The organism is Variovorax paradoxus B4 (genome assembly GCF_000463015.1).
In the GTDB taxonomy this organism is placed as follows: Bacteria; Pseudomonadota; Gammaproteobacteria; order Burkholderiales; family Burkholderiaceae_C; genus Variovorax; species Variovorax paradoxus_E.
This window is the reverse complement of sequence record NC_022247.1, coordinates 2857695-3080988: the sequence shown is the minus strand read 5'-3', so window position 1 is coordinate 3080988 and position 223294 is coordinate 2857695. Positions and strand designations below refer to the sequence as shown.

Below are 223294 nucleotides of genomic sequence, written 5' to 3'. Positions count from 1 at the left end.
GGCTCGCTCTCGAACACGTCGACGGCAGCCAGCCCGGGCCGGCCGCGGTTGAGCGCAGCCAGCAGGGCATCGGCCTCGACCAGTTCGGCGCGGGAGGTGTTGACGAAGAGCGCCGTCGGCTTCATGCGCGAAAGATCCTCGAGCTTGACCAGGCCGGTGGTTTCCTCGTTGAGCCGCAGGTGCACCGACAGCACGTCGGCCGCGGCGAAGAACTCGTGGCGGTTCTGCGCCACCTGGAAGCCGTCGGAGCGGGCCTTGGCGCAGCTTGCCTCGCGCCCCCAGATCACCACCTGCATGCCGAAGGCCTGCCCATAGCGCGCCACCAGCTGGCCGATGCGGCCGTAGCCCCAGATGCAGAGCGTCTTGCCCTTGAGCACCGATCCCAGCCCGAAATTGGGCGGCATGGACGCCGACTTGAGCCCCGATTGCTGCCAGGCCCCGTGCTTGAGGTTGCTGATGTACTGCGGCAGGCGACGCATGGCCGCCATGATCAGCGCCCAGGTCAGCTCGGCAGGCGCCTGGGGGGAGCCGGTGCCTTCGGCCACTGCCACGCCCCGCTCTGTGCAGGCCGTGACGTCGATGTGGCCACCCACGCGTCCTGTCTGCGAAATGAGCTTGAGCTTGGGGAGCTTTTCGATCAGCTGGCGCGAAATATGGGTGCGCTCTCGGATCAGCACGATCACGTCGGCATCCTTCAGCCGAACCGAGAGCTGGCCGATACCTTTGACCGTGTTGGTGTAGACCTTGGCCGCGTACGCGTCCAGCTTGGCGGCGCAGCGCAGCTTGCGCACGGCGTCCTGGTAATCGTCGAGGATCACAATGTTCATGGCGTGCCATTGTGCCTCGCAGCATTGGCATGACGCGCGTGTGAACGTTTGGATACCCACCCCGGACAACGGTCACCGGGGGGTGCACGGGTTCAGTGCAGGTGTGTGGAGCGGGGCGCGGCGCTGACGGCTTCCATGGCCTCGAGTGCCGCCAGCCGGTCGAGTTCGGCGCAAACATCGGCCATTCGGCCGGAAATCACCATGCGGTTGGTGCTGCGCTTTTCGCCCAGCGGGCCGTCGACCACGCGAATCACGCGCAACGGCCGCACGGGCGCCGGCGCCGCGCTAGGGGTGGCCGTATGGGCTCGCGCTGCGCAGGCCGGCCGGACAGCAACAGCAACGTAGCGCAACCCAGCGGATGTGCTGCCGGTGTCGCGGCGACGTGGGCGGCGCGCCGGCAGCAGCCGGCTCGCAAGCGATTGCAGCGGCATCCACAAATCAACGATGGCGAGGAGGGCGATTCCCATGTGAACTCCAAAAAAGTCTGAGGTTGAACACAGGCAGGATTTCTTTGAATGGACGCAACAGGGTGATGGCGACAAAGCGCCATACGCCCGCCACCTGTTGCGGCCGGATGGGGTGCTGCTTTCGGCAGGCCGCGCGGCCTACATCAGCATGGTGTTGCGGATGAGGCCCACCGCCAGGCCTTCGATCTCGAAGGGCTCGCCAGGCTGGACCACGATGGTTGGGTAGTCGGGGTTTTCGGCATGCAGCTCGATGACCTGCTTGTTCCGCTTCAGGCGCTTGACCGTGACTTCGTCGCCAAGGCGGGCCACCACGATCTGGCCGTTGCGCGCCTCCTTGGTGGCCTGGACCGCGAGCAGGTCGCCGTCCATGATGCCGGCGTCGCGCATGGACATGCCGCGCACCTTGAGCAGGTAGTCGGGCTGGCGCTGGAACAGCGTGTTCTCGACGTAGTAGGTCTGGTCGACGTGTTCCTGGGCGAGGATGGGCGAGCCCGCCGCCACGCGACCGATAAGAGGCAGCGCGAGCTGCGACATGCCGGGCAGCGAGAGAGAGAACTGGCCGCCTTCGCGATGGCGCGACTCGTTGAGCGAACGCAGCGCGTCGCCCTTGAGCCGGATGCCGCGCGAAGTGCCGCTGACGAGTTCGATGACGCCCTTGCGGGCCAGTGCCTGCAGGTGCTCCTCGGCGGCATTGGCCGACTTGAATCCCAGCTCATTGGCGATTTCGGCTCGCGTGGGCGGAGCGCCGGTACGGGCGATGGCGCTCTGGATCAAGTCCAGGATTTGCTGCTGGCGGGCGGTAAGCTTCACGGCGAACTGCATATGTGGTTCCTTGCGGCACTGGCTGAATATCCAGTACCTGTATTTTTAACCAGTTTTTAAAAGTTGGCAACTCATGGTTAATTCCCTTTTGCCCAGTCTGCGGCGCGTCGTGGTCCTGGGCACTGGCGGCACCATCGCAGGCCGGGCCGCCAGCGGCGCCGACAACATCGGCTACACCGCCGGAGAAGTGGGGGTCGCGGACCTGCTTGCCGGCATCGATGCGCCCGAGGGCCTGTCGCTCGCGGCGGAGCAGGTGGCGCAACTCGACAGCAAGGACATGGCGTTCGAGGTCTGGCTGGAACTCGCGCAGCGGTGTGCTTTCTGGCTGGCCGAGGCCGATGTGGCGGGCGTGGTGATCACGCACGGCACCGACACCATCGAGGAAACGGCGTTCTTCCTTCAGGCAGTGCTTGCGCCCGGCAAGCCCGTGGTGCTGACCTGCGCCATGCGCCCGGCCACTTCGCTCTCGCCGGATGGCCCGCAGAACGTGCGCGACGCCATCGCCGTCGCGGCCACGCCGGCGGCACGCGGCGTGACGGTGGTCTGCGCGGGCGCCATCCACAGCGCGCTGGATGTGCAGAAGGTGCACACCTATCGCCCCGACGCGTTTTCGTCGGGCGATGCCGGACCGGTAGGCTACGTGGAAGAGGGTGTGGTGCGGCGCCTGCGGGAGTGGCCGCAACCGTTGGGCGCGGTCCCGAAGTTTCCTGAAGCGAAGGCGGGCGTGGCGATGCGCTGGCCCCGGGTCGAGATCGTCACCAGCCATGCGGGCGCAAGCGGAGCCCTCATCGACCTGCTGCTGCAGGAGCGGGCATCGGGCGTTGCCGAGCCGGTTCGCGGGCTGGTTCTGGCCGCGACCGGCAACGGCACGGTGCACCATGCGCTGGAAGCTGCCGCTCTGCGGGCGCAGGATGCCGGTGTGGCGGTGCTGCGCGCAACCCGTTGCGCGAGCGGGCGCATCCTGCCAAAGCCTGGCGATCCACTGCGGGACGCCGGTGCGCTGACGCCGGTCAAGGCACGCATCGCGTTGATGCTGGATTTGCTCGAAACGGCGGCCACCTAGTGGCGGCCGCGCGTGCAGCGGCTGACGTTCAGCTGCTGAGGGCCGCCAGCGCGCGCTGCGTGATCTCGTCGACGCTGCCCACGCCCTTGATGGCGCGGTACTTCGGTGCCGCGGCCGGATCGGCCTTGGCCCAGGCCGAGTAGTAGTCGACCAGTGGACGCGTCTGCTGGCTGTAGACCTCCAGCCGCTTGCGCACGGTTTCTTCCTCGTCGTCCTTGCGCTGGATCAGGTCTTCGCCTGTGACGTCGTCCTTGCCTTCGACCTTGGGCGGATTGAACTTGACGTGGTAGGTGCGGCCCGACGCAGGATGCGAGCGGCGGCCGCTCATGCGTTCGATGATGTCGCTGAACGGCACGTCGATCTCGAGCACGTAGTCGAGCTTGACCCCGGCCGCCTTCATGGCGTCGGCCTGCGGAATGGTGCGCGGGAAGCCGTCGAACAGGAAACCGCCGGCGCAATCGGATTGCGCGATGCGTTCCTTCACGAGGTTGATGATCAGGTCGTCGCTCACGAGGCCACCCGACTCCATGACGGCCTTGGCCTGCTGCCCGAGCGGTGTGCCGGCCTTCACGGCGGCGCGCAGCATGTCGCCGGTCGAAATTTGAGGAATGCCGTATTTCTGGCAGATGAAGGCCGCTTGCGTGCCTTTGCCCGCCCCGGGCGCGCCCAGCAAAATTAGTCTCATGGTGTCCTCGGACGGTTCTTCGATTTTGTGTCGCGCCAAGCGTCAGCCCAGGAGCCGAGCAAGGCGGAATTGCGTCGAGGATAGCATGCGAGCGCGTACAGAATTTCCGCCGCCACCCCCGGTGCAGCGTACTTTTTCAGCGTGCCGGACCGGCCGCAAAGATCGCGCGCACGCGCTCGAGGTCTTCGGGGGTATCGATGCCGGGCCCCGGCGCGGCTCGGCTGACGTGCACCGCGATGCGGTGCCCATGCCACAGCGCGCGCAGCTGTTCGAGCGCTTCGGTGGCCTCGATGGGCGCAGGCGTCAACGAAGGAAAGCTGCGCACGAAACCGGCGCGGTATCCGTAGATACCGATATGCCGCAGCGGTGCCGGGATGGGCAGCACGGACGGCGGCGCACGGTTCGCGGAACCGTCGCGCCACCACGGGATGGGCGCGCGGCTGAAGTACAGCGCGTTGCCCTGTGCGTCGAGCACCACTTTCACCACGTTCGGGTTGAGGAAGTCGTCGAGCGAATCGATCTCGTGGGCCGCCGTGCTCATGGCGGCTTCCGGATGCGTCGCCAGCGCGGATGCCACGGCGTTGATGAGCGCGGGATCGATCAGTGGTTCGTCGCCCTGTACGTTGACGACGATGTCGTCGCCGTCCAGGCCCAGTTGTTCGCAGGCTTCGGCCAGGCGGTCGGAGCCGCTGGGGTGGTCCTGGCGGGTCAGGATGGCTTCCACGCCATGCTTTTCGCATGCCTTGACGATGGCCGCGTCGTCCCCGGCCACCACCACGCGCACGGCCGCGGACTGGCTTGCCCGCCGGGCCACGCGCACCACCATGGGCAGGCCGGCGATGTCGGCCAGCGGTTTGTTGGGCAGCCGCGTCGAGGCAAGGCGGGCCGGCACCAGAACGGTAAAGCTCACAGCCCCAGCTCTTCGTCGGACAGCGTGCGGGCTTCGTTCTCGAGCAGCACGGGAATACCGTCGCGCACCGGGTAGGCGAGGCGTGCGCTGCGCGAGCAGAGCTCCTGCTTCTCGGCGTTCCAGGTCAACGGGCCCTTGGTGACGGGGCAGACGAGCAATTCAAGCAGCTTGGGATCCATCGAGCGATGATAGCTTTGCGTCGAGCGCGGTGAAGAATTCCGGCGACGGTGCAAAGTGCAGCGGCACGGCAAGCGCGTCGGGGGCCTTGGGCCAGAGCTTGACGGCATCTTTTTCGGTACAGACAAGGCGGCGTCCGACGTGGGCGGGGCGCTGCCAGCCGTCGAAATCGCAGTGGTCCGGCAGGGCGATCGTCTCGGAAAGCGTCAATCCGCGCGCTCGCAGCATGTCGAAGAACGCTTCGGGCCGTGCAATGGCCGCCAGCGCGATCACCGGTTCGCCGGCAAGCGCATCGAGCGGGATGCGTTTCCCGTCGCTCGCCACGGCGTCCTGCGCCAGCGCGCGGGTCGCGGTGTACCCGCTCTCGAACGCGGGGTGCTCTCCACTGTGGAGCACCAGGTCGCACGGGCGCGGCCAGCGCTCGCGCAGCGGGCCCGCGGGCAACCGCCAGCCGTTGCCCACGCCGCGATCGTCGAACACGCAAATCTCGATGTCGCGCGCAAGCGCCAGGTGCTGCAGCCCGTCGTCGCTCACGATGATCTGCGTGGCCGGATGCCGGGCGAGCAGGGCGCGCGCGGCCTCGATGCGGCGTTGCGCCACGAACACGGGCGCGCCGGTGGCACGGCGAATCAGGAGCGGTTCGTCGCCGACATCCTGGGCATTGCTCCCATCAAGCACTTCGCGGCAGTCGTCGGTGCGGCGGCCGTAGCCGCGCGACACCACGCCGGCTTGGAGGCCGCGGGCCTGCAAGTGCCGGACCACCGCCATCACGACCGGGGTCTTGCCGGCGCCGCCGGCAATCACGTTGCCCACCACGATCACCGGCACCCGGACGCGTTCGGTCGTGCGCCATCCCTTCCGGTAGAGCCAGCGCCGCAGCCCGAAAAGCGCCGCGTAGGCAAGCGACAGGGGCCACAGCAGGCAGGCCAGGACGCTGCGGTGCAGCCAGGCACGCTGCAGCCGCGAGGCCGGCGCAGCGATCGAGCCGGTTGTGCCGGTGGTGCTGCGGCGCTGCGACGGCACTCAGTGCCCTGCTTGCGCCGTCGACTGGGCTGCGAAAGTGATCTGCACCAGGCCCACGCGGCGCGCGGCTTCCATCACCGTGATCACGGCCTGGTGCGGGCTGCTGGCGTCGGCGCTGATGATGACCACGCTGTCCTTGCCGCCGGTGGCTGCCGCCCCCAGCGCCGCAGCCACGGTGTCCACGTTGCGGTCTGCCACGGGTTTCTTGTTGATCGAGTAGCGGCCGTCGGCGGATACCGCAACGATCACTTCCTTGGGATAGTCGCGCTGCGAATCGACGTCCGCCGTCGGCAGGCGCAGCTGCATCTCCGTGAACTTGCTGTAGGTGGTCGACAGCATCAGGAAGATCAGGATGACCAGCAGCACGTCGATGAACGGGATCAGGTTGATCTCCGGCTCGTCGCGCCCGCCGTGGCGAAACTGCATGCGGCCGCGAGTCATGGCAAGCCTCCGCCGGGCAGAGCAGCACACGCAGTGGCAAGCGTGGGGGCCATCATTTCCGCAATGCGTTCAGGTGACGCGCGAAGCGCTCGCCCGACAGTTCCAGGTTGAGCAGGTATTCGTCGACCCGGCTGCGGAAATAGCGCCAGAAGATCAAGGTCGGAATGGCCACGATCAGGCCGAAAGCCGTGTTGTAGAGCGCGATCGAAATGCCGTGCGCCAACTGCGCGGGATTCCCGGAGCCCACCGCGCCGCTCCCGGGCGACTGCGACCCGAAGATCTCGATCATGCCGATGACCGTGCCCAGCAGGCCGAGCAGCGGCGCCGCCGATGCAATGGTGGCCAGCGCCGGCAGGTAGCGCTCCAGCTTGTGCGCCACGGTGCGGCCCGAGGCCTCCATGGCTGCGCGCAGGTCGTCCTCGGTGCAGCGCGGATTGGCATTGAGCGCCCGCAGGCCGGCGGCCAGCACCTGTCCGAGCATCGAGTTGTGTTCGAGCTTGGTCACCACGTCGGGCCCCGGCACGGAGCCGTGAGACACGGTGATGGCTTCATCGAGCAGCTTGGGCGGCAGAACCCTCACGGTCTTGAGGCTTGTGAAACGTTCGATAACCAGCGCGAGCGCGATGATCGAACAAGCGAGCAATGGCCAAATCGGCCAGCCCGCGGCAACTATGATGGAAAACAAGGAATCCTCCGGCCCCGTAGACTGCAAATGCGCGGCGATTATCCACCGAGGCCAACATTGCCACGCGGCTTGTTTGCATGTCAGCGAAGACGCACAGATTCTGTGGATAACTTTGTGATTAACCCGCTGCGCAACTTGTCCGGACCCGCATGGGACGGGCCTCCCGCTAGATCGATTGAATTTTGAGCAGTTCTTTTTCCAATGAAATCAACAGCTTGCACGACAAACCGTGCACCTGTTCCGTACTGGGGCCGCGGCACCGAGGACGGGCAACCCACTGTGGAAGAGTGGCCGCCGGCTGCACGGGCGTCTTGTGACCCTGCGTGACTCGAATCCAACGCCAGGCCCGCGGATCTGGGCTGTCGGCGCGCTGTGCCGGGCGGTTGCCGATGCGCTCGACGCGCGCTTCAATCCGGTCGCGGTGCGCGGGGAAATTTCCGGCTTCTCGCGCGCCTCGAGCGGACATTGTTACTTCGCTCTCAAGGACCCGTCCGGCCAACTGCGCTGCGCGATGTTCCGGCGCGCGGCGGGCTTGCTCGACTTTTCGCCGCGCGACGGCGACCAGGTCGAGGTGCGCGGGCGCCTCGCGGTGTACGAACCGCGCGGCGACCTGCAATTGGTGGTCGAAAGCCTGCAGCGCGCCGGCCAGGGCGCGCTGTTCGAGCAATTCCTGCAGCGCAAGGCGCGGCTCGAAGCCGAAGGGCTCTTCGATGCGCAGCGCAAGCGGGCGCTGCCGGTCATGCCGCGCGCAGTGGGCCTCGTGACCTCGCTCGGCGCCGCGGCGCTGCACGACGTGGTCACGGCGCTGCGGCGCCGCGTGCCTCACATTCCCGTGGTCCTGGCGCCGGCAGCGGTGCAGGGCGCCAATGCGCCGGCGGAACTCGTGCGTGCGCTGCAATCGCTGTACACGCTGGAGCCGGCCGTCGACGTGATCCTGCTGGTGCGCGGGGGCGGCTCCATCGAGGATCTCTGGGCCTTCAACGACGAAACCCTGGCGCGCACCATCGTTCAAAGCCCGGTTCCGCTGATTTGCGGCGTCGGCCACGAAACAGACTTCACCATTGCCGATTTCTGCGCCGACCTGCGCGCGCCCACGCCCACCGCGGCGGCGGAACTCGTCAGCGCGCCCCAGGCGATGTGGCTCGGTGCGCTCGATCTCCTGGGCGACCGGCTCGACGGCGCGTTGGGGCAGCGCCTCGATGTGCTGGGGCAGCGCCTCGACCAAGCGGCAGGGCGCCTGGGGCGGCCCTCGACGCTGGTGGCGCGCCAGCAGCTTCGGCTCGCGCACCATTCGCAGCGGCTGCGTTATGCGGTGCTGTCCAGGGCCGAGCGCCTCGCCCATGTGCCGCGCGCGATCTCCGCTGATTTCCCGCTCAAGCTCGAACGCGCACTGGCTCAGCGTCGCGAGCGGCTGGAACGGGTGGCCTTGCGCCTGCGGCTGCTCGATCCTGCGCTGGTGCTGCAGCGCGGCTATGCCTGGCTCACCGGTGCCGATGGGCGTGCGATCGTCAGCGCCAAGAAGCTGAGTCCGGGCGACGCAGTGGTCGCTCGGCTCTCGGATGGGTCGGTCGACCTGACCGTGACGCCCGGCAAAACGGGAACGCGTCCGACGCCGGACCGGTAATTCCTTTCTAGAATCCCTAATTCCCCACAACCAACCCACGAGAAAAAACCATGGAACATGTGCTCCCACCCCTGCCATACGCCCTCGACGCGCTGGCACCCGAGTACTCGAAGGAAACCCTCGAGTACCACTACGGCAAGCACCACAATGCCTACGTGGTGAACCTCAACAACCTGCAAAAGGGCACCGAATTCGAATCGATGACGCTCGAGGAGATCGTCAAGAAGTCCAGCGGCGGCATCTACAACAACGCCGCCCAGATCTGGAACCACACCTTCTTCTGGAACTGCATGAAGCCCCAGGGCGGCGGCGCTCCGAGCGGTGCGCTGGCCAAGGCCATCGATGCCAAGTGGGGCAGCTACGACGCCTTCAAGGAAGCGTTCGTGAAGTCGGCCGTGGGCAACTTCGGCTCGGGCTGGACCTGGCTGGTGAAGAAGGCCGACGGCTCGCTGGACATCGTGAACATGGGTGCCGCGGGCACGCCGCTGACCACCGGCGACACCCCGGTGCTGACGGTGGACGTCTGGGAGCACGCCTACTACATCGACTACCGCAACCTGCGCCCGAAGTTCGTGGAGACCTTCCTGGCCAAGCTGGCGAACTGGGACTTCGCGGCAAAGAACTTCGGCTGAACCGGGTTCTCCATTGAAAAAGCCGACCCTCGGGTCGGCTTTTTCATGGGCCCGCGCAGGCGAGCGCTCAGCGCCTCGAAGCGGCAAACAGTTCGCCGCCGAGCTTGGCACCCTTCTTGATGTTTTTCTTCGCGAACCAGCCCTGGTTCATTTCGAGCACGAAGCGCACGGGCTCCTCGGAACAGTGGGAGTTCTCGGTCATCGGCTCCATGTCGACCAGATTGACGACGCGGCCATCGTCCGCCACGAAGGCGGCAGTCAGCGGCAGCAGCGTGTTCCTCATCCAGAAGCACTGGGTGGCCGGTTGCTCGAAGACAAAGATCATGCCTTCGGACTGAGGCATCTCCTTGCGGAACATCAAGCCGATCTCGCGCTGCCTAGGCGTCTGCGCGACTTGCGCATCGATCTTGTACAAGCCGACGGACAGCTTGGTGCGTTGCAGGTCGGTCTGGGGTTGCTGCTGTGCCTGCGCGGAACCCATCATGGAGGCGGCAAGCAGGAGCAGGGCGGCAAAACGCTGGAACATCGGGGCTTCTTTCAGGGCGGGTCCAAGGACGCAAGGCCAATAAAAATGCCCGCTGATGCGGGCATTGCCGGTGGGATTGGCAGCTTACACCTTCTTGGCTGCAGCCGTGTGCGCCTTGGCCACGTGGTGGCGAGCCTTGTGCTTCTTGACGGCGTGCTTCATCGGTTGCTTCGCCTTGTGGACGACGGCAGGTGCGGCCGGCGCCGGTGCGGGCGGGGTTTGTGCAAATGCGCCGGCTGCGAAGAGACCGGCGACGAGGGCTGCGAGCAGCTTGTTCATGGGACATCCTTTGAGATTGTTGATATGGATCACCTCCCGTTGGAAGGTGAACCTTCAACGCGACAGCCGCTCGGCCCGGTTGACAGCAGTCTCGTTGCCGCAGGCGAAAAAAAAGCGCTCCGGAGAGCGCTTTTTCGTACGGCGTTGGCCGACTTACTGGGGCGTGCCGCCTTGGGTCGACTTGCGCTTCACGCTGCCGTCCTTGTTGCGGCGGCGCTGATCGCGCGTGCTGGCGCGTTTTTCGCCAGCGACTGCAGCCTTGTCGGTACCGACCGCGCCGCCTTCGGGCGTCTTGGCGATGTCGCCGGCGGGAGCCGCCACTTGACCAGCGGGCTTGGCTTCCTTCTTGGCTTCGGCGCGGGCTTGCGACTTGCTGTTGGTGGCGTTCCCTTGCTCGGGCGTGGTGCCGGTTGGGTTCTGGGCGTAGGCGCCAGCGGCGAACAGGCCAGCGATCATGACTGCGAGAATTTTGCTCATTGATGATTCCTCTATCGAGAATTGGTTGGAAACGCCTCCCGGCGAGCAGAAGGTCAGCCACTAACGAGGCCGTTGCCTCGCAGGTTGACAAACGCCAGCTGATGGGTTGCGTCTAAAATGTACAGCGATTTGTTCGCGGGCTGTACAGCGATTCCCCATCGCTGTCTGAATTCGCAGACAGTCGTCCGAATTACGTCACTCCCGGAGTCATTCCCCCTCATGTCCAGCTACCAGCACATCAAAGTCCCGGCCGAAGGCCAGAAGATCACGGTCAACGCCGACAACTCGCTCAATGTGCCTGATCAGCCGATCATTCCCTTCATCGAAGGCGACGGCACGGGTCTGGACATCACCCCGGTGATGCTCAAGGTGGTGGATGCCGCAGTGGCCAAGGCCTACGGCGGCAAGAAGAAGATCCACTGGATGGAAGTCTATGCCGGCGAAAAGTCGACCAAGGTCTACGGCCCCGACGTCTGGCTGCCCGAAGAAACGCTGCACGCCGTGCGCGACTACGTGGTTTCCATCAAGGGCCCGCTGACCACGCCGGTCGGCGGCGGCATCCGCTCGCTGAACGTCGCGCTGCGCCAGGAACTCGACCTCTACGTCTGCCTGCGCCCCATCCAGTATTTCGAAGGCGTGCCCAGCCCGGTGCGCGAGCCCCACAAGACCAACATGGTCATCTTCCGCGAGAACTCGGAAGACATCTACGCCGGCATCGAGTTCGAAGCCGAAAGCGACAAGGCCAAGAAGCTCATCAAGTTCCTGCAGGACGAACTGGGCGTCAAGAAGATCCGCTTCCCCAACACTTCGGGCATCGGCGTCAAGCCCGTGTCGAAGGAAGGCACCGAGCGCCTCGTGCGCAAGGCGCTGCAATACGCTGTGGACAACGACAAGCCCAGCGTCACCATCGTGCACAAGGGCAACATCATGAAGTTCACCGAAGGTGGCTTCCGCGACTGGGCCTATGCCTTGGCGGCCAAGGAGTTCGGTGCCGAACTGATCGACGGCGGCCCCTGGATGAAGTTCAAGAATCCCAAGACGGGCAAGGAAATCACCGTCAAGGACAGCATCGCCGACGCATTCCTGCAGCAGATTCTCCTGCGCCCCGCAGAATACAGCGTGATTGCCACGCTCAATCTGAACGGCGACTATGTGTCCGACGCGCTGGCGGCCCAGGTGGGCGGCATCGGCATTGCCCCCGGCGCGAACCTGAGCGACACCGTCGCCATGTTCGAAGCCACCCACGGCACGGCTCCCAAGTACGCCGGCAAGGACTACGTGAACCCCGGTTCCGAGATCCTCTCGGCCGAAATGATGCTGCGCCACATGGGCTGGACCGAAGCGGCCGACCTGATCATCAGCTCGATGGAAAAGTCGATCGCCAGCAAGAAGGTCACCTATGACTTCGCCCGCCTGATGGACGGCGCCACGCAAGTGAGCTGCTCGGGCTTCGGCCAGGTCATGATCGACCACATGTAATTGCGCGAGCAGCCGCGTTCCGGCGCCCGCGGGTGCCGGTGAGCCAGGGCCCTCGAGATCTTCCCGATCTCGAGGGCTTTTCTTCTTCTTCTTCTTCCGGCCCGCAAGACCGGGGCAGGTTCGCGAAATGGAACACCTTGCTCCAAATCCCCATTTTTTTCAAAGCGGGTGCCGCGTAATATTTACGCTGCGGGGCAGGCGAAAGGCAGATCTTTTTTGCATCGTCTGTGGTGTCGCACACGACGCAAGCCTCTTGATTTGTCGAATACGCGCCACCAAGTCTTCTTGCGCCGGCACGGTGCTTGCACGCTCTATAGAATCTTTTTTATGGCAACGAGAATTCCCAAGACTCCCAGCACTCCGCCGGCCCAGAAACCGGCCGGGGATGACGGAGATTCGGTCGTTCTGGAGCGGCGTCCGCAAAAAACCGCGCCGCCTCAGATGTACCAGGTCGTCATGCTGAACGACGACTACACGCCCATGGAGTTCGTGATCGTCGTGCTGCAGGAATATTTCAACAAGGATCGCGAAACCGCGACCCAGATCATGCTCAAGATCCATCTCGATGGCCGCGGAGTTTGTGGGGTTTATTCCCGCGATCTGGCGGCCACCAAGGTCAATCAGGTGATGGAGGCTGCGCATCAGGCCGGGCACCCGCTGCAGTGCGTCAGCGAACCCGTTGCGTGAACCAGTTGAATTGCGCGCGCTCAAACCCATCTGAGAATTTATTTACAGCAAGGCAAAAGGAAATCACATGATTGCCCAGGAACTGGAAGTCAGCTTGCACATGGCCTTCGTCGAGGCCAGGCAGCAGCGCCACGAGTTCATCACCGTGGAGCATCTGTTGCTCGCTTTGCTGGACAACCCGAGCGCCGCAGAGGTTCTGCGTGCCTGCTCGGCCAACGTCGACGACCTGCGGGCGTCGCTCACCAACTTCATCAAGGACAACACGCCCCAGGTGGCGGGTACCGACGATGTAGACACCCAGCCGACGCTGGGTTTCCAGCGCGTGATCCAGCGCGCCATCATGCATGTGCAGTCCACCGGCAATGGCAAGAAGGAAGTCACCGGCGCCAACGTGCTGGTCGCGATCTTCGGCGAGAAGGACTCGCACGCGGTGTACTACCTCCACCAGCAGGGCGTGACCCGCCTGGATGTGGTGAACTTCATTGCCCACGGCATCAAGAAGAGCGATCCGCCTGAGGCCGTCAAGGGCAGCAGCGAATCGTCTTCGGGCGAGGGCGAAGAGGGCGGCAGCGAAAAGAACGAGAAGGCCTCGCCTCTCGAGCAGTTCACGCAGAACCTCAACCAGCTCGCCAAGGACGGCAAGATCGATCCGCTGATCGGCCGCGAATACGAGGTCGAGCGCGTCATCCAGATCCTGTGCCGCCGGCGCAAGAACAACCCGCTGCTGGTGGGTGAGGCCGGTGTCGGCAAGACGGCGATTGCCGAGGGCCTCGCCTGGCGCATCACGCAGAGCGACGTGCCGGAGATCCTCGCCGAAGCGCAGGTCTACTCGCTCGACATGGGCGCGCTCCTGGCCGGCACCAAGTACCGCGGCGATTTCGAGCAACGCCTCAAGGGCGTGCTCAAGTCGCTCAAGGACAAGCCGAACGCCATTCTGTTCATCGACGAAATCCACACCCTGATCGGTGCGGGCGCGGCTTCGGGCGGCACGCTCGACGCGTCGAACCTGCTCAAGCCGGCGCTCTCCAGCGGTCAGCTCAAGTGCATCGGCGCCACCACCTTCAGCGAATACCGCGGCATCTTCGAGAAGGATGCGGCCCTGTCGCGCCGTTTCCAGAAGGTCGACGTGGTCGAGCCGACGGTGCAGGAAACCGTCGACATCCTGAAGGGACTGAAGTCGCGCTTCGAAGAGCACCATGGCGTCAAGTACGCAGTGGCGGCCCTGCAGGCTGCGGCGGAATTGAGCGCCAAGTACATCAACGACCGCCATCTGCCCGACAAGGCCATCGACGTGATCGACGAGGCTGGTGCTGCCCAGCGCATCCTGCCGGCCAACAAGCGCAAGAAGACCATCAGCAAGACCGAGGTCGAGGACATCGTCGCGAAGATCGCGCGCATTCCCCCGGCCAACGTCAGCAACGACGACCGCGGCAAGCTGCAGACCATCGAGCGCGACCTGAAGAGCGTGGTGTTCGGTCAGGACAAGGCGCTCGAGGTGCTGGCTTCGGCCGTCAAGATGGCGCGCTCGGGCCTCGGCCGCGAGGACAAGCCGATCGGCTCGTTCCTGTTCAGCGGCCCCACCGGCGTCGGCAAGACCGAAGCGGCCAAGCAGCTGGCCTACATCATGGGCATCGAGCTGATCCGCTTCGACATGTCGGAGTACATGGAGCGCCATGCCGTGAGCCGCCTCATTGGTGCGCCTCCGGGCTATGTGGGGTTCGACCAGGGCGGCCTCCTGACAGAAGCCATCACGAAGAAGCCGCACGCGGTGCTGCTGCTCGACGAAATCGAGAAGGCGCACCCGGACATCTTCAACGTGCTGCTGCAGGTCATGGACCACGGCACCCTGACGGACAACAACGGACGCAAGGCCGACTTCCGCAACGTGATCATCGTGATGACCACCAATGCGGGCGCCGAGACCATGAACAAGGCGACAATCGGCTTCACCAACCCGCGCCAGGCGGGCGACGAGATGGTCGATATCAAGCGCCTGTTCACGCCGGAGTTCCGCAACCGCCTGGACGCGATCGTGAGCTTCAAGGCGCTCGATGAACAGATCATCCTGCGCGTGGTCGACAAGTTCCTGCTGCAGCTCGAAACGCAGCTGGCGGAGAAGAAGGTCGACGTCACGTTCAGCGACGGCCTGCGCAAGCACCTGGCGAAGAAGGGCTTCGATCCGCTGATGGGCGCTCGCCCGATGCAGCGCCTGATCCAGGACACGATCCGTCGTGCACTGGCCGACGAGCTGCTGTTCGGACGCCTGATCGATGGTGGCCGCCTCTCGGTCGACATCGACGACAAGGGCGAAGTGCTGCTGGACATCCAGCCGCTGCCGAAGAAGGAAGGCAAGTCCAAGCCTGAAGCCGAAGAGGCTGCCGCCGGATAAGGCGGACCGGCGAAGCCGGTTCCGCGGTATTTCTGGCAGTACCAAAAAGGCCGGTAGCATTCGCTGCCGGCCTTTTTCTTTGGGGCCGGAATTTACCTGTACCGCACATCTTGATTCTTCCCGAGCTCAGTCAGGAATGGAAAACCGGCCTCTCTTTGGCCTGGAGCGGCTATATCGCCGTGCTGTCGGTCTGGATCGTGATGCAGAAGCGCGCGCCGGTGTCCACGATGAGCTGGATCCTGTCGCTTGCGCTGTTGCCGTTCGCGGGCTTCGTCATCTATTACTTCCTGGGGCCGCAGCGCCTGCGCAAGCAGCGCGTCAAGCGCTTGCGCAGCCGCGCCAGCGCGCACACGCAGGCCGACCTGGCGCGCGTGCGCGACGCGGCCCAGAACGCGCCCCCGGCGCTGCAGCAGATGGCGCGGCTGGGCACTGCGGCCTGCGGGCTGCCGGTTTCCAGCGCGATGGGCGTGGCGCTGCTTTCGGGTGGCGCGCGCACCTTCGACGCCATTTTTGACGCGGTGCGCGCGGCGCGCGACCACATCCATCTCGAGTACTACATCTTCGAGCCCGACAAGATCGGCACCGCGTTGCGCGACCTGCTGGTGGAACGCGCCCGGCAGGGCGTGGCCGTGCGCCTGCTGCTCGACGCACTGGGCTCCAAGCGCATCGGCCGCAAGTTCATGGCGCCCCTGCATGCCGCGGGCGTGCAGGTTGCGCTTTTCCACGACACGCGCATCGGCCGCCGCCTGCGCCCGGTGACCAACTACCGCACCCACCGCAAGATCGTGGTGTGCGACGGCCGCGTGGGTTTTACCGGTGGCGTGAACATCACCGACGAGGAAGACAAGCGCACCCGCCCCGACGCCTACCATGACGTCCACCTGCGCATCGAGGGCAGCGCGGTGCGCTGGCTTCAGACCACCTTTCTCGAGGACTGGACCTACGCCACCGGCGAAGATCTGCGCAACATCGACCACCTGATGGGCGCCATGCTGCCGCAGGTGGAAGCCGGCGACATTCCGGTGCAGATCGTGACCAGCGGCCCGGACAACATGCTGGAACCCATCCACCGCATGCACGTGGAGGCGATTCATTCGGCGAGCGAGCGGGCATGGCTCACCACGCCTTACTTCGTGCCCGGCGAGCCCGCCATGATGGCGCTCACCAGCGCGGCGCTGCGTGGCGTGGACGTGCGCCTTCTGGTGCCGCGCCGCAGCGATTCGGCCATTGTGAGCGCGGCCGCGCGCTCCTACTTCGACGAACTGATCGCGTCTGGCGTCAAGGTATGGGAGTACAAGGCGCGCATGCTGCACTCCAAGACCTTGGTGGTCGACGACCATTGCGCGATGATTGGTACCGCGAATTTCGACAACCGCAGCTTCAGGCTCAATTTCGAAGTGAGCGCGGTGGTCTACGGCCCCGAGCTGGCACGACCCCTGGCCGCGCAGTTCGAGACCGACCTCCACAGTTCCGGCGCGGTGCGCGCCCACCGGCCGCAAAGTTTCTGGCGCCGCCTCGGCGACGCGCTTGCACGATTGTTTTCCCCCTTGCTCTGAATGAACCACACCTTTCTCTGGCACGACTACGAAACCTTCGGCGCCGTGCCGCGCCGCGACTGGCCATCGCAGTTCGCCGCCATCCGCACCGACGCCGAGCTGAACGAGATCGGCGAGCCGCTGATGATCTATTGCAAGCCGGCGCCCGATTACCTGCCCAGCCCCGAGGCCTGCCTGATCACGGGCATCACGCCCCAGCTCTGCCTCGAGCGCGGCATCCCCGAGCACGCCTTCGCCGCGCAGATCGAGAAGGCTTTCTCGCAGCCCGGCACCATCGGCGTGGGCTACAACACCATCCGCTTCGACGACGAGGTCACGCGTTTCCTGTTCTGGCGCAATCTCATCGATCCATATGCGCGCGAGTGGCAGAACGACTGCGGACGCTGGGACCTGCTCGACGTGGTGCGCCTCACCTACGCGCTGCGGCCCGAAGGCATCGAGTGGCCGAAGAAGGAAGACGGCAAGCCCAGCTTCAAGCTCGAAGACCTGGCGCGCGCCAACGGCCTGCTGCACGAGTCGGCGCACGATGCGCTTTCCGACGTGCGCGCCACCATTGCCTTGGCGCGGCTGATTCGCGAGCGCCAGCCCAAGCTGTTCGACTTCGCTTTCGGCCTGCACAAGAAGGACCGCGTCGCCAGCGAGCTCGGCCTGCCGGCCATGCGCGAGACGGCCCGGCCTTTCCTGCACGTGTCGGGCATGTTCCCGGTCGAGCGCGGCTGCCTCGGCGTGATGTGGCCGCTCGCGAGCCATCCGACCAACAAGAACGAACTGATCGCCTGGGACTTGGCCCATGACCCCAGCGAGCTGCGCGACCTCGACGTCGAGACCTTGCGCCTGCGCCTGTTCACGCGCACCGCCGACCTGCCTGAAGGCGTGGTCCGCCTGCCGGTGAAGGGCATTCACCTCAACAAGTCGCCGATGGTGGTCGGCAACCTGCGCACGCTGGCACCCGCGATGGCCGAGCGCTGGAACGTCGATCTCGATGCGGCGCTGCGCCACGCGGCCATCGCACGCGAGCTGCCCGACATGAGCGCCATCTGGTCGCAGGTGTATGCCCGCCCCAAGGAGGCGGCGCCCGATGTCGACGAAGACCTCTATGGCGGCTTCGTCGGCAACGGCGACCGGCGCCGACTGAACCAGCTGCGCGCGCTGTCGCCCGAGGAACTCGCCAAGGACCGCACCGGTTTCGACGACGGGCGGCTCGAGGAAATACTCTTTCGCTACCGCGCGCGCAACTGGCCCGAGATGCTCGGCGCAGGGGAGGCCGAACGCTGGGAGATGCACCGCGCGGCCAAGCTGTTCGACGGCGAGGGCGGAGCGCGAACCATCGAAGCGCTGTTCAGCGAAATCGATGCGCTCTCGGAAACAGTCGACGAACGGGGCGAGGAACTGCTGGGCGCGCTGTACGACTATGCAGAGGCCATTGCGCCTTCTCGCTAGCCGGAAGGCGGTCGACCGCATGACCATGGCCGCGCATGGCCGCGCATGGCCGAATGCTGGTCGCCGGTTTCATGGTCTCGATGCTGGCGGCTTGCGGCGCGTTGCAGCCTGCGCCGCGTCAGGCCGCCGATGCCGCGGCCTACCGCGCCTCGACGCTCGGCGCCTGCGATGAAGGCGGTGATCGAGTGGCCGGCCGGGCAGGTTTGTCGACCGATCGAATGAACGCGTCCACGTCGGCGGTATAGGCGCCAGGCAGACCCAGTTCGGCATCGATCGCCGCGTGCGAGAGATCCAGCGGCAGCAGGTCCGCCCGGCCACCGGCCGAGGCCACGCGCGCGGCGAACTGCCGCGCCTGCGCGCAGGAGCCGTCGCGCCGCTGCGTCGAGCACACCAGGAGCATCGGCGGAGCGTCCGGCGCGAGTGTTTCGGTCGGCGACACCGCACGCCAGAGCGCCGCATCGTTGCCGAACACGCGATCGTAGAACGGGAGGTGGCGGCGCTGCATCAGCGCCACCGTGTCGAGGGCGGCGCTGTCGAGCGCAACCGTTGCGAGCCAGCGGCGGGCGCCTTGTTGCCGCGCGATGGCAGACGAGGCGCCGATCAGCGCCACCAGATGTGCGCCGGCCGAATGCCCAACGAGCACTAATCTCGAAGGGTCGGCGCCCCAGGAAGCCGCATGGGCCTGCGCTGCGGCCACTGCGCGGGCGACGTCTTGCGCCTGTTCCAGCGGCGTCACCTGCGGCACGAATCGATAGCCCACGGATACCAGGATGAAACCCTGCCCGCGTACCCAGTGCTCGACCTTGCGGTCCACCACCGAGGCCGCGCCCTTGTTTCCGAACATCCAGGCGCCGCCGTGCACCATCACGAGCACGGGTGCGCCGCGGGGCTGCTGTGGGAGGTAGACGTCCATGCGCTGTTGCGCGTCCGGGCCATAGGGCATGTCGGCGAGCAGGCGCACGTTGGTGGTCGACGGCGTCGGACCCGCCTCTTGCGCCACGGCCGGCGGCAGCGCCAGCAGCAATGCCATGCAGACCATCGGCAGACGCTTCACGAGGAGACTCCCGGAGGACCGAGCAGGATCGAAATTCTTGCGCCCCAGCCCTTCGCCCTCCAGAGGTCGCGCCCGAGGCGCCCCCATTCGTGGAAGGCGATGCGCAACGGATTGTGGGTGCGCAGCGGGGTAGTGAGTCCGTAGCGGATCGGAACGTCGGCGCGCTCTTGCACGAAGGTACCGAACAGCCGGTCGAACACGATCAGCACGCCGCCATAGTTGCGGTCGAGGTACTCGGGGTTCGAGGCATGGTGCACCTTGTGGTGGGTCGGCGTGTTGAAGATCCATTCCAGCGGACCCAGGCGCGGCATCCACGGCGCGTGCAGCCAGAACTGGTAGAGCAGGTTGGCCGCGAGCGCGGCCAGCACCGCCAGTGGCGGAAAACCCAGCCACACGAGCGGTGCGAAGAAGAGCGCGGTGCCGGTGAGCTTGCCCGTCCAGCCCAGTCGCAGCGCGGCTGCCAGTGTCAACTCGTTGGGCGAGTGATGCACGGCATGCGTGGCCCAGAACCAGCGCACCCGGTGCGCCGCGCGGTGGTACCAGTAGTAGCAGAACTCCTGGCCCACGAAGAGCAGCACGAAGGCCGCGGGCGTCGACAGCGCGATGGTGTCCACGCGATGCGCATGCGCCCAGGCCAGCACAGGCGCGGCAATTGACAGCCCCGCCGCATCGACGGCACGCCGGCCCACCGCATCGGCCAGCGAGGCGCCGTAGGCGCGCCAATCGTAGGAGCGGCGCCGCACGAAGCTCTGGACCAGGCCTTCGAGCGTGGCTGCGGCCAGCACGAAGAAGAGCAGTCCCGCGAGCCAGGGCGCCAGCTCGGGACCCATCGACGACCGGACCGTGTCGAAAGACATGCTATGGCCTCCGGCCGCTGCGCGGCCGCGCAGCGGCGTAGGCCTCGATCTGCGCCATCGTCACGGCGCCGGCCCGCGTGCTGTCGATGGCATCGAAGTCGCGGTAGACCCGCGGCATCTTGCCGCGTGCTTCGTCGCGCGTGAGGCGGCCGTCGGTATTGCTGTCGGCGGCCGCGAAGCGCTTGTGCAGCTCGGTTCGCAGCTGGGCCGTGCGAGAGGCGTCGGCTGTTTGCGCGCAGGCGGCGAAGGAGCTGGCTGCCAGCACCAGGAGCCATGTGCATCGGGTTTTCATGGGGCGTGCGTTCTCGTGTCCGTTCAACGGCAGGCAATGACTGCGCCGCTTGCGCTGTAGCAGGTTGCGGTGTGCGTGACGCCGCTGCCGGTGCCGTAGCTGGTGCTGCTGTGTACGCTGTTGCCGGTGGTGGCGCTGGTGGCGACGCTGCTGCGGCTTTGTGTGACCTGGCCCGAGGCGTCGCGCGTCGCGCTGCCGCTGCTCTGGACGCTGCCGCGGCTGCCGGCCGCCGAGAGGCCGCTGCGATGGCTGGCGGAGCCATCGGGGTTGACCGAGGTGGCGCCGGCGCGCAAGGCGTAGCCGCCGTTCGGACCGTGCCATGCGCCCGCGGCGGTGGCCGTGGTGCCGCCGGCCGCATTGGGGCGCACCACGCGCCGGCTGCCCGCTTCGGCATCGGCGGGCGTGAAACCGGCCGCCAGCAATGCAGCCGACAGGACGCAGGGGGTGGACAGGGAAAGGATGTGGTTCATGCGCGGTACTCCTTGCGATGCCGGCTTCGCACCTCGCGTTGCCGTGGATGCGACTGTGGCCGCGAGGTGTGAGCCAACCATGGCTGCGTCGAGGCCGTTCATGACAATCCGTGAGCGCCCGCGGGCGCTGTCATCGTTTGTCATGATTTACGGCGCCTCCGGGGACCTTGGAGCCCGTTACGATCCTCCGCATGACCGACGCGCTCGCCCGCATCCTGATTGCCGACGACGAAGCCGACCTGCGTGCGCTGCTGCAGCGCTATCTGGGCGACCAGGGTTATGCGGTGCGCACCGTCGACAGTGCCCAGCCGCTCGACAAGCTGCTCGCGCGCGAGCGCTTCGACGTGCTGGTGCTCGACGTGATGATGCCGGGCGAAGACGGCCTGGCGGTCTGCCGCAGGCTGCGTGCGCAGGGCGAGACCATTCCCATCCTGATGCTCACCGCGCGCGGCGATCCGGTCGACCGCATCATCGGCCTCGAGATGGGCGCCGACGACTACCTGCCGAAGCCCTTCAACCCGCGCGAACTGCTGGCGCGCATCCAGGCCCTGGTGCGGCGCCAGCGCATGCTCGGCGCCCACACTGGCCCCATGCCCGAACAGGGCAGCGTCCGGTTCGGGATCTTCACGCTTCACCTGGGGGAGCGGCGCCTCGAGCGTGAAGGCGAGGGCGGCAGCGAGGCCGTGCCCATGACCGGCGGCGAATTCGCCCTGCTGCAGGCGCTGGCGCTGAATCCGAATCGGCCGTTGGGCCGCGATCGCCTGATCGAACTCGCGCATGGCCGCGAGCACGAGGCCACCGACCGCAGCATCGACGTGCAGGTGATGCGCCTGCGCAAGCTGATCGAAGACGATTCCTCGCAGCCGCGCCACATCCGCACCGTGTGGGGCGTGGGCTACGTCCTTGTCCCATGAAACTCCTTCCGCGCAGCCTGTTCGGCCGCAATGCACTGCTGATCGTGGTGTTGATTGCGCTGGGCCAGATCGGCGGTGCGCTGCTGGTGCGCCAGATGGTGCTGAAGCCGCGGCTCGACCAGATTGCCGACAGCGTGGCGCGCAACGTGGGGGCGATCCGCGCCGGCCTAGCGGCGTTGCCGGCCGCGCAGCGGGCGGGATTTGTCGCGGGTTTCAACCAGCGTGCACTTGCCGACCGCAACGAGCCCGCGGGCGAGGGAATGCGCGTGCTGCTCACGCCGCTGGAGCGCGGCTTCGTCCGTGCGGTGTCGGCGCGCGTTGCGCAGCAGGGGGTGGAAGCAGTCTGGCGCCGAGAGGCGGGCGGCAGCCTTGCACTGCGGCTCACGCTCGACGGCGGCGATCACTGGATCGTGATGCCGGGTGTCTTACCCGCGCGCGAATTCACCGGTGCCTGGCTGGCCGTGTCGGTGGGCAGCGCGCTGCTCGCGCTGCTGGGCGCCCTGTGGTTTCAGCACCGTCTCAACCGGCCATTGGCGCGCGTGGTACAGGCAGCGCAAACGCTGGCCGCGGGCCGGGAACCCGCGCCGCTGCCCGAGGACGGGCCGACCGAAGTCGCAACCATGAGCCGCAGTTTCAACCAGCTGGTCGGCAGCCTGCGGCAGACGGAACGCGACCGCGCCCTGATGCTGGCCGGCATCTCTCACGATCTGCGCACGCCGCTCACCAAGTTGCGCCTGGGCGTCGAGATCCTGCGCGACCGGATGGAGCCCGAGCTCGTGAGCAGCATGACGCGCAGCGTGGAGGAAATGGATGCGATCGTCGGGCAGTTTCTCGACTTCGCGCGGGGCGACCAGGCCGAGCCCCTGGTGGACGTCGATCTGGCAGCCCTTGCGGCAGAGGTGCGCGCCGCCATGCGGGACCACGGCGAGTCGGTGCAGGTCGAAGCAGACGGCGGCCTGCCTGCCGCGCCCATGCGGCCGCAGGCGATGCGCCGCGTGATGGTCAACCTGATCGAAAACGCATGCCGCCACGGCCGCCCGCCCGTGCAACTGCATCTGGGTGCCGACGGCGCTCAGGTGTGGTTCGAGGTCATCGATGGGGGGGACGGCATCGCGCCCGGGCAGGCCGAGATGCTCAAGCAGCCGTTCCACCGGGCGGGCGGCGCACGCAACGGCCCGGCGGGCGCAGGTCTGGGTCTGGCCATCGTGGAGCGCATCGTGCGCTCCCACGGCGGGCGCTTCGAGCTGCTGCCGGCCGATGGCGGCGGGCTGAGAGCCCGCGTGGTGCTGCCGCGGGCGCCGGCCTGAGCGCTCGCTGCGTCGGTCAGGCTTTCGGGATCATCCAGCCGGTGTGGCCACCGCGGCCCGGCAGATGCAGCGCGGCCGTGGCCGCCGGCGTTTCCGCGAGCAGTCTGCCCTTGCGGAACACCTTGAGCCGCGTTGCGCGCAGCCGGATCGCCTCGACCGGGTTGCGGGCCTGCAGCAGCACGAAGCTCGCATCGCAGCCTGCCTGGAGGCCGTAGCCCTCCAGGTGCATCACGCGCGCGGCATTCGTGGTGACCGCCTCGAAGCACTGGCGGATGCCGGCCTGGCTCGTCATCTGCGCCACGTGCAGGCCCATGTGCGCCACTTCGAGCATGTCGCCCGAGCCCATGCCATACCACGGGTCCATCACGCAGTCGTGACCGAAGGCGACGTTCACGCCGGCGGCCATCAGCTCGGGCACGCGCGTCATGCCGCGGCGCTTGGGGTAGGTGTCGTGGCGGCCCTGCAGCGTGATGTTGATGAGCGGGTTGGAAACGACGCTGACGCCGCTCTGCGCGATCAGCGGCAGCAGCTTGCTCACGTAGTAGTTGTCCATCGAATGCATCGAGGTGCAGTGCGAGCCCGTCACGCGGCCCTGCATGCCGAGGCGCCAGGTCTCGGCTGACAGGGTTTCGATGTGGCGCGAGAGCGGGTCATCCGACTCGTCGCAATGCATGTCGACCAGCTTGCCGCGCCCGGCCGCAAGCTCCATCAACAGCTTCACGCTGGCGGCGCCATCGGCCATGGTGCGCTCGAAATGCGGAATGCCGCCGACCACGTCCACGCCCTTGTCGAGCGCGCGCTTCAGGTTGTCGACGCCGCCCTCGGAGCGCAGCACGCCATCCTGCGGAAAGGCCACGAGCTGCAGGTCGAGGTATGGGGAGACCTTGCGCTTGACCTCGAGCAGCGCATCGACCGCGAGCAGGCTCGGGTCGCTCGTGTCCACATGCGAACGCACGGCCAGCAGGCCCTTGGCCACCGCCCAGTCGCAATACGCGAGCGCACGCTCGATCAGTGCGTCGGCCGTGAGCAGCGGCTTGAGTTCGCCCCACAGCGCAATGCCTTCGAGCAGCGTACCGCTCTGGTTGATGCGCGGCAGTCCGTAGCTCAGCGTGGCATCCATGTGGAAGTGCGGGTCGACGAAATGCGGTGCGAGCAGCAGGCCTTGGGCATCGAGCTTTTCGAGGGCCGGTGCGTCGAGCCCGGCGGTGACTTCGGCGATGCGGCCGCCCTGCACGGCGATCGACATGCCGGTGCGGCCGTCGGGGAGGGTGGCGTTGGTGATGAGGAGGTCGAGCATCGTGAGGGGCTCCGAGGTGCGGATGCAGGGGATTTTCGGTCGTATGCGCAGCGCAGGTGACCGCGAGGGAGATTTGCTCAGCGCGTGCGCTGCGCCCGATAGCGGTACTGCCCCGGCGCTGGTCCGACCTCGATGGTCACGCGGCGCAGCTTGTCGTCATGCCCGGACGTCGCCTTCGCCGTCACCACGATGCCGCGCGGCGTGGCGCGGCAGGTGAGGTCGGTGAGCGCGATCTCGGCATGGTCGTTGTCGAGTTCGGCGATCGCCACCGTGTGCTCGGCATGCAGGCCGCCATTGGCATCGCGCGCCATCCACTGCACATAGAGGAAGGACTGCGCGTACTGATCCGCATGGACCACCCGGTAGGTGCCCCGATGGTCCTTGCCCCAGGTGCCGCACAGCTGTACCCAGCTGACCGCGTCGGGCGTCTTGAAGGTGTCGTAGCCGTAGTCGCTGCCGAGCGCGTATGCACCTGTGCCGCAAAGCGACAGCACAGCCGCGAGCAACGTTGCAGCGATTGTCTTCGTCGTCAACGCTCCCCCTTGCGATAGGGCTTCATCAGCGCCTGCGGATAGCTGGCCTTGCGCGCCACCAGCACCAGCGCGAGGATCGACAGCAGGTACGGCAGCATCAGGTAGATCTGGTAGGGCAGCACGGCGTCGCCCGATTGCTGCAGCCGCAACTGCAGCGCATCGAAGAATGCGAACAGCAGCGCGCCGAGCAGGGCCTTGCCGGGCCGCCATGAGGCGAACACCACCAGCGCCACGCAGATCCAGCCGCGGCCGTTCACCATGTTGAAGAAGAACGCATTGAAGGCGGAGAGCGTGAGGAAGGAGCCGGCCACGCCCATCAGCGCCGAACCCGCCACGATGGCGCCGGTGCGCGTGGCCGCGACCGACACGCCCTGGCTCTCGGCCGCCTGCGGGTTCTCGCCCACCATGCGCACGGCGAGCCCGAGCGGCGTGCGGTACAGCACCCAGGCGATGGCCGGCACCAGCAGCAGAGCGAGAAGGGTGAGCGCAGTCTGTGCATTCAGGATGGGCACCGGCAGCCACTCCATCGGCGCGAAGGGCGCGATGGTCGGCGGCGTGTTCACCTTCGGAAAGCTCACGCGGTAGCCGAAATAGCTGAGTGCGGTGGCCAGCAGCGTGATGCCCAGCCCCGAGACGTGCTGCGACAGCGCCAGGCCCACGGTGAGAAAGGCATGCAGCAGCCCGAAAGCCATGCCGGTGAGCGCGGCGACGCCGACGCCGGCCCAGAGCGGCGCGCCGGCAAACACCGCGAGCCATCCGGTGAAGGCGCCCGCAACCATGATTCCCTCGATGCCGAGGTTGAGCACGCCCGCGCGCTCGCACAGCAGCACGCCGAGCGTGCCGAGGATCAGCGGCGTGGCGATGCGCAGCACCGCGACCCAGAAGGAGGGATTGGCGAGGATGTCGAGCAGGTCGGTCATTTCATCCGCACCCGGTATTGCGTCAGCAGTGTCGCCACCAGCACCGCGACCAGCGAGGCGGCGACGATCACGTCGGCGATGTAGGTCGGCACGCCCACGGCGCGGCTCATGGTGTCGGCTCCGACCAGCACGCCCGCCACGAACACGCCCGCGGCAATCACGCCCAGCGGATGCAGGCCCGCGAGCATCGCGATCGCGATGCCCGTGTAGCCGTAGCCCGGCGACATGTCGAGCGTGACGTAGCTGGTGCGTCCCGCCACTTCGATGGCACCGGCCAATCCGGCCAGCGCACCCGAGAGCAGTGCGACCATGACCACGGTGCGCGTGACCGGCACCCCGGCAAAGACTGCGGCGCGCGCATTGGCGCCTACCGCGCGGATGTCGAAGCCCAGCACCGTGTACTTGAAGATCGCCCACACCATCACCGCCAGCGACACGGCCCAGAGCAGTCCGGTGTGCACGCGCGTCTGGGCGACCAGCTTGCCGAGTTCGAGGTCGGACTGCAGCGACACGCTCTGCGGCCAGCCCATGGCGCTCGGGTCTTTCATCGGCCCGTCGAGCAGCGCCGACACGCCGAGCAGCACGATGAAGTTGATCAGCAGCGTGGTCACCACCTCGTCGACGCCGAGCTTGTTCTTCATGAGCGCCGGGCCCAGCAGCAGCAGGGCTCCCGCCACGGCGGCGGCCAGCATCATCAGCGGGAATAGCAGCCAGGGCGACAGCTCGAAACCGGTGCCGCCATGCATGCCGCCCACGGCCACGGCGGCGAGGGCACCTGCGAACAGCTGCCCTTCGGCTCCGATGTTGAAGAGCCGTGCCTTGAAGGCGACGGTGGCGGCCAGCCCGGTGAGGATCAGCGGAATCGCGCGTGTCAGCGTCTCGCTCCACGCGAACACCGAGCCGAAGCCGCCCTGCAGCAACAGCGCGTAGGTGCGCCCGACCGGCGCGCCGGCCCAGAGCACGAGCAGTGCGCTGATCGCCATGGTGAACACGATCGCACCGATGGGTGCCAGCACCAGCGCGGTGCGCGAGCTTTCGTGGCGTCGTTCGAGCCGCATCATGGCGTGGCTCCCGCGGGTGGCTGCTGCGGCGGCGCCGCGCCGGCCATCGCCAGCCCGATGGCTTCGCGCGTCCACGCCGCGGCCGGGCGCGCTTCGCCGAGGTGGCCACCGTGCATCACGGCCACGCGGTCGCCGAGCGCGAGCACTTCGTCGAGATCGTCGGAAATCACCAGCACTGCCGCGCCGGCATCGCGCGCCGCGACGAGCTGCTGCTGCACGTAGGCGACGGCGCCGATGTCGAGGCCCCAGGTCGGCTGGTGGGCCACGATCAGGCGCGGCGCGCGTGTCGGGTATTTCCTGTTGTCCGCGTCCTCCTCCTGCTCCGGCGGCAGCAGTGCGCGCCCGAGGATCAGCTTCTGCATGTTCCCGCCCGAAAGCGAACGGGCCGGCGCCATCAGGCCCGCGCCGCGCACGTCGAACGCCTTTTCGATGCGCCGGGCATGCAGCCGCGCGGCCGCACGCCGCACGAACCATGACCAGCGCGAGAAGACGGGGCTGCGCAGCCGCTCCGACACCGCGTTCTCCCACACCGGCAAGTCGCCGACCACGCCGACCGCGTGCCGGTCTTCGGGAATGCGCGCCACACCGCGCTGCACCAGCCGGGCGGGCGAGGGCGGCAACGCGCGGCCCATCAGCAAGGCCGTGCCCGACGTGGCGCGGCGCGTGCCGCACAGCAGTTCGGCCAGCGCCACCTGGCCATTGCCCGAGACGCCTGCGATGGCGGTGATCTCGCCGGCGCGCAGCGTGAGCGACACCTCGCGAAGCCGGTTCTGTCCCCGGTCCTTGTCCGATGCAGTGCTCACGTGGTCCAGCACGCAGACCGCATCGCCCACCGACCTGGCCGGCCGGCGCTGCGGAGCTTCGACCGCATGCCCGACCATCCACAGCGCGAGCTGCGCCTGCGTGGTGTCGGCCGTGCGCGCCTCGGCCACCAGCTTGCCGCCGCGCAGCACCGCAATGCGCTGCGACACGCGCAGCACCTCGCCCAGCTTGTGGCTGATGAAGATCACCGACAGGCCCTGCGCCACCATCTGCACCAGCGTGGCGAACAGGGCTTCGCTTTCCTGCGGCGTCAGCACGGCGGTCGGCTCGTCGAGGATCAGGATGCGCGCGCCGCGGTACAGCGCCTTCAGTATCTCGACGCGCTGCCGCTCGCCGACCGAGAGGCTGCCGATCTTCGCGTCGGGCTGCACCGGCAGGCCGAAGCGCCGTGCCACCTCGAGCAGCTTCGCGCGCGCAGCCGCCCGGCGCGAGACCGGCCGCCAGAGCGGCTCCGTGCCCATCATCACGTTGTCGAGCACGCTGAGGTTGTCGGCCAGCGTGAAGTGCTGGTGCACCATGCCCACGCCCGTGGCCAGCGCCGCCCTGGGATTGCCCGGCGGCAGCGGCGCGCCGAAGACTTCGATGCTGCCTTCGTCCGCGACATAGTGGCCGAACAGGATGGACATCAGCGTCGACTTGCCTGCGCCGTTCTCGCCCAGCAGCGCAAGCACTTCGCCCGCGTGCAGGTCGAGGGAGACGGCGTCGTTGGCGACGAGGGAGCCGAAGCGCTTGGTGATGCCCCGCAGGCGCAGAACAGGGGCGCCGGTCACTTCCACGCAGCCAGGAACGCCAGCATGACCTTGGCCGAGTTGTCGGCCGCAATGCCCATGAAGGTGCCCATCTCGTTCTCGCCTTCGCCGCCGCCCGCAAGGTCGCTGAGGGAGCGGAAGGCGATGTAGGGCACGCCGTTGCTGTAGGCCACCATGCCCACGGCCGCCGTTTCCATGTCGAGCACGTTGGCCTGGAAGGTCTTGAAGGTGTATTCGCGATACGCCTTGTTGTCCATGAAGGCCTGGCCCGAGACGCCGTTGCCGCCGATGACGAGCTGGGGCTTGCGCGCCAGGCACTTGCCGGCGCTGCAATTCGCCAGGTCGACATTGCGGATGCTGCGCGCCACCTCGAGCATCCTGGGGTCGGCCTCGAACCAGAACTTGCGCACGATCTGCGGATGCGCCGCGGAGCGCACTTCCACCGGGCGCGGATGCATCATGCCGAAGTTGGGCAGCGTGGCATCGGTGATGAAGGGCGGCGCGGTGAACTTGCCGGGCGCTGTTTCGCGCGCCATCAGCACCTCGAGGTACTGGCCCCATTGAGCGGGAACCGTGACGTCGCCCACATGCAGCTGCGGATTCACGCCCCCCGCGATGCCGCTGAACACGATGTGGGTGACGCGAAAGCGGTCGAGCGCCAGCTGCGTGTTCATCGTCGCGTTGGTCATGCTGATGCCGGAAAGGAACAGCACGACCGGCTTGCCTTCGAGCGTGCCGGTGGTGAACTCGACGCCGTTGGCGCTGTGCTTCGCCGGCCCCTGGAGCCGGTTCAGCAGCAGCGTGAGCTCGGGCTGGAACGCCGAGATCACCGCGATGCGCGGCGTGTCGTCCAGCCGCACGCTGCTGCTGGTGCCGGTGTCGGGGCCCTTGTAGACGTCGGCACAACCTGCGAGGCCGAAGGCCAGCACGCCGGCCGCGAGAAGAGAACGCCAGCGTATCGTCATCGGCCTCCTCACTTCGCGGTCGATTTGGGTTGGGAGTCGTCGACCTTGATGGCGACCTTGCCCGAGAGGATGTCGGCCTGCTTGGCCTTGACCTTGGCGACGATGTCCGCCGGCACCTTCTTCTCGAAAGTACCCAGCGGCGCGAGTTCGGAGCCCTTGTGCTTCATCATCGAGTAGGGGCCGTAGTCCTCGGCGGCGAACTTGCCTTCCTTCACGAGCTTGATTGCGCGGTCGGCCGAGGGCTCGAAGTTCCACAGCGCGGAAGCCACCACCGTGTCGGGGTACTGCGCCTGCGTGTCGATCACGTTGCCGATGGCGAGCTTGCCTTTTTCCTTGGCCGCGTCCGAGACACCGAAGCGCTCGGCGTACATCACGTCCGCCCCCTTGTCGATCATCGCGAAGGCCGCTTCCTTGGCCTTGGGCGGATCGAACCAGCTGTTGATGAAGCTGACGCTGAATTCGACCTTGGGATTGGTTTCCTTCGCACCGGCCATGAAGGCATTCATGAGCCGGTTCACTTCAGGGATCGGGAAGCCGCCGACCATGCCGATGCGGTTGCTCTTGGTCATGCCGCCGGCCACCATGCCGCTCAGGTACGCCGGCTCCTGGATGTAGTTGTCGAACACGCTGAAGTTGGGTGCCTGCGGCTTGAGCGAAGATCCCATGAGGAAGGCGACCTTGGGGAAGTCTTTCGCAACCTTGCGTGCCGCGGCTTCCACGCCGAACACCTCGCCGAGGATCAGCTGGTTGCCGCCGGTGGCGTACTCGCGCATCACGCGCTCGTAGTCGGCGTTGCTGACGTTCTCGGTCGCCTTGTATTCGATCTCGCCGCGCGCCTCGGCCGCCTTGAGCGCCTTGTGGATGCGGCCCACCCATTGCTGCTCGAAGGGCACGGTGTACACCGCCGCCACCTTGAGCTTGGCCTGCGCGAGTGCAAGGCCGGGCGCGCCGGCCGCAAGCGCTGCGGCAATGGCGGCGGAACGAATGATCAACTGACGGCGTGCTGTCACGGTGCTTCTCCTCGAGGTATGGAAATCTTCTTGTTGCTGCCGAATCGACAACGGCCGCCGCCAGAGAGCGTCGGCCTTACTTCGTGCCGAAGATGCGGTCGCCGGCGTCGCCCAATCCGGGCAGGATGTACCCGTGGCTGTTCAGCTCCCGGTCGATCGCGGCGGTGTAGATCGGCACGTCGGGATGGGCCTTCTGCATGGTCGCGATGCCTTCGGGGCAGGTGAGCAGGCAGACGAACTTGATCGACTTGGGGTTGAGTTCCTTGAGCCGTTCGACCGCGGCCACCGCCGAGTTGCCGGTGGCCAGCATCGGGTCGACCACGATCACGTCGCGGTTCTCCATTTCGCCGGGCATCTTGAAGTAGTACTCGACAGCGGTCAGCGTCTTCGGGTCACGGTACAGGCCGATGTGGCCGACGCGCGCGCCCGGCACCACGGTCAGCATGCCGTCGAGGATGCCGGTGCCCGCGCGCAGGATGGACACCAGCACCAGCTTCTTGCCGTCGATGACCTTGGCCTGCATGGTCTCGAGCGGGGTCTCGACCTCGATGTCCTGCATCGGCATGTCGCGCGTGACCTCGTAGGCCATGAGCATGCTGATTTCGTTCAGGAGCCGGCGGAAGCTGTTGGTGGAGGCGTCCTTGCGGCGCATTAGCGTGAGCTTGTGCTGGACGAGGGGGTGATCGACGAGGTGGACGTTGCTCATTGGATTTTCTCTGCCGTTGCTGGACCGGGGAGTCTAAAAGACGGTGCCGTCGCTTTCGATCAGGAGCGGTGGCGATCCGTCTCGCAAGCGCTGTGCCAGCACGCGGCCGGCGGCCCAGGTGCCGCCCTCGAGCACGCAGGCCAGCGGCAGTTCTTCCTCGGTGCGGTCGAGGATCTTGCGCACGTGCGGCACCAGTTCGTCGAGCAGTGCGACGGTGAGGGCGCGCCATTCGACGATGAATTCGTCGCCGGCTTTCCAGGTGCGCGAAAGAAAGACCGGGTCCTTCGGCACGATCACGCCACTGTCGATCAGCAGGCCGCCGTTGCGGTATTCGGGCAGGGCGGTGAGCGCGTCGAGGTGGCGCACCTTCACGCCGGCCCACTCGAAGGGTTCGAGCAGCGAATAGGTCAGCCATTGCGACAGCTTGTGGAACGGCATCCAGCCGTTGGTGAGGCCGGGGCCGCGCACCGCGCTGTGGCGCCAGCAGTCGCCCAGCGCAAGTGCCGGGTCGCTCGAGCCGATGCCGCCCGTGGTGTCGCTGCCGCCGAGTGCAATGCTGTCGATGGTGTTGGCGGAGGGCCAGATGCCCGAGAGCGTTTCGAGCAGCAGCGAGAGGATCTGGTGCGCGGTGATCTCGGCCGTGGGCGGCGCGGCCGCGCCGAACGGGGCGACCAGCGCATCGAACATGCCGGCGGGCCGCCCGTCGTCGCCAAAGGTCTCGGGTTGCTCGCTCATCGCCTCGCCGAGCCGGCGCAGCAGCACCGCGCGGCCGGCCAGGCCCACCAGCGGATTCACGTCGCTGACCTGGAAGGCGTCGCCGAGCCGGTCGGTCACCAGGCCGCGCAGGCCGGCGGCATCGGCTTGCAGCGGATGGTCGGGGTTGGACGAGAACAGCCCGCTCGTGAAGGCATGGAAGCTCGCGATGGCCAGGCCCTCGGAGCGCGAGAAGTGTTGGCCGGTGGCGGGCTCGGTGTAGTGCCAGCCAGGGCCTGCGCCGGCATCGAGCAGCACGCTCACCAGCACGAGGTCGATGTGCGCGCTGGCGCGCTGCCGCGCATCGACGCCCTTGCCGAGCAGTTCGTCGAGCTGCTTCAGCCGGTCGACGCCGCCGGCCTCGAAGTGGCGCCAGCGGCTGTGGTACGGGATGGTGTCCCAGGGATAGCGCTCGCGCGTGACCTCGGCGACGGTGCGCGCCGCGTCTTCGAGCACGTCGCTGCCGGCGATGCGGAACCACTGCGACTCGCCCCGGCGCGCGCGCGCCAGCAGCGCCGCCGCGCGCTCGCGGATGGCAGCGGTCGTGCGCAGCACGGTGGCGGCGCCCGCGGGGTGGCTGGTATCGGGAGCGAACTCGATCGCCGGATCGATGTCGCCCGCGCTGCCCGGCGGCAGGCTGCCCGAGCCGTCGGCAGGCAGGTAGTCGCTGCTGTTGTTGTCCTTGTTGCCGTTCATTCGCTCAATCCCCGGCCCTTGGCCTTCTTGAGTTCCTCGGCGTCCGGTACCGGGCCGGGCGTGAAATAGCCGGCGGCCATCTTGGCGTCCATCTCGACGCGGGCGTCCGCCGGAATCAGTTCGTCCGGAATGTTCACGCGCTCGCCGATCTCGATGCCCGAGCCGGTGATGGCGTCGAACTTCATGTTGCTCATCGACACGAGGCGATGGATCTTCTTGATGCCGAGCCAGTGGAAGACGTCGGGCATCAGTTCCTGGAAGCGCATGTCCTGCACGCCGGCCACGCATTCGGTGCGCGCGAAATACTGGTCCGCCGTGTCGCCGCCCACCTGGCGCTTGCGTGCGTTGTAGACCAGGAACTTGGTCACCTCGCCGAGTGCGCGGCCTTCCTTGCGCGAGTAGGCGATGAGGCCGACGCCGCCGCGCTGCGCGCCCTGGATGCACTCCTCGATGGCGTGCGTGAGGTAGGGGCGGCAGGTGCAGATGTCGGAGCCGAACACGTCGGAGCCGTTGCACTCGTCGTGGATGCGCGCCGTCAGTTCGACCTCCGGGTTGGCCAGGTCGCGCGGGTTGCCGAAGATGTAGAGCGTCTGCCCGCCGATGGGCGGCAGGAACACCTCGAGGTCGGAGCGCGTGACGAGTTCGGGGTACATGCCGCCGGTTTCCTCGAACAGCGTGCGGCGCAGGTCGGTTTCGGAGCAGCCGAAGCGCCGCGCCACTTCGGGCAGGTACCACACGGGCTCGATGGCGGCCTTGGTCACCATGGCCGCGCCACCCGCGGTGAGGAAGTGGCCGTCGGCCTTGAGCCGGCCGCTCTGCAGCGCCTCGATCACCTCGGGCAGGATCACGTGGGCCTTGGTGATCGCGATGGTCGGGCGGATGTCGTAGCCCGCGGCCAGCTCGGTGGAGAACACATCGGCCACCAATGCGCCCCACGGGTCGAGGGAGACGATGCGCCCGGGCTCGCTCCACTGCGGGTACGGGCCGATCACGTCGGTGGGCGCGGTGTTGGTCAGGTCGGCCTTGTGTTCGCGCTTGAGGGCGCCGGCTGCCACGGCCAGTGCGCGATAGACGCTGTACGAGCCGCTGTGCGTACCGATGACATTGCGATGCGCCCGCTTCGTGGTGGTGCCCACCACGGGTCCGCGTTCGGTGGCGGTGGCCGCACCCCAGCGGATGGGCAGCGCGCCGAAGCCGCCGGCATGGGAGGTCAGCCGGATGTGGCCGGTCGACGAGGAAGGGTGGAGCGGGGGAAGGGGTGAGACGGGGATCGCTGAAGTCGAAGGGACGGCGGGGATCGCGGAAATCTCGGGAATTTCAGAAGGGGTCGCTGTGCTATCTGCGGACATTGGAGGCCCTCAAAAAAATGCAATGTACCGATCACTTGCGCGGCTGGCAAGCAGGGCGCGAATGTCGTCAACGCCGCCGGTGGCCGCAGCCATCGCGCTGCGGCCGGTGCGCCGTTCAGGCCGGCGAGGAGCGCAGGCCGTAGGCCTTGCCGCCGACGAACAGATATTCGGCACGCAGCACCGGATCGCCCTTTTCGCCGGTGAAGGTGAAGCCCAGGGCGGCCACCGGGGTGCCGGGCTTGATCTCCTCGAGCCCCCAGGCCTGCAGCCGAGTGAGCGGCGCCAGCTCGACCTGCCACTTGCGGTCGCGCCGCGTGGGCAACTGCGCCTTGGCCAGCAGCGCAGGTCCATCGACGGCCGCGCTTTGCCGGGGCAGGGCGCGCTGTTTCAGGTCGGCCGGCAGGGTCGGGTTCTCGGGCAACTCGAGCTCCACCTCACCGTGCGGATTGCGCCACATGACCTTGGTTGCGCGTCCCTCCAGATAGAGCGGGCGGTCCTGGTCGAAGCTGCTCCATCCATGGTGCGCCCAGGACGGCAGCGCCAGGCCGAGTGAACCGGCAACGAACAAGCGTCTGTCGATCATCTTGGTCTCCTTGCTCAGATGTAGGCAATCCAACGCCCGCAGATGATGACAGCGAGCCAAAACCCCAGCGACAACAGGCATTGCGCCTTGGCCGTCGCGCCGGTGGCGGCAAGGCCGCCTCGAACGTGGAACCAGACGGCATTGGCGCCCGCCAGGCAGATCAGGAAAAGCTTGATGCGAAAGGCGGAATTGGCCAGCAGTTCGCCGGGCTGCGTGGAAAACATCGTGAGGCCGGTGGCGGCGCACAGCCCGAAGCCGACGAGCGCGGGCAGCAGCGTCAGGCGGGCCAATTGCCCTTGCGGCAACTCCCGGCCAAGGCCGAGCACGCGCAATTCGAACACCAGCAGCCCGCCGAACAGCAGCGCGATGCCAACGATGTGCACCACCTCCAGCGCCGGGTAGGCCCAGGGGTGCGAAACCAGCCCGGCCAGCATCGGCGTCAGATCCGGGCCGCGGGCTTTTCAGGGGGCGAAAGGCATGAACTGGCAGGTTGCATGGGGTGCTCCTTCCATGGGGTCGGGCGAGCTTAGCCGAGGACGAATCCGGCGTCTCCACCCGGCACGGCACAATCCGGCGGGATCTTTTTTCCGAAAGGGCTGTAACCAGCCGGTCCGATGGCACGAAACACAATGGACAGCAGAACGCGAATGAGTGACGCCGAAGCAGCGCTGCGCAGCCTGTTCCTGCGCGGCCTCGACGGCGACGCGGCGGCTTATCGCGAATTTCTGCAAAAACTCAGCGCGCATTTGCGCGCCTTTCTGGGCAAGCGCCTGTTCGGCTGGCCCGATGAAGTGGAAGACCTTGTCCAGGAATGCCTGCTTGCCATGCACAACCAGCGCCACACCTACCAGAGCGACCAGCCGCTGACGGCCTGGGTGCATGCGATTGCGCGCTACAAGATGATCGACCTGCTGCGCGCCAAGTCCGCGCGCGAAGCGCTGCATGACCCGCTGGACGACGATCTGGCGGTGTTCGCCGAATCGGCCATCGACGCCAGCGATGCCCGGCGCGACCTGGGGGGCCTGCTGCAGACCCTGCCGGAACGCCAGCGCCTGCCGATCGTGCACGTGAAGCTCGAAGGCCTCTCGGTGGCCGAGACGGCAAGCCTGACCGGCATGTCCGAATCGGCCGTGAAGGTGGGCATCCACCGCGGACTCAAGGCGCTCGCCGCCAGGCTCAGGAGCAAGGCGCCATGAAAACCGACGATCTCGTGGCCATGCTGGCGACCGGCGCCACGGCCGCGCCGCGCCGCGCCGCAGGGCGCCGCCTGGCCCTTGCGCTGTTCGCGGGGCTGCCCCTGTCATTCGCGATCCTGTTCACCGAATACGGATTGCGCCGCGACCTGGTGCAGGCCATGTTCTGGCCGATGTTCTGGGTCAAGGTGCTGTTTCCGCTGTGCATTGCGGCGGCCGCCTTCGTGATGGTGCAGCGCCTGGCGCGGCCGGGCGTGCCGGTGCGGCGCGCCTGGATCGGCATCGCGGTGCCGGTGCTTGCCGTGTGGGTGATGGCCGCCCTGGCCTGGTTCAATGCGCCGGCCGAAGAGCGCATGCCATTGCTCATGGGCGAGTCGTGGCGCGTTTGCGCGCTCAGCATCGGGCTCATGGCGCTGCCGGTCTTTGCGGCGGCGCTGCTGGCCTTGAAGGGGCTGGCGCCCACGCGGCCTGCGCTGGCCGGTGCGGCCGCCGGTGGGCTGGCCGGCGGGGTGGGCGCGGCCGTCTACGCGCTGCATTGCATGGAGTTGACGGCACCCTTCCTGGCAGTCTGGTACGTGAGCGGCATTGCGCTGCCGGTGCTGGTGGGCGCCGTGCTCGGGCCGCGCCTGCTGCGCTGGTGAACGGCCCCGGGGCCTGGCTCAGCGCTTCTTGGCGCCGAAGATGCCGCCCAGCACGCCGCGCAGGATTTCCTTGCCGACCGAGGTGCCCATGGTCCGTACCGCCGACTTGGCCATGGTCTGCACCAGGCCGTCGCGCTTGCCGCCGCGCGGGCCCGTGCTGCCGAAGAGCAGGTCGTTCAGCATGCTGCTGCCTTCGGCCGTTTCGGCCGCACCCTTGCCGCCCGGCGTCTTGGCCGGTGGCGCATCGGGCGCGGTTTCGGCCCGGCCCTTGAGCTTTTCGTAGGCCGATTCGCGGTCCACGGTCTTCTCGTACACGCCGGCGACGAGCGAATTGGCAACTACTGCCTGGCGCTGCGCGGGCGTGACGGGGCCGATCTGGCTGCCGGGCGGCACCACGAACACGCGCTCGGTCACGCTCGGGCGCCCCTTGGCATCGAGAAAACTCACCAGTGCCTCGCCCACCGCGAGTTCGGTGATGGCGGTTTCGATGTCCAGTCCCGGCTTCTGGCGCATGGTGGTGGCCGTGGCCTTGACGGCCTTCTGGTCGCGCGGGGTGAAGGCGCGCAGTGCGTGCTGGACGCGGTTGCCCAGCTGGGCGAGCACCGAATCCGGGATGTCGAGGGGGTTCTGCGTCACGAAATACACACCCACGCCCTTGGAGCGCACCAGCCGCACCACGAGCTCGATGCGCTCCACCAGCGCCTTGGGCGCCTCGTTGAAGAGCAGGTGGGCCTCATCGAAGAAGAAGGCCAGCTTGGGCTGGTCGGGGTCGCCGATTTCGGGCAGCTGCTCGAACAGTTCCGACAGCATCCACAGCAGGAAGGTGGCGTAGAGCCGCGGCGAGTTCATGAGCTTGTCGGCCGCCAGGATGTTGACCACGCCCTTGCCGCCCACCGTCTGCATGAAGTCGGCGATGTTGAGCATCGGCTCGCCGAAGAACTTCTCGCCGCCCTGGGTTTCGATCTGCAGCAGGCCGCGCTGGATGGCGCCCACGCTGGCAGCGCTGATGTTGCCGTACTCGGTGGTGAACTGGCTCGCGTTCTCGCCCACGTACTGCAGCATGGCGCGCAGATCCTTCAGGTCGAGCAGCAGCAGGCCGTTGTCGTCGGCGATCTTGAACACCAGGTTCAGCACGCCGGCCTGCGTTTCGTTCACGTCGAGCATGCGGCCCAGCAGCAGGGGGCCCATGTCGGAGACGGTGGCGCGCACCGGATGGCCCTGTTCGCCGAACACATCCCACAAGGTGACGGGGCAGGCGGCCGATTCGGGCAGCTCGATGCCCCGTTCCTTCAGCGTGGCCGCCATTTTTTCGCCGATCGTGCCTTTCTGGCTCATGCCGGTCAGGTCGCCCTTGACGTCGGCCATGAATACCGGAACGCCGATGCTCGAGAGCTTCTCGGCGATGGTCTGCAGGGTGACTGTTTTGCCGGTGCCGGTGGCGCCGGTGATCAGGCCGTGGCGGTTGGCCAGGCCGGGAAGCAGGGTGCACTCGATGGTGTCGTGGCGCGCGATCAAGAGAGGGTCGGCCATGAAGGGCTCCGGGTCGTATCGAAGCAGGCAGTCTAATCAAGCCTCCCTCCTATAATCCACGGCCCCCGAGGTAGTTACGGAAAAAGTTTCAGGAGGTTTTTTTGTCATCGACTGCTCAGCCCCCCATTCCCGCCGCCGGCGATTCACCTGAACAGTCGCCGATTGAAAAAGAGTTGGCCGTCTTGCTGGTGAACGCGCTCAATCTCGAAGTCGCCCCCGAAGACATCGTGCCCACCGATCCGCTGTACGGCGAAGGCCTGGGCCTCGATTCGATCGACATCCTCGAGGTCGCGCTCGAGGTGTCCCGGCGCTACGGCTTCCAGTTGCGCTCGGACGACGAGCGCAACCAACAGATCTTCCAGTCGCTGCGCACGCTCGCGACCCACGTCGCCCAGCATCGCAGCGCTTCCTGATCCATGTCTCGATGGCGACTGGCGCTCCTGCTGCTGGTGGGAGTGGCCTATGCCGGCCTCTCTCACTGGATGATGCTGTTCCACCCCACCGAGCCGTGGGCCGTGGCGGTCCTGCTCGGCCCGCTCTGGCTGGCCGCCATGGGCTTTGCCGCCAGCAAGTTCGGCCGCTGGGGTTTCGCCGCAGCCCTGCTGCTGGGCATCGGGGGCTTCGCGCTCGTGTTCCTGGGTGAGGCGGGCGACACCAACCGGCTCTACGTCTTCCAGCACGTCGCCATCAACGGCCTCTTGTGCGGCTGGTTCGGCGCTTCGCTGCGCGGCCCCGGCCTGCCGCTGATCACGCAATTCGCGCAGCGCGTGCACCCGCTCAAGGGCCACATGCTGGCCTACACCACGCAGCTCACGCGCATCTGGACCGTGTACTTCGCGCTGGTGGTGGTGTCGTCCATCGTGGTGTACCTGACCCTGCCTTTTTCAGCCTGGTCGTTGCTGGCGAACGTGCTGACGCCGCTGTCGGTCACTCTTCTTTTCGTGGGCGAGCACCTGGTGCGCTACCGGCTGCATCCCGAGTTCGAGCGCACGCGTCTCATCGATGCGGTGCGCGCCTTCCAGGGCGCATCGCCCGTCGACCACAGCAGCGGCGGCCGTTGAAGCAGGGGACAACCGCATGAGCGCCCGCCCGGCCGTTCCGAAGGGGGCTCGCACCGCAGTGCGAAGCACGGAGGTTACTCAATGAGCGCCGATACCCGCCTGCTGCCGCTGATCGCGAACCGGGACCTCGATGCGCCCCTGGCCTGGCGCGCCGGCGTGCCGGTGAGCACGCGCCAGTTCCTGGCCGACGTGGCCCGCCTCGCGCCAATGCTGCCGGTCGAGGGGAATGCCGTCAATCTTTGCGTCGACCGCTACGCCTTTGCCGTCAGCCTGGCGGCTGCGCTGGTGCGCGGCCACGCGAGCCTGCTGCCGCCCGATGCGCGGCCCGACACGCTCGCGCGCCTGCTCGAATCCGGTGGATCGAAGCTTTTCGCACTGACCGATGACGCCGGGCTTGCCACGCCGGGCATGCCGCGCGTGCTGGTCGAAGACTGCTCCAGCCCCGAAGGCGGCGCCGGCCTCGAGGTTCCGGCCATCGACGGCGGCATGCACGCGGTGAGCCTGCTGACTTCCGGCTCCACCGGCGCGCCGCAGCCGCATGCCAAGCGATGGGACACGCTGGTTGGCGACGTCGCGGTGGCGGTGGAGCGGCTTTCCAGCCTGCTCGGGCTGCCATCGCTCGCCGGCATGACGCTGGTTGCGACGGTGCCGGTGCAGCACAGCTACGGGCTGGAATCGTCGGTGCTGCTGGCCATGCTCGGCGGCGCCGCGTTCGACAGCGGACGGCCGTTCTTTCCGGCCGACGTGGCCAAGACGCTGGCCTCGGTGCCGCGTCCGCGCGCGCTGGTCACCACGCCTTTCCACCTGAAGACGCTGCTGCTCTCGGGCATCGAGCTGTCGCCGGTCGACCTGATTCTCTCCGCCACCGCGCCGCTGTCGCCGCAACTGGCGGCCCAGGCCGAACAGGCGCTCGGCGGCGTGCTGATCGAAATCTACGGCAGCACCGAATCCGGCCAGGTCGCCACCCGCCGCACCACGCAGAGCGAGGTCTGGGAGAACTTCGGCAACATCCGCGTGCACGCCGAACCGGGCGAGGGCGACGGTCCCGAGCGCTTCATCTTCAGCGGCGACTTCCTGCCCGAGCCCACGCCCATGGCCGACGTGCTCGAACTGCTCGATGCGCGCCGCTTCCGGCTGTTCGGCCGCGCCAATGACCTGATCCACGTCGCGGGCCGACGCAGCTCGCTCGCGCATCTGAACTATCACCTGAACAGCATCCCGGGCGTCGAGGACGGCGCGTTCTGGCTGCCCGACGAAGTGGCCGATGGCGTGGTTCGCCCCGTGGCCTTCGTCGTGGCGCCCACGCTCTCGGCCGGCGAGATCGTCGCCGCACTGCGGCAGCGGCTGGAGCCCGTGTTCGTGCCGCGCCGCGTGGTGCAGGTGAAGGCCTTTCCGCGCGAAGGCACCGGCAAGCTCACGGTGCGGGCGCTGCGCGAATTCGCGCTCGCGCAGCTGGCGGAAGACGACACGCCGGTGCAGCTGGCCCATGCAGTGCCTGCCGATCATCCGGCGTTCGCGGGCCATTTCCCCGGTCAGCCGCTGCTGCCCGGTGCCCTGGTGCTGGCCGAGGTCATGGAAGCCGTGCAGCGCGTGCCGGCGCTGGTCGCCCGGCTCGGCACTCATCCCACGCTCGCGGCCGCCAAGTTCCTGGCGCCCGTGCGGCCGGGCAGCATGCTCTCCATCGAACTGCAACCCGAGCCCGGCGCCGCGCGCGGCGTGCGCTTCGACGTGCGCTGCGACGGCGTGCTGGCTGTCACCGGCCGCTGGGCCGCCGTGCAAGAGTCTGCGTGATGAATCACACCGACGCCGAGACGCGCGCCGTGAAAGATGCGGCGCAGGCAGGCCAGCGCGGCGACTGGGCACACACGCCCGAGCGCAGCAACATGCTGGCGCTGCGCTTCATCTGCCTGATGGCGCTCGTGTGCGGTCGCCGTGTCACGCGCCTGCTGCTGCCGCCGATCAGCCTGTACTTCCTGCTGTTCGCACCCGCGCCGCGCCGCCACATCAAGCGCTACCTGTTCAGGGCCATCGGTCCGCACGCCGGCTGGATCGATGGCTACCGCCTGCTGCATGCCTTTGCCTCGACGGTGCTCGACCGTGTGTACTTCCTGCGCGGTCGCATGGACCTGTTCGACGTCAAGGTCGAGGGCAACCAGGCGCTGGAAGCCGAGGCACTGAAAGGGCGCGGCGCCTTCCTGCTCGGCGCGCACGTCGGCAGCTTCGAGGCGATGGGCGCCTGCAAGCACAACAGCCAGCACAAGCACGACCTGCGGCTTGCAATGCTGATGTACCCCGACAACGCGCAGCGCATCACGGCCATTCTCAACGCCATCAGCCTGCCCGGGCTGCGGCCCCACGTGATCGCGCTGGGCCGCCCGCATTCGATGCTGGCGTTGCGCGACTGGCTCGATGGCGGCGGCCTCGGAGGCATGCTCGTCGACCGCACCCTGCCGGGCAGCGAGGACCAGCCGGCGCAGCAGCGCGGCAACAACATCGTGCTGCCATTCCTGGGCCATCCGGCAAGTTTCAACGACGGCCCGTTCCGCCTGGCGGCGCTGCTGCGGCGCAAGGTGTTCTTCATGGCCGGCCTCTACGGCGGCGGCGCGCGCTACGATGTCCGGTTCGACCTGCTGGCCGACTTCAGCGAGCGGGCGTCCGACCCCGCCGAGCGGGAACGCCGCATCCGCGCGGCGGTCGAAGCCTATGTGGTGCGCCTCGATGCACTGTGCCGCGCCTATCCCTACAACTGGTTCAACTTTCATGATTTCTGGCTCGAAGATTCGGTTTGACTGGCTTTGCAGGAGCCTGCTGCTGGCACTGGCCTGCTGCGCCGCGCCGGCGTGGGCTTTCGACCTGCCCGAGCTGATGGGGCTGCTTTCGAAGCAGAAGAGCGGCGAGGCCCGCTTCACCGAACAGCGCTTCGTGCACGGCCTCGAAGGCCCGCTCGATGCCCGCGGCACGCTGAGCTTCGATGCCCCCGACAAGCTGGTGCGGCGCACGCTCTCGCCGCGCGTCGAGACCATGGCGGTCGAAGGCAACACGCTGACGCTTTCGCGCGGCGGCCGCAACCGCACCCTGACGCTCGACAGCATGCCCGAGCTGCTCGGCCTGGTCGAAGCCATGCGCGGCACGCTGAGCGGCGACGGCGCCACCCTGCAGCGCTATTTCCGCAGCACGGTGGGCGGCTCGGCCGGCAACTGGACGCTCGACCTCCTGCCGGCCGACAGCCGGCTAGCGGCCCAGGTGCGCAGCATCCGCATCAGCGGCCGCGCAAACGAAGTGCTGGGCCTCGAAATGGAGTTCGTCGGCGGCGACCGCTCGGTGATGAACATCACGCCCGAGCGCCCGGGCGCCGCACCCACCGCGCCTGCGGGCGCTGCCGGGCGCACCACGCCGTGATTGCACGCGAGACCGGGGGAGGGCCGCCGAGCTGGCAGCGCCGGGCGCTGGTGCTGCTGGTCTGGGCGCTGGTGCTGCTCGGCGGTGCGCTGCAGATTGCGCGCACGCAGTTCAGCGCAGACCTTTCCGCTTTCCTGCCCAAGAGCCCCGACGTGCGACAGCAGGTGCTCATCGAGCAGCTGCAAAGCGGCGTGGCGTCGCGCACGCTGATGCTCGGTATCGAGGGCGGTGCCAGCGCCGAGCAGCGCGCTGCCGTGTCCCGCGCGGTGGCCAAGGCCATGCGCGAGAGCCGGCTGTTCGACCTGATCCAGAACGGCGACACGGGCGACTGGAGCGAGGCCGGTACCTGGGTCTTCGCGCACCGCTACCAGCTCTCGCCGGGCGTGAGGCCCGAGCAGTTCACCGCCGATGGCCTGCGCGACGCGATCTACGAAACGTTGTCGATGCTCGGCACGCCGGCAGGCAACGTGATCAAGCCATTGCTCGATCGCGATCCGACCGGCGAGACCCAGCGCATTGCGGTGGAACTGACGCCGGCCAGTGCGCCGCGCAGCGAAAACGGCGTCTGGATGTCGCGCACCGCGCCGCGCGCGCTCATGATCGCCACCACGCGCGCGGCGGGCAGCGATCTCGACGCCCAGGCCCTGGCCATTTCGCGCGTGCACGCGGCTTTCGATGCCGCAACGCGCGACATGGCCGAGGCCACCCGGCCGAAGCTGCTGCTGAGCGGCCCGCCCGTGTTCTCGGTGCTGAGCCGCGACAAGATCAAGACCGAAGCGATCCACCTCGCGATCGTGGGCGGCATCGTGATGGGCGGCCTGCTGCTGCTGGCCTTTGCGTCGCCGCGCGCGCTGGTCATCGCGTTCCTGCCGGTGGCCACAGGCGTGGTGGTGGGGACCGCGGCGGTCAGCGTGGTGTTCGGTTCGGTGCACGGCATGACGCTGGGCTTCGGCAGCACGCTGATCGGAGAGACCGTCGACTACGCCATCTATTACCTGATCCAGGCCCGGGGCGCGGCCGTGGCCGGCACCGGCTGGGCGCGCTGGCGCGAGGTGCACTGGCCCACCGTGCGGCTCGGCCTGCTGACCTCGGTGTGCGGTTTCGCGGCGCTGGTGTTCTCGGGCTTTCCAGGCCTGGCACAACTGGGCGTGTTCTCCATTGCGGGGCTGGTGGCCGCGGCACTGGCCACGCGCCATGCATTGCCCGTGCTCGCGCCCGATGGCGCCACCGGCATGGGCATGCGCAAGTACATGGCGCACGCTGCCGGCGTGCTCGTGCGCGGCCTGCCGCGCCTGCGCTGGGTCCTGGCCGGGCTTGGCGCTGCCGCGCTGGTGCTGGTCATCTGGCAGGGCGGGCATCTGTGGCGCGCCGACCTCGGCGCCATGAGCCCGGTGCCCAAGTCGGCCCAGCAGCTCGACGAGATGTTGCGCGCGGACATCGGTACCGGCGACGGCAGCACGCTGGTGGTGGTCTACGGTGCCGACGAAGAAACCGCACTGCGCAACACCGAGGTGGCCACCGCACGGCTCGAGGCACTGGTCGACAAGGGCGAGCTCGGCGGTTTCGAGGCCGTGACGCGCGTGCTGCCGAGCCTGGCGACCCAGGCGGCCCGGCTGGCCAGCCTGCCCGAGGGCGAAACGCTGCGCACCCGGCTGGCCGAGGCCACGCAAGGCTCGCCGCTGCCGGCCTCGCGCCTCGGGCCCTTCCTGGCCGACGTCGAAGCCGCGCGCAAGCTCACGCCTGTGCGGCGCGCCGACCTGGCCGACGGGCCGCTCGGTTCGGTGGTCAATACGCTCATGTACCAGCGCCCGGGCGGCGGCTGGTCGACGCTGGTGGTACTGCACCCCGGAGCGAAGTTCGACGCGGGCCGGCTCGAAGCGGCGCTGGCAGGCGTGCCGGAAGTGCAGGTGGTCGATGTGGGCCGCGAACTCGCGGGGCTCTATCAACGCTATCTGCATGAGGCCTTCGTGCAGGTGCTGCTCGGCGCGCTGGCGGTGGTGGTGCTGCTCGGCATCTACCTGCGCTCGGGCCGGCGCCTGCTCGCGGTGTGCCAGCCGCTGCTGTTCGCGGTGGTGCTCACCCTTGGCGGCATGGCCGTGCTGCAGGTGCCGCTGGGCATCCTGCACCTGGTGGGGTTGCTGCTGATCGTGGCGGTGGGCTCCAACTACGCGCTGTTCTTCGACCAGCTGCGCGTGGCCGGGCGGGCCGACGAGGACACGCTGGCGTCGCTGATGCTGGCCAACCTCACCACGGTGGTGTCTTTTGGGCTGATCGCGATCTCGGACATTCCGGCGCTGTCGTCGATCGGCCGCGTGGTTGCGCCGGGTGCCTTGCTGGCGCTGCTGCTGTCGGCCGCGTTCGCGCGCCGCGTGGCGCCACCGCCCGCGCCCGGCTGATGGGAGAATCCGGCGCCATGCCGTCCGCATCTTCCGCTGCACCTTCCGAATCCTGGCCCTGGCCGCCGGCCATTCGCGCCAGCGCGGCCTGGCACGTGGCGGCCATCGGCGCCGGCGTGCTGGTGCCGGGCGCCATACCCTGGGCCATCGGCGCGATCGTGCTGAACCATGCGCTGATCACCGGCGCGGGGCTCGCGCCGCGCAGCAGCCTGCTGGGGCCCAATGTCACGCGCTTGCCCGAGGCAGCCGGTGCCCGGCGCCAGGTGGCGATCACCATCGACGACGGGCCCGACCCCGAGGTGACGCCCCGGGTGCTCGACCTGCTGGACGCACATGGCCAGCGCGCCACTTTCTTCTGCATCGCCGAGCGCGTGCTGGCCCACCCGGCACTGGCGCGCGAGATCGTGGCGCGGGGCCACAGCATCCAGAACCACACCGCGCGGCATCGGCACAATTTTTCCTTCCTCGGGCCGCGCGGCTTTGCGAGCGAGATCGCGCGCGCGCAGGACATCCTGGCCGAGGCCACGGGCCAGCGCCCGACCTGCTTCCGCGCGCCGGCGGGCCTGCGCAATCCGTTCCTCGAGCCGGTGCTGCACCGGCTCGGCCTTTCGCTCGTGAGCTGGACGCGCCGCGGCTTCGACACGCGCGAAGGCGACCCTGCCAAGGTCATGGCGCGCCTGGGCCGCAAGCTGCGGGCGCGCGACATCCTGCTTCTGCACGATGGCAACGCCGCGCGCACCCCTGGAGGAAACCCCGTGTTGGTGGAGGTATTGCCCTTGCTTTTCGAACGCCTGCGCGCCGATGGACTGCGCGCTGTCACCTTGCCTGAAGGCCTTGAATCATGAGCGCAGTGCCGCCTTCCTCCACCGACGCCGCCTGGCGCGAACTGCACGAGGCCGCCACCGTTCCCTACAAGAAGGGCGGCACCTTCGCCTGGCATTTCGCGCGCGGCAAGCTGGGGCGCGATCCGGTGTTTCGCGGACTGCTTGAACGCGGGCTGATCGACCCGGCGCATCGCCGCGTGGTCGACATCGGCTGCGGACAAGGGCTCTTCGCGAGCCTGCTCGCGTCGATGAGCCGCATGCAGGCGCACGGCCGCTGGCCGTCGTCCTGGAAGCCCACGCCGCCGGTTGCCGACTACACAGGCATCGAGCTGATGCCCAAGGACGTGGCCCGCGCCGAGGCTTCCATCGGCCATCTGCAGCCGGCACCGCGGCTGCTGTGCGCCGACATGTGCTCGGCGCCGTTGCCGGAGTGCGACCTGGTCGTGATTCTCGACGTGCTGCACTATGTGGACATCGAGGCGCAGGAGAGCGTTCTGCAGCGCGTGCGCGACGCATTGCGGCGCGGCAGCAATGCGAATGCCCGGCTGCTGCTGCGCGTGGGCGACGCGTCGAGCAAGCGCGGCTTCGCCATCAGCCAATGGGTCGACCGCACCGTGACGCGCATCCGCGGCCACAAGGTGTCGCCCACCTGGGGCCGTCCGCTGTCCGATTGGGTGGCGGCGCTGCAGCGGCTGGATTTTCGCGTGCAGAGCATTCCGATGAGCAAGGGAACGCCCTTTGCCAACGTGCTGCTGGTGGCCGACCTGGAGCACCCGGCGTGACAACGGCCTCGCAGACGCTCGACCGCGCCGGTATTGCCGAGCGCATTCCGCACAGCGGCAGCATGTGCCTGCTCGACCGACTCGAGCGCTGGGACGCCGAGTCCATCCATTGCAGCACCCGCACGCATGCGCAGCCGGACAACCCGCTGCGAACGGCGGGCGGCCTGCTCGCGCCCAACGCCATCGAATATGCGGCGCAGGCCATGGCGCTGCACGGCGGTCTGCTGGCTGCAGCAGGGAGCACGCCATCGGCCGGATTCCTCGCGAGCGCGCGCAACGTGCGCCTGTCGGTGGCGCGGCTCGACGACATCGACGGCGCGCTGCAGGTGCAGGCGCGGCGCCTGTCGGGCGACACGAACCAGATCCTCTATGAATTCGCGGTGAACGACAGCGGCGGCCGTGTGCTGGCCGAGGGCCGCGCGGTGGTGGTGCTGAACACGCCGCTGGCAACCGGAGCCACGACGCAATGAATCTCGAAGGAAAACGCGCACTCATCACCGGCGCCAGCGGTGCCTTGGGCGCCGCCATGGCCGAGCGCCTGGCGCGCGATGGCGCCACGGTGCTGCTGCACGCCAACTCGCGTCCCGAAGCGGTGGAGCAACTGGCGGCCACCATCGCGGCCGCGGGCGGCAAGGCCGAGTGCCATGTGTTCGACCTGCGCAGCGACGAAGCCTGCCGCGCGGCGTGCGAGCGCATGCTCGAAGGCGGGCCGGTCCAGATCGTCGTCAACAACGCGGGCGTGCACGACGACGCCGTGCTGCCCGGCATGCGCGCCGACCAGTGGCACAAGGTCATCGACGTCTCGCTCAATGGATTCTTCCGCGTGACGCAGCCCTTGCTGCTGCCGATGATGCGCACGCGCTGGGGGCGTGTGCTCAATATTTCGTCCGTTTCGGCACTGACCGGCAATCGCGGACAGGTCAACTACGCCGCCGCCAAGGGTGCGCTCAACAGCGCGACCAAGGCGCTGTCGCTCGAAGTGGCGTCGCGCGGTGTGACGGTCAACGCCATTGCGCCGGGCATCATCGCCTCGCCCATGGCCGATGCCGCGTTCGATCCCGCCATGGTCAACCAGATGGTGCCGATGAAGCGCGCCGGAACGCCGCAGGAAGTGGCGGCGCTGGCTTCATTCCTGGCCAGCGACGAGGCGGCCTACATCACGGGGCAGGTGATTTCGATCAATGGTGGAATGATCTAGCCGCTGGGGTCGTCAAGCTCCGCGTTCGTCAGGCCTGGAAGGGTGGCAGGCGCCGGGCCTTGCGCCAAAGAAGCCTGGGCAGGCGCAACACGAATTCGACCATCAGGCGCGCGTGCATCCACGTCAGCAGCACGTTGTCGCGTCCATAGCGAAAGTGCGAAACCCCGCCTTCCTCGGCGGTCAGGTACTTCACGGGCGCATCGATGTTCACGGGCTTGACGCCGCGCCAGGCCAGCCGCACGACGGCCTCGGTGTCGAAGTCGAAGCGGCGCATCCATGGCTGCCGCGCCATCACGGCGATCAGGTCGGCCACCGGGTATACGCGAAATCCGTAGAGGGAATCGCCGACACCGGCAAACAGGGTCTCGAGCTGGGTCCAGCCGTTCGACACGCGCCGTCCACGCACGCGCAGCAGCGGGGCGGAGGCATCGAACACCGGGCGGCCCAGCACCATGGTCTCCGGCCGCGCCTGCGATGCGTTCATGAAGGCGGGAATCAGGTCGGCGGGGTGCTGGCCGTCTGAATCCATGGTCAGCGCGTGCGTGAAGCCGGCCTCGCGCGCCGCGCGCAGCCCGTGCAGCACGGCCGCGCCCTTGCCCTGGTTGTGCGGCAGCAGCCAGACCCGCAGGCCCGGGTCGCCGGCGGCCATCTGCTGCAGGCGCTCGCCCGTGCCGTCGGTGCTGCCGTCCACCACCACCCACACCGGGTTCCACTGCGCACGCGCCGCTTCGACCGTGGAGAACAGGCGTTCGCCCGTGTTGTAACTGGGGATCAGGACAAGGTGCGTGCGCGAGGCGTCTGGCATTCGGGGGACGCGTCGGTTGCGCGCTGTTCCATGTGTTGGCGAAAGTATTGTTCCAGCTCCGATTGCAGCACGTGGCTGTCCTGCATGGGCGCAAACCGTTCGCCCAGCCGGAGCCTGAAGACGATGGGCAGCGGCGGCACGCGCCACAGCGGCCAGCCCTTGCTGAGATAGGGCGAGTCGGTCTCGATGAACACGGTCTGGATCGGCGCTTGCGCGAGCTTGGCGATCAGTGTCACGCCGGGGCCGAAAGGGTTGAGCGGCGGCGTCACGGTGCGCGTGCCTTCCGGAAAGATCACCAGCTGGCCGCCGTTGCGCAGGTCGGCCACCGCCAGGCGCACCATGGTGCGGGCCGACTCGTTGCTGATGTAGCGTGCCAGCCGCGCTCCTGCGCCCAGGAAGATGTTGCGCAGCAGGTCGGCCTTCATGATGCAGGCGCTGCGCGGCAGCCGCGCCACCAGCAGCAGGGCGTCGAGCATGGTCGGGTGATTGGCCACGAAGATCACGCCCGGCTCGTTGCGCATCGGGTCGAGGCATCCGGCGTCGATGCGCATCATCCCGGTCACGGAGGCCAGGCCCCAGAACATGCGGTAGGCGAAGGCGATGGTCAGGCGGCCCAGCGTGCGCGCGGGTGCCTCGGGCATCACCGGGTAGAGCAGCATCGCAACCAGGTTCCAGGCCAGCGAAATCAGCCCCAGGAACAGCAGCAGCGCGTAGAGCATCAACGCAAGCGGAATGGCCCTGAGAATGCGCAGCACGCGGGTCATCGACATGGGGTCGCCGGTCCGATCGATCGCGCCGGGTCAGGCCCGCAGGCGACCCGGGGCGACGGCGTGGGCTTCGATCTCGACCAGCAGGTCGCTGCGGCAGATGTCCGCCTCCAGGTAGACCGCGTGGCGGATCATCGGCGCGTCGGCGCCGAGCGCGCTCTCGAGCACGCCGCGCACCTTGTCGGTATCGGCCGGATGCCGCACGTAGACCACGCAATCGAGCATGGCAAGCGCGAACCTGGCCGTGGCCTGGTTGTTGGCGGCTGCGATCACGGCCTCGAGATTGCGCAGCGTTTCGCGCGTTTGCTCCAGCACGTCGCCCTGGTGCACGGTTTCGTGGCCCACGATGCTCGCGGTGCCCGATATGAAAAGCGCCACGTCGCCATTGCCGATGTCGGCCAGCGCGGCGCGCGAGAAGGTGGGCGAGCGCGGGCCGTAGGTTTCGGGGTAGCGGTAAGCCGACACCTGGCGCGGGTTTTCGACCGGCATGGGCGCGGTCTGGCCGGCCAGGAAGCGGATCGACAGCGCACCTTGGTGGATGCCCAGCGCACATGCCGCGGGCGCGCCCTCGAAGGCGGCGCGGCCGGCCTCGAAGAAGGCTTCCTGGCGCCCGAGGTTGAACTGGCGGTAGCGCTCCAGTCCACCGCCGTCGGCGTTGATCTGGGGCAGGTAGTTCCAGATGCGCAGCAGGTGGGGCGTGCCGGCCTGGTCGAGGGTCTTGAACAGGTCGCGGTAGGCGCGGTGCGCAAGCTGGGCAAGGTCCTGCTTTTCGACCGACTCGTCGAGATCGATGGCGCCAAGCAGCCACTGGCCGTCGCTGCGCCAGCGGGCGATGCCGGTGGTGCTCGATGCAACCTGCCCGCCGCTCACGTGCCACACGTCGGCCATGGCGCCTTGCGCCGAAAGAACGCGCGCATTGACGGTCGGCATCCATGCCAGTTCGTGCGGCGTGCCGTAGCCGAGCGCCGCAAAAGGCGCACGGCCGTTGGCGGCCAGCGCAAGGCTGTCGGGCAGCGAAAGGCGCTCGACGCGCAAAGAGGAGGAGGTTTCGCCCTGGACTCGCACGGTCAGCCGGCCTCGACGGTGTTTGCTGGCTTGCGCGCCATGTACTCGGAGAACACGCCGAGGCTCGCGTGGCGGTGCACGTCGGTGAAGCCCGCGGCGCGCAATGCTTCCAGCACGCGCTCGGGCGGAATGCAGGCCTCGATGGTGTCCCAGTAATAGCGCCACAACTCCGAGGTGTTGCTGCGGCGGCCGACCACCCGCGCGATCAGCGGCACCACGGCGCGCATGTAGGCCTTGAGCAGGGCCGTGGCGATGCGGCCGTTCGGTTTGGTGATTTCGAGCACCACCAGGCGTCCGCCGGGGCGCAGCACGCGGTGGAACTCGCCGAACGCGGCCGCCACGTCGCTGATGTGGCGCATGGCGTATCCCATGCTCACGAAATCGCAGCAGGCATCCGGCCGGGGCAGCGATTCCGCCACCCCCTGGACCAGCTCGACGCCCGGCAGGTCGACCTGCTCCATCATTCCCACGCTGGGATCGACGCCGATCAGCCGGCCCTTGGGGCCGATGATCCTGAGCGCCTCGCGGGCGACCAGCCCGGTGCCGATGCCGACGTCGAGCACCTGCGCGCCCGGCGCGAGCCCGGCCTGCGACAGGGCGGCACGGCGGTACGACGGACCGGTGCCGAAGGCGAGCACGCTTTCGATGCGGTCGTAGTCGGCGGCGGTGCTGTCGAAGATGCGCCTCAGGAATGCCTGGTGCTCTGCCTCGTTCTTGTAATACAGCGGCAATGGAGTGTGCGGCGGCAGGATGGTCGGATTCCCGGGCCCGACTGAAGGCGATGGCGTCATCGAAGGATTATCACCAAAAGACCTTGCCGCTTCGGCGCTGCCGCGCCGGCCGTTGTGCGCGCCGGACAGTAAACTCGGAGCTTGCTTTGAAAACACAAGACAGCGAGATAGAAAGCCATGGCCGGACACAGCAAATGGGCAAATATTCAGCACCGGAAGGGCCGCCAGGACGAGAAGCGCGGCAAGCTCTGGACCCGCGCCATTCGTGAAATCACTGTGGCTGCCCGTGCCGGCGGGGGTGACCTCAGCGCCAACCCCCGTCTGCGGCTGGCGGTCGAGAAGGCCAAGGCGGTCAACCTGCCGATCGACACAGTCAAGCGAAACATCGACAAGGCCACCGGCAACCTCGAAGGCGTCAATTACGAAGAAATTCGTTACGAAGGGTACGGCATCGGCGGCGCGGCGATCATCGTCGACACCATGACCGACAACCGCGTGCGCACCGTGGCCGAAGTGCGCCACGCTTTCTCCAAGCATGGCGGCAACATGGGCACCGAAGGCTCGGTGGCCTTCCAGTTCAAGCACTGCGGCCAGATCATCTTTGCCCCCGGCACCGATGAGGACAAGGTGATGGAAGCCGCGCTCGAAGCCGGCGCCGAAGACGTGGTCACCGACGACGACGGCGCCATCGAGGTGATCACCGCCGTCGGCGATTTCGAAGCCGTCAAGAATGCGCTCGAAGCCGCCGGCCTCAAGCCCGAGGTGGGCGAGGTCACCATGCGGGCCGAAAACACGATCGAACTGGCCGGCGAAGACGCGGCCAGGATGCAGAAGCTCCTCGATGTGCTCGAAGACCTGGACGATGTCCAGGAGGTCTATCACAACGCCGCGCTTTCCGAATGAATGACTATTGATCCACAGCGAATGAAGAAGGCCCACGAATGAAGGTACTGGTAATTGGAGGAGGGGGCCGGGAACACGCACTGGCGTGGCGGCTGGCGCAGGCCAGCCGGGTCAGCCGCGTGTACGTGGCGCCGGGCAACGGCGGCACCGTGAGCGACGAGCGCTACGACTGCATCGACATCACCGAGCCCGCCGCGCTGCGCGAGTGGGCTGCCAAGGAAAAGATCGCGCTCACCGTCGTCGGGCCCGAGGCGCCGCTGGCGGCGGGCGTGGTGGACGAATTCCGCGCGCACGGCCTGCGCATCTTCGGCCCCACGCAGGCCGCCGCGCAGCTCGAGAGCTCCAAGGCCTTCTCCAAGGCCTTCATGAAGCGCCACAAGATACCCACGGCCGAGTACGAGGCCTTCACCGATGCGGCCGCGGCCCACGCCTACATCGACGCCAAGGGCGCGCCGATCGTCGTCAAGGCCGATGGCCTGGCCGCCGGCAAGGGCGTGGTGGTGGCCATGACCGCGCAGGAAGCGCACGAGGCCGTCGACTTCATGCTGGTCGACAACAAATTCGGTGTGTCGCACAACGACGGCGGCGCGCGCGTGGTCATCGAGGAATTCCTGCAGGGCGAGGAAGCCAGCTTCATCGTGCTGTGCGACGGCAAGAACGTGACCGCGCTGGCCACCAGCCAGGACCACAAACGCCTGCTCGACAACGACGAAGGCCCCAACACCGGCGGCATGGGTGCCTACTCGCCCGCGCCCGTGGTCACGGCCGAGGTGCATGCGCGTGCCATGCGCGAAATCATCCTGCCGACCATCCGCGGCATGGAAAAGGATGGCATCCCGTACACCGGCTTCCTGTACGCCGGCCTCATGATCGACGCGTCGGGGCACCCCAAGACGCTCGAGTTCAACTGCCGCATGGGCGACCCCGAAACGCAGCCGATCATGATGCGGCTCAAGTCCGACCTGTTCGAAGTGTTCTGGCACGCCACCGACGGCACGCTCGACCAGGTCGAACTGCAGTGGGATCGGCGCGTGGCGCTTGGCGTGGTGATGGCGGCGCACGGCTATCCGCTCTCGCCGCGCAAGGGCGACCGCATCACCGGCATTCCGGCCGAAGCGCCCGATGCCGTGGTGTTCCATGCCAGCACCACCCAGCAGGGCGGCGAGCTCAAGACCAGCGGCGGCCGCGTGCTGTGCGTGACCGTGCTCGCCGACAGCGTGAAGCTCGCGCAGCAGCGGGCCTACGAAGTCGCCGCGCGCATCAGCTTCGACGGTGCGCAATACCGCAAGGACATCGGACACCGCGCGGTCCACGCGCGCAACAACCCGCACGCCTGATGCAACAGACCAACCCGGCAGCGGTCGGCGACTACCTGCGCGAGCTGCAGCAGGACATCGTCGCGGCCGTCGAGGCGGCCGATGGCGGGGCCTGCGTGCGCGACGCCTGGCAAAAGGAGCCCGGAGAGGCGCTGCAGGGCAGCGGACTCACCTGCATCCTGGAGGGAGGGGCGTTGTTCGAACGCGCAGGCTGCGGGTTCTCGCAGGTGCGCGGGCCCAGGCTGCCGCCTTCGGCCACGCAAAACAGGCCCGAGCTCGCCGGTGCGCCTTTCGAGGCCATGGGCGTTTCACTGGTGTTCCATCCGCGCAATCCCTATGTGCCGATCGTCCACATGAACGTGCGCATGCTGGCTGCGCTGCCCGAGGGCAAGGATCCGGTGTGCTGGTTCGGCGGCGGCATGGACCTCACGCCTTGCTATGGCTTCGAGGGGGATGCGGTTCACTTTCACACCGTGTGCCGCGACGCACTGTCCGCTTTCGGCGACGACAAATACCCGCGCTTCAAGACCTGGTGCGACGAGTATTTCTTTCTCAAGCACCGCAACGAGCAGCGCGGCATCGGCGGCATCTTCTTCGACGACTTCGCCGAGGGCGGATTCGAGAACGGCTTTGCAATGCTGCGCTCGGTGGGCAATGCCTTCCTGCCGGCCTACCTGCCGCTGGTCGAGCGACGCCGCGACATGCATTACGGCGAGCGCGAGCGCAATTTCCAGCTCTACCGGCGCGGGCGCTATGTGGAGTTCAACCTCGTGTGGGACCGTGGCACCCATTTCGGCCTGCAGTCGGGCGGGCGCACCGAATCGATCCTGCTGTCGATGCCGCCGCTGGCAAGCTGGGCTTACCGCCAGCAGCCGGAGCCGGGCAGCCCAGAGGCCACGCTGTACAGCGACTTCATCGTGCGGCGCGACTGGTTGTGAACCCCATCGGCAAGGCCCCGCGCATCGGTGTCTTCGGGGGCGCTTTCGATCCGCCGCACAACGCCCACGTCGCGCTGGCCGAGGCAGCACTGGCGCAACTCGACCTGGCCGAGCTGCACGTCATTCCCACGGGGCAGGCCTGGCACAAGAGCCGCGCGCTGACGCCGAAGGAAGATCGCTTGGCGATGACGCGCCTGGCTTTTGGTGGATTGAAAGGCACTGTCGTCATCGACGGCCGCGAAGTGCTGCGAGACGGCCCCACCTACACGCTCGACACCCTGCATGAATTGCAGCAGGAGCAGCCCGGAGCGCAGCTCGTCCTGATCATGGGCGCCGACCAGGCCAGCGCGTTGCCGACATGGCACGGCTGGCAGGCTATACTCGGCATTGCTATTGTTTCTGTAGCGTATCGCGCATTATCGACGGGCGACACTGCTCGTTTTGATCCGAAGATGCTGCCCGGCCTCCCGGTTGGCGCGCGTTTCGAGGCGCTCGAATTGCCGGCCATGGATACCAGCGCCACCGACATACGGCGGCGCGCGGCGCTTGGCGAGAACATTTCCTCGCTGGTTCCGCCGGCCGTTGCACGCTATATTGACCAACACCACCTTTACCGCCCTGCCTGATGACCACTGAAGCCGCCGCCAAGAAAGACACCCAGAAACTCCAGCGAGCCATCATCGATGGCCTCGAAGACGTCAAGGCGCAGGACATCCAGGTTTTCGACACCGAGCATCTCTCACCGCTGTTCGAACGCGTGATCGTGGCCTCGGGCACCTCCAACCGGCAGACCAAGGCGCTGGCCGCCAGCGTGCGCGATGCTGTGCGCGAGGCCGGTTTCGGCAAGCCGCGCATCGAGGGCGAGGACAACGGCGAGTGGATCATCGTGGACTGCGGCGCAGCCGTCGCGCACATCATGCAGCCCGCCATCCGCCAGTACTACCACCTCGAGGAGATCTGGGGCGACAAGCCGGTGCGCGCCAAGCTCGGCGGTACCAAGCCAGCTCTTGCAACCGCCGCCAAGGTGATCGAAGAGAAGAAGCCGGTTGCGGCCAAGATGCCCAACCTGCGCCGTGCAAGCGCGGCCAAGACCGCCATCCGCGCGGCCGAGCAGGAAGCCAAGGCCGAGAAGGCCAGCCGGAGCCCGGCAAAGAAAACCGCCGCCAAGAAGGCGCCGGCCAGAAAGACCACGACCGCGCGCGTGCCGGTCAAGGTCGTCGGCAAGCCCGCCGCGAAGAAGCCTGCGGCAAAGAAGGCGCCTGCCAAGAAGGCGCCTGCCCGCCGCGCATGAAACTGCTGGTGGTCGCCGTCGGGCAGCGCATGCCCGACTGGGCGCAGACTGCCTGGGACGACTACGCCAAGCGCTTCCCGCCCGAGCTCAAGCTTGAGCTGCGCGCCGTCAAGACCGAACCCCGCGGCTCCAAGTCGCTCGAGACGCTCTACGCGGCCGAACGCGAACGCATCGAGGGTGCCATTGCCAAGGGCATGCGCATCGTCGTACTCGACGAGCGGGGCACCGCGCTCACCACCAAGGCGCTGGCCGCGCGCCTGCAGGCCTGGCAAGGCGAGGGCGACGACGTGGCCCTTGTGATCGGCGGCCCCGATGGTCTCGACCCCGCCTTCAAGGCCGCGGCCCATGAACGCATCCGCCTGTCCGACCTGACCCTGCCCCATGCGATGGCGCGCGTGCTCCTTGTGGAACAGCTGTACCGGGCATGGTCGGTCAACGCGGGCCATCCGTACCACCGGGAATGACCGCCGACTTCATCTACCTTGCATCGCAGAGCCCACGGCGTGCCCAACTGCTCGGCCAGTTCGGCATTCGCCACGAACTGCTGCTGGCCGGTGCCGATGAAGATGCCGAATCGCTCGAAGCGGTGCTGCCCCACGAGTCGCCGACGGCCTACGTGCAGCGCGTGACGGACCTGAAGCTCGATGCGGCAGTCGCGCGGCGCAAGCGCCTCGGACTCGCCGATGCGCCGGTGCTCTGCGCCGACACCACGGTGGCCCTCGGCCGCACCATCCTCGGCAAGCCCGAGGACGTCCGCGATGCCGAGCGCATGCTCGCGCTCCTGTCCGGCACCACGCATCGCGTGCTGACGGCCGTGGCGCTGCAGCATGGCCGCCGCCGCCATGCGGCGCTCAGCGTGTCGCGCGTGCGTTTCGCAACCATGACCAGAAAGCAGATGGCGCGCTATGCCGCCAGCGGCGAGCCGCTCGGCAAGGCCGGCGCCTATGCGATCCAAGGCGCGGCGGCTGCGTACATCGAACACATCAGCGGGTCCTATTCGGGCATCATGGGACTCCCGATGTTCGAGACCGCGCAGCTTCTTCGCAGCGCCGGTTTCAATACCTGAGAATTCCATGCAAGACATCCTGATCAACTGGTCCCCGCAGGAGACCCGTGTGGCGCTGGTCGAGCACGGCGCGGTGCAAGAGCTGCACGTCGAACGCACGCTGGAGCGCGGACTGGTCGGCAACATCTATCTTGGCAAGGTTTCGCGCGTGCTGCCGGGCATGCAGTCGGCCTTCATCGACGTCGGCCTCGAGCGCACGGCCTTCCTGCATGTGGCCGACATCGTGGCGCCGTTCACGCCAGGCTCCCGGCCCAGTGCGCCGGCCCCCGAGCGCGACCACCGCAACGGCGGGCCGATGGTGCCCATCGAGAAGCAGGTGTTCGAAGGCCAGTCGCTGCTGGTGCAGGTGATCAAGGACCCGATCGGCACCAAGGGTGCGCGGCTGTCGACACAGATCAGCATTGCCGGCCGCCTGCTGGTGTTCCTGCCGCAGGACAACCACATCGGCGTTTCGCAGAAGATCCCTTCGGACCAGCGCGAGTCCTTGCGTGCGCGCATGCTCGCGCTGATCGAGGCCGCCGCGGCGGCCGACAGCGGCGGCGTGGTGCCTGCCAACACGGGCGGCTTCATCCTGCGGACCAATGGCGAGGATTCGTCCGACGCCGAGCTGGCCGAGGACATCGCCTATCTGCGCAAGACCTGGTCGCGCATTCGCGAGGCGTCGAGCAGGATGCCGCCGATGTCGCTGCTGCACCAGGACCTGAGCCTGCTGCAGCGCGTGCTGCGCGACATGACCAGCGAAGACACGCAGACCATCCGCATCGATTCGCGCGAGCAGTTCGAGGTGCTGCTCAAGTTCGGGCTCGAATACATGCCGCAGGCGGCCGGCAAGCTGCAGCACTACAAGGGCGAGCGGCCGATCTTCGACCTGTATTCGGTCGACGAGGAAATCGCCAAGGCGCTGGGCCGGCGCGTCGAACTCAAGTCGGGCGGCTATCTCGTGGTCGACCAGACCGAGGCGCTCACCACGGTGGACGTGAACACCGGCGGTTTCGTGGGCGCGCGCAATTTCGACGACACCATCTTCAAGACCAACCTGGAAGCCGCGCAGGCCATTGCGCGCCAGCTGCGGCTGCGCAACCTGGGCGGCATCATCATCGTCGACTTCATCGACATGGGCCGCGACGACCACCGCGAGCAGGTGCTGGCCGAGTTCCGCAAGCAGCTCGCGCGCGACCGCGTCAAGACCACGGCGGGCGGCTTCTCGCAGCTCGGCCTGGTCGAGATGACACGCAAGCGCACGCGCGAATCGCTGGCCCACATGCTGTGCGAGCCCTGCGCGGCCTGCGGCGGGCAGGGTATCGTGAAGACGGCGCGCAGCGTGGCCTACGACGCCATGCGCGAGATATTGCGCGAGGCGCGGCAGTTCACGCCGCGCGAGTTCCGCATCGTGTCGTCGCCCCAGGTGATCGAGCTGTTCCTCGACGAGGAAAGCCAGCATCTGGCGGGGCTGAGCGACTTCATCGGCAAGCCGATTTCCTTGCAGTCCGAGCCCGCCATCGGGCAGGGCCAGTACGACATCGTGCTGCTCTGAAGGCTCGTCAGAGCGTCGGGTCCTGGCCTGGCGTCGCGCTGCGCACCGCCAGCGTCTGCAGCCGGGCATAGAGCCCGTCCAGCGCCATCAGCTGCTCGTGGCTGCCTTGCTCGGCGATTCGGCCTTGCTCCATCACGATGATGCGGTCGGCATGCTGGATGGTCGACAACCGGTGCGCGACGATCAGCGTGGTGCGGTTCTGCATCAGGCGCTGCAGGGCGTCCTGCACCAGCCGCTCCGATTCGGTGTCGAGGGCCGAGGTGGCCTCGTCGAGCAGCAGGATGGGCGCGTTCTTGTAGAGCGCGCGCGCAATGGCCAGGCGCTGGCGCTGGCCGCCGGAAAGTTGCGTGGCGTTGTGGCCGAGCACCGTGTCGATGCCCTGCGGCAGGCTCTCGACGTGCGAGGACAGGTTCGCGGCTGCGATGCATTGCTGGACCCGTTCGCGATCGATTCCGGCGCCCAGCGCCACGTTGGCGGCCAGCGTGTCGTTGAGCATCACCACGTCCTGGCTCACCATCGCGAACTGCGCGCGCAGGCTCTTGAGCTCCCATTCGCTGGTGTCGTGCCCGTCGAGCAGCACCTGGCCGCCGCTCGGCAGCACGAAGCGTGGCAGCAGGTTGACCAGCGTGGTCTTGCCGGAGCCCGAAGGGCCGACGAAGGCCACCACCTGGCCCGGCTCGATCGTCAGGTTCACGCCGTCGAGGGCGCGGGCTTCGTCATCGCCGCGGTAGCTGACCTTGACGCCGCGCAGCTCGATGCGGCCTTGCGCATGTTCGATGGCGAAACTGCCCTGCGGCTCCGGTGCCACGTCGTCGATCAGCACCAGTCCGCGTTCGAGCGCTGCCAGTCCGCGCGTGATGGGCGCGGCCATGTCTGCCAGCCGGCGGATCGGCGCGATCAGCATCAGCATGGCCGTGATGTAGGCGACGAACCCGCCCACGGTCAGGCCCTGTTCGCCGCTCTGCCAGAGCGCGATCATCACCACGACCGACAACGCGAGCGCGGCCATCATCTGCGTGAGCGGCGTGGTGGCTGCCTGCGCAATGGTCGATTTCACGGCCAGCCGGTTCAGGCGCCGGCTCAGTTGCTCGAAGCGCTCGCCCTGCGCCGCTTCGGCCCCATGCAACCGCACCATGCGGTGCGCGAGCACGTTTTCTTCCACCACGTAGGCCAGTTCGTCGGTGGCTTGCTGGCCCTGCTGCGTCAGGCGGTACAGGCGCTTGGAGAACACCTTCATGATCCACGAGATGCTCGGCACCAGAAATGCGACGATGAGCGTGAGCTTCCAGTTCAGGTAGACCAGGTAGGCGAGCAGCGCAATCAGCGTGAAGCCGTCGCGCGAAAGCCCGAGCAGGGCCTGCACCAGCAGCATGGAGCCGGTCTGCACCTCGTACACCACGGTGTTCGAGAGCGCGCTAGCCGACTGGCGCGAGAACAGGGCCAGCTCGGCCGCCAGCAGGCGCTCGAACAGCACACGTCGCAGACGCTGCATGCCTTCGTTGGCGATGCGCGAGAGCGCATATTGGGAAATGAACTGGGCAATGCCGCGCACCGCGAACAGCAGCAGCACGGCGGCCGGCACGATCCACAGCGCCAGTTGTCCGCGGTTGAAGCCGCGGTCGAGCAGCGGCTTCAGCAGGGCCGCCATCAGGGGCTCTGTGATGGCCGCCAGCAGGGCGCCGATGAGCCCGACGGCCCACCAGTGGCGCGAGCCGCCGAACCAGGTCATGAGTCGCGCCAGCCGGCGTGTCAGGGGAGGGCGTGCGGTCTCACTGCCGGGGGATGCTTGCATGGCGGCGGATTCTACGGGGCCCACCGAAGGGCCTTCGGAGGGCTGCCATGTAGGACCGCATCGCCCAATACACGTTTTGTGACGGCACGACCGAACCAGTGTGTAACATGTGGCCCGTCGCACTGGGTAGAACTTTTTGCCCCGAAACATCTCCGAACCGCATGAACAAGCCGTTGCCAGTTTCCATTCCAACTCCTTCTTCATTGCTTTTTGCACGCCGCACCTTGATTGCGGCTCTTGCTGCCACTCCCGTGCTGCCCGCGCTCGCCCAGTTCCGGGTCGAGGTTTCGGGCGTCGGGCTGACGCAGCTGCCCATCGCGCTGGTTCCGTTCAAGGGGCAGGACGCCTCGCCGCAGAAGATCTCCGAGATCGTGCAGGCCGACCTGGAGCGCAGCGGACAGTTCCGCGGCGTCGATGCTTCCGGGCAGGCGCTCGACGAAGCGTCGCGTCCCGACCTCGCTCTGTGGCGCCAGCGCACGGCGGATTCGCTCGTGGTGGGCAGCGTCACGCGCCTGGCCGACGGCCGCTTCGACGTGCGCTTCCGCTTGTGGGACGTGGTGCGCGGACAGGACCTCGGCGGCCAGAGCTACACCGTTCCGCAAGGCGACCTGCGGCTCGCGTCGCACCGCATTGCCGACTACGTCTATGAAAAACTGACCGGCGACAAGGGCATCTTCTCGACCCGCATTGCCTACGTGACCAAGGGCGGCAGCCGCTATTCGCTGTGGGTGGCCGATGCTGACGGCGAGAACGCGCAGGCCGCGCTCGCAAGCCCGGAGCCCATCATCTCGCCGGTCTGGTCGTCCAATGGCCAGCAGCTGGCGTACGTGTCGTTCGAGTCGCGCAAGCCCGTGGTGTACGTGCACAACGTGGCCAGCGGGCAGCGCCGCCTGCTCGCCAACTTCCGCGGCTCCAACAGCGCGCCGGCATGGGCGCCCGATGGTGGCTCGCTCGCCGTCACGCTCAGCCGCGACGGCGGCTCCCAGCTCTACACGATCCCGGCGAGCGGCGGCGAGCCGCGCCGGCTCACCCAGAGCGCCAGCATCGACACCGAGCCCGTCTACTCGGCAGACGGCAGTACGATCTACTTCGTGAGCGACCGCGGCGGTGCCCCGCAGATCTACAAGATGGGCGCCAGCGGCGGCGCGCCGACCCGTGTCACCTTCAGCGGCACCTACAACATTTCTCCTTCTGTCAGCGGCGATGGCCGGTGGTTGGCCTACATCTCTCGCGTGGGTGGTGCCTTCAAACTCCATGTGATGGAGTTGGCCACCGGCAATGTCTCGGCCATCACCGACACTTCGGCAGACGAGAGCCCAAGTTTTGCCCCCAACAGCAAGCTGATCGTCTACGCAACGCACCTGCAAGGCCGCGAAGCACTCATGACGACCACGCTGGACGGAAAAATAAAGGCACGGCTGGCGGGACAGGGCGGAGACATAAGAGAACCGGACTGGGGTCCGTTTCAAAAGCAATGATCAAGGTTTATTTGAGGAGTACCCAATGTTGAAACGTACGATTTATTCGCTGGCTATCGTGGCTCTGATTGCCGGTTGCTCGTCGGGCACCAAGCTCAACGACACCCCGGTGACCGACCGCTCCGGCACCGCCGGCGGCCAGCAGGGCAGCGCGAGCGCAGTTGCGCCCGTCACCATCGATCCCAATGCCGGTACCGCGCAAGGTCCGGTCGGTATCGAACGGATCGTCTATTTCGACTACGACAGCTACACGGTCAAGCCCGAGTTCCAGTCCCTGATCGACGGCCACGCCCGTTTCCTCAAGGCCAACCCGCAGCGCCGCGTCTCCATCGAAGGCCACACCGACGAACGCGGTGGCCGCGAGTACAACCTTGCACTCGGCCAGAAGCGTTCCGAAGCCGTCCGCCGTGCGCTGACGCTGCTGGGCGTGAACGACGCCCAGATCGAAGCCGTGAGCTTCGGCAAGGAAAAGCCTGCGGCCCAGGGCTCGGGCGAGGAAGCCTGGGCGCAGAACCGCCGCGCTGAAATCCGCTACACCCGGTGATGCAACGCGCCCTGTTGCGAGGCGCGGCGCTGGCCGCCGCCTTGCTTTGCGTTTCGGTCGGCTCGCAAGCTGCGTTGTTCGAGGATGACGAGGCGCGCCGCGCCATCCTCGACCTGCGGCAGCGGGTGGAGGCCATGCGCCAGCAGACCGATCAGCGGCTTTCCGACGAAAACGGCCAGCTGCGCCGCAGCCTGCTCGACCTGCAGAACCAGATCGAGCAGATGCGGGGCGATCTCGCGCGCATGACCGGCCAGAACGAGCAGCTGCAGCGCACGGTGAGCGAGATGCAGTCGCGCCAGACCACCATCGACGACCGGCTCAAGCAGAACGAGCCGACGAAGGTTTCGGTGGATGGCCGCGAGTTCACCGCCGATCCCAAGGAAAAGGCCGACTTCGACGCCGCGCTTGGCATCTTCCGTGCGGGCCAGTTCGCGCAGGCGCAAACCGCGTTCGCCGAATTTGTCAAACGCTACCCGCAAAGCGGCTACAACGCATCTGCGTTGTTCTGGCTCGGCAATGCGCAGTACGCAACGCGCAACTACAACGAGGCCATCGCGAACTTCCGCTCCATGCTGTCGCTTGCGCCCGACCACGCCAAGGCTCCCGAGGCTGTGCTGTCGATCGCCAACTGCCAGATCGAGCTGAAAGACACGCGCGCCGCGCGCCGCACGCTGGAAGACCTGACCAAGGCCTATCCGCAGTCCGAAGCCGCCCAGGCGGGCCGCGAGCGTCTCTCGCGCCTGCGCTAGCAACGGCGGAGTCCTCCGCTTGAGTTCAGCAACAGCCCTTCCTGAAGCATCGACCGCCGCCGCGAATGTCGTCACCGACACTGCGGCGCCCGACTTTGCGCGCCGCTTCGGCGGCCTCGAACGCCTGTACGGCGTTGCCGGTGCCGCGCGCATCCGCAACGCCCACGTACTCGTCGCCGGCATCGGCGGCGTGGGATCGTGGGCGGTCGAGGCGCTGGCGCGCAGCGGAGTGGGGCGGCTGACGCTGATCGATCTGGATCACGTCTCGGAGTCGAACATCAACCGGCAGATCCACGCGCTCGATGCGACCGTGGGGCAGGCCAAGGTCGAGGCCATGCGCGATCGCATCGCGCAGATCAACCCCGACTGCAAGGTGCTCGCGCTCGACGAGTTCGTGGAGCCGGGCAACTGGACGGCATTGCTCGATGCGGCGCAGGCTGCCAACGGGCCTGCAACGGCCGTCATCGACGCGTGCGACCAGGTCAAGGCCAAGCTCACGATGGCTGCGTGGGCCCGCGCGTCGCGCACTGCCTTCGTCACCGTGGGCGCGGCCGGCGGCAAGCGGCAGGCGCACAAGGTCGACATCGACGATCTCTCGCTGGTCACGCACGACCCGCTGCTGGCCCAGCTTCGCCAGCGCCTTCGCAAGGAGCATGGCGCCTCGCGCGAGGGCCGCAAGATCGGCGTGGCCTGTGTCTTCAGCCGCGAGAGCGTCGCACCGCCCGATGCCTCCTGCGCCATCGAAGGCGATGGTTCACTCAACTGCCATGGCTACGGTTCGGTGGTGAGCGTGACGGCGACTTTCGGCCAATGTGCAGCAGGTTGGGTTCTCGACGAGATTGCGAGCAACGCCACGCTATAATCTTTGGCTTTGCCGGATTCAAAGTCGGCAAAGAAAAATCGAAAAAGAAAAAATGGTTCCGGGACGTTAGCTCAGTTGGTAGAGCAGCGGACTTTTAATCCGTTGGTCACTGGTTCGAATCCAGTACGTCCTACCAGACCCATCCAAGAAGCCGCTCCACCGAGCGGCTTTTTTATTGCCGTGGCTTTGTGATGCCAGCAAAAAAACAGCCCGCGCAAGGGCGGGCTGGAAGATGGCCTGCTGGAGGAGGGAGGATCAGAGGATTGCAGGCCACAGGAGAGCCTTCACTATGTTCCCTGAACCTGCACGCAACCTGACCTGAAGCACTCGCGATCGCACTCGCGCCTGATGGACGACGCTCAGTCTCAGTCCTCGTCTTCCCATTTCCCCACGATGGTGCCGAGCACCGTGAATGCTGTCCGGATCGGTTCGTGTTTTGGATTCAGCGGCAGCAGCCAGCGGCGGCCGTCTTCCTGCTTGAAGACCTTGAAGGTGACCTCGTTGCCCGCATCGAGCCTGGCAATGATGCGTTCGCCGTCCTCGGGCGTTGTTCGCTGCGTGTCGACGAAGATGATCGACTCCGCGGGATAGCTCTTCAGGTGGCCGCTCGGCGCGGTCATGCTGTCGCCACGCACGCGCAGCGCGTAGGTATTGCCGGGGCTGTGATGCGCAACGCAGGGAAGCCACCGCTCGGCCTGGATCGTTCCTTGCGCGGCGCCATTCCACGAAGCAACTTGCGCCCATGCGATGAGGGGAACGGTGCCGGGCGTGCCGGGACGGAAGGACGGGCCCGACGGCGGCGTGCGCGTGACCCTGTAGGTGCCCGGAGCTTCGTTGGCGTTGTCGCGCGCCGTGCGCGGCTGGGGCACGTCCCAGGGCGCGGGGCCGTCGCCGGTGTCGAGCCAGTTGGGATCGACGCGGTAGGCGCGTGCCAGTGCGAGCAGGGCCATCGATCGGCCGGTGTCGCCGCGTTCTATCTTCGAGATGTTGGATTGCTTGACGCCTGAAGCCGCCTCGGCTTGCTTCTGAGTCATCCTGGCGTATTTGCGCGCTGCCAATGCGCGCGCTGCAATAGTCTCCATGGGCGCCGATTTAAGCGCAGGCGAATATTCACTTTGGACTCCAGAATAGTTGAAAGGGAGTATTTGCCATGAAACCACGCAATTGGTGCTGGCGCCGAAGGCCGTGAGGCCGACGCACAAGCAATTCGAAGGGCGAAGCCGTCATTGGGCGCCGTCCCGAGTCGGCAGGACGGCGCCCGGACGCGCGCGCGGCGTGATGCCGCTTCGACCGAATTCGCCTATTGGGCTGATCCGTGCAAAGGCCGCTGCCGCAGGGCCTGTGGCTCGACCGCGCGCTGTTGGCGCTGCTGGCCGTCGCGGCTCTTTTCCATGGACTTTGCTCGCAGGACGACGGCCTGGCGGGCTTGGCGATTGCGGGCCTGGTTGCCGCGGCGTGGATCGGGACCGCGCTGTTCGACGACTGCGCGTTCAGGCGGGGGCGTGCGGTCCGGGAGGCGGTAGAGAGAGCGTCGCGCTCACGCGCACGCAATCCTTGATGTGCTGCTCGCCGAGGGCGCGCAAGGCGGCGTAGCCGAGCGCGGCGGAAACGATCTGCCCGGCAATCGGCACGTACTTGGCGGCCTGCTTGGCTGTGAGCTTCACGCCGGCATGCCGCGCGAGCTTGATCAACAGCTCGCGCGTGACGAGCCTGCCAACCAGCAACGCGCCAACCGTCGTGGCAGCCTTCTGGATGCGTTCGCGCTGATGCGGCGCAAGCTTTTCGACCTGGGTGACCGAAAGGCCGAACTCGGCGCTGATCTGCGGCACCAGGCGCGAGAGCAGGGCCGCATCGGCCGCCCAGTCGATACCGGGCAAGGGAACGGCGCTGGCGGCCGCGGCCATCAAGGCCTTGCGGCCGATCAGGCGGCGGCTGCGGTGGATCGCAGTGATCAGCTTTTCGTCACCCCGGGCCAGCTCGATGGCGGACGGCATGCAGGCAGTCTCCTATGCAGGGTGGGTCAGGCCGCCAGCGTCTCGAGCTGGCCCGACAGGGCCAGCCAGCGCTCTTCGAGCCGACCGATTTCGTCGTTGAGGGCTTTCAGCCGCTTGCCCGCTTCGGCAATTTCGGCCGGCGGCAGGGGCTGTGCCAGGCGCGCCTCGAGCGCGGTGCGTTCGGCGCTGGCCGCGGCCAGTCGTTCATCGATCTGCGCGATCTCGCGCTTGATCGGCTTGGCCTGGTCGCTGCGTTGCTGGCGGTCCTGGGCGTCCTGCTTGCGCTGCTGCGGGTTCTTGTTTGCGGCCGCAGGTTCGTTGGCGGCAGGCGCTGGCGCGGCGGCCACGGGGACGGCCGTATTGGCGGCTTCGCGCACGGCCACCTTGGCTTCTTCGCGCAGCCGCTTGGCTTCGTCGAGCAGGTAGCGCTGGTAGTCGTCGAGGTCGCCATCGAAATCGGTGACCACGCCGCGGCCCACGAGCCAGAACTCGTCGCACACCGAGCGCAGCAGCGCGCGGTCGTGGCTCACCAGCATCAGCGTGCCTTCGAATTCGTTGAGGGCCACGGCCAGGGCCTCGCGCGTGGCGAGGTCCAGGTGGTTGGTGGGCTCGTCCAGCAGCAGCAGGTTGGGTCGCTGCCACACCATCATCGCAAGCACCAGGCGCGCCTTCTCGCCGCCGCTCATCGTGCCGACGGGCTGCTTCACCATGTCGCCGCTGAAGTTGAAGCTGCCGAGGAAGCCGCGCAAGGCCTGTTCGCCGGTGCTTTCCTTGACGGCGCTGCCCAGCTCGCGTGCCATGCGCACCATGTGCTCGAGCGGGTTGTCCTGCGGGCGCAGCACGTCGAGTTCCTGCTGTGCGAAGTAGCCGATGTTGAGGCCCTTGCCCTCGGTGACCTGGCCGGCCAGTGCGCCCATTTCGCGCGCGATGGTCTTCACCAGCGTCGACTTGCCCTGGCCGTTGGCGCCCAGGATGCCGATGCGCTGGCCCGCCAGCACCGAGCGGCTGACGCCGCGCAGGATGGTCTTGGGCTCTTCGCCTTCGATCTCGTAACCGAAGCTGGCGTTGCTGATCGAGAGCATCGGGTTGGGGATGTTGCCGGGCTCCTTGAATTCGAAGGTGAAGTCGGCCTCGGCCAGCAGCGGCGCGACCTTCTCCATGCGCTCCAGTGCCTTCACGCGGCTTTGCGCCTGCTTGGCCTTGCTGGCCTTGGCCTTGAAGCGGTCGATGAACTTCTGGAGGTGGGCGATCTTGTCCTGCTGCTTGGAGAAGGCCACCTGCTGCTGCTCCATCTGCAGGGCGCGCATTTCCTCGAACTTGCTGTAGTTGCCGCCGTAGCGCGTGAGCTGGGCGTTGGCGATGTGCAGGGTGACGTCGGTTACGGCGTCGAGAAACTCGCGGTCGTGGCTGATGACGATCATGGTCCCGGCGTACTTCTGCAGCCAGGCTTCGAGCCACACCAGCGCGTCCAGATCCAGGTGGTTGGTGGGTTCGTCGAGCAGCAGCAGGTCGCTCGGGCACATCAGCGCGCGGGCCAGCTGCAGGCGCATGCGCCAGCCGCCCGAGAAGCTGTTGACGGGGCCGTCGAGCTCGTGCGACTTGAAACCCAGACCCAGGATCAGGGCCTGCGCGCGCGGCACGGCATCGTGCTCGCCGGCGTCGGCCAGGTCGGTGTAGGCGTGGGCCAGTTCCATGCCGATGTCGGCGTCGTCGGGATTGGCTTCGTAGGCGGCCTCGATGGTTGCCAGCGTGGTGCGCAGCTCGGCCAGGCGGGTATCGCCGCCCACCACGAAGTCGGTGGCCGACTCCTCGGTTTCGGGCATGTCCTGCGCGACCTGTGCCATGCGCCATTGCTTGGGCACGTAGAAGTCGCCGCCGTCTTCGTGCAGCGAGCCGTTGAAGAGCGCGAACAGGGTCGACTTGCCGGCGCCGTTGCGCCCCACGAGGCCGACCTTTTCACCGGGGTTGATGGTGACGGTGGCGCCGTCGAGCAGGACCTTGGCGCTGCGGCGAAGAATGACGTTTTTGAGAGTAATCATGAAATAGGAACCGTAGGGGCGATTATCCCGCCCGGCCCGTGGCGGCCTGGCGCGAAGGGGCAAATGGGGACACCACCCGGTGAAAGGAGGGCTGCAGCCGTGGCTGCGAGAAAGTGGCGCGGGGAGGGGGCGAGCGCAGCTAACGCACGCCGGCACTGGCCAGCAGCGCGGTTCGGGTCACGAGCAGGACCTGGTCCTCGCCTGCGGAGGTTTCCAGCCACACGACTTCGAGCTGCGGAAAGGCCGCCTCGAAGTACGCGCGCTCGTTGCCGATTTCCAGCACCAGCACGGCCTCTTCGCTCATGCGGGAAGGCGCGTCGGCGAACAACTGGCGAACGAAGTCCATGCCGTCGGCACCGCCGGCCAGCGCCAGTTCGGGCTCGGCGCGGTATTCGGCGGGCAGGGCGGCCATGCTCGCGCTGTTCACGTAGGGCGGGTTGCACAGCACCAGGTCATACGGGCCGGGCAGGTTGGCGAGGCCGTCGGATTCGACCAGCCTGATGCGCGCATCGAGCTGGTGCCGGGTGATGTTGATGGCGGCCACCTCGAGCGCCTCGGTTGACAGGTCGGCGGCATCGACCGTGATGTCCGGATAGGTCATGGCCGCGAGCACTGCCAGGCTGCCGTTGCCCGTGCACAGGTCGAGCACACGCTGCGTGTGTTCGCCCAGCCAGTAGTCGATGCTGCCGTCGGCGATCAGCTCCGCGATGAAGCTGCGCGGCACGATGGTGCGCTCGTCCACATAGAAGGGCACGCCCTGCAGCCACGCCTCCTTGGTGAGATAGGCGGCGGGCTTGCGCGTGGCGATGCGCTCATCGAGCAGCGCGGCAACCTTGCCGGCGTCGGCCGGCGAGACGGCCGTGTCGGCGACGGCATCGATGTCATCCAGCGGCAGCTTCAGGCGCCACAGCACCAGCCAGGCGGCCTCGTCGAAGGCGTTGGCCGTGCCGTGGCCGAAGGCAACCCCGGCTTCTTCCAGTCGCTTGGCGCCGGCTTCGATCAGCTCGATGACTGTGTTCATTCAGCAAGCGACGCTTCGAGGCGCTCCAGCGTGCGCTTGTAGATGTTCTTCAGCGTCTCGATCTCGGCCACGTCGATGTGTTCGTCGATCTTGTGGATGCTGGCGTTGACCGGCCCGAGCTCGACCACCTGCTTGCAGATCTTGGCGATGAAGCGCGCGTCGCTGGTGCCGCCGCTGGTCGACAGCTCGGTGGCAATGCCGGTTTCGTCGGCGATTGCGGCTTGCACGGCGGTAACGAGTTCGCCCGGCGTCGTGAGAAAGGGCAGGCCGCCGATGGTCCAGCCCAGCGAGTAGTCGACACCATGCGCGTCGAGCACCGCATGCACGCGCTTTTGCAGCGACTCGGGCGTCGATTCGGTCGAGAAGCGGAAGTTGAAGTCGATGACCGCGCTGCCCGGAATCACGTTGCTCGCGCCAGTGCCCGAATGGAAGTTGCTGATCTGCCAGCTGGTGGGCTGGAAGTACGCATTGCCTGCATCCCAGCCGCCCGCGGCGTTGATGGCCACCAGCTCCGCCAGTGCGGGCGCCACGGCGTGCACCGGGTTCTTCGCGAGGTGCGGGTAGGCGATGTGGCCCTGCACGCCATTGACGGTGAGCTTGCCGCTCATGGTGCCGCGGCGGCCGTTCTTGATCATGTCGCCGCAGCGCTGGACGGCAGTGGGCTCGCCGACGATGCAATAGTCGATGGTCTCGCCGCGCGCGGCCAGCGCGTTGCAGACGATGACCGTGCCATCGACGCCCGGGCCTTCTTCGTCGCTGGTGAGCAGCAGCGCGAGCGTGAGTTGCGGATCGGGCGTGGCCTTCAGGAATTCCTCGATGGAGACAACGAAGGCCGCGATCGATGTCTTCATGTCGCACGCGCCGCGGCCGTACAGCTTGCCGTTGCGGTGCGTTGGCGTGAACGGGTGGCTGGTCCACTGTTCGACCGGTCCCGTGGGCACCACGTCGGTGTGGCCGGCGAACACCAGCGTCTTCGTTGCCGTGGCACTGGCCGGGCGGCGTACCGCCCACAGGTTGATCACGCGGAAGTCGGCCGGCCCGCTCTCGATGGTCTCGAGTGTGAAGCCCAGTTGCGCCAGCCGTTCGCCGAGGATCTGTTGGCAGCCCGCATCGTCGGGGGTGACCGAGGGGCGCGAGATGAGTTGTTCGGCGAGCTGGAGCGTTCGGGACATCGGGGGAAAAGCCGGGGGAGGGCTGTGTTCAGAACTTCACGTCGAGCGTGATGTCGGTAAAGGTAGGTTCGTCGACCTGGTCCATCAGACTGCGGTCTTCGGTCTTCTGCTTGGGGGCGGCGCGGTTCTGCAGGCGCCACATCAGGTTGGTGGGCGAGTCGGCCTGGGCCAGGCCTTCCTCGCGCGTCACGCGCTCTTCGGTGATGAGGCGGGCAATGTCTTCCTCGAAGGTCTGGGAGCCTTCGGCCATCGACTGCTCCATGGCTTCCTTGACGGCGGAGAAATCGCCCTTTTCGATCAACTCGGCCACCAGGGCCGTGTTGAGCATGACCTCGAGCGCCGGCACGCGGCCGCCCGACGGCGTGCGCAGCAGCCGCTGCGACACGATGGCGCGCAGGGCCGAGCCCAGGTCGCCCAGCAGCGTGGGGCGCACCTCGACCGGGAAGAAGCTCAGGATGCGGTTGAGCGCGCGGTAGCTGTTGTTGGCATGCAGCGTGGCCACGCACAGGTGGCCCGACTGCGCATAGGCGATGGCCGCGGTCATGGTGTCGCGGTCGCGGATTTCGCCGATCTGGATCACGTCGGGCGCCTGGCGCAGCGCGTTCTTGAGCGCGACCTGCAGCGATTCGGTGTCGCTGCCTACGTCGCGCTGGTTCACCAGCGACTTCTTGTTGGTGTAGGTGAACTCGATGGGTTCTTCCACCGTGAGGATGTGGCCCGTGGCGTGCTCGTTGCGGTAGTCGAGCATCGAGGCCAGGGTGGTGGTCTTGCCCGCGCCGGTTGCGCCCACCATCAGGATCAGGCCGCGCTTCTCCATGATCAGCGTCTTGAGGATGTCGGGCAGGTTCAGGTCGGCGAAGCTGGGAATGGTCGAGGCGATGTGCCGCACCACCACCGCATAGCTGCCGCGCTGGCGCATGGCGCTGATGCGGTAGTTGCCGGCGCCCTCGAGCATCACGGCCATGTTGAGTTCGCCCTTGTTCTCCAGTTCCTGGATGCGGGCTTCGGGCACCACTTCGGCCAGCAGCGCGAGCGGCGCGGCGGCCGGCAGCACCTGGGCATTGATCGGCACGCAGGTGCCGTTGATGCGGATCAGCACCGGGGAGTGCGCCGAGAGGTAGATGTCGGAGGCCTTGCGCTCGGCCATCAGACGAAGGATTCGCTCCATCATGTTCATCGGTCTCTCTCCTCGGGTGCTGTTGTTTTCTAAGGGGAAGGAAGCAGGGCCAATCAGTCGCGCAGCAGGTCGTTCAGCGACGTGGTCGAACGCGTCTTGGCGTCGACCTTCTTCATGATGATGGCTGCGTACGTGTTGTACTTGCCGCCGGGCTTGGGCAGGCTGCCGGCGACGACGACCGAGCCTGCGGGCACGCGGCCATAGATGATCGTATCGGTGGTGCGGTCATAGATCGGCGTGCTCTGGCCGATGAACACGCCCATCGACAGCACCGAGTTTTCTTCGATCACCACGCCCTCGACCACTTCGGAGCGCGCGCCGATGAAGCAGTTGTCTTCGATGATGGTGGGGCCGGCCTGCAGCGGCTCGAGCACGCCGCCGATGCCGACGCCGCCCGACAGGTGCACGTTGGCACCGATCTGCGCGCACGAACCCACGGTGGCCCAGGTGTCGACCATGGTGCCTTCGCCCACGTAGGCGCCGATGTTCACGTACGAAGGCATCAGGATGGCACCCTTGGCGATATAGCTGCCGCGGCGGGCCACGGCCGGCGGCACGATGCGAACGCCCGATTCCTTCAGTTCTCCGGCCGACAGGTGCGAGAACTTGGTGGGCACCTTGTCGTAGAAGCCGAGCGAGCCGGCCTGCATCTGCTCGTTGTCCTTCAGGCGGAACGACAGCAGCACGGCCTTCTTGATCCACTGGTGCACGGTCCACTGGCCGACACTTTCGCGCGTGGCCACGCGCAGCTTGCCGTTGTTGAGCTCGGAAATCACGTGCTCGACGGCATCGCGCACTTCGGCGGAAGCGGCGGAGGGCGAGATGTTGGCGCGGTCTTCCCACGCGGCGTCGATGATTTGTTGCAGTTGCTGGGTCATGGAGAAAGTCTCGGGTAAAAAATGGGAGCCAGGAAAGCAGCGTTCAGCCCCGGCCTTGAGGGCTGGATTGCACGAAGCGGACGATGCGCTCGGCGGCTTCCACGCATTCGGCCGTTTCGGCCACCAGGGCCATGCGGATGCGGCCCCGGCCGGGGTTGGCGCTGTGAGCCGTGTCGCGCGCCAGATAGCTCCCCGGCAGAACCGTTACATTGTATTGAGCGTAGAGCGCGCGGGCGAAGGCTTCGTCGTCGCCAGCCCACACTTCGGGAATGCCGGCCCAGAGATAGAAGCTGGCGTCGGGCAAGCGCACGTCGAGCACGGGTTCGAGCAGCGGCGTGACGGCCGCGAACTTGGCACGGTACTGGGCGCGGTTGTCCACCACATGGGACTCGTCGCCCCAGGCCGCGATGCTGGCCGCGGCCACGGCGCCGCTCATGGCGCTGCCGTGATAGGTGCGATAGAGCAGGAACTTCTTGATGATGGCCGCGTCGCCTGCCACGAAGCCGCTGCGCAGGCCGGGCACGTTGCTGCGCTTGGACAGCGAGGTCAGCGCAATCAGGTTCCGGAAGTCGGGCCGCCCGAGCTTCACCGAGGCTTCGAGTCCGCTGAGCGGAGGCTCGTCGCGGAAATAGATTTCGCTGTAGCACTCGTCGGCGGCAATCACGAAGCCGTGGCGGTCCGACAGATCGAAGAGCCTTTTCCATTCGTCCAGCGACATCACCGCACCCGTCGGGTTTCCCGGCGAGCAGACGAACACCAACTGCGTGCGGGCCCAGACGGCCTCGGGCACGCTGTCCCAGGCTACCGCGAAATTGCGCGCGGGCACGCTGGCCACGTAGTACGGCATGGCGCCCGAGAGCAGGGCCGCGCCCTCGTAGATCTGATAGAACGGATTGGGCGACATCACCACCGGCTGCGGCGAGGCGGTGGGGTCGACCACGGTCTGCGCCAGCGAGAACAGGGCTTCCCGCGAACCATTGACAGGCAGCACCTGCGTGGCCGGGTCGAGGGCGAGGCTGTAGCGGGTTTTCAGCCAGTCAGTGAAGGCGGTGCGCAGGCTCAGGTCCCCGGCGGTCGCGGGGTAGGCGGCCAGCGCGCCGAGGTTGGCGCTCAGGGCGTCCTTGATGAAGCCTGGCGTGGCGTGCTTGGGCTCGCCGATGCCCAGGCTGATGGCCGGGAACTCGGGGTTGGGCGTGACGCCCGCGAACAGTTGCTTCAGCCGTTCGAAGGGATAGGGTTGCAACCGGGAAAGCAGGGGATTCATGCCCGGGATTATCGGCGACGGGGTGTCGGCATCACGACACCAGGGCCTCGATCGCGCAGTCGATCAACGCCCGCAGCCGCGCAAGCCGTCGCAGGTCGCGGTGGTAGCCGAGCCAGACGTCGCGCCCGGGCGGTGCTTCGCCGAGGTCGATGCGTTGCAGGCCCGGGGTCTGGTCGCCCAGCGCCGCGGGCAGCACGGCCAGGCCCGTGCCGGCAGCGCAGAGCCGGGCCTGCACCTCGCGGTTATTGCTGGCAAAGGCCACGCGGGCATTGGGCAGCACGCGGCGCAGCCAGACGGCGTCGGGGAAGTCGCTGTACGCGGTGTCGAGCGTGACCAGCGCGCTGCCCGTGCCGTCGCCGGGCTTCGGCGCTTCCTGCCCCGTCGCCCCGAACACGGCGTAGTCCATGTGCATCAGCTTGCGCTGGAGGATGTAGGGCTCGTCGAAAGGCTGAATGCGGAACACGAGGTCGGCTTCACGCCGCGCGAGATTCAGCAGGCGGGCGTCGGTCAGCAACTCGACGCTGACGCCGGGGTGTTGGCGGATGAACCCCGCCAGCATCGGCGAGAGCACATACACGCCGAACCAGTCCGAGGACGACACGCGCAGCGCGCCTTCCAGCCGCTGCTCGCGGCCTTCGAGTTCGCGCTGGAAGGCGAGCGCCTGTTCTTCCATGCGCTCGGCATGGCCGAGCACCGATTCGCCTTCGGCCGTCAGCACGAATCCGTCGCTGGTGCGCTGGAACAGCGTGAGCGACAGGCTCGCTTCGAGCGCCTTCAGCCGGCGGCCCATGGTCGGCTGCGACAGGCCGATCTGCCGCGCGGCGGCCATCAACGTGCCGGTCCGGGCGATGGCCAGGAAGACCTTGATATCGCTCCACTCCAGGGGAATGTCATTCATTTATGAATGATAAGCCTGCAATTCTGTCAATTTACTTGCAATTGTGTTGACCCAACAATCGATTCATCCCTTCAGCCAACACAAGGAATGATTCGATGGCAAGCACTTCTTCTTCAACCATGCGGGCCGCCGTGCTCGACGCCGCCGGCCAGCCCTTTCGCGTCGCCGAACTCCCGCGCCCTGCAGCAGGCCCGGGCCAGGTGCTGGTCCGCATCCACGCCAGCGGCGTGAATCCGCTCGACACCAAGATCCGCGCCGGGCAGGCCGCGCATGCGCAGCAACCGTTGCCGTCGGTGCTCGGCATGGACCTGGCCGGCGTGGTCGAGGCGGTCGGTCCGGGCGTGACGAAATTCAGGTGCGGCGACGAGGTCTACGGCATGGCTGGCGGCATTGGCGGCTTGCAAGGCACGCTGGCCGAGTACGCGGCCGTCGATGCCGGCCTGATCGCGCTCAAGCCGCACAACCTCGGAATGCGCGAGGCGGCGGGAATCCCGCTGGTGTTCATCACGGCCTGCGAAGGGCTTGTGGACCGCGCGAAGACGCAGGCCGGGCAGACAGTGCTGGTGCACGGCGGTGCAGGCGGCGTCGGCCACATGGCGGTGCAGCTGGCGCACTCGCTGGGGGCGACGGTGTTCGCGACCGGCACGCCGGAGCAGGCCGAGACCATCCGGCAATTCGGTGCGACCCCGATCGACTTCACGACGACGTCGGTGGACGACTACGTCGCGCAACACACGGCGGGCGAGGGCTTCGATGTGGTCTACGACACGGTGGGCGGCGCGGTGCTCGATGCTTCGTTCGCCGCCGCCCGCCGCTATGGCGGCCATGTCGTCAGCTGCCTCGGCTGGGGCACTCACAAGCTGGCGCCGCTGTCGTTCCGCGCAGCGACCTATTCGGGCGTGTTCACGCTGCTGCCGATGATCACGGGTCGGGGCCGCGCGCACCACGGCGAGATCCTGGAAGCGGCGACCCGGCTGGTCGAAGCGGGTCGGCTCGTGCCGCTGATGGATGCGCGCCGCTTCACGCTGAACGAGGCGGCATCCGCCCACGAGGCGGTCGAATCGGGCAAGGCCCGGGGCCGCATCGTGGTCGATATCGAGGCGGACTGAGCAGCATCAGACGGCGCCGCCGGCGCTGCGCCGATAGAAGGCGAGCGAGCCCGCAGCGCCAGCAGCATGCCGCCACAGGCGCGATCGATCCAGCGCGTGGCCGATACCGTCAGCACCCGGATCGCACGGGCGCCGACGAAGGCGTAGCCCAGCATCACCAGCGTGTCCAGGCCCGCGAAGATCAAGGCAATGATCAGGTACTGCGGCGCCTGCGCAGCCGCCGGATCGATGAACTGCGGCAAGAGTGCCGAGCAGAAGATGTAGCCCTTGGGGTTGGTCACCGCCACCAGGAAGGACTTCAGGAAGATGCGCCGGCTTTCGCCCGCCGTGACCGAGGCGGCGGCGTCCGCGTTCGGCAACTTGAAGCCGCCCTTGGAGCGCAGCATGCGCAGCCCGAGCCAGGCCAGGTAGACGGCGCCGACCCACTTCAGCATCGAGAACCAGAACTCCGACGCCGCGAGCAGCGCACCGAGCCCGAGCGCCACGGCGCCGACCAGCACGAAGTCGGACAGCACCGCGCCGAGCATGCCCGGCAACGCCCGGCGCACGCCGTGGCGGGAGCCGTTGCTGAGCGCCAGCAGCACCGTGGGGCCGGGCGTGGCGATGGCGGTGAAGGCGACCAGGGCGAACAGCAAGGCGGTGGCGAGCGTCATGAAAGCAGCTTCCTTTCGAGGTTCAGATTTTCTTGACCAGCACCTGGCTCTTGCGGTCCCAGTTGTACTTGCGCTTGCGGGCTTCGGGCAGCCAGTCGGGGTTGACCTGCTGGAAGCCGCGCTTGAGGAACCAGTGCATGGTGCGCGTGGTGAGCACGAAGATGCTTTCCAGGCCCATGGCCTTGGCGCGGTGCTCGATGCGCTTGAGGATGCGTTCGCCGTCGCCCTGCGACTGCGACTGGGGCGAGACGGTCAGCGCGGCCATCTCGGCGGTCTTTGCCTCGGGGTAGGGGTAGAGCGCCGCGCAGCCGAAGATCACGCCGTCGTGCTCGATGACCGTGTAGTGGCCCACGTCGCGCTCGATCTCGGTGCGGTCGCGCTTGACCAGCGTTCCGTCCCGCTCGAAGGGCTCGATCAGCTGCAGGATGCCGCCGATGTCGTCCACCGAGGCTTCGCGCAGGCTCTCGAGCTTCTCGTCGATCACCATGGTGCCGACGCCATCATGCACATACACCTCGAGCAGCAGCGAGCCGTCCAACGCGAACGGCAGGATGTGGTTGCGCTCCACGCCGCCCTTGCAGGCCTTCACGCAGTGCTGCAGGTAGAAGGCGGTGTCGGTGGGCTTTTGCGGCGGCGGCAGCGACGCCAGCAGCTTCTCGGCCGCGGCAAGCGGCAGCTCGGTGTCGATGGGGTTGTCTTCGCTCTCCGGCAATTCGCTGTCGATGCGGATGCCCGGGATTTCGGTCAGGAAGATCAGCTTGTCGGCCTGGATGGAGATGGCCACGCTGGTGGCCACTTCTTCCATCGTCAGGTTGAAGGCCTCGCCGGTGGGCGAGAAGCCGAAGGGCGACATCAGCACCATGGCGCCGAAGTCGAGCGTGCGGCGGATGCCCACGGCGTCGACCTTGCGCACCAGGCCCGAATGCTTGAAGTCCACGCCGTCGACCACGCCCACCGGGCGCGCGGTGATGAAGTTGCCCGAGATCACGCGAACCGTCGATCCGGCCATCGGCGTGTTCGGCAAGCCCTGGCTGAAGGCCGCCTCGATTTCGTAGCGCAGTTGGCCGGCGGCTTCCTGCGCCGAATCGAGCGCCACCTCGTCGGTGATGCGGATGCCGTGCGAATAGCGCGCCTCGTGCCCCTTGGCCGCGAGTTGCTCGTTGACCTGCGGGCGGAAGCCGTGCACCAGCACGATCTTGACGCCCATGCTCTGGATCAGCGCCAGGTCCTGCGCAATGTTCTGTAGCTTGCCCGCCGCGATCGCCTCGCCTGCCAGCGCGACCACGAAGGTCTTGCCGCGGTGCGTGTGGATGTAGGGCGCGACCGAGCGGAACCAGGGCACGAAGGTGAAGTTGAAAACGGTGGACATGGAGCGTGATTGTGCATTCTCGAAGGGCGGTTCGCGCGGGTCAGGCCATCGCGCGCAGCAGCCGGGCTGCGCGGGTGGCCGCACCGGGGCCGGCGTCGGGCTCGGCCGGTGCCGGGCCGTCCACCCTGCGGGCCTTGAAAGTGGCCAGCAGCGCGGCATAGGCGTCGGTCGAATCGCCTGCGTCGCCGGGCAGGTCGAGCATTTCGGCCAGCTGCGCCGGCGCCACCGAACCTTCGTGCACCAGGGCGTCCACCACGGCCATGAAGGCCGGCGTGTGCGCCTCGAGCAGCGCCAGCGCGCGCGCATGCTCCTGCGCCAGCAGCGCCTCGATTTCGGGGTTGGTGGCTTCCAGATCGGTGTTGAGGTTGTCCTCGGCATCGTTGGCCACGTCGGTGCGGCTCAGCCGCGTGCCGAAGGCGAAATGGCGCACGTACTGCGCTGCGTAGGCGGTGGCTTGGCGGAAATCCTGCGAGGCACCCGAGGTGCAGGCCTGCGGGCCGAACACCAGTTGCTCGGCCGCGCGGCCCGCCAGGCTCACGCAGATGCGGTCGCGCAGGTTCTGCCGGGACCACGCCTTGCGCTGCTCGTAGCTGTTGTAGCCGCCTTCGAAGGACGCGACGTTGATCTTGATCTCCTGCGGCGCGCGGCCGAAGAGCAGGCCGTAGGCCACGCCGTGGCCCGCCTCGTGCACCGCGAGCAGGGCGCGAAAGTCCTCGTTCGAGCGCTTCTTGAGCTGGTTGAGTTCGAGCGACACCGTGAAGCGGCGGTGCGCCTTGCGGTAGCGTGCCACGATGCAGGACTTGTCCGCAGCCGTTTCCAGCGACAGCCGCACCGGCTCGCCGCCGCCCGCGCCTTGCTCCAGCGCCCAGAGCGCGGCGTTGACCAGTGTCGCGCTCAGGATCGCATGGATCGACGAGAACAGCGGGCGCGTGCCCTGCGCCGGAAAGACGGCGTTGGCGTAGATCTGCTCGTACACGCTCAACTCGAGCACGAAGCGCACGCCCGAAGTCTGGTGGATGTCTTCGACGTAGCGGTCGCTGATCGACAGGATCAGCTGCACATAAGTGGCCCGGCTGAACGAGGGATAGATGACGTGGTTGTTGCCCAGCCGCGCAATCTGCTCGGGCTTGAAGCGCTCGGCCAGCGCCTTCTTCACGTCGATCAGCGAGAGCTTCCTGGTCAGCGCATGGAAGATGTCGGCGTCGGTGTCGCAATCTTCCACGCGGCGCGCGGTCTCGGCATACATCTCGTCGAGGTTGCCCGAGACGAACACCAGCAGCTTGCTGTAGTCGGTTTCCCAACTTTGCTGCGAGTCGCGAAAGGCGCGCAGCCGCGCATGCACCTCGGCGGGCTTCCAGGCCATGATCTGCAGCAGCGTGTCGGGCAGCTTGAGGCAGCGCTTGACCTCCTGCGCTTCCCAGGGCGCGAGATGCAGCTTTCGCTTCTTCGCCTTCTTCTTGTCGGCCGGGCCGTCGCGGTCCTGCTCGTACTCGGCCTGGGCGAGCGAGGACTCGATCTCGCCGAGCATCGACAGCGCCGGCGGCAGCCGGCCGTCGGAGAGCAGCGCCCACACGTCCTGGTAGCGCTCGACCTTGGCATCGTGGCCGTTGCCGTCGAGCGTGCGAAAGCGCTGGAACTCGTCGAGCACCAGGATGCCCGGCGTGCCTTCGTCGATGCCCGATTCGGCCAGCATGGCCGAAATCGAACCTCGGCTGCCGTAGCCCGAGCCGTGGCTGAAGCCGTCCATCTGCACCTCGATGAAGCGGTCGTAGAAACCCAGGTGCTGCGCGAGCCTGCGCACCAGCTGCGTCTTGCCGGTGCCCGTGAGGCCCCAGAGGCACACGATGACCGGACGGCCGATGAGTTGCGGCAGCACGTACCAGGCGCGCAGCGAATCGATCACGCGGTCGATGATGTCGTCGATGCCGAAGAGCTCGGTCTTGAGCGCCTGGGCCACCGCCTGCAGGTGGCGCGTCCGCTCGGACAGCGCTGCATGCAGGTCTGAATGAATGTCGTTGGACATGGAATTCTTGAAAATGAAAACGGAAATGAAGAAGCCGCCGCTCCCTCGCGACGAGGAGGCGGCAAGTGCAGACGCTGCGGGAGGTCGGTTGCTGCGCTTCGGTCCTGGAAGCGAGCAGGCGTCCGGTGCAATGGACGCGCGGGCTTCTTCTTCAGGCCGGACGCGGCAGCTCGACCCCGCCATGCACCGGGGCATGGCTTGCGCGGCGGCTGCGCAAATTGGGGGGTACGAGGAAGGAGGTCATGGCCGCCATCCTAGCGGCGGGACCTACCGGAGTAAAGACTATTTACTTCGCGTGTGGCGCAATGGCCGCGCACTGTGGGAGGCGTGCAACAGTGGCGGCGCGCGTCGATAATCGACGGTTTGCCTGCCGCGCCTTCCCGAATAGCTTTCCCCTTGACGACCACGACACCTTCCGCCCCCTTGCGCATCGACTTTCCCGAATCGCTTCCCGTCTCCGGCCGGCGCGATGAAATCATGGCCGCCATCGCGGCGCACCAGGTGGTGATCGTCTGCGGCGAAACGGGCTCGGGCAAGACCACCCAGTTGCCGAAGATCGCGCTGGCGCTCGGCCGCGGCAAGCTCAATGCGCCGCCGGGCAAGGGCCGGCTCATCGGCCACACGCAGCCGCGGCGCATTGCCGCCAGCTCGGTGGCCAAGCGCATCGCCGAAGAGCTGAAGACGCCGCTGGGCGACGTGGTCGGCTTCAAGGTGCGCTTCCAGGACCGGCTGAGCCGCGACGCGTCGGTCAAGCTCATGACCGACGGCATCCTGCTGGCCGAGACGCAGACCGACCCGCTGCTCAAGGCCTACGACACGCTGATCATCGACGAGGCGCACGAGCGCTCGCTGAACATCGACTTCCTGCTCGGCTACCTGCGCGAGATTCTTCCGCGCCGGCCCGACCTGAAGGTGATCGTGACCTCGGCCACCATCGACGCCGAACGCTTCGCGCAGCACTTCGCCTCGGCGAAAGGCCCCGCGCCCACGATCATGGTGTCGGGTCGCACCTTTCCGGTCGAGCAGCGCTACCGGCCCTTCGAGGAGTCGCGCGACCGCGACCTGAACGACGCCATTGCCGATGGCGTCGACGAGCTCTGGCGCGATCCGCACAACGCCGGCGACATCCTTGTCTTCCTGCCCGGCGAGCGCGAAATCCGCGAGGCGGCCGACCATCTGCGCCGCCACCTGAGCCATCAGCCGCTGTTCCGCAACGCCGAGGTGCTGCCGCTGTTCGCGCGGCTGTCGGGCCCCGAGCAGGACCGCATCTTCGACAGCCATTCGGGCCGGCGCATCGTGCTGGCCACCAACGTGGCGGAAACCTCGCTCACCGTGCCGGGCATCCGCTACGTGATCGACACCGGCACCGCGCGCGTGAAGCGCTACAGCTTCCGCAGCAAGGTCGAGCAGCTGCTGGTCGAGCCGATCAGCCAGGCCGCGGCCAACCAGCGCGCCGGCCGCTGCGGCCGCGTGGCCAACGGCATCTGCATCCGCCTCTACGACGAGAAGGATTTCGGCGGCCGGCCGCGCTTCACCGATCCCGAGATCCTGCGCTCGTCCCTGGCGGGCGTGATCCTGCGCATGAAGTCGCTGCGCCTGGGCGACGTGGCGCGCTTTCCGTTTCTCGAGGCGCCTTCGCCGCGCGCGATTGCCGACGGCTACCAGTTGCTCAACGAGCTGGGCGCGGTCGACGACGCGAACGAACTCACGGCCACGGGCGCCGAGCTCGCCAGGCTGCCGCTCGATCCGCGCGTGGGCCGGATGATCCTGGAGGCCCGCACGCGCGGCGCGCTCGAAGAGGTGCTGATCATTGCGTCGGCGCTCAGCGTGCAGGACGTGCGCGACCGGCCGATGGAGGCGCAGCAGCAGGCCGACCAGGCGCACTCGAAGTTCGACGACGAGAAGAGCGAGTTCAGCGGCTACCTGCGGCTGTGGAAATGGATTGCGGACGCGCGCGGCGGCCATGGCGACACTCACAAGCTCAGCAATCGCCAGTACGAGCAGCTGCTGCGCCAGAACTTCATCAACATCCGCCGTGTGCGCGAATGGCGCGACATCCATTCGCAGCTGCTCACGGTCGTCACGGAGCACAAGTGGCGCATCAATGCGGATCCAGCCGGCTACGAGCCGCTGCATCTTTCGATGCTCGCGGGCCTGCTCGGCAACGTCGGCTGGAAGCTGGAAGACGACGAGGCGTACCTGGGGGCGCGCGGCATCAAGTTCTACAAGCATCCGGGCGCGCACCTGAAGAAGAAGCCCGGTCGCTGGATCGTCGCGGCCGAGCTGGTCGAGACCACGCGCCTCTTCGGCCGCGGCATTGCCAACATCGAACCGCAGTGGCTCGAGCAAGTGGCCGGCCACCTGCTGAAGAAGCAGCTGCTCGATCCGCATTGGGAGAAGAAGGGCGCGCAAGTGTCGGCGCTGGAGCGTGCAACGCTCTACGGCCTCGTGGTGTACAGCGGGCGCCGGGTCGATTTCACCAAGGTCGATCCGGTCGCGGCGCGCGAGATCTTCATCCGCGAAGCGCTGGTCGGTGGGCAATGGGAGAGCAAGTTCCCGTTCCTCGCGGCCAATCGCAAGCTGGTGCGCGAGGTCGAGGGGCTGGAGCACAAGTCGCGCCGGCAGGACGTGCTGGTCGACGATGAGCTGATCTTCGCCTTCTACGACGCGCAGTTGCCCGCCGACGTGGCAAGCGGCATCAGCTTCGAGAACTGGTATCGCCATGCCTCCAGGGAGCAGCCGCGCCTGCTCTTCCTGACGCGCGAGGAGCTGATGCGCCACCAGGCGGCGGGCATCACCACGCAGTCCTTTCCGCCCACGCTGCGGCTTGGCGGTGTCGATTGCGCGGCCAACTACCTGCACGAACCGGGCGACGCGAAGGACGGCCTCACGGCCAGCGTGCCGCTCTTCGTGCTCAACCAGGTGAGTGAAGAGCGCTGCGAATGGCTGGTGACGGGCATGCTCAAGGACAAGATCCAGGCGTTGCTCAAGAGCCTGCCGCAGCGGCCGCGCTCGCGGCTGGTGCCGCTGCCCGAGTCTGTGGCGAAGCTCACGGAAGAGCTCTCGGCGCCCGAGGTTTTCGGCCACGGCTCGCTGACCGACGTGCTGCTCAAGCGCGTGCGCGACGCAACGAGCATCGACGTCAAACGCGCGGACTTCAAGCTCGACATGCTGCCGCCGCACCTGTTCATGAATCTGCGCATCGTGGACGAGCACGGGCGCCAGCTTGGCATGGGACGCAACCTGGGCGCGCTCAAGGCGGAGCTGGGAGCACAGGCACGCGGTGCTTTCCAGGCCTTGGCAGGCCTCAACGTCAAGGCTTCTGCGGACCGCAAGCCGGTCGACGCTGCCGAGGGACGCGCCCAGGCGAAGGGCAATGCCGCCGCGCCTGCCCCCGCTGCGCCCAGCCTGCCCGCCGGCCAGCGCTACACGGGCTGGAGCTTCGGCGAGCTGCCCGAGCTGATGGAAGTGCGCCGCGGATCGCAGTCGCTGATCGGATTTCCGGCACTGCGTGACGAAGGCGATGCCGTCACCATCGAGGTGTTCGACGAACCGGCCGTGGCCGCCGCCAAGCACCGCGCAGGCCTGCGCCGCCTGTTCGCGCTGCAGCTGAAGGACGCGCTCAAGTATCTGGAGAAGAACATCCCCGACCTGCAGAAGATGGCCGTGGCTTACATGCCGCTGGGTACCTCCGAGGAACTGCGCACGCAGATCATCGACGTGGCGATCGACAGGGCCTTTCTGCAGGAGCCGCTGCCGACCGACGAGTTCGCGTTCAAGCGCCGCCTGGAAGAGGGGCGGGGCCGGCTCACGCTGATCGCCAACGAGGTGGCGCGGCTGGCCTCGACCATCCTGGCCGAGTACGCGGCCGCCGCGCGCAAGATCAAGGACACCAGGATCCAGCCCGAAGCCGTGCAGGACGCCGCGCAGCAGTTGCAGCGCCTGGTCGGCAAGCGTTTCATTGCCGACGCGCCGTGGACGCAGCTGCAGCATTTCGCGCGCTATCTCAAGGCCATCGTGCTGCGGCTCGACAAGCTGCGCAGCGACCCTGCGCGCGACACTGCCAAGCTGGTCGAACTGCGGCCTCAGGAGCAGCGCTATTGGCGGCTGGTGGCCGAGCGCAAGGGTGTGGTGGACGAGCGCATGCTCGAATTCCGCTGGCTGCTCGAGGAGCTTCGCGTGAGCTTCTTCGCGCAGGAGCTGCGCACGCCGCAGCCGGTCAGCGTCAAGCGGCTGGACAAGGCCTGGGCCCAGCTGCAGGCCTGATCGGCGAGTGACAAAAAAAAGAAGCCCGCTTCTCGCGGGCTTCCTTCATTCAGGTGCACGACCCATGGGGCAGCGTCATAAGCGGCCCATGAGCACCAGGATGACGATGATCAGCAGGACCAGGCCCAGCCCGCCGCTGGGCCAGTAGCCCCAGCTCCGGCTGTAGCCCCAGCTCGGCAGCGCTCCGATCAGAAGCAATATCAGGACGATCAGCAGAATGAACGAGAGGGACATGCGTTTCTCCTGGGCCTTGTTGTTACGAGATTCATGTTCGATGCCAGGAGACCCGCGGCACGCCGGATAGCCGCTTCTTCGGCGGTCAGGGCTTTCCTACCGGTGTCGTCGGCATTCAAGCCGTGCGAACCGATCAGAGCCGTGCAAGCCGATCCAGCGCTGCAATCAGCGTCTCGTCCTTCTTGGCAAAGCAGAAGCGGACCACGCGCTGGTCGAAGCCGTTGCCGTAGAACGCCGACAGTGGAATCGCCGCCACGCCGATCTCGCGTGTCAGCCAGAGGCAGAACTCGGCTTCGGACAGCTCGCTCACCGCCGAGATGTCGACGCACTGGAAATAGCTGCCCTCGCTGCGCAGCAGCTTGAAGCGGGTCTTCTCGGCCAGGCCGGCCGCGAACAGGTCGCGCTTGCGCTGGTAGAAGGCGGGCAGTTCGAGGTAAGGCTTTGGCTCGGCCATGTACTGCGCGAGCGCATGCTGCATCGGCGTGTTGACGGTGAACACGTTGAACTGGTGCACCTTGCGGAATTCGGCCATCAGCGGCGCGGGCGCTGCCACGTAGCCGACTTTCCAGCCGGTGACGTGGTAGGTCTTGCCGAAGCTGCTCACGATGAAGCTGCGCGCCGCCAGGCCCGGGAAGCGCGCCACGCTTTCATGCTGCGCGCCGTCGTAGACCATGTGCTCGTAGACCTCGTCGGCAATCACGAGGACGTCGGTCGGGGCCAGCAGTTCCTCGAGCTTGCGCATCTCGGCGGCGGTCCAGACCGTGGCGCTCGGGTTGTGCGGCGTGTTCACGATGATCGCCCGCGTGCGCGGAGTGAGCGCCGCGGCGACCTTGTCGAAGTCGGGGCGGAAGGTGCCCGGCACGAGCGGCACGCGCACCACGCTGCCGCCGGCCAGTTCGATGTTGGGCACGTAGCTGTCGTAGCAGGGCTCGAGGACGATCACCTCGTCGCCTGCACGCACCACGGCGAGGATGGAGGTGATGATGGCCTGCGTCGCACCGGCAGTGACGGTGATTTCGTCGGCGGCGCTGTAGTCGTGGCCATAGAGCGCCGAGATCTTGCCGGCAATCGCTTCGCGCAGCGCCGGGATGCCGGGCATCGGCGGGTATTGGTTGTGGCCCGCCGCCATGGCGGCCGTGACGTCTTCGAGTAGTTTCGGATCGCAGTTGAAATCGGGGAAGCCCTGGCCGAGATTCACTGCGTTCTTCTCCGCTGCGAGCGCGGACATCACGGTGAAGATGGTGGTGCCCACGGCGGGCAGCTTGGTGGCGATCTCCGGGGTGCGGGGGGAGGAAGGAAGGGCGCTCATGGTCGTGCTCGGAATCGGAATCGGAATCGGAATCGGGGTCTGGATCAAAGTTCGTAGTCTTGCTGATGCCCGCTCAGGGCTTTCGCGATCAGGTTGCGGTCGAGCCGGTCGGACAGCAGCTCGGCAAACTTGAAGACGAAGTTGCGCAGGTAGGCGCTGCGCTTGAATGCCACGCGCGCGATGTTCTGGCCGAAGACATGCCCCATCGGGCGCACCACGAGGTCGGCGTTCGATTCGTCGCGAACCGCCATCTCGGCCACGATGCCCACGCCAAGGCCCAGGCGCACGTAGGTCTTGATCACGTCGGAGTCGATGGCCTCGAGCGCGATGCGCGGCGTGAGCTTTTTCTGTGCAAAGGCGTGGTCGATGCGCGTGCGGCCGGTGAACGACGGGTGGTAGGTGATGATGGGTTCGTGCGCCAGGTCTTCGAGCGAGATGCGCTCCTTGGCCGCCAGGGGATGGTCCTTGGGCAGCACCAGCACGTGCTGCCATTCGTAGCAGGGCAGGGTCACGAGCTCGGCGTAGTCCGCGAGCGACTCGGTGGCAATGCCCACCTCGGCGATCTCGTCGATCACCATGCGTGCCACCTGGTCGGGCGAACCCTGGTGCAGGCTCACGTTGACCTTCGGATAGGCCTCGCGCAGCTTGGCCACGGGCACCGGCAGCACGTAGCGCGCCTGGGTGTGGGTGGTCGCGATCGAGAGGGTTCCGCTGTCCTGCGCGCTGAACTGCTCGCCGATGCGCTTGAGGTTGCCGACTTCGCGCATGATCAATTCGATGCTGGCGATGACGTGCTGCCCCGGCTCGGTGACCCGCTTCAGGCGCTTGCCATGGCGGGCGAAGATCTCGACACCGAGTTCTTCCTCGAGTTCGATGATGGCCTTGGACACGCCCGGCTGCGAGGTGTGAAGCGCCTTCGCCGCCTCCGTCAGATTCAGGTTGCGCCGCACGGCCTCCTGAACAAACTTGAATTGGTGCAGATTCATATCAAATTCCGTCTTATTGCGGAATTCATTATGCCTTCGGAGTCTATGGAAATTGCCGGAACTTCAAGATTTGCTTGCAATTCTGGCCAGCAGATCGATCAGCTCGGGCTCTTCCCCGACGATGCCGGCCAATTGGAAGTCGACCTGCGGCCAGGCCTGGCGCAGCGCTTCCACCTGCAGGGGCAGGTCTTCGCGGGCATGCTTGCCCATGCCCAGGAAGAGCGGAACCACCCGAAGGGCCTTGGCGCCGCTGGCAATCAGGGCCGCCGCGGCGGTGCGCAGGTCGGGCGCCGCAAGCTCCATGTAGGCGCAGACCACGCGGGCTTGCGGGTCGAGCGCCGTGACACGGGCGGCCACGGCCTCGATGGGCTCGCGCCAGCGCTCGTCGCGCGAACCATGGGCCAGCAGGACGATGCCTCTCGCGTTCCCCGTTGCCATCTGCGCTACCTTCGCAGCACCAGCCAGCTGAACGCGGCAAGCGACATCACCGAATAGATGAGCCCTGGCGCCGCCGCCGTCAGCCATGGCGACCAGTTGCTCAGGTTGCCGAGGTAGCCGAACACGTTGTTCAGCAGGAAGAAGCTGATGCCGATCATCACGCCGCCGAACACGTAGGTGGTGATGCCGGCCTGGCGGAAGTGCAGGTAGGCGAAGGGCAGGGCGAGCACCACCATCACCAGGCAGGAAAGCGGGTAGAAGACCTTGCGCCAGAACTGAATCTCGTAGCGCTGGGCGGTCTGGCCGTTGGCCTCGAGATGCCGAATGTAGTCGAACAGGTCGAGGGTGCCCATGCGGTCGGGCCGCAGAAGCGCCACCGACACCATTTCGCTCGTCAGCGTGGTCGGCCAGTCGAGCTGCGGCACCTTGGTGGTCACGATGCGGGCCTTGTCCGCAGAGCTGCGCGTCTCGTAGTCTTGCAGTTCGACGTCCGACAGTTGCCAGTGGCCGTCGAAGATGCGCGCCGAGGACGCGACGAGCTGCTTGCGCACATAGCCGTTGGCGTCGAACTCGAAGATGCGCGCATTCTTGAGCGAACCGTCGCGGGCGATGGACAGCACGTTGACGGCATAGGACACGTTCTCGCGCTTTTCCTTGAGCCAGGCGCCCGTGTTGCCGACCAGCGAGTAGGAGCCCTGGTAGCGGGACTTGAGCAGCTGGCCGGTGCGCTCGGACGCCGGTGCAATATAGTCGCCAATGGCAAAGGTGAGAAAGACGAAGCCGACGCCCAGCAGCAGCAGGGTGCGCAGGGCGCGCCACGGCCCCAGGCCGCTGGTGCGAAGAATGGTGTATTCCGAGCTTTGCGCGAGGCGCGCCATCACGAAGATGCAGCCGATCAGCACCGTGATCGGGAGCAGTTCGTAGAGGTGGCTCGGAATCAGCAAGGTCACGTAGATCAGTGCCTGCGCGGGGCCGTAGGCAAGGCTTTCCGGCTTGCCGATCGACTGCAGTTCGTCGACGAAGTCGAAAAAGAAGAACAGGCTCAGGAAGCCGAGGGTCACGAAAGCCACGGCTTTCAGTGCCTCGACATAGATCAGGCGTCGGATTGTTTTCACGAGGTCGGGTCGATTTTCGTGGGCTGATGCGACGGCAGGCCGCCGGCGATGACGTGCTCGGTCCTGCGCCGCCGGCCCCAGTTGTTGTTGCGCAAGACCAGCCATGCCACGCCGATCAGCAGCACGCCGCCGTGCAGCAGCAGCATGAACGAGCCCATGCCGAAGCGCCCGGAACTGATCCAGCTCTGGCCGAGGTTGAGCATGTTGTAGTAGACGACGAACGCGAACAGCGCGAACAGCAGGTTGCCGCTTCGTCCCACGCGCGGATTGACGCTCGACACCGTCAGCGCCAGCAGCACGAAATTGATGGCCGCCAGCAGCATACCGATGCGCCAGGCCAGTTCGCCGCGGCTGGCGTCGCCGGGTTCGCGCAGGAGCTGAAGCGTGGGCTTGGCGCGCGCCGGCGTGGTGTCCCCGGAGAGGGCGGCATTGCCGCCGGCCCGGGTGCCATAGGTCTCGAACTCGCTGATCTTGAGCCCCGCGGTGGGCAGCAGCGGCCGCTCCAGCCGCTGCCCGTTGCTCAGCATCAGGTAGCGGTTGTTGCCGACATCCTCGATACGCCCGCTGCGTGCCGACGTGGTGATCTGCAGGCCGCGCTCGACCGCCCAGATGAACACATTGGTGGCCGTGGCCCCGTCCGGCGTGTCCTTGTCGATGAAAAAGACCCGCATGCGCCCGGACGACTCGCGGAACTCGCCCGGTGTGACGCGCTCGATGTCGCTGCGCCTTTCATATTGCGTGCGCATGCCGATGGTCTGGGAGTTGGCCCAGGGCCAGCCCAGCAGCGCCATGACCGCGATGAGCGCCAGCACCGGCCAGGCAAAGCGGAACAGCGGCTCGAGGAAATCGGCCAGGCCCCGCCCGCTGGAAAACCAGATCACCATCTCGCTGTCGCGGTACATGCGCGACAAGGTGCCGACAATGGCGATGAACAGGCTCAGGCTCAGGATGGTCGGCATGTAGCCGAGCACCGTGTACGTCATCACGAGGAACACTTCGGACGGGTTCACGCTGCCCTTGGAGGCGAGCCCGAGCGTGCGGATGAGCATCATGGTCATCACGATGGTGACCAGGACCACGAGGGTTGCTCCGAAGCTGCGCGACAGCTCCTTGCGTAGGGAAGAATGGAATAACATCGTTCGAGGAAAAAAAGGATTATGGACTTTCAGCTCAAGACCCTCACCGTCGCCCGCGCCGCGGCCGAAAAATCCGACGTGCTGATCGTGCTCGTCGGCAGCGCCCCCCTCACCGCCAAGGACCCCCTTTCCGCGCTGATTGCCAGCTCCCGCAAGGCCGGCGACCTGCCCGACAAGGCCGGCAAGCTGCTCGCGCTCTACCATCCGGACGAGGTGGTGGCGTCGCGCGTGGTGCTTGCCGCCATCGGGGACGGAAAGCCCGCTTCGGTGCGCAGCGGCGTCATCGCGGCGGTCAATGCGGCCAAGGCCCATGCGCCCAAGCGGGTGGTCCTGGTGTTCGCACACGAAGCCGATGGCAAGGCGGTGGCGTGCGCCGTGGCCGCGGCGGCCGACGCCAGCTATGTCTACACCACCACCAAATCGAAAGCCTCGAACGGCGAGGGGGGGCGCAGCATCCGCCACCTGACGCTCGGCGTGGCCGATACGGCGGCCGTGGGCAAGGCCTTCGACGAAGCCCGCGCCACGGTGTCCGGCGTCGAGCTTGCAAAGGAGTGGGGCAACCGGCCCGGCAACTACTGCACGCCGACCCTGCTGGCCGAGGCGGCCAAGGAGCTCGGCAAGCTGCCCCGCGTCAAATGCGAGGTGCTGGGCCCCAAGGAAGTGCACAAGCTCGGCATGGGCTCGTTCGCGGCCGTGGCCCAGGGCTCGGCCGAGCCGCTGCGCTTCATCGTGCTGCGCTATCAGGGCGGGCCCAAGGACCAGGCGCCCGTGGTGCTGGTCGGCAAGGGCATCACCTTCGACACCGGCGGCGTCTCGCTCAAGCCGGCGGCCGAAATGGACGAAATGAAGTTCGACATGTGCGGCGCGGCCAGCGTGCTCGGCACCTTCCGCGCGCTCGGAGAAATCCAGCCGGCCATCAACGTGGTGGGCTTGGTGCCCTCGTGCGAGAACATGAACGACGGCCGCGCGATCAAGCCCGGCGACGTGGTGACCAGCATGAGCGGCCAGACCATCGAAGTGCTCAATACGGATGCCGAGGGTCGGCTCATCCTGTGCGATGCGCTCACCTATGCCAAGCGTTTCGAGCCAGCGGCCGTGATCGACATCGCTACGCTCACCGGTGCCTGCGTGGTGGCGCTGGGCGGCGTGCGCAGCGGCCTGTTCACCAGCGACGATTCGCTGGCCGAGGCGCTCCAGGCGGCCGGAGAAGAATCGCAGGACCGCTGCTGGCGGCTGCCGCTGGACGACGAATATGCCGAAGGCCTGAAGAGCAACTTTGCCGATGTCGCCAATGTGGCCGGCCGTGCCGGCGGCGCCATCACCGCGGCCAAGTTCCTGCAGCGCTTTGCCGGCGATTTCGTCTGGGCCCACCTGGACATCGCGGGCACGGCCTGGAAGAGCGGGGCGGCCAAGGGCTCGACCGGTCGGCCGGTCGGCCTGCTGGTCTCCTACCTGATGGAACGCACGCGCAACGGCGCGGCCCATGCAGCATCGCCGAAGAAGGTGGCGCGCAAGGAGCCCGGTACGGCCGCACGCAAGGCCCGGTCCGCGCAGTGACGGAAATCGGCTTTCACTTCAATCTGCCGGACAAGGCGAACTACGCCTGCCGGCTGGTCCGCAAGGCCGTGAGCGCGCGCGGATTGCGGGTGGTCGTGGTGGGCGAGCCGCAGATGCTGGAGGCGGTCGATGCGGCGCTCTGGCAGCTCTCGCCCTGCGACTTCATCGCCCATTGCCGCGGCGATGCGCAGCCTCACCTGGTGGCGCGCTCGCCGGTCATTCTTTCCGCCGAGGGCGCCGATGCCGCGGCACTTCCGCACCGGGAAATGCTGGTGAATCTGGGGCCGGCGGTGCCCGTCGGCTTCGAGCGTTTCGAGCGGCTGGTCGACATCGTGAGCAACGAGGCCGACGACCGGCAGATCGGCCGCTCGCGCTGGCGCCACTATGCCGACCGGGGCTATTCCATCCAGCCGCACGACTTTGCAAGGAGCGCTTCCTGATGGCCAGCACGCTGCGTACGCCGCCCCGGTTCGTTCCCACGCTGACCACGGTGCTCGACCTGCCGGCCGAGCCCCCGGGCGCCGCCGAGGCGGCGACGCCGGCCAGCGCGCCGGCACCGGCGGTCGACCCCGCCGAAGCGGTGGCCTTGCCTCAGGCCGAGCAGCGCTCAGAGGCCGAGATCGTCCGGCTCGAAGAGCAGCTTCTGCACCGCGTGCTGCAGCGCGTCGACCTGTCGTTGGAAGAGCGCCTGAGCGATACGGTCTCCGCCGCCGTGCAGCAGCAACTCGATGCGATGGTGCCCCGGCTGCGCGAAGAAATCGAGGCCGTGCTGCGTGCTTTGGTGATCGAGGCCATGGCGGCCGAGCTCTCGGAAAACACAGGGTCTACGCCAGCTTCCGGCGCATAAAGCTTCAGCTAAACTGCGCGCCAGGTCGATCGGGCGGGAGGGTGCCGCTGGTCTGCGGCGCGAAACTTGCGAGGTCTTCGCGCCCGGATCACACGACCGGTTTTTAGTTTATTCATCAATGTTCTGGAGGTTCTCATGCAATTGAAATGGACTGCGGTCGCACTGGCTGCTCTCACGCTTGTGGCTTGCGGCAAGAAAGAAGAAGCTGCTGCTCCCGCCGCTCCGGCGCCCACGGCAGCGGCCCCCGCACCTGCAGCGCCTCCGGCAGATGCATTGATCGTCAAGATCGGCCACGTCGGTCCCACCAGCGGTGCCATTGCCCACCTCGGCAAGGACAACGAGTTCGGCGCCAAGATGGCCATCGAAGACCTCAATGCCAAGGGCCTCAAGATCGGCGACAAGGTTGCCAAGTTCGAACTGCTGGCAGAGGACGACGCCGGCGATCCGAAGCAAGGCACGGCCGTGGCCCAGAAGCTGGTCGACAGCAAGGTCAACGGCATCGTCGGCCACCTGAATTCCGGCACCACCATTCCCGCCTCCAAGCTCTACAGCGACGCTGGCATTCCGCAGATTTCGCCGTCGGCAACCAACCCCAAGTACACGCGCCAAGGCTTCAAGACCACGTTCCGCGTGGTGGCCGACGACACGCAGCTCGGCGGCACGCTGGGCAAGTACGCTGTCGAAACGCTCAAGGGCAAGAACATTGCCGTGATCGACGACCGCACGGCTTACGGCCAAGGCGTTGCCGAAGAATTCGAGAAGGCCGCCAAGGCTGCCGGCGGCACCATCGTCGGCCACGAGTTCACCACCGACAAGTCGACCGACTTCAACGCCATCCTGACCAAGCTCAAGTCCACCAAGCCCGACGTGCTGTTCTTCGGCGGCATGGACGCCGTTGGCGGCCCGATGCTCAAGCAGGTCAAGCAACTCGGCCTGAACGTCAAGTTCATGGGCGGCGACGGCCTGTGCACCAGCGAGCTGCCGAAGCTGGCTGGCGATGCCATCGGCGAAGAGATGGTGGTTTGCGCCGAAGCCGGCGGCGTCGACGGCGACTTCAAGCAGCCGCTGGAAGACTTCAAGGCCAAGTTCAAGGCCAAGAACGGCGTGGAAGTGCAGATCTACGCTCCGTACGTCTACGACGCGGTCAACGTGCTGGCCGAAGCCATGGTCAAGGCCGGTTCTTCCGACCCTGAAAAGTACCTGCCCGAAGTCGGCAAGGTGCAGTACAAGGGCGTGACCGGCCCGATCGCCTTCGACGAAAAGGGCGACATCAAGAACGGCGCGCTGACGCTCTACACCTACAAGGGTGGCGTGCGTACGCAGATTGCCGTGGTGCGCTGATCAGCGGGCGGTTGCGCGCCGTTCAAGCGCGCAAAAGAGAAAAGGGCCTTCGGGCCCTTTTTGTGCCTGCTTGCCGCTCGCTGTCAGGCCAGGGTGGAGAACCCCGAGGGCCGGTCGGTGTTGCAGTATTCGATGAAAGCGTCGAGGTCCCGCGACTTGTCGAATACCGCATCCGCGCCCAACGCTTCGCAGCGTGCGCGGATGTCGGCCGTGACGTAATTGCTCAGCACCACGACACGCTGGCCCGGCCCGCGTGGCTTGCAGCCGGAGAGCACGCCCAAGCCGGAACCCTCCTTCAGGAAGAGGTCGACGATGAGCAATTGCCAGTCATGGGGATGGAGAGCGAGCCAGGCGAGCGCATCCGTTTCGGTTTCGGCAAAGCCGACGACCTGGCCATTGACCAAGTCTTCAAGGGCCGGGACCAAGTTGTCCCTGATGGTCTTGTTGTCCTCGACGAGGAACGTGATGAGGGCCATGCCGTGGTTTCGTTCTGAGAACCAATAGCGTAGCGTGCCGGGCGCGGCCGCAGCGTAGGAGAAAGGATACGGACAACGCGTTCCGGCGCGACGCCCGGCTCAATTCCTGTTGCCGGAGCGGATCTTTGCCTTGAGCTCTTCCGCCAGCGCCTGGCTTTCGTCGCGCTCGGCCGTCACTTCGCGACGCTTCTCGATTTCCTTGCTCAGCGCAGCGTTGACCTCGGCCAGTTTCTCGGCCGACTTGGCGAGCTTTTCTTCGAGCTGGCCCGTTTGCTCGATGGCTTGCGCCACTTCGCCAACCTGCACTTCGTCCGGGAGTTCCTGTTCGAGCACCGTGTTCACGACGGCGAGATTGTCCGACGCCCGCTGCACATCGGCAGCCACTTCTTCGCTCTTCTTGAGCGTCTTGTCGAGCGACGTCTTGCCAGGCGGCACGGTTTGGGGCTGTCCAGCCATCGAGGCTCCTCCTTTGCGGGCTTGAAAGTAAAACCTTTGGATCGTACCGCCAGACGAAGCGGGCGGGATGGGATCCTCCGGTTGTTGCAAGGCAACGCGCCGACCCATGGAGCGGATGACGTACATGCGCTCGCGGTTGGTACTTTTGGCCGCTTCTGACTGCAAGGGCTGGTTACCTACCCCGACAAAACCGGCATCCTCAAGTCAGTCAGCATCGCGAACAAATGAAAAACGGGGCGCAAGGCCCCGTATTCATTACTTCTCTGGCGGAGCAGGCGGGATTCGAACCCGCGGAGGGCTATTAACCCTCACACGCTTTCCAGGCGTGCGACTTAAACCGCTCATCCACCGCTCCTGAGCCTTCGATTGTAGCAGTCGCTCAGGCCGGATTTTGCGGCTTGCCGGCCTGGACCATGCGCATCGCGGAAGCGATGAGTGCGGCGGTTTCGGTCATGTTGCTCGGCACGATCAGCGTGGTCTTGGAATCGGCTGCGACCTTGCCGTAGGCATCGACCGCACGCTCGGCCACCTTGAGCTGCACGGCCTGCTCGCCGCCGGGCTGGCGGATGGCGGCCGCCACGCGTTCGATGGCATCGGCCGTGGCCGTTGCCACCGCGGTGATGGCGGCGGCCTCACCCTGGGCGTTGTTGATCTGGGCCTGCTTCTCGCCCTCGGAGCGGGCGATGAAGGCCTCACGCTCGCCGGTGGCGATGTTGATCTGCTCCTGGCGGCGGCCTTCGGAGGCGGCGATGAGGGCGCGCTTGCCGCGCTCGGCGGTGATCTGCGCCTGCATGGCCAGCAGGATTTCCTTGGGCGGCGTCAGGTCCTTGATCTCGTAGCGCAGCACCTTCACGCCCCAGTTGAGCGCCGCTTCGTCGATGGCCGCGACCACCTGCGCATTGATGACGTCGCGCTCCTCGAAGGTCTTGTCGAGCTCGAGCTTGCCGATCACGCTGCGCAGCGAGGTTTGCGCCAGCTGCGTCACGGCCACGATGTAGTTCGACGAGCCGTAGCTCGCGCGCATCGGGTCGGTCACCTGGAAGTACAGGATGCCATCGACCTGCAGCTGGGTGTTGTCGCGCGTGATGCAGATCTGGCTTGGCACGTCGAGCGGGATTTCCTTCAGGCTGTGCTTGTAGGCGACCCGGTCGATGAACGGGATGAGGAAGTTGGGCCCGGGCGTCATGGTGCCGTGGTACTTGCCCAGGCGCTCGCGCACCCAGGCGTTCTGCTGCGGCACGAACTTGACCGACTGGCTGATGAAGATGATCGCAATGACCAGGATGATGATGGGTACCGAAAATTCCATGGTTTTCTCCTCTAGGGTTCTGTTCTGATCAGGTCTTGTCGACCACGAGCCGGCTGCCGACAACCTCGACCACGCGGTGTTCGCCGGTGGTGGGGGCCTGGCCCGCGCGCGGAATCACGGTCCACTGGGCGCCGCGATAACGAACGGTGGCGGTGCCGTCGGGGTTCCATGCCTCGACGTGAATGGTCTCGCCGATGTCCAGATTGACATCGCGGTTCGATGCTGTGGGCCGCGGGGCCGGCCGCCGGCGCTGAACGGCATACCAGACCAGGACTGCCCCCACGCCGACGACGGCCGCCACCACCAGTTGCGCGACGGTGCCTGCGCCCAGATGCGCCGCAATGGCTGCCGCCGCGAAACCGGTCGCCAGCAGCAACAGGTAAACCGTGCCGGAAAGCAACTCCAGCACGATGGCGGCCCCCGCTATCAGCCACCAGATGGTGGAATTCGCCATGACTTCTCCTCTTTGGTGAATGCACGACATTCTGTGTCAAAACCTGACTCAATCCTTCATCCGAATTCCGTACACTTCGCGCCTCATTGCCTGTCCGGAGCCCTGCTCATGAAATTTCGCTTCCCCATCGTCATCATCGACGAGGACTTCCGCTCCGAAAACACCTCGGGCCTCGGTATTCGCGCGCTCGCGCAGGCCTTCGAAAGCGAGGGCTTCGAGGTGCTGGGCGTCACGAGCTACGGGGACCTGAGCCAGTTCGCGCAACAGCAAAGCCGCGCCAGCGCCTTCATCCTGTCGATCGACGACGAGGAATTCACGGTCGGCCCCGACCTCGATCCCGCCGTGCTGAGCCTGCGCAGCTTTATCGGCGAGGTGCGCCGCAAGAACGCCGACGTGCCGATCTACATCTACGGCGAAACCAAGACCTCGCGCCACATCCCCAACGACATCCTGCGCGAGCTGCACGGCTTCATCCACATGTTCGAGGACACGCCGGAGTTCGTGGCGCGCCACATCATCCGTGAGGCCAAGAGCTACCTCGAAGGCGTGCAGCCGCCGTTCTTCAAGGCGCTGATCGACTACGCGGAAGACGGCTCGTACTCGTGGCACTGCCCGGGCCATTCGGGCGGCGTGGCGTTCCTGAAGAGCCCGGTGGGCCAGATGTTCCACCAGTTCTTCGGCGAGAACATGCTGCGCGCCGACGTCTGCAACGCGGTGGAAGAACTCGGCCAACTGCTCGACCATACCGGCCCGGTGGCGGCCAGCGAACGCAATGCGGCGCGCATTTTCAACGCCGACCATTGCTTCTTCGTGACCAACGGCACCAGCACCAGCAACAAGATGGTCTGGCACCACACGGTGGCACCCGACGACGTGGTGGTGGTCGACCGCAACTGCCACAAGTCGATCCTGCACGCGATCATCATGACCGGCGCGATTCCGGTGTTCATGAAGCCCACGCGCAACCACTTCGGCATCATCGGCCCGATTCCGAAGAGCGAGTTCGAGCAGAGCGCCATCAAGGCCAAGATCAAGGCCAATCCGCTGCTCGCCGACGTGGACCCCAACAAGGTCAAGCCGCGCGTGATGACGCTCACCCAGTCGACCTACGACGGCGTGATCTACAACACCGAGACCATCAAGAACATGCTCGACGGCTACGTCGACACGCTGCACTTCGACGAGGCCTGGCTGCCGCATGCCGCCTTCCACCCGTTCTACGGCGCCTACCATGCCATGGGCAAGCGCCGTGTTCGGCCCAAGGAGTCGCTGGTGTTTGCCACGCAGTCGACCCACAAGCTGCTCGCGGGCATCAGCCAGGCCAGCCACGTGCTGGTGCAGGACTCGCAGAACCGTGCGCTCGACCGCGACCTGTTCAACGAGGCCTACCTGATGCACTCGTCGACCAGCCCGCAGTACGCGATCATCGCAAGCTGCGACGTGGCCGCGGCCATGATGGAGCCGCCCGGCGGCACCGCGCTGGTGGAGGAAAGCATTCTCGAGGCGCTCGACTTCCGCCGCGCGATGCGCAAGGTCGAGGACGAGTTCGGCAAGGACGAATGGTGGTTCAAGGTCTGGGGCCCCGAGAAGCTCGTCGACGAAGGCATCGGCCGCGCCGAAGACTGGATCATGACGGGCGAGAAGAACGGCAAGCCGAAAAACAAGAAGTCGCCGCGCAACTGGCACGGCTTCGGCGAGCTGGCCGATGGCTTCAACATGCTCGACCCGATCAAGTCGACCATCGTGACGCCCGGCCTCGACCTCGAAGGCAATTTCGCCGAGACCGGCATTCCCGCCAGCGTGGTCACCAAGTTCCTGGCCGAGCACGGCGTGATCGTGGAGAAGACCGGGCTCTACAGCTTCTTCATCATGTTCACCATCGGCATCACCAAGGGCCGCTGGAACACGCTGCTCACGGCGCTGCAGCAGTTCAAGGACGACTACGCGCGCAACCAGCCGATGTGGCGCATCCTGCCGGAGTTCTGCCAGCAGCATCCCGGCTACGAGCGCCTGGGCCTGCGCGACCTGTGCCAGCACATCCACCAGCTGTACGCCCGCTTCGACGTGGCGCGCCTGACGACCGAGATGTACCTGAGCGACCTGACGCCGGCCATGAAGCCGAGCGATGCCTTCGCCCACATCGCGCACCGCAAGACCGAGCGCGTGGAGATCGACGAGCTCGAAGGCCGCATCACCACCAGTCTGATCACGCCGTACCCGCCGGGCATTCCGCTCTTGATTCCGGGCGAGGTGTTCAACAAGAAGATCGTCGACTACCTCCGGTTCTCGCGCGAGTTCAACTCGCAGTGCCCGGGCTTCGAGACCGACATCCATGGCCTGGTGGCGCGCGTCGACGAAACCGGCAAGAAGCGGTACTACGCGGACTGCGTGGCCGCGCCGAAGAAGTAATCGACAAGGAGGCGCGCGCAGCAGGCGCGCTGCGCCTCAGGAGGGCAGGTCGCTGCGCACCCGCATGAAGCGGGCGAACCTGGGCAGGCCGCCCGGATTGGTGCCGTTGTAGCGGTACGTCACCCAGCTTCCGACAGCGGGCGGGTTCTCGCGCTCGGCGTCGGTCAGGCCGCTGCCGAGCTTGAAGCGCCTGCCCTCGGGGGTTTCGACCAGCAGTGCGCCCAATCGGCCGCTGTGCCGGCCTTTGCCGGGCATGTGCCCGACCACCCGGGCCTCGGCGTCGTCGTGGGGCTTGACCTTGAGCAGGTCGCTGTTGCGTTCGGCACGGTAGAGCGATCCACCCCGGTGCAGCATCAGGCCTTCGCCGCCCATCTTCACCGTCTTGGCGAGCAGGGCCTGCAGCTCCGCATGGGTGGTTGCGCGCTCCTGCGGCACGGGCACCACCCACGGCGCATCGGTGATCGGCAGCAGCTTGCGCAAGACAGCCAGCCGCGCCGTGAAATCGCCGCCCTGGGCCGGGAGGTCGAACACCATGAAGCGCATGCCGTGCCAGGCGGTGTCGCTGGGTGTCTGGCTGCGCACGGTGGAAACTGCGTGCGCGAACTGGCCCCTGCCGGCCCACAGTTCGCCGTCGAGCGGCTGCTTCGGCAGCGGCGCGATGAACCAGGCGGGCGCCACCACCGGTTCGCCGCCGCGCGTCCACAGCTGCTGGCCGTCCCAGTAGCCGCGCACGCCGTCGAATTTTTCGCTGACCCAGTAGTCGGCCAGCGACATACCGGGGCGGTAGACCTCGGCCAGCATCAATGCCGGCGCGGCCTCGCGCGCGGCGGCCACGCGGGCCGCCAGCGCGCCGAGGCCGGCGAGCAGGAGGGAACGTCTGTTCAGCAAGAGGCCGTTGCCAATCGATTACTCGGCCATGCCCGCCACGACGTTGCTGAAGCCGCCGTCCACATAGGTGATCTCGGCGGTGACGCCGCTGGCCAGGTCGCTCAGCAGGAAGGCGGCCACGTTGCCGACTTCCTCGATGGTCACGTTGCGGCGGATGGGAGAGGCGTCGGCCACGGCGGACAGCATCTTGCCGAAGCCCTTGATGCCGCTGGCCGCCAGCGTCTTGATCGGGCCGGCGCTGATGCCGTTGACCCGCATGCCCTTGGGACCGAGCGAAGCCGCGGTGTAGCGCACCGACGCCTCGAGCGAGGCCTTGGCCAGGCCCATCGTGTTGTAGTTGGGCAGCGCGCGCTCGGCGCCGAGGTAGGTCAGCGTCAGCAGCGCCGACTTGTCGTTGAGGTAGGGCAGGGCCGCCTTGGCCATGGCGGGGAAGCTGTAGGCGCTGATGTCGTGCGCAATCTTGAAGCCCTCGCGCGAGAGCCCTTCGAGGAAGTCGCCCGCGATGGCCTCGCGCGGCGCGAACCCGATGCTGTGCACGAACCCGTCGAACCTGGGCCAGGTCTGCGCCAGATCGGCGAACAGCTTGTCGATCTGCGCGTCGTCGCCCACGTCGCAGTCAAAAATAAGCTTGGAGCCGAAGTCTGCGGCGAATTCGGTGATACGGTCCTTGAATCGCTCGCCGACGTAGCTGAAAGCAAGCTCGGCGCCTTGTTCGTGACAGGCCTTGGCTATGCCGTAGGCAATGGAGCGATTGCTCAACACGCCGGTGATCAACAGTTTTTTGCCGGAAAGAAAGCCCATGAAGTTGCCTCGTGAAAATCTTGGGCAGAATTCTCGCATGCGGGTTTGGCTGCTTCTTTTTCTGGCGCTCTCGGCGGCTCCTTCATGGGCCGCCCATGCCTACGCGCAGTTCGGCGACATCAAATACCCGCCGGGCTTCACCCACTTCAGCTATGTGAATCCGGATGCGCCCAAGGGCGGCGAGATCCGGATGGTGCCGCCCACGCGGCCGACCAACTTCGACAAGCTCAATCCGTTCACGCTCAAAGGCACGGCGCCCTCGGGCATCGGCTCGCTGATGTTCGAGAGCCTGATGACGGGCAATTCCGAAGAGCCGACCACGGTCTATGGCCTGCTTGCCGAAGACGTCGAGGTGGCGCCCGACCGCCTGTCGGCCACCTTCCGCCTGAACCCCAAGGCGCGCTTCAACGACGGCTCGCCGGTGCTGGCGGCCGACGTGGTGCACTCGTTCAACACCCTGACCGGCCCGCTGGCCGCGCCGCAGTTCCGCACCATCTACGCCGAAGTGAAGAAGGCCACGGCCACCAGCGAGCGCGTCGTGCGATTCGACTTTGCGAGCCCGAACCGCGAACTGCCGCTGGTGATCGGCGGCATGGCGGTCTTCAGCCGCCAATGGGGCGGGGGCAAGCCCTTCGACCAGATCGTCACCGAGATGCCGATCGGCTCCGGCCCCTACAAGCCGGCCAGCGACCGCCTGGGCCGCGACATCACCTATGTGCGCCGCGCCGACTACTGGGGCGCAGACCTGCCGGTGCGCAAGGGGCTCTACAACTTCGATCGCGTCACCTTCCGGGTCTACCTGGACGAGACCGCGCGCTTCGAGGGGCTGAAGGCCGGCGAGTTCGACTTCATGCGCGAATTCACCTCGCGCAACTGGGCGCGCCAGTACAAGGGCAAGCAGTTCGACAGCGGCGAGATCGTCAAGCGCGCCTTCGAAAATCACAACCCGGGCGACTTCCAGGGCTACGTGTTCAACATCCGCAAGGACAAGTTCAAGGACGCGCGCGTGCGGCAGGCCATTGGTCTGGCGATGGATTTCGAGTGGCTCAACCGCCAGCTGTTCTACGGCATCTACACGCGGGTGCAGGGCTACTTTCCGAACAGCGAGTTCCATGCCGAGGGCCTGCCCAAGCCCGACGAACTGGCGCTGATGGAGCCGCTGCGCGGCAAGCTCAAGCCCGAGGTGTTCGGCCCGGCCCCGCAGCCGCCGAGCACGGCGCCGCCCGACAGCCTGCGCGAGAATCTGCGCAAGGCGAGGGCGCTGCTGGAAGAGGCTGGCTGGACCTATCGCGACGGCGCGCTGCGCAACGCGAAGAACGAGGCCTTCACGATCGAGTTCCTCAACGACCAGCCCGGGCTGATCCGCGTCGTGACGCCGCTGCAGACGGCGCTGCGCAAGCTCGGCATCGAGATGACGTTCCGCACGGTCGATTTCTCGCTCTCGCAGCAGCGCATGCAGAACTTCGACTTCGAGATGACCTCGCTGCGCCTGCCCGGCAACAGCGCGCCGGGCGGCGAGCTGCTCGAGCTGTTCGGCTCCAAGGCGGCCGACACGCCGGGTTCGTCCAATATCTGGGGCATTGCCGATCCGGCCGTGGATGCGGTGGTCGGCAAGGTGCTGGCGGCCACCACGCGGCCCGAGCTGGCCACGGCCATGCGCGTGCTCGACCGGGTGCTCTCCAACGGCTACTACTCGATTCCGCAGTACTACGGCAACGCGTTCCTGGTCGGCTACCGGTCGGCGCCGTTCGTGCTGCCGCCGACCCTTCCGCCGTACTACGATGCCGGCGACTGGGCGCTCACCACGTGGTGGGCTTCGCCCGACAACAAATGACGCGGCCGCACCGGACATGAACACCGAATGACCAGCTACATCCTCAAGCGCCTGCTGCTGATGATCCCCACGCTGCTGGGCGTGCTCGTCATCACCTTCGGCGTGATCCAGTTCGTGCCCGGCGGCCCGGTCGAGCAGATGGTGGCGCAGTTGCAGGGGCGCGATTCGGGCGGCGAGCGGGCCGCGTCCAGCGGGGCGGGTTACCGTGGCCGCCAGGGCCTCGACCCGCAGCGCGTCGAGGACATCCGGAAGCTCTACGGCTTCGACAAGCCTGCTCATGAACGCCTGTGGACCATGCTGAAGTCGTTCGCGCGCTTCGACCTGGGCACCAGCTTCTATCAGCGCAAGGACGTCTGGCAGCTCATCAAGGAGAAGATGCCGGTGTCCATCAGCCTCGGCCTCTGGACCTTCTTCATCAGCTATCTCATCGCGGTGCCGCTCGGCGTGGCAAAGGCCGTGAGGGCCGGTACGCGCTTCGACTTCGTCACCACGCTGATCGTGCTGATCGGTTATGCCATTCCGGGCTTCGTCCTGGGCGTGGCGCTGCTCGTGATCTTCGGCGGGCAACTGCAGTGGTTTCCGCTGCGAGGTCTCACGTCGCCCAACTGGGAAAGCATGAACTGGGGCGCGCGCATCGTCGACTACCTGTGGCACATCGCGCTGCCGGTGACGTCGATGGTGCTCGGCAGCTTTGCCGTCACCGCCATGCTGACGAAGAACTCCTTCCTCGAGGAAATCCGCAAGCAGTACGTGCTGACGGCGCGCGCCAAGGGGCTGTCGCAGCGGCAGGTACTCTGGAAGCACGTGTTCCGCAATGCGCTGATCCCGATCATCACGGGCTTCCCGTCGGCCTTCATCGGCGCGTTCTTCACCGGGTCGCTGCTGATCGAGACGCTGTTCACGCTCGACGGCCTGGGCCTTCTGAGCTACGAGAGCGTGATCCGCCGCGACTATCCCGTGGTGCTGGGCACGCTCTACCTGTTCACGCTGATCGGCCTGGTCACCAAGCTGATTTCCGACCTCTGCTACGTCTGGGTCGATCCGAGGGTCAAGTTTGACTAGCGCCGCCGTTGTTTCCGCGAGCCCGGGCCGCCGCGCCTGGCGCCGCTTCCGCCGCAATCCGCTGGGGTTCTGGAGCCTGGTCGTCTTCTCGACGCTGGTGGTGCTGAGCCTGTTCGCCGAGCTGCTGTCCACCGAGAAGCCGCTGGTCGTGCGCTACGACGGGCAGACCTACTTCCCCGTACTGCGCGACTACTCCGAGAAAACCTTCGGCGGCGATTTCGAGACGCCAGCCGACTACCTCGATCCCTTCATCCAGAAGCGCATCACCGAGGGCTCCAACTGGGCGCTCTATGCGCCCAACCGCTACGGCCCGCGCACGCTGAACTATTTCGCCTCGCAACCCAATCCCGCGGCGCCATCGGGCGACAACTTCTTCGGCACCGACGACCGCGGCCGCGACCTGCTGGCGCAGCTGATCTACGGCTTTCGCGTGAGCGTACTGTTCGGCCTGGCGCTGACCGTCATTGGCACCGTGCTGGGCGTGGCGGCGGGGGCGGTACAGGGCTACTTCGCGGGCAAGATCGACCTCGCGTTCCAGCGCTTCATCGAAATCTGGGCATCGATGCCCGAGCTCTACCTGCTGATCATCTTCAGCGCGATCTTCGCGCCCAGCGTGGCGCTGCTGCTGATCCTGCTGAGCCTGTTCGGCTGGATGGGCCTGGCCGACTACGTGCGCGCCGAGTTCCTGCGCAACCGCCAGATGGACTACGTGCGCGCCGCGCGCGCGCTGGGCGTGGGGAATCTGCAGATCATGTGGCGCCACATCCTGCCCAACAGCATGGTGCCGGTCGTCACCTTCCTGCCGTTTCGCATGAGCGCGGCCATCCTGGCGCTGACCTCGCTCGATTTCCTGGGCCTGGGCGTGCCGCCGGGCACGCCGTCGCTCGGCGAACTGCTGAGTCAGGGCAAGGCCAACATCGATGCCTGGTGGATTTCGATTTCCACTTTCGGTGTGCTGGTCGTGACGCTGATGCTTCTCACCTTCATGGGCGACGCGCTGCGCGATGCCCTGGATCCGCGGAAGGCCGACAAGTGAGCGAGATGAAGCACCAGCCGCTGCTGGACGTGAAAGAGCTGCGCGTGGCCTTCGGCGGCAAGGAGGTGGTGCATGGCATCGACTTCCGCATCGGCGCGGGCGAAAAGCTCGCGCTCGTCGGCGAATCGGGTTCGGGCAAGACCGTGACGGCACTGTCGCTGCTGCGCCTGGCACAGAACGCCGACGTGGCCGGCATGGCGAAGCTGTTCGATTCCGCAAATACACCGAACGGGCGCGATCTGCTCTCGATCCCGGAGCGGGAGCTGCGCGGCATCCGCGGCAAGGAGATCGCGATGATCTTCCAGGAGCCGATGACCGCCCTCAACGCGCTCTATACCGTGGGCGACCAGATCGCCGAGGTGCTCGAATTGCACGAGGGCCTGTCGGCGCGCGCGGCACAGGCGGCCGCCGTGCAGCTGCTGGCCGACACCGGCATTCCCGAGCCGGAGCGGCGGGCGCGGGCGTTTCCGCACCAGCTCTCGGGCGGCCAGCGCCAGCGCGCCATGATCGCCATGGCGCTCGCCTGCAAGCCGCGCTTGCTGCTGGCCGACGAGCCGACCACCGCGCTCGACGTCACGGTGCGCGCGCAAATCCTGGAGCTGCTCGCCGATCTGCAGCGCAGGCATGGCATGGCCGTGCTGCTGATCACGCACGACCTCAACCTCGTGCGCCGGTTCGCCGACCGGGTCGCCGTGATGGAGGACGGCCACATCGTGGAGCAAGGCGCCGTGGCTGCCGTGTTCGAGGCGCCGCAGCACGCCTACACCCGCAGGCTGATCGACAGCCATCCCGAGCGCGATGTCACCGCCGTGCCCACGGGTGCCGACGCGCGGCCGGTGCTCGAGGCCACGGGCCTGCGCGTGGGCTACCCGGTGCCCCGGCCCGGTTTCGCCGGCTGGTTCCGCAAGGGCGAATTCGTCGCGGTGCAGAACGCGGATTTCCGCATTGCGCCGGGTGAAACGCTGGGCGTGGTTGGCGAGTCCGGATCGGGCAAGTCCACGCTGGCGCTGGCTGCCCTCGGGCTGCTGAAGCACCAGGGTGCGCTGAAAGTGGACGGCAAGGGCTGGGCGGTGGACCGGAGCTCCGACCTGGCCTTGCGGCGGGTCATGCAAGTGGTTTTCCAGGACCCGTTCTCCTCGCTCTCGCCACGCATGACGGTCGAGCAGATCGTGGGCGAGGGACTGCGCGTGCACGCGACCGAACTCGACACGGCACAGCGCCGCGCAAGGGCACTGGCGGCGCTGGCCGACGTGGGCTTGAACGAGGCGCAGTTTCCCTCGCTGCTCGACCGCTATCCGCACGAGTTCTCGGGTGGACAGCGCCAGCGGCTCGCGATTGCGCGCGCACTCATCGTCGATCCGCAGCTGCTGGTGCTCGACGAGCCCACCAGCGCCCTCGACGTGACGATCCAGAAGCAGGTGCTGGGTTTGCTCCAGCGCCTGCAACGCGAGCGGGGCCTGAGCTACCTGCTGATCACGCACGACGTGGAAGTGATCCGCGCCATGGCGCACCAGGTCATCGTGATGAAGGATGGTGCCATTCTCGAAGCCGGCCCCGTCGAGCGCGTGCTCGACGCGCCCGAGCACCCTTACACAAAGAAACTGGTGGCCGCCGCGCTACTGGAATAGAACAACGGGATCGAAGGAAATGTCGGAGATCAGACAGGGCAGGCGCGGTGCCTGGCGCGCGGCGCTGGCCTGCATGGTGACCTTGGCCGTTGCCATGGGCCTGGGGCGCTTTGCCTTCACGCCCATGCTGCCGATCATGCTGCACGAAGGAAAGCTCCAGCTCGAGGCCGGCGGCGTGCTGGCTTCGCTCAACTACCTGGGCTACTTTCTGGGCGCGGTCAGCTGCGCCGCCATCGGGGTCAAGGCCAAGAGCATGGTGCGCGGCGGCCTGGTGGCAACGGCGGTCCTGCTGGTGGGCATGGGCGTGCTCCACAGCTTCACAAGCTGGGGCATCCTGCGCGCGGCGGCCGGCGTGATGAGCGCCTGGGTCTTCGTGTTCGCCTCGGGGTGGGGGCTGCGTCGGCTGGCCGAGACGAATTCCCCGGCCCTGGCCGGCGTGATCTACACGGGTCCCGGCATCGGCATCGCGATGACCGGCCTGCTCGGCGGTGCCCTGGGGCGCTGGGGTTCCGAGGCGGGATGGATCGGCCTGGGCCTGCTGGCGGTGGTGCTGGTGGCGGCGATCTGGCGCGTGTTCGACGACGGCGAACTGCCAGCGGCCGAAGGCTCCGCGGCTCCGCCGGCCGCCCCCGCAAGTACGGCTGCACCGCCTTCTGCGCGCAGCGACGCCGTCTGGCTGGTCGCGCTCTACGGGCTGGCCGGCTTCGGCTACATCATCACCGCGACCTTCCTGCCGGTGATCGCGCGCCAGGCGCTGCCGGGCTCGCCATGGCCCGACTTCTTCTGGCCGCTGTTCGGGCTGGCGATCATCCCGGGGGCCCTGATCGGCGCCCGCGCACCCATCCACTGGGACAACCGCCTGTTGCTGGCGGCGGCCTATGCGCTGCAGGCGCTGGGCGTGGTGCTGTCGGTGGCGTGGCCCACCATCGTCGGCTTTGCGCTTGGCAGCCTGCTGCTCGGCATGCCGTTCACGGCCATCACCCTTTTTGCAATGCGGGATGCGCGCCGGCTGCGCGGGAATGCGGCGGCCGGGCTGATCGGCTATGCGACCGCTTCCTATGGGGTCGGGCAGATCATCGGCCCGCTGTTTGCCGCGCCGCTGGCCCAGCGAACCGGATCTTTCCAGCTTCCGCTGCTGGTGGCGGCAGGCGCATTGGCGCTCGGTTCGGTGCTGTTTGCCTTGGTCTGGTCAAAATCCCGGCGCAAAGTGGTCCTTTGAGCAGGCCAAGCCACTTCATTTATCACGGGAATAGCATATAATTCGAGGCTCACGACCAAACGGGCGGGTACCAACCGCCCGTTTTTTTGGTCTATGCAATTTCGATGCGTGACACCCGTGGCGGGCGGGTGGCACGCATAAGCATTTTTACAAGGCACTTTCGAACACGTGGCATTGCAGCAGACAGTGGAACAAACCGTTGCCGGTCTCGGCTACGACCTGGTCGAGATCGAACGCTCGGCCGGGGGATTGCTGCGCGTGACAATTGATTTGCCCTGGACTGCCCCCACTTCGGAAGCTGTGGCTGCAGGCACTCCCGAGCCCTTCGTGACGGTCGAGGATTGCGAGAAGGTAACGCGCCAACTGCAGTTTGCGCTCGAGGTCGATGGTGTCGATTACAAGCGGCTCGAGGTTTCCTCGCCGGGTATTGACCGTCCGCTTCGCAATGAGCAGGATTTCGAGCGTTTCGTGGGCGAGGTGATCGACATCACGCTCAAGGCGCCAATGGGTGCCGCGGCGGCGGGGCAGGTGTCTGCCACCCGCAAGAAATTTCGCGGCACGCTGGAGCGTGCTGAAAAAGCGGAAGGGGCCGACGGAGCCCCGGGCTGGCAAATCGTCTGGAGCGATGCGCCTGAGCCGAAACCGGGTCAAAAAGTCAGCAAGAAGCGCGCGCCTGCAAAGTTGCAGGCGCTGGGTTTCGTGCTGGATGAGTTGCGCGATGCGCGGCTCGCGCCAATTGTGGATTTCAAGGGCCGCAGGGCCAAAACCCAACCGGGTTTTTCGGATATTGACGACGGAACGAACGTTCCGGACTGACTAGAGGAGTGGGTGGCATGAATCGCGAAATGTTGATGTTGGTGGATGCGATCTCGCGCGAGAAGAACGTCGAGCGCGACGTGGTTTTCGGTGCGGTCGAATCCGCGCTGGCGCAAGCCACCAAGAAGCTCCACCAGGGCGACGTGGACATCCGCGTCTCGGTCGACCGCGACAGCGGCGACTACGAAACCTTCCGCCGCTGGCACGTCGTCCCTGACGAGGCCGGCCTGCAGCTGCCCGACCAGGAGATCCTCCTGTTCGAGGCCAAGGAAGAAATGCCCGACATCGAAGTCGGCGAGTACATCGAAGAAGCGGTGGACTCGGTTCCGATCGGCCGCATCGGCGCGATGGCTGCCAAGCAGGTCATCCTGCAGAAGATCCGCGACGCCGAGCGCGAGATGCTGCTCAACGACTTCATGTCGCGCGGCGACAAGATCTTCGTGGGCACCGTCAAGCGCCTGGACAAGGGTGACATCATCGTGGAGGCCGGCCGCGTCGAAGGGCGTCTGCGCCGCAGCGAGATGATCGCCAAGGAAAACCTGCGCAACGGCGACCGCGTGCGGGCCATGATCATGGAAGTCGACCTGACGCTTCGCGGCGCGCCGATCATCCTGTCGCGCTCGGCGCCCGAGTTCATGATCGAGCTGTTCCGCCAGGAAGTGCCCGAGATCGAACAAGGTCTGCTCGAGATCAAGAGCTGCGCCCGCGATCCCGGCTCGCGCGCCAAGATCGCCGTGCTCTCGCACGACAAGCGTGTCGACCCGATCGGCACCTGCGTCGGCGTGCGCGGCACGCGTGTCAACGCCGTGACCAACGAGCTCGCCGGCGAGCGCGTGGACATCGTGCTGTGGAGCGAGGACCCGGCCCAGTTCGTGATCGGCGCCCTGGCTCCGGCCAACGTGTCGTCGATCGTGGTCGATGAAGAAAAGCACGCCATGGACGTGGTGGTCGACGAGGAAAACCTCGCCATCGCCATCGGCCGCGGCGGTCAGAACGTGCGCCTGGCTTCCGACCTGACGGGCTGGAAGATCAACATCATGGACGCCAATGAATCGGCCCAGAAGCAGGCGAGCGAAACCGACGCCAGCCGCAAGCTGTTCATGGAAAAGCTCGACGTCGACGAGGAAATCGCCGACATCCTGATCTCCGAAGGCTTCAACAGCCTCGAGGAAGTGGCCTATGTGCCGATCTCCGAAATGCTGGAGATCGAAGCCTTCGACGAAGACACGATCAACGAGCTTCGTTCGCGCGCCAAGGATGCGCTGCTGACCATGGAAATCGCCAAGGAAGAGGGCGTCGAGACCGTCTCGCAGAATCTGCGCGACCTCGAAGGCCTCGACCCCGAGCTGATTCCCAAGCTGGCCGAGGCGGGTGTACACACCCGCGACGACCTCGCCGACCTCGCGGTCGATGAACTCACCGAGATCACCGGCCACAGCGCCGATGACGCCAAAGCCCTCATCTTGAAAGCCCGCGAACACTGGTTCGCCGGCCAAGCGTGATGGTCATGGAGGCACGAAACCAATATGTCCAGTACCACTGTCGCCGAGTTCGCGAACGAGCTCAAGAAGACTCCCGAAACCTTGCTTGACCAGCTCAAGAGTGCAGGTGTGCCCAAGGCGGCACCCACCGATGCACTCACCGAGGCTGACAAGCAGCGCCTGCTCGGCTTTCTCAAAGCCAGCCATGGCACCGCCGAGCCCGAGCGCAAGAAAATCACGCTGACGAAAAAGTCGACCAGCGAGATCAAGCAGGCCGACGCCACCGGCCGCGCCCGCACCATCCAGGTCGAGGTGCGCAAGAAGCGCACCTTCATCCAGCGCGACGACGGCCACCCGGCCACGCCCGAAGCGCAACAGGTGGCCGAAGCGCCCGCCGCGGCACCCGCTGCGCCCCGTATCGACGAAGCCGAACTGGCCCGCCGCGAGGAAGAGGCGCGCCGCCAGGCCGAGCTGATCCGCCGCCAGGAAGAAGAACTGGTCGAGAAGCGCCGCCTGCGCGAAGAAGCCGAAGCCCGCGAACGCGAGCAGGCCGAAAAGGCCGAGCGCGCTGAGCAGGCGGAGCAGGAAGCCGCGCGCATCGCCGCCGAGAAGAAGGCCGCTGACGCAGCCACCGCCGCGCCTGCCAAGGAAGCGGCCAAGCCGGTCGCCGCGCCTGTTGCAGCCGCCACAGCCGCCGCCGAACAGGAGGCCGCCGACACCAAGCTGGCTGCGCAAACGGCAGCCACGCAAGCCAAGGAAGACGCGAAGGCCAAGGCCGCCGCCGAATCGAAGGCCCGTGCCGACGAGGAAGCCGCCCGCGCCAAGGACCTCGACGAGCGTCGCCGCAAGGCACTCGCCGAAGCCGAAGCCATTCGCGCCATGATGAACGCACCGGCTCGCGTGCTGGTGCCGCACAAGGCGCCCGAGAAGCCGCAGCCCGAAAAGGCCGCGGTCAAGGGCACGCTGCACAAGCCGGCCGCGCCCGCAGCGCGTCCCGGCGCGCCGGCCGCACCGGGCGCTGCCGCAGCCCCTGGCGCCGCTGGTGCCGGCAAGGAAGTCAAGTCGGCCAAGCTCTCGTCGAGCTGGGCGGGCGATCCTGCCAAGAAGAAGGAAATCAAGACCCGCGGCGATGCCAGCGGGGGTGTCGGCCGCGGCAACTGGCGCGGAGGCCCGCGCGGCCGCCGCGGCAGCAATGACCGCGGAGGCCACGAAGAGCATGTGCAGGCCGCACCGGTGGAGGCGCGCATTCTCGAAGTGCACGTGCCCGAGACCATCACGGTGGCCGAGCTCGCGCACAAGATGGCCGTCAAGGCGCAGGAAGTCATCAAGCAGCTCATGAAGCTGGGCCAGATGGCGACCATCAACCAGTCGCTGGACCAGGACACCGCCATGATCCTGGTGGAGGAAATGGGCCACAACGCGGTCGTTGCCGCGCTGGACGACCCCGAGGCCTTCACCGACGAGGACGTGTCGGCGCAAACCGCCGAAGCCCTGCCGCGCGCACCGGTCGTGACCGTCATGGGCCACGTCGACCACGGCAAGACCTCGCTGCTCGACTACATCCGCCGCGCCAAGGTCGCAGCGGGCGAAGCCGGCGGCATCACGCAGCACATCGGTGCCTACCACGTGCAAACCGAACGCGGCATGGTGTCGTTCCTCGACACCCCGGGTCACGAGGCCTTCACGGCCATGCGTGCCCGTGGTGCGCAGGCCACCGACATCGTCATCCTCGTGGTGGCGGCCGACGACGGCGTCATGCCCCAGACCAAGGAAGCCATCAAGCACGCGAAAGCCGCTGGTGTGCCGATCGTGGTTGCCATCAACAAGATCGACAAGCCCGATGCCAGCCCGGACCGCGTGAAGCAGGAACTGGTGACCGAGGAGGTCGTGCCCGAAGAGTACGGCGGCGACGTGCCGTTCGTGCCGGTGTCCGCCAAGACGGGCCAGGGCATCGACGAGCTGCTCGAGCAGGTGCTGCTGCAAGCTGAAGTGCTGGAGCTCAAGGCGCCGGTGGATGCCGCTGCCAAGGGCCTGGTCATCGAAGCGCAGCTCGACAAGGGCCGCGGCCCGGTCGCGACCGTGCTGGTTCAGTCCGGCACGCTCAAGACCGGCGACGTGGTGCTGGCAGGTTCGACCTATGGCCGCGTGCGCGCCATGCTCGACGAAGACGGCAAGACCATCAAGTCGGCCGGCCCCTCGATTCCGGTCGAGATCCAAGGCTTGACCGAAGTGCCGCAGGCGGGCGACGAGTTCATGGTGATGAGCGACGAGCGCCGTGCGCGCGAAATCGCCACCTACCGTGCCGGCAAGTTCCGCAACACCAAGCTGGCGAAGGCCCAGGCCGCGAACCTGCAGAACATGTTCACCGACCTCTCGGCCGGCGAAGTGCAGACGCTGCGCATCATCATCAAGGCCGACGTGCAGGGCTCGCAGGAAGCGCTGGCCCAGTCGCTGCTCAAGCTGGCGACCGAAGAGGTCAAGGTGCAGATCGTGTACGCCGGCGTGGGCGGCATCAGCGAAAGCGACATCAACCTCGCGATCGCTTCGAAGGCGATCGTGATCGGCTTCAACGTGCGTGCCGATGCCGGTGCGCGCAAGCTGGCCGAAGGCAATGGCGTGCAGCTGAACTACTACAGCATCATTTACGACGCCGTGGACGAGATCAAGGTCGCGATGTCGGGCATGCTGGCACCGGAGCGCCGCGAGGAAATCATCGGCTCGGCCGAGATCCGCACGGTGTTCGTGGCCTCGAAGATCGGTACGGTCGCAGGTTCGTACATCACCTCGGGCTCGGTCAACCGCACGGCGCATTTCCGCCTGCTGCGCGACAACGTGGTGATCTACACCGGCGAAGTCGACTCGATCAAGCGCATGAAGGACGACGTCCGCGAAGTGCGCGAAGGCTTCGAGTGCGGTATCAAGCTCAAGAACTACAACGACATCAAAGAGGGCGATCAGCTCGAGTTCTTTGAAATCAAGGAGATCGCCCGTACGCTGTAACAAGCGTTCGATGTGACCGTATCCATGCCGAAAAGAAAAGCCGCCGCCCCCAACCGCGCGTTCAAGGTTGCCGACCAGATCCAGCGCGATCTCACGGAGCTGATCGCGCGCGAGTTGAAGGACCCGCGCGTGGGCATGGTCACGATCCAGGCGGTCGAGGTCACGCCCGACTATGCGCACGCGAAGATCTACTTCAGCATGCTCACGGGCGACGTGGCCGAGACCACCGAAGCGCTGAACCAGGCCGCGGGCTTCCTGCGCAACGGGCTGTTCAAGCGCCTCCATATCCACACCGTGCCGACGCTGCACTTCCTGTTCGACCGCACCACCGAGCGTGCGGCCGACATGAATGCGCTCATCGCGCAGGCCGTCGCTTCGCGTTCGAAAGACGACTAGCGATGAATGCGCCACGCACAAGGGTGCAGCGGCGCCCTGTGCATGGGGTGTTGTTGCTCGACAAGCCGCTGGGACTCTCCAGCAACCAGGCCTTGCAGAAGGCCAAGTGGTTGCTGCGCGCCGAAAAAGCGGGCCACACCGGCACGCTCGATCCGCTGGCCACCGGCGTGCTGCCGCTGTGCTTTGGCGCGGCCACCAAGTTCAGCCAGCTGCACCTCGATGCCGACAAGACCTACGAGGCCACGGCCCGCCTTGGCATCAAGACCGCCACCGGCGATGCCGAGGGCGAGGTGATTGCCGAGCGCCCGGTGCAGGTCTCGCCTGAAGACCTGGCCCGCGTCGAAGCGCAGTTCACCGGCCCGATCCGCCAGGTTCCGCCGATGCACAGCGCGCTCAAGAAGGACGGCAAGGCGCTGTACGAGTACGCGCGCGAAGGCATCGAGATCGAGCGGGCGCCGCGCGATGTCGTCATTCACAAGCTCGCGCTGACGCAGCTGGACGACTCCCGCATCCGCATCGTTGCGTGCGTGAGCAAGGGCACCTACATTCGCACGCTGGGCGAGGACATCGGCGAGGCACTGGGATGCGGCGCGCACCTGACGTTCCTGCGTCGCACAGCCACGGGCGGTTTCGGCGAGGCGGAGTGCGTCACGATCGAAGCGCTCGAAGCCATGACCGAAGACGAGCGCCTGGCACGCCTGTTGCCTGCCGAAGCGCTGGTCGAAGGCCACAGCCGCGTCACGCTCGCCGCCGAAGATGCGGCACGCTTTCTTTCAGGCCTGCGCCGCCGTGGCGGCTGGGCCGATGCCGAAGCGGTGGCCGTGTTCGGCACCGACCCGCAGGCGTTCCTGGGCACCGCCCATGTGAGCGCCGGCGAACTGATCCCGGGGCGCTTGCTGAACCCCATCGAAATCCAGCAAATTCTTTTGAACGCACAACAGACCGAAGCGACACCATGAGTACCAAGCAAATCCGCAATATCGCCATCATTGCCCACGTCGACCATGGCAAGACCACGATGGTCGACCAATTGCTGCGCCAGTCGGGCACCTTCGCCGAGCACGAGAAAGTCGTCGACACGGTGATGGACAACAACGCCATCGAAAAAGAGCGTGGCATCACGATCCTGGCCAAGAACTGCGCCGTGACCTGGGAAGGCACGCACATCAACATCGTCGACACCCCCGGCCACGCGGACTTCGGCGGCGAGGTGGAACGCGCGCTGTCGATGGTCGATGGCGTGGTGCTGCTGATCGACGCCCAGGAAGGCCCGATGCCGCAGACGCGCTTCGTGACCAAGAAGGCGCTGGCCCTCGGCCTCAAGCCGATCCTGGTCGTGAACAAGGTCGACAAGCCGGGTGCCAACCCCGACAAGGTGGTGAACGCCGCCTTCGACCTGTTCGACAAGCTCGGCGCCACTGACGAGCAGCTCGACTTTCCCGTGGTCTACGCCTCGGGCATCAACGGCTGGTCGTCGCTCGAAGAGGGTGCACCCGGCGAGCAGTGGGGCCCCGATATGTCGGCCCTGTTCAACACCATCCTGAAGCACGTGCCGGCGCAGAAGGGCGATCCCGATGCACCGCTGCAGCTGCAGATCTCCGCACTCGATTTCTCGACCTTCGTCGGCCGCATCGGCGTGGGCCGCATCAGCCAGGGCACGCTCAAGCCCATGACCGACGTGCTGGTGATGGAAGGACCGGACGGCAAGTCGATCAAGGGCCGCGTCAACCAGGTGCTGACCTTCCAGGGCCTGGACCGCGTGCAGGCGACGGAAGCCGGCCCGGGTGAGATCGTGCTGATCAACGGCATTGCCGACATCGGCATTGGCGTGACCGTGACCGACCCGGCCAACCCGGCGCCGCTGCCGATGCTCAAGGTCGACGAACCGACGCTGACCATGAACTTCTGCGTCAACACCAGCCCGCTGGCCGGCCGCGAAGGCAAGTTCGTCACCAGCCGCCAGATCTGGGACCGCCTGCAGAAGGAACTGCAGCACAACGTGGCGCTGCGCGTGAACGAAACCGACGAGGAAGGCATCTTCGAGGTGATGGGGCGCGGCGAACTGCACCTGACCATCCTCTTGGAAAACATGCGCCGCGAAGGCTACGAAATGGCCGTGTCGAAGCCGCGCGTGGTGTTCCGCACGGTCAACGGCGAGAAGCACGAGCCGATCGAACTCGTGACGGCCGACATCGAAGAGCAGCACCAGGGCGGCGTGATGCAGGCACTGGGCGAGCGCAAGGGCGAGCTGGTCAACATGGAACCGGACGGCCGCGGCCGCGTGCGCCTCGAGTACCGCATTCCGGCGCGTGGCCTGATCGGCTTCACCAACGAATTCCTGAACCTGACGCGCGGCTCGGGCCTCATCAGCAACATCTTCGACAGCTACGAGCCGCACAAGGGCGACATCGGCAGCCGCAAGAACGGCGTGCTGATTTCCATGGACGACGGTGAGATCTTTACCTACGCCCTGGGCAAGCTCGACGACCGCGGCCGCATGTTCGTCAAGGCGAACGACCCGGTGTACGAAGGCATGATCGTGGGCATCCACAGCCGCGACAACGACCTGGTGGTGAACGCCACGCGCACCAAGCAGCTGACCAACTTCCGCGTCTCGGGCAAGGAAGACGCGATCAAGATCACGCCGCCGATCGAACTCACGCTGGAATACGGCGTGGAATTCATCGAGGACGACGAACTGGTCGAAATCACGCCCAAGAGCGTGCGCCTGCGCAAGCGTTTCCTCAAGGAAAACGAGCGCAAGCGGGCCAGCCGCGAAATGGCGAGCTGATCGCCATCCGCCCATGCTGCTGCGCCTGACACACGGCGGGGCTGTGTGGCTCATGGTCGCCGTGACCCTGATGTGGGCCACGGCGGGCGTCGTCACACGGCATCTGGCGCAGGCGCACAGTTTCGAGATCACCTTCTGGCGCAGCTTCTTCACGATGCTTGCGCTGCTGGTGATCTTGCCGCTTTGGCGGGGCCGGGCGGTGTTTTCGCAGATCCGCTCGGGTGGGCGCGAGCTCTGGATCTCGGGCGTCTGCTGGACCGTGATGTTCACGGCCTTCATGGTGGCGCTCACGCTGGCTTCCACGGCCAGCGTGCTGGTCACGATGTCTCTCGGGCCGCTGCTCACCGCGCTTGCCGCGCGCGTCTTCATTGCTCATCGCCTGCCCGTGCGGACCTGGGTGGCCATCGTGGTGGCAGGCCTCGGCATTGCCTGGATGTACGGCACGCAACTGGTGCAGGGCGGGGCCGCGGGCGGATCGCTGCTCGGAACGCTGGTGGCGCTGTGCGTGCCGCTGGCGGGCGCCACCAACTGGACGGTGGTTCAGCATGCGCGTGCCAAGGGGCATGACATCGACCTGGTTCCTGCGGTGCTGATTGGCGCGGCGCTCAGCGCGCTGCTCACGTTGCCCTTTGCCTTGCCGTTCCAGGCGAATGCGCACGACCTCGGCCTGCTCGCTTTCCTGGGCGTTTTCCAGCTGGCCATTCCCTGCGTGCTGGCGGTGCTGTGCGCACAGGTGCTCAAGGCGCCCGAGGTGGCGCTGCTCGCGCTGCTCGAAGTGATCTTCGGCATCGCGCTGGCCTGGATCGGCGCGGGCGAGGAGCCGGCTGCGAGCGTGCTGACCGGCGGTGCCCTGGTCATCGGCGCGCTGGTGTTCAACGAGCTGCTGGCACTGCGCGGACGCCGCGCCACCGTGGCCGACACCGCGCTTCCCAGCGCGCACTGAGCTGCGCCAGCGAGCCGAAAAGAAAAAGGCCCCGACATCTGCCGGGGCCTTCGTGATCAGGCGGTCACGGGATCAGGGGCGGGCAACCTTCCAGGCGCCGTTCAGGACGCCGTCGCCGGTCTTGTCGCCCGGCTTGCTGTCCTTCGTCCAGTAGTAGAGCGGCCAGCCCTTGTAGGCCCATTGCTTCTTGCCGTCTTCGCGCATGATGATGGTGTAGCCACCCATCGGCTTGGCCGTTTCGGCCACCGGGAGCGGCGGCCAGTTGGCGGCGCACTGGGCATTGCAGGCGGAGGTGCCTGCACCGGCCGTATCGCGGGCGAAGGTGTACAGCGTCATGCCATTCGGGCCGACCAGCACGCCATCGGCGGTACGGGTGGGGGTGTCGGGTGCGCTGGCGGTCTTGTTGGACATGCCGCCGCAGCCGGCGAGCAATGCCGCCGCGAGGATCGAGGCGCTGAGCAATTTCATGCAGTTTCTCCTTCAGTTGAAAAATCGCGAAAACAAGCCAGGTGGTTGCGCGACCCGGCAGTTTATGCCGGGCTTAGGACAAATCGCGGTAGGCGAGCGTCGCCAGTTTCAGCAAAACATCACGCGGTAGCTTGCCGGCAACGGCATAGCCGAAGCCCTGGTCGACCCAATAGAAGCTTGGCACGGGCCCTTCGGACGCGAAACGGAAGGCTGTTTCGCGCGCTGCGGCCGCGCCGGCGGCAGCGCGGCTGTCGAGGGTGCCGATGTAGAGCGTCACGCGCTCGCCGGCGGTGTCCTCGAACATGAACTGGGCGCGTGCGCCGCTTTCCCCGGGCAAGAGGCGGCCGCCGACGAGCGTGTAGCCCATGGCCGTCAGGTCCGGTACCTTGAGCGGCCTGTCGAGGCGCTTGGACAGCCATTGCACGAGGTGCTGCTGCTCGGTAGCGGCCACTTCGACCGGATGCCTTTTCTCGGGCGCATAGACGGCGTGCGCAATGGACGCGTCGTGCACGAATTCGCGCATGGCAGGCGCCTTGGCAACTTGGGCCGGCGGCGCGCGCATCGACCATTGGGCATTGCCGAGCCAGCCGGCGGCAAAGGCAATCAGCACGCCGGCCGCCATGCCGCCCCATCGCATCCAGCTGCCTTGCCGGGCCCGGCGGGGCTGGTTGCGATCGAGCGCGCTCATCAAGGGGGCGGGAACGGGCTCGTCGAGCAGATCGCCGTGCAGCCGGCGCAGCGCGTCTCGCTGGACGCGCCAGGCCGCCACCCGCGCCGCAACGGCCGGGTCGTGCGCCACGGCGTCTTCGACCGCGGACCGGCGGTCCGGTGCCAGCTGGCCATCGACGAGGGCATGCAACTCGTCGTCGGTGGGGGGCGGAGCGGGGCGATTCATGATTCAGCGGCAGGTTTCACTTGAGGCGGCGCAGGCCGGGGCGATTCGGCGCCGAGGCGCCGTCCATCAGCTCTTGCAGCCGGGCGCGGGCGCGCGACAGGCGCGACATCACGGTGCCGGCGGGGATGCCGAGCACCTTGGCCACCTCGGCATAGGAGAGGTCTTCGAGCGTCACCAGCAGCAGCACGGCCCGTTGTTCCTCGGGCAGTTGCATCAGGCAGCGCTGCAGGTCGAGGCCCATGCCGGGGTCGCGGCCCGGATCGACGCCGCCGTGCACTTCCTGCGCAGCGTCGTCCAGCGGCACGACGCTGTGCGGCGGCGGCGTGCGCCGCAGCTGGCTCGCGAAGATGTTGTGCATGACCGTGAACAGCCATGCGCGCAGATCGCTGCCCACCACCCAGAGCCGCCATTTGCTGCAGGCCCGCTCGAGCGTGTCCTGCACCAGGTCGTCGGCCGCCCAGGCATTGCCCGTGAGCGCGCGCGCATAGCGGCGCAGGCTCGGAATCTGGTCGGCCAGCAGGCGGGCGTCCATGGGGAGCGGGAGCGCGCGCGAGAATCAGGGCTTGGCGGTTTTCCAGGCACCGCCGACGCCATCGCCCGTCTTGTCGCCCGGCTTGGTGTCCTTGGACCAGTAGTAGAGCGGCCGGCCCTTGGCGGCCCATTGCTTCTTGCCGTCGTCGCGCGTGACGATGGTGAAGTCGGCGGCCGGCTTGTCGCTGTCGGTGGCCATGAAGGGCGGCCAGTTGGCCGCGCAGCCGCCATTGCATGCCGACTTGCCGCTGCCGGCCGTGTCCTTGTCGAAGGTGTAGAGCGTCATGCCGTTCGGGCCGACCAGCGCCCCGTCGGCGGCCTTGGGCTGGGCGAATGCGGGAAGCGCGGACAGGCCGGCGAGCAGCGCGGCGGCAATGCCGGCGGAGGAAAGGCGAAAAGGCGACATGGAAGACTCCTGAGGTTGGTGGCACCGACGATCCGATGACACCGCACAAACGCCTGCAATCGGCGTTTTATTCCATGCCGCGCAAAAAAGAACTAGCGGCTGCGGCTCTTCATCGCGCGCTCGACCTCGCGCTTGCCTTCGCGGTCCTTGATGGTGTCGCGCTTGTCGTGCTCGGCCTTGCCCTTGGCCAGCGCAATTTCGCATTTGACCTTGCCCGCCTTCCAGTGCAGGTTGAGCGGCACCAGCGTGTAGCCCTTTTGTTCGACCTTGCCGACCAGGCGGCGGATCTCTTCCTTGTGCAGCAGCAGCTTCTTGGTACGGATGGAATCAGGGTTGATGTGGGTCGACGCGCTCTTGAGCGGGTTGATCTGCAGGCCCACGACAAAGAGCTCGCCGTCGCGGATCACCACGTAGCCGTCGGTCAGCTGGACCTTGCCTTCGCGCAGGGATTTGACTTCCCAGCCTTCGAGGACGATGCCGGCCTCGAAGCGTTCTTCGAAGAAATAGTTGTACGCGGCCTTCTTGTTGTCGGCAATGCGGGAGGAGGTATCTTGTTTCTTGGTGGCCATGGCTCGGGAAGGTGGGGGCGCATGGCTTCAATACAATCCGTCGCGCACGCTGTCCCGATTCTATGAAAACCGTCAACAAGTCCGTCCTCATCTGGTACAGCGCCGAAGAGATGTACGCGCTCGTCACCGACGTGGAGAAGTATCCGCAGTTCCTGCCCTGGTGCGACAAGTCCAGGGTCATCGAGGAAGACGAGGCCGGCATGACCGCCGAAGTGGGCCTGGCCTTCGCCGGCCTTCACCAGAGTTTCACCACCCGCAACACCCACGTGCCGGGGCGCGAGGTGCACCTCAAACTGGTCGATGGGCCATTCTCCAACCTTGACGGCATCTGGAAATTCGTGCCCGTGGGCGAACCCGGCGAGCGCGCCTGCCGCGTCGAACTGCACATGAGCTACGGCTTCAGCAACTTCGCATTGCAGGCGCTGGTGGGGCCGGTGTTCGACACCGTGGCCTCCAGCCTGGTCGAAGCCTTCGTCAAGCGCGCCGAACAGGTCTACGGCACATCCTGATGATCGAAGTCACGCTGAGCTGCTCGCCCGCACCGCGCGAGGTGTTCGAGCAGGTCCTGCGGCTGGCGCCCAAGGCCACCGTGGACGACGCCGTGAAGGCCAGCGGTCTTTCGCAGCGCTTCCCGCAGCTGGATTGGCGCCAGTCCATGACGCCGGGAATCTGGGGCAGGGAAGTCGGCTGGGACCAGCCGCTCGAGGACGGCGACCGCGTCGAACTGTGCCGGCCCCTGGCCGTCGATCCGAAGGTGGCACGCCGCGAGCGCTTCCAGCGCCAGGGTGCGCGCGGTACCGGTCTCTTTGCGAACCGCCGCAAGGGCGGCAAGGCCGGCTACTGAGCCGGCGGGCTGCTTACTTGCAGTCGCTTTCGATGATCGACTGAAGGCGCTTCTGCTCGGCGGCCCGGGCCGCGTCGTCCATGATTTCGCGCTCGCCCTTGGCGTTGATCTTGGCCACGCGGATGCCGCTGTCGAACGTGGCTTTGCCCTGGCGCGCGCGGTCGCAGTTGTCGGCCTTGGCCTTGGCGTTTTTCTCTGCCTCGGCGGCCTGCTTGGCTTTTTCTTCCGCCTGCGCCTTCTTGGTCTTTTCCTCGAGTTCCTTGTCGACGGCCGCGGGTTTGGGCGCGGCCGCGGCCTTGGGGGCCGCCACGTCGGGCGCGTCGGCTTCGGCAGCGGCCGGCGCCGAACCGCCTCGAGGCGGCGGCGAGCCCGAACGGCGCAGGATGTTCTTTTCCGGCACGTCCGGCGGCGGCGCCTGGTCGCTGAAGACCTTCTTGCCGTTCTTGTCGATCCATTGCCATTGCGCGCTGGCCGACAGCGGCAGCAGGCAAACACATCCCAGTACGAGCCAATGCGCGAATTTCATGCAGTGAGTTTAGCGTCGCCTTACGTTTTGCAACATGGACGGGCCCGGCTTTCGTTGTCGGCGAGTTGGGAATTGGCTACGTTTTCGCCGCCTTGCCGGCCCGGCCGGGGCCGGCTGAAGCCCCCGGCGGGGCGGGTAAGTACCGACGGTCGCTACAATCCGTCTTTTGGAGCTTCACCCATGCGCCTTCTCGGCAAAGCGCTCACCTTCGACGACGTGTTGTTGGTGCCAGCGTTCTCCCAGGTCCTGCCCAAGGACACCTCCCTCGCCACCCGTTTCTCCCGCAACATCACGCTGAATCTGCCGCTGGTCTCCGCCGCGATGGATACGGTGACCGAAGCACGCCTCGCGATCGCCATCGCACAGGAAGGCGGCATCGGCATCGTTCACAAGAACTTCACCGCCGCCGAGCAGGCCGCGCAGGTGGCCAAGGTGAAGCGCTACGAATCGGGCGTGCTGCGCGATCCCGTGGTGATCACCCCCACGCACACCGTGCTGCAGGTCATGCAGCTGTCCGACGAACTCGGCATCTCGGGCTTCCCGGTGCTCGACGGCGGCAAGGTGGTCGGCATCGTCACGGGGCGCGACCTGCGCTTCGAGAACCGCTACGACGTGCCGGTGAGCGAGATCATGACGCCGCGCGACAAGCTCATCACCGTGCCCGACGGCACCACGCTGGCCGAGGCCAAGGCGCTGCTCAACAAGCACAAGCTCGAACGCCTGCTCGTCATCAACAGCGCATGGGAGCTCAAGGGCCTGATCACCGTCAAGGACATCACCAAGCAGACCAGCTTTCCCAACGCCGCGCGCGACCCCTCGGGCCGGCTGCGCGTGGGTGCGGCGGTCGGCGTGGGCGAGGGCACCGAGGAGCGTGTCGAGGCGCTGGTGAAGGCCGGCGTCGATGCGATCGTGGTCGACACCGCGCATGGCCACAGCGCCGGCGTGATCGAGCGCGTGCGCTGGGTCAAAAGGAACTACCCGCAGGTCGACGTGGTCGGCGGCAACATCGCGACCGGCGATGCGGCGCGTGCATTGGCTGACGTGGGTGCCGACGCGGTCAAGGTCGGCATCGGCCCCGGATCGATCTGCACCACGCGCATCGTGGCGGGTGTGGGCGTGCCGCAGATCATGGCGGTCGACAACGTGGCCACCGCGCTGCAGGGCACCGGCATTCCGCTGATCGCCGATGGCGGCATCCGCTATTCGGGCGACATCGCCAAGGCCATTGCCGCGGGCGCCAGCACCGTGATGATGGGCGGAATGTTCGCGGGCACCGAAGAGGCGCCCGGCGAGATCGTGCTGTTCCAGGGCCGTAGCTACAAGAGCTACCGCGGCATGGGCTCCATCGGCGCCATGCAGCAGGGCAGTGCCGACCGCTATTTCCAGGAATCCACCACCGGCAATCCCAACGCCGACAAGCTGGTGCCCGAGGGCATCGAAGGCCGCGTGCCGTACAAGGGCTCGATGGTGTCGATCGTCTACCAGATGTCGGGCGGCTTGCGCGCGAGCATGGGCTACTGCGGCTGCGCCACCATCGAAGACATGAAGAACAAGGCCGAGTTCGTCGAGATCACCACGGCCGGCATCCGCGAAAGCCACGTTCACGACGTGCAGATCACCAAGGAAGCGCCGAACTATCGCGCCGAGTAAGTGATGAGCAGGTCCGATCTGGCCAGACCTTGAAAATAAGGCCAGATTGGTATTAGAATTTGGGCCAGATTCAAATTTTCTGGCCCAAATGCAATCCATCGGCATCGCTGAAGCCAAGAACAACTTCTCGGCCCTGATCGACCTGGTCGAAAAGGGCGAGGAGGTTCGCATCACCCGCCACGGCAAGGAAGTCGTGCGCATGCTGCCGGTGCGGCGCAAGCCGGTCATCACCGACGAGCAGATCGAGCGCGAACTCGGCCAGATCGACGCACTGCACGCCGCCATCCAGCCCGGCCGATCGGTGCGCGCATTGCTCGACGAAGGGCGCCAATCGTGACAGCCTTCGTCATGGACGCCTCCGTCACCGCCGCCTGGCTCTTGCCCGACCAGGCCAGCGAACACACCCGCAAGCTCTACGCCGCCATCCGCCGCGACGAGGTGGAGCCGCAGGCGCCCAACGCCTGGCAGTGGGAGTGCGCCAACATCCTTGCCAACGGCGTGCGCAGCGGCCGCATTCCAACGTCCGCGGTCGAAGGGCTCTGGAGCGTGCTCGACGCCATCCGCCACCGCGTCGAACTGCACGAGCTCGCACCCGCGCAGCACAAGGCCGTGCTGGCCGTGGCCATCGACGCCGGCGTGTCGCTCTACGACGCGGGCTACCTCTGGCTCGCGCGCTCGCTCAGTCTCCCGCTCGCCACCTTCGACGAGCAACTCATCCAGGCAGCGCCCAAGGCGGGCGTGAAGCTGTTCGACATTTCAACGCTCTGACCGAGTCTTCTTTCATGCAACACGACAAGATCCTCATCCTCGATTTCGGCTCGCAAGTCACCCAGCTCATTGCACGCCGCGTGCGCGAGGCGCACGTGCTCAGCGAAGTGCATCCCTGCGACGTCACCGACGAATGGGTGCGCGAATACGCCGCCGATGGCCACCTGAAGGGCGTGATCCTCTCGGGCAGCCACGCGAGCGTGTACGAAGAAACCACCGACAAGGCCCCGCAGGCCGTGTTCGACCTCGGCGTGCCGGTGCTGGGCATCTGCTACGGCATGCAGACCATGGCGCACCAGCTCGGCGGCAAGGTCGAGGGCGGCCACAAGCGCGAGTTCGGTTTCGCGTCCGTGCGTGCGCATGGCCACACGGCGCTGTTGAAAGACATCGCCGACTTCACCACGCCCGAAGGCCACGGCATGCTCAACGTGTGGATGAGCCATGGCGACAAGGTCACCGAGCTGCCGCCCGGCTTCAAGCTCATGGCCAGCACGGACAGCTGTCCCATCGCCGGCATGGCCGACGAGGCACGACGCTACTATGCGCTGCAGTTCCACCCCGAAGTCACGCACACGCAGCAGGGCAAGGCGATCCTCGAGCGCTTCGTGCTCGGCATCTGCGAGGCGAAGCCCGACTGGGTCATGCGCGACCACATCGCCGAAGCCGTGGCAAAGATCCGCGAGCAGGTGGGCGATGAGGAAGTCATCCTCGGCCTCTCGGGCGGCGTCGATTCGAGCGTGGCTGCCGCGCTCATTCACCGCGCCATCGGCGACCAGCTTACCTGCGTGTTCGTCGACCACGGCCTGCTGCGCCTGAACGAAGGCGACATGGTCATGGAGATGTTCGAAGGCAAGCTGCACGCGAAGGTGATCCGCGTCGACGCGAGTGACCTGTTCCTCGGCAAGCTCGCGGGCGTGAGCGACCCCGAAGCCAAGCGCAAGATCATCGGCGGCGAGTTCGTGACCGTGTTCAAGCAGGAAGCAGCCAAGCTCAAGGCGGGCGACGGAGGACACAAGGGGGCCACCTTCCTGGCGCAAGGCACCATCTACCCGGACGTCATTGAATCGGGGGGCGCCAAGAGCAAGAAGGCAGTCACGATCAAGAGCCATCACAACGTGGGCGGCCTGCCCGAGCAGCTCGGCCTCAAGCTGCTCGAACCGCTGCGCGACCTGTTCAAGGACGAAGTGCGCGAACTCGGCGTGGCGCTCGGCCTGCCGCCCGAGATGGTGTACCGCCATCCGTTCCCCGGCCCGGGCCTGGGCGTGCGGATTCTTGGCGAAGTGAAGAAGGAATACGCCGACCTGCTGCGCCGCGCCGACGCGATCTTCATCGAGGAGCTGCGCAACTTCAAGGACGAGTCCGGCAAGAGCTGGTACGACCTCACGAGCCAGGCGTTTACCGTGTTCCTGCCCGTGAAGAGCGTGGGCGTGATGGGCGACGGCCGCACCTACGACTACGTGGTGGCGCTGCGCGCCGTGCAGACCAGCGACTTCATGACCGCCGACTGGGCCGAGCTGCCGTATGCCCTGCTCAAGAAAGTGTCGGGGCGCATCATCAATGAAGTGCGCGGGATCAATCGGGTGACTTACGACGTGAGCAGCAAGCCGCCGGCGACGATCGAGTGGGAGTGAAGGACGAGGCTGCGTGCTGGCGCTGGAGGCGGGCTATGTGCCGGCCTGCGCGAATGAGTGGCGCACCGGCGTGTGCGAGAAGCCGCGCACTCTGAGCGGCGGCAGCGCGGCAAAAAGTATTGACGTTGTATATACTTCGTTGGGATCAATGTTTCTAGAGCCGGCCATGTCCAAAGAAGCCATGTTCACCATGAAGCTGGAACCGGAGCTGCGCGACGCCTTCATGGCCGAGGCCGAGGCCAGCCACCGCCCGGCGTCGCAGGTGGTGCGCGAACTGATGCGTGAGTTCATCGAGCGTCAACGGCAGGCCCGTGAGTACGACGCCTTCCTGCGTGCCAAGGTCGACACGGCGCGTGCGCAGATCGCATCCGGTCAATATGCCAGTGATGCCGAGGTCGAGGCTCGCTTTGCTGCCCGTCGCGTCGCGCTACGAGCCAAAGCCGACGGCGCTGACGCGTGAGGGTCCTGTGGACCCTGTCCGCCGAACAAGACCGCGCCGACATCGTCGACTTCATCGCCCAGGACAACCCGCTCGCCGCCATCCGCATGGATGAGACTTTCTCGGCGGCCGTCGGCCGGTTGGCCGAGCACCCCCTGCTAGGACGGGCAGGACAGATCCCGGGCGCCCGTGAGTTGATCCCACACGAGAGCTATCGGCTGGTCTATGAGGTGCGGGCCGATACCGTCTGGATCTTGACCTTGGTGCATACCGCTCGCCAGTGGCCGTCGACCCGGCCGTGATCGACGGCCGGCAAGAGCGCTCGGTTTCTGACAGCGGCTCTTCAGCATCCCGCTAGGGCAAAGTTTCGCGCTTGGCGAAGATGCTTGCCACCTCCGCCATGTGCTCGGTTCCCCAGGTGCACAGCGGGACGATCGCGTCGGCCAGGCTGCGACCCAGCGGAGTCAGCGCGTAGTCCACGCGCGGCGGCACCTCCTTGTAGTCGGTCCGCGCCAGCACGCGATCGGCCTCCAGATCCTTCAAATGCTGGATCAGCACCTTGTCGCTGACGCCCTCGATCAAGCGCTTGAGCTCGCCGTAGCGCCTCGGGCCGTCGCGCAGAAAAAACAGGATCAGCGGTTTCCACTTGCCCGAGATGATGCGCAGCGTGGCGTCGAGCCCGCAGGAGAAGCCGCCGGTACCGCAGGTTGGATGAGAAGAAGGTGTCGTCATTTTTTTATACTTACCAAAAAGTGCATACTTGTCCTTAGGTTATCAGAACTCCATACTTGTTCTCAAGCAGTTCCCTGCTTCCGTGCAACTCCAACTATGGATCCCATGACATGACCAGACTGAATGGAAAGACCGCCGTGATCACCGGCGGCGCTACCGGCATCGGCCGCGCCGCGGCAAAGCGCTTCATCGAGGAGGGCGCCTTCGTCTTCATCTTCGGCCGCCGGCAGGAAGCGCTCGACGCCGCCGTGGCCGATCTCGGGCCCAATGCCCGCGCCGTGAAGGGCTCGGTCTCGGATGAGGCCGACCTCGACCGGCTCTACGCGGCGGTGAAGGCCGAGCGCGGAACCCTCGACATCGTCTTTGCCAATGCCGGGGCGGGAAGCCAGCTTGCGCTCGGCAAGATCACCGCCGAGCACATCGACGAAATCTTCGACACCAATGTGAAGGGATCGATCTTCACGGTCCAGAAGGCGCTGCCGCTGATGGGCAAGGGCGGCTCGATCATCCTGACCGGTTCGAGCGCCGGCACCACGGGCGCCCCGGCCTTCAGCACCTACAGCGCAAGCAAGGCGGCGGTGCGTAACCTCGCGCGGACCTGGGCGGAGGACCTGAAAGGCACCGGCATCCGGGTCAACGTGTTGTCACCCGGGCCGACAGCGACCGAACTCGCGAAGGCGGCGCTGGGCGAGGAGGGCATGAAGGCCTTCGCCTCGATGAATCCACTCCAGCGCATGGCCGATCCGGCGGAGATCGGAGCGGTGGCCGCCTTTCTCGCGTCACAGGACAGCAGCTTCATGACCGCCAGCGAGGTTGCCGTCGACGGCGGCCTGGCGCAAATCTGACGCGAAAACCAAAAAGGAAAATTCATGAGCTACGCAATCATCGGCTTCGGCAACATCGGCCAGGCCCTGGCCAAGGCATTTGCCCGAAGCGGCATCGAGGTATCCGCTGCAACCACGCGCGACCCGGAAAGCTTTGCAGCCGCTGCGGCCGCGATCGGACCCGAGATTATTCCCAAAGCGCTGACGGAAGCGGTCAAGGCGGACATCGTCTTTCTGGCTGTGCGTTTCGAGTCGCACCGGGATGTGGCGAAGGCGCTGTCGACCTGGACGGGAAAGACCATCATCGACGTGACCAATGCCTACGGCGTGTCCCCTGAGGAACTGGGAGGTCAGCCTTCTTCCAAGGCCGTCGCGCAGGCCTTCACTGGCGGACGGCTGGTCAAGGGTTTCAACCATTTGGCCGCCACTGTCCTTGAGCAAGACCCGGCCGTTCATGGCGGCAGGAGAGTCGTATTCTTGGCGAGCGACGATGACGGCGCCACAGCGGAGATTGGTGCGCTTGCGGAAAACCTCGGTTTCTCACCGATCAAGCTTGGCGGGCTTTCGGAAGGTGGACTGCTTGTGCAGGCGCGCGGAAATAGCTGGGGTCAGCTGATCTTCAAGGACTTGGTCAAGCTCGACTGATGATGAATCGGGATCGCAAATTTCGATGCGATCCTGCCTCGTGGACAAAGGGCGGCCACCGTTTTACTGAAGCCAGGCCGCGCCGCCCAGCCACTCGGCCCAGTAGTCGATGCAGGCCTTGATCTTCGGCAGGCGGTGGCGCTCGCGCGCGGTGACTGCGAACACCGGCACCTCGTTGCGCGCATCGACGAACTCCGCCAGCACCGGCACCAGCAGCTTCTGCTGCACCAAGGGATCGCCTACCAGCGTCGCGAGCCGCCCGATGCCCAGTCCCTGCAGAACCATCGAGGCCGCCAAGTTGGTGTCGTTGGTGCGCCAGTGCCCCTCGGCCACGATCAGCTGCGGCTTGCGATCGACCACGAAGGGCCAGCGGTTGAGCGGCGTCACGAGGCCGTTCGTGACGAGCCGGTGCGCACTCAGATCCTCAGGCCGCTCGGGCTGCCCTGCCGCGGCCAGGTAGGACGGCGCCGCGTAGAGCGCGCGCGTCAGCGTGCCGATGCGGCGCGCCACCACGGCGTCGGGCAGCGGGTTCTCGGCACTCGCGGTGCGCACCGCGATGTCGATGCCGTTGCGCGCAAGATCGAGCATCTGATCGCCCACGACGAGTTCGACGCGCAGGCGCGGATGCCGCGCATGCAGCCCGCCGAGGCTGGGTACGAGCTGGTACTGCGCCAGCACGGTGCTGGCCGTGACCCGCACCAGCCCGCCGATCTCGGCCGCGCTACCGGCGAATTCGCCCTCGAGCTCGTCGAGCGTTTCGAGCATGCGCTCGCAGTGGACCTGGAAGGTCTGCCCCTCGGCAGTGAGCGACAGCCCGTGCGTTGAGCGGTGGATGAGCCGCGCGCCGCAGGCCTTTTCAATGCGCGCCAGCGTGCGCGAGATCTGACTCACGGGCACGTCACGCTCGCGCGCGACGGCCGACAGCGTGCCGCACAACGCCACGCGCGTGAACAGGTACAAATCGTCAAGGTGCAGTTCCCGCATGCGCACGATGGTAGCCAACCAGCCTTGCGCGCAGCGCAAAGGCGCTTTGCGCCACGCCCTGTTTCGCCGCGTCCGAACGGTTCCTAGAGTGGCTGCACTGCGAGCAATGGAAGGGAACACACCATGAACAACACCGATCCGAGCCGGTGCGACGACGAACGGTTGATCGAGCGGGCCAAGGCCCATGCGGCGGTGTTGCGCCACGAAGCGATCGACGATTTCTGGCGCGGTGTTGGTAGCGTGGCGCGCCGGATGTTGCACTACGTCGCGCGGCAATGCCAAGGACTGATGCGACTGGTGCGCCGACAGGGCCCGCCTGATCAAGCAGGAGCGGCAGTGCCCAGCCCTGCGGCCAGCACCGCAGCAAGGCCGCTGCCGGCGCTGCCATCCTCGTCGAGGCGCGGGTTGTAGATGGTGACCTCGAGGCCGACCGCCTTTTCGCTCGCCAGGATGAGCCGGAGCGCCGTCGACAGTTCGTCCCATGACAGCCCTCCTGGTACGCGGAAATCGACTGCCGGCATGATGGCATCGTCGAGGCAATCGGCGTCCAGATGGATGAAGAAGCCGTCGAGCTCGGCCCGCGTCAGGTGGTCAATGGCCGCACGAGTTGCGGCTTCGACGCCCAGGCGGCGGATGGTGGGGAGATCGCAGGCCATGAGCTCTGCCGGCAAAGGCTGGCTGCCGAATTGGGCCTGGTCTTCGTGGTCGCGGAATGCGAAGGCGACGGTGTCCTCGGGCCGCACCAGCGGACGGCGGCCCTCCAGGTCGGTCAGCAGTGCCGGCCCGTGGCCGGTGACAAGGGCTAGGTCCATGGACGCGCCTTCGCTGTTGGGCTCGGCTTCGGGCTGGAAGAAATCGGCATTGCCGTCGATGAAGAACAGGCCGTAGCGGCCGCGCCGGCGCAGCGCGAGCATCGAGCCCAGCACGATCGTGCAGTCGCCGCCCAGCACTATCGGGAATTCGTCCCCATCCAGTACCTTCTCCACGGCATCGGCGAGCATGGGCGACCACGACGCGATCGCGCCGGCATTCAGCACCAGGGTGGCTGGATCGGGCTTCGGGTCTTTCGGCGGAACGGCCATTGGCCCGGCACGGCGCGCATGGATGCGGTCTGCGAGTCCGAGTTCCAGCAGCCGGTCGGGCAGGTGCTCCACGCCCTCGGTCGCCAGGCCGAGCGTGGAGGGCGCTTCAAGAATGGCATAGCGTCGGGTCGGCATCAGGTGCTCCAGGTATCGTGAGTGGGAACCGGCGCACCGCTGGAGCAAGGGCGGGTTCTCTCTTGGCGAGACATGGTGCCCATGTTCCGCCTCCTGTCGATCATGGCCAAGCCCTTGACCCTGTGGACGTTGGGGACCTGTTGATCAATCCCGGCAGGGACATCACGGCTCGATGGGGCGCGCCTCGACCAGATACCGGTCGTTGTCGAACACGTCGGGCCGATCTCCCGCGAAGCGCCACATCTGCCTCTTGGTGTGCAGCAGATTGCCGAGGTACACATGCAATGCGCCCGAGCGCGCCGTGCCCGGGTTCGCCACCGCGTGCACGGTATCGGGAGGCAGGTGAACCACTTCGGGCGCGATGGCTTCACGCCGCTCCGGAACCTGCAGCCGGCCCTCGGACAGCGGGTAGATGAAGTTCGTCTCTTTGCCCCGGTAGATGCCGATGAGGGCGTCCATCAGATGATTGTGAGGCGGGTACTGCAGGCCTGGCGTGAGGGTGATGTGATAGATCGTCAGCGTGTCGTTCGCGCACAGCAGGACTTCGTCGTCGCTTGCCTCGTGGACCAGCTCGCCGAGCGCGTGGAAGCGGACGGTGATGTCGCGCAGCACCGCGGCGACGCGATCAAAGCAATCGGCCTTTGCGGCGGCGTCGACGATCTCGTCGATCGCCGTCTGAAGGGGCGAGCTGACGGGCGGGGGTGAAGTCATCATGCTGAACCGGCGGACCTGCGGCAGGATAGTTCAGGTGCGTGGGTCAGTCCACTATCGGCTGCAGGCAGCGGTGACGCGTCACGCGCCGCTTGCGATCTAATTGCATCTGATCCGGCGGCCGCAAGCGCCGCCGCCCTTCGTGCGAAAGGATGCCCGTTGGCCCGTTCCGATCCTCGCAACACCTCGCGGTACTGGCATGCACCCGGCGTGCCGGGCCTGGACTTGCTCCATGCCGATTTCACAACGCACGACTACGCGCCCCACGTCCATGACTCCCTCGTGGTCGCGGTCACGGAAGTGGGCGGCTCGGAGTTCAGGAGCCGCGGCCGTACGGACATTGCCCACGAGCAGGCGCTTCTCGTCTTCAATCCTTGCGAACCTCACTCGGGCCGCATGGGTGGCAGCAAGCGTTGGCGGTACCGGTCTTTCTACCTGGCCGAACCGGGCATCAAGGACGTTCTGACATCGCTGGGGATCGATCAGCCTCGGCATTTCACGGCGAATGTCTTTCGCGATCCGGATCTCGTCGCACGCTTCCTGGCACTCCATCGCGCCCTGGACGGCGAGCCGGACCCGCTGCTTCACCAGGAGTTGCTCGTACGCAGCTTCGGCGCATTGTTCGGAAGGCATGCGCAGGCAGGACAACGCGTGCCCGTCGCGCCGGCAGATGCGCGCCTGCTCGCACCCGTGCTGGAACTGATGCGCGACTGCCATGCAGAGCGCCTGACCCTCGAGCAGCTGGGCCAGGTCGCCGACCTGACGACATTCCAGTTGATCGGCATGTTCAACCGATCGATCGGATTGACCCCGCACACCTACCTGACCCAATTGCGCCTGAGAGCCGCCATACGGCAGCTCCATGCGGGCCAGTCCGTCGCCGATGCCGCGCTCGCGTCAGGCTTCTATGACCAGAGCGCCCTGAACAAGCACTTCAAGCGCACCTTCGGCATGACGCCACTTCAATACGTGCGTGCGCTGACGAACTGAAAAGACGGCTGACGTCAATTCTGACCAATAGCATTTCGGGGCGTCCTGCCATGCTGGCATCCATCAGCAAGGCCACCCATGACACGACTCTTCTGCCAGGACAACCCCGGCATCCTGAAGCTGGATGCCCGAGTTCTGAAATCACGGCCCGGCGCCGTCCTTCTTTCCCGACACCCTCTCTATCCCGGCGGGGGCGGGCAGCTGCCGGACCGGGGCATCGTCCGATGGCAGGGCGGGGAAACACCCGTCGCCGGGTTCTCCGAAGAAGGCGGCCTCGCATGGATCCAGCTTCCGAGCAACACCGAGATCACCGGCGAAGTCCAGGTGGAGGTCGACCCGGTTTTCCGGCAGCTCATGCGGGAGCTTCACACGGACCTGCACGTGCTGAACGCGCTCGTCTTCAGGGACTTCGACGGTGCCCTGGTGACCGGCGTCCAGATGAACGAGGACGGTACGGCACGCATCGACTTCGACCTGCCGGGTGCCGACAACGACCGCCTGCGGGCACTCGAAGCCGAATTGAACGATGTGGTCGCACAGGATCTGGCCGTCGAGACAAGCTACGTTTCGGTCACCGAGGCCCACGGCGAGCAGGGACTGCTGCGCTCCCGCTCGGTGGCTCCGCCGCCTTCGGCGGAAGGCCTCGTTCGCATCGTCGAGATCGCCGGGCTCGACCGGCAGGCATGCGGGGGAACGCACCTTCAATCGACGGGTGCCTCGCGTCCGATCCGGATTCTCAAGATCGAGAACAAGGGCCGCTCCAACCGTCGCGTGCGCATCGGACTGCAGGGCTTGTAGATGCGCAAGTCGTTCCTCGCCCTCTGGGCGCATCCCGACTGGCTTCTGTGGGTGCCACCGGCCTTCTGGGCTGGCAACCTCGTGCTGGGCCGCGCGCTCGGCCCCGTCTTTCCCCCGGTGTCCCTTGCGGTCGGCCGCTGGGTCGTGGCGCTTGCGGCCCTGGTGCCATTCGTCGGGCTGCAGGCCTGGCGGGAGCGGGCGCTGCTTGCGCGGCACTGGCGGTTGATCGCGCTTTGCGGCGCCTTCGGCATCGCCGGCTACAACGCGCTGGGGTACCTGGCCTTGCAGACGGTGCCTGCCACCAGCGTTGCCTTTCTCAACTCGACGCTGCCGCTCATGGTTCCGCTCGCCGCAGTGGTCCTCGGCGTCGAGCGCATCACCTGGAGGACGCTGGCCGGCATCGCCATCTCGTTCATCGGCGTGACCTGGATCGTGGCGCGCGGGGAACTCGCCAGCCTCGTGGCGTTGCGGTTGGGAGGCGGTGAGCTTCTGGTGCTGCTGGCCGTCTCCAACTATGCGGTGTATTCCGTTCTCCTGCGACGAAAGCCCGCAGCGATCAGTCCGCTGGTGTTTCTGGCCGCGACCATGGCCGCCGGACTTGTCGTGCTGATGCCGTTCTGGATATTGGAGCTCGCGCGCGGCGCACGCATTCCGACGGATGCCGCTTCGATGGGCGCGGTCCTCTACATTGGAATCTTTGCTTCGCTGTTCGCGTTCATCCTGTGGAGCCGCTGCGTTGCGACCCTGGGCGCGACGGTGACTGGCGTGTCCTTTCACCTCGTCGCGCTGTTCACCGCGCTCCTGGCGTTCCTGGTTCTGCGGGAGCCCGTGCGCAGCTTTCACGTCGCAGGCATTGCGCTGATCCTGCTCGGCTTCTTCGTCACGACCTTTCGTCCGGCCAGGCGCCCGGCGACAGCGTCCGATCCTTCCCCTTCCTGATCCCATCGGAATCACGCCATGGACACGGTCGAACTCCTGCGCATTCTGGTCGGCTTCGATACGACGTCCCATCGATCCAACCTGGCGCTCATCCACTGGGTGGCCGGATACCTGGAGGGCCATGGCGTCGAGGCACGGCTGATCCACAGCGACGACGGCGCGAAGGCCAACCTGCTGGCCAGCATCGGCCCGCGGGCGCCGGGCGGCATCGTTCTGTCCGGGCACACCGACGTGGTTCCCGTTGACGGCCAGGCCTGGGATTCAGACCCCTTCATGCTCGTCGAGTGCGAGGGCCGGTTCCATGGCCGGGGAGCCGCTGACATGAAGGGCTTCATCGCGGCGTGCCTCGCCGCGGTGCCATCGTGGCGCCGCCTCGATCTGCGCCGCCCGATCCACCTCGCGCTTTCCTACGACGAGGAGGTGGGGTGCTTCGGCGTTCCGCGCCTGATCGCGGGGATGCGCGACCATGTTCCGTCACCGGCGCTTGCCATCGTCGGCGAACCGACCCAGATGCACGTCGGGCTGGCCCATCGGGGCTTCTTCGGCCATCGGATCACCTTCTGCGGCCGGCCGGCCCATTCCAGCGATCCGGCGCTGGGCATCAATGCGATCGAACCGGCCGCCTTGCTGGTCGCGCAGCTGGCAAGCCTCGCACGCACGCTTGTGCGGCAGGGCAATCGCACGACCTTCAATGTCGGCTGCATCAACGGGGGGACTGCGATCAACATCGTTCCCGGATGCTGCGAACTGCTGTGGGAGTTCCGTCCGCCGGACGAAGCGAGTGCTGCGGTGGTGAGGGACGAGCTCGAACGGCTGCTGGCGGTTGTTCCAGCCGACGTGGCCGTCGAGATGACGCAGCTGGCCGGAGTGCCGGCACTCTGCGCGGAGAGCGGCAGTGCGGCTGCCGTAAACATGGCCAGGACTTTGGGCGCGCTGTGGCCGCCGGGCGAGATCCCGTTCGGCACCGAGGCCGGCTTCTTCCAGCAGGCGGGCATCCCCTCCCTGGTCTGCGGGCCTGGTGCCATTGCGCAGGCCCATCAGCCCAACGAGTGGATCGCCGCCAGTGAACTCCGTGCTGCCGAGCGCTTTCTTGCTCGCGTCGGGGCATGGGCCGCATCAGGGTGCGAGGCCCGCTGATTTCACGATGAGCGCGTATTTGCCGGCTTCCGCTGCCGTGTAGCTGGCGAACTGCGCGGCGTTGCGGGTATCCGGCTCTGTGCCGATTTCCCGCAGGCGCTGCACCATGGCGGGAGCCTGCAGGACGTCGGCCATTGCCTCGGACAGCTGCCTGAGCACAAGCTGCGGGACCTTGGCGGGTGCAAACAGGCCGAACCAGGCGCTGACTTCGAAGTCCGGCAAGCCACTCTCCGCCACCGTGGGCACGTCGGGAAGCAACGGGCTGCGACGCAGACTTGTCACGGCCAGCGCCTTGACCGTCCGGGCCTTGAGGTTGGGGATGGCGGTGGTCTGCAGGTCGAACATCACGGGGACATGCCCGGCCAGCACATCCGCAAGCGCAGGCGCACTGCCGCGATACGGCACGTGCAGCAGCTGGATATGCGCGGCGTTCGCGAGCATCTCGCCCGCCAGGTGGTTGGAGGTTCCGGGCCCGGCCGAGGCAAAGCCGATCGTGCCGGGACTGCTCCTGCCGGCGGCGATCAGCTCCGACACATTGTTGTAGGGAGCCGCGGGATGGGCCACCAGCACGAAGGGAATCGATGCCAGTGCACTGACGACTGCAAAGCCCTTGATCGGGTCGTAGCCCACCTTGCTCATGGCCGGATTGATCGCCTGGGAACTGACGGTGCCCATGAGCAGGGTGTAGCCATCCGGCTTGGCATCTGCGACGAAACGTGCGCCGATGGCGGTGCCGGCACCGGCCTTGTTCTCCACGATCACAGGCTGTCCAAGGCGCGTCGCCAGCTGCTCTCCGACAGTGCGCGCAAGGATATCGGCCGAGCCTCCCGGCGGATACGGAACGACGAGCGTGATCGGGCGGGCAGGATAGGTCTGTGCGAACGACGGCACGGCGAAGACGACTGCGGCCAGCAGCACCGGGGCGGCGAACAGCTTCATGAATTTCATCGTGGGCTCCAGTTGGCAGATGCGGGCGACGCCGGCGGCGCTCCCCGGCGCCTTTGCCGAGATGATGCAAACGGCGCGTCATGACGTCCAATACGGACTGCGTACCGAACCCATACATGAATCGAATCACCATGGTCGGCGCGCTGCGCCGGGATTCAGGTGCTGCGCGCGTGCGAGACGACCTTGCTCGCCACCGACAGGAAAGAATGGATCACAGGGTTGTCGTTGGTGCGGCTGTAGGCGAAGGCCAGTTGGTAGGTCGGCGGCGCACGCGTTTCGGCCACGTCGAGAAAGGTCACGTCCTTCATGGCCAGCATGCGCATGGAGGCCGGCACCAGGGCAATGCCCAGGCCGCCGGCGACCAGTGTCAGCACGGCCTGCATCTGGGAGGCTTCCTGGACGACCCTTGGCGAGAAGCCCGCGGCCTTGCAGGCACTGAGCAGCGCCGCCACGAAACCCGCTCCCTCGGCCGCTGGAAAGGCGATGAAGGACTCTGCCGCCAGGGCCTTGATCTTCACGGAGCGGTGTTTTGCCAGGGCATGGCTGCGGGGAACGGCAATGACGAAACCCTGTGCCTGAAGATCGACAAAGGCAAGGTCCGGCACGTCCTGCAGCGGGCCGACCACCAGGGCCAGGTCGACCTCGGCTCGCCGCAGGGCCTCCACCTGCCGGGTGGTGGTCTCCGCGGTCACCTGCAGGTGGACCGTCGGGTAGTCGCGCTGGAACCGCTTGAAGATGTCGGGCAGAAGGTCGAGCGCGGCGCTTGGCACGAAAGACAGGCTGAGCGAGCCTTCGGCGCCCTGAGCGGCACGCCGGGCGCGTTCCGTGGCCGCATGGGCCTGTGTCAGCAGGCGCTGCGCATCCTTCAGGAAAACCTTGCCCGCCGGCGTCAGGCGCACATGGTGCCGGCTGCGGTCTATCGGCAGCGTGCCCACCTGCAGTTCCAGGTTGCGTATGGCCACGCTCAGTGGCGGCTGAGACATGTGCAGCTTCTCCGCCGCACGGCCGAAGTTGAGCTCTTCCGCCACCACCACGAACTGACGCAACTGCCTGAACTCGATCATCTGGAGAGCCTTGTGAAGGTTGACTCGATATACACAGTTCGGATCACGACTCCATTTAAACAGTATTGGATGTATCAAGAGCACGCGCCTAGCATGAATGGCATCCCCGATCGCCGAATGAAGGAGCCATGCCCATGCAGCCGTCCCTGCTCGAAGAAATCCCCGCCGTTCCCAACCCCTATCCGGTCGTGTCGAAGATCGAGTACCCGGAGGTCTGGCGCCTCTGCACCCAGGCACGCGACCTGGCCTGGAACCCGGTCTCCGACATCGACTATTCCGATCTCCAACAGGCCGACCTGCCGCCGGAAGTGCGCAAGGCCGGCGCCGAATGGTGGAGCCTGCGTGCCTGGATGGAGCACGGCGCCACCCCCTATGGCGCAGAGCGCCTGCGCGACGCGATCTTTCAACACCAGCCGTTCGAGGTGAAGCAGCACATCACCAACTTCATCGCCGAGGAGTTCCGGCATCACGAGGCCAGCTTCCGCATCGCCGACGCACTGGCCGAATACGAGCCCATGCCGCGGTCGGACTACTTCAAGGACATCATCCCGCGCTTTCACGACGAGTCGGACGAGAAGGCCATGAGCTTCTTTGCCGGCCTCTCGGTCAACACGCTGTTCGAGCAGCTGTCCGGCGACCTGCTGCAGGCGCGCTACGAGAACGCCCGGTTCGACTCGATCCGCGAGGTCTGCCGGCTGATCCTGCGCGACGAGGCTCGCCACATACAGTTCGGCCGCATCATCATGCGGCGCTTCTTCAGCGAGTTGCCCTCGGAGGAAAAGCGCCTGATCGGCCTGAAGGTCGCGAAGAAGCTGCGCGGCAGCCTGCTCAATGGCGTCTATGCCGTGGTCAACCTGCCGGACGCCGAGCGCGCGCGTTCGGGCCGCAACCGGGCACTGGCAGCCGACCATGGCCTTGGCGCGACGCACCCCGATGAAGAGATCGGCATCATCCGCATGGGCGTGAACAAGATCCGCGAGGACATCGGCGTGTACGGCGTCGAGATTCCGGTCATCCCGGAAATCGACAGCGTCGTGCACTGAGGCCGCCATGCATCAACGCATCATTCCCGACAACGTCGCAGCGCCTGCAGGTGCCTACAGCCACGGCATCTCCACCCATGGCCCGGGCACCTGCCTGCACGTGGCGGGCCAGATCGGCATGACCCCGCAAGGCCGCCTGCTGGAAGGCTTCGAGGCCCAGGCCGACCAGGCCTGGAAGAACCTGGTGGCAGTGCTGCAGGCGGCTGGCATGGACGCATCGCACCTGGTCAAGGTGACGACGTACCTCACCCGTGCCGCGGACCTGCCCCGGCTCAATGCGATCCGCAGCGTGTACCTTGGATCGGCGCGGCCGGCCTCGACCCTGGTGGTGGTCGCGGCGCTGGCGCACCCGGACTGGTGTTTCGAGGTCGAGGCCACGGCCTTCCGGCAGGACTGACCGGCCATGCGCGCGATCCCGCGGCCCGGCGCAATGGACGAGCTGCTGCGCGAGGTCGGCCCGGTGTGGCAGCAGGACATCCGCAGCGCGGGCGACCGGGTCAAGGCCGCCTACCTGCCTGTGCTGATGGCGGCACCGCGCGATGGCGTCGCCGTCACGCGTGAACTTTCCTACGGACCTCACCCGCGCCAGCGGCTGGACGTCTATCGTCCGGCAGTTGCGCGTGACGCGCCCGTGGTGGTCTTCGTGCATGGCGGCGCTTTCGTGCGCGGCACCAAGGACATCAACGAGGCCATGTACGCCAACGTGCTGACCTGGTTCGCCCGCCAGGGTTGCGTGGGCGTCAACATCGAATACAGGCTGGCACCGGAGGCGCCGCATCCGCAAGGTGCCCTGGACGTCGCCGCAGCCTGTGCCTGGGTGTCCGGGCACATCCGCGGCTTTGGCGGCGATCCGCGCGGCATCTGCCTGATCGGTCATTCCGCCGGAGGCACCCACGCGGCGACCTTTGCCTGCGATCCGGCGCTCGCCCACCTGCGGCGCGACGTGTGCTGCCTGGTGCTGGTGTCCGCGCGGCTGTGCGCCGACACCTTGCCGGAGAACCCCAACGCGGCCGGCGTGCGGGCGTATTTCGGCGACGACGCAAGCCGCTACCCGGCCCTGGCGCCCATCGCGCATGCGGCGCAGCTCGCAATGCCCGTGTTCGTCGTCAATGCGCAATACGAGAACCCGCTGCTCGACGTCTATGCGACCGAATTCGCTTATCGCGTGGCGCAGGCACGTCGTGTCGCGCCGCGCCACATGACGGTCGCGGACCACAACCACGTGTCCGTCATGGCGCACTTCAACAGCGGGGAGCAACTGCTGGGCGAGCAGATCCTCGACTTCTTCACGGCCTCCTGCCGCCGGTAGGGCGGGTGCCAGATCGACTCAGTCTTCAACACGCGGCAGGCTCGCACCTGCCGCATGGTCGATGACGTAGAGCCACGAGCCATCTGCCTGCCGGCGCACGACCTCCGCCGAGCTGCCGGCGAGGATCGTCTTTCCCTCCGGCGAGGCCAGGCTGTAGTCGGTCCGCAGCAGTGCAAGGCCGTCCACCTCCACACAGAAGTTGTTGCGGGAAATCATGACTCCCGGCACGTCCAGCAGCTTGCCGAGTTCTACGGCAATGGCGAGTTTTCCCCTGCAGGTCTGGTCGAGGGGTCGGTGCGCAGGGCGGCATCCGGTTCGTACAGCGACAGCAGGTTGTCGATGCAGCGGCTGTTGAATGCTTGGGTAAAAGCTTCGTTCATTGCGGCGGGGGTCGTGACCTTGAACATGACGGATGAACGCTCTCTCTGAAATGCGATGGAGCGCATCACAACATGCGGATCCAGCACTTACCAAATGGATAGAACTGCAGAGACCCCGGCGGCTCCGGCCGGCATCGACACACCTGCGGCGAAGCACGCGAGCGAGTGCCCCGTCGAAGAATGGCTGGCCTTCTTGGGACATTGCTGGAACGCATTGATTCTTTGGCACTTGCAAACCGGTCCCAAGCGCCATGGCGAACTGGTCGGGTGCCTGGCCGGAATCACGCCCAAGGTGCTGACCGAACGCCTGGATGGCCTGGAGCAACGAGGCCTGGTTTCCCGGGAGCTCCTTGCGAGTTTTCCCCGCGGGGTTCTCTACACGCTGTCTGCGCGTGGGCGGTCGCTGGCCCTGGTGCTCCATCAGTTGGAAGTGTGGGCCAAGACTGGCGTGGCGCACGAACGAACAAATTGAGCTTGGCGCGGTGGGATAGGGCAGGGCGTATTGCGAAAAAGCGGGACGCCCATAGGCATTATTGCGAATGCATTCCTATTTGCAATATAGTCGAGGCATGAAACAATGGGCCAACCGACGTGAAGAAATGCTTGATGCCTTGTCGGAGAAGCCGCAGAGCCTGCTGATGGCCAGCGTGTGGATGCGAGTGGCGGGCGCGCTGATGCTGGCCGCGGCGTTGTGGCTGGCTGTTGGCTGGGCCCTGAAATGAGCGGGGCGCCGCTGCCTCCCGCCATCCTGCTGAGCAACCTCACGGTGGCTTATCGCGGGCACCCGGCCGTGCATCACCTGTCGGGGGAGTTCGCGCCGGGCTCGCTCACTGCTATCGTCGGGCCGAACGGCGCCGGCAAGACCAGCCTGCTCGCCGCGATCATGGGACGCATCCGGCCAGCCGAGGGCAGGGTCTCCTTCGGTGGCGCCTCGCGCGACCGCATCGCCTGGCTGCCGCAGCAGGCCGAGATCGACCGGAGCTTCCCGATCCGGGTGTTCGACCTGGTGGCGCTCGGGCATTGGGGGCGGCTCGGCAGCTTCAAGGGTATCGCCGCGCGGCAGCGCGACGCCGTGGGAGACGCGCTGGAGGCCGTCGGCCTTGGTGGCTTCCAGCGCCGCAGCATCGCCGAGTTGTCGGCTGGGCAGTTCCAGCGCGTGCTCTTTGCGCGCGTGCTGCTGCAGGACGCCCCGGTGATCCTGCTGGACGAACCGTTCAATGCAATCGATGCGCGCACCACCGCCGACCTGCTGGCCGTGGTCGCGCGCTGGCACGCAGAGGCGCGCACCGTGATTGCCGTGCTGCACGACCTCGAGCAGGTTCGCCTGAATTTCGATCGCACACTGCTCATGGCGCGGCGCTGCGTGGCGTGGGGGCCGACGGCCGAAGTGCTGCATGCCGAGAACCTGTTCCGCGCGCGCCAGATGGCCGAGGCGTGGGACGAGGATGCGACCGCGTGCAGGGAGGCGGCATGAGCCGCCGGGCCGTTCCCAAGGCGAATACCGCAGCGCGTAGCGCGGAGGTTATGTCATGAACACCGGGGCCTTGCTGGTGCAGCCCTTCGTGGAATACGGCTTCATGCGCCGCGCACTGGTGGCCACGCTGGCGCTGGGCCTGGGCAGCGCGCCGATCGGCACCTTGCTGGTGTTGCGGCGCATGAGCCTGGTGGGCGACGCAATGGGCCACGCGCTGCTTCCGGGCGCGGCGCTCGGCTTTCTGTTTGCCGGCTTCTCGCTGTCGGCGATGAGTGCTGGCGGTTTTTTTGCCGCGCTCGCCGTGGCACTGGCGGCCGGTTTTGTCACGCGCGTGACGTCGCAGCGCGAAGACGCAAGCTTCGCAGCCTTCTATCTGATCGCGCTCGCGCTGGGTGTGCTGCTTGTGTCCACCCACGGCAGCAGCGTCGACCTGATGCACATGCTTTTCGGCACCATTCTTGCCGTGGACGATGCGGCGCTGCTGCTGATGGCCGGCGTCGCAAGCCTGACCTTGGTCGTGTTGGCGGTCATCTATCGGCCGCTGCTCGTGGAATGCCTCGATCCGGGTTTCCTGCGCAATGTGGGCGGGCCCGGCTCGCTGGTGCACGGCGTCTTTCTCGTTCTTACCGTCGCCAACCTGGTGGCGGGCTTCCAGGCGCTGGGCACGCTGATGGCGGTCGGCTTGATGATGCTGCCGGCCACCGCGGCGCGCTTCTGGGCCGCCGAAGTCTGGAGCCTTGCGCTGGTTGCAGCCGGCATGGCGGTGCTGTCCGGCTTTGCCGGGCTGCTGCTGTCCTTCCATGCCCAGTGGCCCTCGGGGCCCGCCATCGTGCTGGTGGCGGGCGTGGCCTACCTGCTGTCGCTCGTGTTCGGACCGCATGGCGGATTGCTTGCCCGGCTCCTGCGCTCACGCTCTCATCGAAATGCCTGACATGAACTTTCCATCGGATCCCATGCGCCGCCGCTTCTTCGCCACGCCGCTCATCGCGCTGCCGCTGCCAGTGTTTGCGCAATTCACCACACCACGGCCGTTGCGCGTCGTCGCGAGCTTCTCGATCCTCGCTGACATGGCGCGCGAGATCGGCGGCAGCGCCGTCGAAGTCGCGGCCCTGGTCGGCCCGGATTCCGACGCGCACGTCTTCCAGCCGAGCCCGGCCGATGCGCGGCGCCTCGCCAATGCCGAACTGGTTATCGTCAACGGACTGGGGTTCGAAGGCTGGATGGACCGCCTGGTGCGTTCATCCGGCTACCGCGGTCCCGTCCTCGTGGCCAGCGAGGGCGTGCCGGTGCGCCGCATGGGCCGCGAGCCCGATCCGCACGCATGGCAGGACCTTGCGAACGCGCAGCGCTATGCCGCAAACCTGCGCGATGCGATGGCGCGGGCACGGCCGGCATTCGCGGCCGAGATCGGCCAGCGCTGCGCCAGCTACATCGAGCGGCTCCAGGCGCTCGACCGCGATGTGCGCGCACGTTTCGACGCGGTGCCGCGCCAGCATCGCCGCGTGATCAGCTCGCACGATGCATTCGGCTATTTCGGCGCCGCCTACGGCATCGAGTTTCTTGCGCCGCAGGGCATGAACACCGACAGCGAGGCCTCCGCCGCCTCGGTTGCGCGCCTGATCGACCAGATCCGGAGCGAGGACGTGCGCGCGGTGTTCGTCGAAAACATTTCCGACCCGCGCCTGGTCCAGCGCATTGCGCGCGAAGGCGGGGTCGTTGTCGGTGGCCGGCTTTATTCCGATGCGCTGTCGACGCCGGGGACCGAGGCGGACACCTACCTGAAGCTGTTCGCCCACAACACCACAACCATTGCCTCGGCGCTCTCGGCAAAGCGCTGAGCTTGTCGAGCGCCCGATCAACCATCATCCAGAGTTGTCCATGAGCCTCATTCCCGTCACCATCCTCACCGGCTTCCTCGGCAGCGGCAAGACCACGCTGCTGAACCGCATCCTGAAGGAGCAGCACGGCCACAAGGTCGCCGTGATCGAAAACGAGTTCGGCGAGGCCGGTATCGACAACGAACTGCTGGTGCAGGACGAGGGCGAGCAGATCATCGAGATGAACAACGGCTGCATCTGCTGCACCGTGCGCGGCGATCTGGTGCGCATCCTCGGCGAGCTGGCGGCGCGCCGCAAGAACGGCAGCGCGAGCTTCGAGCGCGTGATCATCGAAACCACCGGGCTGGCCGACCCGGCGCCCGTGGCACAGACCTTCTTCGTCGATGAAGAGATCAGCCAGACCTATCTGCTCGATGCGATCGTGACGCTGGTCGATGCCAAGCATGCGATGGCGCAGCTCGACGAGCACCATGAAGCCCAGGAGCAGGTGGGCTTTGCGGACCGCATCCTGCTGTCCAAGACCGACCTGGTGTCGGTCGACGAGGTGAGGGCGCTCGAGCAGCGCCTGCTGCGCATGAATGCGCGTGCGCCGATCACCGCGGCGCATTTCGGCCAGGCGCCGATCGACCAGCTGCTCGACATCCGCGGGTTCAACCTGAACGCCATCCTGGAGATCGAACCCGACTTCCTGACCGATGTGGACCACGAGCACGACGACGATGTCTCCAGCTTCGTGTTTCGCGCCGAACGGCCTTTCGATGCGGCGCGGCTGGAGGACTTCTTCGGCGCCATCCTTCGAATCTACGGCACCCAGCTGATGCGCTACAAGGGCGTGATCGCGGTAGTCGGCCTGGACACCCGTGTGGTGCTCCAGGGCGTCCACATGCTGATGGGCACCGAAGCCGGCCCGAACTGGAAGCAGGACGAGCCGCGCCACAGCCGCATCGTCTTCATCGGCAAGCAGCTGCCCAGGGATGTGTTGGTGCAGGGACTCGAACAATGCCTGGCCACAGCATGAAACCATCCGCGAAGTGTCCATCGATCCGCCGCCACAGGGCGATGCGCGCCATGGCATGCATCGCCGGCCTGGCGATGCACCCGGTCGCATCGCGCGCCCAGGCCGCCTTGCCGGCCGTCGAGGTGTCGGCCGGCGAAACCGCTCCCGGCAGCAGCCTGGGCCTCGACCTGCCAAGCGCGACCGGGTCGCGTCTGGGCCTTGCACCGCGCGAAACACCGGCCAGTGTCAGCAGCCTGGGCAGCGCCGACATCGCCGAACGTAATCTGGCCCGTGCGCAGGATGTCGCTGTTCGATTTCCCGGCGTCACCGAAGCGCCTGCGCCCGGCAATGGCGGCACCAGCCTGGTGGCGCGGGGCTTTGCGGGACACAACTCCGTGGCCCAACTGGTCGACGGCACACGGCTGGTGGTTGCGTCCGGCACCGTGACCTATCCGTTCTCCACCTGGCCCTTCGAGTCGGTCGAGGTGCTCAGGGGGCCGGCCTCGGTGCTCTTTGGCGACGGTGCCATCGGCGCGGCCGTCAACTACATCACCAAGAAGCCGCGGTTCGACCGCACGGAGCGCGAAGCCTTCTTCAGCCTGGGCTCCTTTGGCACCCGGCAAGGCGGCATCGGCCTGCGTGGACCAATCAAGGACACCTTGGCCTATTCCGTCTACGTCGACGCGGGCAGCAGCGATGGCTTTCGCCGCTTCGAAAGCTACGACCGGCAGAACTACGCGCTCGCCCTTGCGGCGCGTCCGAGCAGCGCGCTCAAGTTCACGTTCTCGTTCGATGGCGGCCGCAATGACGACGCCCGCTACTTCGGCACGCCGCTTCTCGATGGCGTGCTCGACAGCCGGCTGCGCCGCACCAACTTCAATGTGGACGATTCGGTCGTGAAGTACGACGACCGCATGTGGCGCGCCAAGGCCGAATACCAGCTCGGCAACGGCATCCAGTTGCGCAACGAGCTCTACCACCTGGCGTCGGTGCGCCATTGGCGCAACGCCGAGGCCTACACCTTCAACAGGGCCGGCACGCGGGTCGGCCGCAGCGACTACATCGAGATCCTGCATGACCAGGAGCAGACGGGCAACCGGTTCGATGCCACGTTCGACGGCCAACTCGGCGGCCTGAAGAACCGCTTCGTCGCCGGCCTGGACTGGTATCGCACGACCCTGCTGCACACCAACAATTCGCCCTACGGCGGCGCGAGCACGGTCGATCCGTTCTTCTTTGCGCCGGGCCATTTCACCAGCCCGGTGCCAACGCTTCCGGGACGCCATTCGACCCTGGAGACGACGGCACTCTTCGCGGAGGATGCGCTGGAACTCGCGCCCGGCTGGAAGCTCGTGGCCGGCCTGCGCAGCGACCGCATGCGGCTCGATAACAACGACCTGCGCACCGGCGCCCGTCTGTCCAAGACATACAGTCCCGTCACGGGCCGCATCGGCGCGGTCTGGACACCCAGCGACGTGGTTTCTTTTTATGGCCAGTACGGAACGGGAACCGACCCATTGAGCGGTGCGCTGTCGCTTCCGAATGGTGGAAATTCCTTCGACCTGACCAAGGGCCGGCAGCTCGAGGTGGGGGCCAAGGGCAGCCTGCCGGCCATCAAGGGCGAATGGACGCTGGCCCTCTACCGCATCGAGAAGCGCAACCTGCTGTCCCGCGATGCCAGCGACCCCAGGATCACCCAGCAGGTCGGGCGCCAATCGTCGACCGGCGTCGAACTGGCCATGGCGGCCGAGCCGCTGCCCGGCTGGACCGTCGACGCCAACGCGGCTCTGCTGCGTGCGCGCTACGACGACTTCAATGAGGTGGTCGCCGGGCGTGCTGTCTCCCGCGCGGGCAACATCCCGGTCGGCGTGCCCGAACGCACGGCCAACCTGTGGACGGCCTATCGCTTCCAGCCCCGGTGGCAGCTGGGCATCGGGGCGCGCTACGTTGGCGCGCGGCAGTCCAATGCGGCCAACACGGCGCGCCTGCCGGCCTACACGGTGTTCGATGTGTCGCTGGCCTACGAGTATTCGCGCAGCCTCGATTTCAGCCTGGCCGTCAAGAACCTGACGGACTGCGACTACGCGGTCTCGGGCACCGGCAACGTGCGCTGGCTGCTCGGCGCGCCGCGCACGGTGCAGCTGACGGCGCGTGCGCGCTTCTGAATGATGGATGCCGTGCGGTTGGCCATTGCGCCATGAAGAAGGCGCTCGTCTTTCTGCACAAGTGGCTGGGCGTCGTGCTTGTGCTGTTCTTCCTCATGTGGTTTGCGAGCGGCGTCGTCCTGTACTTCGTGCCGTTCCCGAGCCTCACGCCCGTCGAACGCCTGCAGGCCTTGCCGCCGCTGCAACTGCCGCCAGGGTGCTGCCTGACCGCAGAGGAGGCCGCTCGGCGTGCCGGACTTCGCTTCAGCGAGGCGCGCCTGGGCATGGCGGGTGCGGATCCGGTCTGGCGGCTGCTGGCGCATGAAGAGCAGGGCGCTGCGCCGCCCCATTGGCGAACGCTCGACGCGCGCAGCGGCGTCTTGCGGCCGCCGCTCGCAGACGCGCAGGCGGCCGCGGTGGCCGAGGCCTTCAGCGGGCGCCTCGCGCAGCACTCCGAGCGCCTGGAGCGCGACCAATGGACCGTGCCGCAGGGCCTCGACCCTTATCGGCCACTGGTGAAGGTCGCGCTGGTTGGCGAGGACGGGCTGGAGCTCTACGTTTCTCCAGATGCGGCGGAGGTCGTGCGCGACACGCGCCATGCCGAGCGCTTCTGGAACTGGCTGGGTGCCGTGCCGCACTGGATCTATCCGACCGTGCTGCGGCAATTCCCTGCCGCCTGGCACCACGCCGTCGTGTGGCTCTCAATTCCCGCGACGCTGCTGGCGCTGAGCGGCGTGGTGCTTGGCACCTGGCAACTCTTCCTGAATCGTTCGCGCTGGATTCCCTACCGCAAGTTCTGGCTGCGCTGGCATCACATCGCCGGGCTGGCGGCAGGCATCTTCGCGCTCACATGGATCTGTTCGGGCCTGTTGTCGATGAATCCATTCGGCGTGTTTTCAGCGCGCGAGCCGACGGCGGACGAGCGCGTGCGCTGGGCCGGCCTGCCAACCGAGGCGCGGCTCGATCCGGCCGAGGCGCTGAGGCAGGCCAACCGGCAGGGCCTCGCGGCGCGTGAACTGGAGCTGCTGCACGTTGCGGGGCAGCCGTGGTATCGCTTGCAATCTGCCGAGGGCCAATTGCTGGTGCGTGCCGAGATGCGCGATCCGGGGCAGGCCATTGCCGCGCTGCCTGCGGCCACCGTCCAGCCCTTGCTGGCCGCGCTGCGTCCGGAGGCCGGCGCTCCCACGATGCGCCGCATCGATTCCTACGACGATCTGTACTACGCACGCGAGGCTGTGGACCCGAACACCCGCCATACCCGTCCGCTGCCCGTGTGGCGCGCCGACTGGGCCGATGGCGTGGCCGCCTTCGCGGATCCTGCGTCGGCACGCATTCTCCTGCGCAGCGACGCGTCGGGCCGCTGGCAGCGCGTTCTCTACCATGGCCTGCACAGCCTGGACTTCGCACCGCTTCTCGCGCGCCCGTGGCTGCGCCATGCGCTGGTTCTGGGCTTCTCGCTGCTGGGGATCGGGCTGTGCGTCACGTCTTGCGTCATCGCCTGGCGTGCCCTGGTTCCGTCACGGCGACGGCAGGCGTCAGCAGCAGCGGCGGGCGCGCTCAGGCCGCAACGGCAATCGGAAAGCGCGCCTGCAGCCCATCCGCCCCGCGCTCGAAAGGCACTGTGACGGCCTCCCTCGCAGCCTGCGGAAGATTGCGCCAGATGAAGTCGCGCACATTGCCCGGATCGCCGGCCGCATAGAGCTGCGTGGTCAGCAGCTCGCGCGTGCCGAGCTTCACCTTGACGTGGATGTGCGGCGTGCGGCCGCTGTAGGGCACTGGGCGGATGGTGCGGAAGCGGTAGCTGCCGTCCTCGCCGACCGTGACGCGGCCGAAGCCCTGGAAGGCGGCGTCGGCGCGGTCGCCGTCGCCGGGGTGGTGGTAGTGGCCGTTCTGATCGCATTGCCAGATCTCGACCTGCGCGCCGCGCAGCGGCTTGCCGTCGAGATCGGTCACTGTCCCGTCGACCCAGGCCGGCTGGCCGCCGCGGTAGTCCAGCGTGCCGTTGCGCAGCAGATCGTGGTCGGAATCCTGCGGCAGGCGGACGGGATAGAAGGGCCCCTCGGTCTGCGAAGGCGTTGCGAGCCGGCTTGCCGCCGCCTGCGCCCGGGCGCCGAGCCAGAGTGCGGGCGCGGCAACGAGCGCTGCGGCAACGGTGCGCCGGGGAAGGCCGGGTTCTGATCGGGCGTTCATGGCACGTCAGAGCCGTGCCGCATGCGCCGAGTTCCGCACGCGGGGCAACGGATCTTTACAGACGCTCCTGCCGCAGCAGGCTTCTCCGGTCGTGTTTGAATGCATCGGTGAATCCGACATTTCCCATGCCCGAACAGCTTCTACTCCCAGGCATCGATCCTGCGCCGCTGCCCGTGCGCCGTCCGCGCGGCACCGTGCCACGCAGGGAGCGCCTGCCTCGCTCGCTTTTCTTCGCGATCTTTCCGCGCCCTGAAGATGCCGCGTCGATTGCCGCGCTGGGTGCGCGGCTCAAGGACCGGCATGCGTTGAAGGGCAAGCTGACCGAGGCGCATCGCCTGCATGTCACGCTGCATCATCTCGGCAGTTATCCGGCGGTGCCGCGCGAAACCGTGCAAGCCGCCCTGGAAGCCGCCGCCGCCGTGGCGCCGCCCTCGTTCGAGGTGGTGTTCGACGAGGCCATGCGGTTCGAGCAGAGCAAGGCCTTCGTGCTGTGCGGCGGCGACAGCGATACGGCAGCGCTTGCGGCGTTCAGACAGCGTCTTGGCGAGGCACTGGCGGATGCGGGCTTCAAGCCCGAGCGTGGCTTCACGCCACACATGACGCTGGCCTACACGCCGCGCAAGATCGAGCGGCATTCCATCGAGCCGGTCCGGTGGACGGCCCGCTCGTTCTCACTGATCGAAAGCCACGTCGGCGAAAGCATCCACGAAGTGCTGGGGCAATGGCCTTCGGCCCCGGCTGCCTGAGGTTACGCACCGTCTGTTGCGCATCGCATCTGCGCGATCTGTATCTGTTCTTCGAAAACCGGATGGCGACAATGAGGCTTCGTTGAATGGAAGCCACATGACGTTGCAGACCCGAGACCAGATCGCCGATCGAATTGCCGCCGAAATGGGCCACAGCTTCGAGGGCGAGCTTGTCGCCGGCGGCAACTACGCACCCATCGCGCGCGACGGCCGCACGCTCTACACCAGCGGCCAGGTGCCGCGCGTGGGCACCACGGTGGTCGTCACCGGCCGCGTGGGCGACCAGGTGCCGCTCGGCAGGGCCCGCGAGGCCGCGCAGATCTGCGCCTTGCGCTGCCTGACCCTGCTGCGGCGCGAGCTCGGCTCGCTCGACGGTATCGAGAAGGTGCTGCGCGTCGGCGTCTTCGTGCAATGCACAGCCGATTTCACGCAGCAGAGCGAGGTGGCCGATGCGGCGTCCGAGTTGCTGCACCGCGTGTTCGGCGAGGCAGGCGTGCATGTGCGCACGGCGGTCGGCGTCTATGCGCTGCCGAAGAACGCGAGTGTCGAGCTGGAGATGACAGTGGTGGCCAAGGAGAACGCAGGCCGAAGCAGCTAGCGCTTCGGCAGCTTGGCGATGTCCCGCGCGAGCGACGCGATCGTCAGCGGCGCACAGCCTTCGGCATTGTTGCTCACCGTGACGTAGGCCAGTTGGCCCGCGCCGGTGGTTCCCGCGATCACCCGGGCCAGGGCCTCGCGCGTTTCGGGGTCGGGATCGACGATCTTGTCGAACGGGCCATAGAGCTTTTCCGCATCTTCATAGCCGAAGCGGCCGTGGCGGCGGTGCAGGTTCCAGCGGCACACCAGCGGCCCGGGCCAGAGTGCGCGCAGCATCGGCAACTGGTCTTCGATCGGCGGCATCTTGGCGTGCAGGCCCATGCAGAAGGTGGCGCCCACGCTGCGCAGCATGTCGGCGAAGGCGGGGCAGAGCAGTTGCGGGTCGCGCACTTCGACTGCAATCACGGCATCCGGCGCGGCCGGCTTCAGGCCGGGCAGTGATTCGAGCATTTCGCCGATGCGGGCAAGCAGCGCGGGCTGGTCGGCCAGCAGCTGCGCAGGAATCGGGCTCATCTGGAACACCAGTGCGCCGATGCGGTGGCCCAACCCTTCGAGCGCCGGCTGCACGAATTCCTGGATCGCGATCTCGCTGTTCAGGAACACCGGGTTGACCTGCGTGCCGCGGCCGCTTTCGTCGCGCACGGTGGCGTCGGTCACGAGGCTCGGCGCCTTCACCATAAAGCGGAAGTCGTCGGGCACCATCGCCGCATAGCGCGCGTACTGGCTCGCGGTGAGCGCGCGGTAGAAGTTGCGGTCCAGGCTCACCGTGCGGAAAAGCGGGTGCCGGGCGAGGGCGGACAGCCCGTTCTTCGACAGCACCGCCTCGGCGTATTCGCCATCCCAGACGAGGTTGGCCCAGCCGGGGTAGCTCCACGAGGAGGTGCCCAGCCGCAGCCCGGCCGGAAGCGCCGCGGCCAGCTCGACCAGTGCCGGATCGACGGGCGCCGGCGCCACGGTGGCGCCGCGAGATTTCTTCTTCGCGGGCGGCTCGGCCTCGGCCTCTGGCGGCACGGTGGGGGGCGCCTCGGGCGGGCGCGGAAGATCGGGGAAAAGGGAGTCCTGCACTTCAGCCATGTCTGGGGCCGCATTCTCGGCCAACATCGGGTGGCCTCGCTGCGCCGGGCACAATCCGCGCCATGAAACAGTGGTTGCGCGCGCAGGGTGGTTGGTGGCTGGCATGGCTGGCCCTCACGGCCGTGGGCGCGGTGTGGCTGGCGCGCGCCGAGCTCGCGCAGCTGCAGCAGGATTTCGAGACCGACGCGCGCATCGCGCACCGGCTCATGAGCCAGCAGGTGGTGCAGTACGACGCGGTGCTGGCCACGCTCGCGCTGCTCGAACCCGGCGACGGCGCGGACCGCCCGGAGCAGCGCCTGCCATCGGTTTATCCGTCGATCCTGCGCGTGCAGCGGCGCGAACGCGACCAGGCCTGGCCCGACGAGAAGCAGGCCGGCGCATTGGCCGCTGCGGAAGCACGTTCGCGCGGCGAGCGCCGCGCCGAACTGGCGGGACTGGACCTCGCGCAAGGCCGCTACCAGCTCGTGATGGGTGCGACGCCGATCAGCTACGCCCTCGAAATCGACCTGGCCGGCTCGGTGCCGTGGCGCGACTGGCCGATGGACCCGAAGCAGAGCCCGGTGCGCGTGAGCCTGCAGCGCGGCGCGCAGCAGTTCGTGCTGCAGCCGGGACAGGCGGCGCAAGCGGACACGGGTGGCTGGCGCTTCAGCCTTACCAAGCCCTTGGCATCGCCGAGCCAGCCTTTCGACCTCGTGGCCGAGCGCCATGTGGGCTGGGGTGAACTGCCGTGGCGCAGCATCGCAGGCTGGGCCGTGGCGGCGGCGCTGCTGCTGGCCGGCCTGTGGACCGCGCAGCGCCAGCGCATCGCGCGCCGCCGGGCCGAAGAGCTGCTGCGCCTTGGCCAGGTGGCGCGGCTCAATGCCCTGGGCGAGCTCTCGGCAGGGCTGGCGCACGAGCTGAACCAGCCGCTCACGGCCGTGCTGGCCAATGCCCAGGCCGCGCGCCGGCTGCTCGACGAGGATCCGCCCGACCTGGCCACGGCGCGCAATGCCATGGGCCAGGCCGTGGAGCAGGCGCGCCGCGCGGCCGGTGTGGTCGGTCGGCTGCGCCGCGTGATCGAACGCCCCGAAGCCGGCGGCGACGTGAAGCCGCTGGTGCTGCAGGAGGTGGTGCGCAGCGCCATGCACCTGCTGGCGCCGGAGTTCGCGCAGCGAGGCGTTGCGGCGCAGTTCGATGCCACCGCACAGGCACCGGTGCGCGTGCAGGCAGAGGCGGTGGCGCTCGAGCAGATCGTGCACAACCTGCTGATGAACGCCTTGCAGGCGCTCGACCTGGTGCCCGCGTCCGAACGCCGCCTTTCCGTTTCGGTGGGGCGCAATGGGCAGGAAGGCGTGCTGACCGTGACCGACAACGGACGCGGCATTGCACCCGAGGCCATGCCGCGCCTCTTCGAGCCTTTCTTCAGCACGCGCGAGGGCGGCCTGGGCCTTGGCCTGAGCCTCAGCGAAACGCTGGCGAGCGGCATGGGCGGCAGCCTCTCCGCGGCCAATGCGGCGCCGCGCGGCGCGCGCTTCACGCTGCTGCTGCCGCTGGTGGCGCCGTCCACGGAGCGCATGGGATGAACACCCCACCGCAATCGCCGCTGATCCACCTCATCGACGACGACCAGGCGGTGCGCGACAGCCTGTCGCTGCTGATCGGCACGGTCGGCCTGCGGGTGCAGGGCTGGGCAGACCCGCAGGCCTTCATCGACGGCTTCGACCGCGCGAGCGTCGGCGCCATCGTGCTCGACGTGCGCATGCCCGGCATCAGCGGCCTCACGGTGCTCGACCGGCTCATGGCGCAGGGCGTCGACCAGCCGGTGATCATGCTCACGGGCCACGGCACCGTCGAGATGTGCCGCCGCGCCTTCAAGGCCGGCGCGGCCGAGTTCCTGGAGAAACCGGTGGACGACGAGCAGCTGCTCGAAGCCCTGCAGCAGGCGGTGCGCCAGCATGTGCGCTCGCGCGAACGCTCGCAGGCCGACAACGCGGCGCGCGAGCGCGTGGCGCAGCTGTCGGAGCGCGAGCGCGAGGTGCTTGCCTTCATCGTGCAGGGCCTCACCAACAAGGAGATCGCGCGCACGCTCGCGCTGTCGCCGCGCACGGTGGAGACGCATCGCGCCAACCTGTTCGCCAAGCTCGACTGCGATTCGCTCGCGCAGCTGATCCGGCGCTACGCGGTGCTGGTGGCCGGGCAAGACTGAAAGGCGCGCTCCGTGGCGCTCCGTAGAACTACGGAGCCCCGGGCGTAGCCGTACGAATGGCTTCGGCGGACGGTGTTTTCTACAGTGGCGCAGCCGCCGACAAACAGCCGGCGCCATCACCCTGCATTCACCGGAGAAATCAAAAATGCGTTCCAACCTTCGCTTCGGCGCTCTCGCCATCCTGCTTGCCGCATCGGCCGTCCAGGCCCAGACGCCGGCACCCGCGGTGCGCACCGAGAAGAACATCTCGCTCGCGCTGGCCAACCAGATCGCAGCCGAAGCCGTGGCCGCCTGCGCCGCCAACGGCTACAGCGTGGCCGCCACCGTGGTCGACCGCGCCGGCACCGTGCGCGCCGTGCAGCGCGCCGACAACGCCGGCCCGCACACGCTGGCTTCGAGCGAGCGCAAGGCATGGACCTCGGCATCGGCCAAGGGCGCGACGCAGGCCATGATGGAAGGCGCGCAGAAGAACCCCGGCGCCGCGAACCTGGTGTACCTGCCGGGCTTCCTGCTGCTGGGCGGCGGCGTGCCTGTGAAGTCGGGCAACGAAGTGATCGGCGCCGTGGGCGTCGGCGGTGCGCCGGGCGGCCACCTGGACGACCAGTGCGCCAACGCCGCCATCGAGAAGGTCAAGGGCCAGCTGGGCTGATGATGAAGCACGGCATCTGGTCCGGGTTGCTGGCGATCGCGCTCGGGTTGGGCGCATCGGCCGGTGTGTCGGCCCAGGTGCCGCCGCAGGCCGCCGAGCTGCTGGCCTATGAAGGGCTGCACCGGGCGGCCTGGCAGGGCGACCTGCCGAAGCTGAAGGGCTTGATCGCCTCGGGCGCCAATCTCGACGCACGCGATGTGCGGGGCCGCACGCCCTTGCACGTTGCCACCCATGCACGGCAGCGCGAGGCGGTGAAGCTGCTTGCCAAGGCCGGCGCAAACCTCGACCTGCTCGATGACGACCGCTACGACGCCATCACCATCGCCTCGGTGGCCGACGATGCCGCGACGCTCGCGCTGATGCTGTCGCTCGGCGCGAAGGCCGGGCAGGTGACGAGCCGCTACGACGGCACTGCGCTCATTGCCGCCGCGCACCTGGGCCATGATGAAGTGGTGCGCCAGCTGATCGCGGCCGGCGCGCCCCTCGACCACATGAACAACCTGCACTGGACCGCGGTGATCGAATCGATCGTGCTGGGCGACGGCGGCCCGCGCCACCAGCGCACGCTGGCCGCGCTGATCGATGCCGGCGCCAACCTTGCGCTGGCCGACAGGCAGGGCAACACGCCGCTCCAGCTGGCCCGGGCCCGCGGCTACACGGCCATGGTGAAGCTGCTGGAAGCGCCGCGCACAAGATAGGGTAAGGCGGCTCGGGGACAATCGGAGCCTCACCACGAGGAAATTGCCCCATGTACATGCCGCCGCAATTCAACGCCAAGGACCCGGCCATCGCGCTGGAGCTCATGCGCGCACACCCCTTCGCCAGCCTGATCTCGAACGACGACGAGGGCCTGCCCTACGTCACGCACCTGCCGCTGGTGTCCGAGCAGCAGGAGGGCGGCCAGCTGGTGCTGCTGGGCCACTGCGCCAAGCCCAATCCGCACTGGCGCCATCTGCAGGCGCGGCCGCAGGCCGTCGTCACCTTTCTCGGCCCGCATGCCTACCTGTCGCCCTCGGTCTATCCGGACCTCGCACGCGTGCCAACCTGGAACTACCTGGTGGTGCACTGCACCGTGGAGGCCCGGCTGATCGAGGAGCCCGCAGCCAAGGACGCGCTGCTCAAGAAGCTCATCGGCGAGCACGAGCCCGGCTACGCACAGCAATGGCGCGACCTGGGCGAGGAGTTCCAGCTCAAGATGCTGGCCGGCATCGTCGGGTTCGAGCTGCGCGTGAGCGCACTGCAATGCAAGGTCAAGCTGAACCAGCACCGGCGCGAATCGCACGCCGCCATGCATGCCGTCTACAGCGCCGGCACGCCCGACGAGAAGGCGCTGGCCGTGTGGATGGAGCGCCTGGGCATGACGGCCGAAGCACCCGTGGCGCAAGGAAGCTGAGATGCGCATGTTCGGACTGGTCGGCCTGCTGCTGGCGCTTGTGATCGCCGGGGTTGTCGCGAAGAAGCAGCTCACCAGCGTTGCCGCGCCCGCGTCCGGCGAGGCGCCCGCCGATCCCCGTACGCAGGTCCAGCAGGTGCAAAAGCAGGTCAAGGACGCGCTCGACGCCGCAGCGCAGGCGCGCAAGATGCCGGATGACAACTGAGCCCGCTTCCAAGCCCATGGACGATGCGCACTGGATGGCGCTCGCGCTGGCCGAGGCGCGCCTGGCGGCCGAGGCAGGCGAGGTGCCGGTCGGCGCGGTGCTGGTCAGGAACGGGCAGTTCGTTGCCACCGGGCGCAACACGCCGGTCGCGCAGCACGACCCGAGTGCCCATGCCGAGATCAACGCGCTGCGCGCCGGCGCCGCCGCGCTCGGCAACTACCGGCTCGACGGCTGCGAGCTGTTCGTCACGCTCGAGCCCTGCGCGATGTGCGCGGGCGCCATGCTGCATGCGCGGCTCGCGCGCGTGGTGTACGGTGCGGCCGACCCCAAGACCGGCGCGGCCGGCTCGGTGCTCGATCTCTTTGCCGAACCCCGGCTGAACCACCGCACGCAGGTGCAAGGTGGCGTGCTGGCCGCGGAGTGCAGCGCGGTGCTGCAAGCTTTCTTCCAGCAGCGCCGTGACGCGGCGCGCGAACAGGCCGAGCCCTTGCGCGACGATGCGCTGCGCACGCCGGTGGAGCGCTTCGACGCGCTCGCCGACTACGCCTTTGAACCGCGCTACGTCCAGGACCTGCCCAGCCTGCAAGGCTGGCGCATGCACTACCTCGACGAGGGTCCGCAGGACGGCTCCGCCGCCGCTTGCCTTTGCCTTCATGGTCCCGGCGAATGGGGCTACTTTTTCCGCCATCTCGTCGGTGCGCCCGGGCTGCGCACGCTGGTGCCCGACCTGATCGGTTTCGGCAAGAGCGACAAGCCCAAGCGCGAAGCGGCGCACCGGCTCGAATGGCACTGCCAGGTCCTGAACGAATGGCTCGACCGCATGCAGCCGGCGCCGATGGTGCTGGTGCACAGCGCCGCGGCCACCGGGCTCGCCACGCGGCTGCAGGCCGGAAGGGGCGGCCTGTTTGCAGCCGTGCTGCTCGCGCCCGAAGGCGGCGAGCCGGTGGACGATGCATGGCGCGCGCCGTTCCCCGACCGCGGCTACCAGGCCGCCCTGCGCGCGCTCGGGCCCATGGCGTCGTCCTCCGGCCCGAGCGTTCAGCAGGCTGCGCTGCTCGCCCGGGAGGTGCGCAACGCAATGGGATACTCGACGCCGTGACCAAACACATCTACATCTATTCCCCTTCCAGCGCGATTCGCGACAAGGCCGCCTTCCGGCGCGGCGTGGCAAGACTCAAGGCCCTGGGCTACGAGGTCGAAGTCGACGAAACGGCGCTCGCCGTGTACCAGCGCTTTGCGGGCGACGACGCGACGCGGCTCGCTGCAATCACCCGCGCAGCCGCCAGCGGCGCCCACATTGCACTGATCGCACGCGGTGGCTACGGGCTCACGCGCATCCTCGACGCCATCCCGTACAAGGCCGTGGCCAAGGCGATCCAGCGCGGCACCGAATTCGTCGGCCTCAGCGACTTCACCGCGCTGCAGTGCGCACTGCTCGCCAAGACCGGCGCCGTGACCTGGGCGGGCCCCGCGGTCGGCGAAGACTTCGGTGCCGAGGGCGGTGCGGACGACATCATGGAAGCCTGCTTCGACGACCTGGTGAGCGGGCAGGGCGAAGGCACCGGCTGGCGCATGCCGGTGCGCGATGCCGGCCTGAAAGTAAAGCCCGTGCACGACGCAACCCTGTGGGGCGGCAATCTTTGCGTGCTCACGAGCCTGCTGGGAACCCCGTATTTCCCGGCGGTGGAAAAGGGCGTGCTTTTCATCGAGGACACCAACGAGCATCCGTACCGCATCGAGCGCATGCTCGAGCAGTTGCGCATGGCCGGCGTGCTGGCCAGGCAGCGTGCCATCGTCTTCGGCCAGTTCACCGGCATGCGCAAGGTGCCGGGCTACGACCGCGGTTTCGGGTTCGATACGGTGGTCGACCGGCTGCGCGCCACGCTCAAGGTGCCGGTGCTTGCCGGCCTGCCTTTCGGGCATGTGCCGACCAAGGTGCTGCTGCCCGTCGGCGCGAAGGTCGAGCTGGCGGCCGAGGGACGCGACGTCTTCATGGTGTGGGGCCATCGGCATGGCCACCATGCGCATGACCACGGCCATGCGCATTGAACGCAGGGCGCCGCGGTATCAGTGCACTCAGTGGGTGAAGCGCTGGTGGGCGCGCGGGCCCATCGAGCCGGGCAGGCCGCCCTTGAACATGCTGTTGATGGCTTTCATCTGGCGGCGGGCAGCGGCTTCGCCGTCGATGGCGCTCAGGGCAACCATCACGTCCTGCCGCAGGTACCAGAGCGACTCCACGTCGGTTGCAAACCGCACGCGCTGGGCAACGCGCTGAACCGAGTGTCCGCCATGAACCTGCAGCACCGACAGCATGGCAGCCCGGATGCGTCCCAGCTGGTTCTCTCCCACCCGGGGAGACCCCGTACCGGGAATTCCGAGGAAGCGGAAAAAGCTACGAAAGGGCAGCATGTGGACTAAAAGCGTATTGCCGGAAGCCAGGACGGTTGCTACCTTAAGCCTCATGCGGGCGATTCACAAGTTCTGGAACACTGTTTCTTGTTTGTAAACAACACACTTTACGTTGCACTTAAAGCTATTGTAGAGATTTGAGTACCTAAGTAATACAAACAAACTGCTGTCACAGCATGGACGTCAATTCCACAGTCGTTTTTGCAGACCTGACCGGAAGCTCCAGGGTTTTCGAAGCCATGGGAAATGCGCGTGCCACCGACACGGTGACACGGCTCACCCAATGGATCGGCAGCGTCTGCCAGGCCCACGGCGGCAGGGTGGTGAAGTCGCTCGGCGATGGCGTGTTCGCGATTTTTTCGAACGCCGCCACTGCGATGCCGGCGGTGATCGAACTGCAGCGCTACCACCAGAAGCGCCTCATGACCTGGCCGGTGCCGCTGCGCATGGCGCTGCAGATCGGCGTTGCAAGCGGCGAGGTGGTCGAGGTCGAGGGCGATTGCTTCGGCGATGCCGTCAACCTGGCGTCGCGCCTGAGCGATCTGGCGGGGCCCGGGCAGATCTGGGCCACCGATGCGGCCATTGCACAATTGAGCGAGATCGGTGTACGGCATCGCGACCTGGGCCTGATCACCATTCGAGGGCGCAGCGAGATGTCGGCCGTGCACCGCATCGACTGGCAGGACGAAATGACTTCGTTCCTCACGCTGCCGGCTGCGCTGACGCCGCTGCGGCTGCCCGATTCGTCGCTGGGCCAGATCGAGCTGGCATGGCTCGACGTGCGCTCCGTGTTCCGCATCGAAGAGCTGCCGATCCACCTCGGGCGGGTGCACGACGCGCAGTTCGTGGTGAACGATCCGCGCGTCTCGAGGCTGCATGCGCGCATCGAGCTGCGGCATGGCAGCTGCGTGCTGACCGACCTGAGCACCTATGGCACCTGGGTCCGGTTTCACGGCAATGGCGGGCCGAGCCATGAAGTCGCGCTGCGGCGCGAGGAATGCGTGCTGCACGGACGCGGCGAGATCGGTCTTGGCGCGCCGCTGAGCGATTTCACCGCGCCGACCATCGCCTTCAACACAGCCGGCGCCGAAGTGCAGCTTTCGCGCCGCGAGATCACGAACTGAGTGCCGCGCGCGCCCGGTGCAGTGACGTTTGGCAACGATCTGCCGGGATTGCAGGTGCACTCGCAGAGTGCCTCGAGCGTTGAAACCGCCATGGGGTGCTGGTCGTCAGCACCCCCGCATGGGAGCCACAGTGAAATTCAAAAACAATCGTTCTTCTGTTTTCAAATGGATGGCGTTCGGCGCGATCGCGGCCAGTGCGCTGCTCGCCGCGGGTGCGGCCAGCGCGCGCGGAAGCTGGTCGGTGCAGATCGGCGCGGGCGGCTACCCGGCGCCGTACTACGCGCCGCCACCGCCCGCCTACTATCCGCAGCCGATCTACTACGCCCCGGCGCCGCCGGTGTACTACCGGCCGCCGCCGCCCGTGTATTACCGCCCGGCGCCCGTCTATGCGCCGCCGCCCGGGCGGATCTACTACGGGCCGGGCTACCCCTACCGCCCGCCGAACGGCGACGAATGGGAGAACGACCGGGAATACGAAGACCGGGACTGACCGGCCGAATGCGCTCAGCGTGGCGCGGACAGGATGGCGGACAGTTCGCCCATGTCGATGGGCTTCTGAAGATGGTGGTCGAACAGGTTCCGCGTTGCGGCGCCGGCCGCCTCTTCCTCCGAAAACCCCGAAATGGCCACGAGCAGCCGCGGGCCGCGGTCTGCCGCGGCTGAACGCAGCCGCCGTGCCACCTCGGCACCGGGAAAGTCGGGCAGCGTGAGGTCGATGAGCGCCGCATCGAAGCGCTCCTCGGCAGCGGCATCCATCGCCTGTTGCGCCGTATAGGTGCAGCGGGCGGTGTGGTCCTGCAGCGTCAGGAGTTCCTGCAGCAGGTCTGCCGCGGCTTCGTTGTCATCGACGATCAGCACATTCACTGGGGGGAGGCTTTCAAGCAAGGTGTATCCACCCAGTATCCCGGCCAATCGCCTTCCGTGCAGTAGGAGGGCACCTACGTCCGCACTTGCGTCGCAGTCTTCGCGGCGGCCTGCAGCGGCAGTTCGACATGGAACAGCGAGCCTTCGCCGGGCCTGCTTTCCACCTCGATGCGCCCGTCATGCAGGCACACGATCTTGCGCGTGATGTAGAGCCCGAGGCCCAGCCCGGGCGCATGCTTGCGGCTGTCGTCGGTGCGTTCGAACTGCTCGAAGATGCGCTCCTGGTCTTCGGGCGCAATGCCGATGCCCTGGTCGCGTACGGTGATGTGCGCGGTGCCGCCGAGCTCGCGCAGCACCATCTCCACGGGCTTGCCGCCGCCGTAGCGCAGCGCGTTGGTCAGCAGGTTGGTCAGCACCTGTTCGATGCGGAACTCGTCCCACACGCCGGGTAGCTCGCGCGGCGCTTCCAGCGCAATGGCCGAGCCCGCGGCCTCGGCCTGCTGCTTGAGGCCTTCCACCACGGCCCGTGCGAGCGCGGCAAGGTCGACCGGCTTGGGCTGGATCGACAGCGCGTCCCTTCGCATGCGCGTGACGTCGAGCATGTCGTCGATCAGCCGCACCATGTTGCGGATCTGCCGCTGGTCGCGCTCGATCATGGCGGGCAGGCGATCTGCCGCAAAGGACTCCAGATTGCCCTTGGACACATGGACCTGGCGCAGCTGCGTTTCGAGATACAGGGTGTTGAGCGGCGTGCGCAGCTCGTGCGAAACCATCGACATGAAATCGTCGCGCATGCGCACCGCGCGTTCGAGTTCGCGCTGGGTGTGGCGCAGCTGCTGCACCAGTTCTTCCTGCTTGCGGTTGGCAACCGCGAGCGCGTCCATTTCGTGCCGCAGCGCCTTGCGGTGGCAATGCAGGTCGACGAACACGTTGACCTTGCTCGTGACGGCATGCGGATCGAGCGGCTTGTACAGGAAGTCGACCGCGCCGCTTTCGTAGCCCTGGAAGGCGTAGTTCGAATCGCGGCCCGCCGCCGTCACGAAGATGATCGGGATGTGCCGCGTGCGCTCCGTGCCGCGCATCAGCTCGGCCAGCTCGAAGCCGTTCATGCCGGGCATCTGCACATCGAGAATGGCCAGCGCGAACTCGTGGTCGAGCAGCAGCGCCAGCGCCTCCTCGGCCGAGGTCGCGCGGTACACCGCGCGCCCCGGGCCGCGAATCAGAGCCTCCAGCGCAAGAAGGTTTGCGGGCAGGTCATCGACGATCAGCAGATTGCTTTCGACGTCAATCGGCATGGGCGGACTCCAGTTGCAAGAGCAATGCGCGAAGCTCGCGCATGGGAAGCACGTGATCGGGGGAATGGCGGGCGATGGCTGCCTGGGGCATGGTGGGAATCCGGGCTTCCTTCGGGTCCTGGACGGCGGTGATGCCGCCGGCCAGGTGAATGCGCAAGAGGCCTTCGGCGCCGTCGTCGTTCGCGCCCGTGAGCAGGAACCCGGCCAGCGCGGGGCCGTAGGCATCGGCGGCGGAGGCCATCAGCACATCGATCGACGGCCGCGAAAAGCGCACGGGCGGCTCGCAGCTGAGGGAAAAACAGCGATCGCGCTCGATCGACAGGTGATAGCCGGGCGGCGCGAAATACAGGCTGCCGGGCGCGAGCGGCATCTTGTCGGCGGCCTCGTGCACCGGCATGCGCAGGCGCTCGGCAAAGATCTCGGCGAGGTGGCTTTCGTGGCCTTCGGGCAGGTGCAGGACCACGGCCACCGGAAGGCGCCACGGCGGCGGAATGCCGTGCAGCAGCACCATCAGCGCTTCGATGCCGCCCGCCGACGCGCCGACCACGATGGCCTCGACGCGCCGGCCGGGAGATTGGCGATCATTCGGTTTCATGTGGCCTTGCGATAGATGCGTTCTGGCTGCGAGTGGGCGTCGAAGCGCTCGGAGTAGCTCGAGAAATCGATGCTCTCCTTGGCGCCCAGCCCCAGAAAGCCGCGGTGGCAGAGCGACTCGTGGAACAGGCCGAGTGCCCGGTCCTGAAGCTCGCGGTTGAAATAGATGAGCACGTTGCGGCACGACACGAGCTGCGTCTCGGCGAACACGCTGTCGGTGGCCAGGCTGTGGTCGGCAAAGATGACGTCCGCGCACAGCGCCGGGTCGAAGCGCGCGGCGTCGTAGGCCGCAGTGTAGTAGTCGGAAAAAGAACTGCGGCCGCCGGCGCGCTGGTAGTTGCCCGTGTAGCCGCGGATCGATTCGATCGGGAAGATGCCTTGCCGTGCCTTCTCGAGCGAGGCGGGGTTGATGTCGGTGGCGTAGATCTGGGTGCGGGAGAGCAGCCCTTCCTCGCGCAGCAGGATGGCCAGCGAAAACACTTCCTCGCCGGTGCTGCAGCCCGCCACCCACACCTTGATGGACGCATAGGTGTGCAGGATCGGCACCACGTGCCGGCGCAGCGCCAGAAAGTAGGCCGGGTCGCGGAACATTTCGCTCACGGGAATCGTCAGGTACTCGAGCAGCCGGCCGAACAGCAGCGGGTCGCGCAGCACCTTCTCCTGCAATGCCGAGATGCTCGGGAGCCCGAGCTGCGCCAGCGCGTGCAGCACGCGGCGCTTCTGCGAAGCCACCGTGTAGTTGCGGAAGTCGTAGCTGTACCGCAGGTAGATCGCTTCCATCAGCAGCCGCAGCTCGATCTCCGTGTTGCTCAACGGACATGCGAGGGGCAGGGGAGCGGCATTGCGGTTCACAGCCGCTCCATTTTGGGCATCCACACGCGCAGAAGCGAGAACAGGCGCTCCAAATCCACAGGCTTGGCCAGGTAGTCGCTGGCGCCCGCGGCCAGGCACTGCTCGCGATCGTCCTTCATGGCCTTGGCGGTGATGGCGATCACGGGCAGCTTCTCGAAGCGCGGGTCCGCGCGCAGCCGGCGCGTGGCCTCCAGGCCGTCCATCTCCGGCATCATCACGTCCATCAGCACCAGGTCGATCTCGCGCGCCTGGTCGAGCTTTTCGAGCGCCTCGCGGCCGTTGCGGCCGATCTCGACCGAGGCGCCGCGCTGCTCCAGCGCGCTCGTGAGCGCGAAGAGGTTGCGCACGTCGTCGTCCACCAGCAGGATGGTGCGGCCCTCGAAGATGCGGTCGCGCCCGCGCGCCGCCTTCAGCATGCCCTGGCGTTCGCTGGACAGCTCGGCCTCGACCTTGTGCAGGAACAGCGTGACCTCGTCCAGCAGGCGTTCCGGCGAGCGTGCGCCCTTGATGATGATGGAGCGCGAATAGCGCTGCAGTTCGGCTTCCTCGTCGCGCGTGAGGTTGCGCCCGGTATAGACGATCACGGGCGGGAACGAAACGATTTCCTCCGACGCCATGCGCTTGAGCAGCTCGCTGCCCTGCATGTCGGGCAGGTGCAGGTCGGTGATCATGCAGTCGAAGACGCGCCTGCGCAGCAGTTCGAGCGCCTCTTCGCCGGAGCCCACGGCGGCAATCTCGATGTCTTGGTCGCCGATCAGCCGGATCACGCTTTCGCGCTGCAGCGCATCGTCCTCCACCAGCAGCACGGCCTTGACCTTCTGCGCGAGCTTTTCCTCGAGCCGGGCGAACACCTGCATCAGCTCGGCGCGCGTGGCCGGCTTCTGCGCATAGCCGATGGCGCCCATGTGCAGGGCGGCGGCCTGCGCGTCGTCGGCGGCGGAGACCACGTGGATCGGGATGTGGCGCGTCTGCGGCGAATCCTTCAGGCGCTGCAGCAGGCCAAGCCCGGTGCTGTCGGGAAGGCGCATGTCGAGCAGGATGGCATCTGGCAGGAACTGGTGCGCCAGTTCGAAGCCGTCGGCCGCGCCATGGGCGACCAGGCAGCGGTAGCCGAGCTCGTGCGCCAGGTCGTAGAGGATGTGCGCGAACTGCGGCTCGTCCTCGATCACGAGCACCCGGCGCACCTGGTCGGGCGGCATCGTGCGGTCGTCGGCAAAGGACGGCGGCGGCACGGCAACGGGTGGCACCGGTGCCGCGGGAGCGGCATGCGCGGCAGGGAAGGGCGTGCGCACCGCGGCGGACTTTGCGGGCGCTGGAGCGGGTGCCTGAGCTGCCTGTTGCGAGGCCTGGGGCGCCGCGGCCGGCAGCTGCAGCGTGAAGGTGCTGCCCTGTCCGGGCTGGCTTTGCACCGCGAGCGTGCCGCCCAGCAGGCGCGTGAGATCGCGCGAAATCGAAAGCCCGAGGCCGGTGCCGCCATAGCGGCGACTGGTGGTGCCGTCGGCCTGGTGGAAGGCTTCGAAGATCAGCTCCTTCTGCTCGGGCGAAATGCCGATGCCCGAATCGCTCACCGCGAAGAGCGCACCGCCATTCGCAGCCGCCGAGACCACAAGCGCCACCTCGCCGCTGCCGGTGAACTTGATCGCATTGGAGAGCAGGTTCTTCAGAATCTGCTCGACCCGGTGGCGGTCGGTGACCAGCGTGGCAGGCACGCCGGGCCGTATTTCCATCCGGAAGGCCAGCTGCTTCTCGGCGGCCAGCGGCCCGAAGGTGCTCTCCAGGCTCTGTGCAAGCTTGTCGAGCGCCACCTCCTCGACCACCACTTCGAGCTTGCCCGCCTCGACCTTGGAGATGTCGAGGATGTCGTTGATCAGCACCAGCAGATCGTTGCCCGACGAGTAGATCGATTCCGCGAACTTCACCTGCTCGGGGCTCAGGTTGCCCTGCGGGTTGTCGCCGAGCAGCTTGGCCAGGATGAGCGCGCTGTTGAGCGGTGTGCGCAGCTCGTGTGACATGTTGGCCAGGAACTCCGACTTGTAGCGGCTGGCGCGCTGCAGTTCGTCGGCGCGATCTTCCAGGTCGCGCTGCACGCGGCGCAGGGCCGCATTGCGCTGGTCCAGCGCCTCGGTGCGCTCGGAAAGCTGGCTGTTGGTCTGCTCCAGCTCGGCCTGCTGGTTCTCCAGCATGGCCTGCGAAGCCCGCAACGCGCGCGACTGCTCCTCGAGCTCTTCATTGGCGGTGCGCAGCTCTTCCTGCTGCACCTGCAGTTCCTCGTTCAACTGCTGCGTCTCGGCCAATGCGTCCTGCAGCTGCTCGCGGTAGCGCGCCGCCGCGAGGGAATCGCCGATGTCCTCGGCCACCAGGTCGAGCAATTCGTTGGTCCGCGCATCGGGCACGCCCGGCAGGCCGAGTTCGATCACGCCGTTCACGATGCCGTCGCTCGACACGGGCACCAGCAGCACGGCCGCGGGCGCCATCTCGCCGAGGCCCGAATTGACCTTCAGGTAGTCGGCCTGGATCGGCTCGACCAGCATGCGGCGCCGTTCGGCGGCCGCCTGGCCGACCAGGCTCTGGGTCGGCGAGAACACCTGCGGCGAAGCCTCGGCTTCCATCGAGAAGCCGTAGCTCGCGGCGCGGCGCAGCGTGCCGTGCCGCTCGCGCACGTACAGCGCGCCGACCGCGCTGGCCAGGTGGCGCGAGAAGAAGGCCAGGACCTTGCGGCCCAGGTCGTTCGCGTTCAATTCGCCCACCAGTTCGCCCACCAGCTCGGTCTGCGCGCTGCGCAGCCATGCCTGTTGCGCCAGCCGCTCGGCGTGCGCGGCCTGGTCCCGCAGCACCGCGTCGTAGCTGTTCGAAAGCCGCATGAGTTGCCGGCGGCCGAAGTAGGCCACCATGCCGGTGAACACCAGCGTGAACAGCAGGAACACGGACACCACCAGCCAGGCCGTGCGGTTGGCTTCCTCGTTGCGCTGGTAGCGCAGGCCCTCCTCGGTGTCCATGAAGGCTGCGAACTCGGCGCGCATGTCGTCGCGCAGCTGCTTGCCCCGGCCTTGCCGCACCGCCTGCGGGTAGTCGGCGCCCGAGCGGCGCAAGGCGATCAGGTCTTGCGCAAATCCGTTCCAGGCTTCCTGGAGCGCCGCGATGCGCTCGACCCGCTCCGTCTGCTGCCGGTTGTCAGACACCAGCTGCCGCAGCGCCGCGGCATCGCTCTTGATTCTTGGCAGCGCGCTCTGGTAGGGCTCGAGAAAGCTCTCCTCGCCGGTGATCAGGAAACCGCGCAGGCCCGTTTCCATATCGGTGCTGCGGCGCTGCAGCTCGCCGGCACTGCGCGTCACGCGATCGGTGTACTCGACCCGGCTGAGGGTCAGCAGCAAAAACACGATCAGGCCGACGAACAGCAGGGCGCCGATCAGGCCGCCAAGCAGCGGCCACTTCAGGTTGCGGCTCAGCAGGCGGTCGAAGTCGTCGGGGTCGATCGCGGTCGGGGTTTTCATTCGAACAGGATTTGTAAGCAAAACTTTTGAAGTCTTGCCGAATTCCGCGGCGCCGGGTGTCGGAGAAGGCCCCGATACCGTTTTGCAGCGGTGCGCTCGCTATACTGTTGTTTTATACAGCATTAGCCGTGACCACGGACCCTTCCACCCAGCCGCCAGCAGAGGCGTCCGATGCTCGCACCGTTTCCGTGAAGGCCCTGTGCGCCTTCGGTGCCAAGGCCGGCGACCTCGATCTGCGTTTCGTGCCCGCGCCCAGCGCGCTCGAAGGCATGGCCGGACACGCGCTCGTGCAGGGCCGGCGCGGCGATGCCTATGAAAGCGAGGTGCCGCTGGTCTCGCAATGCGGCGCGCTCAAGGTGCGCGGCCGTGCCGACGGGCACGACCCGCGCGAACCCCGCGTCGAGGAGATCAAGACCTTCCGCGGCGACTTCGACGCCATCCGCGGCAACCACCGGGCACTGCACTGGGCCCAGGCCCGCTGCTACGGCTGGATGCTGTGCGAGATGCTCGGCTACGAGCACATCACCGTGGCACTGGTGTACCTGGACCTCGGCACCGGCGAGGAAACCGTGCTGGAAGAGCAGCACACGCGGGCTGCGCTGCAGGCGCATTTCGAGCTTCTGTGCGAACGCTACAGCGCCTGGGCGCAGAGCGAGGCCGCGCACCATGCTGTGCTGGGCCATGCGCTCGGCCGGCTCGAATTTCCGCATGGCTCGTTCCGAGCCGGCCAGCGGGAACTGGCCGAGGCCGTCTACCGCGCGGCCGTGAACGGGCGCTGCCTGATGGCGCAGGCGCCCACCGGCATCGGCAAGACGCTGGCCACCATCTTTCCGCTGCTGAAGGCGCGGGCTGCGCAAAAGATCGACAAGATATTCTTTCTCACCGCCAAGACCTCGGGCCGCGCCGTGGCGCTCGACGCCTTCGGCGTGCTGGGCAAGGACTGCGCGCAGGTGCGGGTGCTCGAACTCACGGCGCGCGAGAAGGTCTGCGAATACCCCGACCGGGCCTGCAACGGCGATGCGTGTCCGCTCGCCAAGGGCTTCTACGACCGCCTGCCCGCCGCCCGCGAGGAGGCGGCACAAGCCGCCGGGCTCGACCGGCAGGCGCTGCGAAGAATTGCACTGGCGCACACCGTGTGCCCCTATTTCCTCGCGCAAGAAATGGCGCACTGGTGCGACGTGATCGTGGGCGACTACAACTACTACTTCGACGGCAGCGCCTTTCTCTACGCCACCATGAAGGACGCCGAATGGCGCGCGGCAGTGCTGGTCGACGAGGCGCACAACCTGCTGGAGCGCGCGCGCGGCATGTACACCGCCCGGCTCGACGGGCTCGCACTGGAAGAAGCCCACCGCGTGGCGCCTGCGTCGGTGCGCGGCGCGCTGGGCCGGCTGTACCGTGAATGGGACACGGTGCAGCAGGCGCAGGCCGAGCCCTACGACACCGCCGACGCGATTCCCGAGCGCTTCGCGCGCACCCTGCAGGCGGCCAACACGGCCATGGGCGAGTACTTTGCGGCCACGCCCGACGCGGCGCAGGGGCCGCTGCAGCGCTTCTTCTTCGATGCGCTGCAGTTCGCCCGGCTGGCCGATGCCTTCGACGACCATTCCGTGTTCGAGCGCACGCTGGGCCCCGCGCACGACCAGCAGCAGCGCAGCCTCGCCATTCGCAACCTGGTGCCGGCGCCGTTTCTCGAACCCCGCTTCGCGGATGCCGCATCGGTCACCTGTTTTTCCGGCACCTTGTCGCCCTTCGAGTTCTACCGCGACGCGCTCGGGCTGCCGCCGCAGACGATGCTGCTCGACGTGGCTTCGCCATTCCGCAGCCAGCAGTTGAGCGTCGAAGTGGCCATGCATGTGTCGACCCGGTTCCGCGACCGCGCGGAATCGCTGCGCAGCGTGGCCGAGATCATCGGCACCCAGTTCGAGCGCATGCCGGGCAACTACCTCGCGTTCTTCAGCAGCTTCGACTATCTCGAGAAAGCCTGCGCGGCCTTCCTGGCCAGGTACCCTAGCGTGCCGGTATGGGGCCAGACGCGCGGCATGGCCGAGGCCGAGCGCCACGGCTTTCTCGCGCGCTTCGAGGAGGGTGGCCGCGGCATCGGCTTTGCCGTGCTCGGCGGCGCGTTCGGCGAAGGCATCGACCTGCCCGGCAGCCGGTTGATCGGCGCCTTCGTGGCGAGCCTGGGCCTGCCGCAGCACAACGCGCTGAACGAGATTACGCGCGAGCGCATGCAGGCGCGTTTCGGCAAGGGCTACGAATACACCTACCTCTATCCCGGCCTGCAAAAGGTGGTGCAGGCGGCCGGCCGCGTCATTCGCACCGAGCAGGACAGCGGCGTGCTGCACCTGCTGGACGACCGCTTCGCGCGTGCCGAGATCCGGCAGCTGCTGCCGCCCTGGTGGGAACTGCGCCTGGGCGGGCCGGTGCACGCCGGCGAAGGAGAAAACCTCGATGCGCTCCGCTAGGCACATCCAGTTCGCCGACGAGCCCGACCTGTTCGGCGAGGCGCCAGCGGCCGCCATCGAGGGCCTGCGCTACGAGCGCGAATTTCTCACGCGCACCGAGGAAGAGGAGCTGCTGCGCCTCGTGCAGGGCTTCGAGCTGCGGGAGATGCGCTACAAGGAATACACCGCGCGCCGCCGCGGCATCAGCTTTGGCGGCAGCTACGACTTCGACAAGCACCGGCTGCGTCCGGGCACTGCGATGCCGCCGGCGCTTCACCCGCTGCGCGCGAGGGTGGCCGCATGGATGGGCATGAGACCCGAGGATTTCACCCATGTGCTGCTGTCCGAATACAGGCCCGGCACGCCGCTCGGCTGGCATCGCGACGTGCCGGACTTCGAGGACATCGTGGGTGTCTCATTGCAGAGCGATGCGGTGATGCAGCTGCGGCCGTATCCGCCGGCCAGCGCCACCGCACCCGCCAGCCTTCAACTGCTGATCGAGCCGCGGTCCATCTACATGCTGCGCAGCGAAGCGCGCTGGGCATGGCAGCACAGCATTGCGCCAACCGAGGCGCTGCGCTATTCCATCACCATGCGCACGCGGCGGCGCACATGACTTGCGGCGGGCCTCGCCGCAGGCTTTTTTGCGGCAGGCTGTTTCTCGGCCGGGCGTTTGGCCGCGGCTTTTTTCATCAGGTCGGAAGCCACCGACAGGTCCTCGAGCCAGGCTTTCCACGCGGCTTCGCGCTGCAAAGGATCGCCGCGCAGCAGGGCGGAGGGATGCAGCGTGACCAGCACGCGGCGGCCGGTCGCTGCTTCCTCGATCCATTGGCCGCGCTCCTTCATCACCGCAACGGGGCGGCCGAGCAGTGAGCGTGCGGCCGTGGCGCCGAGCGCCACATAGGCGCGCGGCTGCACGAGTTCCATCTCGCTTTCGAGCCAGTGGTGGCAGGCCTGCGCCTCACGTTGGCCAGGAGTCTTGTGCATGCGCCGCTTGCCGCGCAACTCGTACTTGAAATGCTTCACCGCATTGGTCACGTAGAGGTTCTCGCGCGACCAGCCGAGTTCTGCTACCGCGCGGTCGAACAGCTTGCCGGCGGGGCCGACGAAAGGGCGGCCCACCAGGTCCTCCTTGTCGCCCGGCTGCTCGCCCACCACCATCAGCACCGCGCCGACCGGACCTTCGCCGAAGACCGATTGGGTGGCGTGCGCTCCCAGCGGGCACTCGCGGCAGGCATCGGTCGCCACGCTGAGCGCTTTCAGGGCAGCAGTGGCCTCGTTGCGATGGGACACGTCGAACTCGATGTGACGGTGGTGTTCAGGCGGGCGCCCTCAATGCGTCGAGCCGCCCCGGCGGGACTGGCTCTGGTTGCTGCCGCCGACATGGCTTTCGCGGTCGTGGCGGCTCTCGACGGTCCGGCGTGGCTCGTTGCGGGGTGTCGGGCTCTGGTGGCCGGCCTTGTTGTGCTGGGGAGGCAACGAACCACGCTCGTCGGGCGTGTTGGGGTTCGTCTTGGACATGAGCTGCTCCTTCGAAAGAGTGGTGGACATTTATTTGTCCGCGCGGCGCCGGCCCCCTGGTGTGGGAATAGGCCCACGGCGGGCGTCGTCCAAGCCTCATGCCGGGAAGGGCCCAGAGGTGCGCGGCGTGCGCCGCCAGGCCCCGCATTTGCCGATAGTCGAGATCGGCCATTTGACTGTCCGATCACAGGAATGGCGGCCTGGTATGGGGTGAGAACTCGATATTCCGCCGCTATCTTTGTCGTCTGTAAGACAACTTGCATTTCCTCTTCGGGGTGGCCTCCGCATGCGAAGCCGTCCTGTTGCGCGAGGTTGAACTGAACGAGCAGCCTACGCCGGCCAATGTCGTTCAAGTATGGGCATCTTCACACCCGAGCCAGCGGTTTGCCGCGCTGGATTTGCGCCGATACGATCCCGCGCCTTGCCCCCCAAAAGGAATGCGCGGATGCCGCCAACGATTGCTTCTCCCTCGACGCCCGCACCGTCGAAAAACGCCGGCTGGCAGCAGCGCAGCCGGCGCCACGTCTGGCATCCGTGCACGCAGAGCATCCGGCTCGAGGCGGTGCCGCCGTTGCCGATCGCGCGGGGCGAGGGCGTCTGGCTGTTCGACCACGACGGACGCCGCTACCTCGATGCGACGAGTTCGTGGTGGGTCAATCTCTTCGGCCATGCGCACCCGGCCATCAACGCCGCGCTGAAGGACCAGCTCGACACGCTCTCGCATGTGATGCTCGCGGGCTGCACGCACGCGCCGGCCGTCGAGCTGGCCGAGCGGCTTGCCGCGCTGACCGGCCATGCGCTGGGCCATTGCTTCTACGCCTCCGATGGCGCCTCGGCGGTGGAGATCGCATTGAAGATGAGCTTTCATGCGTGGCGCAATGCGGGCCGCAGCGGCAAGCAGAACTTCGTCGCGCTGCGGCAGGGCTATCACGGCGAAACGCTGGGCGCGCTACATGTGACCGACGTGCCGGTGTTCCGCGACGCCTACGCGCCGCTGCTCGCGCATGCGCACCTCGTCGCGTCGCCCGACGCAAGGGCCGCGCGGCCGGGCGAGGACGCAGCCGCCGTGGCGCGGCGCGCCGCGGCCGAACTCGAAGCGCTGCTGATCGAACGGCATGCATCGATCGCGGCCGTGATCGTCGAGCCGCTGGTGCAATGCGCCACCGGCATGGCGATGCACGCCCCCGAATACCTGCGCCTCGTGCGCGCACTGTGCGATCGCTACGGCGTGCACCTCATTGCCGACGAGATTGCGGTGGGGTGCGGGCGCACCGGCAGCTTCTTCGCGTGCGAGCAGGCCGGCATCTGGCCCGATTTCCTGTGCCTTTCCAAAGGCATCAGCGGCGGCTACCTGCCACTGGCGCTGGTGATGACGCGCGATGCGATCTACGAAGGCTTCGTGGACGACGACGCGGCGCGCAGCTTTCTGCATTCCCATTCCTACACCGGCAACGCGCTGGCTTGCCGCGCGGCGCTCGCGACACTCGACCTGTTCGAGCGTGAAGACGCGTTGCGCCGCAACCGTGCCCGCGCCGAACGGTTGATCGACCGGTTGCGCGAAGGGCTCCACGGCATGCCCGTCGATCACCTGCGCCAGCGCGGAATGATCACGGCCTTCGACGTGTGCGAACCCGGTGCCCGATTCGCGGAGCGCTTTCACCTTGCTGCACGGGCGAACGGACTGCTGATGCGCCCCATTGGTGCGACCGTCTACCTCATGCCGCCCTATGCGATCGGCGACGGCGACATCGACCTGCTGGTCGATGGCACGCTGGCCACGCTGCAGGCGGTGGCCGCCCCCACCGATGAAGACCACGCAGAAGGAGGCCGCGATGCCGCGCTTGCTTGAACGCCTGCAGGACGAGATCACGGCGCTCGATGCGCAGTCGCTGCGCCGCCGCCGGCAGATTGCCGAAACGGCCTGCGCTCCCGAGCAATCGCTGACGCTGGCCGGCGCGGCCGCGCAGCGCACCATGCTCGGCTTCAGCAGCAACGATTACCTCGGCCTTGCCGCCCATCCGGCCCTGGCCGCCGCACTGGCCGAAGGCGCGGCGCGCTACGGCACGGGCAGCGGCGGGTCGCACCTGATCCTCGGCCACTCGCGTGCGCATGCCGAGCTCGAGGAGCGGCTGGCCGGCTGGATGGCGCCGTTCATCCCCGAGGCGCAAAGCCTGTTCTTCTGCACGGGCTACATGGCCAACCTCGCGGTGCTGTCGGCGCTCGGCGGCGCCGAGGCGGTGATCTTTTCCGAGTCGCTCAACCATGCGTCGCTGATCGACGGGGCGCGGCTGGCCAAGGCGCGCGTCGAGCGCTATCCGCATTGCGACGTGGCCGCGCTCGATGCGCAACTCGGCTCCTGCGATGCGCCGGTCAAGCTGATCGTGAGCGATGCGGTCTTCAGCATGGACGGCAACATCGCGCCGGTGGCCGAACTGCTCGCGCTGGCGGAGCGCCACGACGCCTGGCTGGTGTTGGACGACGCGCACGGCTTCGGCGTGCTGGGCGCCACGGGCCGGGGCGTGCTGCAGGCCATGGGCCTGCGCTCGGAGCGGCTGGTGCTCATCGGCACGCTCGGCAAGGCGGCCGGGGTGTCGGGCGCGTTCGTGGCGGCGCACCGCACCGTGATCGACTACCTCGTGCAGCGGGCGCGGCCGTACATCTTCACGACCGCCGCGCCGCCGGCCATCGCGCACGCGCTGCTGGCCAGCCTCACGCTGATCGAAGGCGAGGAAGGCCACATGCGCCGCGCCCGGCTGAAGGCGCGCATCGCCCAGCTGCGCCGGGGTCTCGAGGCGATCCTGCCGCCGGATGGCAGCGCCTGGCTGCCGGATTCGCCCACCGCCATCCAGCCGCTGATCGTCGGCGACAACGCGCGCGCGATGCGGACGATGGCGCAGCTCGACGCCCGTGGCTTGCGCGTCGGTGCGATCCGCCCGCCGACCGTGCCCGCCGGCACCGCGCGGCTGCGGATCACGCTGTCGGCCAGCCACGGCGAGGCCGACGTGGCACGGCTGCTCGGTGCCCTGGGCGACGCGTTGGCGCAGCCCTGGAAGGAGGTTGCCTTATGAGCTCCCGCCCGGCCGTTCCGAAGGGGGCTCGCACCGCAGTGCGGAGCACGGAGGTTACCCAATGAGCGCAGCGCCAAGGGTGCACCAATGACGCACCGCCGCTGGTTCGTCACGGGCACCGACACGGGCGTCGGCAAGACGCTGGCCAGCAGCGCGATGCTGAGCCTGCTGGCCGCCTCGGGCCTGCGGGCGGTCGGCATGAAGCCGGTGGCCGCGGGTCTGGAGCCGGTCGACGGTGGTTGGCGCAACGATGACGTCGAGCAGCTGCGCGCGGCCGGCAATGTCGATGTGCCGTTGGCCTTGCGCTGCCCGTACCTGCTGCGCGCGCCGATGTCGCCGCACCTGGCGGCGCGGGAGGAGGGCGTACGTATCGCGTTGCCGCCGCTGCTGTCGGCCTTTGCGGCGTTGTCGCAGTGCGCCGATGCGGTGGTCGTCGAAGGCGTGGGCGGGTTCTGCGTGCCGTTCGGCGACGACCTCGACAGCGCCGACCTGGCCGTGGCGCTGGGCCTGCCGGTGATCCTCGTGGTCGGGCTGCGGCTCGGCTGCCTGAACCACGCGCTGCTCACGGCGGAAGCCATCCGCGCGCGCGGGCTCGTGCTGGCAGGGTGGATCGCGAGCGCCGTCGAGCCGGGGATGCTGGCACCTGAGGCCAACCTCCAGACGCTGCGCGGCCGGCTCGGTGCGCCATTGCTCGGCGTGGTGCCGCACCTGGCCGAGCCCTCGGCGGCAACCGCCGCGCGGCACATCGATCTGCGCGCATTGCGCGCCACCGCGGCCCACGCCGCGCACCGGTCAGCCGCGCTGGCCTGACTCGGCGAGGCGTTTCGCCCGTGCGCCGCCCTGGCGCTCGAGCATCCAGCCCGGGTACTCGGAGGGCAGGGCGCTCACCTTGCCGAGTTCGGCCAGCTCTTCGGCGGAGAGCCGGATGGCGGTGGCGGCGATATTGTCGTCCAGCTGCTCGACGCGCTTGGCGCCGACGATCACGCTGGTCACCACCGGCTGGTGCAGCAGCCACGCGAGCGCAATCTGCGCCACCGACACCTTGCGCGCTTCGGCCAGCTGGCGCATCACGTCGATGCAGTCGTAGGCGCGTTCGACGTTCACCGGCGGAAAGTCGAAGCTGGTGCGCCGGCTGCCTTTTTCGGCTTCGGTGCCACGCCCGTACTTGCCGCTCAGCAGGCCGCCCGCCAGCGGGCTCCAGACCATCAGGCCGAGGCTTTCGCTCTGCAGCATTGGCGCCAGTTCGCGTTCCAGGTCACGCCCGGCGATGGTGTAGTAGGCCTGCAGCGATTCGAAGCGCGCGAGCCCTTGGCGCTCGGCAATGCCCAGCGCCTTCATGATCTGCCAGGCCGCCCAGTTCGAGACGCCCACGTAGCGCACGTGGCCCTGCTGCACCAGGTTGTCCAGCGCGCGCACGGTTTCCTCGATGGGCGTGACCGGGTCGAAGCCGTGGATCTGGTACAGGTCGATGTGGTCCAGCTGCAGGCGCTTCAGGCTGGCCTTCACGCCATCCATGATGTGGTAACGCGAGGCGCCGGCCGCGTTGGCGCTCTTGCCGGTTTCGCCGAAAACCTTGGTGGCGACCACGACGTTCTCGCGCGGCACCTTGAGGTTCTTCAGCGCCTGGCCGGTGATGGTTTCCGAAAGGCCTTCGGAATACACGTCGGCGGTGTCGATGAAGTTGATGCCGGCGTCGAGCGCGCGGCCGACCAGGCTTTCCGCCTCCGACTGCTGGAGGTTGCCGATCTGGCCCCAGATGCCGCTGGAGCCGCCGAAGGTCATGGTGCCGAGGCAGAGTTCGGAAACGAACAGGCCGGTGCGGCCGAATTTGCGGTACTGCATGAGAGGTGTCCTTTGGGTGGGGGTGGCACTGGAAGGGGCCGGAAAGCCCCCATCGACCGCAAAAGTATCCGGCCGCAGCGCCGGGCATGGCGAGCGCGTTCCTGCAAAGTCTTTGCCTATTTCTCCAGACCTCCTGTTCGGGCCGTGCAGATTCATGGGAGCGGCGCTAAGCTTTGAACCACCCGATCCTCCACGCCGGCCGCCACTGCGGCCCAACTCGTGACAAGGCCCCCGAACATGCCCCAAGAAACACCCGAAATCGCTGCCGCCATTGCCCAGCCGATGCCGCTGGAGCCCGAACTCGACGAAGCCAGGAAGGAACTGGTGGCGCTGATCAACCGCATCACGCGCGGCCGGGACGGCACCGTGGAAACGCCGGTGGCCGGCCTGCAGGTGTACTGCATCAGCAAGCCCGACGGTCCCAAGCACGCCTTCGCAACCCCTGCGCTCGGGCTGATCGCGCAGGGCTCCAAGCGGATCATCGTGGGTGACGACATCTATGTGTACGACCCCATGCACTACCTGGTGACCTCGGTCGACCTGCCGGTGTGCGGCCAGGTGCGCCTGACGAGCGAGAACGAACCCTACCTCGGCCTGCGGCTGGAGCTGGCGATCGACGAGATCGGCAAGCTCATCGGCGACGAGAAGCTGCCCGCGAAGGCCAATGCGCCCGCGTCGCGCGGCATGTACGTCAACCGCATCGGCATGCCGGTGCTGGAGCCGGTGCTGCGGCTGCTGCGGCTGGTCGAGACGCCCGAGGACGTGCCGATCATGGCGCCGCTCATCAAGCGCGAGATCATGTACCGCCTGCTGGTGAACGGCGAGGGCGCGCGGCTGCGGCAGATCGCGCTGCAGGACAGCCACACCCAGCGCGTTGCCAAGGCCATCAGCGCGCTGCGCGTCAACTACGCGCAGTCGCTGCGGATCGAGGACATGGCGCGCGCAGTGCACATGAGCGTGTCGTCGTTCCACCATCATTTCAAGGCCGTGACGGCCATGAGCCCGCTGCAGTACCAGAAGCAGCTGCGCCTGCAGGAAGCGCGCCGCCAGATGCTGATGGCCGGCGTGGACGTGGCGAGTGCGGCGCACAGCGTGGGCTACGAGAGCCCGTCGCAGTTCGCGCGCGAGTACAGCCGCATGTTCGGTGCGCCGCCGTTGCGCGACAAGCGGCGCTGGCTCGGCGAAGCCGAGAACGACGCGCTCGGCGCGGGGTCGATGCAGGCCGCCTGAAGGATGGGCCGCTGCGGGTCAGCGCAGCACGAGCACCGGCAGGCTGGAGTGCGTCAGCACGTGCTGCGTCTCGCTGCCCAGCAGCAGCCGCTTGATGCCCTTGCGGCCGTGCGAGGCCATCACGATCAGGTCGCACTTGTGCTTCTTGGCGGCGGCGACGATCGATTCGGCCACCAGGTCGGAGTTGGCGATGGCCGTCTTCAACTGCACGCCGCTCGCCACCGCACGCGTCGCTACGGCGTCGAGCATGCCCTGCGCCTTGTCGGCCCACTGCTTTTCCACCCGGGCGATGTCCTCGGGCGAGAAGGACATGGCGCCGTCGAAATAGCTTTTCGGGTAGCGCGGCACCACGGTGAGCGCCACGAGGTCGGCATCGTGCCGGCTCGCGAGGGCAATCGCGCTCGTGACCGCCTTCTTCGAGAGCGTGGAGCCGTCGGTGGCCACGAGAATGCGCTTGAACATGGTTTTTCTCTCCGGGGAAGTGTGCCGCGAGCTTAGGCCGCGGGTCGTTTTCACCTCTTGATGCAGATCAAACGGGGGCGGGGCCTCGGCCCTTAGCCTTGCCCGATGCAAGCCGCGCTCGCCTCTTTTTCCCCGGCCGCCGCGCTCCCACGGGCTCCCCGTGAAGAGTGGCAGGTGCTCGACGATCCCTCCGAATGGCCCGCGTTCGGCCGTGCGCTCGATGGCGGCGATGCCGGCACTGCGCGCTGGGAATCGCAGGTGGCGGTGGAGGGCATGCACTGCGCAGGCTGCGGCCTTGCCGTGGAGGCGGCGCTGCAGCGCGTGGCGGGCGTGCTCGAGGTGCAGGTGAACGCCGCGAGCCAGCGCGCACGCGTGGTGTGGTCCGCCGCGCTGACGCGGCCCTCGCGCTGGTTCGAGGCCTCCGAAGCCGCCGGTTACCGGCTGGTGCCCGCCGCCGATGGCTCCGCGCGCGAGAGCCGTTCACGCGAGCTGCGGCTCGCGCTCTGGCGCTGGCTGGTGTCGGGCTTCTGCATGATGCAGGTGATGATGTATGCCTACCCGGCCTACATCGCGCAGCCCGGCGAAATGACGCCGGACGCCGCGCAGCTGCTTCGCTGGGCCTCGTGGGTGCTGACGCTGCCGGTGCTGTTCTTCTCTTGCGGTCCCTTTTTCCGCAGTGCGTGGCGCGATCTTCGCCATGCACGCATCGGCATGGACGTGCCGGTTGCCTTCGGCATCGCCATTGCGTTCGCGGTCAGCACCGCGGCCACCTTCGACAGCGCGGGCGCGCTGGGGCACGAGGTCTATTTCGACTCGCTGACCATGTTCGTCTTCTTCCTGCTCACGGGCCGCTGGCTCGAGGCGCGGCTGCGGGACCGTACCGCCGGCTCGCTCGAGGCCGTGATGAATCGCCTTCCCGACAGCATCGAACGCCTCGATGCCGCAGGTGGCTGGGAGCGCGTGGCGGTACGGCGCCTGGCTGCGAGCGACGTGGTGCGGGTACGCCCGGGCGAGGCCTTTCCGGCCGACGGCGTGCTGATCGACGGCGGCACCAGCACCGACGAGGCGCTGCTGACCGGCGAATCCCGCCCCGTGGCACGGGCGCGTGGCGAGCGCGTGCTGGCGGGCAGCCACAACCTGTCGGCCACCGTGCAGGTGCGCATCGAATCGGTGGGCGAGGGCACGCGCTTCGCGCAGATCGTGCGGCTGATGGAAAGCGCCGCGCTCAGCAAGCCGCGGCTGGCCCGGCTGGCCGACCGGATCGCGCGGCCGTTTCTCGTGCTGGTGCTGGTATCGGCTGCCGGGGCTGCGGCCTTCTGGTGGCATGTCGATTCGGGCAAGGCCTTGATGGTGGCGGTAGCGGTGCTGATCGTGACCTGTCCGTGTGCGCTGTCTCTCGCAACGCCGGCCGCGATGCTTGCGAGCGCGGGCGCGCTGGCGCGCGGCGGCGTGCTCACGTCCAACCTGCAGGCGCTGGAGGCGCTGGCCTCGGTCGATACGGTGGTCTTCGACAAGACGGGCACGCTGACCGGCGACACGCCGCGCCTCGAACGCGTGTACTGCCGCCAGGGTTTGCGCCCGGGCGATGCGCTCGAGATAGGTGCCGCCCTTGGCGCGCACTCGCTGCATCCGGGCGCGCGTGCGCTGGTGAATGCATGGAATGCGCAATTCCGCTCGCCGCCCGCCTGGGAAGTGACGCAGCCGGCCGAGCTGGCCGGCCTCGGCCTCGAAGGCCTGCTGCGCCGAAGCATCACGAGCGCCGGCGGAACGGCGCGGCGCGTGCGGCTGGGCTCGGCGAGCTACTGCAACGTGGCGCCGCTGCAAGTCGAGGCGCCGCAGGTTCACCTGAGCGACGAACAGGGCTGGATCGCGAGCTTCGTGCTGGCCGAGGAACTGCGCGCGGACGCCGCCGCCGCCGTGGCCGCGTTGCAGGCCGAAGGGATCACGGTGCGCCTGCTTTCCGGCGACCGCGACAGCGCCGCGCGGGAGATCGCCGCGCGGGCCGGCATCGAATTCGCCCAGGGCGGCTGCACGCCCGAAGACAAGCTCGAGGTCCTGTGGCGCCTCCAGGCGGAGGGCAGGCAGGTGGCGATGGTCGGCGACGGCCTGAACGACGGGCCTTCGCTGGCGCGTGCGAACGCGTCCTTCGCCTTCGGGCGCGCCGTGCCGCTCTCACGCGCGCGGTCCGACTTCGTGGTGCTGGGGGATGCGCTCGGGGCCATTCCGCGCACCATCGCGCAGGCGCGTCGAACGCTGCGCGTGGTGCGGCAGAACCTCGCATGGGCCGCCGGCTACAACGCGCTGTGCGTGCCGCTGGCCGTTGCGGGCTGGCTGCCCGCATGGCTGGCCGGGCTGGGCATGGCGGCGAGTTCGCTGGTGGTGGTTCTCAACGCGGCACGGCTGGCGGCTTCGCATGGCGGGGCAGAGGGCAGGGCGGTGCGCTGATGGACATCCTCTTTCTGCTGATCCCGCTGTCGGTCGTGCTCGTGCTCGCCATTCTCGGCGGCCTGTGGTGGGCCATCGAGCGCGGCCAGTTCGAAGACATCGAGATCGAAGGCGACCGCATCCTGCGCAACGATTGATCTGCATCAAATCCTCCGGCCGGGTGCGCAGGGACACTGCCCGCAGTCCATCAAGAGGCCGCACGATGCAAGAACCCAATCCTCCCGCAGCGATCTACGACGACACCGTCGTACGGCAGTTCGCCCTCATGTCCGTGGTCTGGGGCGTGGTCGGCATGCTCGTCGGCGTGATCATCGCCACCGAGCTCACCTGGCCCGAATTCAGCCTCGGCATCCCATGGCTCAGCTACGGCCGCCTGCGCCCGCTGCACACCAACGCGGTGATCTTCGCGTTCGGCGGCTGCGCGCTCATGGCCACCAGCTTCCACGTGGTGCAGCGCACCTGCCAGGTCCGGCTGTTCGCGCCGGCACTCGCATCGTTCGTGTTCTGGGGCTGGCAGGCCGTGATCGTGGCCGCAGCCATCAGCCTGCCGCTGGGCTACACCACGGGCAAGGAATACGCCGAGCTCGAATGGCCCATCGACATCCTGATCGCGGTGGTGTGGGTGGCCTATGCGGTGGTGTTCTTCGGCACCATCGGCATCCGGAAGGTGCGCCACATCTACGTGGCCAACTGGTTCTACGGCGCCTTCATCATCGCGGTGGCGCTGCTGCACATCGTCAACAGCGCCGAGATTCCGGCGGGCTGGATGAAGAGCTACTCGGCCTATGCCGGCGTGCAGGATGCCATGGTGCAGTGGTGGTACGGCCACAACGCGGTGGGCTTCTTCCTGACCGCGGGCTTCCTCGGGATGATGTACTACTACATCCCCAAGCAGGCCGGCCGGCCGGTGTATTCGTACCGGCTCTCCATCGTCCACTTCTGGGCGCTGATCTTCACCTACATGTGGGCCGGCCCGCACCACCTGCACTACACGGCGCTGCCGGACTGGACGCAGTCGCTGGGCATGGTGTTCTCGCTGATCCTGCTCGCGCCGAGCTGGGGCGGAATGATCAACGGCGTGATGACGCTCTCCGGCGCCTGGTACAAGCTGCGCACTGACCCGATCCTGCGCTTCCTGATCGTGGCGCTGTCGTTCTACGGCATGTCGACCTTCGAGGGGCCGATGATGTCGATCAAGACCGTCAATGCCCTGAGCCACTACACCGACTGGACCGTCGGCCACGTGCACTCCGGCGCGCTGGGCTGGGTGGGCTTCATCACGATGGGCTCGCTGTACTACCTGATTCCACGCATGTACGGGCGCACCACCATGTTCAGCGTGAAGGCCATCGAGGCGCACTTCTGGATGGCCACCATCGGCATCGTGCTCTACATCGCCGCCATGTGGATCGCCGGCGTGATGCAGGGCCTGATGTGGCGCGCCATCAACCCCGACGGCACGCTCACCTACACCTTCGTGGAGAGCGTGAAGGCCACGTTCCCGTTCTATGTGGTTCGGCTGGCCGGCGGCCTGCTGTATCTCGCCGGAATGCTGGTGATGGCGTGGAACGTGTGGATGACCGTCATCTCCGGCCGCTCCGCGCAGGCGTCCATCCCGGCCGTCGCCATTGCCCACGCCTGAGGAAGCGCCATGACGAAGAAGACCCCCTCCAACAGCGGCTTCACCCATGAGAAGGTGGAGACCAACAACCTGCTGATGATCGTGCTCATTCTCGTGGTGGTCGCCATCGGCGGCCTGGTCGAGATCGTGCCTCTGTTCTTCCAGAAGTCGACCACCGAGCCCATCCAGGGCCTGAAGCCGCACACGGCGCTGCAGTTGGCCGGCCGCGACGTCTATCTGCGCGAGGGTTGCTACAACTGCCACTCGCAGATGATCCGGCCGTTCCGCTCGGAGACGCTGCGCTACGGCCACTACTCGGTGGCGGGCGAGTTCGTCTACGACCATCCGTTCCAGTGGGGCAGCAAGCGCACCGGCCCCGACCTGCATCGCGTGGGCGGCAAGTACAGCGACGAGTGGCAGCGCATCCACCTGAACAACCCGCGCGACCTGGTGCCCGAATCGAACATGCCGGCCTATGCCTGGCTGGACAAGAACCTGGTCGATGCCGACGCCATTCCCCGCCGCATGCGCGCGCTGCGCCAGGTCGGCGTGCCTTACTCGGACGAGGACATCGCCCGTGCTTCCGAAGACGTCCGCGGCAAGACCGAGCTGGACGCCACGGTGGCGTATCTGCAATCGCTGGGCCTCGCGCTCAAGTAGGGAGCACCGAACCATGATCGACATCACCACACTGCGCGTTGCCGCCACCGTTTTCTGCTTTGTGCTCTTCCTCGGCATCGTGGCCTGGGCCTATGCCCGCCGCAACGCGTCGCGCTTCGAGGAAGCCGCCCGCCTGCCGTTCGAGCAGGATTGAAAAACAAGGGGCCCACGATGAGCGATTTCGTCAACAACTTCTGGTCCAACTACATTGCCGCCGGCACGGTGCTGAGCATTCTCGGATGCATGCTGCTGCTGTGGCTCACCGCCCGCAAGCGCGTGCCGTCCGACGCGGACAACACCACCGGCCACGTCTGGGACGAGGACCTGCGCGAAGCCAACAATCCGCTGCCCATGTGGTGGATCGGGCTTTTCGTGCTGACCATCTTCTTCGCGGTCGGCTACCTCGTGGTCTTCCCGGGCCTGGGCAGCTTCAGCGGCCAGGCGAACTGGAGCACCAGGAGCGAGTACGAAGAGGACGTGGCCAAGGCCACCAAGGCGCTGGCGCCCGTCTACGCGAGCTACGCCAGCATGCCGATGGAGGACATCGCGCGCGAGCCGAAGGCCATGGCCATCGGCGAGCGCCTGTTCATGAACAACTGTTCCCAGTGCCACGGTTCCGACGCGCGCGGCAGCAAGGGCTTTCCCAACCTGACCGACAAGGACTGGCTGCACGGCGGCGCGCCCGAGAAGATCGTCGAGACCATCACCAAGGGCCGCGTCGGCGTGATGCCGCCGATGGCGGTGGCGGTGGGCTCGCAGGACGACGTGAAGAACCTGGCGAACTATGTGCTGAGTCTCTCGGGCGCACCGCACGACTCGGTGCGCGCCGGCCTCGGCAAGTCCAAGTTCACGGTGTGCGCCGCCTGCCACGGCATCGGCGGTGTCGGCAACCAGGCCGTGGGTGCGCCCAACCTGAGCGACAAGATCTGGCTGCACGGCTACGGCGAGGCGGCCATCATGCAGATGGTCAACGCCGGCAAGCACAACGAGATGCCCGCGCAGGAAGGCCGGCTCACGGAGGCACAGATCAAGCTGCTTGCTTCCTATGTCTGGGGATTTTCCAACCCTGCCACGGGGCCCTGACGTCGCCAGCTCATCATGGATTCATCCGCCCCCGTTTCCGCATCGGCCCCGGCCGGCCCCGGTGCGCGCAAGATCATTCCCATCGCAGCGGCCGAGAGCGAGTCGGTGGGCCTGTACGAGGCCTCGAAGAAGATCTATCCGCGCACCGTTCGCGGCATGTTCGCGCGCTGGCGCTGGGCCATGGTCTTCCTGACCCAGCTGGTGTTCTACGGCCTGCCGTGGGCGCAGTGGGGCGAGCGGCAGCTGGTGCTGTTCGACCTGGCCGCGCGCCGCTTCTACATCTTCGGCCTGGTGCTGTATCCGCAGGACCTGATCTACCTTTCGGGACTGCTGGTGGTCAGCGCGCTGGCGCTCTTTCTCTTCACCGCCGTGGCCGGGCGGCTGTGGTGCGGCTACGCCTGCCCGCAGACCGTCTACACAGAGATCTTCATGTGGGTGGAGCACAGGATCGAGGGCAACCGCACCGCGCGCATGCGGCTCGACGCGGAATCGATGTCGCTCGAGAAGCTGGTGAAGAAGTGGTTCAAGCACCTGGTGTGGATCGGCATCGCCATGTGGACCGGCTTCACCTTCGTGGGCTACTTCACGCCCATCCGGGAGCTGGGCATGGCTTTCCTGCAGACCCGGATGGGCTCTTGGGAAGTGTTCTGGGTCTTCTTCTACGGCTTTGCGACCTATGGCAACGCGGGCTTCATGCGCGAGCAGGTGTGCAAGTACATGTGCCCGTATGCGCGCTTCCAGAGCGCCATGTTCGACCGCGACACGCTCATCGTCACCTACGACCCGAAGCGCGGCGAGCCGCGCGCGCCCAGGCGCAAGGGCATCGACCCGCGCAGCATGGCGCTGGGCGACTGCATCGACTGCGGGCTGTGCGTGCAGGTGTGCCCGACCGGCATCGACATCCGCAAGGGACTGCAATACGAGTGCATCGGATGCGGCCTTTGCGTGGACGCCTGCGACACGGTGATGCAGAAGATGGCCTATGCGCCGCGGCTGATCCGCTACGACACGCAGAACGGCATGGAGGCCGGATGGACGCGCCGCCAGCTGGTGCGCCGCGTGCTGCGTCCGCGCGTGCTGGTCTACACCGCCATCCTGTCGCTGCTGGTCCTGGGACTGCTCGCCAGCCTCGTCACGCGCACGCCGCTGAAGGTGGACGTGGTGCGCGACCGCGCGTCGCTGGCCCGCATCGTCGAGGGGGGGCGGCTCGAGAACGTCTACCGCCTCCAGATCATGAATGCCACCGAGGAGGCACGCGACTACCGCATTGCCGCCCACGGCATCGAGGGGCTGAGCGTCTCGCCCGACGAGCGGATCACGATCGGTCCGGCCCAGTCGCGGTGGGTCGCCGTGCGGCTGCAGGTGCCCTACGGCGCCGTGCCCGCCGGTTCGCACACGGTGCACTTCGACATCCGGGAGGAGCGCGGCGGTATTCAAGTGTCGGAGAAAGCGGCCTTTCTGGTGCCGCGCTGAAGGAGACGAAATGAATGCAACGACGAACGAGCTGCCGGCGCAGGAAGATCCATGGTGGCGCCATCCGCTGCTCTGGATGGTGATTGCCGGCCCGGCGCTGGTGGTGGTCGCGAGCTTCGTGACCTTCTGGTATGCGTGGAGCAGCCCCGATCCGCTGGTGTCAGAAGACTATTACCGCCGCGGCGTCGAAATCAACAGGACCCTGGCGGACAAGAAGCTGATGCCCGCCGTCACGGGCAGGAACCATGCGGCGACGCCGGCCGAGGCCGTGCCATGAGCGTTGCGCGCCAACTGATCGGCATTCTGTGGCCCGCGTTCCTGCTGGCCTGCGCCATGGAGTTGCTGGTGTTCGCGCTGGTCGATCCGTCCGACATGCACTGGGGCGGCGAGGCGCTGCGGATGTCGCGCCAGGGCGTCTACACCGTGGCCTTCTTCCTCTTCTGGGGCATGGCGGCGGCTTCGAGCGCATTCACCGCGCTGCTGGCCATGCCGCCGTCCCGCGATCTTCCCGAGCATCCGCAATGACACTGCCTTCCGCTGCCTCCCACGAGGCTCCCGACGCGCCCCCCTTGTCGGCCGCCGTGCTGCGACAGTTCGACGTTGCGGGCCCGCGCTACACCTCGTATCCCACGGCCGACCGCTTCGTCGAGGCCTTTGGCGCGGACGACTACGCGGCGGCGCTGCGCGAACGGCGCGATGCGGGGGCTTCGGCGGCGCCGCTGTCGCTCTACGTGCACATTCCGTTCTGCGAATCGCTGTGTTACTACTGCGCATGCAACAAAGTGGTGACGCGGCACCGCGAAAGGGCCACCCAGTACCTGGCCTACCTGGCCCGCGAGACCAGGCTCCAGGCCGCGCAATTCGGCCGCCGCGCCGCCGTGAGCCAGCTGCACCTGGGCGGCGGCACGCCCACCTTTCTCGACGATGCGGAGCTGGGTGAACTTCTCGCCATGCTGCGCGGCTCCTTCGACTTCGTTCCCGGCGGCGAATGGTCCATCGAGATCGATCCGCGCACCGTCGACGCGGCGCGGCTCGCAAAACTGGCGACGCTGGGTTTCAACCGGCTGAGCTTCGGCGTGCAGGACTTCGATCCCGAGGTGCAGAAGGCGGTGCACCGTATCCAGCCCGCGCACCAGGTGTTCGGGTTGATGGCCGATGCGCGCGCGCTGGGCTTCAAGTCGATCAACGTCGACCTGATCTACGGGCTGCCGCGCCAGAACGATGCGTCGTTCGAGCGCACGATGGCCCAGGTCTGCGAGCTTCGGCCCGACCGCATTGCGCTCTATGCCTACGCGCACCTGCCCGAACGCTTCAAGCCGCAGCGGCGCATTGCCGCGGACGAACTGCCCGACGCCGCGGCGCGGGTGCGGATGCTCTCGCGCGCCATTGCCACGCTCACCGATGCCGGCTACGTCTACATCGGCATGGACCACTTCGCGCTGCCGGACGACCCGCTCGCCGTGGCCAAGCGGCAGGGGCGGCTGCAGCGCGATTTCCAGGGTTACAGCACACAGCCGGAAGGCGACCTGGTGGCGCTCGGCGTTTCCGCCATCGGCCGCATCGGCGCCACCTACAGCCAGAACGCCAAGACCCTGGAAAGCTACTACGACCTGCTCGACCAGGGCCGCCTGCCGGTGGTTCGCGGCCTTGCGCTGACGCGCGACGACGTTCTGCGGCGCGCGGTCATCATGGCGGTGATGTGCAAGGGCCGGGTCTTTTTCGACGCCATCGGCGAAGCGCACCGCATCGACTTCCGGCACTACTTCGCCACCGAGTTCGCGGCGCTCGGGCCGCTCGCGGCCGAGGGGCTGGTGCGGGTCAGCGACCACGACATCGAGGTCACGGCACAGGGGTGGTTCGTGGTGCGCGCCATCGCCATGGTGTTCGACCGCTATTGCCGCGAGAACCGCACCCGCTTTTCCCGCGTGGTCTGAACATGCAGACCGTATGGGCCGCCTTGCTGATGGGCCTTGCAGGCGGCCCGCACTGCGTGGCCATGTGCGGCGCGGCCTCGGCCGCGGTGATCCGCATCGTGCCGGCAACGGCTGCAGTGGGTGGCGGCACCGCCTTCGCGGCACCGGCGGCTTTTCATCTGGGCCGCATCGCGAGCTACGCCGCGGCGGGCGCCATTGCCGCCGCAAGCGTGGACAGCCTGGCCCAGGCCAGCGCGCAGATCGCCGCGCTCAGGCCGCTGTGGATGCTGCTGCATGTGTTCGTGTTCGCCTGGGGTGCCATGCTGGCCGTCGCGGGCCGGCAGCCAGTGTGGGTGCAGCGCGTCGGCCGCACGCTCGAGGCGCGCCTTCGCCCGTTGGCCGGGGGCACACCGATAGGTGTGCTGGCAGCGGGCGCACTCTGGGTGGCCATGCCTTGCGGACTGCTCTATTCGGCGCTGTTGCTGGCCAGCCTGGGCAACGGTCCGCTGCAGGGCGGCCTGGCGATGGTGCTGTTCGCCATGGGCAGCGGCATCTCGCTGGTGTTGGCGCCGTGGCTGTGGCAGCGGCTGCGGTGGGGCGGTACCGGCCGGCTCCAGGCCTGGGGCGCGCGCCTTGCGGGCGTGCTGCTGGCGGCGGTGGCGCTGCAGGCGCTCTGGTCGGACCTCGGCCACCGGATCGCCGACTGGTGCCGCTGAGCGGCGCGCGCCGGGGGCCCTGGCGACGCGTGCTCAGTTCGTCCAGCGCCAGTCCTCGATCTCCGGCATGTCCTTGCCGTGAACGTTGACGTAGGCGCGGTGCTCCAGCAGCTTGTCGCGCAGATGCTGCTGCACGTGGCCCGCGCTGTTGCGAAAGCGCTCGACCCTGGCAATGGCGTCGGCGGCCAGGTGGAACCGGTCGAGCCGGTTGAGCACGGTCATGTCGAACGGGGTGGTGGTCGTGCCTTCTTCGCAGTAGCCGTGGACATGGAAGTTGTCGTGGTTGGCGCGCTTGTAGGTGAGCCGGTGGATCAGCGAGGGATAGCCGTGGAACGCGAAGATCACCGGGCGGTCGGTGGTGAAGATGGCGTCGAAAACCGCGTCCGGCCGCCCGTGCGGATGGGCATCCGGCGACTGCAGCGCCATCAGGTCGACCACGTTCACCACGCGCACCTTCAACTCCGGGAGCATTTTGCGCAGCAAGTCGACGGCAGCCAGCGCTTCGAGCGTGGGCACGTCGCCGGCACAGGCCATCACCACGTCCGGGGCGGCGTCTTCGTCGTTGCTGGCCCAGGTCCAGATGCCGAGGCCCACGGTGCAGTGGCGCACCGCGGACTCGATGTCCAGCCACTGCGGACCCGGCTGCTTGCCCGCGACGATCACGTTCACGTAGTTGCGGCTGCGCAGGCAATGGTCGACCACCGACAGCAGCGTGTTGGCATCGGGCGGCAGGTACACGCGCACCACCTCGGCCTTCTTGTTCACCACGTGGTCGAGAAAGCCCGGGTCCTGGTGGCTGAAGCCGTTGTGGTCCTGCCGCCAGACATGGCTGGTGAGCAGGTAGTTCAGCGAGGCGATCGGGCGCCGCCAGCCGATGCACCGCGCCACCTTGAGCCACTTGGCATGCTGGTTGAACATCGAGTCGATGATGTGGATGAAGGCCTCGTAGCACGAGAAAAAGCCATGGCGTCCCGTGAGCAGGTAGCCTTCGAGCCAGCCCTGGCAGAGGTGCTCGCTGAGCACCTCCATCACCCGGCCGTCGGGCGCCACATGGTCGTCCCCGGCCAGTATCTCGGCGGTGGAAGTTCGCGCGGTAACGTCGAACAGGGCATCCAGGCGGTTCGACGTGGTTTCGTCCGGCCCCATGACGCGGAAGTTGCGTGCCGCCTCGTTGCGCCGCATCACGTCGCGCAGGAACAGGCCCGCGACACGCGTGGCCTGCGCATCGGCCGCGCCCGGCACCGCAACTTCCACCGCGTGCTCGCGGAAGGGCGGCATGGCCAGGTCCCTGAGCAACAGGCCGCCGTTGGCATGCGGATTGGCGCTCATGCGCTTCGCTGCCTTGGGCGCCAGCGCCGCGATCTCGGGCCGCAGCGCGCCAGCGGCGTCGAACAGTTCCTCGGGCCGGTAGCTGCGCATCCAGTCTTCGAGCAGGCCCACATGCTCCGGCTTGCCGGAAAAGCCGGTGAGCGGCACCTGGTGCGCACGGAACGTGCCTTCGATCGGCACGCCGTCCACCTGCCGCGGGCCGGTCCAGCCCTTGGGCGAACGCAGCACGATCATCGGCCAGCGCGGGCGTTCTCGAAACCCCTGCTCGCGGGCGCTCGCCTGGATGGCATGGATCTCGTCGAGCGCCTTGTCGAGCGCGGCCGCCATCAGGCGGTGCATCTGCGCGGGCTCGTGGCCGGCGACGAAGTACGGCTCGTGCCCATAGCCCCGCAGCAGCTGCGCCAGCTCTTCGTCCGGGATGCGCGCGAGCACCGTGGGGCCGGCGATCTTGTAGCCGTTCAGGTGCAGGATCGGCAGCACGGCACCGTCGCTCTCGGGGTTCAGGAACTTGTTGGAATGCCAGCTTGCCGCGAGGGCGCCGGTTTCGGCTTCGCCGTCGCCGATCACGCAGCAGGCGAGCAGGCCGGGGTTGTCGAACACCGCACCGTAGGCGTGCAGCAGCGAATAGCCGAGCTCGCCGCCTTCATGGATCGAGCCCGGCGTTTCCGGTGCCACGTGGCTCGGAATGCCGCCCGGAAACGAGAACTGCATGAAGAGCCGCTTCATGCCGTCGGCGTTCCGGCCGATGTCGGGGTAGACCTCGCTGTAGGTGCCCTCGAGATAGGTATTGGCGACCACGCCCGGTCCGCCATGGCCGGGGCCGGCGATGAATATGGCGTCGAGCTCGCGGGCCGCGATGGCACGGTTCATGTGCGCGTAGACGAAGTTGAGGCCCGGCGTCGTGCCCCAGTGGCCCAGCAGGCGCGGCTTGATGTGCGAAAGGCTCAGTTTCTCGCGCAGCAGGGGGTTGTCCATCAGGTAGATCTGGCCCACGGACAGGTAGTTGGCTGCGCGCCACCAGGCGTCCAGCAGCGCGAAGTCGTCGCGTTCAGTCATTGTTCGCGCATTCCGCGGTGGTCAGCTGGTTCACGATCCGCTTGACGCCTTCGGCACGGCGCACGGCGCGCTCGACGGCGTTCTTCAGATCCTCGCTGGCCAGCTGGCCGCGCAAGGTGACCACGCCGTCGGTCACGCGCACGTCGACATCGCACCCGAACACCGCCGGGTCCCAGTTCAGCTGGGCGAAGACCTCGTGCCTGAGTTGAATATCGGGGTTCATTTCAAACCTTTCGAGGAAGAGGGGGCTTCTTGCTGCGCTGCCTGCAGTGTGATTCGCGACACGCTCCTTGCCGACACTATCGGCGCACACGGTTTGCACCTTGCCTTCGCGCTGCAATTCCAATGTTTCCTGCGGGTCTTTTTGCGCGACGGGAGGGCGGACCCGAACGGTCGCGTTCTTTCACATCTCTTACGCCTGCGCCGGACGTTTCGATTCTTCGGCCGCGCGGCCGCGGCAGGCTTGCGCCAGATCAAGGCCCGGGCGCCAGGCGCTTTGCAGAATGCCGCGGTTGTCCAAGAGGTGCAAATGCAGCAGTCCGTACTCTTTTCAGGCGTCTTCGATCTTCCATGGTGGGGCGCCGTGCTCGTGGCGTTGGCGTTGACCCACATCACCATCGCCTCGGTCACCATCTTCCTGCACCGTCACCAGGCGCATCGCGCGCTGGATCTGCATCCCGCGGCGAGCCATTTTTTCCGCTTCTGGCTCTGGCTGACCACGGGCATGGTGACGAAGGAATGGGCCGCCGTGCACCGCAAGCACCACGCCAAGTGCGACACCCCCGAAGACCCGCACAGCCCGCAGGTGCTGGGCATCAACCGGGTGCTGTGGGGCGGTGTCTTCCTTTACATCCGCGAGAGCGACAAGCCGGAAACCATTGCGCGCTACGGCCACGGCACGCCGGACGACTGGATCGAGCGCAGGCTGTACTCGCGCCACAAGATTCTCGGCATCGTGCTGATGGGCATCGTGGACATGGTGCTCTTCGGCGTGGTGCCGGGTGGGTTGATTCTTCTCGCGCAGATCGCTTGGATCCCGTTCTGGGCCGCCGGCGTGGTCAACGGCATCGGCCACTACTGGGGCTACCGCAACTGGCCAGCGCCGGACGCCAGCACGAACATCTCGCCGATCGGCATCCTGATCGGCGGGGAAGAGCTTCACAACAACCATCACGCTTTTCCCACATCGGCCAAGCTGTCGTGCAAGTGGTACGAATTCGATGTGGGCTGGCTGTACATCCGTGCGCTGCAGGCGCTCGGCCTTGCCACCGTGAAGCACGTGGCGCCAAAGCCGCGGCTCGCGGCGCCCAAGCCGGCCGTCGACCTGGAAACCGTGCAGGCGGTCATCCGGTGCCACTACGACGTGCTCTCGAGCTATACGCGCTCCCTGAAGCGGGCCTACGCCGAAGAATTCGGCCGGCTGCGCCGCCTGTCGCCGCGCGAGGCGCACTCGCTGCGCGCCGTGAGGCACTGGCTGGCCAAGGACGAGCGCATGCTCGATGAATCGCGGCGCATGCGGCTCGCGCTGGCTTTGCGCGGATCGCGCGCGCTCGATACGATGTACTCGATGCGCAGGGAGCTGACGGCACTGTGGAGCCGTTCCACCGCAACGGGCGAACAGCTTGTCAGGCAACTGCAGGACTGGTGCCAGCGCGCGGAGGCCAGCGGCATCGCGCCCCTGGCCGAGTTCTCGAAGCGCCTGCGTTCCTACGCCTGACCCGGCCCGCACGATTTCACTTCCGGACAAACCAAGGAGCACACCATGGACAGCAAGGTTCCCGCGACACCGGCATCGGCATGGACCGATGCCTACTTTCGCTCCCTGCTCGACTGGCAGGCAGCCTGCGGCGCGAGCGTGCTGCAGGCGCAACAGATCCAGTGGGGAATGCTGGCCGCCTGGCAGCAGTCGGCCAAGGCCGTCCAGCAAGAGCTGCTGGACCAGTGGACCAGCCATTTCGGCGGCGGCGTGCCGCTTGACGGATAGGCCGCGCAGCGCGGCCGGCCAGTCTACTGGCTCGCCAGAACGCCGCTCGGTAGCGTGAAGCGCGCCGCTTCCGCCTTGGCGTGCGATTCAGGCGCGCGCACCAGCAGCACCGGAACGGTCGCAGTCCGCAGGATCTGCTCCGCGCTGCTGCCCATCACCATTCGGCCGAGGCCGCGCCGGCCGTGCGTTCCCAGCACGATCAGGTCCGCGGGCCAGGAAGCCGCTTCGGCCGTGACCCGATCGGGGACGGCTCCCCTGAAGCTGTCGCACAGCACCGAATCGGCCTCGACGCCTTCGGCGGCCGCCCTTGCCTTGCCTTCATCGAGCAGCTTGGTGGCAGCGGCACGCAGCTCCTTGAGCCAGTCGCCCACATGGCCCGAATAGGCATCCATTGCCAGGGCGAAGGAGAGCTCGTCGATGACGTGGATCAGGCGCAGGCGCCCTGCGGTGACCTTGGCAAGGCGAATGGCTTCGCCCAGGCCATGGCTGGATGTCGAACTTCCGTCGACAGGAACAAGAATTCGCTGGTACATGGTGTCCTCGCTTTGGTTTTGAGGTGGATATGCGGCCAGTGTCCGGACCGGTGCGAGGCGCGGCTTGATGCGGATCAAGCGAAAGCGCCGTCGCCAGGCGAAAGGACCGGACGGCATGCGCGGCGTTTGATCTGCAGCAACCCTGCGCGAGACCGGAACCCGGACCCTTGGGGTATGCACAGGAGCCATTCATGACCAACGCCACCATTCGCATCATTCGCCAGGAGCATGCGGCGCTCGCCGCCATGCTGCGCTCCATCATCATGCTGCTCGAACAGCACCGCCGCAAGGGAACCCCGCCCGACTTCGCGGCCTTGCGGGCCATGCTGTTCTACGTGGACGAATTTCCTGAAAAGCGGCATCACCGCAAGGAGAGCGAGCTGCTGTTTCCCAAGATGCGCGCCAGGACGCCGATCTCGCGCGAGCTGATGGACCGGCTCGACAACGACCATGCCTGGGGCGAGCGAAAGATCCGCAACGTGGAGCACGCGTTGCTAGCCTTCGAGATGCTGGGCGACTCGCGGCGGGCGGCCTTCGAGAACGCCATGGAGCAGTACGTCGATTTCTACCTGAACCACATGGCGATGGAAGAGCGCGAAATCCTTCCGCTCGCCGAGAAGGTGCTGACCCCCGAGGACTGGCGCGAACTCGACGAGGCGTTCGGCCGCAACCGGGATCCACTCACCGGCTACCGGCCGGAGCGGGAATATGAGGCGCTCTTCACCCGCATCGTGAACATCGTGCCCGCGCCGATCGGGCTGGGGCCCGTTGACTAGGCGTGGACTCTGGCGGGGGCGATCAGGTGGGCCGTTCGGGCTCGCCTTGTCAGGGCTGAAGGAAGGTGACGTGCTTCGCGATGAGCACGCCGTCGACCACCGTGTCGCCGACGACGCTGACACGGCGGTTGGGGGGCAGATTGGCGAGGTCGGCGATAGTCCCGTTCTCGAAGACCGTCATGGGGCTGCCGGCATTCACTGGCCGGCCCTGTACCCTGAAGTCCGAAGGCGACTGGTAGGCGCTGACCGCCCCAATAAGAGTGAAATCGACCGGTCCGCCTTTGATGCGCAGCTTCTTCACCACCAACACGCCATCCGTCATGAACCCATCAAGCTCCACCTTGACGCCGTTGCCGATCGAATTTGTCTGGCCGCCCGGAATCTGGGCGCCGGAAGCATCGATTTTTGTCCCGAGCACTTTGAAGTCGCCGATCCCGTTGTAGTTGGTGATGACACCCGCAAGCTGCACCGCTGTGGCGTTCTGCGTTGGCATCGCATACCAGCCCTGTACCTTGGTTGCATTGAAGACGCCCGCCATATCTGGCGCAACGCTGCCGCGCACACGCACGATGGCATCGTTGGCCAGAGTGGATGTGTCGATGCCGCCCGAGAACGCTGCGCCGTCGTACTGAACGATGAGTTGGCCAAGCGTGAAGCTCTTTCTCGACAGGTCCAGGTTCTGCACGTAACCAGTCACCAGCGGCTCGGCCGACACCGGCTTCAGTTCGACGCGCGTGGCGCGCAAGGTGCCCGGTGCGGAAGGCAGCCCCCAGACCTGCACCACGCTGCCGGCCATGGCCGGATCCAGGCTGTTCGCGCCGCTCCAGACCGTGGCGTTGTCGACGGTGACCGTGGTGCCCATCACGACGAAGCTGCCCTTCGAAAGATCGATGGCCGACACGGCACCGCGCAGTTCGGCGGCCGAATCGACCTGCTGCGCCGTGGCCGCGGTGAACTCGCTGTCGATCTTGCCGGCAATGCGCACGCTCATGCCGATCTGCAGCTCGGTGGTGTCCTCGAGGCTGATGATGGCGGCGTCGGTGTTGTAGCGTACGCCGTTCAGGATGATGCTGCCCAGCCCGCCCACGGAGCCGATGCCGGTCGCGTCGGCGGTGCTCACGCCGGTGCCGCCCGAGCCTACGCCCGAGCCGTCGTCGCTGCCGTTGCCGGCGGTGCTCGTACCGTCGGTGCTGCCGCCTGCGGTACCCGTACCACTTGTGCCGCCCGTGCCGTCGGTTCCCGTGCCCGTTCCGGCAGGGCTGTCGCTTCCCGAGCCTGTCACGCCGCTCCCGGCAATGCCGCCCAGGCTGCCTGCCGAGCCTCCGCCGCTACCGCCGCCCCCGCACGAGAGCAGCAAGGCCATCGCCCCGGCAAAGAGGATGCCGCGCATCCATCGGTAGTGGTTCTTCATCGTGTTCCTTGTTCCCGCTTCGCGGGGACGGGAGACGCGCCCGGCGCCGCCTCGTCTTCATAGTAGGTGTAGATCCCGACGCGGATGCGCCCCTTGGCGCCGTCGGGCGCCCGGTCGACCGCGCGGTTCATTTCGCCCGCCAGCTCCAGGTGCAGGGCCGTCCAGCGTTCGCGCACCAGTTGGTGGATGTCTTCGCAGTCCTGCAGGCCCAAGCCGCGCGCATACACGGAGCGCTCGAGCATGCGGGGCTCTTCGCCGAGCGTGTTGGACACCGCCGCCAGCAGGTGGTCGCGGCCGTTGTCCCCAAGGAATGCCAGCATCGACTGCAAGTCGTCCACGGGCACAAAGCCGCTGGCCTTGAGTTCGGCGCAGCCGTCCTGCTCGGCCACCATGTTCAGGCGCACCAGTTCGTCGAGGATGGTTCGATGGTGCACGTTGCCGCGGCTGCCGAGCCTGGCCACGGTTTCGAAGGAGGGCGCATCGTCGCCGTCGGAGGTGATCGGCAAGCGCTGGAAGGTCTGGTTTTCCGACACCATTTGCAGCCACAGCGTGAAAGTCTTGGCGGCAGCCGAAATTTCGGTGTGGGGCAGGACGTCCACGGTGTCGCGGACCTTGGCCGTCACGGCCTTGCGGTTCAGCCCGGTGGTGACGGACAGCTGGCTGATGTTGGGTTTTGCCACCCCTTGCTGGCGCCAGGAACGCTTGGCCTCCTCCAGCAGCAGGTCGCGCAGCAGGACTTCCAGGTGCGGGTGCTTGACCCCCATCGCCAGGGCGAGCCTGACCACCGGCCGCAGGATGCGGGCGCAGGCGGCCAGTGCCCAGTCGAGCTGGTGTTCCATGAAAATGAAGCGTTTCTTCTGATGCGATTGCGGTGCGGCGGCCGGGACTGAAGGGGCCCAGGGCCGCCAATCAGTGCACTATTGTCCGCGTCGCCGAGGATCGCACAAAAAAGACCTCATTCATGCGGCGCAGCTTCCTGCATCGGTCCGCGTGACCGAGGAACGGCCGGTGGCGCTGATCTTGACTACCCGTTTCGGGGTACCCAGGGGGGTAGCCCGGCAGATCGTGAAATTGGCCGCAGTGGCGCCGACGCCGGTGGCCTCGAAGGCGAGCGCGCTGAGGCCGCCGCTGTCGCGGATGCGGTAGCCGCCGGCGGCGGCGGGCTGCTTCTGAATCACCGTGGGTGACGCGCCGCCGCTGATGACGATCCAGCCGGCTTCCCATTGACCGTCGGTGGCACAGCTGGTGCCGTTGGACGAGGCGCACAGCGTCACGGGCGCGTTGCGCTTGATGGCCTCGCTGCGGGCGAGCTGGCTGCCGGCGACGAGGTCGGTCGCGTAGGAATTCAGCCGGGTCGAAAGCCGTATGTAGTCGAAGGAGGGAACGGCCACCGACACCAGCACGATCAGCACCACGAGGGTGACCATCAGCTCGATGAGCGTGAAACCGCGGGCGCGCGTGCCGGCCATGGCCATCCCTTTTTCCCTTTTTACTTCTGGATGAACCAGTAGACGCGGCCCTTGGGCTGCTTGAAGGCGGCCTTGACCGTGGCGCCCTTCGGGCTCAGGAACGAATCGGGGTTGGCGCCGATCACCACGTCGCGCAAGGTGCCGTCCACCATGACCCGGCCGACCACGGGCGAGGGTGCGAGGCCGCCGCCCACCACGTTCTGGAAGCGCGCGCCGTTCTGCCCCGCCGCGTCGAGGTACGACAGGTTGTACACGTTGGCGGTGCCCAGGTTGGAGCGGCACGACTGGCTTACGGTCGGGTCGGTCGGCGTGTGGGTGTTGAAGGTCGTGTTGCCATAGGCCGTGACCGACGAGGTCACCACCTGCTCGCCGGCCGCAAGCGCGAGGTACCAGCCCTTCTTGGCTGAGAGTTCGGTCGCCGAAGGCGCCGTGGTGCCCGTGATGGCGAACAGGGAGCCATGGCACAGCAGCGAGCTGCCGTTGCAACGGCTGGCTTCGGCGCTGAGCCAGGTGGTGTCCGAGGGCTTGTCCACCAGCATGTAGAAGCGGTTCGAGACGCTGAGCGCGGCGGTGTAGGAGCGCAGCGGCTTCTCGCGGTCGCCCGAGCCCAGCAGCAGCACATACATGCCGTTGTCCTCGACCACATCGGGACCGAACATGAATTTGCGGTTGGGCGTGCAAGTGGCCGCGGCGTCGTCGCAGCCGAGCGAGGCGATCTTGGCCATCTCCCAGCTGGCGGGCGCGCCGGTTCCCATGGTGATGCGGTAGACGTTGCCGCCCAGGTCGGCCGCGTAGGCGAACTTGGCGAGGCCCGTGCTGTCGTTCACGATGGTGACTTCGCCACTGACCGCGCGGACGGTGTCGAATTTCGTCAGGACGTCGCCCGTGCTGGCGTCGAGCACGTAGATCTTGTTGCCCTTGGTGGCAGCGCCGCAGGCGCTGGCTCCCTCGGTCGTATCGACGTCCTCGCACCTGTCGTAGCCGCCGCCGAACATCACCATGGGCGTGGTGCCGGCGCCATAGCCGCTGGCCTTCACGATCTTGGGGGCCGACCAGGTCTGGCCGATGCCGCTCATGTCGTTGGCGCCGGTGCCGCAGCCCACATCGTTGTCCTGGTTCGGGCAGCCGCGGCGCCATTTGAGAATGGGGGCCGCGGCGTTGGACACGTCGAATGCATAGATCAGGCGGCCGCCACGGCGCATGCTCGCGTAGAGCCAGGCCGAAGTGCCCTGGCGGTAGGCTGCCATCGGGCCGTCCATGCCATAGGGCTTGGGTGCGGTGGCGCCCACGCTGACCGGAATGCCGGGAAAGTTGATGCGCGTGGTGTTGTCGTACAGCCGCTTGATGCTGCCGTAGAACTCGGGCGGCACGAAGGACCACAGCTCGCTGCCGGGCGCTGCCGAACCGATGGCCGTGGCCTGGTTGCCGTTGACGGCGCGCAGCACGCCGTCGTTGGCGCCGTAGAAAACCACCACCTGTGCATTTGCCAGGTCGTCGCTGCCGTAGTTGATGGCCACCGGCCGCGAATGCACCACGTCGCCGTGCACCGAGGGGCGCATCGCGGTGGTGGAGGTCAAGGGATTTCCGGTAGTGTCTCTCCGCTCGTCGCCCTTGTTGTCCAGGCCTCGGAGCCAGTTGATCAGAGCGGTTCGTTCGGTGGTGGTCTGCGCGCCCAGGTCTGTCGACGTGATGCTCGCGTTGCCATCGGCGAAGCTCGTCAGGGCCGAGCAGGTGCCCGGCGCGCAGGTCATGACGTTGCGGTCGGCCGTGGCCATTTGCCGCAGCATGTAGGCCTGCGCACCTTTTTCGACCACGTTGCCATCGGGGCTGTCCGAAGCGCGAAGATCGATTGTCGTGTCGCTGCTGATGCAGTCGCCCGAGGGATTGAAGCTCCAGTAGGTATTGCGATTGGCTGGCGTCCAGAAACTTCGCGCGCAGGGCGCGATGAAGCCGGTCTGGTTGTTGATTGCGTTGGCGCCCGCCGCGTCCTGCAGGATCAGCTGGTTGCTGCCATCCACGCCCAGTTTGTATTGCTTGAGGTTGCCATTCCAGCGCGGATAGGCGGAATCGTCGGGCCTGAACATCCCCACGAACACCTGGTTCAGGTAGGTGCCCTGCGTGTTCACGCTCACGGGCAGGCTCACCGAGGAGAACACGCTGTTGACCGACTGGATCTTGCTGAAGATGTCGTCGAGCGCGCCGCTCAGCGCCGCGCCGAGATCCGGCTCGGTGGAGATGTCGTAGTACCCGCCCTTGCTCTGAGTGGACATGCTGTTGAGCAGTGCGGTCCAACCCGGTCCCTGGCCGCCGTCAGCCGTCGCTGCTTCGACGGTGTAGACCTTCACGCCCATGCTGCTTTGCAGGAACCTGGCCCATTCGTCGGCCACGTTGTCCTGGGAGCCGCTCACGCCCAAGGGAATGGTGGTTGCATCGCCGCCGGCCGCGCGCAGTGCATTGGCGGATATTGTGGTGTCGCTGTTGTTGTCCTGCGCGGCGCCATTGCTGATGTAGATGACGTAGGTGCCGATGCAGTTGGTCGTGTTCGGACCGATATACGTGTTGCTGTTGACGGCCGCCAGGGGGTTGCCCGGCAGCGCATAGATCGCCTTGGATGCGGCGGTTCCAAAGACATTGCCCGCGTAGTCCGCCTTGGCCTTGTTGTTGCCGGCCATGGGTGCGCCGCTCGCCAGATAGCGGTACACCTCCGCCATCATCTTGCCGGCCTTGCCGCCGTTGGATTTGTCGTCACGCACATCGAGGCTGCGGATCAGCGTGCCGTAGTTGAGCTTGTTGGCATCGTCGAGCAAGCGCACGCCTGCGCGCAGGTAGGCACCATCGACGTTCGAGTTGCCTCCGCCCGTTTCGGTGAACATCATCACGCCGACCTTGAACTTGCCCGTGGGCAGGCTTTCGAAGGCGCTCGCCAGCGCATTCATCTCGGCGGTGAAGAGCGGGGTCCAGTTGGCGGTGTTGTCCACCACGAACAATACGTTCGGCGCCTCCGTCACGGTCTGGTTGTAGCCGACGAAGAGATCGATGTCTTCCGCCTGTGCCGAGCACAGGCCAAGCATCAGCATCGCGGCGGCGCAAAGCGACCGGAAGAGGTTCTTTTTCATGATGGCGATCCGTTCATCGTCGTGATCATTCGGAGGAGGGCATGGCTAGGAGCACAGCGCCAGGAACTGCTCTTTGCTCAGGAGCGCGCGCACGCCCTGGCGAACCGAGGTGACCGTGCCGCTGGCGGCATCTGTCACGGTGGTGCTGATGTCCCACACGGAGTTGTATTGGTCGGGCAGGGCATTGAGGCCCGAGCCGGCGGTGGATGCCCCGCCGCCGACACCGCCCGGCCCGACCGCGCCGCCGCCGCCGGTGTCTGTCGACTTGGTCGCACGCACACAGGTCGGCGCCGCAATCTGCACCTCGTAGTCGATCGTGCCGTCGTTGTTGATGTCCACCCGGCTCACGGTGCCCTGGGGCGCCGCCAGCGAAGGCGAGCCATCGACGCCCGGCAGCAGCAGCGAGGCCGCCACTTCCTCGATTGCCCGGTTCGAAGCGGCCACGGCTTCGTTGCGGTTCTGCATGTTGCCCACCGACTTGAGGTTGGTGTTGCTGAGCGTGAAGCCCGCCGTCACGGCCAGCGTGATCAGGAGCAGCATGATCAGCCCGACGATCAGCGCCGCGCCGCCTTGCCCGTGCATGGTGGGGTGCGTTGTCGATGGCTTCACGGCGTTTCCCTGCGTCCGGTCACGTTGGTCATGCGGATCGCGGTGGTGAACGCATGCCGCTTGTAGTGGTCGTTGAAGGGGCCGAGCGATCCGCTTCCCAGGTTGTAGGTGCGCGTGTCCGTGTGGCCCGGCGAAACCTCGATGCTGCGGGCGACCACATAGAGCTTGACCGCCGCCACGTTCATGAGCTGGTCGGCGGTGCAGGGCGCGGCCGTGCTGCAGTGGACGAAGTTGCCGTCGGGGCTTCCGTCGCCGCGGTTGGTGGGCGTGGATCTGTTGGCCGTGTCGGCCCAGTTGATGGCCTCTGCGTAGTTCACCAGCGCGCCGGTCTTGCCGAGCGTATCCAGGCCCAGTTCGACGTGGAAGCCTTCGATGCCCTCGATGAGCGGAACCGGCGGCTGCTGCGCCAGGCCGGTGGCCGACAGGTCGAAGCGGGAGCGCGCCAGGGTCGGGATCCCGTCGCCTTCGGCCTCGGCGTAGGTGCGCACGTAGTAGATGTCGGAGATGAACTTGCGCTTGGGCGCCGGCGCGGTGCAGTTCTTGGCCAGCATGGTGGCGAAGCCGGCCGTGCTGAGGTCGAATTCCGAGGGCTTCTGCGTACCGCAGAACGACGACTGGAAGTAGAGCTTGCCCAGCGTGTCGGCTTCGCAGTTGGGCATGCCCGCCACGCATGTTTCGGCATGGCGCACCACCAGCACGTCGGTGCCGGTCTTGTGGTTCGGCAGCAGGTCGGTGCAGCTGGCGGGCACCGCCTCGTAGGCCTGCACGGGCATGTCGAGCAGGCTGCGCTTGTAGTCGTCGGTCCAGTTGGCGGCCGAGTAGGCCAGGCAGGGATCGGGCGCCGCGCCCGTGGGTACCTTCGTGGGCACCGTGCTGACCGTGAGGTCGTCGAACTCGGGCATGTAGTTTTCCCAGAAGCCGGCGTGCGACACCTCGTTCTCCAGCACGAAGACGCTGAGCCGGCCGCTCTCGATCTGCCGGTTGACCCTGACCATCTCGCGCTGGGTGTTGTTCACGTTGAGGAACAGCGCAAGCAGCGCGGCCACGACGATCAGCATGATGGTGATCGACACCATCAGCTCGATCAACGTGAGGCCGCGCTGGTGCAGCGAAGCGCGCGCAAGGCGGGCAGGGCGACCAACCGCGGTCGCGAAGCGGGCCCGGCTCATGAGAGATTCCCGATGCGCACCAGCGTCGTGACGGTCCTGCGGCACCGGTCGCTGGAACAGGCCGGCGCCGGGTCGCTGGCCGAGGCCGAGGCGGCGGCGTCGTACATGTCCTTGCCGCAGGGCACGCCTTCCGGCGGCGCGGCGGTGGGCACCAGGCCTTGCCAGGCGACCGTGATCAGGTACTCGTTGTTGCCCAGGTCCTGCACGCAGCCGCGGCCGCCGATCATCGCGCCGAGCTTGGTGTCGCCCGAGGTTTCGGCCGCCCCCTTCAAGGCGTCGCACCATTCCTTCGCATCCACCTGCTGGCGCGAGGCGATGGCGGTTGGGCAGTTGGCGCCGGTGCCCAGCGGCGTGTTCGTGACATAGCTGGAGGCCGCGCGGCGGTTGGTGGCGATGCGGCTGGCCATGTCGTTGAGCAGGATCAGCGCCTGCGAGCGCTGGTAGGACTCCATCTCCGACGACTGGAGGCGCGCCTGCAGGCCCACGAGCCCGAATAGCCCGAACGAGACGATCAACAGCGTGACCAGCACTTCGAGCAGCGTGGCACCGCGCTGGTCGCGGCCGTTCGGTGCGGTGGGCAAATGGCGGCTCACCATTTGCCCGCCGGCGTCTTGACGCCCTGGTTGTCGAGGGTGAGGTCGCCATCTCTCTGCTGGCTTCCCGTGGGACTGAAGGTCAGGAGAAAACTGGGCACCTGTGTGCTGGCGTCCTGCAGCGTGATGGTGTAGCCATAGTTGGCCGCAACCTCCGCGGGCAGCGCGTAGCCGCTGGCCGTGAGGGCGTCCTTGCTGGCATAGCCGCGGTTGGCCAGCAGGAACTGCTGCTGCCGGTTGGCGATGTCCATCATCTGCGCCTGCGCTGCGGAGCGCTTGGACCGGATGATGTATTGCTGGTAGCTGGGATACGCGATGGACGCCAGGATGGCGATGATCGCCACCGTGATCATCAATTCGATCAATGTGAAGCCATTGCGTTTGCGTGAGAACGAGTGCTTTGTCATTCAGCTAGGCCATCAATGTTTCATAATGTTATTTATGTGAATTTATCACATACAAATGTGAATAGGGAGCATTCGATGCTGATCTATTCGAGCGCCGCCGGCAAGGTGTTGCGCCATCAGCGAAACAGACTTTGGCAACATTCAACAACGCGAAAGAGGCGCCGAGGTGAGGAAGCTTCCGACTGACGGATGCTGGCGTCGTCCTACGCGTGGGTCCGGGGCCGCTCCCAGAATCGATTTGTTCCAACCTGCAGCGGAACCAACCAGGAGCCCAAGATGACTTCGGAAAAAGCCTTTCCCTTCCCCACATCCAAGAACCACGGCAAGCCGCCCGCCGAGCCCGCCAAGCCGACCGAACAGGCGCCGAGCGAGGAGGCCCTGGACAGCGGGGTCGAGGAATCATTTCCCGCGAGCGACCCGGTCTCCGTCACGGTGACGAAGGTCAAGCTGCCCAAGGCGCCGCAAGACAAGGACAAGGCGGAGGAGGGCCGCGACGCGGACGCCAAGAGATAGCCTTTGGCGGCGCCCCCGCCGCCCACATCACGCCCGCCCTCGGCACGCATCGAGGCGTGGTGTACGTGCTTCCGGAAACCATGGCGCCGCACAAGCGCTTCGAATTCCTGAGCCGGCCTGAATAGAGGCCTCCCGCCCCGGGCAGGCCGGCGCGGGCAAGGCTCTCGCTCCCACAAGCAGTTGAAAGAAGACACGAGCTCTGGCATAAAGCCAGGAGTTGTGAAGAAGTGTCTTATGTGTTAACTATTGTTTCAATAGTCTCGGCACTCCCCCTCACACAAATACCAATCAATACGAGGATCGAGGGCATGAACAACATTCATCGCAGTGTCTGGAACGCTGCGCTGGGCGCGTGGGTGGCGGTTTCGGAGCTCTCCCGCCGGGGCGGGCGAAGCGCTTCTTCGTCGGTCGCGACGGCCGTGTGCCTGCTGGCGCTTGCCAACCTTCCGGGAGGTGCCTGGGCGCAGGCCGCCGGCGGCGACGCGGCCATGGTGGGAGGAGGCACCGGCGGCCGCGGCGGTGCGGGAAATGGCGGTGGGGCCGGGGGCGGAAATATCGGCGAGTACCCCACCAGCAATGGGCAGCCGCCGACGGCGGGAACCGGCGGTGCCGGCGGCAACGGCGCGGCCGGGGCTGGCGGTACGGGCGGCGCAGTGGGCGCGACCAGCGTCACCGGCTCCGTCAGCGGGTCGTCGGGAACCGACGGTGTTGCCGACCCCGACCCGATCTACGGTGCCGGAGGAGGTGGCGGTGGCGGCGGCGCCGTTTACACCACGGACGCCGTCATTTCGGTGACCGGCGCGACCACGCTCCTGGGCGGCAACGGCGGCAACGGCGGTGCCGGGCGCCTGTCTGGCGGCGGTGGCGGCGGCGGCGCGGGCCTGCAGTCGGTGGCGGTCAATGCCACGGTGAGCAATGCGGGGCAGATGACGGGCGGCCAGGGAGGCGCGGGCAGCGCCGGGCAGTGGGCTGGCGGCGGCGGCGGTGGCGGCGATGGCATCGTGTTGCAGGGCGGGGGCGCCACTGTCACGAATACCGGTACGGCCACGGGTGGGCGAGGCGGGGACGGCGGGGCCTCCTTTGCCGACTTTGTGGGCGGTGGCGGCGAAGGCGGTGCCGGCCTGGCGCTGGAGTCCAGCGGCAACTCGGTGCTCAATTCCGGCGCGCTGGTGGGAGGTGCGGGCGGCGCCGGCGGCCTCGGTGGCAGCGGCATTTTCATCAATGGTGTCGGCGGCGCGGGCCTGCGCGTCCGCGGCAACGCGAACACCATCGTCAACACCGGCACCTTGACCGGGGGCCTCGCTGGCGACGGCGCCACGCGCGGCGATGCGGTGCGCATGACCGGCAACGACAACTCGCTCGAACTGCAGAGCGGCTCGGTGATCACCGGGACGCTGACTGCGAACGGCATCGGCAATGTGCTGCGCCTGGCCGGCGCGCTGACCGATGGAACCACCTCGCTCGGCGCCGCCACCTACCGCGGCTTCGACCGCTACGAGAAGACGGGCGCCAGCACCTGGACACTGACCGGCACGACCACCGAACTGACGCCCTGGACCGTGCTCGGCGGCACGCTCGCCATTGCCGACGACGCCGCCCTCGGCAACTCGGCCGGCGCGCTCACGCTCGACGGCGGCACCTTGCGCGCCACCGGCACGACCGCCGGCACGCGCAACGTCACGCTGGGAGCGGGCGGTGCGGCTTTCGAGATTGATCCTGCGCAGGCGCTGACGCTCAACGGCGTGCTTTCCGGTGGCGGCAGCCTGCAAAAGACCGGCGCCGGTGCGCTGGTGCTCGGCGCGGCCAACAGCTACGGCGGCGGCACCCTTGTCAACGATGGGTCGTTGATCGCGACAGCCAGCGGAGCCCTGGGCAGCGGACCCGTCATCGTCAACGCGTCGCTCACGTTCGAGACCGGCGTGAATGCGGGATCGCTGTTCATTACCAACCAGAACGGCTACACCCGATTCAACGGCACCAGCACCGCAGGCGCGGCCACCATCGTCAACAACAACGGCAGCGGCACCGACTTCTATGGCGACAGCCGCGCAGGCGCGGCAAGCATCACCAACAATGACTACGCTTTCACGTACTTCCGCGAGACTGCGTCGGCGGAGCAGGCGACGATCCTGAACCCCTCGGGCACGACCTTCTTCATCCAGAACGCCACGGCCGGCAACGCCAACATCGACAACAGCGGCGGGCAGGCGCGCTTCTACGACAGCAGCAGCGCGGGCTCCGCGAACATCATCAATCGCAGCGGCGGCATCACCTATTTCGTGAACACCAGCAGTGCAGAAAGCGCCACCATCGACAACCGCGCCGGAGGCAGTGTCGATGCGTCGTACCACACCGGCGGGCTCTCGATCGGTGCGCTGTCGGGCGCCGGGCGCCTGCTTCTGGGCGCCGAGGCCGTCAGCGTGGGGGCGCTGGGCACGAACACGACGATCAGCGGCCTGATCGCCGATGGCGGCGAGGGCGGCGGCACCGGCGGCTCGCTGGTGAAGGTCGGCACCGGTACCCTGACGCTCCCTGGCGCCAACACCTACACCGGCGGTACGGCGCTGAAGCAGGGGCGGCTCGACCTCGGCCACAACCAGGCGCTGGGCACCGGCACGCTGGCGATGGACGACGGCACCACGCTCGGCTTCAGCGCCGACGGACTGACCATCGCCAACGCCATCGAGCTGACCGGGAGCAACGACCCCGTCATCGACACGGGTGCGTTCAGCGAAACGCTCAGCGGCGCCATCACGGGCGGCGGCTTCATCACCAAGCAGGGCAGCGGCACGCTCACGCTGACCGGCGCCAACACCTACACCGGCGCCACCGACGTGGCCCAGGGCACCTTGCGCGCCGGCGCGGCAAACACCTTCAGCGCAAGTTCCGCACACAGCGTGGCGGCGGGCGCCACGCTGGACCTCGCGGGCTTCAGCCAGAGCGTTGCCTCGCTTGCCAACAGCGGAACTGTCTCGCTCATCGGCACCACGCCGGGCACCACCTTGACCGTCAACGGCCCTTACACCGGCAACAACGGCGTGCTGCGCCTGGGCACCGCGCTGGGCGCCGACGGCAGCGCGAGCGACCGGCTGATACTCGATGGGTCCACCGCCATCGCCAGCGGCAGCACCACGGTGCAGATCGTCAACCTCAGCGGATTGGGTGCGCTCACCAGCGGCAACGGCATCGAGGTGATCAGCGCGCGCAACGGCGCCACCACCACCGCACAGACCACGAAGAGCGCCTTCTCGCTCGCGGGCACCCATGTGGATGCGGGCGCCTACGAGTACCGCCTGCATGCCGCCGATGCGAGCGGGGCAGGGGAGAACTGGTACCTGCGCTCCACCACGAATGTGGTCCCGCCGGTCGATCCCGTTGCGCCGTCTCCCCCGGGCGTTCCAGCCGCGCCGCCCGTCGTCGTGCCCACCTACCGCGCCGAGGCCTCGCTCTATGCGGCGCTGCCGAGCCAGTTGCGCCAGGGCAGCCTCGCGATGCTGGGCGACCTGCGCAAGCGCGTGGGCGACGACGACGGGAAGGGCACGGCCGCAGCGCCCGCGGGCTCCGGCCGCCGCGCCTGGGCCCGCGTGCTCTCCACCGACATCGACATCCAGCAGGGCGGCACCGTCTCGCCCACCAGCAAGGGACGCCTGACCGGCGTCCAGGCCGGCACCGACCTGCTGGCCACGCCCAACTGGCGCGCCGGCCTCTACGTGGGCCAGCTCGACGGCGACGCCAGGGTGAACGGCTTTGCCAGCGGCCTGCAGAACCTGCGCGTGGGCCGCAACGACCTGCGCAGCCAGTACGTGGGCATCTACGGCACCTATACCGGCGACAGCGGCCTGTATGCCGATGCCGTGGTGCAGTCGGGCCGCCACCGCTACACGGTGCAGCCGAGCCTTGGCGGCGGCGTGGAAGGCAAGGGCCACAGCCTGCTGGGGTCCATCGAAGTGGGGCAGGCCTTCGCGCTCGGAGCGAGCGGCTGGAGCGTGGAGCCGCAGCTGCAACTGATCCACCAGCACCTGGACCTGAACAACTCGGCCATCGTCGGCGCGGTGGTCCAGCCCGAGGCCGACAGCGGCTGGATCGCACGCGCGGGCATTCGCGTGAAGGGCGAAGTCGGCACCGGCCTGGGCACACTGCAGCCGTATGGCCGCTTCAACGTCTACAAGAGCTCGAGCGGTGCGGACGTGGCGCGCTTCGTGAACGGCGCAACGCGCACCGACATCGCGGCGCCGACCGGTGGTACCAGCACCGAGCTGGCTGGCGGCTTCACCCTGGCGCTGGGCAACACCACCAGCCTGTACGGCGAAGTGGGCAAGCTGTGGTCCTCGGGCGGCGATGCGAAGGTAAAGAGTTCGGTCAACGCATCGCTCGGCGTGCGGGTGAAGTGGTGAGCGCCCGAGGGGGCGGCATTCGCCCCCTCAGCTGCGCAGGCTGATCACGCCAAGCAGCAGCACCACCGCCATGCCCAGCAGCAAGGTGGCGCATTTCCAGAAGACCACCGGGTTCTTGTCGAGCAGCGGCGTGCCGCGCCGGTTCAGGAAATCGGGGTGGGGCTGGCGCAGGTCCTCGACGAATTCCGACAGCGCTTCATGGCGCTTGAGCGGGTTGGGGTGCAGCGCCTTGCGCAGGACTTCGTCGATCCATGCCGGAATGGCGCGCTGCGCGTCCTCCAGCGCGGACCTGTACTGCAGGTTCCGCTGGTCCGCGCGCGTGCGGATGCGCGCAACCTGCGCGCCGTAGGGCAATCGGCCGGTCAGCATCTGGTAGACGATCACGGCCAGCGAGAACAGGTCGGACTGCGCCGAGCCGCCGTCGCCAACAAAGTATTCGGGCGCGGTGTACTGCACCGTACCCAGCACCTGCGCCGGGTCGGCCAGCTTGCTGTCGCCCAGGCCCGCCACCCAGGCCGAGCCGAAGTCGATGATCCGCACCGTGCCCGTGCGGTCGATCATGATGTTCTCGGGCCGCAGGTCCTGGTGCAGCATCTCCATGCGATGGAAGGCCTGCAGCCCCTTGGCGAGCTGCTCCACGATGCCGCGCACCGACTCCAGGCTCGGCCGCGGGTTGTCGACCATCCATTGCGCCAGCGTCTGCCCGTCGACGAACTCCATGGCCACGTAGAGGTAGTTGCGCTTGCGGTCCGGAACATGCGGCTTGAGCACGTGCGCGCTGTCTATGCGCCGTGCCACCCACTCTTCGAGCAGGAAGCGGTCGAGGTGGGCCTCGTCGTTCTGCAGGTCGACGGACGGTGTCTTGAGCACGACGCGCCGGCCCGTGTCGTCGTCGACCGCCAGGTAGATGTGGCTGCGGCTGCTGCGGTGCAGGTCGCGCACGATGGTGTAGCCGTCGAACTGCATGCGCGCTTCGAGCACGGGCGGCAGGCGCAGTGCCGCGCGCTGCGCTTGAAGCTCGTTGACGTCGCCATCGGGCAGATCGTCGACTCGCACGATCTGGACCGTCAGGTTGTCGGGGCTGCCGCGTTGGTACGCTTCCCCGGCGATGCTTCTTGCCGCGGCGTCCAGGTCGCCGGCGTGGGCATCCAGCGCGGTCCTGATGACGGCCGCGTCCACATGTTCATGGACGCCGTCGGAGGTCAGCAGGAAGACGTCGCCTTTCTCGATGGCGAGGGCCTGGTAGTCGATCTCCACATGCGGGCCCACGCCCAGCGCCCGGCTCAGGTAGCTGTGCCCGTCCGCCACCGAGACGCGGTGGTCTTCGGTCAGCTGCTCGAGCGCCTCCGCATGCCAGCGGTAGACGCGCGTGTCGCCCACGTGAAAGACGTGCGCCGTGGTCGACTTGATGACCAGGGCGCTGAAGGTGCAGACGTAGCCGCGGTCCTTGTCGAAACGGCCGCCGCTGTTCTGTGTCTGTGCGTGCAGCCAGGCGTTGGTGGCCGTGAGCACGCGTTGCGCCGAACGGCTCACGCTCCATGCGTCGGACGTGCAGTAGTAGTCGGTCAGGAAGCTGCGGACGGCCGACTCGCTGGCCACGTGGCTCACGTCGCTGCTGCTGATGCCGTCCGCAATCGCAACCGCCACGCCCTTCGCGCTGCGGCCCGGCGCCTGCGGCAGGGCGGCGCCGTGGAAGTCCTGGTTGGAGTCCTTGCGTCCCTTGTCGGAGTACTGGCCGATGGAGACCGCGAGTCCGGAACGCATCGTCTTGCGATGGCGCGCAGGTTCAGCGGGCGACGCGCTTGGGCGCCGTGCGCACATGCGTGGCGTACAGCGTCAAGCCGGTGAACGACAGGCCGCCGATGAGGTTGCCCAGCACGGTCGGGATCTCGTTCCAGATGATGTAGTCCATGATCGAAAAGTTGCCGCCCATGAGCAGCGCCGACGGAAACAGGAACATGTTGACCACCGAGTGTTCGAACACCATGAAGAAGAACACCATGATCGGCATCCACATGGCAAGCACCTTCGCCGGTCACCGAGGTCGAGATCATCGCACCGACCACGCCGGTGGACACCATCCAGTTGCACAGCATGCCGCGCACGAACAGCGTCAGCATGCCCGCGGCGCCGTGGGCGGAGTAGCCCACCGTGCGCGCCTCGCCGATCGTGGCGATCACCTGACCGACCTTGTCGGGCGGGCTCGTGAAGCCGAAGGTGAAGACGATGGCCATCAGCACGGCCACGAGAAAGGCGCCGAGGAAATTGCCGACGAAGACCAGGCCCCAGTTGCGCAGCACGCCGCCGATGGTCACGCCGGGGCGCTTGTCGATCAGCGCGAGCGGCGTCAGCACGAACACGCCGGTCAGCAGGTCGAAGCCGAGCAGGTAGAGCATGCAGAAGCCGACGGGGAACAGGATCGCCCCGATGATCGAGTAGCCGGTCTGCACGTTGATCGTGACGGCGAACACGGCCGCCAGCGCGAGGATCGCCCCCGCCATGAAGGCGCGGATGAGCGTGTCGCGGGTGGACATGAAGATCTTGGATTCACCGGCGTCCACCATCTTGGTGACGAATTCGGAAGGCTGCAGGTAGGCCATGGCGGTTTTCTTTGGATTGAAGAGTGAGAAGCTGAACGGAAAAGGGGAGGGGCCGGCGCCTCAGGCGGCCTTCTCCAGCGCGGGCTGCGCGGAGGAAGCTGCAGCCGCGAGTCCTTGCAGGACGTCGCCGACCACGATGATCGAAGGGCTGCCGAGGCCGTTGTCGGCAATCGTGCGCTGCAGCGTCGCCAGCGTGCCGACGGCGTGCCGTTGCAGCGGCAGGCTGGCGTTCTGGACCACCACGACGGGTGTCGCCGGCGGCAGTCCGCTCAGCAGTTCGTCCTGGATCGAGCCCGCGCTCGACACGCCCATGTAGATGACCAGCGTCAGGCGTGCCGAATGGGCCGTGGCGGCCAGCGTGCGCCAGTCGGGCCCCGGCGATCCGGGCTTGGCATGGCCGGTGATGAACACCACGCCCTGCGCATGCGCTCGATGCGTCAGCGGCACGCCGAGCGAAGTCAGCCCGGCCAGGCCTGCGGTGATGCCGTTCACCACCTCCACATGGATGCCGGCCTGCGCGAGGTGCTCGACCTCTTCGCCGCCGCGGCCGAAGATGAAGGGGTCGCCGCCCTTGAGCCGGACCACGTGCTCGCCTTCGCGAACCGCCATGATCATCAGCCGCTCGATGAAGCTTTGCGGCGTGCTCTTGCAGCCGCCGCGCTTGCCGACGTGGATCACGCGCGCGCCGGGCGCCGCCATGGCGACGATGTCGTCGCTGACCAGGTCGTCGACGAGCAGCACGGTGGCCGACTGGATGGCCCTGAGCGCCTTCAGCGTGAGCAGTTCGGGATCGCCAGGGCCGGCGCCGACGAGCGTGCAGCGGCCCTGCGGCACGGACTGCGCGCCGGGTTCACGATCGGCGGCCGTTCCGGCACGCATCGCAGGGGTCGAGGAAGTCAAGGTGAGGCTCATGGGGTGTTCCGCTGTTCAGGCGGCGGTGTCTTCGGACAGGCAGGCCCGGTTCGCGGGCCCTGCAACGGGGCGCTCCAGATCGAGCGCATGCGTCGCGAGCTCTTTCGGATCCAGATGCACCACGCCTTCGGCCACCTTCACCGCAAACTTGGGCGTGCACCCCTCATCGGGCGACTTGGCGCAGCCGTCGTCCAGCCCGATGGCCCAGTTGTGCAGCGGGCAGGCCACGCTGGTGCCGAACACGATGCCCTGGCTCAAGGGGCCGCCCTTGTGCGGACAGCGGTCCAGCAGCGCGAAGACCTGGTCCTCGGCGTTGCGGAACACGGCGACGTCCACGCCCACCGGCCGCGCCACGCGGCGTGCCCCCAGCACCGGGATGTCCTCGACGCGGCAGATCACCTGCCAGTCGTTGCTGTTGCTGTTGCTGTTGTTGTTGCTGTTGTTGGTGTTGCTGTTGCTGTTCATGGCTGTTGCTCCTTTCAGGCGGCCTGCGTTGCGTTGTCATCCACCATCGCTACCGGCGTGAACTGCCGCACATCGACGGACGCCTGGCTCGACTCGAACCACGGATCGGGCTCGCCATCGAGCGCGAACTGCAGCCGCTCCCACAGCGCCTTGCGGCCGGCTTCGTCTTCGAGGATCTTCTTCTTCACGTAGTCCAGCCCCACCCGCCCGATGTAGTGCACCGTGCGCTCCAGGTACCAGCCTTCCTCGCGGTACAGCTGCAGGAAGGCGCCCGAATACTCCATCACCTCGGCGGCCGTCTTCACCTTCACCAGGAACTGCGCCACCTCGGTCTTGATGCCGCCGTTGCCGCCCACATACAGCTCCCAGCCCGAATCCACCCCGATCACCCCCACGTCCTTGATCCCCGCCTCGGCGCAGTTGCGCGGGCAGCCCGAGACCGCCAGCTTGACCTTGTGCGGCGAGTACATCGCCCACAGCGCGCGCTCCAGGTCCTTGCCCATCTGGGTGGAGTCCTGCGTGCCGAAGCGGCACCACTCGCTGCCCACGCAGGTCTTCACCGTGCGCAGGCTCTTGGCATAGGCAAAGCCCGAGGGCATGCCGATGTCCTTCCACACGCCTTCCAGGTCCTCCTTCTTCACCCCCAGCAGGTCGATGCGCTGGCCGCCCGTGACCTTCACCGTCGGGATCTTGTACTTGTCGGCCGCATCCGCGATGCGCCGCAGCTCGTCGGGCGTGGTGTGGCCGCCCCACATCCGGGGAATGACCGAGTAGGTGCCGTCCTTCTGGATGTTGGCGTGGCTGCGCTCGTTGATGAAGCGGCTCTGCGGATCGTCCTTGGCCTCCTTGGGCCAGGTGCTGATCAGGTAGTAGTTGATGGCCGGGCGGCAGGTGGCGCAGCCGTTGGGCGTGCGCCAGCCCAGGTTGCGGTAGACCGCGTCGTGCGTGAGGTAGTGTTCCTTCCTGATCGCGTCGCGCACGTCCTGGTGGTTGGCGTCGGTGCAGCCGCACACCGCCTTCTTCTTGGGCGTGGCCGAGTAGTCGCCGCCGGCGGTGAACATCAGGATCTGCTCGACCAGCCCGGTGCACGAGCCGCAGCTGGCGCTGGCCTTGGTGTGCTTCTTGACCTCGTCCAGGGTGAACAGGCCCTTGTCCTTGATGGCCTTGCAGATGGTGCCCTTGGTCACGCCGTTGCAGCCGCACACCTCGGCCTCGTCGGGCATGCTGGCGGCCTTGCTGTGGCCCTCGTGGCCGGTGTCGCCGATGTTCGATTCGCCGAACATCAGCTTGTCGCGGATGTCGCCCACGCTGCGCCCGTCGCGCAGCAGCTTGAAGTACCAGCTGCCGTCCACCGTGTCGCCGTACAGGCAGGCGCCCACCAGCTTGTCGTCCTTGATCACCAGCTTCTTGTAGACCCCGCCGAAGGGGTCGCTCATGACGATCTCCTCGGTGCCCTCGCCGCCCATGAACTCGCCGGCGGAGAAGAGGTCGATGCCGGTGACCTTGAGCTTGGTGGAGGTCAGCGAGCCCAGGTAGCGCCCGATGCCGAACTGGGCCAGGTGGTTGGCCGCGACCTTGGCCTGCTCGAAGAGGGGGGCGACCAGGCCGTAGGCGATGCCGCGGTGGGCCGCGCATTCGCCGACCGAGTAGATGCGCGCGTCGGTCACGGTCTGCATGGTGTCGGTGACGACGATGCCGCGCTGGCAGTGCAGGCGCATCCGCTCGGCCAGCTCGGTGTTGGGGCGGATGCCCACGGCCATGACGACCAGGTCGGCGGCCACTTCGGTGCCGTCCTTGAAGCGGATGGCCTTGACCCGGCCATCCTTTCCCTCATTGCTGTCACCGACGAGCTCCTGGGTCTGGGCACCGATCAGGAACTTCAGGCCGCGGTCTTCCAGCGACTTCTGCAGCAGCTTGCCCGCGACGTCGTCGAGCTGGCGCTCCATCAGCCAGGGCATGACGTGCACCACGGTGACGTCCATGCCGCGCAGCATCAGGCCGTTGGCCGCTTCCAGGCCCAGCAGGCCGCCGCCGATGACGACCGCGCTCTTGTGGGTGCGCGCGGCCTCGATCATGTAGTCGGTGTCGGCGATGTCGCGGTAGGCGATGACGCCCTTGAGGTCCTTGCCGGGCACCGGGAGCATGAAGGGGTTGGAGCCGGTGCACATGAGCAGGCGGTCGTAAGGGGCTTCGGTGACGCCACCTTGCGCATCCACGGCGCGCACGATGCGTTTCACGCGGTCGACCTCGACCACCTTCTTGCCGGCGTGCAGGGTGATGTGGTTGTCGGTGTACCACTCCCAGCTGTTGAGCACGATCTCCTCCACGGTCTGCTCGCCCGCGAGCACGGGCGACAAGAGGATGCGGTTGTAGTTGGGATGCGGCTCGGCACCGAAGACGGTGATGTCGTACAGCTCCGGCGCGAGCTTCAGGAGCTCTTCGAGCGTGCGCACGCCGGCCATGCCGTTGCCGACCATCACGAGGTTGAGTTTCTTCATCATGGGTGGGGCCTTTCGGGGAATCAGGCGATTCGAAACAACAAATGCAAACGCCGAAACGCGGCCCTTGCGGGGCTTCATTTCGGACGGGGGTTGGGGGGTAGGGCGCCCGCGAGATGCGGGCGGAAGGTGCCGGGCGCTCCTCGCGCTCCTGGAATCCGCAAGACCGCGGAAACCTCACCAAAACGGTGCTTCGTTACACCGTGAGTTAGCAGTTACGCAAAGAACGTGCCTGCTTGCGCGCTACGCATCGCGGCTTGCAAAACCATCGCTGCGGCCCTTCCAACAAGCCAGTCGACAGGTCAACATGTGTGTGTGCGGTCGATCTGCACGCTCAGCAACTGTGACGCACCAATTCAAGGAGCAAACGCCATGTCGAATCACGTTTACAAGTCGCTCGAGCTGACCGGCTCTTCGCCCATCAGCATCGAGGACGCCGTGCAGACCGCCATTGCCAAGGCGCACGAGACGGTTCGCAACATCCAGTGGTTCACCGTCACCGAGACGCGCGGCCATGTGGTGGACGGCAAGATCGCGCACTGGCAGGTGACGGTGAAGATGGGCTTCACGCTCGAGTGACCGCGCGACGGGGCGCAGGGCAGGGTGCCGCGCTGTCTAGGAGCCGATCAAGTGCAGGGCCACCTGCCTTCGATGCGGCCTCGACCGGTGCTCCCACAGGTAGATGCCCTGCCAGGTGCCCAGCGCCATGCGCCCGTTCGTCACAGGAATCGACAGCTGGACCGCGGTCAGTGCCGAACGGACATGGGCCGGCATGTCGTCCGGCCCTTCGTCGAGATGCCGGAACAGCGGGTCGCCATCGGGCACCAGGCGCGCAAGAAAGCGGTCGAGGTCTGCCTGCACCTCCGGATCCGCGTTCTCCTGCACCAGCAGGCTGGCCGAGGTATGGCGGATGAAGAGCGTCAGCAGCCCGGTTCGATAGCCGGTGCGCTCGACCCATTGCGCCACGGCGCGGGTGATTTCCAGAAGGCCCCGGCCATCGGTGTCGAAGTCGAGTGTGGTGGTTGTCTGCTTGAGCATCGCATCGACACTTTAGCGGCTGGAAACTCCGCGCACATGCTCGAGATGCAACGCCACCGGGGTACCTACCGGACGAAAAATGAGTCGCCGCAAGCGCGGCCCGGGACTAGTATTCCATCGTTCGACGCGCGGCTTGGCACGAGGCTGCCGCGGACCAACTGCTCACTCGTGCCAAGGAGAGTAGTGATGGCAAGTTCTATGAATGTCACCAAGCTTCAGACGAAATCCCACGACGTGCCGGATGAGGTTCGGGAGCCGGAAAAGACCCGGGTCGAAGTGGTCCGCCTCGAGGGGTACACGCTTGGACGCTTCAAGTTTCAGCCCGGGTGGCGCTGGTCGCAGTGCATCAAGCCGGTCGTCGGCACGGACAGCTGCCAGGTAGCCCACGTCGGGTACGCGGTTTCCGGTCGAATCACCGTGCAGATGAACGACGGCTCGAAGACCGCCATCGAGGAAGGCATGTCGTACACCATTCCTCCAGGCCACGACGCATGGGTCGAAGGCAACGATCCGTTCGTTGGCGTCGAGGTGATGAGCGCAGAGGAATACGCAAAGCCCAAGAGCTGATGACCCCGACGGGCCTGTCGGCCGACTGCCAATGGCGACAAGGATTTAACGCAGCGACTGCCGGGAGCAGTGGGACATGGACGACAAGGTTCTGCAGGGGGATTCGCCGCCCATGTCATTTAACATAATGCACATTGTGTTCCTTTTAGGGATGCCCGATGAGGGCCAATCCAAGGCAAGCCAAGCCCGCCCTCAGGACCCCATGGGACTCACGGACGCCAACGTCGGATCGAAGTCCGCCTCCACGCGCCCCACGTCCGGTACCCGTGGATATCGCAGCACCCGGTAGCCGGCCTCCACCAGCAGCGCCTCGCGGTCCAGGTCGCGCTGCGACTTGCCCTTGCTGCTCTTGTCGCCGCCGAACGCGACCACAGCCACCACCTTGAACGAGCGGTCGCACACGACGAAGTCGGCGATCTTCCGACTGAACGAGCTTCGCGCCGCGCGCGTGCGGGCCGTGAGCAAGGCACCGAAGCTGACTTGCGGCAGCACCACGAGATCCGGCAGGGTTTGCACGAGCCGGTTGTACATGGCTTGCTCGCGTGCAGTGAGTGGCGGGCGTGCCTTGGGCTTGTCGACAAAGCCGCTGCTGTTTTGCCTCGACCTTTTTCTGGCGATTGCTGCGAACCCAAGCAGTCCGATGGCCAGCAAAAAGACCATGAATAGAAACGTATTCATCTCTGCTTCTCCTTCTCCGCAGAGTCTCGCACGATGCGCAGGCGCCCTCTTTTCGGCGTTTTCCCGGGCCTGCCGATGCGAGGAATCCGGCCCTCAATGGGGCGTGAAGAAACTCACCATTTGCCGTCCTTGGGGATCGCCTTTGGACCGGCCTTGGCGTTGGCGGCAGCCGCGATCAGCTGTGCAGCTTCCGGTCGGTTCGCCTTGTTCGCAAAGTCGACGGCCGTCATGCCGAGCTGGTTCTTCATCGCCGTGTCCGCGCCTTCGGCCAGCAAAAGCTTCACGGCCTCGGTCGAGCCGTACATCGCGGCCATCATGAGCGGCGTGGTGCCGTTGGGCGATTGCGCGTCGATGAAGGCGTAGTTGTCGAGCAGCACTTTCATGATGCTCAGCTGGCCGCTGCTGGCGGCGTAATGCAGCGGCGTCCAGCCGGTCTTGTTGACGGCGGCGTCGCGCTTGAGCAGCTGGGCGACCAGCTCCTGCTGACCCTTGATGGCGGCCAGCATCAGCGGGGTTTCGTCCTTGGCGTTGGCCAGGTCGACATCGGTCTGCGGCGATTCGAGCAGCACCTGCGCGACCTTGGGCGATGGTTCGCGCAGGGCGATGATCAAGCCGGTCTGGCCGTGCTCATCGCGCGTGTTGGGGTCGAAACCGCGGTTCAGCAGGGTGCGCACGCCGCTGGCGTTGTCTCCGCGCACGGCCCGGAAGAAGTCTTCGAACGAGCCCGCGTGTGCGGTAAAAGTTGTTGCTACGACAGCTAGATACAAGAACTTCTTGATGTATTTTCTCATGTTGCTTTGACTCCCTTGAACAGCGTTTCGAAGTTGTTGCTCGTGGCCTCGGCCACGGCTTCGATCGGCAGCTTGCGCAGTTCGGCGATCTGCTTCGCCACAAAAGGTACGTAAGACGGGTTGTTGGTCTTGCCGCGGTACGGCACCGGTGCCAGATAGGGGCTGTCGGTTTCGATCAGCATGCGGTCGAGCGGCACGAAGGCCGCCACGTCGCGCAGGTCCTGCGCCTTCTTGAAGGTCAGGATGCCGGAAAAGGAAATGTAGAAACCCAGGTCGAGCGCCGCGCGGGCCACTTCGGCGGTTTCGGTGAAGCAATGGAACACGCCGCCCGCGGCATTGCCGGCGCCGTCTTCGTCCTCCTCCTTGAGGATGGCCAGCGTGTCGGCCGAGGCTTCGCGCGTGTGGATGATCAGCGGCATGCGGGTTTGCTGCGCGGCGCGGATGTGCACGCGGAAGCGGTCGCGCTGCCATTCCATGTCGGCAATGCTGCGCCCGCCCTTTCGCTCTTCCATCTGGTAGTAGTCGAGCCCGGTTTCGCCGATGGCCACCACGCGCGGCAAGGCCGCCCGGCGCACCAGGTCGTCCACCGTGGGCTCGGCGATGTCCTCGTTGTCGGGGTGCACGCCGACGCTGGCCCAGAAGTTGTCGTAGCGCGCGGCCAGCGCCTGCACATCGTCGAACTCCTCGAGCTTGGTGCAGATGCACAAGGCCCGGTCGACCTGCGCCTCGGCCATGGCGGCGCGGATTTGCGGCATCTGGTCCGCGAACTCGGGAAAAGTCAGGTGGCAGTGGGAATCGGTGAACATGGCGCTGATTGTCTGGCTTATGCCAGGGACACCGAGGAACCGGCTTCGCCGGGCCTCTGGTGTCGCCCCCAGTAGGGGGTGGGCGTAGCGACACGAAGTGCGCGCAGCCTGGGGGCGAGCTTAAATAGTTTGGGTCGGACGGTCGGAAGCCATCGAGCCGCCGAGCGCCGCTTCGATGCGGGCCTTGAGCTGGCGCGATTTCTCGTCCGACGGAAAACGGATGCCCACGCCCGGCGCCCGGTTGCCCGCTGCGCGCTGCGGCGTGATCCATGCGACCTTGCCCGCCACCGGGTAGCGCTGCGGGTCTTCGGGGAGCGTCAGCAGCACGTAGACATCGTCGCCCAGGCGGTATTCGCGCGAGGTCGGAATGAAGATGCCGCCTTCGGCAAAGAGCGGAATGTAGGCGGCATAGAGCGCGCCCTTTTCCTTGATGGCGAGCTGGATCACGCTCGGCCGTTGAGGCGCCGGGGCGGCGGGTGCGGGTGCGGCTGGTTGGTTCATGGGCGGCGAGCTGCAGAGTTTAGGGTGGTTCGCGCTTCGCTCACAAGCGCTTCCAGCATGAGGCCCGCATTGAAGGGGTGTTCGGCGGTTCTGGCCGCGTTCGCGAGCGACTTCGACCAGCGCGCGAGCGCCAGGTGCGAAGGCACGGCGGGCGGCAGGTCGGCGGCCTCGAAGAAACGCGGCGCGGCGCCGCTGCCAACGGCCATCAGGTCGTGGCAGAGCTTCTGCAGCGAGCCGATGGCCTGGGACGGCGACTGGTCCGCGAGGGCGGCCACGTCGCCGCGCGAAACGGCCTTGGGCAGCAGCGCCCAGGCCTTGGGCGACTGGCCGGAGCGCGCGAGCCGCAGGGCATCGCTGGGCCGCCCGCCGGCGGCGCGCAGCAATGCGGCGGCATCTGCGGCGGGCACTTCCTGCGCCGCCAGCCAGGCTTCGGCCTCGGCCGTCTCGGGCCATGGCAGCGTGAAACCCAGGCAGCGGCTGCGGATGGTCGGCAGCAATTGCCACGCCGCCTCGCTGGCCAGCACGAAGCGGACGTCGCCAACCGGCTCCTCGAGCGTCTTGAGCAGCGCATTGGCGGTGATGGTGTTCATGCGCTCGGCCGGATACACCAGCACCACCTTGCCGCGGCCGCGGGCACTGGTGCGCTGGGCAAATCCGACCGCATCGCGCATGGCCTCGACGCGGATCTCGCGGCTGGGCTTGCGCTTCTTGTCGTCGATGTCGGCCTGCGCCTTTTCGTCGAGCGGCCAGCCCAGCTCCTGCATGGCGACCTCGGGCATCAGAACGCAAAGGTCGGCGTGGGTCCGCACCTCGATGGCATGGCAGCTCGGGCAATGGCCGCAGGCGGTGCCACCCCCCTCTTCCTTGGGCTGTTCGCACAGCCAGGCCGCGGCAAGCGCGAGCGCGAGTTCGTATTGGCCGAGTCCCGAAGGCCCCTGCAGCAGCCAGGCATGGCCGCGCTGGCGCAGGAGTTCAGCGAGCGGCCGATGCAGCCAGGGCGAAAGCGCCGAAGTGCTCATCGCGCCGCTCCACTTGCGGGTGCCGGCGCACCGCGTGCGACAAGCGCCGTCTCGACCTGTTGCCAGACCTGGTCGCGCGTCTGGCTGGCGTCGATGCGCACGAAACGCGGCGCATCGGCCGCCGCGCGGGCCGCGTAGCCCGCCGCGACGCGCCGGAAGAATTCGACCGGCTGGGACTCGAACTTGTCGGGCAGGCGGGCTCCCGCCAGCCGCTGGGCGGCGATCTCGGGCGCCAGGTCGAACCAGAGCGTGACGTGAGGCTGAAGCAGCCCTGCCGCTCCCCTGCCCCCCTGCACCCATTGCTCCAGCGTCGACAGCACTTGTGTATCGAAGTCGCGGCCCGCGCCCTGGTAGGCAAAGGTGGCGTCGGTGAAGCGGTCGCACAGCACCACGTCGCCGCGTGCCAGTGCCGGCTCGATCACCCGCACCACATGGTCGCGCCGCGCCGCAAACACCAGCAGCGATTCGGTCAGCGGGTCCATCGGCTGTTCGAGAATAAGCCCGCGCAAGATCTCCGCCAGTGGCGTGCCGCCGGGCTCGCGCGTGCGCACGACCGTGCGGCCGCGGGCCTTGAAGAGCGCCTCCATGGCGTCGAGATGGCTCGACTTGCCGGCGCCATCGATGCCCTCGAGCGTCAGAAACAGGCCGTCACTCATTGCGCTACTTTCGGTTTGGGTTCGCCGCCGCCGCGCTGATAGCGGTTGACCGCGCGGTTGTGGTCGTCGAGCGAACTGCTGAACTGGCTGGTGCCGTCGCCGCGCGAAACGAAGTACAGCGACTTGCTTTGCGCCGGCTGCACCGCTGCCAGCAGCGCCGCCTTGCCCGGCATGGCGATGGGCGTGGGCGGCAGGCCGCCGCGCGTGTAGGTGTTCCAGGGCGTGTCGGTCAGCAGGTCTTTCTTGCGCAGGTTGCCATCGAACGCGGTGCCCAGGCCGTAGATCACGGTGGGGTCGGTTTGCAGCGGCATGCCGGCACGCAGCCGGTTGACGAAAACGGCGGCGATCTCGGAGCGGTCCTTGGCTTTTCCTGTCTCCTTTTCGACAATGCTGGCCAGGATCAGCGCCTGATCCGCCGATTGGATCGGCAAATCGGCCGCCCGGGCGGCCCACGCGGCTTCGAGCTTCTTGTCCATGGCCCGCATGGCACGCTGCAGCAGCGCGATGTCGGTCGAGCCCTTCGAATAGGTGTAGGTGTCGGGGAAGAAGCGACCCTCGGGATGCACGCCGGGCCGGCCCAGCCTGGCCATCAGGGCATCGTCGGGCAGACCGACGGTTTCGGGCTTGAGCTGTTCGGCCTTGGCGAGCGCGGCGCGCACCTGGCGGATGTTCCAGCCTTCGACCAGCACCAGGCTGCGGGTGGCCTCCTCGCCGCGCACCAGCACGTTGAGCAGCATCTTGGGCGTGACGCCGCGCTCCAGTTCGTAGCTGCCGGCGCGGATCTGGCGGTCTTGCCCCGAAATGCGGAACCAGAAATAGAGCATCTGCGGCTGCACGTCGGTGCCGGTATCGGCGACCGCCTGCGCAACGCCGCGCGGCGTGGTGCCGGGCTCCACGGAAAGATCGACGCTGGGCGCGGGCAGCTTGAGCGGCTGATGCACCCACCAGAGGCCGGCGGCGCCGAGGCCGAGCGCAGCCAGGGCGGCGAGCAGGAAAAGCGTGAGGAAGAAGCGGCGCACGGGTCCGATGAAATAGCGGAGAAGAAAAACGTATCGGGGACGAAAGCTCAGTGGCCCTGCGGGAATCGGGGCGGGATTCCCTGCGGACCGGACGGAACGGCTTCGACCATGATAATTCAGCGATGACTACTGTCGTTCTCAACGGTGTTACCACTCTTTCTCACCTGGGCGTGATTCGCGCCGAAGGGCCGGATGCCGCCAGCTTCCTGCATGGCCAGCTCACCCAGGATTTCGCGCTGCTGGGCGCCACCGAGGCCCGCCTGGCCGCGCTGTGCACCGCCAAGGGCCGCGTGATCGCCAGCTTCGTCGGCATCCGGCCGCAGCCCGAGCTGGTGCTGCTGGCCTGCAGCCGCGACATCCTGGCCGCCACGCTCAAGCGCCTGTCGATGTACGTGCTGCGCGCCAAGGCCAAGCTCACCGACGCCACGGAGCAGTTCGCGCTCTACGGCCTTGCCGGCACCGCGCTGGCGGCCAACGGCCTCGATGCCACGGCCCTGCCCGGACAGCGCACGGCCATCGGCGAAGACATCAGCGCGGTGTCGCTCTACCCGGCCGACGGCGTGCCGCGGGCCATGTGGATCGCACCGGCCGGCAGCCCCGTGCCCGCCGGCCCGGCGCTCGACGCGGAACTCTGGCAGTGGAGCGAGGTTCGCAGCGGCATCGTGACCCTGACCACGCCGGTGGTCGAGGCCTTCGTGCCGCAGATGATCAACTACGAATCCGTGGGCGGCGTGAACTTCAAGAAGGGCTGCTACCCGGGCCAGGAAATCGTGGCGCGCAGCCAGTTCCGCGGCACGCTGAAGCGGCGCACCTACCTCGTGCAGGCCGATGGGCCCGTGAGCGCGGGCCAGGAAGTGTTCGCGGCCGGCGATGCCGAGCAGCCGGTGGGCACGGTGGCACAGGCCGCGCCGGCGCCCGGCGGCGGCTGGGCCGCGCTGATCTCGATCCAGATCTCGGCGCTCGAAACCGGCGGGCTGCATGCGGGCAGCGCCGGCGGGCCAACGCTCACGATCGAGCCGCTGCCGTACCCGCTGCTCGAAGACATTTAGTCTCTCTTGTGAATCCCCCAGCGTCCGACGACATGGACGCTTGGCGCTGCCGCGAAAGAGGCGGCGCCATTTTTTTGTGTGCGCGTTTAACCCTGCCGCCGGTGCTGCTCCGTAGAAGCCGTACCGATCCACTCCTGGCAAGGAAAGACATCATGAAGCGCAGACTCCTCTTCTCGACCGCCCTCGCATGGACCGCGCTGGGCGTGCTCCCCGCTTGCGCCGAAAGTCCGGTGCGGCCCCTGCCCCTGCTTTCGCCGCCTTCGACCTCCAACCGCATCGGTTCGCTGATGCAGCTCAGCGTGGTCGACCGCGCCAGCGGCCGCGAACTGCCCATCTATCGCGATCGCGGCGAATACTGGGTGGCCGGCCGGCCCGGCGCGCGCTACGCGATTCGCGCGCGCAATGCGATGGGTGAACGCATCATGGCCGTGATGTCTGTAGACGGCGTCAACGTCGTGACCGGCGAAACTGCGGGCGTGCTGCAGAACGGCTACGTTTTCTCCGGCGGAGAGCGCAGCGACATCTCGGGCTGGCGCAAGAGCGATTCACAGATTGCGGCCTTCGAATTCACTTCCATCGGCAATTCGTACGCAAGCCGCACCGGCCGGCCGGACGACGTCGGCGTGATCGGTGTCGCGATGTTCCGCGAACGCGTGCCTGTGCCGCCTCCTGCGCCACCCGTTGCGTTTCCGCGCCGCGATGGCGTGGACAGCCGCGAGATGGAGCGCCGCCGCAGCGAGGCGCCCTCCGCCGTGGAGGAAGCCGCCCCGGCTGCGCCTGCCGCGCAGGCCCGCTCTGCCGACAGCGCCTTGGGCGCCGAAGCTGCCGCATCTGCGAAAGGTGGCCTGGCCCGGCCATCGCCGCCCACCCCGAGCCTGGGCACCGCCCACGGCCGGCGCGAGACCTCGCATGTCGGCCACACCACTTTCGAGCGCGCGCAGTCCACGCCCGACGAGGTGGTGCGCATCCGCTACGACAGCCGCGAGAACCTCATCGCAGCCGGCGTGATCCCGGTGCCGCCCCCTGCGCGCTGGCCGCGCCCTGAAGGCCCGTCCGCCTTTCCGGGTTCGGAGATGGGCTACGTGCCCGATCCGCCGGCGCGCTACTGAGCGCTGCGATCAACCCAGCGCGCGGCGCATCTCGATGTGCGGAATGCCGGCTTCCTCGAACGGCTCCCCATGCACGGCGTAGCCCAGGCGCGCATAGAAACGCTCCGCACTGCGCTGCGCGTGCAGGCCGATCTCGCGGTCGCCGCGCGCCTTGGCGGCGGCCTCGAGCGCCTGCATCACGGCGGCGCCGTGGCCGCCGCTGCGCAGCGCGCGGTGCACGGCCATGCGGCCGAGCATGGCCGTGCCATCGGCTGCATCGAGCAGCCGCCCGGTCGCAATCACCTGGCCGAGCCGGTTGCGGGCCACCGCATGCAGCACCACGGCATCGTGCTCGTCCCACTCCAGTTCCTTGGGAATGTTCTGTTCCTCGATGAAGACCGCGCGGCGCAGCGCGCCCGCACCTTCGCCCAGGGCTTTCCAGTCGCCCGTTTCCACGGTGCGCATCGGCTCGCCAGCCTCGAAGCCCGTGAGGATTTCGCGCAAGGCAGGTGGCACCGGCTTCGAGGTCTGCGTGGCGGGGTCGGCAAACACATAGACGAGTTCGCAGCCCACCAGGTACTGGTCCTGCCGGAACAGCGCGCCCTCGAAGACGATCGACGAGTTGCCGATGCGCGCGCACTTCATGGCCACGTCGATCACGTCGTCCATGCGCGCGGAGGCGCGAAAGTCGACCGTGGCCTTGCGCACGTACAGGTCGCCGCCCAGCGCATGCATGGCCTCTTCGTAAGGCAGTGCGAGCGCGCGCCAGTAGTCGGCAATGGCAGTATCGAAATACATCAGGTAGTGCGCGTTGAACACGATCTTCTGCATGTCGACTTCGGCCCAGCGCACGCGCAGGCGGTGAAAGAAGCGGAAGTCTTTTCTCTGGGGTACGGTTGCGTCAGTCATGGATTCAGTGCTTCCTTGAGTGCACGGGCCGCATCGTCCTGCGCCTGCAGCGCCTCGGGAATGGCGCGGCCCATTTTCAGAAATTCGTGGATCACGCCGCGGTAGATCTCCAGATCGACCGCCACCCCGGCGGCGCGAAGCTTGTCGGCGTAGGCAATGCCTTCGTCCACCACCGGATCGCATTCGGCCAGGCCGATCCATGCGGGCGCCACGCCGTCGACGTCCTCGGCCAGCAGCGGCGCAAAGCGCCAGTCGTCGCGGTCGGCCGGCGTGCGCACGTACTGGCCGAAGAAATAGTCGATCAGCGCCTTGGTGAGCAGCGGGCCACGGGCGTAGCGTTGGTGCGAGGCGGTGTCCTGGTGCGCCGCGGTGCCGGGATAAATGAGCATCTGCAGCGCGAGTGGCAGGCCGGCGTCGCGCGCGAGGATGGCGCACACCGCGGCCAGCGTGCCGCCGGCGCTGTCGCCGCCCACCGCAAGGCGCTCGATGTCGACGCCGACACGGCCGCCTTCGTGGGCGAGGAAGGCGAAAGCATCCCATGCGTCGTTCGATGCCGTTGGAAACTTGAACGCGGGCGCCAGCCGGTAGTCGACCGACACCACCGCGCAGCCGCTCTTCAGGCTCAATACACGGCACAGCGTGTCGTGCGTGCGGATGTTGCCGACCGTGAAGCCGCCGCCATGGAAATACATCAAGGCCGGCAGCACCGCCGTCGCCGACGGCGCGTAGAGCCGCGCGGGGATCGCGAAGCCGTCGCGCGCCGGAATGGTGAAGTCGTCGACCCGGGCCAGCGCGGGCTTCGGCACTTCGAGCACGCCAGCTCCTTTTTCGTAGGATGCCTTGGCCTCCTCGGGCGTGAGCTGGTCGAGCGAGGGATGGCCGGCCCGCGCCATGCGCCCGACCACGCCGGCCATCTTCGCGGTGAGCGGAGGCTGCCATGTGCCGGGCGCGACAGCGGCAAGGGTTTTGTTCATGTGCAAGACTGTCCCTGCTTGTTAGATTTGGGTGGTCTGCAATCGTACTGCCCCAGGCAAACCCACCTCATGGCCCTCATCCAATACCTCACCCAGATCCAGTTCGAATTCGGCGCCATCAAGTTGCTGTCCAGCGAATGCGCGCGCATCGGCATCAACCGGCCGCTGATCGTGACCGATGCCGGCGTGCGCGCGGCCGGCGTGCTGCAGAAGGCGCTCGATGCCATCGCCGATCTCGAGGTGGCGGTGTTCGACCAGACGCCGTCCAACCCCACCGAAGCCGCCGTGCGCGCGGCCGTCGAGCTGTACCGCAGCGGCCGCTGCGACGGGCTCATTGCCGTGGGCGGCGGCTCCGCCATCGACTGCGCCAAGGGCGTGGCCATCGCCGCCACGCACGAAGGCCCGCTCAAGACCTACGCCACCATCGAAGGCGGCTCGCCGAAGATCACGGAGCGCGCGGTGCCGCTCATTGCAGTGCCCACCACCAGCGGCACCGGCAGCGAGGTGGCGCGCGGCGCCATCGTGATCGTCGACGATCACCGCAAGCTCGGCTTCCACAGCTGGTTCCTGATGCCCAAGGCCGCCATCTGCGACCCCGAGCTCACGCTCGGCCTGCCGCCCAGGCTCACGGCCGCCACCGGCATGGATGCCATTGCGCACTGCATGGAAACCTTCATGTCGGCCGCCTTCAATCCGCCGGCCGACGGCATCGGGCTCGATGGCCTGGAGCGCGCATGGCTGCACATCGAACGCGCCACCAAGGACGGCAGCGACCGCGAGGCGCGCCTCAACCTCATGAGCGCCTCGATGCAGGGCGCCATGGCCTTCCAGAAGGGCCTCGGCTGCGTGCACTCGCTGAGCCACAGCCTGGGCGGCGTCGATCCACGCCTGCACCACGGCACGCTCAACGCCCTCTTCCTGCCGGCCGTGATCCATTTCAACGCCGGTGCCGAATCGGTGCAGAAGGAGCAGCGGCTGCAACGCATGGCGCGGGCCATGCACCTCGATTCGCCCGGCGATCTCGGCGACGCGATCCGCGACATGAACGCGCGCCTCGGCCTGCCCAAGGGCCTGGCCGAGGTGGGCGTCACGCCCGCCCTGTTCGAGCAGATCATCGACGGCGCCATGGCCGACCACTGCCACAAGACCAACCCGCGGCTGGCTTCGCGCGACGACTACAAGGCGATGCTCGAAGCCTCGATGTAAGGGCTTTGTTTGCCCCCATGTTTCAGGAGGGGGGCATCCCTCTCGCGTCATGTATATGACATAAGGAATTTCTAGACTGGCACTCGAAGGCTTCGCATCCGCAGAAGCCCCAAGGGCCAGGGAAATTTCGAATGACGCGCACTGTCCAGGTTCACACCGCACTCAACGCCGAGCAGCTGAAGTTCCGCGCCATGCGGGGACAGGAAGGCCTCTCGCAGCTGTTCGAGTTCGAGGTCGACATGGTCAGCCCGAGCTTCAATCTCGACCTGAAGACACTGCTGGGCACTTCGCTCACGGTCGAACTGCAGGACGAAGGCGCATCGCGCTTTCTCAACGGCACCGTGGTGCGCTTCGAGCTGGTGGGCCGCGCCAACGAAACGGGCCGCCACTACATCTACCGTGCGCTGGTGCAGCCCTGGCTCTGGTATCTCACGCGCACCACCGACTGCCGCATTTTCCAGAACAAGAGCGTGCCCGACGTGCTCGAAGAGGTGCTCGGCAAATACGGCTTCGAATACGAGAAGCGCCTCACCGGCAGCTACCGGCCCTGGGAATACTGCGTGCAGTACCAGGAGAGCGACTTCGCCTTCGTGTGCCGCCTCATGGAGCACGAGGGCATCGCCTACCACTTCGAGCACCGCAACGGCTCGCACCTGCTGGTGCTGGCCGACGACGTCGGCGGCTACGGCACCTTGCCGGGCCACGCCACCATTGCCTACCGCCCGCGCGACCGCGTGGTGAATGCCATGGAACCCTGCATCGACCAGTGGCGCATCTCGGAGCAGATCACCTCGGGCCGCGTGATGCTCGACGACTTCGACTTCAGGAAGTCGCGCGCCTCTCTCCAGAGCGTGCAGCAGGACCCGAAGGGCCACGACCATTCGACCTACGA

At 67.1% G+C, this 223294-nt stretch carries 226 protein-coding genes, 2 tRNA genes and 2 pseudogenes (2 of these 230 only partly in view); 119 read left to right on the top strand and 111 right to left on the bottom strand.

The genetic code is table 11. The features are described from left to right. The 3 genes from VAPA_RS14360 to lexA all read right to left on the bottom strand — a co-directional run. Nucleotides 1-827 carry the 5' portion of a D-2-hydroxyacid dehydrogenase family protein gene (locus VAPA_RS14360; RefSeq protein WP_012747742.1) on the bottom strand. It extends 181 nt beyond the left edge of the window, so 827 of the gene's 1008 nt are visible here — the first part of the coding sequence; it begins with the start codon at nt 825-827; its stop codon lies beyond the left edge, outside the window. A 92-nt stretch (nt 828-919) separates the two neighbouring features. Then, a complete protein-coding gene (locus tag VAPA_RS14355; protein ID WP_021007500.1) occupies nt 920-1294 on the bottom strand; it encodes a hypothetical protein in 375 nt (124 codons plus the stop codon). Nucleotides 1295-1432: 138 nt separating this feature from the next. Next, a complete protein-coding gene (gene lexA / locus VAPA_RS14350) occupies nt 1433-2116 on the bottom strand; it encodes a transcriptional repressor LexA (RefSeq protein ID WP_012747744.1) in 684 nt (227 codons plus the stop codon). A gap of 73 nt (nt 2117-2189) precedes the next feature. Here lexA and VAPA_RS14345 point away from each other — a divergent pair, with 73 nt between their 5' ends. Then, nucleotides 2190-3179: an asparaginase gene (locus VAPA_RS14345; RefSeq protein ID WP_021007499.1), complete on the top strand. Its 990-nt coding sequence runs from the start codon at nt 2190-2192 to the stop codon at nt 3177-3179. Between the two features lie 28 nt (nt 3180-3207). On the opposite strand, the gene adk is transcribed toward VAPA_RS14345, so the two are convergent. From adk to VAPA_RS14315, 6 genes are all read right to left on the bottom strand, one after another. Then, nucleotides 3208-3864 (bottom strand): adenylate kinase, encoded by a 657-nt coding sequence (gene adk, locus VAPA_RS14340; protein ID WP_021007498.1) that lies wholly within the window; start codon nt 3862-3864, stop codon nt 3208-3210. A gap of 136 nt (nt 3865-4000) precedes the next feature. Then, nucleotides 4001-4774 (bottom strand): 3-deoxy-manno-octulosonate cytidylyltransferase, encoded by a 774-nt coding sequence (gene kdsB / locus VAPA_RS14335; RefSeq protein ID WP_021007497.1) that lies wholly within the window; start codon nt 4772-4774, stop codon nt 4001-4003. Beyond that, nucleotides 4771-4953 (bottom strand): Trm112 family protein, encoded by a 183-nt coding sequence (locus tag VAPA_RS14330; RefSeq protein WP_021007496.1) that lies wholly within the window; start codon nt 4951-4953, stop codon nt 4771-4773. Before VAPA_RS14330 ends, kdsB begins: the two co-directional genes overlap by 4 nt. Further along, nucleotides 4934-5974: a tetraacyldisaccharide 4'-kinase gene (lpxK, locus tag VAPA_RS14325; protein WP_021007495.1), complete on the bottom strand. Its 1041-nt coding sequence runs from the start codon at nt 5972-5974 to the stop codon at nt 4934-4936. The genes VAPA_RS14330 and lpxK overlap by 20 nt, the downstream gene beginning before the upstream one ends. Next, the gene (locus VAPA_RS14320; protein WP_041946459.1) at nt 5975-6400 is read right to left on the bottom strand and encodes an ExbD/TolR family protein; all 426 of its coding nucleotides are present in this window, start codon (nt 6398-6400) and stop codon (nt 5975-5977) included. It abuts the gene before it with no gap. 67 nt (nt 6401-6467) lie between these two features. Further along, entirely contained in the window at nt 6468-7100 is a 633-nt protein-coding gene (locus VAPA_RS14315; RefSeq protein ID WP_021007493.1) for a MotA/TolQ/ExbB proton channel family protein, read from the bottom strand. A gap of 313 nt (nt 7101-7413) precedes the next feature. Here VAPA_RS14315 and xseA point away from each other — a divergent pair, with 313 nt between their 5' ends. Then, on the top strand, nt 7414-8724 hold the full coding sequence (gene xseA, locus VAPA_RS14310; RefSeq protein ID WP_041946118.1) for an exodeoxyribonuclease VII large subunit: 1311 nt from the start codon (nt 7414-7416) through the stop codon (nt 8722-8724). A 50-nt stretch (nt 8725-8774) separates the two neighbouring features. Further along, entirely contained in the window at nt 8775-9356 is a 582-nt protein-coding gene (locus tag VAPA_RS14305) for a superoxide dismutase (protein ID WP_021007491.1), read from the top strand. Between the two features lie 67 nt (nt 9357-9423). Here the strand turns inward: VAPA_RS14305 and VAPA_RS14300 are convergent, their stop codons facing one another. The 3 genes from VAPA_RS14300 to VAPA_RS14290 form a co-directional block, all read right to left on the bottom strand. Then, complete coding sequence (locus VAPA_RS14300; protein WP_021007490.1) at nt 9424-9882, bottom strand: DUF192 domain-containing protein; 459 nt, start codon at nt 9880-9882, stop codon at nt 9424-9426. 84 nt (nt 9883-9966) lie between these two features. After that, complete coding sequence (locus tag VAPA_RS14295; protein WP_021007489.1) at nt 9967-10161, bottom strand: hypothetical protein; 195 nt, start codon at nt 10159-10161, stop codon at nt 9967-9969. Between the two features lie 153 nt (nt 10162-10314). Continuing rightward, nucleotides 10315-10638, bottom strand: a complete 324-nt coding sequence (locus VAPA_RS14290; RefSeq protein ID WP_021007488.1) for a hypothetical protein — start codon at nt 10636-10638, stop codon at nt 10315-10317. Between the two features lie 219 nt (nt 10639-10857). On the opposite strand from VAPA_RS14290, the gene icd reads away from it, so the two are divergent. The 5 genes from icd (at nt 10858) to sbcB (ending at nt 18189) form a co-directional block, all read left to right on the top strand. After that, nucleotides 10858-12117, top strand: a complete 1260-nt coding sequence (gene icd / locus VAPA_RS14285; protein ID WP_012747756.1) for an NADP-dependent isocitrate dehydrogenase — start codon at nt 10858-10860, stop codon at nt 12115-12117. A gap of 327 nt (nt 12118-12444) precedes the next feature. Further along, nucleotides 12445-12804 (top strand): ATP-dependent Clp protease adapter ClpS, encoded by a 360-nt coding sequence (clpS, locus tag VAPA_RS14280; RefSeq protein ID WP_021007487.1) that lies wholly within the window; start codon nt 12445-12447, stop codon nt 12802-12804. A gap of 67 nt (nt 12805-12871) precedes the next feature. After that, nucleotides 12872-15193, top strand: a complete 2322-nt coding sequence (gene clpA, locus VAPA_RS14275; RefSeq protein ID WP_021007486.1) for an ATP-dependent Clp protease ATP-binding subunit ClpA — start codon at nt 12872-12874, stop codon at nt 15191-15193. Nucleotides 15194-15303: 110 nt separating this feature from the next. Next, the gene (cls, locus tag VAPA_RS14270) at nt 15304-16749 is read left to right on the top strand and encodes a cardiolipin synthase (protein ID WP_021007485.1); all 1446 of its coding nucleotides are present in this window, start codon (nt 15304-15306) and stop codon (nt 16747-16749) included. Continuing rightward, the gene (gene sbcB, locus VAPA_RS14265) at nt 16750-18189 is read left to right on the top strand and encodes an exodeoxyribonuclease I (RefSeq protein WP_021007484.1); all 1440 of its coding nucleotides are present in this window, start codon (nt 16750-16752) and stop codon (nt 18187-18189) included. A gap of 139 nt (nt 18190-18328) precedes the next feature. Here sbcB and VAPA_RS14260 read toward each other — a convergent pair whose 3' ends face one another. Genes VAPA_RS14260 through VAPA_RS14245 form a run of 4 tightly spaced genes read right to left on the bottom strand, consistent with a single transcriptional unit; the run spans nt 18329 to nt 20862 of the window. Next, nucleotides 18329-19243, bottom strand: a complete 915-nt coding sequence (locus tag VAPA_RS14260; RefSeq protein WP_021007483.1) for an alpha/beta hydrolase — start codon at nt 19241-19243, stop codon at nt 18329-18331. Then, nucleotides 19240-20100 (bottom strand): sterol desaturase family protein, encoded by an 861-nt coding sequence (locus VAPA_RS14255; RefSeq protein WP_021007482.1) that lies wholly within the window; start codon nt 20098-20100, stop codon nt 19240-19242. The genes VAPA_RS14260 and VAPA_RS14255 overlap by 4 nt, the downstream gene beginning before the upstream one ends. A gap of 1 nt (nt 20101) precedes the next feature. Continuing rightward, nucleotides 20102-20392, bottom strand: coding sequence for an EF-hand domain-containing protein (locus VAPA_RS14250; protein WP_021007481.1), 291 nt, complete (start codon nt 20390-20392; stop codon nt 20102-20104). A gap of 23 nt (nt 20393-20415) precedes the next feature. Further along, entirely contained in the window at nt 20416-20862 is a 447-nt protein-coding gene (locus VAPA_RS14245) for a hypothetical protein (protein WP_021007480.1), read from the bottom strand. Nucleotides 20863-21053: 191 nt separating this feature from the next. On the opposite strand from VAPA_RS14245, the gene ompR reads away from it, so the two are divergent. Together ompR and VAPA_RS14235 are read left to right on the top strand one after the other, a co-directional pair. Then, nucleotides 21054-21776, top strand: coding sequence for an osmolarity response regulator transcription factor OmpR (gene ompR / locus VAPA_RS14240; protein WP_021007479.1), 723 nt, complete (start codon nt 21054-21056; stop codon nt 21774-21776). Then, nucleotides 21773-23083: an ATP-binding protein gene (locus tag VAPA_RS14235; RefSeq protein ID WP_021007478.1), complete on the top strand. Its 1311-nt coding sequence runs from the start codon at nt 21773-21775 to the stop codon at nt 23081-23083. Before ompR ends, VAPA_RS14235 begins: the two co-directional genes overlap by 4 nt. Nucleotides 23084-23099: 16 nt before the next feature. Here the strand turns inward: VAPA_RS14235 and VAPA_RS14230 are convergent, their stop codons facing one another. The 12 genes from VAPA_RS14230 to VAPA_RS14175 all read right to left on the bottom strand — a co-directional run bounded on the left by VAPA_RS14230 (nt 23100) and on the right by VAPA_RS14175 (nt 34961). Next, on the bottom strand, nt 23100-24380 hold the full coding sequence (locus VAPA_RS14230; protein ID WP_021007477.1) for an amidohydrolase family protein: 1281 nt from the start codon (nt 24378-24380) through the stop codon (nt 23100-23102). A 77-nt stretch (nt 24381-24457) separates the two neighbouring features. Further along, nucleotides 24458-24913 (bottom strand): hypothetical protein, encoded by a 456-nt coding sequence (locus VAPA_RS14225; protein WP_021007476.1) that lies wholly within the window; start codon nt 24911-24913, stop codon nt 24458-24460. Next, nucleotides 24910-25833, bottom strand: coding sequence for an ABC transporter permease (locus tag VAPA_RS14220; RefSeq protein ID WP_021007475.1), 924 nt, complete (start codon nt 25831-25833; stop codon nt 24910-24912). Before VAPA_RS14220 ends, VAPA_RS14225 begins: the two co-directional genes overlap by 4 nt. Next, on the bottom strand, nt 25830-26891 hold the full coding sequence (locus tag VAPA_RS14215; RefSeq protein ID WP_196232573.1) for an ABC transporter permease: 1062 nt from the start codon (nt 26889-26891) through the stop codon (nt 25830-25832). The genes VAPA_RS14220 and VAPA_RS14215 overlap by 4 nt, the downstream gene beginning before the upstream one ends. Further along, entirely contained in the window at nt 26891-28486 is a 1596-nt protein-coding gene (locus VAPA_RS14210) for an ABC transporter ATP-binding protein (protein WP_021007473.1), read from the bottom strand. The genes VAPA_RS14215 and VAPA_RS14210 overlap by 1 nt, the downstream gene beginning before the upstream one ends. Then, nucleotides 28483-29430: a 5'-methylthioadenosine/S-adenosylhomocysteine nucleosidase gene (locus VAPA_RS14205; protein ID WP_021007472.1), complete on the bottom strand. Its 948-nt coding sequence runs from the start codon at nt 29428-29430 to the stop codon at nt 28483-28485. The genes VAPA_RS14210 and VAPA_RS14205 overlap by 4 nt, the downstream gene beginning before the upstream one ends. Before the next feature lie 8 nt (nt 29431-29438). After that, a complete protein-coding gene (locus VAPA_RS14200; protein ID WP_021007471.1) occupies nt 29439-30440 on the bottom strand; it encodes a BMP family protein in 1002 nt (333 codons plus the stop codon). Nucleotides 30441-30516: 76 nt separating this feature from the next. Next, entirely contained in the window at nt 30517-31146 is a 630-nt protein-coding gene (gene upp, locus VAPA_RS14195) for a uracil phosphoribosyltransferase (protein WP_021007470.1), read from the bottom strand. Between the two features lie 33 nt (nt 31147-31179). After that, nucleotides 31180-32595, bottom strand: a complete 1416-nt coding sequence (locus VAPA_RS14190) for a URC4/urg3 family protein (protein WP_021007469.1) — start codon at nt 32593-32595, stop codon at nt 31180-31182. Continuing rightward, the gene (locus VAPA_RS14185; protein ID WP_021007468.1) at nt 32592-33944 is read right to left on the bottom strand and encodes a GTP cyclohydrolase II; all 1353 of its coding nucleotides are present in this window, start codon (nt 33942-33944) and stop codon (nt 32592-32594) included. The genes VAPA_RS14190 and VAPA_RS14185 overlap by 4 nt, the downstream gene beginning before the upstream one ends. 115 nt (nt 33945-34059) lie before the next feature. Continuing rightward, nucleotides 34060-34527, bottom strand: coding sequence for a DUF6152 family protein (locus tag VAPA_RS14180; RefSeq protein WP_021007467.1), 468 nt, complete (start codon nt 34525-34527; stop codon nt 34060-34062). Nucleotides 34528-34541: 14 nt separating this feature from the next. Continuing rightward, nucleotides 34542-34961: a hypothetical protein gene (locus VAPA_RS14175; protein WP_021007466.1), complete on the bottom strand. Its 420-nt coding sequence runs from the start codon at nt 34959-34961 to the stop codon at nt 34542-34544. A gap of 180 nt (nt 34962-35141) precedes the next feature. On the opposite strand from VAPA_RS14175, the gene VAPA_RS14170 reads away from it, so the two are divergent. Next, nucleotides 35142-35723 carry a sigma-70 family RNA polymerase sigma factor gene (locus tag VAPA_RS14170; RefSeq protein WP_413470467.1) on the top strand — a complete coding sequence of 194 codons (582 nt, stop codon included), beginning with the start codon at nt 35142-35144 and terminating at the stop codon, nt 35721-35723. Beyond that, nucleotides 35720-36361, top strand: a complete 642-nt coding sequence (locus tag VAPA_RS14165; protein ID WP_021007464.1) for an NrsF family protein — start codon at nt 35720-35722, stop codon at nt 36359-36361. The genes VAPA_RS14170 and VAPA_RS14165 overlap by 4 nt, the downstream gene beginning before the upstream one ends. An 18-nt stretch (nt 36362-36379) precedes the next feature. Here the strand turns inward: VAPA_RS14165 and VAPA_RS14160 are convergent, their stop codons facing one another. Beyond that, nucleotides 36380-37891, bottom strand: coding sequence for a helicase HerA-like domain-containing protein (locus VAPA_RS14160; RefSeq protein ID WP_021007463.1), 1512 nt, complete (start codon nt 37889-37891; stop codon nt 36380-36382). 101 nt (nt 37892-37992) lie between these two features. Here VAPA_RS14160 and VAPA_RS14155 point away from each other — a divergent pair, with 101 nt between their 5' ends. The 10 genes from VAPA_RS14155 (at nt 37993) to fabG (ending at nt 47551) form a co-directional block, all read left to right on the top strand. Next, the gene (locus VAPA_RS14155; protein WP_012747776.1) at nt 37993-38304 is read left to right on the top strand and encodes a phosphopantetheine-binding protein; all 312 of its coding nucleotides are present in this window, start codon (nt 37993-37995) and stop codon (nt 38302-38304) included. A 3-nt stretch (nt 38305-38307) separates the two neighbouring features. Beyond that, nucleotides 38308-38952, top strand: coding sequence for a COG4648 family protein (locus VAPA_RS14150; RefSeq protein WP_021007462.1), 645 nt, complete (start codon nt 38308-38310; stop codon nt 38950-38952). An 81-nt stretch (nt 38953-39033) separates the two neighbouring features. After that, nucleotides 39034-40743 (top strand): AMP-binding protein, encoded by a 1710-nt coding sequence (locus tag VAPA_RS14145; RefSeq protein ID WP_021007461.1) that lies wholly within the window; start codon nt 39034-39036, stop codon nt 40741-40743. Beyond that, nucleotides 40743-41741 (top strand): acyltransferase, encoded by a 999-nt coding sequence (locus VAPA_RS14140; RefSeq protein WP_021007460.1) that lies wholly within the window; start codon nt 40743-40745, stop codon nt 41739-41741. The genes VAPA_RS14145 and VAPA_RS14140 overlap by 1 nt, the downstream gene beginning before the upstream one ends. Then, on the top strand, nt 41713-42351 hold the full coding sequence (locus tag VAPA_RS14135; RefSeq protein WP_021007459.1) for a LolA-related protein: 639 nt from the start codon (nt 41713-41715) through the stop codon (nt 42349-42351). The genes VAPA_RS14140 and VAPA_RS14135 overlap by 29 nt, the downstream gene beginning before the upstream one ends. After that, entirely contained in the window at nt 42348-44747 is a 2400-nt protein-coding gene (locus VAPA_RS14130; RefSeq protein WP_021007458.1) for an MMPL family transporter, read from the top strand. Before VAPA_RS14135 ends, VAPA_RS14130 begins: the two co-directional genes overlap by 4 nt. Beyond that, nucleotides 44747-45592, top strand: coding sequence for a polysaccharide deacetylase family protein (locus VAPA_RS14125; RefSeq protein ID WP_021007457.1), 846 nt, complete (start codon nt 44747-44749; stop codon nt 45590-45592). The genes VAPA_RS14130 and VAPA_RS14125 overlap by 1 nt, the downstream gene beginning before the upstream one ends. After that, complete coding sequence (locus tag VAPA_RS14120) at nt 45589-46353, top strand: class I SAM-dependent methyltransferase (protein ID WP_021007456.1); 765 nt, start codon at nt 45589-45591, stop codon at nt 46351-46353. The genes VAPA_RS14125 and VAPA_RS14120 overlap by 4 nt, the downstream gene beginning before the upstream one ends. Next, nucleotides 46350-46823: a thioesterase gene (locus VAPA_RS14115; protein ID WP_021007455.1), complete on the top strand. Its 474-nt coding sequence runs from the start codon at nt 46350-46352 to the stop codon at nt 46821-46823. Before VAPA_RS14120 ends, VAPA_RS14115 begins: the two co-directional genes overlap by 4 nt. Next, nucleotides 46820-47551, top strand: coding sequence for a 3-oxoacyl-ACP reductase FabG (fabG, locus tag VAPA_RS14110; protein WP_021007454.1), 732 nt, complete (start codon nt 46820-46822; stop codon nt 47549-47551). The genes VAPA_RS14115 and fabG overlap by 4 nt, the downstream gene beginning before the upstream one ends. Before the next feature lie 28 nt (nt 47552-47579). On the opposite strand, the gene VAPA_RS14105 is transcribed toward fabG, so the two are convergent. The 4 genes from VAPA_RS14105 to VAPA_RS14090 are packed head-to-tail and all read right to left on the bottom strand — an operon-like array spanning nt 47580 to nt 50979. Next, complete coding sequence (locus VAPA_RS14105) at nt 47580-48356, bottom strand: glycosyltransferase family 2 protein (protein WP_021007453.1); 777 nt, start codon at nt 48354-48356, stop codon at nt 47580-47582. Further along, nucleotides 48323-49126, bottom strand: coding sequence for a lysophospholipid acyltransferase family protein (locus VAPA_RS14100; protein WP_021007452.1), 804 nt, complete (start codon nt 49124-49126; stop codon nt 48323-48325). The genes VAPA_RS14105 and VAPA_RS14100 overlap by 34 nt, the downstream gene beginning before the upstream one ends. A gap of 30 nt (nt 49127-49156) precedes the next feature. Further along, the gene (locus VAPA_RS14095) at nt 49157-50188 is read right to left on the bottom strand and encodes a chorismate transformation enzyme, FkbO/Hyg5 family (protein ID WP_021007451.1); all 1032 of its coding nucleotides are present in this window, start codon (nt 50186-50188) and stop codon (nt 49157-49159) included. A 2-nt stretch (nt 50189-50190) separates the two neighbouring features. Beyond that, nucleotides 50191-50979 carry a class I SAM-dependent methyltransferase gene (locus tag VAPA_RS14090; protein ID WP_021007450.1) on the bottom strand — a complete coding sequence of 263 codons (789 nt, stop codon included), beginning with the start codon at nt 50977-50979 and terminating at the stop codon, nt 50191-50193. Nucleotides 50980-51096: 117 nt separating this feature from the next. Between VAPA_RS14090 and VAPA_RS14085 the strand changes: the two genes are divergently transcribed. The 8 genes from VAPA_RS14085 to rng are packed head-to-tail and all read left to right on the top strand — an operon-like array spanning nt 51097 to nt 57967. Further along, complete coding sequence (locus VAPA_RS14085) at nt 51097-51822, top strand: YebC/PmpR family DNA-binding transcriptional regulator (protein ID WP_021007449.1); 726 nt, start codon at nt 51097-51099, stop codon at nt 51820-51822. 38 nt (nt 51823-51860) lie between these two features. After that, entirely contained in the window at nt 51861-53159 is a 1299-nt protein-coding gene (gene purD / locus VAPA_RS14080; protein ID WP_021007448.1) for a phosphoribosylamine--glycine ligase, read from the top strand. After that, nucleotides 53159-54076, top strand: coding sequence for an oxygen-dependent coproporphyrinogen oxidase (gene hemF / locus VAPA_RS14075; protein WP_021007447.1), 918 nt, complete (start codon nt 53159-53161; stop codon nt 54074-54076). The genes purD and hemF overlap by 1 nt, the downstream gene beginning before the upstream one ends. Beyond that, nucleotides 54073-54702, top strand: a complete 630-nt coding sequence (nadD, locus tag VAPA_RS14070; protein ID WP_021007446.1) for a nicotinate (nicotinamide) nucleotide adenylyltransferase — start codon at nt 54073-54075, stop codon at nt 54700-54702. Before hemF ends, nadD begins: the two co-directional genes overlap by 4 nt. Further along, nucleotides 54702-55367, top strand: coding sequence for a ribosome silencing factor (rsfS, locus tag VAPA_RS14065; RefSeq protein WP_021007445.1), 666 nt, complete (start codon nt 54702-54704; stop codon nt 55365-55367). Before nadD ends, rsfS begins: the two co-directional genes overlap by 1 nt. Then, nucleotides 55364-55831: a 23S rRNA (pseudouridine(1915)-N(3))-methyltransferase RlmH gene (gene rlmH, locus VAPA_RS14060; RefSeq protein ID WP_012747795.1), complete on the top strand. Its 468-nt coding sequence runs from the start codon at nt 55364-55366 to the stop codon at nt 55829-55831. The genes rsfS and rlmH overlap by 4 nt, the downstream gene beginning before the upstream one ends. After that, nucleotides 55828-56433, top strand: coding sequence for a Maf family protein (locus VAPA_RS14055; RefSeq protein WP_021007444.1), 606 nt, complete (start codon nt 55828-55830; stop codon nt 56431-56433). Before rlmH ends, VAPA_RS14055 begins: the two co-directional genes overlap by 4 nt. Before the next feature lie 7 nt (nt 56434-56440). Beyond that, the gene (rng, locus tag VAPA_RS14050) at nt 56441-57967 is read left to right on the top strand and encodes a ribonuclease G (RefSeq protein WP_021007443.1); all 1527 of its coding nucleotides are present in this window, start codon (nt 56441-56443) and stop codon (nt 57965-57967) included. A 7-nt stretch (nt 57968-57974) separates the two neighbouring features. On the opposite strand, the gene msbA is transcribed toward rng, so the two are convergent. Beyond that, complete coding sequence (gene msbA, locus VAPA_RS14045) at nt 57975-59759, bottom strand: lipid A export permease/ATP-binding protein MsbA (protein WP_021007442.1); 1785 nt, start codon at nt 59757-59759, stop codon at nt 57975-57977. 161 nt (nt 59760-59920) lie between these two features. Between msbA and tolB the strand changes: the two genes are divergently transcribed. The 5 genes from tolB to VAPA_RS14020 all read left to right on the top strand — a co-directional run bounded on the left by tolB (nt 59921) and on the right by VAPA_RS14020 (nt 63528). Next, nucleotides 59921-61237, top strand: a complete 1317-nt coding sequence (gene tolB, locus VAPA_RS14040; RefSeq protein ID WP_021007441.1) for a Tol-Pal system beta propeller repeat protein TolB — start codon at nt 59921-59923, stop codon at nt 61235-61237. A 25-nt stretch (nt 61238-61262) separates the two neighbouring features. Next, nucleotides 61263-61781, top strand: a complete 519-nt coding sequence (pal, locus tag VAPA_RS14035) for a peptidoglycan-associated lipoprotein Pal (protein ID WP_021007440.1) — start codon at nt 61263-61265, stop codon at nt 61779-61781. Continuing rightward, a complete protein-coding gene (gene ybgF, locus VAPA_RS14030; RefSeq protein ID WP_021007439.1) occupies nt 61781-62530 on the top strand; it encodes a tol-pal system protein YbgF in 750 nt (249 codons plus the stop codon). Before pal ends, ybgF begins: the two co-directional genes overlap by 1 nt. A 19-nt stretch (nt 62531-62549) precedes the next feature. Beyond that, nucleotides 62550-63392 (top strand): tRNA threonylcarbamoyladenosine dehydratase, encoded by an 843-nt coding sequence (locus tag VAPA_RS14025; RefSeq protein ID WP_021007438.1) that lies wholly within the window; start codon nt 62550-62552, stop codon nt 63390-63392. A 60-nt stretch (nt 63393-63452) separates the two neighbouring features. After that, a tRNA-Lys gene (locus VAPA_RS14020) sits at nt 63453-63528 on the top strand. Nucleotides 63529-63757: 229 nt separating this feature from the next. Here the strand turns inward: VAPA_RS14020 and VAPA_RS14015 are convergent. The 9 genes from VAPA_RS14015 to VAPA_RS13975 all read right to left on the bottom strand — a co-directional run bounded on the left by VAPA_RS14015 (nt 63758) and on the right by VAPA_RS13975 (nt 73835). After that, the gene (locus VAPA_RS14015) at nt 63758-64474 is read right to left on the bottom strand and encodes a helix-turn-helix domain-containing protein (protein WP_021007437.1); all 717 of its coding nucleotides are present in this window, start codon (nt 64472-64474) and stop codon (nt 63758-63760) included. Nucleotides 64475-64882: 408 nt separating this feature from the next. After that, nucleotides 64883-65386, bottom strand: a complete 504-nt coding sequence (locus tag VAPA_RS14010; RefSeq protein ID WP_021007436.1) for a hypothetical protein — start codon at nt 65384-65386, stop codon at nt 64883-64885. Between the two features lie 26 nt (nt 65387-65412). Next, entirely contained in the window at nt 65413-67425 is a 2013-nt protein-coding gene (gene abc-f / locus VAPA_RS14005) for a ribosomal protection-like ABC-F family protein (RefSeq protein ID WP_021007435.1), read from the bottom strand. Between the two features lie 139 nt (nt 67426-67564). Further along, nucleotides 67565-68446 (bottom strand): 50S ribosomal protein L3 N(5)-glutamine methyltransferase, encoded by an 882-nt coding sequence (gene prmB / locus VAPA_RS14000; protein ID WP_021007434.1) that lies wholly within the window; start codon nt 68444-68446, stop codon nt 67565-67567. Continuing rightward, nucleotides 68443-69618, bottom strand: coding sequence for a succinyl-diaminopimelate desuccinylase (gene dapE, locus VAPA_RS13995; protein WP_021007433.1), 1176 nt, complete (start codon nt 69616-69618; stop codon nt 68443-68445). The genes prmB and dapE overlap by 4 nt, the downstream gene beginning before the upstream one ends. Nucleotides 69619-69646: 28 nt before the next feature. Next, on the bottom strand, nt 69647-70795 hold the full coding sequence (locus VAPA_RS13990) for a PilT/PilU family type 4a pilus ATPase (protein WP_021007432.1): 1149 nt from the start codon (nt 70793-70795) through the stop codon (nt 69647-69649). 53 nt (nt 70796-70848) lie between these two features. Next, a complete protein-coding gene (gene dapD, locus VAPA_RS13985; protein WP_021007431.1) occupies nt 70849-71673 on the bottom strand; it encodes a 2,3,4,5-tetrahydropyridine-2,6-dicarboxylate N-succinyltransferase in 825 nt (274 codons plus the stop codon). A 43-nt stretch (nt 71674-71716) separates the two neighbouring features. Next, the gene (gene dapC / locus VAPA_RS13980) at nt 71717-72937 is read right to left on the bottom strand and encodes a succinyldiaminopimelate transaminase (protein ID WP_021007430.1); all 1221 of its coding nucleotides are present in this window, start codon (nt 72935-72937) and stop codon (nt 71717-71719) included. Nucleotides 72938-72968: 31 nt separating this feature from the next. Then, nucleotides 72969-73835: a LysR family transcriptional regulator gene (locus tag VAPA_RS13975; RefSeq protein WP_021007429.1), complete on the bottom strand. Its 867-nt coding sequence runs from the start codon at nt 73833-73835 to the stop codon at nt 72969-72971. Nucleotides 73836-73930: 95 nt separating this feature from the next. On the opposite strand from VAPA_RS13975, the gene VAPA_RS13970 reads away from it, so the two are divergent. After that, nucleotides 73931-74944 carry a zinc-dependent alcohol dehydrogenase family protein gene (locus VAPA_RS13970; protein WP_041946114.1) on the top strand — a complete coding sequence of 338 codons (1014 nt, stop codon included), beginning with the start codon at nt 73931-73933 and terminating at the stop codon, nt 74942-74944. Between the two features lie 6 nt (nt 74945-74950). Here VAPA_RS13970 and VAPA_RS33905 read toward each other — a convergent pair. The 3 genes and pseudogenes from VAPA_RS33905 to VAPA_RS13960 all read right to left on the bottom strand — a co-directional run bounded on the left by VAPA_RS33905 (nt 74951) and on the right by VAPA_RS13960 (nt 78989). Further along, nucleotides 74951-75597: pseudogene (locus tag VAPA_RS33905) on the bottom strand (LysE family translocator). A gap of 22 nt (nt 75598-75619) precedes the next feature. Continuing rightward, nucleotides 75620-76966, bottom strand: a complete 1347-nt coding sequence (gene argA / locus VAPA_RS13965; RefSeq protein WP_021007426.1) for an amino-acid N-acetyltransferase — start codon at nt 76964-76966, stop codon at nt 75620-75622. Nucleotides 76967-77006: 40 nt separating this feature from the next. Further along, nucleotides 77007-78989: an AAA family ATPase gene (locus VAPA_RS13960; protein ID WP_021007425.1), complete on the bottom strand. Its 1983-nt coding sequence runs from the start codon at nt 78987-78989 to the stop codon at nt 77007-77009. Nucleotides 78990-79466: 477 nt separating this feature from the next. On the opposite strand from VAPA_RS13960, the gene hrpA reads away from it, so the two are divergent. Next, the gene (hrpA, locus tag VAPA_RS13955) at nt 79467-83255 is read left to right on the top strand and encodes an ATP-dependent RNA helicase HrpA (RefSeq protein ID WP_230559023.1); all 3789 of its coding nucleotides are present in this window, start codon (nt 79467-79469) and stop codon (nt 83253-83255) included. Nucleotides 83256-83330: 75 nt separating this feature from the next. On the opposite strand, the gene VAPA_RS33900 is transcribed toward hrpA, so the two are convergent. The 6 genes from VAPA_RS33900 to lptF all read right to left on the bottom strand — a co-directional run bounded on the left by VAPA_RS33900 (nt 83331) and on the right by lptF (nt 88473). Then, the gene (locus VAPA_RS33900; RefSeq protein WP_021007423.1) at nt 83331-83489 is read right to left on the bottom strand and encodes a DUF3309 family protein; all 159 of its coding nucleotides are present in this window, start codon (nt 83487-83489) and stop codon (nt 83331-83333) included. 133 nt (nt 83490-83622) lie between these two features. Beyond that, the gene (locus tag VAPA_RS13950; protein ID WP_021007422.1) at nt 83623-84798 is read right to left on the bottom strand and encodes a pyridoxal phosphate-dependent aminotransferase; all 1176 of its coding nucleotides are present in this window, start codon (nt 84796-84798) and stop codon (nt 83623-83625) included. A 44-nt stretch (nt 84799-84842) separates the two neighbouring features. Next, nucleotides 84843-85784 (bottom strand): CysB family HTH-type transcriptional regulator, encoded by a 942-nt coding sequence (locus tag VAPA_RS13945; RefSeq protein ID WP_021007421.1) that lies wholly within the window; start codon nt 85782-85784, stop codon nt 84843-84845. Nucleotides 85785-85847: 63 nt separating this feature from the next. Further along, a complete protein-coding gene (locus tag VAPA_RS13940) occupies nt 85848-86222 on the bottom strand; it encodes a sirohydrochlorin chelatase (RefSeq protein ID WP_021007420.1) in 375 nt (124 codons plus the stop codon). Nucleotides 86223-86227: 5 nt separating this feature from the next. Further along, entirely contained in the window at nt 86228-87337 is a 1110-nt protein-coding gene (gene lptG, locus VAPA_RS13935; protein ID WP_021007419.1) for an LPS export ABC transporter permease LptG, read from the bottom strand. Then, nucleotides 87334-88473 carry an LPS export ABC transporter permease LptF gene (lptF, locus tag VAPA_RS13930; RefSeq protein WP_021007418.1) on the bottom strand — a complete coding sequence of 380 codons (1140 nt, stop codon included), beginning with the start codon at nt 88471-88473 and terminating at the stop codon, nt 87334-87336. Before lptF ends, lptG begins: the two co-directional genes overlap by 4 nt. Nucleotides 88474-88494: 21 nt before the next feature. Between lptF and VAPA_RS13925 the strand changes: the two genes are divergently transcribed. From VAPA_RS13925 to VAPA_RS13910, 4 genes are all read left to right on the top strand, one after another. Beyond that, nucleotides 88495-90030, top strand: coding sequence for a leucyl aminopeptidase (locus VAPA_RS13925; protein WP_021007417.1), 1536 nt, complete (start codon nt 88495-88497; stop codon nt 90028-90030). Beyond that, on the top strand, nt 90027-90470 hold the full coding sequence (locus tag VAPA_RS13920) for a DNA polymerase III subunit chi (protein ID WP_021007416.1): 444 nt from the start codon (nt 90027-90029) through the stop codon (nt 90468-90470). The genes VAPA_RS13925 and VAPA_RS13920 overlap by 4 nt, the downstream gene beginning before the upstream one ends. Further along, nucleotides 90470-90877, top strand: a complete 408-nt coding sequence (locus VAPA_RS13915; RefSeq protein WP_021007415.1) for a hypothetical protein — start codon at nt 90470-90472, stop codon at nt 90875-90877. The genes VAPA_RS13920 and VAPA_RS13915 overlap by 1 nt, the downstream gene beginning before the upstream one ends. Before the next feature lie 135 nt (nt 90878-91012). Continuing rightward, nucleotides 91013-92218 carry a branched-chain amino acid ABC transporter substrate-binding protein gene (locus tag VAPA_RS13910; RefSeq protein WP_021007414.1) on the top strand — a complete coding sequence of 402 codons (1206 nt, stop codon included), beginning with the start codon at nt 91013-91015 and terminating at the stop codon, nt 92216-92218. Between the two features lie 83 nt (nt 92219-92301). Here the strand turns inward: VAPA_RS13910 and VAPA_RS13905 are convergent, their stop codons facing one another. The 5 genes from VAPA_RS13905 to VAPA_RS13885 form a co-directional block, all read right to left on the bottom strand. Beyond that, a complete protein-coding gene (locus tag VAPA_RS13905) occupies nt 92302-92694 on the bottom strand; it encodes a response regulator (protein ID WP_021007413.1) in 393 nt (130 codons plus the stop codon). 99 nt (nt 92695-92793) lie between these two features. Continuing rightward, on the bottom strand, nt 92794-93276 hold the full coding sequence (locus tag VAPA_RS13900) for a hypothetical protein (RefSeq protein WP_230558872.1): 483 nt from the start codon (nt 93274-93276) through the stop codon (nt 92794-92796). A gap of 138 nt (nt 93277-93414) precedes the next feature. Beyond that, nucleotides 93415-93505: transfer RNA gene (locus VAPA_RS13895), tRNA-Ser, on the bottom strand. 24 nt (nt 93506-93529) lie between these two features. Further along, nucleotides 93530-94459, bottom strand: a complete 930-nt coding sequence (locus tag VAPA_RS13890) for an SPFH domain-containing protein (RefSeq protein ID WP_012747840.1) — start codon at nt 94457-94459, stop codon at nt 93530-93532. A gap of 28 nt (nt 94460-94487) precedes the next feature. Beyond that, nucleotides 94488-94913, bottom strand: coding sequence for an NfeD family protein (locus VAPA_RS13885; protein ID WP_021007411.1), 426 nt, complete (start codon nt 94911-94913; stop codon nt 94488-94490). 108 nt (nt 94914-95021) lie between these two features. On the opposite strand from VAPA_RS13885, the gene VAPA_RS13880 reads away from it, so the two are divergent. After that, nucleotides 95022-97322: an arginine/lysine/ornithine decarboxylase gene (locus tag VAPA_RS13880; protein ID WP_021007410.1), complete on the top strand. Its 2301-nt coding sequence runs from the start codon at nt 95022-95024 to the stop codon at nt 97320-97322. A gap of 36 nt (nt 97323-97358) precedes the next feature. On the opposite strand, the gene VAPA_RS13875 is transcribed toward VAPA_RS13880, so the two are convergent. Both VAPA_RS13875 and fabI read right to left on the bottom strand, forming a co-directional pair. Next, nucleotides 97359-98210 (bottom strand): DNA ligase, encoded by an 852-nt coding sequence (locus VAPA_RS13875; protein ID WP_021007409.1) that lies wholly within the window; start codon nt 98208-98210, stop codon nt 97359-97361. Between the two features lie 18 nt (nt 98211-98228). Then, nucleotides 98229-99011 (bottom strand): enoyl-ACP reductase FabI, encoded by a 783-nt coding sequence (gene fabI / locus VAPA_RS13870; RefSeq protein WP_021007408.1) that lies wholly within the window; start codon nt 99009-99011, stop codon nt 98229-98231. A gap of 37 nt (nt 99012-99048) precedes the next feature. On the opposite strand from fabI, the gene VAPA_RS13865 reads away from it, so the two are divergent. The 12 genes from VAPA_RS13865 to VAPA_RS13810 all read left to right on the top strand — a co-directional run bounded on the left by VAPA_RS13865 (nt 99049) and on the right by VAPA_RS13810 (nt 115217). Further along, nucleotides 99049-100845: an extracellular solute-binding protein gene (locus tag VAPA_RS13865; RefSeq protein ID WP_041946112.1), complete on the top strand. Its 1797-nt coding sequence runs from the start codon at nt 99049-99051 to the stop codon at nt 100843-100845. Nucleotides 100846-100872: 27 nt separating this feature from the next. Next, nucleotides 100873-101907 carry a microcin C ABC transporter permease YejB gene (locus VAPA_RS13860; protein ID WP_021007406.1) on the top strand — a complete coding sequence of 345 codons (1035 nt, stop codon included), beginning with the start codon at nt 100873-100875 and terminating at the stop codon, nt 101905-101907. Next, nucleotides 101900-102943 carry an ABC transporter permease gene (locus tag VAPA_RS13855; protein ID WP_021007405.1) on the top strand — a complete coding sequence of 348 codons (1044 nt, stop codon included), beginning with the start codon at nt 101900-101902 and terminating at the stop codon, nt 102941-102943. Before VAPA_RS13860 ends, VAPA_RS13855 begins: the two co-directional genes overlap by 8 nt. A 5-nt stretch (nt 102944-102948) precedes the next feature. Then, nucleotides 102949-104571 carry an ABC transporter ATP-binding protein gene (locus VAPA_RS13850; RefSeq protein WP_196232572.1) on the top strand — a complete coding sequence of 541 codons (1623 nt, stop codon included), beginning with the start codon at nt 102949-102951 and terminating at the stop codon, nt 104569-104571. Nucleotides 104572-104590: 19 nt separating this feature from the next. Further along, nucleotides 104591-105790 (top strand): YbfB/YjiJ family MFS transporter, encoded by a 1200-nt coding sequence (locus tag VAPA_RS13845; protein WP_021007403.1) that lies wholly within the window; start codon nt 104591-104593, stop codon nt 105788-105790. 168 nt (nt 105791-105958) lie between these two features. Beyond that, a complete protein-coding gene (gene rimP / locus VAPA_RS13840; protein ID WP_021007402.1) occupies nt 105959-106606 on the top strand; it encodes a ribosome maturation factor RimP in 648 nt (215 codons plus the stop codon). 17 nt (nt 106607-106623) lie between these two features. Beyond that, nucleotides 106624-108108, top strand: coding sequence for a transcription termination factor NusA (gene nusA, locus VAPA_RS13835; protein ID WP_021007401.1), 1485 nt, complete (start codon nt 106624-106626; stop codon nt 108106-108108). Nucleotides 108109-108132: 24 nt separating this feature from the next. Beyond that, complete coding sequence (infB, locus tag VAPA_RS13830; protein ID WP_021007400.1) at nt 108133-111087, top strand: translation initiation factor IF-2; 2955 nt, start codon at nt 108133-108135, stop codon at nt 111085-111087. Between the two features lie 24 nt (nt 111088-111111). Beyond that, entirely contained in the window at nt 111112-111483 is a 372-nt protein-coding gene (rbfA, locus tag VAPA_RS13825; RefSeq protein ID WP_021007399.1) for a 30S ribosome-binding factor RbfA, read from the top strand. Nucleotides 111484-111485: 2 nt separating this feature from the next. Beyond that, nucleotides 111486-112442 carry a tRNA pseudouridine(55) synthase TruB gene (gene truB / locus VAPA_RS13820; protein WP_021007398.1) on the top strand — a complete coding sequence of 319 codons (957 nt, stop codon included), beginning with the start codon at nt 111486-111488 and terminating at the stop codon, nt 112440-112442. Beyond that, a complete protein-coding gene (gene typA, locus VAPA_RS13815) occupies nt 112439-114274 on the top strand; it encodes a translational GTPase TypA (protein WP_021007397.1) in 1836 nt (611 codons plus the stop codon). Before truB ends, typA begins: the two co-directional genes overlap by 4 nt. A gap of 13 nt (nt 114275-114287) precedes the next feature. Next, nucleotides 114288-115217 carry a DMT family transporter gene (locus tag VAPA_RS13810; protein ID WP_021007396.1) on the top strand — a complete coding sequence of 310 codons (930 nt, stop codon included), beginning with the start codon at nt 114288-114290 and terminating at the stop codon, nt 115215-115217. Nucleotides 115218-115289: 72 nt separating this feature from the next. Here the strand turns inward: VAPA_RS13810 and VAPA_RS13805 are convergent, their stop codons facing one another. The 5 genes from VAPA_RS13805 to smpB form a co-directional block, all read right to left on the bottom strand. Then, the gene (locus VAPA_RS13805; protein ID WP_021007395.1) at nt 115290-115685 is read right to left on the bottom strand and encodes a COG4315 family predicted lipoprotein; all 396 of its coding nucleotides are present in this window, start codon (nt 115683-115685) and stop codon (nt 115290-115292) included. A 73-nt stretch (nt 115686-115758) separates the two neighbouring features. Next, nucleotides 115759-116580 carry an anti-sigma factor family protein gene (locus VAPA_RS13800; RefSeq protein WP_021007394.1) on the bottom strand — a complete coding sequence of 274 codons (822 nt, stop codon included), beginning with the start codon at nt 116578-116580 and terminating at the stop codon, nt 115759-115761. A 16-nt stretch (nt 116581-116596) separates the two neighbouring features. Then, nucleotides 116597-117112 (bottom strand): sigma-70 family RNA polymerase sigma factor, encoded by a 516-nt coding sequence (locus VAPA_RS13795; RefSeq protein ID WP_021007393.1) that lies wholly within the window; start codon nt 117110-117112, stop codon nt 116597-116599. A 24-nt stretch (nt 117113-117136) separates the two neighbouring features. Next, nucleotides 117137-117517, bottom strand: a complete 381-nt coding sequence (locus tag VAPA_RS13790; RefSeq protein WP_021007392.1) for a COG4315 family predicted lipoprotein — start codon at nt 117515-117517, stop codon at nt 117137-117139. A gap of 92 nt (nt 117518-117609) precedes the next feature. Continuing rightward, on the bottom strand, nt 117610-118086 hold the full coding sequence (gene smpB, locus VAPA_RS13785; protein ID WP_021007391.1) for an SsrA-binding protein SmpB: 477 nt from the start codon (nt 118084-118086) through the stop codon (nt 117610-117612). 62 nt (nt 118087-118148) lie between these two features. Here smpB and VAPA_RS13780 point away from each other — a divergent pair, with 62 nt between their 5' ends. Both VAPA_RS13780 and VAPA_RS13775 read left to right on the top strand, forming a co-directional pair. After that, entirely contained in the window at nt 118149-118595 is a 447-nt protein-coding gene (locus tag VAPA_RS13780) for a type II toxin-antitoxin system RatA family toxin (protein WP_021007390.1), read from the top strand. Continuing rightward, the gene (locus tag VAPA_RS13775; RefSeq protein ID WP_021007389.1) at nt 118595-118930 is read left to right on the top strand and encodes an RnfH family protein; all 336 of its coding nucleotides are present in this window, start codon (nt 118595-118597) and stop codon (nt 118928-118930) included. Before VAPA_RS13780 ends, VAPA_RS13775 begins: the two co-directional genes overlap by 1 nt. Nucleotides 118931-118943: 13 nt before the next feature. On the opposite strand, the gene VAPA_RS13770 is transcribed toward VAPA_RS13775, so the two are convergent. Next, on the bottom strand, nt 118944-119456 hold the full coding sequence (locus VAPA_RS13770) for a DUF4124 domain-containing protein (protein WP_021007388.1): 513 nt from the start codon (nt 119454-119456) through the stop codon (nt 118944-118946). Between the two features lie 180 nt (nt 119457-119636). Between VAPA_RS13770 and guaB the strand changes: the two genes are divergently transcribed. The 6 genes from guaB to VAPA_RS13740 all read left to right on the top strand — a co-directional run bounded on the left by guaB (nt 119637) and on the right by VAPA_RS13740 (nt 124246). Then, nucleotides 119637-121106 (top strand): IMP dehydrogenase, encoded by a 1470-nt coding sequence (guaB, locus tag VAPA_RS13765; RefSeq protein ID WP_021007387.1) that lies wholly within the window; start codon nt 119637-119639, stop codon nt 121104-121106. 88 nt (nt 121107-121194) lie between these two features. Further along, nucleotides 121195-121443: a type II toxin-antitoxin system Phd/YefM family antitoxin gene (locus tag VAPA_RS13760; protein WP_021007386.1), complete on the top strand. Its 249-nt coding sequence runs from the start codon at nt 121195-121197 to the stop codon at nt 121441-121443. A gap of 11 nt (nt 121444-121454) precedes the next feature. Next, nucleotides 121455-121874, top strand: coding sequence for a type II toxin-antitoxin system VapC family toxin (locus VAPA_RS13755; RefSeq protein ID WP_041946111.1), 420 nt, complete (start codon nt 121455-121457; stop codon nt 121872-121874). 14 nt (nt 121875-121888) lie between these two features. Next, entirely contained in the window at nt 121889-123505 is a 1617-nt protein-coding gene (gene guaA / locus VAPA_RS13750) for a glutamine-hydrolyzing GMP synthase (RefSeq protein WP_021007384.1), read from the top strand. Between the two features lie 13 nt (nt 123506-123518). Further along, nucleotides 123519-123965, top strand: coding sequence for a hypothetical protein (locus VAPA_RS13745; RefSeq protein WP_461552108.1), 447 nt, complete (start codon nt 123519-123521; stop codon nt 123963-123965). Continuing rightward, the gene (locus VAPA_RS13740; protein WP_021007382.1) at nt 123962-124246 is read left to right on the top strand and encodes a type II toxin-antitoxin system RelE/ParE family toxin; all 285 of its coding nucleotides are present in this window, start codon (nt 123962-123964) and stop codon (nt 124244-124246) included. The genes VAPA_RS13745 and VAPA_RS13740 overlap by 4 nt, the downstream gene beginning before the upstream one ends. Nucleotides 124247-124298: 52 nt before the next feature. Here VAPA_RS13740 and VAPA_RS13735 read toward each other — a convergent pair whose 3' ends face one another. Next, nucleotides 124299-124676: a winged helix-turn-helix transcriptional regulator gene (locus tag VAPA_RS13735; protein WP_021007381.1), complete on the bottom strand. Its 378-nt coding sequence runs from the start codon at nt 124674-124676 to the stop codon at nt 124299-124301. Between the two features lie 110 nt (nt 124677-124786). On the opposite strand from VAPA_RS13735, the gene VAPA_RS13730 reads away from it, so the two are divergent. Further along, a complete protein-coding gene (locus VAPA_RS13730) occupies nt 124787-125521 on the top strand; it encodes an SDR family NAD(P)-dependent oxidoreductase (RefSeq protein ID WP_021007380.1) in 735 nt (244 codons plus the stop codon). Between the two features lie 24 nt (nt 125522-125545). Further along, on the top strand, nt 125546-126145 hold the full coding sequence (locus VAPA_RS13725; RefSeq protein WP_021007379.1) for an NADPH-dependent F420 reductase: 600 nt from the start codon (nt 125546-125548) through the stop codon (nt 126143-126145). A 63-nt stretch (nt 126146-126208) separates the two neighbouring features. On the opposite strand, the gene VAPA_RS13720 is transcribed toward VAPA_RS13725, so the two are convergent. The 3 genes from VAPA_RS13720 to VAPA_RS13710 form a co-directional block, all read right to left on the bottom strand. Beyond that, nucleotides 126209-127129: a LysR family transcriptional regulator gene (locus VAPA_RS13720; RefSeq protein ID WP_021007378.1), complete on the bottom strand. Its 921-nt coding sequence runs from the start codon at nt 127127-127129 to the stop codon at nt 126209-126211. 320 nt (nt 127130-127449) lie between these two features. Further along, a complete protein-coding gene (locus tag VAPA_RS13715) occupies nt 127450-128346 on the bottom strand; it encodes an arginase family protein (protein ID WP_021007377.1) in 897 nt (298 codons plus the stop codon). A gap of 162 nt (nt 128347-128508) precedes the next feature. Then, complete coding sequence (locus VAPA_RS13710) at nt 128509-129057, bottom strand: autotransporter (RefSeq protein WP_041946453.1); 549 nt, start codon at nt 129055-129057, stop codon at nt 128509-128511. A 159-nt stretch (nt 129058-129216) separates the two neighbouring features. Between VAPA_RS13710 and VAPA_RS13705 the strand changes: the two genes are divergently transcribed. The 4 genes from VAPA_RS13705 (at nt 129217) to argE (ending at nt 132921) form a co-directional block, all read left to right on the top strand. Then, nucleotides 129217-130047, top strand: a complete 831-nt coding sequence (locus VAPA_RS13705; protein ID WP_021007375.1) for a helix-turn-helix transcriptional regulator — start codon at nt 129217-129219, stop codon at nt 130045-130047. A 78-nt stretch (nt 130048-130125) separates the two neighbouring features. Further along, nucleotides 130126-130845 (top strand): alanyl-tRNA editing protein, encoded by a 720-nt coding sequence (locus VAPA_RS13700; protein ID WP_021007374.1) that lies wholly within the window; start codon nt 130126-130128, stop codon nt 130843-130845. Beyond that, complete coding sequence (locus VAPA_RS13695; RefSeq protein WP_021007373.1) at nt 130846-131784, top strand: DMT family transporter; 939 nt, start codon at nt 130846-130848, stop codon at nt 131782-131784. An 18-nt stretch (nt 131785-131802) separates the two neighbouring features. Continuing rightward, complete coding sequence (argE, locus tag VAPA_RS13690) at nt 131803-132921, top strand: acetylornithine deacetylase (protein ID WP_021007372.1); 1119 nt, start codon at nt 131803-131805, stop codon at nt 132919-132921. Here the strand turns inward: argE and VAPA_RS13685 are convergent. Further along, nucleotides 132901-133869: a Bug family tripartite tricarboxylate transporter substrate binding protein gene (locus VAPA_RS13685; RefSeq protein ID WP_021007371.1), complete on the bottom strand. Its 969-nt coding sequence runs from the start codon at nt 133867-133869 to the stop codon at nt 132901-132903. The genes argE and VAPA_RS13685 overlap by 21 nt on opposite strands. Nucleotides 133870-134024: 155 nt before the next feature. Further along, nucleotides 134025-134933 carry a LysR family transcriptional regulator gene (locus tag VAPA_RS13680; RefSeq protein WP_021007370.1) on the bottom strand — a complete coding sequence of 303 codons (909 nt, stop codon included), beginning with the start codon at nt 134931-134933 and terminating at the stop codon, nt 134025-134027. A gap of 134 nt (nt 134934-135067) precedes the next feature. Between VAPA_RS13680 and VAPA_RS13675 the strand changes: the two genes are divergently transcribed. Genes VAPA_RS13675 through VAPA_RS13665 form a run of 3 tightly spaced genes read left to right on the top strand, consistent with a single transcriptional unit; the run spans nt 135068 to nt 137285 of the window. Beyond that, nucleotides 135068-135976, top strand: coding sequence for a ferritin family protein (locus tag VAPA_RS13675; RefSeq protein ID WP_021007369.1), 909 nt, complete (start codon nt 135068-135070; stop codon nt 135974-135976). Nucleotides 135977-135983: 7 nt separating this feature from the next. Next, a complete protein-coding gene (locus VAPA_RS13670) occupies nt 135984-136373 on the top strand; it encodes a RidA family protein (protein ID WP_021007368.1) in 390 nt (129 codons plus the stop codon). A gap of 6 nt (nt 136374-136379) precedes the next feature. Next, nucleotides 136380-137285 (top strand): alpha/beta hydrolase, encoded by a 906-nt coding sequence (locus tag VAPA_RS13665; protein WP_021007367.1) that lies wholly within the window; start codon nt 136380-136382, stop codon nt 137283-137285. Nucleotides 137286-137303: 18 nt separating this feature from the next. Here the strand turns inward: VAPA_RS13665 and VAPA_RS35170 are convergent, their stop codons facing one another. Together VAPA_RS35170 and VAPA_RS35165 are read right to left on the bottom strand one after the other, a co-directional pair. Continuing rightward, nucleotides 137304-137501 carry a Cif family virulence factor gene (locus VAPA_RS35170; RefSeq protein ID WP_230558871.1) on the bottom strand — a complete coding sequence of 66 codons (198 nt, stop codon included), beginning with the start codon at nt 137499-137501 and terminating at the stop codon, nt 137304-137306. A 32-nt stretch (nt 137502-137533) separates the two neighbouring features. Continuing rightward, nucleotides 137534-137692, bottom strand: coding sequence for a Cif family virulence factor (locus VAPA_RS35165; protein ID WP_021007365.1), 159 nt, complete (start codon nt 137690-137692; stop codon nt 137534-137536). 28 nt (nt 137693-137720) lie between these two features. On the opposite strand from VAPA_RS35165, the gene VAPA_RS13655 reads away from it, so the two are divergent. The 8 genes from VAPA_RS13655 (at nt 137721) to VAPA_RS13625 (ending at nt 145743) form a co-directional block, all read left to right on the top strand. Next, nucleotides 137721-138137, top strand: coding sequence for a winged helix-turn-helix transcriptional regulator (locus VAPA_RS13655; RefSeq protein ID WP_230558870.1), 417 nt, complete (start codon nt 137721-137723; stop codon nt 138135-138137). A gap of 97 nt (nt 138138-138234) precedes the next feature. Beyond that, a complete protein-coding gene (locus VAPA_RS34485) occupies nt 138235-138387 on the top strand; it encodes a hypothetical protein (protein WP_196232508.1) in 153 nt (50 codons plus the stop codon). Further along, on the top strand, nt 138384-139139 hold the full coding sequence (locus VAPA_RS13650) for a metal ABC transporter ATP-binding protein (protein ID WP_021007363.1): 756 nt from the start codon (nt 138384-138386) through the stop codon (nt 139137-139139). The genes VAPA_RS34485 and VAPA_RS13650 overlap by 4 nt, the downstream gene beginning before the upstream one ends. 55 nt (nt 139140-139194) lie before the next feature. Next, entirely contained in the window at nt 139195-140070 is an 876-nt protein-coding gene (locus tag VAPA_RS13645) for a metal ABC transporter permease (protein ID WP_021007362.1), read from the top strand. Between the two features lies 1 nt (nt 140071). After that, nucleotides 140072-140977, top strand: coding sequence for a metal ABC transporter substrate-binding protein (locus VAPA_RS13640; RefSeq protein WP_021007361.1), 906 nt, complete (start codon nt 140072-140074; stop codon nt 140975-140977). A gap of 40 nt (nt 140978-141017) precedes the next feature. Beyond that, nucleotides 141018-141995, top strand: coding sequence for a CobW family GTP-binding protein (locus VAPA_RS13635; RefSeq protein ID WP_021007360.1), 978 nt, complete (start codon nt 141018-141020; stop codon nt 141993-141995). Beyond that, the gene (locus tag VAPA_RS13630; protein ID WP_021007359.1) at nt 141992-144139 is read left to right on the top strand and encodes a TonB-dependent receptor; all 2148 of its coding nucleotides are present in this window, start codon (nt 141992-141994) and stop codon (nt 144137-144139) included. The genes VAPA_RS13635 and VAPA_RS13630 overlap by 4 nt, the downstream gene beginning before the upstream one ends. A gap of 32 nt (nt 144140-144171) precedes the next feature. Continuing rightward, a complete protein-coding gene (locus VAPA_RS13625) occupies nt 144172-145743 on the top strand; it encodes a PepSY domain-containing protein (RefSeq protein WP_021007358.1) in 1572 nt (523 codons plus the stop codon). Here VAPA_RS13625 and VAPA_RS13620 read toward each other — a convergent pair. Further along, nucleotides 145676-146308 carry a dioxygenase family protein gene (locus tag VAPA_RS13620; protein ID WP_021007357.1) on the bottom strand — a complete coding sequence of 211 codons (633 nt, stop codon included), beginning with the start codon at nt 146306-146308 and terminating at the stop codon, nt 145676-145678. The two genes, VAPA_RS13625 and VAPA_RS13620, sit on opposite strands and share 68 nt — an antisense overlap. Before the next feature lie 125 nt (nt 146309-146433). Here VAPA_RS13620 and thpR point away from each other — a divergent pair, with 125 nt between their 5' ends. Both thpR and VAPA_RS13610 read left to right on the top strand, forming a co-directional pair. Then, nucleotides 146434-147054: an RNA 2',3'-cyclic phosphodiesterase gene (gene thpR / locus VAPA_RS13615; RefSeq protein WP_021007356.1), complete on the top strand. Its 621-nt coding sequence runs from the start codon at nt 146434-146436 to the stop codon at nt 147052-147054. Between the two features lie 97 nt (nt 147055-147151). After that, the gene (locus VAPA_RS13610; RefSeq protein WP_021007355.1) at nt 147152-147652 is read left to right on the top strand and encodes a RidA family protein; all 501 of its coding nucleotides are present in this window, start codon (nt 147152-147154) and stop codon (nt 147650-147652) included. Here the strand turns inward: VAPA_RS13610 and VAPA_RS13605 are convergent. Next, a complete protein-coding gene (locus VAPA_RS13605; protein WP_041946109.1) occupies nt 147649-148725 on the bottom strand; it encodes a DUF72 domain-containing protein in 1077 nt (358 codons plus the stop codon). The genes VAPA_RS13610 and VAPA_RS13605 overlap by 4 nt on opposite strands. A gap of 62 nt (nt 148726-148787) precedes the next feature. On the opposite strand from VAPA_RS13605, the gene VAPA_RS13600 reads away from it, so the two are divergent. The 8 genes from VAPA_RS13600 (at nt 148788) to VAPA_RS13565 (ending at nt 155206) form a co-directional block, all read left to right on the top strand. Then, the gene (locus VAPA_RS13600) at nt 148788-150287 is read left to right on the top strand and encodes a sensor histidine kinase (RefSeq protein WP_021007353.1); all 1500 of its coding nucleotides are present in this window, start codon (nt 148788-148790) and stop codon (nt 150285-150287) included. Continuing rightward, complete coding sequence (locus VAPA_RS13595) at nt 150284-150910, top strand: response regulator transcription factor (protein WP_021007352.1); 627 nt, start codon at nt 150284-150286, stop codon at nt 150908-150910. Before VAPA_RS13600 ends, VAPA_RS13595 begins: the two co-directional genes overlap by 4 nt. 145 nt (nt 150911-151055) lie before the next feature. Continuing rightward, complete coding sequence (locus VAPA_RS13590; RefSeq protein WP_021007351.1) at nt 151056-151559, top strand: GlcG/HbpS family heme-binding protein; 504 nt, start codon at nt 151056-151058, stop codon at nt 151557-151559. Then, on the top strand, nt 151559-152257 hold the full coding sequence (locus tag VAPA_RS13585) for an ankyrin repeat domain-containing protein (protein ID WP_021007350.1): 699 nt from the start codon (nt 151559-151561) through the stop codon (nt 152255-152257). Before VAPA_RS13590 ends, VAPA_RS13585 begins: the two co-directional genes overlap by 1 nt. Before the next feature lie 50 nt (nt 152258-152307). Continuing rightward, nucleotides 152308-152952 carry an FMN-binding negative transcriptional regulator gene (locus VAPA_RS13580; protein WP_021007349.1) on the top strand — a complete coding sequence of 215 codons (645 nt, stop codon included), beginning with the start codon at nt 152308-152310 and terminating at the stop codon, nt 152950-152952. A 7-nt stretch (nt 152953-152959) separates the two neighbouring features. Beyond that, complete coding sequence (locus VAPA_RS13575) at nt 152960-153157, top strand: hypothetical protein (RefSeq protein ID WP_413470466.1); 198 nt, start codon at nt 152960-152962, stop codon at nt 153155-153157. After that, the gene (gene tadA / locus VAPA_RS13570; protein WP_021007347.1) at nt 153147-154256 is read left to right on the top strand and encodes a tRNA adenosine(34) deaminase TadA; all 1110 of its coding nucleotides are present in this window, start codon (nt 153147-153149) and stop codon (nt 154254-154256) included. Before VAPA_RS13575 ends, tadA begins: the two co-directional genes overlap by 11 nt. Then, complete coding sequence (locus tag VAPA_RS13565; protein ID WP_021007346.1) at nt 154253-155206, top strand: LD-carboxypeptidase; 954 nt, start codon at nt 154253-154255, stop codon at nt 155204-155206. The genes tadA and VAPA_RS13565 overlap by 4 nt, the downstream gene beginning before the upstream one ends. Before the next feature lie 27 nt (nt 155207-155233). Here the strand turns inward: VAPA_RS13565 and VAPA_RS13560 are convergent, their stop codons facing one another. After that, on the bottom strand, nt 155234-155506 hold the full coding sequence (locus VAPA_RS13560; protein WP_230558869.1) for a hypothetical protein: 273 nt from the start codon (nt 155504-155506) through the stop codon (nt 155234-155236). A 236-nt stretch (nt 155507-155742) separates the two neighbouring features. On the opposite strand from VAPA_RS13560, the gene VAPA_RS13555 reads away from it, so the two are divergent. After that, nucleotides 155743-156690 (top strand): adenylate/guanylate cyclase domain-containing protein, encoded by a 948-nt coding sequence (locus tag VAPA_RS13555; RefSeq protein WP_021007344.1) that lies wholly within the window; start codon nt 155743-155745, stop codon nt 156688-156690. 130 nt (nt 156691-156820) lie between these two features. Beyond that, complete coding sequence (locus tag VAPA_RS13550; protein ID WP_021007343.1) at nt 156821-157180, top strand: hypothetical protein; 360 nt, start codon at nt 156821-156823, stop codon at nt 157178-157180. A 14-nt stretch (nt 157181-157194) separates the two neighbouring features. Here VAPA_RS13550 and VAPA_RS13545 read toward each other — a convergent pair whose 3' ends face one another. From VAPA_RS13545 to VAPA_RS13525, 5 genes are all read right to left on the bottom strand, one after another. Next, nucleotides 157195-157554, bottom strand: a complete 360-nt coding sequence (locus tag VAPA_RS13545; protein ID WP_196305711.1) for a response regulator — start codon at nt 157552-157554, stop codon at nt 157195-157197. 74 nt (nt 157555-157628) lie between these two features. Next, the gene (locus VAPA_RS13540; RefSeq protein ID WP_021007341.1) at nt 157629-158849 is read right to left on the bottom strand and encodes a hybrid sensor histidine kinase/response regulator; all 1221 of its coding nucleotides are present in this window, start codon (nt 158847-158849) and stop codon (nt 157629-157631) included. Continuing rightward, complete coding sequence (locus tag VAPA_RS13535; RefSeq protein ID WP_021007340.1) at nt 158839-159444, bottom strand: chemotaxis protein CheB; 606 nt, start codon at nt 159442-159444, stop codon at nt 158839-158841. The genes VAPA_RS13540 and VAPA_RS13535 overlap by 11 nt, the downstream gene beginning before the upstream one ends. Beyond that, complete coding sequence (locus VAPA_RS13530) at nt 159441-160295, bottom strand: CheR family methyltransferase (RefSeq protein ID WP_021007339.1); 855 nt, start codon at nt 160293-160295, stop codon at nt 159441-159443. Before VAPA_RS13530 ends, VAPA_RS13535 begins: the two co-directional genes overlap by 4 nt. Then, nucleotides 160292-163786 carry a response regulator gene (locus tag VAPA_RS13525; protein ID WP_021007338.1) on the bottom strand — a complete coding sequence of 1165 codons (3495 nt, stop codon included), beginning with the start codon at nt 163784-163786 and terminating at the stop codon, nt 160292-160294. Before VAPA_RS13525 ends, VAPA_RS13530 begins: the two co-directional genes overlap by 4 nt. Before the next feature lie 128 nt (nt 163787-163914). Here VAPA_RS13525 and VAPA_RS13520 point away from each other — a divergent pair, with 128 nt between their 5' ends. Further along, entirely contained in the window at nt 163915-166254 is a 2340-nt protein-coding gene (locus VAPA_RS13520; RefSeq protein WP_041946108.1) for a helicase C-terminal domain-containing protein, read from the top strand. Next, nucleotides 166241-166849 carry an alpha-ketoglutarate-dependent dioxygenase AlkB gene (locus tag VAPA_RS13515; RefSeq protein WP_021007336.1) on the top strand — a complete coding sequence of 203 codons (609 nt, stop codon included), beginning with the start codon at nt 166241-166243 and terminating at the stop codon, nt 166847-166849. The genes VAPA_RS13520 and VAPA_RS13515 overlap by 14 nt, the downstream gene beginning before the upstream one ends. Here VAPA_RS13515 and VAPA_RS13510 read toward each other — a convergent pair. Beyond that, nucleotides 166813-167538 (bottom strand): UdgX family uracil-DNA binding protein, encoded by a 726-nt coding sequence (locus tag VAPA_RS13510; RefSeq protein WP_080666809.1) that lies wholly within the window; start codon nt 167536-167538, stop codon nt 166813-166815. The two genes, VAPA_RS13515 and VAPA_RS13510, sit on opposite strands and share 37 nt — an antisense overlap. A 27-nt stretch (nt 167539-167565) precedes the next feature. Beyond that, nucleotides 167566-167754, bottom strand: a complete 189-nt coding sequence (locus VAPA_RS13505; protein WP_021007334.1) for a hypothetical protein — start codon at nt 167752-167754, stop codon at nt 167566-167568. A gap of 445 nt (nt 167755-168199) precedes the next feature. On the opposite strand from VAPA_RS13505, the gene bioA reads away from it, so the two are divergent. The 3 genes from bioA (at nt 168200) to bioD (ending at nt 171632) form a co-directional block, all read left to right on the top strand. Continuing rightward, nucleotides 168200-169603 (top strand): adenosylmethionine--8-amino-7-oxononanoate transaminase, encoded by a 1404-nt coding sequence (gene bioA, locus VAPA_RS13500; RefSeq protein WP_021007333.1) that lies wholly within the window; start codon nt 168200-168202, stop codon nt 169601-169603. Continuing rightward, nucleotides 169587-170822 (top strand): 8-amino-7-oxononanoate synthase, encoded by a 1236-nt coding sequence (bioF, locus tag VAPA_RS13495; RefSeq protein WP_021007332.1) that lies wholly within the window; start codon nt 169587-169589, stop codon nt 170820-170822. The genes bioA and bioF overlap by 17 nt, the downstream gene beginning before the upstream one ends. A gap of 87 nt (nt 170823-170909) precedes the next feature. After that, nucleotides 170910-171632 carry a dethiobiotin synthase gene (bioD, locus tag VAPA_RS13490; RefSeq protein ID WP_021007331.1) on the top strand — a complete coding sequence of 241 codons (723 nt, stop codon included), beginning with the start codon at nt 170910-170912 and terminating at the stop codon, nt 171630-171632. On the opposite strand, the gene VAPA_RS13485 is transcribed toward bioD, so the two are convergent. Next, nucleotides 171615-172664 carry an aldo/keto reductase gene (locus VAPA_RS13485; protein ID WP_021007330.1) on the bottom strand — a complete coding sequence of 350 codons (1050 nt, stop codon included), beginning with the start codon at nt 172662-172664 and terminating at the stop codon, nt 171615-171617. The genes bioD and VAPA_RS13485 overlap by 18 nt on opposite strands. A 237-nt stretch (nt 172665-172901) precedes the next feature. Between VAPA_RS13485 and VAPA_RS13480 the strand changes: the two genes are divergently transcribed. Then, a complete protein-coding gene (locus VAPA_RS13480) occupies nt 172902-173894 on the top strand; it encodes an AraC family transcriptional regulator (RefSeq protein WP_021007329.1) in 993 nt (330 codons plus the stop codon). 18 nt (nt 173895-173912) lie between these two features. Here the strand turns inward: VAPA_RS13480 and VAPA_RS13475 are convergent, their stop codons facing one another. Then, nucleotides 173913-174356, bottom strand: coding sequence for a universal stress protein (locus VAPA_RS13475; protein ID WP_021007328.1), 444 nt, complete (start codon nt 174354-174356; stop codon nt 173913-173915). 105 nt (nt 174357-174461) lie between these two features. Here VAPA_RS13475 and VAPA_RS13470 point away from each other — a divergent pair, with 105 nt between their 5' ends. The 11 genes from VAPA_RS13470 (at nt 174462) to VAPA_RS13420 (ending at nt 184267) form a co-directional block, all read left to right on the top strand. Beyond that, complete coding sequence (locus tag VAPA_RS13470; protein ID WP_021007327.1) at nt 174462-176801, top strand: heavy metal translocating P-type ATPase; 2340 nt, start codon at nt 174462-174464, stop codon at nt 176799-176801. After that, the gene (gene ccoS, locus VAPA_RS13465) at nt 176801-176938 is read left to right on the top strand and encodes a cbb3-type cytochrome oxidase assembly protein CcoS (RefSeq protein WP_021007326.1); all 138 of its coding nucleotides are present in this window, start codon (nt 176801-176803) and stop codon (nt 176936-176938) included. Before VAPA_RS13470 ends, ccoS begins: the two co-directional genes overlap by 1 nt. Before the next feature lie 65 nt (nt 176939-177003). Continuing rightward, complete coding sequence (ccoN, locus tag VAPA_RS13460) at nt 177004-178443, top strand: cytochrome-c oxidase, cbb3-type subunit I (protein ID WP_021007325.1); 1440 nt, start codon at nt 177004-177006, stop codon at nt 178441-178443. 9 nt (nt 178444-178452) lie between these two features. Beyond that, nucleotides 178453-179082 (top strand): cytochrome-c oxidase, cbb3-type subunit II, encoded by a 630-nt coding sequence (gene ccoO, locus VAPA_RS13455; protein ID WP_021007324.1) that lies wholly within the window; start codon nt 178453-178455, stop codon nt 179080-179082. A 13-nt stretch (nt 179083-179095) separates the two neighbouring features. Beyond that, nucleotides 179096-179236 (top strand): cbb3-type cytochrome oxidase subunit 3, encoded by a 141-nt coding sequence (locus VAPA_RS13450; RefSeq protein ID WP_021007323.1) that lies wholly within the window; start codon nt 179096-179098, stop codon nt 179234-179236. 17 nt (nt 179237-179253) lie between these two features. Then, nucleotides 179254-180165 carry a cytochrome-c oxidase, cbb3-type subunit III gene (ccoP, locus tag VAPA_RS13445; RefSeq protein WP_021007322.1) on the top strand — a complete coding sequence of 304 codons (912 nt, stop codon included), beginning with the start codon at nt 179254-179256 and terminating at the stop codon, nt 180163-180165. 15 nt (nt 180166-180180) lie between these two features. Then, the gene (gene ccoG / locus VAPA_RS13440; RefSeq protein WP_021007321.1) at nt 180181-181638 is read left to right on the top strand and encodes a cytochrome c oxidase accessory protein CcoG; all 1458 of its coding nucleotides are present in this window, start codon (nt 180181-180183) and stop codon (nt 181636-181638) included. A gap of 10 nt (nt 181639-181648) precedes the next feature. Then, complete coding sequence (locus VAPA_RS13435) at nt 181649-181915, top strand: FixH family protein (RefSeq protein ID WP_021007320.1); 267 nt, start codon at nt 181649-181651, stop codon at nt 181913-181915. Further along, the gene (locus VAPA_RS13430) at nt 181912-182163 is read left to right on the top strand and encodes a hypothetical protein (RefSeq protein WP_021007319.1); all 252 of its coding nucleotides are present in this window, start codon (nt 181912-181914) and stop codon (nt 182161-182163) included. Before VAPA_RS13435 ends, VAPA_RS13430 begins: the two co-directional genes overlap by 4 nt. Beyond that, on the top strand, nt 182160-183572 hold the full coding sequence (gene hemN, locus VAPA_RS13425; RefSeq protein ID WP_021007318.1) for an oxygen-independent coproporphyrinogen III oxidase: 1413 nt from the start codon (nt 182160-182162) through the stop codon (nt 183570-183572). The genes VAPA_RS13430 and hemN overlap by 4 nt, the downstream gene beginning before the upstream one ends. A 2-nt stretch (nt 183573-183574) precedes the next feature. Then, the gene (locus VAPA_RS13420; RefSeq protein ID WP_021007317.1) at nt 183575-184267 is read left to right on the top strand and encodes a sulfite exporter TauE/SafE family protein; all 693 of its coding nucleotides are present in this window, start codon (nt 183575-183577) and stop codon (nt 184265-184267) included. 33 nt (nt 184268-184300) lie between these two features. Here VAPA_RS13420 and VAPA_RS13415 read toward each other — a convergent pair whose 3' ends face one another. Both VAPA_RS13415 and VAPA_RS13410 read right to left on the bottom strand, forming a co-directional pair. Continuing rightward, on the bottom strand, nt 184301-186652 hold the full coding sequence (locus tag VAPA_RS13415) for a phosphoketolase family protein (RefSeq protein ID WP_021007316.1): 2352 nt from the start codon (nt 186650-186652) through the stop codon (nt 184301-184303). After that, nucleotides 186645-186992, bottom strand: coding sequence for a BON domain-containing protein (locus tag VAPA_RS13410; RefSeq protein ID WP_230559000.1), 348 nt, complete (start codon nt 186990-186992; stop codon nt 186645-186647). Before VAPA_RS13410 ends, VAPA_RS13415 begins: the two co-directional genes overlap by 8 nt. A gap of 189 nt (nt 186993-187181) precedes the next feature. Here VAPA_RS13410 and VAPA_RS13405 point away from each other — a divergent pair, with 189 nt between their 5' ends. Together VAPA_RS13405 and VAPA_RS13400 are read left to right on the top strand one after the other, a co-directional pair. Then, complete coding sequence (locus VAPA_RS13405; RefSeq protein ID WP_021007314.1) at nt 187182-188369, top strand: DesA family fatty acid desaturase; 1188 nt, start codon at nt 187182-187184, stop codon at nt 188367-188369. Between the two features lie 45 nt (nt 188370-188414). Next, complete coding sequence (locus VAPA_RS13400) at nt 188415-188636, top strand: hypothetical protein (protein ID WP_021007313.1); 222 nt, start codon at nt 188415-188417, stop codon at nt 188634-188636. 23 nt (nt 188637-188659) lie between these two features. Here the strand turns inward: VAPA_RS13400 and VAPA_RS13395 are convergent, their stop codons facing one another. After that, the gene (locus VAPA_RS13395; RefSeq protein WP_021007312.1) at nt 188660-189169 is read right to left on the bottom strand and encodes a universal stress protein; all 510 of its coding nucleotides are present in this window, start codon (nt 189167-189169) and stop codon (nt 188660-188662) included. Between the two features lie 191 nt (nt 189170-189360). On the opposite strand from VAPA_RS13395, the gene VAPA_RS13390 reads away from it, so the two are divergent. Next, nucleotides 189361-189945, top strand: a complete 585-nt coding sequence (locus tag VAPA_RS13390) for a hemerythrin domain-containing protein (RefSeq protein ID WP_021007311.1) — start codon at nt 189361-189363, stop codon at nt 189943-189945. Nucleotides 189946-189994: 49 nt separating this feature from the next. Here VAPA_RS13390 and VAPA_RS13385 read toward each other — a convergent pair whose 3' ends face one another. The 8 genes from VAPA_RS13385 to VAPA_RS13350 form a co-directional block, all read right to left on the bottom strand. Continuing rightward, complete coding sequence (locus tag VAPA_RS13385; protein WP_021007310.1) at nt 189995-191356, bottom strand: DUF5666 domain-containing protein; 1362 nt, start codon at nt 191354-191356, stop codon at nt 189995-189997. After that, nucleotides 191353-192195 (bottom strand): DUF6502 family protein, encoded by an 843-nt coding sequence (locus VAPA_RS13380; RefSeq protein ID WP_021007309.1) that lies wholly within the window; start codon nt 192193-192195, stop codon nt 191353-191355. The genes VAPA_RS13385 and VAPA_RS13380 overlap by 4 nt, the downstream gene beginning before the upstream one ends. Nucleotides 192196-192315: 120 nt before the next feature. Then, nucleotides 192316-192825: a GspH/FimT family pseudopilin gene (locus tag VAPA_RS13375; protein WP_230558999.1), complete on the bottom strand. Its 510-nt coding sequence runs from the start codon at nt 192823-192825 to the stop codon at nt 192316-192318. 20 nt (nt 192826-192845) lie between these two features. Further along, a complete protein-coding gene (locus VAPA_RS13370) occupies nt 192846-195941 on the bottom strand; it encodes a pilus assembly protein (protein WP_021007307.1) in 3096 nt (1031 codons plus the stop codon). A 45-nt stretch (nt 195942-195986) separates the two neighbouring features. Beyond that, the gene (locus tag VAPA_RS13365) at nt 195987-196550 is read right to left on the bottom strand and encodes a pilus assembly PilX family protein (protein WP_021007306.1); all 564 of its coding nucleotides are present in this window, start codon (nt 196548-196550) and stop codon (nt 195987-195989) included. Continuing rightward, entirely contained in the window at nt 196547-197719 is a 1173-nt protein-coding gene (locus tag VAPA_RS13360) for a PilW family protein (RefSeq protein ID WP_021007305.1), read from the bottom strand. Before VAPA_RS13360 ends, VAPA_RS13365 begins: the two co-directional genes overlap by 4 nt. Next, complete coding sequence (locus tag VAPA_RS13355) at nt 197716-198315, bottom strand: prepilin-type N-terminal cleavage/methylation domain-containing protein (protein WP_041946105.1); 600 nt, start codon at nt 198313-198315, stop codon at nt 197716-197718. Before VAPA_RS13355 ends, VAPA_RS13360 begins: the two co-directional genes overlap by 4 nt. Beyond that, nucleotides 198309-198719, bottom strand: a complete 411-nt coding sequence (locus VAPA_RS13350; protein ID WP_021007303.1) for a type IV pilin protein — start codon at nt 198717-198719, stop codon at nt 198309-198311. Before VAPA_RS13350 ends, VAPA_RS13355 begins: the two co-directional genes overlap by 7 nt. A gap of 276 nt (nt 198720-198995) precedes the next feature. On the opposite strand from VAPA_RS13350, the gene VAPA_RS13345 reads away from it, so the two are divergent. Continuing rightward, nucleotides 198996-199232 (top strand): hypothetical protein, encoded by a 237-nt coding sequence (locus VAPA_RS13345; RefSeq protein ID WP_021007302.1) that lies wholly within the window; start codon nt 198996-198998, stop codon nt 199230-199232. Between the two features lie 308 nt (nt 199233-199540). Beyond that, on the top strand, nt 199541-203626 hold the full coding sequence (locus VAPA_RS13340; protein ID WP_021007301.1) for an autotransporter outer membrane beta-barrel domain-containing protein: 4086 nt from the start codon (nt 199541-199543) through the stop codon (nt 203624-203626). A 27-nt stretch (nt 203627-203653) separates the two neighbouring features. Here VAPA_RS13340 and VAPA_RS13335 read toward each other — a convergent pair whose 3' ends face one another. The 5 genes and pseudogenes from VAPA_RS13335 to nirB form a co-directional block, all read right to left on the bottom strand. Further along, complete coding sequence (locus tag VAPA_RS13335) at nt 203654-205390, bottom strand: bifunctional protein-serine/threonine kinase/phosphatase (RefSeq protein ID WP_021007300.1); 1737 nt, start codon at nt 205388-205390, stop codon at nt 203654-203656. A gap of 22 nt (nt 205391-205412) precedes the next feature. Continuing rightward, a pseudogene (locus VAPA_RS13330) lies at nt 205413-206226 on the bottom strand (formate/nitrite transporter family protein). 60 nt (nt 206227-206286) lie between these two features. Further along, nucleotides 206287-207105, bottom strand: coding sequence for a uroporphyrinogen-III C-methyltransferase (cobA, locus tag VAPA_RS13325; RefSeq protein WP_196232570.1), 819 nt, complete (start codon nt 207103-207105; stop codon nt 206287-206289). A 48-nt stretch (nt 207106-207153) separates the two neighbouring features. After that, nucleotides 207154-207603, bottom strand: a complete 450-nt coding sequence (gene nirD, locus VAPA_RS13320; RefSeq protein WP_021007298.1) for a nitrite reductase small subunit NirD — start codon at nt 207601-207603, stop codon at nt 207154-207156. A 14-nt stretch (nt 207604-207617) separates the two neighbouring features. Then, a complete protein-coding gene (nirB, locus tag VAPA_RS13315) occupies nt 207618-210101 on the bottom strand; it encodes a nitrite reductase large subunit NirB (protein WP_041946444.1) in 2484 nt (827 codons plus the stop codon). Nucleotides 210102-210473: 372 nt separating this feature from the next. Between nirB and VAPA_RS13310 the strand changes: the two genes are divergently transcribed. Continuing rightward, nucleotides 210474-210680: a dodecin gene (locus VAPA_RS13310; protein ID WP_021007296.1), complete on the top strand. Its 207-nt coding sequence runs from the start codon at nt 210474-210476 to the stop codon at nt 210678-210680. 36 nt (nt 210681-210716) lie between these two features. Here VAPA_RS13310 and VAPA_RS13305 read toward each other — a convergent pair whose 3' ends face one another. Further along, nucleotides 210717-211139 (bottom strand): secondary thiamine-phosphate synthase enzyme YjbQ, encoded by a 423-nt coding sequence (locus tag VAPA_RS13305; RefSeq protein ID WP_021007295.1) that lies wholly within the window; start codon nt 211137-211139, stop codon nt 210717-210719. 186 nt (nt 211140-211325) lie between these two features. Between VAPA_RS13305 and VAPA_RS13300 the strand changes: the two genes are divergently transcribed. Beyond that, nucleotides 211326-211706, top strand: coding sequence for a cupin domain-containing protein (locus tag VAPA_RS13300; protein WP_021007294.1), 381 nt, complete (start codon nt 211326-211328; stop codon nt 211704-211706). A gap of 192 nt (nt 211707-211898) precedes the next feature. Here VAPA_RS13300 and VAPA_RS13295 read toward each other — a convergent pair whose 3' ends face one another. The 7 genes from VAPA_RS13295 to mltG form a co-directional block, all read right to left on the bottom strand. Then, complete coding sequence (locus VAPA_RS13295; RefSeq protein ID WP_268977815.1) at nt 211899-212366, bottom strand: DUF2726 domain-containing protein; 468 nt, start codon at nt 212364-212366, stop codon at nt 211899-211901. A gap of 131 nt (nt 212367-212497) precedes the next feature. Continuing rightward, complete coding sequence (locus tag VAPA_RS13290; RefSeq protein ID WP_021007292.1) at nt 212498-213175, bottom strand: ankyrin repeat domain-containing protein; 678 nt, start codon at nt 213173-213175, stop codon at nt 212498-212500. Further along, nucleotides 213172-213981 carry a TatD family hydrolase gene (locus VAPA_RS13285; protein WP_021007291.1) on the bottom strand — a complete coding sequence of 270 codons (810 nt, stop codon included), beginning with the start codon at nt 213979-213981 and terminating at the stop codon, nt 213172-213174. The genes VAPA_RS13290 and VAPA_RS13285 overlap by 4 nt, the downstream gene beginning before the upstream one ends. A 120-nt stretch (nt 213982-214101) precedes the next feature. Further along, nucleotides 214102-214482, bottom strand: coding sequence for a PilZ domain-containing protein (locus tag VAPA_RS13280; protein WP_021007290.1), 381 nt, complete (start codon nt 214480-214482; stop codon nt 214102-214104). Beyond that, nucleotides 214479-215501, bottom strand: a complete 1023-nt coding sequence (locus tag VAPA_RS13275) for a hypothetical protein (RefSeq protein ID WP_021007289.1) — start codon at nt 215499-215501, stop codon at nt 214479-214481. The genes VAPA_RS13280 and VAPA_RS13275 overlap by 4 nt, the downstream gene beginning before the upstream one ends. Beyond that, nucleotides 215498-216157 (bottom strand): dTMP kinase, encoded by a 660-nt coding sequence (gene tmk / locus VAPA_RS13270; RefSeq protein ID WP_021007288.1) that lies wholly within the window; start codon nt 216155-216157, stop codon nt 215498-215500. Before tmk ends, VAPA_RS13275 begins: the two co-directional genes overlap by 4 nt. Then, complete coding sequence (mltG, locus tag VAPA_RS13265) at nt 216154-217176, bottom strand: endolytic transglycosylase MltG (protein WP_021007287.1); 1023 nt, start codon at nt 217174-217176, stop codon at nt 216154-216156. Before mltG ends, tmk begins: the two co-directional genes overlap by 4 nt. Before the next feature lie 122 nt (nt 217177-217298). On the opposite strand from mltG, the gene ygfZ reads away from it, so the two are divergent. Beyond that, nucleotides 217299-218225, top strand: coding sequence for a CAF17-like 4Fe-4S cluster assembly/insertion protein YgfZ (gene ygfZ / locus VAPA_RS13260; protein ID WP_021007286.1), 927 nt, complete (start codon nt 217299-217301; stop codon nt 218223-218225). A gap of 152 nt (nt 218226-218377) precedes the next feature. Then, on the top strand, nt 218378-219334 hold the full coding sequence (locus VAPA_RS13255; RefSeq protein WP_021007285.1) for a hypothetical protein: 957 nt from the start codon (nt 218378-218380) through the stop codon (nt 219332-219334). A 9-nt stretch (nt 219335-219343) separates the two neighbouring features. Here the strand turns inward: VAPA_RS13255 and VAPA_RS13250 are convergent, their stop codons facing one another. Together VAPA_RS13250 and VAPA_RS13245 are read right to left on the bottom strand one after the other, a co-directional pair. Further along, nucleotides 219344-220222 (bottom strand): YbgC/FadM family acyl-CoA thioesterase, encoded by an 879-nt coding sequence (locus VAPA_RS13250; protein WP_021007284.1) that lies wholly within the window; start codon nt 220220-220222, stop codon nt 219344-219346. Further along, nucleotides 220219-221196 carry an alpha/beta hydrolase gene (locus tag VAPA_RS13245; RefSeq protein WP_021007283.1) on the bottom strand — a complete coding sequence of 326 codons (978 nt, stop codon included), beginning with the start codon at nt 221194-221196 and terminating at the stop codon, nt 220219-220221. Before VAPA_RS13245 ends, VAPA_RS13250 begins: the two co-directional genes overlap by 4 nt. A 69-nt stretch (nt 221197-221265) precedes the next feature. Between VAPA_RS13245 and VAPA_RS13240 the strand changes: the two genes are divergently transcribed. Next, nucleotides 221266-222402: an iron-containing alcohol dehydrogenase gene (locus VAPA_RS13240; RefSeq protein ID WP_021007282.1), complete on the top strand. Its 1137-nt coding sequence runs from the start codon at nt 221266-221268 to the stop codon at nt 222400-222402. 131 nt (nt 222403-222533) lie between these two features. Then, on the top strand, nt 222534-223294 hold the 5' end (the start) of the coding sequence (locus VAPA_RS13235; RefSeq protein WP_021007281.1) for a type VI secretion system Vgr family protein. It continues 1585 nt past the right edge of the window; only the first 761 of its 2346 coding nucleotides appear in the window; the start codon lies at nt 222534-222536; its stop codon lies beyond the right edge, outside the window.

Coding starts and splice junctions, on each gene's coding strand:
- VAPA_RS14355 (WP_021007500.1), bottom strand. CDS start 1,294: ATGGGAATCGCCCTCCTCGCCATCGTTGATTTGTGGATGCCGCTGCAA.
- lexA (WP_012747744.1), bottom strand. CDS start 2,116: ATGCAGTTCGCCGTGAAGCTTACCGCCCGCCAGCAGCAAATCCTGGAC.
- VAPA_RS14345 (WP_021007499.1), top strand. CDS start 2,190: ATGGTTAATTCCCTTTTGCCCAGTCTGCGGCGCGTCGTGGTCCTGGGC.
- adk (WP_021007498.1), bottom strand. CDS start 3,864: ATGAGACTAATTTTGCTGGGCGCGCCCGGGGCGGGCAAAGGCACGCAA.
- VAPA_RS14330 (WP_021007496.1), bottom strand. CDS start 4,953: ATGGATCCCAAGCTGCTTGAATTGCTCGTCTGCCCCGTCACCAAGGGC.
- VAPA_RS14320 (WP_041946459.1), bottom strand. CDS start 6,400: ATGCAGTTTCGCCACGGCGGGCGCGACGAGCCGGAGATCAACCTGATC.
- VAPA_RS14305 (WP_021007491.1), top strand. CDS start 8,775: ATGGAACATGTGCTCCCACCCCTGCCATACGCCCTCGACGCGCTGGCA.
- VAPA_RS14300 (WP_021007490.1), bottom strand. CDS start 9,882: ATGTTCCAGCGTTTTGCCGCCCTGCTCCTGCTTGCCGCCTCCATGATG.
- VAPA_RS14295 (WP_021007489.1), bottom strand. CDS start 10,161: ATGAACAAGCTGCTCGCAGCCCTCGTCGCCGGTCTCTTCGCAGCCGGC.
- VAPA_RS14290 (WP_021007488.1), bottom strand. CDS start 10,638: ATGAGCAAAATTCTCGCAGTCATGATCGCTGGCCTGTTCGCCGCTGGC.
- icd (WP_012747756.1), top strand. CDS start 10,858: ATGTCCAGCTACCAGCACATCAAAGTCCCGGCCGAAGGCCAGAAGATC.
- clpS (WP_021007487.1), top strand. CDS start 12,445: ATGGCAACGAGAATTCCCAAGACTCCCAGCACTCCGCCGGCCCAGAAA.
- clpA (WP_021007486.1), top strand. CDS start 12,872: ATGATTGCCCAGGAACTGGAAGTCAGCTTGCACATGGCCTTCGTCGAG.
- sbcB (WP_021007484.1), top strand. CDS start 16,750: ATGAACCACACCTTTCTCTGGCACGACTACGAAACCTTCGGCGCCGTG.
- VAPA_RS14255 (WP_021007482.1), bottom strand. CDS start 20,100: ATGTCTTTCGACACGGTCCGGTCGTCGATGGGTCCCGAGCTGGCGCCC.
- VAPA_RS14250 (WP_021007481.1), bottom strand. CDS start 20,392: ATGAAAACCCGATGCACATGGCTCCTGGTGCTGGCAGCCAGCTCCTTC.
- VAPA_RS14245 (WP_021007480.1), bottom strand. CDS start 20,862: ATGAACCACATCCTTTCCCTGTCCACCCCCTGCGTCCTGTCGGCTGCA.
- ompR (WP_021007479.1), top strand. CDS start 21,054: ATGACCGACGCGCTCGCCCGCATCCTGATTGCCGACGACGAAGCCGAC.
- VAPA_RS14235 (WP_021007478.1), top strand. CDS start 21,773: ATGAAACTCCTTCCGCGCAGCCTGTTCGGCCGCAATGCACTGCTGATC.
- VAPA_RS14230 (WP_021007477.1), bottom strand. CDS start 24,380: ATGCTCGACCTCCTCATCACCAACGCCACCCTCCCCGACGGCCGCACC.
- VAPA_RS14220 (WP_021007475.1), bottom strand. CDS start 25,833: ATGACCGACCTGCTCGACATCCTCGCCAATCCCTCCTTCTGGGTCGCG.
- VAPA_RS14215 (WP_196232573.1), bottom strand. CDS start 26,891: ATGCGGCTCGAACGACGCCACGAAAGCTCGCGCACCGCGCTGGTGCTG.
- VAPA_RS14205 (WP_021007472.1), bottom strand. CDS start 29,430: ATGACGATACGCTGGCGTTCTCTTCTCGCGGCCGGCGTGCTGGCCTTC.
- upp (WP_021007470.1), bottom strand. CDS start 31,146: ATGAGCAACGTCCACCTCGTCGATCACCCCCTCGTCCAGCACAAGCTC.
- VAPA_RS14190 (WP_021007469.1), bottom strand. CDS start 32,595: ATGAACGGCAACAAGGACAACAACAGCAGCGACTACCTGCCTGCCGAC.
- VAPA_RS14185 (WP_021007468.1), bottom strand. CDS start 33,944: ATGTCCGCAGATAGCACAGCGACCCCTTCTGAAATTCCCGAGATTTCC.
- VAPA_RS14180 (WP_021007467.1), bottom strand. CDS start 34,527: ATGATCGACAGACGCTTGTTCGTTGCCGGTTCACTCGGCCTGGCGCTG.
- VAPA_RS14175 (WP_021007466.1), bottom strand. CDS start 34,961: ATGCTGGCCGGGCTGGTTTCGCACCCCTGGGCCTACCCGGCGCTGGAG.
- VAPA_RS14170 (WP_413470467.1), top strand. CDS start 35,142: ATGGCACGAAACACAATGGACAGCAGAACGCGAATGAGTGACGCCGAA.
- VAPA_RS14165 (WP_021007464.1), top strand. CDS start 35,720: ATGAAAACCGACGATCTCGTGGCCATGCTGGCGACCGGCGCCACGGCC.
- VAPA_RS14160 (WP_021007463.1), bottom strand. CDS start 37,891: ATGGCCGACCCTCTCTTGATCGCGCGCCACGACACCATCGAGTGCACC.
- VAPA_RS14150 (WP_021007462.1), top strand. CDS start 38,308: ATGTCTCGATGGCGACTGGCGCTCCTGCTGCTGGTGGGAGTGGCCTAT.
- VAPA_RS14145 (WP_021007461.1), top strand. CDS start 39,034: ATGAGCGCCGATACCCGCCTGCTGCCGCTGATCGCGAACCGGGACCTC.
- VAPA_RS14140 (WP_021007460.1), top strand. CDS start 40,743: ATGAATCACACCGACGCCGAGACGCGCGCCGTGAAAGATGCGGCGCAG.
- VAPA_RS14135 (WP_021007459.1), top strand. CDS start 41,713: ATGATTTCTGGCTCGAAGATTCGGTTTGACTGGCTTTGCAGGAGCCTG.
- VAPA_RS14125 (WP_021007457.1), top strand. CDS start 44,747: ATGGGAGAATCCGGCGCCATGCCGTCCGCATCTTCCGCTGCACCTTCC.
- VAPA_RS14120 (WP_021007456.1), top strand. CDS start 45,589: ATGAGCGCAGTGCCGCCTTCCTCCACCGACGCCGCCTGGCGCGAACTG.
- fabG (WP_021007454.1), top strand. CDS start 46,820: ATGAATCTCGAAGGAAAACGCGCACTCATCACCGGCGCCAGCGGTGCC.
- VAPA_RS14105 (WP_021007453.1), bottom strand. CDS start 48,356: ATGCCAGACGCCTCGCGCACGCACCTTGTCCTGATCCCCAGTTACAAC.
- VAPA_RS14100 (WP_021007452.1), bottom strand. CDS start 49,126: ATGTCGATGACCCGCGTGCTGCGCATTCTCAGGGCCATTCCGCTTGCG.
- VAPA_RS14090 (WP_021007450.1), bottom strand. CDS start 50,979: ATGACGCCATCGCCTTCAGTCGGGCCCGGGAATCCGACCATCCTGCCG.
- VAPA_RS14085 (WP_021007449.1), top strand. CDS start 51,097: ATGGCCGGACACAGCAAATGGGCAAATATTCAGCACCGGAAGGGCCGC.
- purD (WP_021007448.1), top strand. CDS start 51,861: ATGAAGGTACTGGTAATTGGAGGAGGGGGCCGGGAACACGCACTGGCG.
- hemF (WP_021007447.1), top strand. CDS start 53,159: ATGCAACAGACCAACCCGGCAGCGGTCGGCGACTACCTGCGCGAGCTG.
- rsfS (WP_021007445.1), top strand. CDS start 54,702: ATGACCACTGAAGCCGCCGCCAAGAAAGACACCCAGAAACTCCAGCGA.
- rlmH (WP_012747795.1), top strand. CDS start 55,364: ATGAAACTGCTGGTGGTCGCCGTCGGGCAGCGCATGCCCGACTGGGCG.
- VAPA_RS14055 (WP_021007444.1), top strand. CDS start 55,828: ATGACCGCCGACTTCATCTACCTTGCATCGCAGAGCCCACGGCGTGCC.
- rng (WP_021007443.1), top strand. CDS start 56,441: ATGCAAGACATCCTGATCAACTGGTCCCCGCAGGAGACCCGTGTGGCG.
- msbA (WP_021007442.1), bottom strand. CDS start 59,759: ATGCAAGCATCCCCCGGCAGTGAGACCGCACGCCCTCCCCTGACACGC.
- tolB (WP_021007441.1), top strand. CDS start 59,921: ATGAACAAGCCGTTGCCAGTTTCCATTCCAACTCCTTCTTCATTGCTT.
- pal (WP_021007440.1), top strand. CDS start 61,263: ATGTTGAAACGTACGATTTATTCGCTGGCTATCGTGGCTCTGATTGCC.
- ybgF (WP_021007439.1), top strand. CDS start 61,781: ATGCAACGCGCCCTGTTGCGAGGCGCGGCGCTGGCCGCCGCCTTGCTT.
- VAPA_RS14015 (WP_021007437.1), bottom strand. CDS start 64,474: ATGGAGACTATTGCAGCGCGCGCATTGGCAGCGCGCAAATACGCCAGG.
- VAPA_RS14010 (WP_021007436.1), bottom strand. CDS start 65,386: ATGCCGTCCGCCATCGAGCTGGCCCGGGGTGACGAAAAGCTGATCACT.
- abc-f (WP_021007435.1), bottom strand. CDS start 67,425: ATGATTACTCTCAAAAACGTCATTCTTCGCCGCAGCGCCAAGGTCCTG.
- prmB (WP_021007434.1), bottom strand. CDS start 68,446: ATGAACACAGTCATCGAGCTGATCGAAGCCGGCGCCAAGCGACTGGAA.
- dapE (WP_021007433.1), bottom strand. CDS start 69,618: ATGTCCCGAACGCTCCAGCTCGCCGAACAACTCATCTCGCGCCCCTCG.
- VAPA_RS13990 (WP_021007432.1), bottom strand. CDS start 70,795: ATGAACATGATGGAGCGAATCCTTCGTCTGATGGCCGAGCGCAAGGCC.
- dapD (WP_021007431.1), bottom strand. CDS start 71,673: ATGACCCAGCAACTGCAACAAATCATCGACGCCGCGTGGGAAGACCGC.
- dapC (WP_021007430.1), bottom strand. CDS start 72,937: ATGAATCCCCTGCTTTCCCGGTTGCAACCCTATCCCTTCGAACGGCTG.
- VAPA_RS13975 (WP_021007429.1), bottom strand. CDS start 73,835: ATGAATGACATTCCCCTGGAGTGGAGCGATATCAAGGTCTTCCTGGCC.
- VAPA_RS13970 (WP_041946114.1), top strand. CDS start 73,931: ATGGCAAGCACTTCTTCTTCAACCATGCGGGCCGCCGTGCTCGACGCC.
- argA (WP_021007426.1), bottom strand. CDS start 76,966: ATGTCCACCGTTTTCAACTTCACCTTCGTGCCCTGGTTCCGCTCGGTC.
- VAPA_RS13960 (WP_021007425.1), bottom strand. CDS start 78,989: ATGTCCAACGACATTCATTCAGACCTGCATGCAGCGCTGTCCGAGCGG.
- hrpA (WP_230559023.1), top strand. CDS start 79,467: ATGGCCGCCATCGCGGCGCACCAGGTGGTGATCGTCTGCGGCGAAACG.
- VAPA_RS33900 (WP_021007423.1), bottom strand. CDS start 83,489: ATGTCCCTCTCGTTCATTCTGCTGATCGTCCTGATATTGCTTCTGATC.
- VAPA_RS13950 (WP_021007422.1), bottom strand. CDS start 84,798: ATGAGCGCCCTTCCTTCCTCCCCCCGCACCCCGGAGATCGCCACCAAG.
- VAPA_RS13945 (WP_021007421.1), bottom strand. CDS start 85,784: ATGAATCTGCACCAATTCAAGTTTGTTCAGGAGGCCGTGCGGCGCAAC.
- VAPA_RS13940 (WP_021007420.1), bottom strand. CDS start 86,222: ATGGCAACGGGGAACGCGAGAGGCATCGTCCTGCTGGCCCATGGTTCG.
- lptF (WP_021007418.1), bottom strand. CDS start 88,473: ATGTTATTCCATTCTTCCCTACGCAAGGAGCTGTCGCGCAGCTTCGGA.
- VAPA_RS13925 (WP_021007417.1), top strand. CDS start 88,495: ATGGACTTTCAGCTCAAGACCCTCACCGTCGCCCGCGCCGCGGCCGAA.
- VAPA_RS13915 (WP_021007415.1), top strand. CDS start 90,470: ATGGCCAGCACGCTGCGTACGCCGCCCCGGTTCGTTCCCACGCTGACC.
- VAPA_RS13910 (WP_021007414.1), top strand. CDS start 91,013: ATGCAATTGAAATGGACTGCGGTCGCACTGGCTGCTCTCACGCTTGTG.
- VAPA_RS13905 (WP_021007413.1), bottom strand. CDS start 92,694: ATGGCCCTCATCACGTTCCTCGTCGAGGACAACAAGACCATCAGGGAC.
- VAPA_RS13900 (WP_230558872.1), bottom strand. CDS start 93,276: ATGTACGTCATCCGCTCCATGGGTCGGCGCGTTGCCTTGCAACAACCG.
- VAPA_RS13890 (WP_012747840.1), bottom strand. CDS start 94,459: ATGGAATTTTCGGTACCCATCATCATCCTGGTCATTGCGATCATCTTC.
- VAPA_RS13885 (WP_021007411.1), bottom strand. CDS start 94,913: ATGGCGAATTCCACCATCTGGTGGCTGATAGCGGGGGCCGCCATCGTG.
- VAPA_RS13880 (WP_021007410.1), top strand. CDS start 95,022: ATGAAATTTCGCTTCCCCATCGTCATCATCGACGAGGACTTCCGCTCC.
- fabI (WP_021007408.1), bottom strand. CDS start 99,011: ATGGGCTTTCTTTCCGGCAAAAAACTGTTGATCACCGGCGTGTTGAGC.
- VAPA_RS13865 (WP_041946112.1), top strand. CDS start 99,049: ATGCGGGTTTGGCTGCTTCTTTTTCTGGCGCTCTCGGCGGCTCCTTCA.
- VAPA_RS13860 (WP_021007406.1), top strand. CDS start 100,873: ATGACCAGCTACATCCTCAAGCGCCTGCTGCTGATGATCCCCACGCTG.
- VAPA_RS13850 (WP_196232572.1), top strand. CDS start 102,949: ATGAAGCACCAGCCGCTGCTGGACGTGAAAGAGCTGCGCGTGGCCTTC.
- VAPA_RS13845 (WP_021007403.1), top strand. CDS start 104,591: ATGTCGGAGATCAGACAGGGCAGGCGCGGTGCCTGGCGCGCGGCGCTG.
- nusA (WP_021007401.1), top strand. CDS start 106,624: ATGAATCGCGAAATGTTGATGTTGGTGGATGCGATCTCGCGCGAGAAG.
- infB (WP_021007400.1), top strand. CDS start 108,133: ATGTCCAGTACCACTGTCGCCGAGTTCGCGAACGAGCTCAAGAAGACT.
- rbfA (WP_021007399.1), top strand. CDS start 111,112: ATGCCGAAAAGAAAAGCCGCCGCCCCCAACCGCGCGTTCAAGGTTGCC.
- truB (WP_021007398.1), top strand. CDS start 111,486: ATGAATGCGCCACGCACAAGGGTGCAGCGGCGCCCTGTGCATGGGGTG.
- typA (WP_021007397.1), top strand. CDS start 112,439: ATGAGTACCAAGCAAATCCGCAATATCGCCATCATTGCCCACGTCGAC.
- VAPA_RS13810 (WP_021007396.1), top strand. CDS start 114,288: ATGCTGCTGCGCCTGACACACGGCGGGGCTGTGTGGCTCATGGTCGCC.
- VAPA_RS13805 (WP_021007395.1), bottom strand. CDS start 115,685: ATGAAATTGCTCAGCGCCTCGATCCTCGCGGCGGCATTGCTCGCCGGC.
- VAPA_RS13800 (WP_021007394.1), bottom strand. CDS start 116,580: ATGAATCGCCCCGCTCCGCCCCCCACCGACGACGAGTTGCATGCCCTC.
- VAPA_RS13795 (WP_021007393.1), bottom strand. CDS start 117,112: ATGGACGCCCGCCTGCTGGCCGACCAGATTCCGAGCCTGCGCCGCTAT.
- VAPA_RS13790 (WP_021007392.1), bottom strand. CDS start 117,517: ATGTCGCCTTTTCGCCTTTCCTCCGCCGGCATTGCCGCCGCGCTGCTC.
- smpB (WP_021007391.1), bottom strand. CDS start 118,086: ATGGCCACCAAGAAACAAGATACCTCCTCCCGCATTGCCGACAACAAG.
- VAPA_RS13780 (WP_021007390.1), top strand. CDS start 118,149: ATGAAAACCGTCAACAAGTCCGTCCTCATCTGGTACAGCGCCGAAGAG.
- VAPA_RS13775 (WP_021007389.1), top strand. CDS start 118,595: ATGATCGAAGTCACGCTGAGCTGCTCGCCCGCACCGCGCGAGGTGTTC.
- VAPA_RS13770 (WP_021007388.1), bottom strand. CDS start 119,456: ATGAAATTCGCGCATTGGCTCGTACTGGGATGTGTTTGCCTGCTGCCG.
- guaB (WP_021007387.1), top strand. CDS start 119,637: ATGCGCCTTCTCGGCAAAGCGCTCACCTTCGACGACGTGTTGTTGGTG.
- VAPA_RS13760 (WP_021007386.1), top strand. CDS start 121,195: ATGCAATCCATCGGCATCGCTGAAGCCAAGAACAACTTCTCGGCCCTG.
- VAPA_RS13755 (WP_041946111.1), top strand. CDS start 121,455: ATGGACGCCTCCGTCACCGCCGCCTGGCTCTTGCCCGACCAGGCCAGC.
- guaA (WP_021007384.1), top strand. CDS start 121,889: ATGCAACACGACAAGATCCTCATCCTCGATTTCGGCTCGCAAGTCACC.
- VAPA_RS13735 (WP_021007381.1), bottom strand. CDS start 124,676: ATGACGACACCTTCTTCTCATCCAACCTGCGGTACCGGCGGCTTCTCC.
- VAPA_RS13730 (WP_021007380.1), top strand. CDS start 124,787: ATGACCAGACTGAATGGAAAGACCGCCGTGATCACCGGCGGCGCTACC.
- VAPA_RS13725 (WP_021007379.1), top strand. CDS start 125,546: ATGAGCTACGCAATCATCGGCTTCGGCAACATCGGCCAGGCCCTGGCC.
- VAPA_RS13720 (WP_021007378.1), bottom strand. CDS start 127,129: ATGCGGGAACTGCACCTTGACGATTTGTACCTGTTCACGCGCGTGGCG.
- VAPA_RS13715 (WP_021007377.1), bottom strand. CDS start 128,346: ATGCCGACCCGACGCTATGCCATTCTTGAAGCGCCCTCCACGCTCGGC.
- VAPA_RS13710 (WP_041946453.1), bottom strand. CDS start 129,057: ATGACTTCACCCCCGCCCGTCAGCTCGCCCCTTCAGACGGCGATCGAC.
- VAPA_RS13700 (WP_021007374.1), top strand. CDS start 130,126: ATGACACGACTCTTCTGCCAGGACAACCCCGGCATCCTGAAGCTGGAT.
- VAPA_RS13695 (WP_021007373.1), top strand. CDS start 130,846: ATGCGCAAGTCGTTCCTCGCCCTCTGGGCGCATCCCGACTGGCTTCTG.
- argE (WP_021007372.1), top strand. CDS start 131,803: ATGGACACGGTCGAACTCCTGCGCATTCTGGTCGGCTTCGATACGACG.
- VAPA_RS13685 (WP_021007371.1), bottom strand. CDS start 133,869: ATGAAATTCATGAAGCTGTTCGCCGCCCCGGTGCTGCTGGCCGCAGTC.
- VAPA_RS13680 (WP_021007370.1), bottom strand. CDS start 134,933: ATGATCGAGTTCAGGCAGTTGCGTCAGTTCGTGGTGGTGGCGGAAGAG.
- VAPA_RS13675 (WP_021007369.1), top strand. CDS start 135,068: ATGCAGCCGTCCCTGCTCGAAGAAATCCCCGCCGTTCCCAACCCCTAT.
- VAPA_RS13670 (WP_021007368.1), top strand. CDS start 135,984: ATGCATCAACGCATCATTCCCGACAACGTCGCAGCGCCTGCAGGTGCC.
- VAPA_RS13665 (WP_021007367.1), top strand. CDS start 136,380: ATGCGCGCGATCCCGCGGCCCGGCGCAATGGACGAGCTGCTGCGCGAG.
- VAPA_RS35170 (WP_230558871.1), bottom strand. CDS start 137,501: ATGATTTCCCGCAACAACTTCTGTGTGGAGGTGGACGGCCTTGCACTG.
- VAPA_RS35165 (WP_021007365.1), bottom strand. CDS start 137,692: ATGTTCAAGGTCACGACCCCCGCCGCAATGAACGAAGCTTTTACCCAA.
- VAPA_RS13655 (WP_230558870.1), top strand. CDS start 137,721: ATGGAGCGCATCACAACATGCGGATCCAGCACTTACCAAATGGATAGA.
- VAPA_RS34485 (WP_196232508.1), top strand. CDS start 138,235: ATGAAACAATGGGCCAACCGACGTGAAGAAATGCTTGATGCCTTGTCG.
- VAPA_RS13650 (WP_021007363.1), top strand. CDS start 138,384: ATGAGCGGGGCGCCGCTGCCTCCCGCCATCCTGCTGAGCAACCTCACG.
- VAPA_RS13645 (WP_021007362.1), top strand. CDS start 139,195: ATGAACACCGGGGCCTTGCTGGTGCAGCCCTTCGTGGAATACGGCTTC.
- VAPA_RS13640 (WP_021007361.1), top strand. CDS start 140,072: ATGAACTTTCCATCGGATCCCATGCGCCGCCGCTTCTTCGCCACGCCG.
- VAPA_RS13635 (WP_021007360.1), top strand. CDS start 141,018: ATGAGCCTCATTCCCGTCACCATCCTCACCGGCTTCCTCGGCAGCGGC.
- VAPA_RS13630 (WP_021007359.1), top strand. CDS start 141,992: ATGAAACCATCCGCGAAGTGTCCATCGATCCGCCGCCACAGGGCGATG.
- VAPA_RS13625 (WP_021007358.1), top strand. CDS start 144,172: ATGAAGAAGGCGCTCGTCTTTCTGCACAAGTGGCTGGGCGTCGTGCTT.
- VAPA_RS13620 (WP_021007357.1), bottom strand. CDS start 146,308: ATGAACGCCCGATCAGAACCCGGCCTTCCCCGGCGCACCGTTGCCGCA.
- thpR (WP_021007356.1), top strand. CDS start 146,434: ATGCCCGAACAGCTTCTACTCCCAGGCATCGATCCTGCGCCGCTGCCC.
- VAPA_RS13610 (WP_021007355.1), top strand. CDS start 147,152: ATGACGTTGCAGACCCGAGACCAGATCGCCGATCGAATTGCCGCCGAA.
- VAPA_RS13605 (WP_041946109.1), bottom strand. CDS start 148,725: ATGGCTGAAGTGCAGGACTCCCTTTTCCCCGATCTTCCGCGCCCGCCC.
- VAPA_RS13600 (WP_021007353.1), top strand. CDS start 148,788: ATGAAACAGTGGTTGCGCGCGCAGGGTGGTTGGTGGCTGGCATGGCTG.
- VAPA_RS13595 (WP_021007352.1), top strand. CDS start 150,284: ATGAACACCCCACCGCAATCGCCGCTGATCCACCTCATCGACGACGAC.
- VAPA_RS13590 (WP_021007351.1), top strand. CDS start 151,056: ATGCGTTCCAACCTTCGCTTCGGCGCTCTCGCCATCCTGCTTGCCGCA.
- VAPA_RS13585 (WP_021007350.1), top strand. CDS start 151,559: ATGATGAAGCACGGCATCTGGTCCGGGTTGCTGGCGATCGCGCTCGGG.
- VAPA_RS13580 (WP_021007349.1), top strand. CDS start 152,308: ATGTACATGCCGCCGCAATTCAACGCCAAGGACCCGGCCATCGCGCTG.
- VAPA_RS13575 (WP_413470466.1), top strand. CDS start 152,960: ATGTTCGGACTGGTCGGCCTGCTGCTGGCGCTTGTGATCGCCGGGGTT.
- tadA (WP_021007347.1), top strand. CDS start 153,147: ATGACAACTGAGCCCGCTTCCAAGCCCATGGACGATGCGCACTGGATG.
- VAPA_RS13555 (WP_021007344.1), top strand. CDS start 155,743: ATGGACGTCAATTCCACAGTCGTTTTTGCAGACCTGACCGGAAGCTCC.
- VAPA_RS13540 (WP_021007341.1), bottom strand. CDS start 158,849: ATGCCGATTGACGTCGAAAGCAATCTGCTGATCGTCGATGACCTGCCC.
- VAPA_RS13535 (WP_021007340.1), bottom strand. CDS start 159,444: ATGAAACCGAATGATCGCCAATCTCCCGGCCGGCGCGTCGAGGCCATC.
- VAPA_RS13525 (WP_021007338.1), bottom strand. CDS start 163,786: ATGAAAACCCCGACCGCGATCGACCCCGACGACTTCGACCGCCTGCTG.
- VAPA_RS13515 (WP_021007336.1), top strand. CDS start 166,241: ATGCGCTCCGCTAGGCACATCCAGTTCGCCGACGAGCCCGACCTGTTC.
- VAPA_RS13505 (WP_021007334.1), bottom strand. CDS start 167,754: ATGTCCAAGACGAACCCCAACACGCCCGACGAGCGTGGTTCGTTGCCT.
- bioA (WP_021007333.1), top strand. CDS start 168,200: ATGCCGCCAACGATTGCTTCTCCCTCGACGCCCGCACCGTCGAAAAAC.
- bioF (WP_021007332.1), top strand. CDS start 169,587: ATGCCGCGCTTGCTTGAACGCCTGCAGGACGAGATCACGGCGCTCGAT.
- bioD (WP_021007331.1), top strand. CDS start 170,910: ATGACGCACCGCCGCTGGTTCGTCACGGGCACCGACACGGGCGTCGGC.
- VAPA_RS13485 (WP_021007330.1), bottom strand. CDS start 172,664: ATGCAGTACCGCAAATTCGGCCGCACCGGCCTGTTCGTTTCCGAACTC.
- VAPA_RS13480 (WP_021007329.1), top strand. CDS start 172,902: ATGCCCCAAGAAACACCCGAAATCGCTGCCGCCATTGCCCAGCCGATG.
- VAPA_RS13475 (WP_021007328.1), bottom strand. CDS start 174,356: ATGTTCAAGCGCATTCTCGTGGCCACCGACGGCTCCACGCTCTCGAAG.
- VAPA_RS13470 (WP_021007327.1), top strand. CDS start 174,462: ATGCAAGCCGCGCTCGCCTCTTTTTCCCCGGCCGCCGCGCTCCCACGG.
- ccoS (WP_021007326.1), top strand. CDS start 176,801: ATGGACATCCTCTTTCTGCTGATCCCGCTGTCGGTCGTGCTCGTGCTC.
- ccoN (WP_021007325.1), top strand. CDS start 177,004: ATGCAAGAACCCAATCCTCCCGCAGCGATCTACGACGACACCGTCGTA.
- ccoO (WP_021007324.1), top strand. CDS start 178,453: ATGACGAAGAAGACCCCCTCCAACAGCGGCTTCACCCATGAGAAGGTG.
- VAPA_RS13450 (WP_021007323.1), top strand. CDS start 179,096: ATGATCGACATCACCACACTGCGCGTTGCCGCCACCGTTTTCTGCTTT.
- ccoP (WP_021007322.1), top strand. CDS start 179,254: ATGAGCGATTTCGTCAACAACTTCTGGTCCAACTACATTGCCGCCGGC.
- ccoG (WP_021007321.1), top strand. CDS start 180,181: ATGGATTCATCCGCCCCCGTTTCCGCATCGGCCCCGGCCGGCCCCGGT.
- VAPA_RS13435 (WP_021007320.1), top strand. CDS start 181,649: ATGAATGCAACGACGAACGAGCTGCCGGCGCAGGAAGATCCATGGTGG.
- VAPA_RS13430 (WP_021007319.1), top strand. CDS start 181,912: ATGAGCGTTGCGCGCCAACTGATCGGCATTCTGTGGCCCGCGTTCCTG.
- hemN (WP_021007318.1), top strand. CDS start 182,160: ATGACACTGCCTTCCGCTGCCTCCCACGAGGCTCCCGACGCGCCCCCC.
- VAPA_RS13420 (WP_021007317.1), top strand. CDS start 183,575: ATGCAGACCGTATGGGCCGCCTTGCTGATGGGCCTTGCAGGCGGCCCG.
- VAPA_RS13415 (WP_021007316.1), bottom strand. CDS start 186,652: ATGACTGAACGCGACGACTTCGCGCTGCTGGACGCCTGGTGGCGCGCA.
- VAPA_RS13405 (WP_021007314.1), top strand. CDS start 187,182: ATGCAGCAGTCCGTACTCTTTTCAGGCGTCTTCGATCTTCCATGGTGG.
- VAPA_RS13400 (WP_021007313.1), top strand. CDS start 188,415: ATGGACAGCAAGGTTCCCGCGACACCGGCATCGGCATGGACCGATGCC.
- VAPA_RS13395 (WP_021007312.1), bottom strand. CDS start 189,169: ATGTACCAGCGAATTCTTGTTCCTGTCGACGGAAGTTCGACATCCAGC.
- VAPA_RS13390 (WP_021007311.1), top strand. CDS start 189,361: ATGACCAACGCCACCATTCGCATCATTCGCCAGGAGCATGCGGCGCTC.
- VAPA_RS13385 (WP_021007310.1), bottom strand. CDS start 191,356: ATGAAGAACCACTACCGATGGATGCGCGGCATCCTCTTTGCCGGGGCG.
- VAPA_RS13380 (WP_021007309.1), bottom strand. CDS start 192,195: ATGGAACACCAGCTCGACTGGGCACTGGCCGCCTGCGCCCGCATCCTG.
- VAPA_RS13375 (WP_230558999.1), bottom strand. CDS start 192,825: ATGGCCGGCACGCGCGCCCGCGGTTTCACGCTCATCGAGCTGATGGTC.
- VAPA_RS13370 (WP_021007307.1), bottom strand. CDS start 195,941: ATGAAAAAGAACCTCTTCCGGTCGCTTTGCGCCGCCGCGATGCTGATG.
- VAPA_RS13360 (WP_021007305.1), bottom strand. CDS start 197,719: ATGAGCCGGGCCCGCTTCGCGACCGCGGTTGGTCGCCCTGCCCGCCTT.
- VAPA_RS13355 (WP_041946105.1), bottom strand. CDS start 198,315: ATGGTGAGCCGCCATTTGCCCACCGCACCGAACGGCCGCGACCAGCGC.
- VAPA_RS13350 (WP_021007303.1), bottom strand. CDS start 198,719: ATGACAAAGCACTCGTTCTCACGCAAACGCAATGGCTTCACATTGATC.
- VAPA_RS13345 (WP_021007302.1), top strand. CDS start 198,996: ATGACTTCGGAAAAAGCCTTTCCCTTCCCCACATCCAAGAACCACGGC.
- VAPA_RS13340 (WP_021007301.1), top strand. CDS start 199,541: ATGAACAACATTCATCGCAGTGTCTGGAACGCTGCGCTGGGCGCGTGG.
- VAPA_RS13335 (WP_021007300.1), bottom strand. CDS start 205,390: ATGCGTTCCGGACTCGCGGTCTCCATCGGCCAGTACTCCGACAAGGGA.
- cobA (WP_196232570.1), bottom strand. CDS start 207,105: ATGCGTGCCGGAACGGCCGCCGATCGTGAACCCGGCGCGCAGTCCGTG.
- nirD (WP_021007298.1), bottom strand. CDS start 207,603: ATGAACAGCAACAGCAACACCAACAACAGCAACAACAACAGCAACAGC.
- nirB (WP_041946444.1), bottom strand. CDS start 210,101: ATGAAGAAACTCAACCTCGTGATGGTCGGCAACGGCATGGCCGGCGTG.
- VAPA_RS13310 (WP_021007296.1), top strand. CDS start 210,474: ATGTCGAATCACGTTTACAAGTCGCTCGAGCTGACCGGCTCTTCGCCC.
- VAPA_RS13305 (WP_021007295.1), bottom strand. CDS start 211,139: ATGCTCAAGCAGACAACCACCACACTCGACTTCGACACCGATGGCCGG.
- VAPA_RS13300 (WP_021007294.1), top strand. CDS start 211,326: ATGGCAAGTTCTATGAATGTCACCAAGCTTCAGACGAAATCCCACGAC.
- VAPA_RS13295 (WP_268977815.1), bottom strand. CDS start 212,366: ATGGTCTTTTTGCTGGCCATCGGACTGCTTGGGTTCGCAGCAATCGCC.
- VAPA_RS13290 (WP_021007292.1), bottom strand. CDS start 213,175: ATGAGAAAATACATCAAGAAGTTCTTGTATCTAGCTGTCGTAGCAACA.
- VAPA_RS13285 (WP_021007291.1), bottom strand. CDS start 213,981: ATGTTCACCGATTCCCACTGCCACCTGACTTTTCCCGAGTTCGCGGAC.
- VAPA_RS13280 (WP_021007290.1), bottom strand. CDS start 214,482: ATGAACCAACCAGCCGCACCCGCACCCGCCGCCCCGGCGCCTCAACGG.
- VAPA_RS13275 (WP_021007289.1), bottom strand. CDS start 215,501: ATGAGCACTTCGGCGCTTTCGCCCTGGCTGCATCGGCCGCTCGCTGAA.
- tmk (WP_021007288.1), bottom strand. CDS start 216,157: ATGAGTGACGGCCTGTTTCTGACGCTCGAGGGCATCGATGGCGCCGGC.
- ygfZ (WP_021007286.1), top strand. CDS start 217,299: ATGACTACTGTCGTTCTCAACGGTGTTACCACTCTTTCTCACCTGGGC.
- VAPA_RS13255 (WP_021007285.1), top strand. CDS start 218,378: ATGAAGCGCAGACTCCTCTTCTCGACCGCCCTCGCATGGACCGCGCTG.
- VAPA_RS13250 (WP_021007284.1), bottom strand. CDS start 220,222: ATGACTGACGCAACCGTACCCCAGAGAAAAGACTTCCGCTTCTTTCAC.
- VAPA_RS13245 (WP_021007283.1), bottom strand. CDS start 221,196: ATGAACAAAACCCTTGCCGCTGTCGCGCCCGGCACATGGCAGCCTCCG.
- VAPA_RS13240 (WP_021007282.1), top strand. CDS start 221,266: ATGGCCCTCATCCAATACCTCACCCAGATCCAGTTCGAATTCGGCGCC.